We start from the raw sequence: 230,686 nt of genomic DNA, 5'->3' as shown, positions 1-230,686 counted from the left end.
GCGACAGCATTCCTGCGTGGCTCTCCAACGAGGAATTCGTGGTGAAGGCCGCGGCTGTGCGCAAGCCCGGCGTGCTTCGCCTGCTGGAGGCGATCAACAGCGGACAGGATCTCGGTTTCGCGAAGTTTGCGAACGGCGGCCTGGTCGGCGGGGGCTCGGCCGGCGGGGGCGCGCTCGGGGTGCAGGGCGGAGGGATCGAGCTGAATATCCCGGTGACGATCGACGGCGGCACGGGCAACGCGGCGCAGATGATGGCGAGCGCGGAGTTCGTGAAGAAGCTCACGCAAATGGTGCAGGGGCTGATCGCGGTCGAGAGTCGTCAGGGTGGCGCGCTCTGGAAACTGAAAAACGGGATGGGGTGATGACCGACACGTTTATCTGGCCACCGACGGTCGAAGGGTTCGGCGGCGATACGACGCTGCGTGTGCGGAAGGCCGGTTTCGGCGATGGGTACACGCAGCGCGCGGCGGACGGCCTGAACAACCGGGTGCCGTCATACAGCCTTCGATTCGTGGGGAAGGCGGACAAGATCTCGGCAATTCTCGCGTTCCTGGATGCGCATGCCGGCGCGGTGTCGTTTTTCTGGACGCCGCCGCTTCGGCCGCAGGGCCGATTCGTGTGTGAGAAGTACACCGAGCCGGTGAAGAACGGCAACGTATACACGATCACGGCGCAGTTTGAGCAGACGTTTGCACCATAGGGTTAGAAAATGCCGCAACTTCAAAAAGTCAATCTCGGTACTCCACCGGAGGGAAAGGACGGAGACTCCGTCCGCGCTGCTAACGTCAAGGCAAACGCCAACGTCGACGTGCTGTCCGCCTGCGTTGCGCTGGGATATAACATCCTAAGTGATAACTGGACGCTTGCGCCTAGTAATGTCGGCACGCGATTCGGGTTGAACATGGGTGTGGACGGCAAGGTCATTGTGTTTCCGCTTGCCTCGGCGGTCGTTGCCAACGCCTGCCTTCACTTTTTCAATGTCAGCAATCCTGTAACGATCGGATTGCAGGGTAAAGACGGAACCCAAGTCAAGGTGCTTAATACCGGGGACTGGGCGACCTACGTCTCCGACGGCGGCGGTTATTGGCACGTCGCTGCCCGCGGGAAAATGCTCCCGAATGAAGTGGTGTCCGGGAATCTTTCGGTTGGTGGCACGCTGTCCGTTACCGGGGGAATTGCGGGCGATCTTGCGGCGAGCGGAAAGCTCGTCGGCGGTAATTGTCCGAACCTTCTGGTGAACGGGTCCGGCGAGCTGGGAAGTACTGGGTGGAATGGGACGACATTCGGTCCATTGCAGGGTGGGTTTGGAGAAGGGACGCTCTTCATCAATTCCAATGCAATCAACACTGGCACGTGGGTTGTCGATCAATCCAGCGATATTGCTTGTGGTCCGGGCGTCGTGGTCACGGTGTCGGCCGAGATCAGTACTGGGGGGTTGAACGCCGGCCGAGTGTATATAAAGAGCGAAGCGTTCAAGGCCGATGGAACGTTTATTGGCACTGTTGCTTCGACGCCTTCAATAACAACGAAACGAGATGCTTCCTTTCAGAGTGGTGCGGGCGTAACCCCAGCAGGAACGGCTTCGATCAGGGTGAGCAAGGTTGCGGATGCCGCACCGAACATATCAGCGTTTGGCGTTTCATTTCGACGGATCAAAGTCGAAAGGGGCAACGTGCCCTCGCTCTATTCCCAAGAGGCGAGCATTGCCTATCTTGCAGGCGCACCGGTATTTGCTGGGGTGCCGAAGTTCGGCTCGTATACGCCGTGGCACAGCGGAAATTTAAATCCCGCGAACTATGCAAATCTGGCAACGGACCAGACATTCAAGGGAACGAACTACTTCGAAAGGGCCATCGTTTCGACGTTCTCCCCGTCGGACTATGGTTCGGTGTTCGCTGCAAATCGATTGACCGGATATCTGTTCAGTGATTGGTCAAAATCCTCAGCAGCCGTTCGCGTCGAATGTGGTGACAATGGCGCCGCCTACCAACTTTTACACGCTCAGAAATCTGGGCAGCGCGATTTATTCGCGATGTCCATTCACGCTGGTGGATCAGCAAGCGCAACTGCGGTGGCCTCCTTCACGTTCACAGGAACCGTAAATGCGCATATGTTTTACGACGGAGGGAATGCGGCGTTTATCGGCTCGTTATCGCAAGGCTCAGACTACCGAATCAAGAAATCGGTGGAAAACATTGATACTGCTGAAGCGTACGAGGGCGTGCGGCGCTTGCGTTTCGTCGACTATCTGAAAACTACCAACGTAGGCGAGGACGCGGAGCGCAGAATCGCGGGCGTGATCGCACACGAAGCGCAGGCAGTGTTCTCGAATGTCGTCAGTGGCGAGAAAGATGCTGTAGAGGACGATGGTCGAATGAAGCTGCAAACCGTCGATTACAACGGCCTCGGAGTATACGTCGGCGCAGCGGTGCAGCACATGGCGAATCTGATCGAGTCGTTGGCGTCAGACGTCGCGATGCTGCGCGCCAAGCTGGAGACTCTCGAGGGGGCGAGTTAGCCATATGCCTATTTCCGCGGACGTTCAAAGTCTCGAACCTGGTCGGCGGCTCGAGCTTTTCGAGGTCGATTGCTCGGAGATCAACGGAGACGTGCTGCGCTTTCACGGTCATCTGCAGTCGACGTCGATTGTGTGGCAGGGGTGGGAATACAAGCCGTGGCCGATCCAGGCGGCCGGTTTCGAGCGGACGTCGGATGCGCGGCAGCCTGCGCCCACGCTGACGGTCGGCGACATCAACGGCACGATCACGGCGCTGTGCGTTGCGCTCGATGATCTCGTCGGCGCGAAGGTGTTCCGCCGGCGCACGCTGGCGAAGTACCTCGACGCGGTGAATTTTCCGAATGGCAACCCGACCGCGGACCCGAACGAGCAGTGGCCGCCAGAGCAGTGGCGAATCGAGCAGAAGAGCGACGAGCAGCCTGGCGTGCAGGTGGAATTCACGCTGTCGTCGCCGCTCGATTTCGGCGGGCAGCAGGTGCCCGCGCGCCAGATCGTCGGCATGTGTCAGTGGCGCTATCGTGGGCCCGAGTGCGGATATACCGGCATGGTGTACTTCGACAAGTACGACAGGCCGGTGAGCGACCCGGCGCTCGACCGCTGCAGCCAGAAAATCAGCGGGTGCGAATGCCGGTTCGGAGTGAACAACCCGCTGCCTCACGGCGGTTTTCTGTGCGACACGCTCGCCTAGACCGTCGACCAACTTCTCTTAACGGACCCGCCTCTCGGCGGGTTTTTTTATGGACGAACGAATCAAGCAGGCGATCGAGGCGCACGCGCTTGCCGAGTATCCGCGCGAGTGCTGCGGGCTGATCGTGGAAACCGCTTCGGGAGATCTGTACGTGCCTGGCCGCAATGTCGCGGCGGCGCCGACCGAGAGATTCGGACTCGCGGCCGAGGATTACGCGGACGCGGAGGACATGGGGGAAATCCTCGCGATGGTGCACTCGCATCCGAACGGGACGGCGCAGCCGAGCATGGGTGATCGCGCGATGTGTGAGCGCGCAGGCATTCCGCGGTGGGTGATCGTCTCGCTCGGCGTGCAGGCCGACGGGACGATCGGCATCGACAACTGGTGCGAGTTCGGGCCGAGCGGCTACGTTGCGCCGCTTTACGGTCGGGAATACGTGCATGGCGTTCTCGACTGCTATTCGCTGGTGCGTGATTGGTATCTCGCCGAGCGAGGGATCGTGCTGCCTGATTTCGAGCGCAAGGATGGGTGGTGGGCCGACGGGTATTCGAACCTGTATATCGCGCACTACCAGGACGCGGGCTTTCTCGATATGGGCCGCGACGCGCAGCTCGAGCCGGGCGACGTGCTGCTGATGCAGGTGCGGAGCAAAAACGGCGTGCCGAATCACTCGGGCGTGTATCTGGGTGACGGCATGTTCGCGCATCACATGCACGGGCGGCTGTCGTGCCGCGCGGTGTGGGGTTCGATGTGGCGGGATAGCTGCACGACGGTGCTGCGGCACATCGGGGGTGCGAAGTGACGGAAAAGCTACGCGAGGTGAGGCTTTACGGGATCGCGGGTGCGCGATTCGGTCGGGTTCATCGTCTGGCCGTCTCGTCGACGGCGGAGGCCGTGCGCGCACTGTCGGTCCTGATCCCGGGCTTTCGGAAATTCCTGCTCGACGCGCGCGACAACGGGTTGACGTTCGCGGTGTTCAACGGCCGCAGAAACCTGAGCGAGGACGATCTCAGCGCGCCGGTCGGCGGCGAAGCGATTCGGATTGCGCCGGTGATCATCGGCAGCAAGAGCGGGGGGCTGTTCCAGACGATTTTGGGCGCGGCGCTGGCCGTGGCCGGCTTCGTGTTCAGTCAGCCGACGCTGATCGGGCTGGGCGTGTCGATGGCGCTCGGCGGCATCACGCAGATGCTCAGTCCGCAGCAGGCCGGGCTGGCCGGTGCTGCCGACAACGGAACCTCGTACTACTTCAACGGCGCGGTGAACAGCGCCGCTCAGGGCGAACCGGTGCCGCTCGTGTACGGAGAGATGGTCGTCGGATCGAAAGTCGTCAGCTCGGGCATCTACACAGAGGATCAAGTGTGAAAAAGATTTACGCGGAATCCGGGCCGAAGCGGATCAGCGGGGCGAAGGGTGGAGGCGGTGGGGGTGGAGGCGGTGGGGAATCGCCAGACAGCCTGCATTCCGCCGCGCGCGCGAAGGTGCTCGACGCCATTTCGGAGGGGCCGATCGTCGGTCTGGTGAAGGGCATGCAATCGGTCTTTCTCGATGGCACGCCGATTCAGAATTCCGACGGCTCGGTCAACTTCCAGAGCTACAGTGTCGACGTCCGCACGGGCACGCTCGATCAGGAGTTCATGCCGGGCTTTCCGGCGGTCGAGCGCGAATCAGCCGTAGGTGTGCCGCTGACTTCCGATGCGCCGTGGGTGCGGCAGGTGCAAAACACGCAGCTGTCGGCGGTCCGTATTCGCTTCGGCCTGCCGGCGCTGCAAAAGAGCGATCCGGCGACCGGCGTGTTCGGCTATCGCGTGGAATATGCGATCGATCTGTCGGTCGACGGAGGCTCGTACGCACAGGTGCTGTCGTCGGCCTTCGATGGCAAGACGACGTCGCTTTACGAGCGCTCGCACCGGATCGAGTTGCCGCGCGCCACAACCGGCTGGTTGGCCCGCGTGCGCCGCATCACGCCTAACGCACACAGCTCACTGATTGCGGACACGGTGAATATCGAAGCGATCACGGAGGTGATTGACCGCAAGCTGCGGTATCCGATGACAGCGCTCGTCGGCATGACGTTTGACGCGCGATCGTTCTCGCAGGTGCCGGTGCGGTCGTACCACGTTCGCGGCCTGATCATTCGGGTGCCGTCGAACTACGATCCCGAGACGCGCACGTACTCGGGGGCATGGGACGGGACGTTCAAGCCGGCGTGGACGAACAACCCGGCGTGGATTTTCTACGACCTGCTGCTGAACGATCGCTACGGCCTCGGCAAGACGGTCGACGCGTCGATGATCGACAAGTGGGGGCTGTACGAAATTGCGCGGTATTGCGACGTCATGGTGTCGGACGGCAGAGGCGGCGTTGAACCGCGCTTCACGTGCAACTGCGTGATCCAGTCGGCCGCCGACGCGTACAAGGTGCTGCAAGATATTGCCAGCGTGTTCCGCGGCATTTCGTACTGGGGGCCGGGTGCGGTAGTCGCTTCCGCGGACATGCCTTCCGATCCGGTCTACGTTTACACCGCGGCGAACGTGATCGACGGGGCATTTCGCTACGTAGGGAGCGAGCGCAAGACGCGATACACGGTCGCGCTTGTCAGCTACAACGATCCATCGAACCAGTACAAACAGGCGGTCGAGTACGTGCCGGACGACGACGGTATTGCGCGTTACGGCGTCATCAAGACGCAGGTAACGGCGTTCGGTTGCACGTCGCAGGCGCAGGCGCACCGGCTCGGGCGATGGCTTCTCCTGACGTCGCGCTACGAGTCGGGCACGGTGTCGTTCAAGGTCGGGATGGATGGCGTGCTGGTCGGCCCGGGCCAGGTGATCGCGATCGCCGATCCGCGAAAGGCTGGTCGACGCATCGGCGGGCGCATTCGCGCGGTGGCCGGCAACGTCGTAACGCTCGACAAGGCGCCGACCGTTTCGCCCGGCGACCGCTTCACGGCGATTCTGCCGTCGGGCATCGCTCAGTACCGTGCGGTGAAGTCCGTCGATGGCGACGTGCTCACGTTGGCCGATCGCTTCGACGCGGATCCAGTGCCCGGTGCTGTGTGGATGCTGGAAAACGCGGAGGTCGCGGCGCAGCTCTATCGCGTCGTGAGCGTTCAGGAAGGCGACGACGACGGACGCATCGAGTACACGATCACGGCGACGATGCACGAGCCGGGGAAATACGCGGCAATCGACGACGGCGCACAGATTCAGCAGAGGCCGGTGACGGTCGTGCCGCCATCGGTGCAGGCGCCGCCGACCAACGTGCGCGTGACGACGTACTCGGCAGTCGATCAGGGGATTTCCAAAACGACGATGGTGATCGCGTGGGACGCCGCGGATAACGCCGTGACGTACCTGCCGGAATGGAGGAAGGACAACGGCGATTGGGTCAGTGTGCCGCGCACGGGTGGCCTGCAGGTCGAGGTGCCCGGGATTTATCAGGGGCGGTATGTGGCCCGTGTGCGCGCGCAGAACGTGATGGGCGTTACGTCGCTGCCGGCGATCAGCGCGGAAACGCAGCTGAAAGGCAAAACGACGCCGCCGCCGGCCGTTGCGTCGCTCAAGGCCACCGGCATCGTGTTCGGGATCAACCTGGCTTGGGCGTTCCCGGGCGACGGTACGGCCGGCGATACGCAGCGCACCGAGCTCTGGTATAGCCGCACGCCGAGCCGCGACGATGCAATCAAGCTGTCGGATTACGCGTATCCGCAGGCGTCGACGTCCTTGCAAGGGCTCGCGGTCGGCCAGGTGTTCTATTTCTGGGCTCGGCTCGTCGACACGTCAGGAAACGTCGGGCCGTGGTATCCGGCGGCCGGGCCGGGCGTGCAGGGGCAGCCGACAACCGACGAAGGGGAATACGAGAAGTATTTCGCGGGACGGATTTCGCACTCGGCGCTGGGCGAGGATTTGCGCAAGCCGATCGACGCAATTCCGGGCCTTCAACAAGGCGTCGAGGATAACGCGAGCGCAATCGAAAAGGAGATTCGGAATCGCGCGGACGCGATCGCGAAGGAGGTTCGGGATCGAGCAGATGCTGTGGCCGAAGAGGCACGACAGCGCGGTGCCGCGATCACGGCCGAGCAGCAGGCGCGGCAGACGGCCGACAGTTCGCTCGGGCAGCGCATCGATACCGTGTCGGCCGGCGTGGGTGACGCGGCGGCAGCCATCAAGCAGGAGGCGACGGCGCGCGCCGATGCGGACGGTGCGCTATCGGCGCGAATCGATACTGTCGTCAGCAAGACCGACGGCAACGCGGCGGCCATCGTATCGGAAGCGACGACACGGGCGAACGCAGATTCGGCGCTCGGCAAGCGTGTCGACGCCGTAACAGCCGACGTCGGCGCTAACAAAGCAGCGATCACGGCCGAGCAGCAGGCTCGTGCCGATGCAGACGGCGCGCTCTCGTCGCGCATCGATTCGACGACTGCGGTGGCCAACGCGAATAAGGCCGCGATTGCCGCAGAGCAAAGCGCGCGGGCCGATGGGGACTCGGCGTTGTCGAGGCGGATCGATTCCGTTTCGGCACAGATCAATGTGCCGATGGCTGGCGACAGCGGCCAGGCAGCCGGATCTACGCTGGTAATGGCTGGTGTGTATTCGGAGCAGTCGGCGCGAGCCGAGGCCGATATGGCGCTGGCGCAACGGTTCGAATCCGTAACCGCGCGTATGCAGTCGACACAGGCGAATCTGGTGGCCGATATTCGCACGGAGTCGAAGGCGAGGGCGGATGCGGATAGCGCGCAGGCCGAGCAGATCACGACGGTGCGTGCGCAGGTCAACGAAAACTCCGCGGCCGTGCAGACGGTTGCGCAGTCGTACGCGGACCTGAATGGTCGGGTGTCTGCCTCGTACCAGATCAAGACGCAGATCACGTCGGACGGGCGCACGTACATCGCAGGGATTGGGATCGGGATCAATAACGACAGCGGTATTGTCGAGTCGCAGGTGTTGGTGTCGGCCCAGCGCTTCGCGGTGGTTGACCCGAACAACGGCGGCGCTTCGATCGTGCCGTTCGTGGTGCAGGGCGGGCAGGTGTTCTTGCGCCAGGCGCTCATCGGTTCCGGCTGGATCACGAACGCGATGATCGGCAGCTACATCCAGTCCGACAACTACATCGCGGGCCGGCAGGGCTGGCGGCTCGACAAGAGCGGATGGTTCGAGATCAATTCGCCGGACGGGGCTGGGGGACGGACGGTCTATGACAACAACGGCGCGCGCACATACGACGAGAACGGTGTGCTTCGTGTGCGTTGGGGGAGGTGGGCGTGAATACTGGGCTCCAGATTTTCGACGGCGCCGGACGAGTCATCCTCGATGCAAGGTCGCGTGCGGGGCGAGTCGTCGGTATCGCGTGGACTGGTGGTGGGGATGGACGTGTGGCAGCGGACATGTCCGGCGGGGAGCCATTTTGGTCGTTCATGCCCGCCCGCATTTTCTATCGCGTTTCAGGTGCCGAGCCATCTCCGATTATTGCGATCGACCGGAACGGCGTGAGCTGGCGGTACAGCGGTAATACGAGTGGGTCGAATGCGTACACGCAGGTGCCCGGTTGGATAGTTTATGGAGTGTATTAATGCCGGCAGGATTTCAGGCTTTTACTGATACGGGCGTGTATCAAATCGATGGATTGACCCCCAACTACCAAGTGGTGCAGGCGATGTCGGCGCAGGCGGTGGACACATCGCTACGCCTCGCGATCAACGATGCAGGAAAAACATTCAACGTGACTCTTCCTAGTGTCGCGTTTGCGTTCAATGCAACGGCGGGTCCGATGTACGGCGTATATGCGTCAGATGGCGTTGGCATCACGATTTGGAGTACCGATTTTGACCGGGCTACTTACACCCTGCGATTTGTAACTGAGCGACCGTGCACCGTCTATTTCTTTCAGTTCGATCAGGTGCCGCCGGCGTCTGGAAATTTCGGGCTTCAGGTGTTCAACGGGCAAGGGCGTCTCATTGCTGACTCGTCCAAACCTTTTCTGCGCGTGCTCGACGTTATCTATAACGAATATGTTCCTGGGGATGGGTGGATGGTAGCTGGTGCTCCGAGCCCGCCGTGGGACTCTCGAGCATACGGCGTTCCCATCATCGTCTCGGGAATTTATCCGGTACGTCACGCGTGGAGCTATGACCCTGGAGGCGTCGAGTTGAGTTCAATTCGCGTGAGCGGGGACAGGGTTTCGTGGGGGACAACAATGTACGGAGGTGGCCGAAAGCCAAACTTGGCAGGGTTTCGAGAACAGTGGCATTCGCGCTTCATGGTGCTGGATGCGACGGGAATTGTGTGATGGGCCGCCAATTGGCGGCCTTTCTTTTTACGGGGCGGGAACGGGGAGCGGTAATGCAAGAGCACGAAAAGACGATTCTGGAGTTGATTCTCATGGGCGGACTGATTGGCATTGCGAAAGTTTTGGTGGGTAGCGAGCAGCTCACGTTTCGGCTTGTGGCTGGGCGTGCCGTGCTCGGTTCGGCGACGTCGATGGTCGCGGGCTTGGCGCTGTTGCAGATCCCGGATTTGCCGCCGATCGCGTTGCTCGGCCTCGGTAGTGCGCTGGGCATCGTCGGGTCGCAGTACCTCGAGGTGCTGCTGCGACGAAATGCAAAACGGGTATTCGGAGAAAAATAAACATGGGAAATCTCACAGCACATTTCACGCTCGAGGAGTTGACCGCGAGCGACACGGCGCGCCGGCGCGGCATCGATAACACGCCGTCTCCCGCCGTCGCGGCGAACCTTCGCAGGACGGCCGAAATGCTCGAGCGCGTACGCGACGTGCTCGGCGGGCGGCCCGTGATCATCACCTCGGGTTATCGAGCGGCGGCGCTCAATCGCGCGGTAGGCGGCGTTCCGACCAGCGCGCATCTGTCGGGCCTGGCCGCCGATTTCGTTTGTCCAAAGTTCGGCGCACCGCTCGACATCTGCCGGGCGATCAGCGCGTCGTCGATCGAATTCGACCAACTGATTCAGGAGGGCACGTGGGTCCACATCGGCCTCGCGCCGATCGGGACGAAGCCGCGTCGACAGGTGCTGACGGCATCGTTTGGCTCGACGAGCACGACGTACTCGGAGGGGCTATGACCTGGTTCGATCCGCGGGTTTGGCTCGCAATCGTCGCGGCGGTGGTCATCGGTTCCGCGGCCGGCTATTTCAAGGGCCATCGCGACGCCGACCAATCTCACACTGTAGAAACGCAGGCGCAGCGAATTCGCGAGCTCGTAGTCGAGCGCGACGAAAGCGACCGAATCGCGCGCCAACAACAGGGGAACGCTGAAGATGCTTCGAACAAACGTGATCAGGCGCGCGCTGATGCTGCCCGCGCTGCTTCTTCTGCTGACAGCCTGCGCCAGCAAGTCGACGAGCTCATCGCCCGTACACGCGATCCCGGCGATGCGACCGGAGGCGCGGCAGCCGTCGGCGCCCTCGATCTGCTTGCCGACATGTTCGGCCGGACTGACGAGGCTGCGGGAGAATTCGCGCGAATCGCTGACGAGCGGGGCATTGCCGGGCGGCAGTGCGAAAGCGACTACGACGCGCTGACGGGCGCGGCGCTCCGATAGAAACAGGGCGACCGAGGGGCGTGCGGTAACACGCCCCTCGGTCGCTTTTCCACTGTCTGTGCCAGTGAATCAGCCAAGGCCCTGCATACCTACGTAGGCGGGCCGGATTCTACACCAAGTTCAAATACGGCTTTCACAATGGCAAATCCGATTATTCCGTGGATCGGCGGCAAGCGGCGCCTTGCAGACCATCTCATTCCGCGCTTTCCGGCGCACGACTGCTACGTTGAAGTGTTCGCGGGCGGCGCTGCGTTGTATTTCATGCGGCCGCCGGCAAAGGTCGAGGTGATCAACGACGTTAACGGCGAACTGATCAACCTGTATCGCGTCGTTCAGCATCACCTCGAGGAATTCGTGCGGCAGTTCAAATGGGCGCTCACCAGTCGGCAGGTGTTCGAGTGGCTGAAGCAGACGGCGCCGGAAACGCTCACCGACATCCAGCGTGCGGCGCGGTTCTACTATCTGCAGAAAAACTGCTTTGGCGGGATTGTCCACGGGCAGACGTTCGGCACGGCTACCACTGCGCCGCCGGGTCTGAACTTGCTGCGGATCGAGGAAGAATTATCCGCGGCGCACTTGCGCCTCGCGAGCGCATATATCGAGCGTCTGGACTGGGCGGATTGCATCGATCGCTATGACCGGCCGCACACGTTGTTCTATCTCGATCCGCCGTATTTCGAGACGCGCGGCTACGGTGTCGATTTCCCGTTCGCTGAGTACGAGCGGATCGCGGAGAGGCTCCGCCGCATCAAAGGGCGAGCCATAGTAAGCCTGAACGACCACGAGCAGATCCGTCGCGTATTCGACGGATTTCACATCGAGACGGTGCCGCTGCAGTACACGGTGGCCGGCTCGCATCGAAGCGTCGAGCGGAGCGAACTGATCATCTTCAGTTGGGATGACGCGGCGCAGCCGGCCGGCTTGTTCTAACTTGGGTCCGCACTTGCTGCGGGCTTTCCATTTCCCGAATCTGTAATGAGTATGTAAAATTCATGATCCGGGGATATAACAACTTCCGACCTGAGAACACAATGAAAAAAACGCTGATTTCCGCAGTTCTGGCTGGGCTCACACTTACGGCGTGTGGTGGCGGCGACGATTCGTCGACGCCTTCCGCATCCGGTCCGGCAATCCGCCTTGCGTATTCGGGGGCGCCGTTGGTATCGACGCAGCGCGCACGCGCTATGGCTGCTGCGACGGATGTGTCGAGTGCCGCGTCCGCGCCAGATGCTTCCGCCGGCGATGTACAGCCGACGATCAGCGCGCTGCAGAACGCATTCAAGGCGAGGGGAGCCGACATCGCGGTCTATCCAGGCGTCGTCAACGGTTCGAAGCTGCACGACATCGTCATGAGTGAAAACGGTGGCGTAGGGCCGACTGACGCCGAGATTGCAAACTCGAAAACCAACATCAGCGAATGGGCTCTGGTGTACTTCGAGCTCGACGATATGTCCGGATACATCGATTCGGCACTGCGGAGCGCCGAAGTTGATCGGTTCAAGCGCGACCTGCAGGTGTACGGCGCACGCGAATATCTCAAGGGGCGAGTCATTTTCGCGGCTCGGCCGATCGTGTCGTGTGCGGGGCCAAAAGAGGTTCGAACCGTCAACGACGAAGGTATGGTGGTGGTGAACACGTATAAGCCGACGTCGCAGGTGCTTTACGAGGTCATCGAGGGCGCCGGCATCGAGGGATTGGTGTCGCCCATTGGTGGAATTTACAGGCCCGACGTATCCCATATGGGCACCGACTGCAGCACGCCCGACCAGACGGTGCGAGATGCACACCTGGCCAGCATCGCTGATCCGCTGGTCGATCGGTACAAGGTGGCGCTCGACACAATCAACAAATGCAAATACAACCCGTCGGCCATCCCGGAGGGTGATCGATCGGCTCAGTGCTGGGGTATTGAGCCTGTGAAGAAGTAAAGGCTGCGGGGCGCGCCGACGACTCACATCATCCCAGCGCGCCCCTTTTCCTTCCGGAGAAGGTGGCGTAGCTCTTGGAACTTCCCATTCCCACCACTGAGCTCCCCTCGATCCTGGACGTTCTTGTCGACGTAGTCGAACCATTCCTGAATTCTGTCGAGCGATTTCCGCAGAGCCAGAATCTCGAGGATCAGCCAGCGTACCTGCAGGTCAGTGTACTCGCGCCAGAGGGCGCGAAGCTCTGCATCCGACGGAGCGTCGAATTCCGGCATCGACGGCTTCATCTTGAATCGTGGATCTGTGAGCGGCACACGGTTACGGTCGATCCTAGTGGCCTCGATCGGCGTGCACGTGCCTAGGAACACGGCTCTTGCGTCCTGATCGATCCAAAATTCAAATTCTTGTTTCGTGAGCTCGATCGGGGTCCTCAGGCGGTTCTTGTCGCCTTGGAACCCGTACTCCCAAATGTAAGCCCACTGCGGCTTGATCACGTCGTCACCACTGTATAAAAACACAGTGTATCCCGGGGTAAGATGGGGCCGTCAAGATCGAAAATAGGGGAGCGGTCTATGTGCACGAATTACCGCGCACCGCACGAGGACTTCGAGCTGCGAGAACTGAGGATCGAGCCGTTCAGCGACCTGTACCGCCGCGCTCCGTGGAAGGATGAGATCTGGCCAGACTACCTGGCACCGATCGTGCGCTCGGCAGGTGAGGGCGCCGAAGCTGTGGCCGCAAACTTCGGGATGATGCCGAAGGCTTTTCAGCCTGCCGGCAAGAAGTTCATGACCGTCAACGCTCGATCGGAGACAGTCGCCGAGAAGCCTGCGTACCGCACAGCGTGGCGCGCCGGCCAGCGCTGCCTGATCCCCGTAAAGTGGGTGTACGAGCCGAACTGGGAGACGGGGAAGCACGTGAGCTATCGGATCGGCGTGGGCGACTGGCGGCCATACTGCGTCGCGGGCATCTGGCGTGCGTGGCGTGGCGCCGACGGTGTCGAGACGCTCGCGATGGCGATGCTGACGGTGAACGCCGACGAGCACCCGGTGATGAAGCACATGCACCGCCTCGGCGACGAGAAGCGATCGGTCGTGATCCTGCGTCCGGCCGACTATGACGAGTGGCTGCACACGACCAATGTCGACGCGGCGCGCGCGATGCTGCAACTCTATCCGGCTGACGAGATGGTGGCCGAGCCGAAGTGATTTCGCGTTACGCCAAATTTACGCCAAATTCGGCATGGAGGCTTGCTGCATAAGGCGGGAATGGGGTGTCGCTGGTCCCCCCGACAGGAAGCGAACGCGAAGCGCCGTTCGATATCTTCCGACTAGCTCATTGTGCAGCCTGTCTCTGTGCCGCTCGCGCGTCGACAATGCCCAGCAGGTGGCTGGCCAACATAATCATTTCGACGGCTTCGCGCGGCGTGTCGATCGGTACGTTTCGATGTGAATGGGGGTTTTTGTACGACCCAATTGCTCCGGCAAACAGGGCGGACAGGGCCTCTTGCTCACCTACGTCCTTGGTATGGTCAGCTAGTGGACCTGTATTTGGAGCAAAGGCTCTCCTTATCATCGGCACGCCATGGTCGGCTGCGGGATATTCGGCTGCAGTCCGGACCGCGATTTCGACGGCACGCATCGCCTCGAAAACGGCCGTTGGATAGGCGCCGCGCATAAAGGACAGCCATGCATCATTTGAGATCGCTGAGTGCAGCAAGTCTTTCGGTAGTAGACGGGCGGTGCGGTAGTTGACAAATGCAGCCTCGTTCTCGAAGCGGCGTGCGCGACGGCTCAGGTGGCGGAATCCGTTCTGGCCGTTTACGCCGTCATCGGGGACGATCAGCGCCTGCGCTTCAAGCCAGGCCAGTGCCTCTGCGATCGCCAGGTCTATTTCCTGGCGGCGGTTTGCGGGGTATTGTGGCCGACCGTTCAATGCGATTTGATGCTCCCATTGTTCTGTGCGTAGCGCCCATACATTGAAGGCCCGGTGTTCCCCTCGGGCGCGTAAAAGGAGCAGCATTTTGCCGGCGAGTTCTTCGGGCTCGAGTGCGAGCAACGCGTCGACATCTGGAATCTCAATCGGAAGCTCATTCATGGGAATGAGCCTCTGAAAGAAGGTTCGACCACGCAACACCAAACACGTCAAGCCACTCCGAATACCTTGCAGCGATCGCACTACAGTCATTGCTAGTCATTGTGTGCACTGGGCGCCCGTTGAGTACATGCGTAAGCACTTTTTCAAAGCGTTCGGTTAACCGCCCATATCGTTCGGTTTTCCGTCCGTCGCTTTCGACGACATACTCGCAGGCCAGCAGCCCTTTCCGTCGTGCCGTGAAGTTCGCACTTTCGGGTATGCCCAAGCCGACTATTCCTCGCTTACTCGCGAGATCGATCAGATCTCGATTGCGCCAGAGGATCAATTGAATGTCGTTAACTTCGGCGCCCGATAATTTCTTCATGTTCGTTCCGCAAAAAAATTCGCTAACAAGCCAGATTAGAGCATGGAGAGGTTACGGCGAAAGTTTGCTACTCTCACCACTCCAGTCCTTGCAGCAGTGCAGGCAACGGTAACCTCTTCGAGAATACGCGCATCGCGTAGTTGATTTTATGTCGCCGACGGAGATTTGGTTGGAAGTTCCGACCCCGGCAACACCCGTCTGGCACTAATAAGCCAAAATAGCGGAGGGATGGTGCTAAAGCTTCACATCTACGGTGAGGCTTACAAATATCGGGGCGTAGCTTTCAGCGTAGGTTTTTTGGTATGGCCATATGTGTCATGGAATGTTGTTTCTTCGAGGAAAACGAGTAACCGCCACGAGCGCGCCAGCGCCCGTTTCTCGTCTCCTGTTCCCCGGATCGTCGCCGGCAGAAGCGGCGGTCCCGATTTCTCCTTCGTCCGTTCCACTTTCGGGTTTGCGATAGCGCTCACGTACGTCGCCTGAACGATCCGCCTCCCGCATGTCCACACCGTCGAAGATCGAAACCGAACGGCTGACGCTGCGTCGCTGGCAGCCGATGGATGCGGGTGCGCTGTCGGCGATGCACGCGGATCCGGCTGTAGCCGAATGGCTCGCGCGCGGGCCGATGTCCGTTGACGAGGCGAGCGACGTCATCGCGCGCTTCGACGCGCATTTCGATGCACACGGTTTCGGCCCGTGGGCGGTCGAGCGCCGCGCCGATGCGAGGCTGATCGCGGTGTGCGGCCTGTCGCGCGAAGTGCGTGCAACGCATCCGATGGCGCCGTGCGTCGAGATCGTGTGGCGGCAGGCGCGTCACGCCTGGGGGCACGGCTACGTTGCCGAAGCGGCCGCCGCCGCGTTGGCCGACGGGTTCGATCGGATCGGGCTCGGCGAGATATTCGCGTGGACGGCCGACACCAACCTGCGATCACGGCACGTGATGCAGCGGCTCGGCATGCAGCATCAGCCTGCACGCGATTTCGACCATCCAGCGTTGCCGGAAGGGCATGCGCTGCGCCGGCACGTCGTGTGTGCCGCCCGCGCCGCCGGTCTGGCCGGCGCGTAACGGCTCACGCGTGTTCGTCTGTCAGCGCCACGTGCCGTTCTGCAGCACGATCCGGTAGCCGTCGGCATCCTCGAAAGTCTGGCCGGATATTTCCCAGTACGGATTGAACGACGTCACCGGCATGAAGCCATGTTCCGTGGCGCGCGCGCAGGCGGCTTCCCATTCCGGCCGATCGGGCAGGTAGAACACGATCAGGTCTTCGGGCGTTGGCGACGGCGCGATCGGATGGTCGGGGCAGTGCGTGAATTCGAAGTGATAGTCGAGGCCCTCGCGTCCGAGCATCACGCCGGAAAAGCCGTCGTGATCTTCAAAGCGCGCAAGAACGGACAGGTCGAGGGCGTCGCGATACATGCGCTCGGTGCGGGCGAGGTTGCTGACCGGGCGGGCAATGCGCAGATGGGCGTGCAAGATGGCCTCGGGGCGAGTGGCGGGCCGGTCAATGATAAGCCGGCCGATCCGGGTTGCGCGGGGCGAACGGATCGCGCCTCGGCGCATGCTCATCGTATCGAACGAAATGGGCTCGTGTTGGCCAAACTTTCGGCCAAACGAATCGAACCCGCCGTACCTCGTCTCGCGAAAGAAAAAACATGACGCTTCCGATCAAATGCGCGCACCCTGTTGCAGCGGGTGCTGGTCCGGACGACCTTCGACGTGCTGCTTTTGCCTCGGCCTGCCGATCGATAGGCCGACGTGCATATTCCCGACGAGCGGCCTCAAATGGGTAACCCCGATCTCCGTCGGCCGGTTACCGGCCCTTATCGCCAGTCGCGATGGGCGGGCGCGCTTGAGGTTGCCTTTGGATGGGTGGCCAAGGGAACGATGGTGCTGGCCGGACTCGCTATGGTCGCGTTGATGGCCCTGACGGGCGACGTGAGTGCGCTGGCAGACCTGCCAACGACAAAAAAGGGCTGGTTGTACCTGCTGCTGGCCATGATCGGGGCGGTGGCGCTGATATTTGCGGTGCACCACTACTGGCCGCGGCCGCCTGGTGTGCGCCCGGCAGGTTAGGCGGGGCGGAAGGGGATGTGTCCCCGCAATTCGCGCAGGCAAGAAAAAGCCCGCTACATTGAGCGGGCTGAATCCATGTTTGGAGACATGGAGGAGACAGGTGTAAATTTAAGGGAAAACCCGAGTCATGGCAAGCCCTAGTTGTATCGATACAACTTCCTGTGGCGTCGCATTCACATGCCGCCAGCCCGGGCATGGGCCGCAAATGCGCTGAAGCGCTCCTGTGCGACCGGTAACGCGTACTTGTCGCGCATCTCCGTCTCGATCCATGCACAGGCCTCGCGCGCGCAGTCGGTCAGCGCGTGCCGTGTTGCGTGTCCATCGATGTCGTAGACGAAGCGCACACCGACCTCGTCGTCGGCCACCTGTCGCTCGAGCTGGTTGAGCTGCAGTTGCGGCCCATGCTGTTGCGACAGCGCACGCAATTCGTCGAAGTGATATTCGAGCCAGTCGGCAAAGAACAGCGCGTCACTGTGGCACGGCAGCCGGAAGGCCGTGCTGCGTGACGGGCGCGGCACGGCTTCGCCGGCCGACCCGTGCGGCTCGCCGTCGGCGGCGATGGATGTGTCGACGGGCGCGAGCGGTTGTCGAATCCGGCGATAGGGCTCGCGATCGCGCAACGCATGCCACAGCAATTCGTCGCCGACGGCGCCGGACGGCTGCATCGTCAGGTCATGCCGGCCGTCGTCGGCCGGCGTGATGTCGCGGATCACGAGGCGCAGCGAGCAGAGTGGTTCGTCAGCGGCCAGCAGTGTCGCCGCGCGCGGCAGCCCGCAGACGAGCGGCGCGGCGCCGGCAGCCCGGAACACGAGGCCGCGACGGTCGAGCCGTACGAGCGGCAGCGGCCGGGGAAACGACGGGTAGGCGACCGTGATGCGGGCGCCGTTGGCGCTCGTCAACCCGGGCATCATCGCGCGAAAGACCTGAGACTGGTCCACGTTGTTCTCCTTCGTTACAATGCCGCCCGGACGGAAACGCGCGTTTCGGTTCAGGCGGCGATGGCTTGCCGGGTTGCCTGCCCCGGCTCGATTCCTAGTGCCGCAAACGTTTGCGGATCAATGTCGATCCAGCACGCGACCACCAGACGCCCGTCTACCTGCTTCGGCGGGCCTGCGCGGTGCGCGTGTATGCCAATCCGGCGGAACAGCCGCTCCATGCTCGCGAACGTCACGCCGATCAACTGCCGTGCGCCAAGCTGCGCCGCGCATTCGACGACGGCCGCGAGCATCGGGCGCACGGCCCATTCGGCGTTGCCCGGCCCGCCTTCGTCGTCGGTTGCCGCGAACCGGGACAGCTCCCAGACGGCGGCCGATTGCGGTAGCGGCATGTCTTCGGCGATCAGGTCGGCGAACAGCGACTTCAGCAGATACGGGCGCGTCGTCGGCAGCAGGCGCGCACATCCGCACATGTCGCCGCTGGCGTTTCGCGCGAACACGTACACGGTATCGTCGCGATCGAACTGGTCGCGCTCGAAGCTTTCGTTCGCCGACGGGAGCGCCCAGCCAAGCTGCTCGACGAACACACGGCGCCGATAGCGCCCGAGATCCGCTGCAAGTTCGTGTGGCAACCGCCCTTCCTCGTGAACGAAGGTCCGCATGGTGTCCTCGGATCTGTGCTTTTGTATGTATGCATTACATCGCGCAGCACGAGGGGGCTGTAACTGGTAACTCTTACAGGGTGCCGTTGGAAAGACGTCGTTTAGGACGTGGTAACGGTTTCTTGATCAACGGGATTGAAAACCGTGCGGCTTTTGCTTATAAAGAGCGCCAGCATCGTGGAAATTGTCCGATGAATAGATGCGCAGCCAGTTGTCACTGGAGCGTCGGACCGGCATGATAGGCGTCGTTGCGCCCGAGCAGGGCCGACGCGACCGCGGCGGGCCAGTCGATGCACGCGAGTCGTGCGGCGAGCGCGGCGGCTGTGCGGAACATGCCGATGTCGGTGCCCGTGGCGTCGATGGCCATCACGTTGCTGCGGACGTCGCCGCCCGCTATCACGAACGTGCCCGTCGCGCGTTCGAGATACCAGTCCCAGCCGATCGTCACGTAAGCGACGCCGGCACTGGCCGGGCGATGCCATTCGGTATAGCCGGCAAGGCGTGCGTCGATTGCGCTGTCGCGCAATTCCGCAAGCAGCGATGCGTCGAGGCCGCTTGCGACATGGTCGAGCGCAAGCACGGCCAGTGCGCCTTCTGACAGGCGTACGTAGCCGTCCGGGGACGGGCCGGAGACTGGGTGCAGCAAAGGTGAAGTCATGCGCGGAATGTATCAGCCTCGAACGGGGGCTGGAACCTGACAAGTATGACAGCGTGACGTTGTCGGAGAACGAATGGAACTGCGCTGGCAGGATGCCTATCAACAATTCAGCGCCGCGGAAGACGAGCAGCAGCTCTTCCAGCGGATCGCCGCCTATTCCAAACGGCTGGGATTCGAATACTGCTGTTACGGCATTCGCGTCCCGTTGCCCGTTTCGAAGCCGGCGGTCGCGATCTTCAATACCTATCCAGACGGCTGGATGGCGCATTACCAGGCGCAGAACTACATCGAGATCGACTCGACGGTTCGCGACGGCGCGCTCAGCACCAACATGATCGTCTGGCCGGACGTCGACCGGATCGACCCGTGCCCGCTGTGGCAGGACGCGCGTGACTTCGGGCTGTCGGTGGGCGTGGCGCAGTCGAGCTGGGCGGCCCGCGGCGCGTTCGGCCTGCTGAGCATCGCCCGCCATGCCGACCGGCTGACGCCGGCCGAAATCAACATGCTGACGCTGCAGACGAACTGGCTCGCGAACCTGTCGCACTCGCTGATGAGCCGCTTCATGGTGCCGAAGCTGTCGCCGGCGGCGGGCGTCACGCTGACCGCGCGCGAGCGCGAGGTGCTGTGCTGGACGGCGGAGGGCAAGACCGCGTGCGAAATCGGCCAGATCCTCAGCATCTCGGAGCGAACGGTCAACTTCCACGTCAACAACATCCTCGAGAAGCTGGGCGCGACGAACAAGGTCCAGGCGGTCGTCAAGGCAATCTCGGCCGGGCTGATCGAGACGCCCTGACAGGGAGTGAGGGCGGCAGCGCGAGAGGTTGCTGCCGCCAGGCGGCTCACTCCATCATCGGCTCTGCTTCCTTCGCGGTCCAGCTCACGCTGGAAATGCTCTTCTCCATGCTCATCCGGCTCGCGATCTGCTCGAGCTTCTGCTGATCCTTCGGATGCAGTTTCAGTGTCGCGGTCACCTTCAGCCGGTCCGGCTGGTCGGGCACGTCCTCGCTCGTGAGGCTCTGGAACGACAGCGGCTTCGCATACATCGAGTTCGACAGCAGCGTGCGGATGTGCACCTCGTCGGAGGTCAGGCAGATCACGGTGATCTGGTATTCGCGCACGAGATCGGCGTTCGATACCGGCGTCGCGTTGATCGCCTGGCTGACGCCGCGCAGCACCGTATTGGTGAGCAGCACGACGCCCGTGCCGGCAAGTGCGGGCACGAAATGGCCGGAGCCGGACAGCACGCCGACGGCCGCCGAGCACCACAGTGTCGCGGCGGTGTTGATGCCCTGGATCGAGCCCTTGTCGCGCATGATCACGCCGCCGCCGAGAAAGCCGACGCCCGACACGACGTAGGCGGCGATCTGCGTGACGCCGGCGACGCCATTGCCGGTCAGCACGCCGAGCGTGACGAACAGGCATGCGCCGCTCGCGACGAGCGTGATGGTGCGCAGGCCGGCTGTGCGCTGGCGCATCTGGCGCTCGAGGCCGATGGCGACGCCGCAGGCGAACGCGGTGAAAAGACGGAGTGCGAAATCGAAAGTCATGGTTGTCCTGCCGTGCTAGGCGCGCGTGCCGTTTCGCGTTGCAGCGGCGCAGGGCCGAAAGCGACGCGAAGATGGCCGTTATCGCGCGGTACTGTACCGCGCGAATGCGTCATTCAGTGTGAAACGGGGAGGTGTGCGGCTCGCGGAACGCGAGCCCGGCAGGAGAACTGCGGCGGACAGGCGTTCAGGCGGCAAGCGGCGCACGCAACGGAGTGCTGCAACTGTCCACGATGGTTCCTGAAGGGAGAATGGGCGGCATTCTAGTGGGCGGCGGGCGCATGCGTCAACCGCCTCGCGGCGGTCGAGCTACTGCGCCGAGCCGATCGTCCCGGTCGCAAGCGCGAGCGCGGCGGCAGCGGACAGCGCCCCGGCATAGCTGTCGACCTCCGCGTTGCGGGCGGCCAGCAACTGGCTTTGCGCGATCGTCGCATCGGTGACCGAACCGACGCCGTTCCGGTACGCGGTCAGCGCCGCATCGTAACTCGTCTGCGCGGCATCGACGAGCGCCTTCGCGGCGTCGTGCGACGCAAGGCTCGTCTGTACCGCGTTCTGCGCGGCGACGACCTGGCGAACGGCTTCCTCCTTGGTTCGCGTGAGGCGCGCGGATGCGCTTTCCGCATCGTTGCGCGCCTGCATCAGCACCGCCGAGCGCAGGCCGCCGTCGTACAGCGGAATCGTCACGCCGAGGAACACGCCGCCGCCGTAGCGGCTGCCGTTCAGGTTGACGGTCGGTGCCTGGTCTCCGATCGCGGGCAGCGCGGAGATGGACGTGCCGCCGCTCGCGTACGACGTCGACGCGGACAGGAAGATCTTCGGCATGAACGCGGCTTCCGCAGCCTTGATTTTCGCGCGATTGGCCTTTTCGAGCGCGAACGCGCCCTGCAGGTCGGGGCGGCGCGCGATCGCATCCGACACGATCGCGTCGACCGACGCGCCGAGTGCGGGCGGCAGCGGCCGCTTCGGCAGCGCGGCGATGGTCGGCTTCGACAGCGGCGAGATGCCGAGTGCGGAGACGAGGGCGAGGTAGCCGTCGCTCTCCGTGCCGTTCGCCTGCACGAGCGCGAGATTTGCCTGCGCGCGATTCTGCGTCGCCTGCGCGAGCTCGACGACTGTGCCGACGCCGTGCTTGAGACGCGCGCGGGAGGCCGCGAGGATCGCATCCGCGTTCGCGAGACCCTGCCGGGCGCTGAGCGCGCGCGCGCGTGCGGCTTCGTAGCGGTAGTACGCGACGGTCACGTCGTGGATCACCTGTTGGTGTACGGCCGTGAACGCGACGTTGGATGCGATCGACGCCTGCTCGGCCGCTTCGACGCGCGCCGCGCGGCCGCCGAAATCGAACAGCAGCCATTGCAGCGACAGCGCGGAGATGGTGCCGTGCACGGTGGAGTTGCTCGACGAATCGCCGAGGATCGACGACGTCGTGCCGTGATTTGCCTGGTAGCCGCCCATGGCCGTCGCGGACAGCCTCGGCAGGTAGGCGGTCTTGGCGAGGCCGACCGCCAGCGCGGCGTTGCGCGCGTCGTTCCACGCGATGCGGGTCAGCGGGTTCGCCGATTCGGCGAGATCGATCAGCTCGGGCAGCGTGTATGCGTGCGCGGCATCGAGCGCGGCCGGCGGCGAGACTGACGCGAGCGCGGGCGACGCGGGCAGCGTGTAGTCGTGCGAACCTTGTGCGGACGCGCGCGGCGGGCCCGGCACGATGTCGCCCGCGGCCGACGTTTGTGGCTGCCATGGGCGATCGGACGCCTCCGGCGCCAGATCGATCGACGACGTCGCGCAGCCGGCCAGCGCGACGGCGGTCGCGAGGGCGGCGGCGGCGATCGAGGCGGCCGGCGGTTCAGGTAGGCGCATGGGGGGCAGGCTCCTTCGGTGTGGCTTGACGGGCGGCATCGGCGATGTGCGCGAGCCGCGTGTCGATCAGGTTCAGCAGCGCGTCGCGTGCGGGGTCGGTCGGGGTGGTATGCGGCGGGGTGGCCCATGGCGCGGACGGTGCTCCATGGGGTGCGGCTTCGTCGTCGCGCGGTTCGGTCACGCGGGCGAGCTGCGCGCCGATCGCCGCGTCGCCGGGCTTGCGCTCGGCGAGCAGGAACAGCGGGCCTTCGAGTGCGCCGAGTTCCGCGAGCGCGCGCCGCCGCGTCGCGAGCCACGTGGCGGCCGGCCGCACCCACGACGGTTCGTAGTGGACCAGCCCGAGCTCCTGCCTGATCGCGCCGTGACGGGCGAACGCCTCGGCCGCGAGCGCGCGCCGCTCGGCCGGCTGCGCGACCTGCACGAGGCGCCGCCACTGGTCGATCAGCGCGGCGAGCCCGACGTCGATCTGCTTGCCGATGCTGACGGGCCAGATGCGCGTGAACACGAGATACACGACGACGTTGCCGAGCAGGATGCCGATCGTGCGATCGCGTGCGATCGTCAGGTCGAAGCCGGGGCCGGCGCCCTGGATCACGCACAGGAAAAATGCGAACGCGATCTGGAAGCCGGCATACGCGATGCGTGGCGAGCCGAATGCGACCCACGCGGCGAGCCACGCGCCGGCGAACACCAGCGCCATCAGATGGCCGACCGACGATAGCGACGGCACGATGAATACGAGCGCCGCCGTGCCGAGCAGCGCGCCGACGATGCAGCCGAAGATCCGCAGCGTGAGCTTCTCGACCGTCTCGGCCGTCGAGCCGAGCGACACGATGTAGCAGGTGACGACGCACGTATGGATGCCCGACCAGTCGAGCTGCGAATACAGCAGGTAGCAGAAGATCGCCGCGGCGGTCGTCTTGAGCGCGTAGCGGATGTGGTCGGGATTGCTGCGCGCGTCGGGCAGGAAGAAGCCGCCGTGTGGCGCGGGGGGCGGGGCGGCTGCGGATCCGGATGCGTCGGGTGCTGTCGTCGGAGCCGACGAAGCCGACGAAGCCGACGAAGCCGACGAAGCCGACGAAGCCGACGAAGCCGACGAAGCCGACGAAGCCGACGAAGCCGACGAAGCCGACGAAGCCGACGAAGCGACATCGGTCGTTGCGGCCGGTTCCGCGAAATGCGTGATCGCCGCCTGGAGATTGGTCGCGGCAACACGCGCGAGCGGCGGCAGCGTGTCGGTCGGCGGGAGCGCGAGCGTCACGTCGACCGGGTAGCCGCCCTGGTCGAGGATGTCGGCCATCTCGTCGAGTGTCGCGGCGATCGGTGTGGCATATGCGTCGGGCAGACGCGCGTCCGGTTCGCGATCGGCCAGCGCGACGCCAACGAGCAGCGCGGTGCTCGATGCCACGGCCTGCCGCAACGCCGCGAAGTCGGCGGCGGACGACGAGCCTTCGAGTTTCGACAGCTTGAGCCACGTGAGCAGTTGCTTGTCGCCTTCATGCAGGCTGGCGTCGAATGCGTCGCGCGCCGCATCGTCGCCGCGCAGCCGCTGCGCGGCAAGCCGCAAGCGCTTCGCGAGTTGCGCGTGCGCGAGCTTGCGCGGCGACGGTGCGATCAGCAGGTTGACGACGATCGCGACACCGACCGGGATCGCGATCGTCAGCCAGATGTACAGCAGCGCGCGCGTTGCAGCTTCGCCGAACGGTGCGAGGCCGAGCTGGTCGAGCCCGAAGCCGACGATCATCGCGAGGATCGCGCCGACCGGGCGCAGCTTGCTGGCCGACGTCAGGTACAGGAGGCCGACCGACAGCACGGCCATGCACGCGACGCGCAGGATCGAATAGTCGATGCTGAAGATCGCGATGCCGAGCACGAGCCCGATCACGATCGTGACGATCACCAGCAGCGCGGCAGCGAGCACGACGCTCGTCACGCGGTCGGCACGGATCATGAAGAACACGACGTACGCGGACAGCGCGGCTTCGGGCGTGCCGTAGGCGGCTGTCACGAGCGCGGTCAGCGCGCAGATCAGCGCAACCCGCACGGCAATCGACATGCGCCCCGGAAACGGCGCGAGCAGTCGCAGGACTTCGCGCGGGCCCGGCGAGCGAACCTCAGCGGCAGGCAGTGCCATGCCGGACCTCGACGATCGCACTGGCGCCGACGCGCACGAGCGTGCCGTCGGGTTCGTCGAGCTTCACGCGTACGGGGAAGCGCTGCGCGACGTGCACCCAGTTCACCGAGTTCTGCACGATCGGCAGCGTGCGCGGCAGGTTGATGCGGGCGCTGTCGGCGATGCCTGCGCCGATGCCGACGACCTTGCCCGTCAGCGGGCGGCTGCGGTCGATCATCGAATAGACGGTCGCGCAGTCGCCGACCGCGATGCGGCTCAGCGACGTCTCGCGGAAGTTGCCGACGGCGAACCATTCGCTCGCGTCGATCAGCGTGAAGATCGACTGGTTCGGCGCAAGGGTTTCGCCGGCGAGCACGCTCAGGCCCGTCACGAGGCCATCGTGCGGCGCGCGCACGACGGTGTCTTCGAGCGCGTGCTGCGCGCGGGCCAGCGCGGCCTCGCGCGCATGCAGCGTCGCGATCGCGTCGGCCTCGTCGCCGATCGTCTGCGCGGACGCGCGCTGCTGTTCCTGTGCCTGCGTGAGCGACACGGCCGCGTCGCGCTGGCGGACCTTCGCCTGGTCGAACTGCTGCGCGCTGACGTAGCCCTGCGCGGCGAGCGGTGCGAGCCGGTTCACGTCGCGCGTCGCAAGGTCGTGATTCTGCGTCGCGCGCTTGACCTGCTCGGCCGCCACGGCCGCGTTCGAGCGCTCGCCGATCAGCGAACGGCGGCGCGTGTCGAGCGATGCGCGCGCGAGCTCGAGGTCGGCCTGCGCCTGCGCAACCGTCAACCGGTACGGCACCGGATCGATGACATACAGCAGGTCGCCCTTCGCGACGCGCTGGTTTTCATGCACGGCGAGCTGCACGATGCGGCCGCCGACCGGCGACGCGACGTGCACGACGTCCGCGTCGATCGATGCGTCGTCGGTGGACGGGTAGGCCGTCGTGCGGTGGTACGCGTACACGAGTGCCGCGATGCCGAGCGCGACGATCGCCAGTGCGATCACGCGGCCTTTGATGGAGGGGCGGGCGATGCCGGCGGCCTTCATGCGAACGGCCCCGTGCCGGTGAGCCACACGATTACCGCGACCATGAGCCCGATCGCGGTGCAGACGGCCAGCTGGTAGGGCACCGTGGCGGCCCAGCCGGTCGCGACGAATACGCGGTGCGCGACGATCGCGCCGACGACACCGACGATCGCGCTGACGAGCCAAAGCGGGAAATACGCGCCGAACAGGACGTACGACGGAGCGCCGCGCGATGCGCAGCCCGCGAGCGGCAGGGCTGGCGCCAGGACGGCGGCGACGCGCAAGGGCGCGCGCGGCATTGTTTTTCTCATGGTGTGACGAGCTCGACGTTGGGGGTGGATGCCGGGCGCGGCGCAATGCGGATCGTCGCCGCGACGACGATTCCAGGATACGGAGCCGATAATAAATCAGCGCGATGCGGACCGCCAGCCACCCGCCCAGCGCACTGTTGGGGGATTGTTGGTCTGGGGCGCGCGTGCGCACGTTCGGCACTGCATTGCTGCGATGATGGTCGGCCCGTCGCGATTCTGCCAGTGGAAGCTCGCGTAGGGTTGCCGACGGGATGTAAAGGATCGTCAGACGAACGAAGGGTGGCTGATTTGCCGTGTCGACCGCGCGGAATCGGTGCGGAAACGGCCGATTGCCGTTCGACCGCACGGGAATGTGGCCGATCCGGCAGATCGGGGCCGATGTCGACGAGCAGGGCGACCCGATTGCGTGTGTGGCGCGGCAGCGCGTCGCGATCGGTGACGCAGATCCGCGGCGGGCGTACGACCTGGGCTGCCTGCTCGCCCGCGAGAGCGACGACGCACAGTGGCATCGGCGGTGCATGGCGGCGCGCGGTGCTTTCGGGCAAGACGCGGACATGCACGTCGATCATCCGGCCGCCGTTCTCGACATGGTTGATCTGGATGCGCAAGCGCAGCGTGCGCTGCATCTCGGTAACGAGGGGCTTCGGGAAAGCGTCAACGTCGCTCGCGTCGGGCAGGCCGATGCAGCCGCGGTCAGGTGTGGCGTCGAGCGGCGTCGAAGCCAGGCCGGCGACCGGTCGTCACAGCCGCGATCTGTGTACCATCGCACGTATGGCGCGACGCGCGGCACGGAGCCTCTCGGCCTCGTGCGACACGCGACGCGGAAGCGGTATCGGCATCGCAACGAAGGTGAGCGTTCCATGCGAAGTTTCTTTGTCCGGTTCATTGCAATCGGCGTGTTGTTCCATCTGTACGTCGGGATTCGGATCATTCCCGATGCGTTCACGTCGCCGGTCGCGCGCACGATCGCGGCGCTCGTGCTGGCGAGCTTCGTCGTGCTGATCCCGGTCGGCATGTTCTCGCGCCGCTTCGACGAAGGCTGGGCCGCGACGCTGGCCGGCTGGGCCGGCTCGCTCGTGATGGGCTTCTTCTCGTCGCTGCTCCTGCTGACGTTCCTCCGCGAATTCGTGCTGCTCGGCGTGTTCGGATGGCGGCATCTCGGGCATGACGGCGCGTGGCCCGGCGCCGCGACCGACACGGCGCTCGGCGTGCTGGCCGGTGCGGTGCTCGTCACCGCGATCGGGTTCGTCGGTGCGCGCCGCACGGCCGCGGTCAAGCGCGTGTCGATTCCGGTCGCGGGGCTGCCGGCCGGGCTCGACGGGCTGACGATCGTGCAACTGTCCGACATCCACGTCGGGCCGACGATCAAGCGGCCCTACGTCGAACGGATCGTGCGCGCGGTCAACGCGCTCGATGCCGACCTCGTCGTCGTGACGGGCGACGTGGTCGACGGCTCGGTCCAGCGCCTGCGCGAGCACACGGCGCCGCTCGGCCGCATGCAGTCGCGGCATGGCACCTTCCTGGTGACGGGCAACCACGAGTATTACGCGGGCGCACATGCGTGGATCGACGAATTCCGGCGCATCGGGCTGACGGTGCTGCTCAACGAGCATGTGCTGATCGAGCGTGACGGTGCGCACGCGGTGCTCGCGGGCGTCACCGATTTCACGGCGGGCGGGTTCGATCCCGCCCATCGCAGCGACCCCGTTCAGGCGCTGGCGGGTGCGCCGCGCGACGTCGGCACGAAGATCCTGCTCGCGCACCAGCCGCGCAGCGCGGAAGCGGCGAATCGCGCCGGCTTTACCGTGCAGTTGTCGGGGCATACGCATGGCGGCCAGTTCCTGCCATGGCCGCCGTTCGTGCGGTTGCAGCAGCCGGTGATCGGCGGGCTGAGCCGCTTCGGCGACCTGTGGCTCTACACGAGCCGCGGCACCGGATACTGGGGGCCGCCGAACCGCTTCGGCGTGCCGTCCGAGATCACGCTGATCCGGCTGACGCGCGGCGGGTAGGGCCGGCCGGCAGGACGGAAGAAAGCGGCCCCCTCGGCAAGGCGGGCCGCGACGCGCCGCGATGATGGCGTGATGCGCGTACCCGCTTCGCGGGGCGCGGCGGATTCCTCGCACCCGCAAATGACAGCGAACGACAGCGCATGGCAGCGGGCGACGCCGTTGGCTAGTATGCAGGCATGTACCGTTCGCTCCGTTCTTCGTCCGCTTCCTTCGACATGTCGACGCCCGATCTCTTCGCTGACACGCCCGCACCCGACGTGGACTGGTACCCGGACTGGCTGGCGCCGTCCGATGCCGATCGCGCGCTGGCCGCGTTGATCGGCGAGGTCGCGTGGCAACAGGACACGATCCGCACGCCGCGCGGCCGCATTCCGTTGCCGCGGCTGACCGCATGGCAGGGCGAGCCGGATGCCGTCTACGTGTATTCGGGGATCCGCAACGTGCCGGCGCCGTGGACGCCGGCCGTGCTCGACCTGAAGCGCGCGGTCGAGGCGATGTGCCGCGCGCGTTTCAACAGCGTGCTGCTCAATCGCTACCGCAACGGGCTGGACAGCCTCGGCTGGCATGCGGACAACGAGCCCGAGCTTGGCGATGCGCCGGTGATCGCATCGGTGAGCCTCGGTGCGATGCGCGTGTTCGACCTTCGCCATCGCCAGACGGGTGTCACGCATGCGTATCGCCTCGGGCATGGCAGCCTGCTCGTGATGCGTGGCCGCACACAGGCCGAATGGCAGCATCGCGTGCCGAAGGCGCCGGGCGTGCAGGGCGAGCGCGTGAACCTGACGTTCCGCTACGTGACGCCGGCCGGCACGGGCCGGTAATCCCCTCGTCATTGAGATGCCGGGAGCGCCGGGCGCTTCGCGCCCCGTTTTTACGATTCACGGGCGACCGAGGCAGGCAAGCGGTCACCTGTGCGGCACGTTGCCGCACGACCGCTGAGCCGTGCGTGCTGACATGGCGCTGAGGCCCGTGGCATATGGGTTTCAGATAAATTTGATCGACCGACCGGTTCCGATAGATGAGTGAAACCTCTGATGGTGCGTCGCAACAATCCCTGGCTACACTGCTCAATGGCAGAAGCGCGTCGCATCCCGGCGCGATCCTTTCGACATGCCCCAAGCGTCGCCGACGCGGTGCGCAAGGGGGCAGGAGCAAAACGCGTGACTGTATTCGACCCTTCCTTCGAACCCTCGCTGCACGTCTTTGAACAAGACGGCGGATGGCAATGGGCGCTGACGGTGAAGCGGGCGACCGGCGTCGGCGTGAAAGTCGTCGCGTTCAGCCGGGAAGGCTTTCGCGGCGAAGCCGAGGCCTATGCCGCCGGCCAGCTTGCCCGCGCCGAGTATGACGCCGCCGTGACGGCCTGACGCCGTCGCGTCGATTCCGCCCGAGGATCGTCTTCACTGTTCACCGCCCGCCGCCGGGCGGTTTTTCCCAATCGTTTTTCAGATTTCCGTTTGCCCGAGCGTCGTGCTGCGCGACGCGCGACAGCGCATGCGGCGTTCCTGCGCGCCGGTTCGTCCGCGCTCGCCGCGCCAAATGGTCCGTACCATTCGACACGTGTGTGCCATACGCTGCGCTTAACGTCCCTGCACGGCGCCCGTCGCGCCGGCGATGCGGCTTCGCGCCGCGATTTGAACGCCGGACGCCGGACGACGACCCATCGACAAGAATGCAGGTCATGTGCGACGACAGAACCGACTACAACCGCCATGCGCGTGGCGGATCGCGCACGGCGCGGGCGCCGGAACGGGGATTCACGCTGATCGAGGTGCTGATCGCGCTGGCGATCGTCGCCGTGGCACTCGGCGCCGTGATGCGCGCGATCGGCGCGCTCGCGTCGGATACCGACATGGCGCGCATGCGCCTGCTCGCGTTATGGAGCGCCGACAATGCGCTCGGCGAGATCCGCATCGCATCGACCTGGCCGTCCGTCGGCTCGAACACGTTTGCCTGTCCGCAGGGCCGCTACCGCTTCGTGTGCCGCCAGTCGGTGGCCGCGCTGCCGAGCCCGCTCGTGCGTCGCGTGACGGTGAGCGTGTATCCGTCCGCATCGAGCCGCAACGTGCTCGCCGAAGTCGTCACGGTGATCCAGAATGAAGCGCGCCGCTGACCCGCGCGCGGCGGCGCGTGACCGTGCCCGCGGCTTCACGCTGATCGAGATGCTGGTTGCGATCGCGCTGCTCGCCGTGATCGCGCTGCTGTCGTGGCGCGGCCTCGATGCGACGATCCGCGGCCGCGACGATATCGCGTCGAATCTGGCGCAAACGCGTCTGCTCGGGCGCTACTTCTCCCAACTGCAGTTCGACCTGACGAACCTCGTCACGCCCGACGAAGTATTCGGGCCGCCGCTGCGCATCCGTCCGGGCGAACTCGTGATGGTGCGCCATCTCGGCGTCGGCGGTGGGCCGACGCAGATGCAGGTGGTGCGCTACCAGCTCAACGGGCGCGAGCTCGTGCGCAGTGCGTCGCAGCCGCTTGCGTCGCTCGCCGAGGTGGACGACGCGCTGCATCACATGGATGCGTTCGCGCGCGTGGTGGTCAGCAATGATGCGCGCTCGATGCAGCTTTCCGTGTGGATCCCGCCCGGCGGATGGACGACGAGCCAGGCCGCCATCGAACAGTCCTATGCGCAGTTTCTCGCGCAGCACGGCATCAGCAACTCGACGTCGATCGGCGTGCCGGTGCCGCGCGGAGTGCGCTTCTCGGTGACCATGGGCGCGCCGGCTGTCGAATACGTGCGGACGATCCCGATCGGCCAGTAAGCGCGGGATGCCGTCCGGTGCACGCGGCCAGGCCCCGAGTGCCGTTCCGTCACCCGGACAAAATGGTCCGTAACTTTCGTCATACGTCTGTTATTGGCCGTCCGTTAGTCTCGTCACGAGCATGACCGACGCGACCGGTTTCATCGACCGGCTCAGCGGCGGCATCGGCAAACGGGAAGGGGGCGAACGTGACGGTCGAGCACCGGCATGATGCACACGCGGGCGCGTCGGGACACGGCGCACCCGGGCAATGGCAGTCGGCGGCGATTCTGGGCCGCGCACAGCAGTGGCACGGCGCCGGTCGCTTCGACGACGCGGCACGGGACTATCTCGCGGTGCTCGCGAAGGAGCCCGATCATCCGCAGGCGCTGCATCTGTACGGCGTGCTGCAATTCCAGCGCGGTGCGGCCGATCAGGCCGAAGCGCTGCTGCGCCAGTCGATCGCGATCGCGCCGGACGTGCGCGCGCTGTCAGATCTCGGCGCGATCGTCGGCGAGCGCGGCCGCATCGACGAGGCGCTCGGGCTTTTCGCGACCGCGCTGCGCGCAGCGCCCGACGACGTGCAGACGCTCGTGCGCCACGGCAATACGTTGATCGGCCTGCGCCGCTACGACGACGCGCTTGCGTCGTTCGATCGTGCGCTCGCGGTGTCGCCGCTCGTGCTCGACGCGCTCTGCAATCGCGGCGGCGCGCTGCGTGCGCTCGGCCGCCTCGACGATGCACTCGATACCTACGACCGCGCCCTGATGGTCGATCCGCAATCGTTCGAATCGTGGTTCAACCGCGGCCTCGTGCTGCGCGAGTTGCGGCGCGCGGCCGATGCGCTGCACTGCTTCGATCGCGCGAACGCGATCCGGCCGGGCGTCGCCGCGATCGTGACGGCGCGCGGCCGTACGCTCGCCGAGCTCGACCGTCTGAACGAGGCGCTTGCCGCCTTCAACGACGCGCTCGCGGCCGATCCCGAGCGGCTCGACACACTCTGCGACAGCGCGGCCGTGCTCGAACGGCTGGGGCGCGCGGACGAAGCGCTGGCGCGTTGCGAGCGGGCGCTGGCGCTCGATCCGGAGCATGTCCGCGCACTCGCGGGCCGCGGCAATGCGCTGCTGCAACTCGAGCGTCACGACGACGCACTCGACAGCTACGAACGGGCGCTGGCCATCGATCCGCGCTCGGACGACACGCTGTGCAATCGCGGCACCGTGCTGCGCGACCTGCAGCGCTTCGACGCGGCGCTTGCCAGCTACGATGCCGCGCTGGCGCTCGACCCGCATTTCGCCGAAGCGTGGACGAACCGCGCCAACGTGCTGCGGGACCTGCATCGCTACGACGAAGCGATCGCGTCGGTCGATCGTGCGCTTGCGCTACGCCCCGAGGTTGCCACGAACTGGCTGGCTCGCGGCAACCTGCTTGCCGAGACGGGGCAGGTGGATGAGGCGTTCACCGCCTTCGATCGTGCGCTCGCGCTGCAACCCGACTTCGCCGCCGCACACTGCGCGCGTGCAGCATTGCACCTGACGGAAGGCGACTTCGCGCGCGGCTGGCGCGGGTATGAATGGCGGCTGCGCGATACGCCGTTCGCGCGCCATGCGCGGCCGTTCACGCAGCCGGTGTGGCGGGGCGACGAACCGCTCGACGGCAAGACGATCCTGATCCATGCGGAGCCGGGCATCGACGACACGCTGCAGTTCTGCCGCTATGTCCCGCTCGTCGCGGTGCGCGGCGCACGCGTGGTGCTCGAGGTGCCGCCGTCGTTGCGCGCGCTGATGGCGTCGCTCACTGGCGCGGCCCATGTGATCGCGCGCGGCGAGCCGCTTCCCGCCTTCGACTGCCATGTGCCGCTGCCGAGCCTGCCGCATGCGTTCCGCACCGGCGCAGACACCATTCCGGGCACTGCCGCGTACCTGCATGCGGACCCGCAGCGCACGCGCCAGTGGGACGCGCTGCTCGGCGAGCGGCGCAGGCTGCGTGTCGGGCTTGCCTGGGCGGGCGAGCCGGCGCGACGGGCTGACGCCGGCCGGTCGATCGATGTCGCGCGACTCGCGCCGCTGTTCGATCTCGACGTCGACTGGATCAGCCTGCAGACACCACCGGATGAACGCGATGCCGCGTGGCTGGCGGAGGCGCCGGTGCGCCGCGTCGACGACGCGCTCGGTGATTTCGCGGACCGGGCCGCATTGATCGGCGCGCTGGATCTCGTGATCGCGACCGATTCCGCGGTCGCGCATCTGGCGGGTGCGCTGGGGGCGCGCGTCTGGGTGCTGTTGCCCGACCCGCCGGCCTGGCGCTGGATGCGCAAGCGCGACGACAGCCCGTGGTATCCGTCCGCGCGGCTGTTTCGCCAGCCGGCGCCCGGCCACTGGGCCGATGCGATCGACGCGGTGCGTGCCGCGCTCGAACCGATGACACGTTAGACACGACACGCGATACGAACAGCGATCAGTGGGGGCCACACGATGACACCGAACGGGGAAGGGACGACATTGGCGAGCGCGACGGTCGCGCCGGATCGGCGTCCGCCCGACACCATGCAGCTCGAACGGCTGCTCGTGCGTGCACGCAAGGCGCATCACGAAGGCGCGCTGCAGCATGCGGAGCATGCCTACGCCGAGCTGCTGGCGCTCGATCCCGAGCATCCGGAGGCGCTGCACCTGCTCGGCGCGGTGCGCTTCCAGCAGGGCCGGCTCGACGATGCCGAGCCGCTGATGCGGCGCTCGGTCGAGCGCCAGCCGGTGCCGCTCGCGCTCGCGAACTACTCGGCCGTGCTGGCCGGGCTCGGGCGCGAGCACGATGCGCTCGCGCGGCTCGACGAGGCGCTCGCGATCAATCCCGTGCACCAGCGCGTGCTGTTCCAGCGGGCCGGGCTGCTCGCGCAACTCGCACGGTACGACGAAGCGTGCGCGGTCTATGATCGTCTCCTCGAACTCACGCCGGGGTTCGCCGACGGTTACGTGAAACGCAGCGACATGCGGCGCGCACTCGGCCGCTTCGACGCTGCGCTCGCCGATTGTGATCGCGCGATCGCGCTCGCGGGCCGCACGTTCGACGCGATGCGCGCACGCGGGCTCGCACTGCGCGAGCTCGGCCGCTTCCGCGAAGCGGCAGACAGCTATGGTCACGCGCTTGCCCTGCGACCGGGCAGCGCCGACGCGCTGTTCCTGCGCGGCGTCGCGTATCTCGACCTGCACGACCCCGAATACGCGCTGGCGGATTTCAATGCGGCGATCGCGGCGAGCCCGACGTTCGTCGATGCAATCTTCAACAGTTCGATCGCGCTCGAACAGCTCGGGCGGCACGACGAGGCGCTGGTGCGCTGCGACCGCGCGCTCGCGCTCGACCCGCGCCATGCGCGCTCGCTCGCCAATCGCGGCAATGCGGCGAGCCATCTGGGCCGCTTCGCGGATGCGGTCGACAGCTATGCGCGCGCACTCGACGTCGAGCCGGGCAGCACGGGCGTGCTGTGCAACTACGCGAGCGCGCTGATGCAGGTGGCGCGACACGACGACGCGCACGACATGTGCGATCGCGCGCTGGCGATCGATCCGCACTATGCGCCCGCATCGTTCACGCGTGCGCGTGTCCGGCTCGAAACGCATCGCTACGACGACGCGCTCGACGATCTCGCGCGCGTGATCGCCGCGACGCCGCGCGACAAGCTTGCGCATTTCCATCGCGGCAACGCGTTGCGCGCGCTGCGGCGGCACGAGGATGCGCTGCACGCGTATGCGGAAGCGATCGACATCGATCCCGACTATGCGCCCGCGCACTGCATGCGCGCGTTCCTGTGCCTGTCGATCGGCGACTTCGAGGCCGGCTGGGCCGAATACGAATGGCGCTGGCGCGACAGCCAGCTCGACGGCAGCCGGCGCGATTTCGCGCAGCCGCGCTGGACGCACGGGATGCCGCTCGACGGGCAGACGATCCTGCTGTATCCGGAGCAGGGGCTCGGCGACACGCTGCAGTTCTGCCGCTACGTGCCGCTCGTGAAGGCGCTCGGCGCACGCGTGGTGGTCGAGGCGCCGGTCGAGCTGAAGGCGCTGTTCGCGACGCTCGACGGCATCGACGTGCTCGTCGCGCGCGGCGACCCGCTGCCGCCGTTCGACCTGCATTGCCCGCTGTTGAGCCTGCCGCTCGAATTCCGCACCGACCTGTCGTCGATCCCGGCGAGTGTGCCGTACCTGCGCGCCGATCCCGCGCGGGTCGAACACTGGCGCGTGCGGCTGGGCGCGGCTGACCGGCCGCGCATCGGCCTCGTGTGGTCCGGCAACCCGCTGCACCTGAACGACCGCAACCGCTCGATCACGCTCGCCGACCTGTTGCCGCTGCTCGACGACCGCTTCGAATGGATCAGCCTGCAGAAGGTGATCCGCGACGAGGATCGCGCGGTGCTCGATGCGAGCCCGATCCGCTTCGTCGGCGACGAACTGACGGATTTCGCGGAAACGGCCGCGCTGGTCGACGCGATGGATGCGGTGATCAGCGTCGATACGTCGGTCGCGCACCTGGCCGGCGCGCTCGGCCGGCCGCTCGCGGTGATGCTGCCGCACACGCCGGATTTCCGCTGGCTGCTCGATCGCGACGACAGCCCGTGGTATCCGGGTGCGCGACTGTTTCGCCAGCCCGAGGGCGGACAGTGGGCGCCGGTCGTCGAGCGCCTCCGCGACGCGTTGCCGGCGCTGATGGCGGGAGCGTCGCGATGAGCACGGCGCAGGCGCCGACGTTCGGCGCGGGTGCCGCGCCGCTGCGGGCCGCCGTCGACGATGCGCTGCGCAATGCGCGCGCGCGACTCGAGCAACGCGATTACGCGGGCGCGAAACGGCTCTACGAGGGCGTGCTGGCGATGAACCCCGATCACGTCGAGGCGCTGCATCTGCTCGGGTTCGTGCATCTTCAACTCGGCGACGCCGTGCGCGCGGAGCCGCTGATCGCGCGCTCGATGCAGTCCGGGCTGAATCACCCGTGGAATTTCGTGAATCACGCGCAGGCGCTGAGCGGCACGGGCCGTCATCGTGAAGCGCTCGACGCGGCCGCGCAGGCGCTCGCGCGCGATCCCGGCCATGCGCCGGCCTACGCGGCGCGCGGCGACGCGCTGCATGCGCTCGGCCGGCATGGCGAAGCGGTCGGCGCCTACGATCTTGCGCTGACGCGTGAGCCGGGGCGTGCGGTGTCGTGGGTCCGGCGCGGCGAGGCATTACGCGCGCTCGGCCGGCCCGCCGACGCACTGATCAGCATCGAGCGCGCGTTGCGGCTCGATGCTGACGACCCGGCAGCCCTTGCGGAACGCGGTCATGCGTTGCGTGCGCTGGGTCGCGGCGAAGCGGCGCTGCATTGCTTTCAGCTTGCGATGGTGGTGCGCGGCAAGACGCCCGATCTCGTCTACGCGTGCGGCTATACGCTGATCGAACTGGGGCGTCCGGCCGAAGCGCTGGCGTGTCTCGACGAAGCGCTCGCGCGGATGCCGGACGACGTGCAACTGCTGTTCGTGAGTTGTGTCGCGCTCGACCTGCTCCATTTGCGTGACGCGTTGCTGAAGCGCAGCGACCGGCTGCTGGCGCGCGACCGCGACAACGTGGGCGCGTGGGTCGGCCGAGGGAACGCGCTGCTCGGGCTGAGGCGGCACGAGGAAGCCGCGCACGCATACGGCGAAGCGCTCGCGCGTGCGCCGGCGGATTTCGACGCGCTGCGCAACCGGGCCGGCGCGCTGCGGGCGTTCGGTGCGTTCGACGAAGCGCTCGCGCATTACGACCGTGCGCTCGAAGCACGCGGCCCGCACGCGGAAGTGCTGTGCAATCGCGCGATCGCGCTGCAACTGCTGGGCCGCTACGACGATGCGCTCGCGAGTTACGCGGCGGCCATCGATGCGCCTGGCCGGACGGCGCAGGAGATCTATGCGCGTGCCGTCGCGCGCCAGCAGCTCGGCGATTACGACGCCGCACTCGCGGATTTCGCGCTGGCCTGCGTACGCGACCCGAATCACGGTGTCGCGCGCCGGTCCGAGGCGTTCTGCCGCCTGGTGATGGGCGACTTCGACACCGGCTGGCGGCAGCACGAAGCGCGTTGGGACGCCGCCGACGTGACGCTGCACCGGCGTTACCCGGACCGACCGCAATGGACGGGCGACGAACCGCTCGCCGGCCGCACGCTGCTGCTGCATGCGGAGCAGGGTTTCGGCGACACGCTGCAGTTCTGCCGCTACGCGAGCCTCGCGCACGCGCGCGGCGCGACGGTCGTGGTCGATGCGCCGGCGGCGCTGGCCGACCTGCTCGGCACGCTGCGCGGCGTGAGCCGCGTCGTCGCCGACGGGCAGCCCGCGCCTGCATTCGATCTCCATTGCCCGATGATGAGCCTGCCGTTCGCGTTCCGCACGACGCTCGACACAGTGCCGGCCGACGTGCCGTACCTGCATGCCGACCCGCAACGGCGCGCCGCATGGGTCGAACGGCTCGATGCGCTCGCTCCGCCGCGACGAATGCGCGTGGGGCTCGCGTGGTCGGGCAATCCGGTTCATGCGAACGACGAAAACCGGTCGATGACGTTCGCCGCGCTCGCGCCGCTCGTCGCGCTCGATGCGACGTTCGTGAGCTTGCAGGTCGGCGTGCGCCCGCGTGACGCCGAAGCTTTCGCGGCAAGCGGCGTGCTGTCGTTCGAGGCGGAGCTGAAGGATTTCGCGGAAACGGCCGCGCTCGTCGACACGCTCGATCTGGTGATCGCCGTCGATACGTCGGTCGTGCACCTGACCGGCGCGCTCGGACGCCCCGTGTGGGTGATGCTGCCGCGCGTGCCGGACTGGCGCTGGCTGCTCGAACGCGACGACAGCCCGTGGTATCCATCCGCGACGCTGTTCCGGCAGCGGTTGCCCGGCGACTGGCCGGCGCTGGTCGAACGCGTGGCGCACGCGCTCGCGGCCCGCATCCGCGTGCATCGCGACACCGTGTGACCGGCCGGTCCGACTGTGACAAAAGCTACGGACCTTTCACGAGCGGCCCGAATGGTCCGTAACACCCGCCACGCCGCTGCCATCGGGCCTTCGTATGGTCTTGGGATTCCAGTGGCCGGGTTCGATCCCGGTTGCAACGACCTAGCGCGAAAACGGATCGGCGCCGCTTTCGGCGCGACCGTCGTCCAGCGCAATTTCATAGGATTCGGGGTGAAGAATGGCAGCACGCGCACGCACGGCACGACAACCTGACGCGACGGGCTCGCGTCCGGTCCTGAAATCGGAACTGCGGCCGCTGGTCCGGGCCGTGGCCTTGATGCTGCTGGCGGGCGCGTCCGCGCACGTGCACGCGGCGGGCATCATGAACCTCGGGGCGGCGGCCGCGCGTGCATCGGGCGGCGGCGTGGGCGGCGCCGGTGGCGCGCCGGGCATGCCGAATCTGGGCGTGTCGGCGCAGCAGGCGCTGCAGGCGAGCCAGCCGTCGATCCGCAACCTCGGGTATGCCGCGCATGCGATCGCCGCGCAGATTGCCGCGCAGCAGAATGCGGCCGCGGCGGCGGCGAAGCTGCCTTCGAGCGTGCCGAACGGGCTCGCGCCGGGCGGGCTGCAGGTGGCGGCCGGTGCGTCGAACGATCCGAACAATCCGGTGCTGTGGTTCAACGCGAACGCGCCGACGCAGAACGTCGACAGCAGCGGCCATGTGAACGTCGACGTCAAGCAGACCGGGCAGAACGCGGTGCTGACGTGGGAAACGATGAACGTCGGCCGGCAGACGACGCTGAATTTCGATCAGTCGGGCGGCACGCAGACCAACGGCGTGAACAACTGGGCCGTGCTGAACCGGATCAACGATCCGAGCGGCAGACCGAGCCAGATTCTCGGCAACATCACCGCCCAGGGCGCCGTGTACGTGATCAACCGCAACGGCGTGCTGTTCGGCGCCGGGTCGCAGGTCAACGTGCATTCGCTCGTGGCTTCGTCGCTGAACCTGCTCGACATGAAGAACCAGCTCGTGCCGACGCCTGCGGGGATTGTCGCGAGCAACCAGCAGTTCTTGAGCTTGCCGGCGGGAACGACAGGCGGGCTGGCTTATCCGGAGTCGGGGAGTTCGAGCGGGACGGTCGGGTCGGGGGGCAAGCCGAACGAGGTGCTGGGGCTGGGGAACAGCGCGACGTTGACTGGTGCGTACCAGGCACCGGGTGATGTGACCATCGAGCAGGGCGCGTCGATCACGACACATACCAACGGCACAGCAAGCGATGGCGGTTTCGTGCTGGTCGCCGCGCCGAACGTGACGAATGCCGGCAGTATCTCGGCGACGTCGGGACAGGTCGTGCTCGCGGCGGGGGTGGGGGTGAGCCTGCTGCCTAACTCGGGCAAAACGATCAATCCGCAGGTGCTGCTGCCGGAACTGAGCGGGCAGATCGTGACGGTCGATCCGGCTACTGGCGCGTCGATCGACGTCACGCCCGTCGGCACGCTGACGAACACGGGTATCGTGCAGGCCGCGCGCGGCAATGTGAACCTGCTCGGCAGCCGGGTCGCACAGAACGGCGTGGTGGGCGTGACGACGAGCGTGAATACGCCGGGGACGATCACGATCTCGACCGCGGACGAGTATGCGTCGAACAATCCGCTGGGTATTCCCTATACCGGTTCGACGCCGGTCACGGGCAACGGCGGCGGAGCCGACACCATCAATCGTGCCGGCCTGTTGAGCTTCGGCCAGGGATCGGTGACGACGGCGCTGCCGGACAACAACGGCCAGACCGCAACGTCCACGCCGGGTACGACCTTCACGCCGGGCGGCATCACCATGACGGCCGGTTCCGTGTGGTTCCAGGGCGGCTCGCTGATCGAGGCGCCGGGTTCGAACGTGTCGGTGACGGCCTACGCGCCGTCGGTCGTGACGAACCAGGTGCCGGGTCAGACTGCGGTGCCGGGCCGGATCTACGTGGACGACGGCGCGACGATCGACGTGTCGGGCCTGGCGAACGTGCAGGCGCCGATTTTGCAGACACTCGTGACAGTCGACCGGATCGGCCAGAACGAACTGGCCGATTCGCCGCTGCTGCGCAACAGCTTCCTGTTCGGGCTGAAAGGTGTCGTGGTCGACAGCACGCTGACGGGCACGCGCAGCGACGGCGTGCAATGGGTCGGCAGCCCGATCTTGAACCTTTCGGGTTATGTGAACCTGATTCCGCGCACCGTCGACCAGTTGCTGACCAACGGCGGCACGATCACGCTGTCCGGCAACGAGGTGATGACCGCGACCGGTTCGTCGATGAACCTGAACGGCGGGTATGTGCATTACAACGGCGGGATCGTCAACACGACCCGGCTCGTCGATGCCAACGGCGCGATCGTGCCGATCGGGCAGGCGAGCCCTTACGACAATTATGTCGGCATCGCCGGGCAGTTCATCGAGAACCACCCCCGCTGGGGCGTGACGAAATCCTGGTACAACCCGTTGCTGACGAGCGGCACTTACCAGTCCGATTACATCGTCGGCGGCAATGCGGGCACGCTCGATCTGTTCGCGTCGCAGGCGCTGGTACTCGACGGGGACATCAGCGCGCAGTCGTTCGGCGGCGCGAAGCAGATGCAGGGCAACAGCCTGCCTTCCGGCGGGACGTTCAACCTGGGTGCCGATCCGAAACTGGCCGGCAACGCGCTGGCCGGGCTGACGTGGAACAGTGCGGCCAACGTCTCGACCCTGCCGCTTAGTGCGCTTTCGGGATTGACGATCCTGCAGGATGCGGCGCCGCAACTGAGTACGCTGATGCCGGGTTTCTCGATCGATGCCCCGCTCGACAAGAACGCATCGCAAACGCTGGCGGCCAACGATCCGAACAACCTGTTCACGACGCGCGTGGTTCCGGTCGCGACGCTGAACAACGGCGGGTTCGCGAACCTGAACGTGACCGAGGACAAGAACGCCGGCAAGGGCATCGTGGTCGCGCAAGGCACGCAACTGAACCTGCAGCCGGGCGGCTCGATCTCGCTCGACAGTCCGGCGCCGGGCGCCGACGTGAATGTCGCGGGGCGGCTGTCCACGCCGTCCGGTTCGATTTCGATCACGAGCGGCGGCAACGTCGTCGTCGGGCCGCAGGGCGTGATCAGCACGGCCGGCCAGTGGGTGAACAACGACGTGCAGGCCGCGCCGGGCACCACACCCGGCAATAGCCAGTTCATCAACGGCGGCAGCATTTCACTGTCGGCGAAGCAGAGTTCGACCTTCGTGAACGGCAACGCCGTCGATGCGACGGGGTCGATCCTGCTGCAACCGGGCAGTGTGCTCGACGTATCGAGCGGCGGCGAAATGCTCGCGAACGGCCAGTTGCTGATGCAGAACGGCGTGCCGGCCGGGCGCGGGGGCAACGTCGCGTTGCAGACGTATGCGGTCCCCGCCGGCGGCGCGCAATTCGGTGATACGGGCGACGGCGGTGCGAACCTGCCAGGTACTCAGCCGACGGCCGGTACGATTGCAATGGGCGGCACGATACTGAGCGACGGCTTCTCGGGCGGCGGCACGATGACGCTTGGCGCGCTCGGCTTCCGGATAGGCGGGGACAAGGCGGCAGCGGCGCCGTGGGACGTGTATCTGCCGCAAAGCTTCTTCTCGCAACAGGGCTTCGGCAAGTACGTGCTGAACGCGTACTACGACTCGACCATCGCGCCGGGCGCGACGGTTGCGCTGACGCAACGGAACCTGCTGCCCGACGCGCTGGCTCTCCTGCAGACGGGGACGGGCGCGAACCTGTCCACGGGCGGCCTGACGACGATCGGCCAGCTCGACACGTATCACCGGCAACCGACGAGCCTCGTGCTGACCGGCGGCAACGCCGTCTCGTGGCTGACAGCGGCGTCCGGCGGCACAGTGCCGTCGTATCCGGGCGTGGCGGGCGCGGTCACGTTGTCCGCGGGCGCATCGATCAATGCGGATGCCGGGGCGAGTGTTGCGCTGGCGTCGCCGAAGCAGGTGACGGTGCTCGGCTCGGTGGTCGCGCCGGGCGGGTCGATCGTGCTGAGCGCCGATACCGGAACCACGGCACCTCAACCGGGCCAGTTCAATGTTTTCACGCCGAGCAACAGCCGGTCGGTCTGGCTCGGTTCGGACGCGACGCTCGACGTATCGGGCGTCGCGCTCGCCAATCCGCTTGCCGCGCCGGTCAAGATCGGTGGCACGGTTGTCGTGCCGAATACCGGCAAGGTTCTGCCGGGCGGTGCGGTGACGCTGTCGAGCGATTCGGGCTACGTGGTGGCACAAGCGGGTTCGAAGATAGACGTGTCGGGCGCGTCGGCGAACTTCGACCAACTGCAGGCGAACGGCACCTATGCGCGTCAGCCTGTATGGAGCGATGCAGGCTCAATCACGCTGTCGGCCGCTTACGGTCTCTTCTCGGATGCGACGCTGGCGGGTCACGGTGGCGCGGTGCAGGCTCGTGGCGGCACGTTGACGATCCTGCCGCATCAGAACAGCGGCTCGGCCGGCGCAACGGCACTCGTCGTGCGGCAGAGCGGCATGCTCGTTCCCGTCGGGCTTGCACCCGGCCAGGATTTCTCGGTCACGATCGACCCGACCACGGGGCAGCCGATCGGTCAGCCGACCGGCGTGATCCAGTTCGCCGCCGACCGCCTGAACGACTCGGGAATCGCGAATCTCGTGCTGGGTGACAGCACGCCGTCTCCGATTCTTGCGCCGGTGCCGCCGATCGTGTTTGCCGGCGACGTGAACCTCACGTTGCCCGAATCGGTGACGCTGAACACCGGACGCATCGCGGCGATCGGCACGGACCAACTCTCGACGCTGCTGTCTACCCCGGCGAACGGCAATTCGGCGCTGGTGAACCTGCTCGCGCAGCCGCCGGCACATCCGCTCGGCACGACGGTGACGATCAACGCACCTTATGTCGCGCTGGCGGGGCCGACGGCAACCTCATCGACACCCGCGTTCGCGCCAGTCGCGACGCTCTCCGATGCGACGCTGAACGTGAGCGCATCGTTCCTCGACCTGCGCAATCAGTTCCAACTGAACAATTTCGGCCAAGCGAACTTCACGAGCAGCGGCGATATCCGACTCGGTTCGACCAGCGCGGCGCAGAGCGGCCCCGTCGGGCTGGCGCCCGGCATGCTGTACACGCCTGGCAACGTGACGTTCAAGGCAGCGGACGTGTATCCGGCGACCGGTAGCACGTTCATCGTCGACGCGGTCGGCCCGGTCGATTCGACCACCGGCAAACCCGTGCCGACCACCGTCACGTTCGGCACGACCGGCTTGTCCGGCACGCCGCTGTCAGCCGGCGGCACGCTGCTCGTCGACGCGACGAACATCGTGCAGGGCGGCACCGTGCGCGCGCCGTCGGGCACGCTCGTGTTCGGCGTCGGCGACCCGACGAACAGTGCGACGCAGAAGCAGTTCGGCAACCTGCCGCTCGTGGCGACGGATTCGGTGACCTTCGCTAACGGCAGCGTGACGTCGGTTTCGAACGGCGGTTCGATCATTCCTTACGGCACGACGGTCGATGGCGTCGAATGGCAATTCAATCCAATCGCTGGCACGACGGCGTCGGACCTGAATGCGCCGCCAGCGAAGTACATCGGGGTCAACGGCACCAGCGTCGCACTCAACAAGGGCGCGACGATCGACCTGTCCGGCGGCGGCGACCTGCAGGCTGCCGAATGGGTGCCGGGCACGGGCGGCACGCGCGACGTGCTGTCGCAATACAACGTGAGCTATGCGAGCGGCAAGGGCGCGACGGCGGTGCCGGTCAATGCCGGCGGCGGGAACGTCTATGCGATCGTGCCGGGCACGCAATCGCCGGTCGCCGCATACGATCCGCTGTTCGCGCAGACCGTGCAGCCGGATGTCGCCAGCAACGGCACGCCGACGACCAAGACCGTGACGCTGGGCGTCGGCCAGGCCGGGTCGAACGATGGGATCGGCAAGGCCGTGTACCTCTCCGGCGTGCCGGGCCTCGCGCCCGGCTACTACACACTGCTGCCGGGCAAGTACGCGACGCTGCCGGGTGCGTACCGCGTGACCGTGTCGGCCGCGACCGGCAACGTCGTGCCGGGCGCGTCGCAGGTGCTGCCGGACGGCACCGTCATGACGGCCGGATATTTTGCCGATGCGGTGACGGGCGGCCGCAGCGCGACGCCGACGCTCTTCAACGTGCAGTCGGGCGCGACGTGGCAGCAGTACTCGCAGTACACGCTGAAGGGCGCGAACGACTTCTTCACCGCGCAGGCCGCGAAGCAGGGCAACGTGACCCCGCCGCTGCCGGTGGATGGCGGCCAGCTCGTGCTGGCCGCGACGAAGGCGCTCGCGCTTGGCGCGACGCTGAACGCGGCGGCCGGCCCGGGCGGCGCGCCGGCGGAGGTCGATATCGCGTCGCAGGACATCCAGGTCACCGGCAACGGCAGCGCGGCGTTGCCCGGCTATCTGCAGATCGGCGGCGACGCGCTAGATTCGCTGAATGCGGGCAGCCTGCTGATCGGCGGGACACGTGCGGCGGCGACCAAGGGCGTGACGATCACGCCGATCGCGAACAGCGTCGTGGTGTCGAACGATGGCAACTCGTCGCTGAAGGGGCCCGAGATCCTGCTCGTGACGAAAACCGACGCGAGCGGCACGGATCCGAGCGCGGCGAACGGTTTGCGCGTGGACGCGGGCGCGTCGATCGCGGCGGCGGGCGACTACCCGGCGGCGAAGGACCAGCCGATCACGATCGCCGGCGACGGTGCGCTGCTGCGCGTGTCGAACGGCGCGATGGCGCCGCTCACGCGCACGGGCGGCACCGGCACGGGGCTGCTGACGGTCGGCGCAGGCGCGACGCTGTCGGGCGGTCAGGCGTTGATGCTCGATTCGTCGGGCAACCTGAAGGTCGATCCGAGCGCGGTGCTGTCCGCGAAAGCGATCACCGTCGATGGCTCGGCGATCACGTTGACGAATGCAAGCGGCGCGGCCGCGGCGGCGCTGCCGGGTTTCGTGATTGATCAGGCGGGCCTGGCGCAACTCGCCAACGCCGATCTCGTGTCGCTGCGCAGCTACGGTGCGATGGGCTTCGTCGGCGACGTGAACGCGACGTTCGGCAAGAGCGTCGACCTGAGCGCGGGCACGTTCACGAGCGATGGCGGCCACGTGACGCTGAACGGGCAGCAGATCGCGTTCACGAACGAGACGGGTGCGGCGAACGGCGCCGTCACGCCGGGCAGCGGTACGCTGACGGTCAACGCGAAGGAGATCGACTTCGGCACCGGCACGAAGACGCTGAGCGGATTCTCGTCGGCTAACCTGACGGCGACCGGCGGCATCGTCGGGCAAGGCACGGGGACGTTCGATTTCGGTGCGCTGCCGGTGACGCTGAATGCGCCCGTGTACCTGGCCGATACGAGTTCCGCGTCGACCGTTAAGACGACCGGCGCATTGGCGCTGAACGGCGCGGCGGGCACCGCATTGTCGAACACGCCGGTAGGCGGCGCGTGGAAGTTCATCGGCGGCACGCTGGCCGACAACGGCGCGACGATCGCCGCACCGGCCGGCAATGTCGGCCTCGAGGCGACGACCGGCAACCTGACGATCGGCGGTGGTTCGACGGTCAGTTCGGCGGGTGTGTCGAAGCAGTTCTTCGACGTGACGCAGTACGCGCCGGCCGGTTCGATCATCCTGACCGCCGATGCGGGGACCGTCGACGTGCAACCGGGCGCGACGCTCGATTTCTCGGGCGCGAAGGGGGGCGGCGCGGCGGGCAGCCTGACGCTGTCGGCGCCGAAGCAGGTCGTGAACCTGAACGGCACGATCAAGGGCGGCGCGACGAACGGCTACGCGGGCGGCTCGCTGTCGCTCGACACGGGCGGCGCGGCCGACCTCGATTCGCTCGCGAAGACGCTCGCCTCGAGCGGCGTGAACCAGTCGATCGACATTCATACGCGGTCGGGCAACCTGACGCTGTCGGCCGGCAATGCGCTGACCGCGCGTGCGGTGTCGCTGACGGCCGATGGCGGCGCGGGCAACGCATCGGATATGGCGAACGGCAACGTGAACGTGCTGGGGACGATCGATGCGTCGGGCAAGGCGGGCGGGCAGATCAACCTGTACGGCAAGAGCGGCGTCGATATCGAAGGTTCGCTGCTCGCGAAAGCGACCGATGCGAGCCAGCGCGGCGGCAAGGTCGCGATCGGCACGAGCGCGACGTTCGATCCGGCCGTAGCCGATCCGTATAACGCGACTTACGGCTACGAGAATGTATCCGCCGCGCAGTCCGGGTTGATCCGGCTCGGCTCGAACGCATCGATCGACGTGTCCGGCGGTACGCCGGGGGGCACGCTCGACGGCACGGTCAACTTCCGTGCGCCGTTGCTGCGCGACGGCACGGTCAATGTCGCGCTCGATGGAAGCAGTGTGCGCGGCTCGCGCAAGACGACCGTCGAGGCATATGCCGTATGGAGCGCAGCGGATGCGACGACCGGCTCGCAGCATTTCGACGGCCTCATCGATCCGGCCGGTTGGTACGACGGCAGTGGCCATCTGCTTGCGGGAACGTTCACGGTGCCGGGCAGCACGCCGGTAACGTACAGCTATACGCCTGGCGGCGCAGGCGGCGGAACGCTCGTCAACAACGCGACCGGAGAGTCGACGTCGGTGACCGAGGATCAATTGCGCAACGGGATTTCCGGCAGCGGCTTTACCGGCCTGACAGGTGCGTACTTCGTCGCGGGGACCGCGAACGGCGATCATGTCGCGTTCTATGGGTATCGCGCCGGCGGTTCCGGTACTTCGCCGGGCACGTTGATGGCGTTCGTTCAGCATGGCCCGGATGGTGTCGCCGGCCAGTTTGCCGGTGCGTCGTTGCAGAATTTCAGCGTCGTGCCGGGCATCGAGCTCGACAATCCGGGCAACGCCGTCAACGGCGGCAACATTTCGGTGTTGTCGAACTGGAACCTCGGCGCGGGCGCGCCGAACAACAGCGGCAGCATCACACCCGATTTCCGCTATCGGTCGACGATCGCGCCGACGCTGACGTTCCGCGCGGCGAACGATTTCGATGCGTACGCAAGCATTTCGGACGGGTTCTATCAGAGCCAGGTGGCGTCGATTCTGGGTGGGGCGGGGCCGGTCACGGCGACGGGGACCTACACGGACGCGAAGCAGAAGTTCGATCAGCTCGTGTCGATCGACGATCCGACGCAGGTGAATGTAACTTTTACGAATGGAAGCGTTGAAGGCCTGGTATCGCTTGATCCGAATGCTGCGCTTACCGCGCCGTTGATGGCCCAGACTGCCGGTTATTACTCCGCGTATCTGTCGTACGCGGGAGCGTGGCAGACGACTACCGAGGCGTGGATTTCATCGTCGACGGCAGGGAATTTCGTCGGGCATATCCTTCCGGTCAAAGCATCGGTTACGAAGGCGCCGAATCCGGCGCAATTCGCGACATATACCGACTATCTGACCGCATACTGGGGGCCGGACCTTACTGGTCCCAAGGCTATTGATGCGTATCTCGGTGGATACACGATTGTTTCAGTCATTCGCTTCGGCACACCTGACGCGCCTACTCCGCCGACGGGGCCGGCCGCAAACACGTCGCCTTCCGGACAAGCGGCATATCTGGCCGACTACGCAAACTACATACTTGGATATTCGCAATACTCCGATCGCGTGCGTGGTACCAAGAGCATTCTCGGAACGCCGCGCGGCGCTTACAACATGTTTTATGCACCGAATGCGCCAGCGTCGGTGCCAGATACGGGGGTCGTGAACATCGGGGCGCTGCCGGGCAACACGGCGGCAAACGTGCCGACCGCGAACAACCCGTTGCCGATAGCTTTTGCGACGTTGCTCGGCGGTGAAAGCTCTTCGTATCGGATCGTGTCCGGCGCCGATGTGTCGAGCGCGAACCCGCTGGCGTTGCAGCCCGTTTCGATGTTCGCGAGTTCGGGCGCAACGTCGCCCGGTGCGGGCAACGTGATGTTGAGCGGACATACCGGATACGTCGACAGTAACGGTTTGACGCTCGTGGAGCCGGTGACGGTTCGTACCGGCACCGGCTCGATCGACGTCGCCGCGGGGAACGGCGTGTCGTTGTTCGACACGACGAAGACTGCTGATTCGTCCACTTTGGTCATTCCAGGCGCGATCTATACGGCGGGCGCACCGGCAGCGGGGGCGCCGTCGGTCGGTGTCGCGACCGCGATTGCACAGGGAGCGAGCGGTACGCAGGACGTTCTGGTCACGCCGGCGGTGAATCCCGATTCCGCGGGAGACGTCACGATTCATGCTCAGGGCGACATCAGCGGCATGCAGAACGTGATCGATACGACCGGAGCGGTAACGGGAAATGCCGGCAACAGCATCAGCCAGTACTGGTGGCAGTGGATGCAGATTACCGCGGGGAAAACAACCGACGGTCAAATTGTTGTCGCGCCGCTGACCCGAACCTCGATCGACTTCGGCGCATTCGACCAAGGCGTAATGAGTGTCGGCGGTAATGTATCGATCAGCGCCGGCGGCAATATTTCAGACCTGGCCGTGTCGCTGCCGACCACCTGGTACCTGGACGGAAGCGGCAAGCCTGTCACTGTCGGGGGAGGAAATCTGACGGTACGATCCGGTGGAGACATTCTGAGTGGTGACTACTTCGTTGCGAAGGGAACGGGGACGATATCGGCTGGCGGGCGTATCGGGTCCGATATTTCCGTCGCCCCGAAAGTGAGTGGAGCTAGTCCGACCGATGCATCGACGGTGCTTGCGACTCAGGACGGAATATTCGATGTTACCGCACGTCAGGGTGTGGGGATCGGCGCAGTACTGAATCCGTCTTTTTCAAGCAGCTTTTCACAGAGCGGTGGACAGCCGACCAGTGTCATCAATCTTTCCGGCTATGGCCAGTATCCCGACAATCAGGTCTATTCCCCGACTTCGGCGGTCAATGTGCTGTCCACGACCGGCGACGTTCGGTTCGGCGCGCTCGGGGGGGCGTTGACCGGGGCGAATGGCGTGTTACCCGCGAGCCTGAACATGACCGCATTCGACGGTGCAATTGACGTCCAATCCGGAGGCGTTCTCTATCCGTCGGCGGTCGGTCAATTGAATTTGATCGCGGGCCAATCGGTATACCTGTCCAACGTATCTGCCACGCGAACCGATGCACCATTGCCGAATACGTTCGGTTTGTCGGACGCGGATCCGTCGCAGATGCCTTCGCCGACGAATCCGAGCTTGAAGCCGAATATCCCGGCGTTGACGGATACGACGCTCGCAGCACATGCGTTGAATGCGCTTCATGGTGCCGACTTCCAACCTGCGCGCATTTACAGCTTGAACGGAAGCGTCGTCAACGGCACGGTCGATACGTCCAGCAGCAGTGACGGGTTCTACCGGAATCTCGTGACGCTATCGGTGGACAAACCGGCGCTCGTGTACGCCGGACAGGACATCGTGAATCTCGCGTTCTGGGGGCAGAATCTGCGTGGCTCGGATGTGACGCGTATCGTGGCCGGCCGTGACATCTATGACACACCGATTGCTCCCAACGGCGGTGGGGCTGTTCGGGTGCTGGAGATCGGCGGACCGGGCTGGTTCGATGTTCAGGCGGGACGCAATGTCGGCCCGTTGACGAGTCAAGCCGAGTTGTATAACCGGAATGCCGACACGGGTGGAATCGCGCACGTTTTCACGGGTATCGATGCAGTTGGAAACGCGAACAATCCGAACTTGCCGCACGAGAGCGCGAACGTCAACGTGCTGTTCGGGGTGGGGCCCGGCGTCGATCTGCCGGCGTTCGTCTCGACCTATATCGCGCCGGGCAGTTCGGTTGCCGGCGTGCCGAGCGTAACGCCGGCACTGATTGCATTCATGGAGCAATACGACGCGGGGCTTGGCGTCGATACGGGCCTGCAGGCCGACAAGGATGCGGCGCTGGCGACGGTCGGCCGGCTGACGGGTGACGAAGCGTGGAAGCAATTCCAGACGCTGCCATCGTATGTCCAGCAACTCTTCGCGGAGAAGGTGCTGTTCGGCGTGCTCGCGCAAGTCGGCACGGACTTCAACGATCCGTCGAGTCCGTACAGCGGCCAGTACGCGCGAGGCTATCAGGCGATCAACACGCTGTTCCCGGCTTCGTTCGGCTATACCGCAAACAATCTGGGCGGTGGCTCGAATGGCTCGAACAAGCAGGTTGCCACCGGCGATCTCGACATTCGCAGCACGACGATCCAGACGCAGCAGGGCGGCGACGTGACGATCCTCGGTCCCGGCGGGCAGGCGCTCGTGGGCAGCACGACGGCGCCGCCACAGATCGTCGACAGCACCGGGAAGGTAGTGGCGGGCCCCGGCACGATGGGGATCCTGACGCTCGAGAAGGGGAACGTCGACATCTTTACGGATCAAAGCGTGCTGCTTGCGCAGAGCCGGATCTTCACCGAGCAAGGCGGCGACATGACAATCTGGAGTTCGAACGGGGACATCAACGCAGGCAAGGGCGCGAAAACGTCGGCCGACACGCCGGCGCCGCAGTATGTCTGCGATGCGAACCATTACTGCACGGTCGATTCGCGCGGGCAGGTGACGGGTGCGGGTATTGCGACGCTGCAGAGCATACCGGGTGCGCCGAAAGGCACGGTCAACCTGATCGCGCCGCGCGGTACCGTCGATGCGGGCGACGCCGGCATTCGCGCGGGCAACCTGAACGTTGCGGCTTTGCGTGTGGTGAACGCGGACAACATCCAGGTGACGGGCAAGGCGACTGGCATTCCGCTCGTGCAGGCGGTGAACACGGGTGCGCTGACGGCAGCGAGTTCGGCGGCGTCGGCGGCGAGCCAGGTCGCGCAGGACATCGCGAGGAACAACGCATCGGGCGTCGCGCCGCGTCGCTGGACGATCAGCGTGCAGGTCGAGGGCTTTGGTGATAACAGTCCGGATGGAGGATCGAAGCGGCGCAGGTCGGAGCAGGTTGGCTACGATTCGTCGAATTCGGTTTCGTTGCTGGGTTTTGGGGCAGAGGGGCCGACGCAGCGAACGTTGCTGAGCAAGGAGGAGTTAGGGAAGTTGAACCGGTTCTGAGGCTAAGCGGTACTTAAGGCAAGCAGAAGATAGACCACCCTGATCGCTTGAGGTGGTCTATCCGACAACGTCCGGTTAGAGACGGTTATCTTTACCGGCCGGGAAACAGGTCCCCGGACGAACCACAGACCTCTGAGTTCCCAATATCCACGGCGTTACCGGTAGCGTTGCTCAGGATGCTTGCAACGATGGCACTCCGGAAGGTTGATGGTACGGTGTCGAAGCCGTTGCCATGAATGACCGACGCGTAGCTGGCATTCGTGTAGTGGTTGTTCAGGAAATCGTGAACAGCCGTCGTTATCGCTGCGCTGGTATAGCACTGGCTCAGGAGGATCTGGCTCGTACCGGATATCGAATAGCCGGAAGACGGGTTGGCAAGGGCTTTGTAAATGGAGCCAGAAACAGGGGCCCACAACGTCGGAAACGCCTCGTCGGATCCTTGCGGCGGTGAGAATGTGCCGAGCGCCTTCGTCGCGTTCGCATACGTTGGCGCGTAATACGTTTTGTTCGACGAGTTGTACAAGCTGGCGATCGGGAGTTGCAGCGCGGCCGAAGACGTCACGACCGAGCTTTGCGAAGCAAGGAACGTGTTCGCATAGGCCGGGCTCAAATAGGCGACGGCCGCCGTACCCATCGACGACAGTGATGCAAGTGACGCGCGAATACCACCATCGCCCGACGCTGCAATGAAATTGGGTGGCATGCCTGCGGGGAATGCCGACGTGTTCGCGAACGTCAGCGAATCGATGAACTTGACGCCCCAAGCCGTATTGGCGGTCGTGCAGACGGCAGTCAGGTGGCGGGTCAGCAGTTCGGTCGTACCGATGCCGTCCGAACGGTAGACGACCTTGATCGGAGCGTTCGTCGAGTAGAGACTGCCTTCCGGATTGGTGACCTGGTTCCAGTTCGTCAGCTTGCCGGAGAAGATGCCGCACAGGTCGTCGTCGTTCAGCGCGATGCTGTGCGCCTGACTTGGCGTCGTTTGCGGCGTCGTCGAGCTCGTCACGGCCGGCGCGTTGACGACCGGCACCGTGATGGCGGTCACGATGTACGGGATCTGGATCAGCGGGCCGTTCGTGGTGCCGAGGCCCGGCTATATGTATTGAGACATGACATACGTCAGCTGCCGCACGAGGTGGTCATGCCTGGTCGGCGTGTTGAAACAAAAAGCCGCCTCGATTGCTCGAGGCGGTTCATCAGGACGGTGCTTCAGATGTGATGCGGCTTACCGGCCGGCGAAGCCGCCCGCACCGCAGACGCTCGAATCGTTGATGTCGAGGAGGTTGCCGCTCGAGTTGCTCAGGAAGTTCGACGAAATCGCGGTCTGGAATCCCGACGGCACGGTGTCGAAGCCGTTGCCATGGACGACCGACGCGTAGCTGGCGTTCGTGTAGTGGTTGTTCAGGAAGTCATGAACAGCCGTACCCGCCGCGGCGTTCGAGTAGCACTGGCTCAGGATGATCTGGCTCGTGCCCGAGACCGGATAACCGGATGCGGGGTTGGCCAGGGCGGCATACGCCGAACCGGAAACCGGAACCCACTGGGTCGGATCGCCGGCAGCGGTGCCCGACGGGGCAGTAATCGTACCGATCGCCTTCGTCGCGTTCGCATACGTCGGTGCGTAGTAGGCCTTGGCCGTCGTGTTGTACAGGCTGGCGATCGGCAGTTGCAGTGCGCCCGACGACGTCACGACCGAGCTTTGCGACGCGAGGAACGTGTTCGTGTAGTCCGGGCTCAGGTACGCAACCGCGGCCGTGCCGGCCGTCGACAGCGATGCGAGCGAACCACGGACGCCACCGCTGCCCGAAGCTGCGATGAAGTTCGACGGCACGCCGGACGGGAATGCCGACGTGTTCGCGAACGTCAGCGAATCGATGAACTTGACGCCCGACGCCGTGTTGCCGGTCGTGCAGACTGCGGCCAGGTGGCGGGTCAGCAGTTCGGTCGTGCCGCTGCCGTCTGCGCGATAAACGACCTTGATCGGGGCGTTCGTCGAGTAGAGGCCGCCTTCCGGATTGGTGACCTGGTTCCAGTTCGTCAGCTTGCCGGAGAAGATGCCGCACAGGTCGTCGTCGTTCAGCGCGATGCTGTGCGCCTGACCCGGCGTCGTTTGCGGCGTGACCGAGCTCGTTACGGCCGGCGCGTTGACGACCGGCACCGTGATGGCGGTCACGATGTACGGGATCTGGATCAGCGGGCCGTTGGTGGTGCCGAGGCCCGTGTTGTTGTACGCCGTGACTTGAGCCGTCGTCAGTGCGGCATCGCTGTTGGCGAAGTGGACCGTGCCCGAGACACCCGCGCCGAAGTACGTCGGCTGGTTGTTCAGGAACGCGTTCTGGCCGGCGCCCGAGCCGACCGAGTAGTACGTGAACGTGCCTTCGGACGTGCCGAACAGGCCGATTTCGCTTGCGGGGTTGCTGACCGAGCCGATCGTCGGCGCGACGAGCGACGAACCGCCACCTTGAATCACAGGGCCTGCGGCCATCGCGAGGGATGCGCCCATGCCCGAAACGACGAGAGCGAGGACTTGACAGATCTTGCGCTTGCTGGATTTCATGAGAAATTTCCTTGAACGAAGATAAACGGGAACCCCTGCTACTGCGGTTGGAATGCTTGTGGACCGCCGGGTAAATGTAGGGGGAAATCCGAATGACGCGTGTGAATTTTTCATAACGAATGGTGCGTAACATTTTTATTGCGCAAATCATCTCGTTATTCGGATTGGTAAAGCCCGGATGGAAGCGTCGTTCGGCGCAAGTCGGAACATCCAGATATTGGGATTTAGCCGGAATCGTTCGGCGGGTCGTACGCCGGAACCCGTATCGCGCTTGATGGAAGCCATCGACATTGCATGCGAGCCCGCGCACGACTACCCCAACTTCAAGACGATTGTGTGGCGGATGTTACGGAACATTTTGCACGTCGGTGAATATCTTCCGTTTCAATGTATTTTTCGGATTTTCGCGAAAATCTGTAAATCCAGGATTGGCGAGGGTCGCGTGTATTTAATGTGTGACCGATTAATTAATTGGGTGTGGGTGTAATCGTTTTTACGTTATAAGAATAACGATGTCAGGTAATAAAGCCCGCCCAAAAAGGTAGCCCAACATCCGTCACAAATCTGCGCCGGTTCGCTCCGTAGTCTTCCCCGGCGACTCCGTCCGGCACATTGCGCGCCGTCGCCGAAAAAGTCGCACGCGTGACAAGAGGGCACTGACATGTCGGCATTCCGCTACGAAGCGATCGATCCCACCGGCCGCACGCTGAAAGGCGTGCTCGAAGCCGACAGCGCGCGCGCCGGGCGCAGCCATCTGCGCACGCAGGGGCTCACGCCGCTCGTCGTCGAACTGGCCGCGCAACGCCTGCACGGCGAACGTCATCAGCGCCTGTCGCTCGGCCGCAAGCTGTCGCAGCGCGAGCAGGCGATCATCACGCGCCAGCTCGCGAGCCTGCTGGTCGCGGGGCTGCCGCTCGACGAAGCGCTGTCGGTGCTGAGCGAGCAGGCCGAACGCGAATACGTGCGCGAGCTGATGGCGTCGATCCGCGCGGAAGTCGTCGGTGGCCATTCGTTCGCGAACGCGCTGAGCCAGCGTCCGCGCGATTTCCCGGAGATCTATCGCGCGCTCGTCGCGGCCGGCGAGCACACCGGCAAGCTCGGCATCGTGCTGTCGCGCCTGGCCGACTACATCGAGCAAAGCAACGCGCTGAAACAAAAGATCCTGCTCGCGTTCACGTATCCGGGCATCGTCACGCTGATCGCGTTCGGCATCGTCACGTTCCTGCTGAGCTACGTCGTGCCGCAGGTCGCGAACGTGTTCACCAGCACGAAGCAGCAGCTGCCGACGCTGACGGTCGTGATGCTCGCGCTGTCGGACTTCGTGCGGCACTGGTGGTGGGCGTCGCTGGCTGGGACGGCCGCGCTCGTCTATGCGATCCGCAAGGTGCTGTCGCGCGATGCGCCGCGGCTCAGGTTCGACACGTGGGTGCTGACCGCGCCGCTCGCCGGCAAGCTCGTACGCGGCTACAACACGGTGCGCTTCGCCAGCACGCTCGGCATTCTCACGGCGGCCGGCGTGCCGATCCTGCGCGCGCTGCAGGCGGCCGGCGAGACGTTGTCGAACCGTGCGATGCGCGCGAACGTCGACGATGCGATCGTGCGCGTGCGCGAGGGCTCGGCACTGTCACGCGCGCTGGCGCATACGAAGACGTTCCCCCCGGTGCTCGTGCACCTGATCCGTTCGGGCGAGGCGACCGGCGACGTGACGACGATGCTCGATCGCGCGTCCGAAGGCGAATCGCGCGAGCTGGAACGCCGCACGATGTTTCTGACGAGCCTGCTCGAACCGCTGCTGATTCTCGCGATGGGCGGCGTGGTGCTCGTGATCGTGCTGGCGGTGATGATGCCGATCATCGAGCTGAACAACATGGTGCAGTGATGCGCCGCTCAGCGCACGTACGCGTTGGCCTTCTCCGCGGCGGGCAGAGCGATCTCGCGATGCAGCCCGTTGCGGTCGACGACGATCGAGCGTGCGCGAATCTCGGCCAGCTTCGCGGCTTCGCCGATCGCCGCGCCGAGTGACACGACGCGCGAGGCATCGCCGCCGACGCTGACGATCGCCGCCGCTCGGTGTGCATCGAAGGCGAGCACGCCGAGCAGCTGGATGGCATCGCGGCCGTCGTCGGGTTTCGCACCGAACAGCCGTGCGCCGGCGGCAACGTCGATCGACGCGGGCGGCGCTGCAAGCGTCGCGACCGGCGCATCGGCAGCGCTCAGCACGCGCACGGCCCACAGCGACACGGTCACGAGTGCGGCCGCGGCAGCGAGCGTCGCGACGAGTGGAACGAGATCGGCGCGCGAAGGCGCGATGCGAAGCAGGTCGAACGGTTTCATGGCGACAGGTCGGTGCGATGAACAGAAGATGTTTTCCATTCTTTGTTGCGAGGGTGAATGCATGATGACGGGGCCCAACGAAACCCGAACGCGATACGCCGGTCACTCGGGAGGACACACGCAACGCGGCTTCACGCTGATCGAGATCATGGTGGTGGTCGCGATCCTCGGGATTCTCGCGGCGCTGATCGTGCCGAAGATCATGAGCCGTCCGGACGAGGCGCGCCGCATCGCCGCGAAGCAGGACATCGGCACGATGATGCAGTCGTTGAACCTGTATCGCCTGGACAACGGCCGCTATCCGTCGCAGGAGCAGGGGCTGACCGCGCTGGTCCAGAAGCCGGCCGCCGATCCGGTGCCGAACAACTGGAAGGACGGCGGCTATCTCGAGCGGTTGCCGAAGGATCCGTGGGGCAATCCGTATCAATACCTGAACCCGGGCGCGCATGGCGCGCATGGCGCGCATGGCGCGATCGACGTGTTCAGCTACGGCGCGGACGGCAAACCGGGCGGCGAGGGGAACGATGCGGACATCGGCTCGTGGCAGTGACGGCGTGCGCGTCGTGAAGCGCCGCATACGACACTCGCGCGTCGTGCGTCGTACGTCGACGGGTTTCACGCTGCTGGAGATGCTGGTCGTGCTCGTGATCGTCGGGCTGCTGGTCGCGGTCGTGACGCTCGCGCCGTCGCGTAATCGCCGCACCGATCTAGCGGAGGAGGCGCAGCGCCTGGCGAACCTGCTCGAATCGGCCGGCGACGAAGCGCAGGTGCGGTCGATCCCGATCGCATGGCAGCCGATCGGCGGAGGCTATCGCTTCGTGCAGCGCACCGAAAGCGGCGCCTGGGCACCGATGAGCGACGACATGTATCGCGCACGCCGCTGGGGCGCGGAAGTGACGGGCGTGTCGGTGCGGTACACCGGCGGCGGCGAAGTGCCGTCGCGCGTCTTGCTCGGCAGTGAAGGCATCGACGTGCCCGTGACGATCACGCTGTGGTCCGGCGACGTGCGGATGGCCGTCGTCGGCACGGGCATCGGCAACTTCGTCGTGCGCCGGCCGTGAGCGACGTTCGGCGCCTGGCATGCCCGCAATGTGGGAACGCGCCGCGATTGAATCGCATCGCTGCACGCTTCACCGGACTGTCATAGTGCCCGCTCACAATCTGACGTTCGTTTGCTGCGGAACCGCTCACGGGGGTGCGCGTTTCGCCGGCAACGTGCAACTCCACTTCCGTCCAGGGATTCATGACTCGTTCACGGGCGCCGACCGGTGTCCTGGCGCTCGTCGCGTGGCTGGCGTTCGTCGTGCCGTGCATGCACGGCATACACGCGCAGGAGACCGGTTCCATCGTCCGCCGGCCGGGCAGCGTGGTGCGTTTCGATCTGCCCGCGCAGCCGCTCGCGAAGACCTTGCAGGACTTCGCGCGGCTCACCGAGCTGATCGTGCTGGCGCCGGCGCCGCTGCTCGACGGGCGCACGAGTGCGCCGGTCCAGGGCGAATTCACGCCGCGCGACGCGCTCGAGCGGATGCTGGCCGGAACGGGGTTGCGTGCGGAATTCTCGCGCCCGGACGAAGCGATCATCGTCGCACAGCCGGCCGCCGAGCAGGCGCCCGCGACGGCCGACACGCCGGCGGATGCGGCCTTGCCGATCGACGGGATCGGCGATTCCGACGATCGGCGCGCGTTCGCGGGCCTGCTGCAGGCGCGTCTGATCGATGCGCTCTGCGCGCAGCCGGGAGCCGTACCGGGGAGCTATCGACTCGTCGCGCAGGTGCGCATCGACAACAGGGGGGCGGTGGTGGCGGTCAACATGGTGGCATCGAGCGGTTCGGCCGCCCGCGACGCGGCGGTGATGCGCGCGCTGCGCGCATTGAAGCTGGACGACGCGCCGCCTGCGGACCTGCCGCAGCCGGTCACGATCCTGCTGCGGCCGTCCGGCAACGGCGTGCATTTCCGCTGTCCGGCGCCGCAGCCGGCTGTCCGGGGCTAGGCCGCGATGACCGACAGCAACCGCACCGGGCTCAGGAAACTGCTGGCGACGCGCTATGCGTACCTGGTCAGGCGCCTCGAGCGCGTGACCGGGTCGAAGGACGGCGCCGCCGACGCGCTGCACGAAACCTGGCTGCGTCTCGAGAACGCGAACGTCTCCACCCAGGTGACGAACGCGGACGCCTATATACTCGGGATGGCGAACAATGTCGCGATCGACCAGCATCGCCGCGAGCGCCGGCATCTGCACGACGACGATGTCGAGACGCTGCTCGAGATGCCCGACGAACTGGCCGATCCGGAGCGCATCGTCGCGGCGCGCCGCAAGGTCGAGACACTGAAGGACGTGTTGCGCGGCCTGCCGCCGCGGCGCCGCGCGATCCTGCTGGCCGCCCGCGTGGACGGCCTGCTGAACCGCGAGATCGCCGAGCATTTCGGCATTTCGCTGCGGCTCGTCGAAAGCGAGCTGAGTGCGGCAATGAAGTACTGCCTGCAGCGCATGCAGGAAGACGGCGATCCGTACCCGGGCACGCGAGGCGGCCCGCGTAAATTTTGAGCATCAGGACGATGACGAAAGCCCAGGCCGAACCTGCCCACGACGAACTCGACGAAGCGAGTGCGTGGCTGCTGCGTCTGCGCTCGGGAGACGCGAGCCAGGCCGAAGCCGACGCGTTCGAGCGCTGGTGCGCCGATCGTCCGCAAGCCGCCGATCTGCTGCGCGATACCTGGAACTCGCTGCGCACGGCGGCGACCGAACTCGCGCACGAGGAACGGGCGGCCGCTGCCTGGGCAAACGTTGCAAAACGCGAGCGCACGATGCGCACCGGGCGGCGCGCGTTCATCGGCTTCGCCGTCGCGGCCGGCGCGTCGTGGCTCGCGTTGCGCCCGCCGATGCAGTTGTGGCCGTCGCTCGGCGATCTCGCGGCCGATTACCACACGGGCACCGGCGAGCAGCGCAGCGTCGCGCTGTCGTCACGCGTGACGGTGGAGCTGAATACGCAGACGCGCCTCGACGTACTGGCCGCGAGCGATGCCGCGCACGGCGTCGAAGTCGTCGCCGGCGAGGCGGAGATCGACGCGGCCGCGCCGCCGGCCGACCGCGCGACACCGATCCGGCCCGTCACCGTGGTGGCGGGCGGCGGCCGCATGCAGGCGACCGTCGCGCGCTTCAACGTGCGGCGCACCGGCTCGCAGGTCTGCGTGACCTGCCTCTCCGGTAAGGTCGCGCTCGAGCATCCGCGCGGTGCGCGCACGCTGACGGCCGACGATCAGGTCGTGTACGACGATCGCGGCTTGCAGCCCGTGTCGCGGATCGATCCGGGCGCGGTCAGCGCATGGCGGCGCGGGATGCTGGTGTTCAACGGCGTGCCGTTATCCGACGTCGTCGACGAGATCAATCGCTACCGGCGCGGCAAGGTCATCCTGCGCAGCGCGTCGCTCGGCGAAAACCGGATGCAGGCACAGTTCCCGATCACGCGGCTCGACGACGTGATCGACATGGTCGGCCGCTTGTATGGCGCGCACATCACGCGCCTGCCGGGCAACATCGTGCTGCTGAGCTGACCGGCTCCCCGCGCTTTACTTCCCGTTCTCCTTCCCGCCGGCGATGCGTTCGCGGCGCTTGCGGCTGTCCGCGCACTGCGGGTTACGGCCGTCCGATACGACTTGATCAATGAGGGCCGGCAAACGCCGGGCCGTCTGTCATGGCGGCCCGGTGTGACGTCGTCGGATCCGAGGCGTGGGTGGCAAGCGCCCCGGCCGTGCAGCGATGCGCGGTGCGGGGGATGTGTGTCGATGGAGCTTCGGGCGGTGGCGTGATCATGAACGAATCGCAACGGGACAAGGATCCCGGCGACGCGAATACGCGCGCCGATGCGATCCGCGAGGGCGCGGTGCGCTGGCTGCTGTGGTTGCGCACCGGCGACACGACGCAACAGGAACTGGATGCGTTTGCGTGCTGGCGCGCGCAGAGCGACGAGCATGCGCGCACGGTCCGCGAGCTGATCTGGATGTGGGCCGTGCTGGAGACGGTCGGCCGCCCGGAGCCGGGCGGGTCGACGCGTACGCATTGATACGGCGACGTTTCGCGCGCGCACCGGTGCGGTGCGCAATCGCGCACGCGCTCGCGCTGAAAGAAAGTATGCGGGTTATGCGGGCTCGCTTCGACCTTGTATATGAGAGAGCGAGGGGGCTGTGCGGAGGGGCTGGCAAGCGGAGACCGGGGAACGGGGGCCTGAATGGGCCTCCGGATCACCGCTCGCGCATGGCGGCGGGTGCGTGCCGAGTCCGCGCCGGCCGCGTCAGGAAAGCCCGGATTCACGACTCGGGATTCAGGGCGGCGCCCCTGGCTGCACGCCGGCGCGTGCGCCGTTCCAGGCGGCGTCGAGCGGATCGCCGGCATCGCGCAGCGGCTCGCGCAGAAAGGGAAAGCGTTCGACGAACGGTGCGGATTCTTGCAGGGCCACGATATGGTTGACCATCCATTGCAGCAGCTCGCCGCCGTGCCGGACCTGTTCCGGCCGCCAGTCCGGCATCGTCGAGAAGAGGGCCGAGAAGCCGCTCCAGCGCGACGGTCGGTCGTTGTCGCCGGGCCGGAAATAGGTGTTCATCGCGACGTCGTGCGCGTCGGTGAGCGCGCCGACGAAGAGCCCGTGCGGTGTCGGCACGCCGATCTGCCGCCAGCCTTCCGCGAGGGCCAGCGAGCGCATCACGCGCGCCGCGACGAACGCGATGCGCGTTTCGTGTTCGATTTCCGCCAGCGACATCACGCCGTTGCGCTGCATGCAGCGTGCGACCGCGTGCGGCCGGATCACGTTCGACGCGAAGCTGCGCAGCACGAGGTCGGGCACCGTCAGTTGAAGCTGGAATTCGCGCAGGCCATGCTTGGCGCTCATCGTCGAGAAGTTGACGAACAACCCTTCGGCATGACCGAGCGCGCCGACGTACGGCTCGAGCCCAAGGCGCGCGAGCTTCGGCGCGATCTGGCGTTCGAGCAGCCGCATCAGGTTGCGGCGGTTGCGCACGCCCGTGAAATCGTCGAGGCCGCGCGTGACGACGTCGCTGATTTCCCAGCGGCGCTCGTCGGCGACGAGCCGCGGGGAACCGCTCAGGTCGAACCGGGCACGGCCATGGGCCACGCGGGGATCTACGTACATGCCGGTGCCTCGTGCATCGATTGCGGGCGGACCGCCGCGGCGGCGCGCCGTCGCGCGGGTCCGGTCGCCCACGATGCTGCGGCGTCGCGGGCGGCCCGTCAAGTGCGCGTGTGCCGGGCTGAACAGTGTGGAGTGACGGGATGATGCGCACGATTGTGGAACGCTTCGTCGAACAGAGCCCGATGACGATCATGGCGCGGCTCGTGCTGCAGTGCGCGCTGCACGACGACTGGATCGACATGGTGGTCGACGCGGACGAAGAACCCGACGACGAGTCGATCCGCGAGACGCTGTTCGCGCTGGCGGTCGACGCGATCGCGGCGATTGCCGCGCAGGCGCACACGCCGGCATCGCCGATGCCGCATGGGGTGCCCGGACACGCATCGTCCGCGTCCGGCGCCGCGGTGGCCGCGCTTCACGACGGCATGAGCCGCTGGCGGGCCGGCTGGGGGCGTGCGCTCGTCAGGGACAGCGTCGATCTGCTGTTGCCCGTCGCGGCGGCACGGGCGGACGAACGCGGGCGCACGCTCGGCGGGATGCGGCTGCGCGTGCTGGATGGCGCGGGCGCCGGTTGTGCGCCTGGCCGGGCCGGTTGCGACTGCGGCCGCGCTTGCGACGACCCGGCGCGTGACGCGGCGCCGGGCCTGACGAGCGCGCGAGTGATGCCGGTCTACGATCCCGAGCTTGCGATGATCGTCGATCTGCTGCCGGTCGAGCGCGGCCGCTCGCACGAACGGGCATTCGTCGGCGCGCTGCTGGAAACCGTCAGGCCCGGCGAGCTGTGGATGATCGACGGCCGTTTCGATATCGACGCGATCGTGTCGGGCTGGCCGCGCCGCGGCGGCGCATTCGTGCTGCGCGACGACGGCGGCGCGGCCGCGTGCCGGCCGCTCGGCGGCTGGCGCGATGCCGGCCGGCTCGACGGCGGTGACGTTCGCGAGCAGGCCGTCGGCATGGCGGGCGACGGTGAAGCGGCCGGCACGCTCAGGCGGATCGAATGGCGCGGCCACGGGCTCGACGGCGCCCCGGGCGCGACGGTCACGGTGCTGACGAACCTGCCGGTCGAGCCGTTCGACGCATGCCAGGTGATGCAGCTGGCGCGCCGGCGCTGGCACGATGCGCTGCCGTTTTCGCTCGATTCGGTACTCGGTGGCGCGTTGTTCGGCAGCGTGCCGGCCCGCGCGTCGCTGCTCGCGAGCGGCATCGCGGCACTCGCATACAACGCGTTCAGCGTGATGACGCGCGTCGTCGGTGACGCGCTCGGCCTGGACGAACGCGACGCGGAACGCGTGCCGTCGCAGATCGCCGACGGCGTCACCGCCACTTATGCCGGGATGATGATCGCGCTGCCGCCCGACTGGTGGCGCCGCTACGACCAGTTGCCCGCGGCGACGCTCGGCCAGATCGTGCGGATGCTCGCCGTGCACGTCGATCCGCGCAGCGAGCGGCGCAGGCGCCGCGACAACCGGCTGTCCGCGAAGTCGCAGGCGCTGCTGCGCGCGGCGACGCTCGACCACCTGCTGCATGACGACGGCGGCGATCCGGCCGCGAACGTGTTCAGCCTGCGCACGATCGCGATGGCGACGCGCGACTTCAGCAGCAATCCGTCGAAGGCGCTGCGGCATGCCGGCGAGGCGCTCGTGATGGTCACCAAATACAACCGGCCGATCGCGCTGCTCGTATCGATCGACGACTGGAACCGGCTGCTCGGCGAAGTGCGCGAGACGAGTCTCACGCGGCTGTCGTTCGACTGCGCGGCGGCGCAGGGCATGCGTTCGGTCGCGCTGAGCGAATCGTCCCTGAACTAGCCGACGCTCACCCGGCGGCGCGCAGGCGCCGCGTTCAACTCGTCAGCCGGTGAACCCAGATCACCGACGTCCACGTGAAATTGCCGCTGCCGTAGCGCGCGATCAGCGTGTCGACGCGCGCGTTGATGCGCGCCGAATGCACGCGGCAATGCACGATGAAGTAGAGACTGTTGACGCCGACGCTCGAGCCGTCCGGCAGCGTCGGATTGCCGTCGCGCGCGGGCAGCAGGGTCTCGGCGATGTCGCCGGTGCTGACGAAGTACGCGGTGCCGCGCCGGGCGACGAGCCGCTTGGCCTGGCTGGCCGACAGCGTCGGAATCGCGGCGACGAGCACGGGCTCGGCGGCGGTATTGGCATTGACGGTCGTCAGGTCCGGCAGGATCGTCGTGAACGGCGCGAGCGTCTCGATCGCATGCGCGTCGTAGCCGGGAATGCGCGCGAGATCGTCGATGGACACGAGCTGCAGCGGCCAGCCGTCGGGGCCGTTCGTGTCGCGCAGCGAGCGCAGCATGTAGTCGGCCGTCAGTTGCGCGAGCGCGGGATCGAGCGACAGCTGGCTCAGCAGCCGCCGGTACGCGAGCACGCCTTCGCCGTTGGCTTGCCACGGCTTGCCGGGCGCGATGCGCGTCACGAGGTTCGTCAGGTTGAAGCGCGCCTGCGCATCCTCGACATGGCCGGAGATCCACGCACGCGACAGCTCCGAATTGACCGCCGCGGCCTCGGGCGGCAGCAGGTCGGCAAGCTGTACGTCGGCGGCCGGCGACGACCACGGCTGGCCGGCGAACGTGACGTTCGACGTCGCGCTCTGCGCGCGCAGCGTCGCACGCGCCCACTCGACCGCCGCGCGCTCGACCCACATCGTCTGCGTCGCGAGCCGCTGGTTCTCCACGTCGCGCGTCGCGACCTGCTGGCGCCACAGCACGCTCGCCGCGAGCGTCGCCGCCAGTGCGACGACGAGCAGCACCGTGACGATCGCGATGCCGCGTTCGCGCTGCGGCCTCACGCTGCCGGATCTTCCGTATCGATGCATTCGCAGGCTCCTGCCAGGGCGGTGCGGCGGCGCTCAGTCCACGAACGCCAGCCACGCATGGGCGATGCTCGCATGCGCAGATGACGTGACGCCGAACATCGCGGTGAGCCCGGCCACCCAGAATGCGAGCGTCGCGGGATGCGTGCCGTCGGTCGTCAGCGCCAGCGGGCCGACCAGCGACGCGATCGCATGCGAGCGCCACAGCAGCAGCACGAACAGCGCGCAGCCGATGGCCATCGCGACGAAGAACAGGTAGAGCGCCACCGTCGAGCGTCGCGTGAACGGCGCGCGGTGATGGCGCTGGTTTGCCGCGACGATCGCGGCCCCGTTCGCGACCGGCACGATCGCCATCGCGAGCGTCCAGAACAGCGGCTGGTCGCTCGACGCATCGATCAGCAGCAGCGTGCCGATCGTCCAGATCGGCGGCGCGAGCAACGTGAGCACGACCCACGACAGCAGGTGCCAGACCAGCCAGGGCGCGCGCCAGCGCAACGCGCGGCGCGGCGCGGCAAAGGCGGCGGGCGGCAGCCGGCCCGCGGCCGCGGCTTGGCCGGACAGGCGTTCGGCGAGCCACCGTACGAACATCGTCGCGAATGACATGGAGGAATCCGGTCGTTGACGTTTTTATCCAATAGTTAGGACGAAGCGAACCGCCGCAAGCCGCAGGATTTCTCGTCGCCGGGACGCTGGTCGCGGGGCCGCATCGCGAGCGCGGTGCGCGGAAACGGTCTCGCGCGACTCTCGTGCATATCTTCAGCGGAATGTCACAAAAACTTCCCGGTTGAAACCTGAGGATTGTCGAGCCGCACGCAGGGGGAGGGTGACGCGCCTCGCGCACTGCCTTCGGGGCGGCAAACCGTTTGCCGGCGATCGCGCACGCGCGATGCCCGGATGCCTTGGCAACGACGGCAGACGATACGAACACGAAACGGGGGCCACGCACATTCCTGCGCAACGCGCCGCGCGATTCACGCCGGTCTTCGTTGCGCGCGCATTGCAGGCCGCACGCTGGCGGCCGTGTCCTGCTTCCGGCATCGATCCGGACGGCCGATTGAATGGCCGGTCGGACGGCCCGCGAAAAAAAGTTTGCGGCAATGCGCGCCCGGTTCCGTCTAGGTAGGTGAGAGCGGCGACTCGTGCGCCGCACACGATCGTCGTTGCCGATCGACGCAGCCGCGCCGTTGCGTCGGCCGGCAGTCGATCGCGACGATGCGCGACGGAAGTTGCGGGTTTTCCGGATTCGCATCGTCCTTTCCGGTAGATGCGGTTGAGCGCACCGGGCAAGGAAATCGGGAAAAGCATTGCGCAGATCATGCTAAGGATGACGAATAAACCGTCATCAAAGTGAAACAGGCATTTGATAGCGGGGCGAACGGCTGGCACGGTGCGCAACGCTTCGATCCGGAACAACAAAGGGGAATGGCGCATGCCGCCGAGAGTAGACCGCAAGTCACGCGAACGATGGCGGCTGAACTGCCGATGCCTGGCAGGTGTCGTGCTGGCCGGTGGGCTGGGCTTCGCGCCGGGGATTCATGCGCAGGAAGCCGCGCCGGCCGCGAAGGCGGTGCCGGCTGCACCGCAGTCGTTCGACGTGAATGCCTTCGTGGTGCGCGGCAACACGACGTTGCCGACGCTCGAGATCGAGAAGGCCGTGTATCCGTTCGAGGGGCCGGGCCGCACGCTCGCGGACGTGAACGCGGCGCGTGACGCGTTGCAGAAGGCGTACCAGGATCGCGGCTACCAGTCGGTCGTCGTCGAGCTGCCGCAGCAGCAGGTGAAGAACGGCGTGATCCTGCTGCAGGTGACGGAAGCGAAGGTCGGGCGCTTGCGCGTCGACGGCGCGAAGTACAACTCGCCGCAGAACATTCGCGACGCGGTGCCCGCGCTGGCCGAGGGCCAGGTGCCCGATTTCAACCAGGCCCAGCAGCAGCTCACCGACCTGAACCGCTCGGCGGACCGGCAGGTGATTCCGATCCTCAAGCCGGGCGCGCTGCCGCAGACGGTCGACGTCGACCTGAAGGTCGACGATCACAGCCCGCTGCACGGCTCGCTCGAACTGAACAACGACAACAGCCCCGGCACGTCGTCGCTGCGCACGACCGCGAACCTCAGCTACTCGAATCTGTGGCAGCTCGGCCACGTGATTTCCGGTACCTACGTGCTTGCGCCGCAGCATCCGAACGATGCGCGCGTCTATGCGTTCTCGTATCTCGCGCCGATCAGGGATTCGCACTGGAGTTTCCTCGCGACGGTCGTGCATTCCGACAGCAACGTCGCATCGGTCGCGAACACCAATGTGCTCGGCAAGGGCACCACGTACGGCTTCACCGCGATCTATGCGCTGCCGGCATCGGAAACCTACGCGCACTCGGTCAGCGTCGAGATCGACCGCAAGCACTTCGACGAAAACGTGTCGATACCGGGCCAGACGGGCTCGACCGCGCCGCTCACATACGTGCCGGTGACGCTGTCGTACAACGGCCAGCTGAGCCTGAAGCATTCGCAGACGTCGTTCTCCGCGTCGGTGACGACCAACATCCGCGGCCTCGGCAGCGACTGGGGCGCATGGGACAACAAGCGCTACAACGCGACGCCCGATTTCGTGTACGGCAAGTTCGACGTCAACCACACGCAGCGCTTCGCAAACGACATGCAGGCCAATGCGCACGTGAACGCGCAGATCGCGAACTCGCCGCTCGTGTCGAGCGAGCAGTTCGCCGCGGGCGGGATGAACAGCGTGCGTGGCTACATGCAGGCCGAGGACACGGCCGACAGCGGCGTGATCGCATCGGTCGAATTGCGCAGCCCGTCGCTCGCCAAATGGCTCGGCGGCGCGGTCGGCAGCCGCGTGAACGAATGGCGCTTCCACGCGTTCTTCGACGCGGCGCACCTCTGGCTGCTGAGCCCGCTGCCGGAGCAGACGTCGCGCTTCAACCTGATGAGCGTCGGCGTCGGTACACGGGTGCAGATCATGAAGTACGCCAGCGCGGATTTCGAAGCCGGCTGGCCGTTGAAGGCGGGCATCTATACGCGGCAGTACAGCCCGCGATTCGATTTCTACGTAAGGCTGGGATTCTGACGGATTTTTTTTGATCGTGCCGGGGCGATGCGACGAGCGCGGCGCCCGCACATTCGGGGAGTGGATCGTGAAGCGAGTCTTGTTTTTCCTGTTGGCGGTGATGCTCGGCGTGCTGCCCGGCATCGCGAACGCATGGTGGCAGAACGACTGGTCGTACCGGAAGTCGATCACGATCGACGCGAGCGCGAAAGGCGCGAACCTCGCGGAATCGGCCGGCCGCGTGCCGCTGCTGATCCGCCTGCACTCGGGCAACTTCCAGTTCGACGGGCTGGCCGACAACGGCGCGGATATCCGTTTCGTCGCCGCCGACGACAAGACGCCGCTGAACTACCACGTCGAGCAATACGATCCGGTGCTCGGCGTCGCGCTGATCTGGGTCGACGTTCCGAAGATGCCGGCGGGCGCCGCGGAGTCGATCTGGATGTACTACGGCAACAAGAAGGCGCCGGACGGCAGCAAGCCGGCCGAGACGTTCGATGCCGACTACACGCTCGTCTACCACTTCAACGGTGCGGCAGGTGCGCCGCCGAAGGACCTGACCGCGTACGGCAACCACGCGCAGAACGCGTCGTTCCGCACGGTCGAGGACGGCATCGTCGGCAAGGGCGCGCGATTCGACGGCAACGGGTCGCTGACGCTGCCGGCGAGCCCGTCGCTGAATGTGCCGGCCGGCGGCAGCTTCACGTTCAGCGCATGGGTGAAGCCGTCGGCGCTCACGCCGAATACGCTGCTGTACAGCCGTCGCGACGGCGCGAACGCGCTGCTGATCGGACTCGACAATGGCGTGCCGTTCGCGGAAGTCGACGGCGGCGCTGCACCGGTGCGCACGCCGGCCGCGTCGCCGGTCGCCGCGAACCAGTGGACGTTCCTCGCGGTCACGGCGGATGGCAGGAACCTCACCGTCTACGTGAACGGCAAGCAGGCCGCACAGGTCGCGGCGACGCTGCCCGCGCTGAACGCCGCGGCGACGATCGGTGCGGACGCAACAGGCGCGCCGGCCGGGTTCGCCGCGTATTCGGGCGCGCTCGACGAACTGCGTCTGTCGAAGATCGCACGCTCGCCGGCCGCGATCGCGGTCGACGCGCTCGCGCAGGGCTCGGAATCGAAGCTCGTCGCGTACGGCGCCGACGAGAAGCAGTCGGGTTTCGGCTTCGGTTACTTCGGCGTGATCGTGCAATCGGTGACCGTCGACGCGTGGGTCGTGATCACGATCCTGCTCGGCATGGCGCTCGTGTCGTGGATCGTGATGTGGACGAAGGCGCGCTACGTCGGCACCGTCGACAAGGCCAACCAGTATTTCGTGCAGCGCTTCCGCGAAGTGGCCGGGCGTCACCTGGTCGGCCTCGCGCATGTCGACGAAGCGAGCGCCGACGGCCGCCGCCTGTATCAGTCGTCGCTGTACCGGCTGTACAAGGCCGGTGTGCATGAAATCCACAGCCGCGTGGACAGCAACGGCCGCACGGTGATCACGTCGGAATCGATCGAGGCGATTCGCGCGTCGATGGACGCGACGCTCGTGCGGGAAAACCAGCGGCTGTCGAAGTCGATGGTGCTGCTGACGATCGCGATCTCGGGCGGCCCGTTCCTCGGGCTGCTGGGCACGGTGGTGGGCGTGATGATCACGTTTGCCGCGATCGCTGCGGCCGGCGACGTGAACGTGAACGCGATCGCGCCGGGTATCGCGGCCGCGCTGCTCGCCACCGTCACGGGCCTGTTCGTCGCGATCCCCGCGCTGTTTGGCTACAACTACCTGCTGATCCGCAACAAGAACGTGACCGCGAACATGCAGGTGTTCGTCGACGAATTCGTCACGCGCCTCGCCGAAGCGCACCGCGCGCCCGATCACGCGGTGCTGGCCGACTGACGCACGCAGGAGACCACCATGCAGGTTCAGGACGACGACAAGCCGTACGACGACATCAACATCACGCCGATGCTCGACCTCGCGTACGTGCTGCTGATCATCTTCATCATCATGACGACCGCGTCGGTGCAGGGCATCAAGGTCGATTTGCCGAAGGCGAGCTCGTCCGCGAGTCTCGCGAAGCCGAAGACGAAGGCAATCACGGTCGCCGATTCGGGGCAAGTGTTCCTCGACGCGTACCCGGTGACGATGGACGAACTCGAGAGCCGGCTGCGCACCGAGAAGGCGACCAGTCCGGATTTTCCGATCGTGCTGAAGGGCGACGCGGGCGTGCAGTACCAGAAGGTGATGGACGTGCTCGACCTGCTGCGCCGCCTCGATCTGTCGCAGGTCGGTCTCGTGACCGGCAAGGCGAAGCAGGGCGGCTGACGCGATGGAAATGACCTACAACGGCGGCCCGCCGGACAAGGGCCCCGGCCGCTACGTGAAGCCCGTCGCGATCGCGCTGGTGCTCGCGGGGCTCGCCGCGCTGATCTGGCATTTCGCGGGCGATACCGCGGGCGTGAAGCGCGTGAGCGCGCCGCAGGTGACGACGGTGATTCCGTTGCCGCCGCCCCCGCCCCCGCCGCCACCGAAACAGAAGCCGCCGCCCGAGAAGGTGAAGGAAGAGGTCAAGACGCCGGTCGACCGGCCGACGATCGCGCCGAAGCCGTCCGAGGCGCCGAAGCCGTCGGACAACCAGCCGAAGCAGATGACGATGAATGCCGATGCGCAGGCGGGCACCGACAACTTCGGCATCGGCGCGGGCGACGGCTCGGGGATGGTCGGCAGCGGCGGGGGCGGCAAGTTCGGCAACGCGAGCTATGCGCAGTACATGGTGTACGTACTGCAGCGTGCGATCGAGCAGGACAAGGGCGTGCAGGAGGCCGGCGGCGCGCGTTTCGCGGGCAGCCTGAACCTGTGGATGGATACGTCGGGGCGCATCACGAAGGTGACGGTCGCGCAGTCCACCGGCGACGCGAAGATCGACGCGGCCGTCGTCGCGGCGGTCGAAGCGCTTGGCCGGGTCGACGAGGCGCCGCCGCCGGCGACCTCGTATCCGGTGCTCGTCAAGCTTCAGGGGCGCAAGCCGGCATGACGATGCGTGCGCGATACGACGAAAGAATCATGGGGTGGCGCCGTTGTGCGGATGCTGCCGGAAAAGAAACGAAAATTGTTCGGAGTGCTTCGATGATTCGGAAGATGAACGGACGGGGTGGGGTGCCCCGCAACGGCGCGCTGCCCGCGCGTCTGTCGCGCGTCGGCGCGGCGGTGCTGACGCTCGGGCTGACCTGCGCGACCGCCGCGCACGGGCAATCGCTCGAGGCGCAGGCCGCGTCGGGGAAAGCCGCGCCGACCGAGAGCGTGGTGATCAACCTGATCAACCTGCTCGTGAAGCGTGGCGTGCTCACGCAGCAGAACGCGAACGAGCTGATCAGCGAGGCGCGCACCGAGGCCGTGCAGGCGAGATCGGCCCGCGCATCGGGCGCGCCGGTCGTGGCGGGCGGCGTGGTCAACCCGCCGACGCAGCCGGGCGATGTCGCGGTGCCGTACGTGCCGCAGCTCGTGCGCGACCAGATCCGCGACCAGGTGAAGCAGGAGGTGATCGCGCAGGCGAAGGCCGAGAACTGGGCGCAGCCGAACACGTTCCCCGACTGGGTGTCGCGCATCAAGCTCGACGGCGACCTGCGCGTGCGTGACGAGTATCACTTCTACGGCGGCGGCAACACGAACGGCGTGACGAATTTCGCGGCGATCAACCAGGCCGGCGGATTCGACGTCAACCCGAACACCAACAACACGCAGATCCCCACGCAGAACACGCGCGAGAACCGCAACAACCTGCTGCGCTACCGCGCGCGGCTCGGCGTGACGGCGACGCTGTCCGACGAGATGATCGCCGGCATCCAGCTCGCGAGCGGCAACGACAACGGGCCCGTGTCGACCACGGCCACCGCGGGCGGCGGCTTCGCGAAGAAGAACATCTGGCTGAACAAGGCGTTCTTCGCGTACAAGCCGACGTCGTGGCTGAACCTGACGGCCGGCCGTTTCGACAACCCGTTCTTCAAGTCGGACCTGGTGTTCTCGGACGACCTGATGATGGACGGGCTCGCCGCGAACCTGCGGCATGCGCTGCCGTGGAATCCGGACGTCACGCTGTTCGGCACGCTCGGCGTGTTTCCGATCCAGTACACGAGCGAGAACTTCCCGTCGAACAGCACCGAGAAGGCCGGCAGCGACACGAAGTGGATGTTCGGCGCGCAATTCGGCGCCGACTGGAAGATCGATGCGAAGAACCGGCTGCGCGGCGCGGTCGCGTACTACGACTTCCAGAACATGCGCGGCACGCTGTCGTCGCCGTGCGCGCTGTATCTGGGCGCGACGAGCTGCAGCACCGACAACGAGGCGCCGGCGTTCATGCAGGGCGGCAACACGCTGATCGCGCTGCGCAACATCGTACAGAACCCGAACCTCGCGCCGGGCATGACGCCGCAGCCGCAGCTGTTCGGCCTCGCCTACAACTACCGGCTGCTCGACCTGAAGGCGCAGTGGGACACGGTGGTGGCCGATCGCTTCAAGCTGCGTCTCGACGGCGAATACGTGCGCAACCTCGCGTACAACGACAACAAGGCGTTCGCGGCGGCGTCGCTGCCGGTCAACAACTACGATTCGACGTCGGTGAACGCGACCCGCGCCGACTACCGCAGCGGCCCGAACGGCTTCCTCGCGAAGGCGACGTTCGGCGAGCCGGAGCCGCGCGAGAAGGGCCAGTGGAACTTCTCGATCGCATACAAGTACCTGCAGCCGGACGCCGTGCTCGATGCGTTCAACGATCCCGACTTCCACCTCGGCGGCACCAACGCGCGCGGCTACGTGCTCGGCGCCGCGTATGCGGTCGCACGCGATACCTGGGTGTCGGCCCGTTACCTGAGCTCGAAGGAAGTGTACGGGCCGCCGGTTTCGATCGACGTGCTGCAGATCGAGCTCAATGCTCGCTTCTGACCGGAGTCGCGCATGAACACGATCACTCGCACGATGTTCGCGAGCGCCCTGACCGGCACGCTGCTGCTCGCGGCCGGCGGCGCGCACGCGCAGAGCATCGAGGACAAGCTGCGCAGCCAGTTGCGCTCGACCGTGCAGGAACTGCGCCAGTTGCAGGACAACCAGGCGCAGCTGCAGAGCGACAAGGCGGCGGCCGAGAAGCAGCGCGACGACGCGCTCGCGCAACTGAAGGCGATGCAGGGGCAACTGGCGGCCGCGCGCGGCGATTCGGGCGCCGAGGCGGCTGCGAAGCGTGCGCTCGCGCAGGAGCGCGCGGGCCGCGAGCAGGACGCGAAGTCGCTGGCGAAATACAGGTCGTCCTACGAGGACTTGCTCGCCGTGTCGCGCGCCCGCGATGCGCAGCACACGCAACTGCAGAAGGACGCCGCCGCGCGTGACACGCAACTGAAAACCTGCCAGGCACACAATGCCGAGCTGTATCGCGTGGGGCACGAGATTCTCGACGCGTACGAGCACGTCGGGATCGGCACGCTGTTCTCGTCGCGTCAGCCGTTCGCGCAGTCGGCGCGCGTGAAGTACGACGACATCGCGCAACGTTACGGCGATGCGCTGTATGCGGGCAAGTACGACCCGGCCGCGCGGCCGGCGGCCGCAACACCGGCGTCGGCTGCCGCGACGAAGGCGCAGTAAGCGCGCGGCCCGCAGCCGGGATGGAACCGATCGATTCGTTGAATACGGGGAAGACAGACATGCAAGACACGCAACCGAACGCCGGCGACGAACGCACGGCACACGACGCGCCGATCGAAGCGATCAGCGCCGACCACCTCGCCGACGTGCTGCGCCGCGCGGGCTACCGCGTGACGGCGGCGGAACAGAACGGCGCGGTGCAACTGATGAGCGCAAGCCAGGGCATCGGCTTCGCGGTGCGCTTCGGCAATCCGGCCGCCGCGCTCGCGCCGCAGGGCGCCGACGCACCGCCCGCCGCGCTGCTGTTCATCGACTACACGCTGTCGTGCGTGCTGCAGGTGCAGGGCGAATTGCCGGCCGAACTCGTCGCGGACTGGAACCGGACCAAGCGCTTTGCGCGTCTCGCGAGCCACGGGCCGTTTCTCGCGCTGGAAATGGACGTGGTCGTCGCCGGTGGCGTGTCCGAGCGCTACCTGCGTTCGACGATCGAGCTATGGGATCGCCTGATCCAGGAATTCCTGCTGCACCTGCGCAACCGTCCCGCGATGGCCGAGCAGGAAGCGGCGGCACGCGCGACGGCCGGCGGTCAGGCAGGCGCATCGCCGGTCGAAGCGGCCACGGCAGCGGTCGAGGCCACTGCGAAGTGAGGATCGGCGCCGCGCTGCGTGCGCTGCTGCCTGGCCGTGCACGGCGTGAGGCGGACGCGATAGCCGCGGGCGACGCACCCGCCGCGTGGGGCGCGTATGCCCGGCGTACCGCGCTGTGGCTGCAGGAGACGCTTGACGGCGACGACGCGGCGGTGTGCCTCCTGCGTGCCGGCATCGAGCATTGGGCCGGCGAGCGGGCCGATGCCGGCGACGACGGTCCCGTGCTGCCGGTGCGCGCGTGGCTCGACCGGTACGGGCACGTGACGCGCGTCGACAGCGGTGCGGCCGGACCACCGGCGCTCGACGCCGCGCTGCATGCGGCACTCGTCGGCCGGGCGGTCGGCGCGGCGCCGCCGCGCGGGATGGCGCAGCCGCTGGTCCTGCGCATGACGCTGACGGACGCGCGCTGATGCGGCGTCCGCATTTCAAGAGCAATCGAGAGGGCAGTCGAACGATGATGACGAAGATGAAGAGGCTGGCGGTCGTGGCAGGCAGTCTCGTGCTGGGCGTGCCGTTCGTCGCGCATGCACAGGACGACGTGATCGCGAATGCCGCGCAGGCGTCGGTCACGCAGGACGACATCGCGGGCCTGCTGAAGACGGTGAGCCCGGAAGGGCGCGAACGTCTCGCGGCCGATCCCGCGGCGCTCGACCAGGTCGTGCGTTCGACGCTCGCGCAGAAGGCCGTGCTGGCCGAGGCGAAAGCGAAGGGCTGGGACAAGCAGGCGCAGGTGCAGGCGGCCGTCGAGCAGGCGCGGCGCGATATCGTCGTGCGCAGCTACCTGGCGTCGGTGAATGCGCCGCCGGCCGACTATCCGTCCGACGCGGAGTTGCAGTCCGCGTATGACAAGAACCGCGCCGCGTTCACCGCGCCGCGCGCGCTGCATGTCGCGCAGATCTACATCGCGGTGCCGCCGAACGCGGATGCCGCCACGCTCGACAAGGCGCGCAAGCAGGCGGCCGATCTTGCGAACCGCGCGCGCAGCGGCGATTTTTCCGCGCTCGCGAAGGCGAACTCGCAGGACAAGGCCAGTGCCGCGAACGGCGGTGATCTCGGTTTCGTGCCCGATCAACTGATGGTGCCGGCAGTGCGGCAGGCGGCCGACGCGCTGAAGCCGGGCCAGGTCTCCGCACCGATCCAGACGCCGGCCGGTTTTCATGTCGTGAAGCTGATCGACGTCCGCGCGGCCGCGCCGCGTCCGCTGGCCGACGTGAAGGCGCAACTGCGCGAGATGATGCGTGCGCAGCGCACGCAGCAGAATGCACAGGCGTATCTCGCGAAGCTCGCCGCGAACGCACCGATCAACGAAGACGCGCTGAAGAAAGCGCTCGCGTCTGCCCGGTAGGCGCGCGCATGGCAACCGTTCGTTCGACGCCGCGCGTCGACGCCCCCGACCCGCGCACGCCGGGGCGACGCCGTCCGGCCGCGGCGGCCGACCGCCCGCGCATGCCGAAGGCGAACCCGTGGCCGGGCCGGCCCGGCGAGTGGCCCACGCATTGCCCGCTGTGCTTCGGCGCACTGGAGCCGTTGCCCGGTGCCGGCGGCTATGCACGGCACCGGAGCGCGCGGTGCTCCGCGCAGTGCGTGCTCACGACCCGCCAGTATCAGCCGGAGGAACTGACGATTCGCGGCTCGCGCGACGTGCAGGTCGCCGCCCGGCATCGCGAGCGCTTCGTGGCACAGTGGGCGCGCCATTACACGCTGATGCGGCGCGCGTGGCCCGCGCTCACGATCGGGCGCTTCATCGCGGTGATCTCGTGCGTGGACGTGGCGGATCTCTGGTCGTACCGGATGTTGCGCGACGACGATCTGGCGGCCGTGCTGCTCGTGCTCGCCGGCTTCCTGCGCGTGCCGGACGCATGCGGTGCCGATGCACCCGGCAACGACACGCGCGCGCCGGCGGTGCGCTGGGTGCGGTTCTGGTTCGACGCGAGCGTGCGCGACGTCGGCGATCTGTGGACGGCGGGCGGCAGCGCGCCGCCGCTGTTTCGCGTCGACTATCGCGAGCCGCTCGTCACGCCCTATCCGACGGGCGCACAGGTGCAGGCGTGGCAGCCGGTCGACGGCATGCGCGACGCATGGGTGCGGCAGGTCGATGCACAGGAGCCTGCCGTCGAAGCGTCCGATCGCGCGGCGTTCGCGCGTTTCCTGGCGCGCGCGTCGGCGCCGGGGACGAACCTGTGACGGCGGCAGGGCGAGTGCCATGAAGCCATTTCCGAAGGAGGCGCGCATGAGGATGCGACGACGCGGCATCGCGACGATTGTCTGCCTGCTGCTGGCAACCGGCGCACACGCGCAGGTCGGCCGCGCGGCGGCGAGCGCGGCCGCGCCTGCACCGGCCAGTCCGGGTTCGGCCACGAAGCCGGTGTGCGTCGATGCGGAGGTCGACGGCAAGCGTGCGCTGTCGTACGACTGCCTCAGCCAGCAGCTGAAGCCGAACGCCGACCCGCAGGCGGGCGCGTCGCAAACGGATTCGGAGCGGCTGTCGAAGCAGCCATCGAACCGACTCGGCACGTTCAACCTGTCGACCGAGCGAAACCGTTTCGGCGCGAACTGGGGCCGGTCGGCGACGCCGCAGCGGCCCGATGCGCCGGTCGCGGTGCCGCCGAAGTAATGCATGCGGCCGAGCGTGGGGCGCAGGGCGCGATGAGCCGGCGGCGTTCCGGCGCGAACCGACGAGGAACAGCGACATGAAAGCGGGCAGGCACACGAACCGGGCGGCGATGCCGCGAGCGATGGCCGGCGGGCTGGCGTTGGCCTGCGCGTGCGTTTGCGCAACGGCAACGGCTGCCGAGCGGCCCGCGCAGTCGGGTGCCGCGTCACCGACGTCAACGTCGACGTCAACGTCGACGTCAACGCCAGCGCCGACCGTCGCGCTGCCGAATTTTGCCGCGCTGGTCCGGCGTGTCGGGCCGGCCGTCGTCAACATCAGCGTCACGCGCGAAGTCACGCAGATGGGCATCCAGTTGCCGCCGGGCATCGCGCCCGATCATCCGCTCGCGCCGTTTCTTGCGCGCCGCGTGATCGGCAATCGCGAGGAGGTGAGCCTCGGTTCGGGCTTCATCGTCAGCGAGGACGGCGTGATCCTGACCAACCGGCACGTGGTCGGCGATGCGGTCGCGATCGACGTGAAGCTGACCGACAAGCGGCAGTTCAAGGGGCGTGTGATCGGCAGCGATCCCGTTTCCGACGTCGCGGTGATCCGCATCGACGCGCACAACCTGCCGGTCGTCGCGACCGGCGACCCGGCGCGCACCGAAGTGGGCGACTGGGTGATGGCGATCGGTTCGCCGTACGGGTTCGCGAACACGGTCACGCAGGGCATCGTCAGCGCGAAATCGCGCTCGTTGCCCGGCGAGCGCGCGATTCCGTTCATCCAGACCGACGTGCCGATCAACCCCGGCAATTCGGGCGGCCCGCTGTTCGACCTCGGCGGCCGCGTGATCGCGATCAACTCGATGATCTTCTCGAAGACGGGCGGCTACCAGGGGCTCGCGTTCGCGATTCCGATCGATATCGCGCTCGACGTGAAGGACCAGTTGCTGCGGACCGGCAAGGTCACGCGCGGCCGGCTCGGCGTGGCCGTCCAGGAAGTGAGCCAGGCGCTTGCGCGTTCGTTCGGCCTCGCCAACCCGGACGGCGCGCTGATCACCGTGGTCGAGCCGGATGGCCCGGCCGCGCACGCGGGCCTGCAGCCGGGCGACGTCGTACTCGCGGTCGACGGCAGGCCGGTCGCCGAATCGGCGGACCTGCTCGGCGCGGTCGCAGGCATGCGGGCCGGGCGGCAAACCGACCTGCTCGTGTGGCGCGCGGGCCGGGCGATGCACATGAGCGCGACGGTGGGCGCATTCGACAGCGGCACCGCGTCGGCGAGCGGCGAGCAAGGGCCCGCGCGGTTCGGGCTCGCGCTGCGCGCGGCGACCGACCAGGAGCGCCAGCGGCTCGGCGTCGGCCAGGCGCTCGTCGTCGAGCAGGCGAGCGGCCAGGCTGCCCGCGCGGGGTTGCAGCCCGGCGATGTCGTGCTGTCGGTCAACGGCACGCCGGTCGCGAACATCGGCGCGCTGATGACCGAGATCGACGCCGCGCACGGCAACGTCGCGCTGCTCGTCCAGCGCGGCGGCACGCGCCTGTACGTGCCGATCGAGATCGGCTGAGGGTTGCAGGACGAGCGGGCGACGCAACGCGGCGCGTCGGCGCATCGTCGAAACGGGAGGCGGGATGAAGCGAATGCAGCAGTGGGGCGTATCCGGTGGGTGGCGGGCGATCGTCGTCGCGTGGGCGCTTTTCGCAGGCGGCGTGTCGATGGCCGTCGCACAGACGGCCGACGTGCCGCAAACGTGGATCCGCTACGGACAGCTCGCCGGGCAGCAGTTCCAGACGTGGCTCGAAGCCGACGGCGACGCGGCCGATCGTCTGCACCGCTATCTCGAAGCGCGCGTATTGAATGCGAGCGCCGAGGCGCCGCCGCCCGCGATCGTCGTGCGCGCGTGGATCGGCACGAACGGCGCCGTCACGCGCGTCGAGTTCGCGTCGCTCGGCGATCCCGACGCGGACGCGACGCTGCGGCAACTGCTCACCGCCGGCCCGCTGACGGAGCCGCCGCCGCCCGACATGCTGCAGCCGCTGCGCGTGCGCCTGCGGCTCGCGCCGAATCCAGATGCGGCCGCCGCCGCGCCGGCCTCGGCGGCGCGCATGCCGTGACGTACGGAGCCGTGCGCGCGGACCAGGCCGGATATCGTAATAAGATATGAGGTTATTGCGTTGGCGGGGCGACGACGCCCCGCTGCTTCCACAGGAGCCACCCATGCAATTGACCCCGTTGGGCGCGCAGGTCGCCCAGTTCGGTTTCCCCGAGCGGCAGAGACACGCGCAGGCGCTGATAGCCGGCACGGCCGACATCAACACGTATGTTTCCGGCGGCGTCTGCTACGACGCCGCGGCCTATGTGCGGTATCTGATGCGCGCCGACGCGCTGATCACGCCCAACACGCTGCTCGACACGATCGGTCAGCACTGGCGGCCGCGGTTCAACTTCGAGAACGGCAGCGAATGGGACGGGCGCGCGAACATTCCGGCCGGGACCGCGGTCGGCTTCTCGCGCGGCGGCTCGGTCTTTCATGCGGCGATCGCCGTCGGCGGCACCGCGATCCGGGCCGTGAACGGCGGGCTCCTCGGCAGCGGATGGCGGTATGCGGTCGACCTGGCACGCGTGCTCGAACCGGCCGCGGCCGGCGGCTTTACGTACGACCGCGCGAACATTCGGGTTCATCTGTCGCGCCTGTAACACACGCGCCTCCCGGCGCAGCAGGCCGCGCCGGCCGCGATCCGTGGGCCGCTCGCCGCGCACGCGGCCGCTACCGGCCGTCCGGCGATTTCCGCATGGCGTCGCGCTGTCCATCACTGCTATCCTCTCGACCGTGAATGACTCTTCATGGAGTCGTGGCGGCGCATGCTGCGTCGCGGCGAAGCGCGCGGATGCAACCGCGTGCGCGCCGGGGCGGCATGACCGGCCGTCCACGACGATCCGTGCCTGTTTCGTGACTGATTTCCTACCGTCCATGTCCACATGGTCAAGACAACGATGAGCGGCGCACCTGAAACCGCGGCGCCCGGCGACGACGAATCGCATGGCGGCGCGTCGTCCTACCTGGTGCCGGGGCTCGAACGCGGGCTGCGGATCCTCGCCGAATTCTCCGCGCGCGAGCCGGTGCTCGGCGCGCCCGAGCTGTCGAAGCGCATCGGCATTCCGCGCACGACCACGTTCCGCCTGCTGCAGACCCTCGAAGCGCTCGGTTTCCTCGAGCGCGTGAATGGCGACCGCTATTTCCGGCTCGGTGTCGGCGTGCTGCGGCTCGGCTTCGAATACCTGAATTCGCTCGAACTGACCGATCTCGGCGGGCCCGTGCTCGAACGGCTGCGCGATGCGACCGGCCTGTCGACGCATCTGCTGATCCGCGACCAGCGCGACGTCGTGTTCGTCGCGAAGGCGCAGAGCAACGCGTCGATGTTCGGTTCGGTGAAGGTGCACGTCGGCACGCGCCTGCCCGCGCATGCCACGGTGCACGGCCACGTGTTGATGGGCGACCTGACGCGAGACGCACTGCGCCAGCTCTACCCGGAAAAGCGCCTCGAGCAGTTCACCGAGCGCACGCCGGGCACCGTCGACGAGCTGTACGAACGCGTGCGCCACTATGCGCGGCTCGGCTATGCGGTGAGCGAGGCGGCATTCGAGAGCGGCATTTCGGCGGTCACCGCGCCCGTACGCGATCATTCGGGCTCGATCGTCGCGGCGATCACAGCCACGGTGCCGCGCTCGGAGATCGGCGAGGCCCGCGAGAAGGAACGGCTCGTCGAGGCCGTGTGCGGCGCGGCGGTCGACCTGTCACAGCGGTTGAACTATCGTCCGCTCGAAAGCGATCCGACATTCGCGCACGCGCGCCACAAGGTCGCGATGTTCTGAGTGTTGCGATGCGCGGCCGTGCAAAGGCCGCGCACAAATGAAAAAGAGCGGCCCGCGGGCCGCTCTTGTCGTTTCAGGCGGCGAACGCCCGGCTTCGTTCAGAACGAGTGGTGGATCCCGGTGAGCACGATCACCTGGTTCGCGGTGCTCGACACGCCTGCCGTGAAGAACGCGGCTTTCGCGCCGCCCGAGCCGTGTTCGTACAGCACGTTTGCATACAACTGCGTGCGCTTCGACAGCGAATAGATGTCGCCGAGCTCGGCCTGCGTCCAGCGGCGGCCGGCCAGCGTCGTGGTCGCCGCGCCGCCCGCGATCGTGTTGAACGCGCTGCTGCGGTAGTTCACACCCGCGTCGTAGCTCTGGAACGTGTCCGAGAAGCCGTTCGACTGCATCTTCGTGCGCGTGTACAGGCCGTGCACGAGGAAGTCGCCGAACTGGTAGGACGCGCCCGCGCCAATGTTCTCGACCTTGCTTGCGGTGTAGCCGTTCGCGGTGTTCTGCCCCTGGAACGACGTGATGCCGGTCGTGCTGATCAGGATCGAGCGGTCGTGCTCGTTCGAGTACACGGCCGACGCCTTGAATGGCCCGTTCGCATAGTTCAGCGCGACGCCGAGCGACTTGCCGGTCGAGAAGTTCGTCGTGTTGCCGAGCGCCATCGTCGCCGCGGCCGAGAAGCCCGCGAAGGTCGGCGAACGGTACTTGACCGCGTTGTTGTACGGCACGTTGCCGGTCGCGGCGAGCCCGTCGATGTTGCCGGGGTGGAACGCGTACCAGCTCAGCGCGAGGTAGGCGGTGCTGAGCGGATCGAGATAGTCGAACGACAGCGGCGTCTGGCGGCCGAGCGTCAGCGTGCCGTAGCGCTCCGAGCCGAGGCCGACGAACGCCGCGCGGTTCCAGATCGTGTTCGCGGTCGCGAACTGGCCATTGTTCGTATAGAAGCCGTTTTCGAGCTGGAAGATCGCCGACAGGCCATTGCCGAGGTCTTCCTTGCCCTTCAGGCCCCACCGATCGGGCTGCGTGTTGCCCTGGATCATCGCCCATTTCGCATGGCCGCCGACATTGTTCACGTACGCGACGCCCGCATCCGTGCTGCCGTACAGCGTCACGCTGCTCTGCGCCCACGCGCCCGACGCGGCGCCCAATCCGATCACTGCTGCTGCTACCGCATGCTTGACCATTTGATCTCCTGAATCTCCAACCTGATGAAAACGTGTCGTGGCGGCATGCGCGGGAACGGCCGGCCGTCGCGCGTTTTCGCCATCGAGCGGGCATTCGTATGTTCCATATAAGGAACAGTGTGCCTCTGATGGAATGGAGTATAGAGGCGTCGAGCACCGAGTCAAAAATAATTTTTTCGGGACGGATGGGTTGCCGACCGATGCCCGGCAGCGGCGCCTGATGTCCCGAAAAAGCCGGTAAATACCCGTCTTACAACAAAAAATTACATTCGATAAGGCAGGCGAAAGCGATCGTCGATCCAGCGGTCGGTGTTTTCCCTAGGACGTGCAGCTTTTTGTTTTACTCGTGGAAACTCGCTCCTATAATCACCATCCATAAACTGACGTTCCGGATATGGAACAAATCGGAACAAACCGAGAGTCGATCAGAAGGAAGGGTGTGAGATGTCTGAACAATGGGTTTGCGCCGGGCACGCCGGCGCGCTGTCGGAAGACACGCCGATCGAGTTCAAGCGAGCCGACGGTGTCGAAATCGGGATCTACCGTGTCGGCGACGACGTGTATGCGCTCGAGAACGTATGCCCGCATGCGTACGCGCTGCTGACGCAGGGGTTCGTCGACGAAGGCACGGTCGAATGCCCGCTGCACGAGGCCGTGTTCGACATCAAGACGGGCGAATGCCTGAAGGGGCCGGGCGGACGCGCACTGAAGCAGTACGCGGTGCGTCTCGCCGGCGAGGAAATCCAGATCAAGGTGGAATGACATGAAAGAAGCGACCGTCAACTTCAATCCCTTCCTGAAGCCGTGGGTGGCGCCGCAGCCGAACAACGTCGCGGGCAAGGGGCAGATCGAGATCCCCGGCCAGGTCGAGAACCAGGTCTGGCAGAACCGCAAGGCCGCACCGACCCAGTACGAAAACGACCTCGGCGATGCGCTCGAGCGCGTGTTCGAAGCCGGCGCGATCGAGCTGGACGATGTCGTCGCGGGCCTGAACCGCATCGGTTTCCGCGCGCCGGACGGCACGGTGTGGACCGCCGAGCGCTTCCGCGCCGAAATGGCCTCGCTCGCGGAATGACCGCTTGAGCGCTGGCAGCCGACCCGACGACAACCGCATCCGGAGCACACTGATGACGTCCCCCGTACAACACGCAGCCCAACACGACCCGGTCCGTGACTACCTCGACCGCGGCATCAAGAACTACTGGTATCCCGTCGCGCCGAGCTGGCAGGTGTCGAATGCACCGGTCGGCCTCACGCGCCTGTCCGAGCAGATCGTGCTGTGGCGCGATCACGACGGCAAGGTTCACGCGCTCGAGGATCGCTGCCCGCACCGCGGCGCGCGCCTGTCGCTCGGCTGGAACCTCGGCGGCAACATTGCCTGCTGGTATCACGGCATCGAAGTCGACGGCGGCGGCACGGTCAACCGCGTGCCGGCCGTATCGAACTGTCCGCTCGAAGGCATGAAGTGCGTGAAGTCGTATCCGGTCGAGGAGAAGGCCGGGGCGATCTTCCTGTGGTTCGGCGACGAAGCGCACGGCGAGCCTGCGCCGCTGAACCTGCCCGAGGAACTGGTCGAGGACGAGTACGGCCACTTCTTGTGCGTGTCGAACTGGAAGTGCAATTACCAGTACGCGATCGACAACGTGATGGACCCGATGCACGGCGCATACCTGCACGCCACCTCGCACTCGATGGCCGAAGGCGACAAACAGGCCGAGATGCGCGTGCGCAAGACGGAAACGGGCCTGATGTTCGAGAAGATCGGCCAGCGCGACGTGAACTTCGACTGGGTCGAGCTCGGCGAAACGGGCTGCCTGTGGATGCGCCTCGCGATCCCGTACAAGCAGAAGTTCGGCCCGGGCGGCAACTTCGGGATCATCGGCTTCGCGACGCCGGTCGACGGCGACAACTGCCAGGTCTACTTCTGGCGCACGCGCAAGGTCAGCGGCTGGCAGCGCGACGTGTGGCGCTTCATGTACCGCAACCGCCTCGAGGGCCTGCACTGGGACGTGCTCGAGCAGGACCGCTACGTCCTCGAAAGCCTCGCGCCGAATGCGCGCGATCACGAATACCTGTACCAGCACGACGTCGGCATGACGCGCGTGCGCCGGATGCTGCGCACGCGTGCGCAGGAGCATCTCTCCGCGCTCGACGCGCATCGCGCGGCGCAGGCCGCGGCGGAGTCCTCGAATGGCTGAGCGCGCTCCGGTCGTGTCGCTCGCGGGGCGCCGCGTGCTCGTCACGGGCGGCGCGCGCGGGCTCGGCGCGGCGTTCGTGACGGCGCTCGTCGAAGCGGGCGCGCAGGTCGCGTTCGGCGACGTGCTGGCCGACGAAGGCCGTGCGCTTGCCGCGCAACTCGCCAAAGCCGGCCATGTCGCGCATTTCGTCGCGCTCGATCTCGCCGATCCGGCGAGCGTCACCGCGTTCGTCGCGCAGGGCGCGGCGGCGCTCGGCGGCATCGACGCGCTGATCAACAACGCGGCGATCACGAACTCGGGCGGCAAGCTGTCGACCGAGCTCGACGTGCCGACGTGGGACGCCGTGATGAACGTGAACGTGCGCGGCGTGTGGCTCGTCAGCAATGCGGCGCTGCCGTACCTCGCGCAATCGGGTCGCGGCGCGATCGTGAACCTCGCATCGGACACCGCGCTGTGGGGCGCACCGAAGCTGCTCGCGTACGTCGCGAGCAAGGGCGCGGTGATCGCGATGACGCATGCGCAGGCGCGCGAGTTCGGCGCGCACGGCGTGACGGTCAACGCGATCGCGCCGGGGCTCACCGAAGTCGAGGCAACCGCGTACGTGCCGGCCGAGCGCCACGCGTTCTACATGCAGGGCCGCGCGCTGACGCGCGCACAGGTGCCCGACGACGTGACGGGCCCGGTGCTGTTCCTGCTGTCGGACGGCGCGCGCTTCGTGACGGGGCAACTGCTGCCGGTGAACGGCGGCTTCGTGATGAATTGATGTTTTCACCCTTGATGAAGGAGTTGACGATGGCGGACGCCGATCTCGAACGCAAGTCGTGGGACCAGCCGGAAGGCGCAAGCTTCAACGACTGGATGGAAGGGCGCGTGGCGCGCTACGCGACGCGGCGCTACGACTGGGACGCACTGAAGTTCCAGGCCGACTGCGACCCGAAGTACCGCCGCGCGCAGATGCGCTACGTCGGCACGGGCGGCACGGGCGTCGCGAAGGACGTCAACACGGTGCCGGCCGGCGGCTTCACGTTCTCGACGATGGTCATCCCGGCCGGCAACATCGGCCCGAGCCACATCCATATCGACGTGGAAGAAATCTTCTTCGTGCTGCGCGGCAAGATGAAGGTGATCTGCGAGCGCGACGGCGAGACGTGGGAAGCGATCCTCGGCGAGCGCGACCTGATCTCGGTGCCGCCGGGCGTGTATCGCACGGAAATCAACATCGGCGAGGAAGACGCGCTGATGTGCGTGATGCTCGGTTCGCCGAAGCCGATCACGCCGACGTATCCGCCCGATTCGCCGCTCGCGAAGATCAAGCGCTGAGACGGAGCCGGTGAAGCAATGAGTGTCATCGACAAACGTGAACGCGACCGCACCGCGGCATTCGCCGCGCTGCTCGGGCAGTTTCCCGAACAGCGTTGCGCGGCCGGCGCGGCGGGCACGATCGGCTACCGCGAGGCCGGCGCGCAGCATGCAGGCCGTGCGCTGCCCGTCGTGCTGCTGCACGGGATCGGCTCGGGCGCCGCATCGTGGGTCCGCCAGCTCGACACGCTCGGCGCATCGCGGCGCGTGCTCGCGTGGGATGCGCCCGGTTACGGCGCGTCGACGCCGGTGCACGGCGCGTCGCCGGCCGCCGCCGATTACGCGGCATCGCTCAACGCGTGGCTCGAGGCACTCCGCATCGAACGCTGCGTGCTGGTCGGGCATTCGCTCGGCGCGATCATCGCGGGCGGTCTCGCCCGCGTGATGCCCGCGCGGATCGCCGGCCTGCTGCTGGTGTCGCCCGCGGGCGGCTACGGCAGCGCCCCGGCTGAAACGCGCGAATCGCGCCGCGACGCGCGGCTCGCGATGCTTGCCGAACTCGGTCCGGCCGGGCTCGCCGAACAGCGCAGCGGCAACATGCTGTCCGGTTTCGCGAGCGAGGAGGCGCGTGCGTGGGTGCGCTGGAACATGGCGCGCATCGTGCCGGCCGGCTATGCGCAGGCCACGCATCTGCTCGCGAACGCCGATCTCGCCACCGATCTCGCCGGCTTTCGCGGCCGCACGGCCGTGGCCGTCGGCGCGAACGACGCGATCACGCCGCCCGCCGCGTGCGAGCGGATCGCCGCGGCCGCACACGTCGGGCTGCAGGTGATTCCGCAAGCAGGCCACGCGGGCTACGTGGAAGCACCGGCCGTCTATTCCGCACTGATCGACACGTTCTGCCGTCAGTGCGACTCACAGCGGGGGCTCGCATGAACGAACCGCTGCAACGAGCCGACGCCGAAAGCGGCAAGGGCGAGGCCAGTTACGTGGTGCCGGGTCTCGAACGCGGGCTGCGGATCCTCGCAGAATTCTCGCCGCGCGAGCCGGTGCTCGGCGCGCCCGAATTGTCGAAGCGGCTCGGCATTCCGCGCACGACGGTGTTCCGTTTGCTGCAGACGCTCGAATCGCTCGGCTTCCTCGAGCGCGCGGACAAGGATCGCAACTACAAGCTCGGCATCGCCGTGCTGCGGCTCGGTTTCGAATACCTGAGCTCGCTGGAGCTGACCGATCTCGGCCTGCCCGTGATCGAAAGCCTGCGCGACGCGACCGGCTTCACGACGCACATCGTGATCCGCGACGGCCGCGACGTGGTGTTCGTCGCGAAGGCGCAGAGCCAGGCGCCGGTGTTCAGCTCGATCCGCGTGAACGTCGGCACGCGCCTGCCCGCGCATGCAACGACGCACGGCCACGTACTGATGGGCGACCTGTCGTTGAAGGAGCTGCATGCGCTGTATCCGGAAGGCGCGCTGAACCGGATGACGAACGCGACACCCGAGACGGTCGATGCGCTGTACGACTTGATCCGCGAGGATGCGCTGCGCGGCTACGGTGTCAGCAATTCGTCGTTCGAGCGCGGCATCTCGGTGGTCACGGCGCCGGTGCGCAACGAGACGCAGAAGATCGTCGCGTGCATCACGGTGACGGTGCCGCGGCCGGAAATCGACGCGGCGCTGATCGCGGACGGCCTGATCGACAAGGTGCAGCGCGCGGCGGCGGAACTGTCGCGGCGGCTCAATTACCGCTCGGATGACGAGCACACGTTTCTGAAGGCATTAGGACTCCGATGATTGAGATCGATCTGACCGGGCATGTCGCGGTGGTGACGGGCGGTTCGTCCGGCATCGGCCTCGCGACGGCCGAACGGTTCCTGCAGGCGGGCGCATCGGTCGCGATTTGCGGCCGCGACAGCGACCGCCTAGCACGCGCCGAAGCGATGCTCGCTGAAAAATACCCGGGCGCGCAACTGCTCGCCGAGCGCTGCAACGTGCTCGACGAAACCGATGTGGCCGCGTTCGCGCAAGCGGTTTCGACGCGTTTCGGCCGTGCCGACATGCTGGTCAACAATGCCGGCCAGGGGCGCGTGTCGACCTTCGCCGACACGACCGACGACGCGTGGCGCGAAGAACTCGAACTGAAGTATTTCAGCATCATCCGCCCGACGCGCGCGTTCCTGCCGCTGCTGCGCGACGCGCACGCGCCGACGATCACCTGCGTGAACTCGCTGCTCGCGCTGCAGCCGGAGCCGCACATGGTCGCGACGTCGTCCGCGCGCGCGGGCGTGCTGAGCCTCGTGAAGTCGCTCGCGGCCGAACTCGCGCCGCAGCGCATTCGCGTGAACTCGATCCTGATCGGCATCGTCGAGTCGGGCCAGTGGCGCCGCCGTTACGAAACGCAGGCGCGGTCCGGCGAAAGCTGGGAGGACTGGACGGGCGCGATCGCCCGCACGAAGAACATTCCGCTGAACCGCTTCGGCAAGCCTGACGAGGCCGCCTGGGCACTTTTTTATCTCGCAACGCATCTGTCGTCGTACACGACGGGCAGCCATATCGACGTTTCTGGAGGCTTTGCACGCCATGTCTGAAAAAACCACGGTTGGCGAGCTGATTGCCACCTTCCTCGAGCAGTGCGGCGTGAAGACCGCATTCGGTGTCATCTCGATCCACAACATGCCGATCCTCGACGCGATCAACACGCGCGGCAACATCCGGTACGTCGGCGCACGCGGCGAAGCCGGCGCATTGAACATGGCCGACGGCCTGGCCCGCGTGTCGGGCGGCCTCGGCGTCGCGTTCACCAGCACGGGCACGGCGGCGGGCAACGCGGCCGGCGCGATGGTCGAGGCGCTGACGGCCGGCACCGCGCTGCTGCACATCACCGGGCAGATCGAGACGCCGTACCTCGACCGGGATCTGGCGTACATCCACGAAGCCCCCGACCAGTTGTCGATGCTGGACGCGATCTCGAAGGCCGCGTTCCGCGTGCGCTCGGTCGAAACTGTGCTGCCGACGATCCGCGAAGCCGTGCGCATCGCGCAGACCGCGCCGACTGGCCCGGTGTCGGTCGAGATTCCGATCGACATCCAGGCCGCTGAAATCGAATGGCCGGAAGACCTGGAGCCCGCGCACGTCGCGGTATGCGAGCACGACGCGGCCCGCGTCGCGAAGCTCGCCGACGCCCTGGCGGCCAAGCGTCGCCCGCTGCTGTGGCTCGGCGGCGGCGCGCGCCACGCACGCGAGGAAGTCGAACGCCTCGTGAAGCTCGGCTTCGGCGTCGTGACGAGCGTGCAGGGCCGAGGCGTGCTGCCCGAGGATCATCCGGCGACGCTCGGCGCGTTCAACGTGCACGCATCCGTCGAAGCGTTCTACAAGACCTGCGATGCGCTGGTCGTCGTCGGTTCGCGCCTGCGCGGCAACGAGACGCTGAAGTACCGGCTCGCGCTGCCGCAGCCGCTGTTCCGCATCGACGCCGACGCGCTTGCCGACAACCGCGGCTATCGCAACGAGTTGTTCGTGCACGGCGATTCGAAGCGCGTGCTGGCCGAGCTGGCTGACCGGCTCGAAGGCCGCCTGTCGATCGATCCGCGGTTCGCGGCCGATCTCGCGGCCGCCCGCGAGCAGGCGGTGGGCGACGTGTCGAAGGGCCTCGGGCCGTACAAGCAGCTCGTCGATACGCTGCAGGGCGCCGTGGGCCGCGACTACAACTGGGTGCGCGACGTGACGATCTCGAACAGCACGTGGGGCAACCGCCTGCTGAAGATCTTCGAGCCGCGCTCGGGCGTGCATGCGCTCGGCGGCGGCATCGGCCAGGGCATCCAGATGGGCATCGGCGCGGCGCTCGCGGGCGCGGCGGCGAAGACGGTTTGCCTCGTCGGCGACGGCGGCCTGATGGTCAACGTCGGCGAGCTCGTGACGGCCGTGCAGGAAAACGCGAACGTGATGATCGTGCTGATGAACGACCAGTGCTACGGCGTGATCCGCAACATCCAGGACGCGCACTACGACGGCCGCCGCTGCTTCGTGCAGTTGCACCAGCCCGATTTCGCGCAGTTCTGCGCGAGCTTCGGCCTCACCCATTACCGGATCACGTCGCTCGACCAGGCCGAAGCGATCGTGCGCGAAGGGCTGGCGAAGGAAGGCCCGGTGATGGTCGAGGTCGACATGCTGTCGGTCGGCTCGTTCGCATCGAACTTCGCGGGCCCGCCGGTGAAGAAGGAAGAAACGCCGTCGGAGCGCCAGTATGCATAACGGGCAAAAGCGGGCCCACGCACCGGTCGACGTCGCGATGATCGGCTTTGGCGCGATCGGCGCGGCCGTCTACCACGCGGTCGAGCACGATGCGTCGTTGCGCGTCGCGCACGTGATCGTGCCGGAACACCAGCGCGCGGCGGTGCAGGGCGTGCTGGGCGGCGCGGTGGAGGTCGTGTCGTCGGTCGGCGCACTGGCGCGCCGCCCCGAGTTCGCGCTCGAATGCGCGGGCCACAGCGCGCTGGTCGATCACGTCGTGCCGCTGCTGAAAGCCGGCACCGATTGCGCGGTCGCGTCGATCGGCGCGCTGTCCGATCTCGCGCTGCTGGATGTGCTCGCGCAGGCGGCCGACGAAGGCGACGCGACGGTGACGCTGCTGTCCGGCGCGATCGGCGGCATCGATGCGCTGGCGTCCGCGAAGCAGGGCGGCCTCGACGAAGTGCTGTACGTGGGCCGCAAGCCGCCGCTGGGCTGGCTCGGTACACCCGCCGAGGCGCTGTGCGACCTGCGTGCGATGAGCGAGGAAAAGGTGATCTTCGAAGGCAGCGCGCGCGATGCCGCGCGCCTGTATCCGAAGAACGCGAACGTCGCGGCAACCGTCGCGCTCGCGGGCCTCGGCCTCGACGCGACGCACGTGCGCCTGATCGCCGATCCGGCCGTCGTACGCAACGTGCACCGCATCACCGCACGCGGCGCATTCGGCGAGATGACGCTGGAAATGAGCGGCAAGCCGCTGCCTGACAACCCGAAGACATCCGCGCTGACGGCGTACAGCGCGATCCGCGCGCTGCGCAACCGCGCGGCCCGCTGCGTGATCTGACCGGGCCGTTGAAGGTCCGCCCGCGCCACGGCGAAGGCGGACGTGCAGAGACAGATTTGTGGGACTTGTGACATGACTCCTTTCGATACGAGCCTCGTACCCGACGGCAACATCCTGATCGGCGGTGAATGGCGGCGCGGCCGTGGCGCGCCTTACGCGAGCATCTATCCGGCCGACCAGTCGCTGAACATGGAAGTGTCGACCGCGAATGCGCAAGACGCGGCCGAAGCCGTCGAGGCCGCCGACGCCGCGTGGCGCCGCGCCGACTGGGCCGGGCTGAAGCCGCACCTGCGCGCGCAGGTGCTGTACCGCATCGCCGATCTGATCATGCAGCGCCACGAGGCGCTCGCGAACCTGCAGCGTCGCGACAACGGCAAGCCGATCGGCGAGACGCGCGTGCTGGTGGCGAGCGCCGCGAACACGTTTCGCTATTTCGCGGCGTGCCTCGAAACGCTCGACGAGGAACTGACGCCGTCGCGCGGCGACTACCTGACGATGAGCGTGTACGAACCGATCGGCGTGATCGCGGCGATCACGCCGTGGAATTCGCCGATCGCATCCGATGCGCAGAAGCTCGCACCGGCGCTCGCCGGCGGCAACGCGGTGGTGCTCAAGCCGGCCGAAGTCACGCCGCTCGTGTCGCTAGCGCTGGCTCGCATCTGCGAGGAAGCGGGCGTGCCGAAGGGCGTGCTGAGCGTGCTGCCGGGCAAGGGCTCGGTGATCGGCGACGTGCTGGTGCGTCATCCGCTGGTGAAGAAAGTGTCGTTCACCGGCGGCACCGAAGTGGGCCGCGGCATCGCGCGCATCGCGGCCGAGAAGCTGATGCCGGTGTCGCTCGAACTCGGCGGCAAGTCGCCGACGATCGTCTGCGAAGACGCCGATCTCGATCACGCGGTCAACGGCGTGCTGTACGGGATCTTCAGCTCGTCGGGCGAAGCGTGCATCGCGGGCTCGCGGCTGTTCGTGCAGCGCGCGGTGTATGACGCATTCATGCAGCGCCTGGTCGCGGGCGCACGCAAGCTGCGCGTGGGCGACCCGACGCGCCCCGACACGCAGATGGGGCCGCTGATCACCGCGAAGCATCGCGAATCGGTGGAGCGCTACGTGGCGCTCGGTCTCGAGGAAGGCGGCCGCCTGCTGTGCGGCGGTGAGCGGCCGTCGGGCGACGGGCGCGAGCACGGCTTCTTCTATCAGCCGACGATACTCGAAGGCCTGCCGAACAGCGCGCGCATCTGTCAGGAGGAAATCTTCGGCCCGGTGCTCGTCGCGATGCCGTTCGACGACGAAGCGTCGCTGATCGCGCAGGCGAACGACAGCGTGTTCGGCCTGGCGGCCGGCATCTGGACGCGCGACTACAAGCGCGCGTGGCGCATCGCGCGTGCGCTGGAGACGGGCACCGTCTGGATCAACACGTACAAGCTGTTTTCGATTTCCACGCCGTTCTCGGGCTGGAAGGAGAGCGGGATGGGGCGCGAGAAGGGTCGTCTCGGCATCCGCGAGTACATGCAGCAGAAGAGCCTCTACTGGGGCTTGAACGACGCGCCGCTGCCGTGGGCGAACTGAGCGAAGGGGAATGACGCAATGAGCATTTTGGGAATCGAGCAGATCACGTACGGCGTCGACGACCTCGCCACCTGCCGGCGCTTCTTCGCCGACTGGGGGATGAGGGAAGTCGCGCACGACGACACGCGCGCGCGCTTCGAGACGCTGAACGGTTGCACCGTGCTGGCCGTGAAGGCCGACGATCCGGCGCTGCCGCCCGCGTTCGAAGCGGGCCCGACGCTGCGTGAAGTCACGTGGGGTGTCGCGACGCAGCAGGATCTCGACGCGCTGCGCACGAAGCTCGCCGGCCAGCCCGGGTATTACGCGCAGGATGACGCGATCGGCTGCATCGACCCGAACGGGATGGCGATCCGTGTCGAAGTCACGCGCAAGCGCGAACTCGACATCACCGGCTCGCCGTCGAACGTGTGGGGCCGGACGCTGCGCGTCGACCAGCCGAGCCCGATCTACCCGCGCGCGGAGCCGGTCGAGGTCGGGCATGTCGTGTTCTTCACGAACTGCCTCGATGCGCAGGAAAAGTTCTATCACGAGCTGCTGGGCTTCGAGACGTCGGATCGTTACCCGGGCCGCGGCGCGTTCATGCGCTGCGCGCCGCACGGCGGCCACCACGACCTGTTCCTGCTCGCGCTGCCGAACGGCAAACGCGGCCTGAACCACGTCGCGTTCACCGTGCGCGATATCCACGAAGTGTTCGGCGGCGGCCTGCACATCGACCGCTGCGGCTGGGAAACGCAACTCGGCCCGGGCCGTCACCCGGTGTCGTCCGCGTACTTCTGGTACTTCCAGAACCCGGCCGGCGGCCTGATCGAGTACTACGCGGACGAAGACGTGCTGACGCCCGAGTGGCAGCCGCGCGAATTCGAGCCGGGCCCGACCGTGTTCGCCGAATGGGCCGTCGACGGCGGCCTCGACGGCCATACGCGCCGGCAGAAGAGCGCGAAGGCGCCGGAAGGCAAGTTCATGACGGAGCGCAAATCATGAGCGACGAGAACTCGCGGGAGCAGGCCGCGCCCGGCACGGTCGTCGTGATCGGCGGCGGCCAGGCCGCCGGCTGGGTGCTGAAGACGCTGCGCGCGGAAGGCTTTGCCGGCCGTCTCGTGATGATCGCGGACGAACCGCATTTGCCGTACGAGCGTCCGCCGCTGTCGAAGGCCGTGCTGGCCGGCGACGCCGACATCGAAACCGTGCGTGTCGTGCGACCCGACGAATTCGACGCGCTGAACGTCGAAGCATGGCAGCCGGAACGCGCGGCATCGATCGACCGTGCGTGCCGCGTCGTGAAGACCGAAAGCGGGCGCGAGATCGAATACGACCGCCTCGTGATCGCGACGGGCGGCACGTCACGCCGTCTGCCGGATTCGATCGTCAGGACGCCGGGCCTGCATTACCTGCGCACGCTCGACGAAGCGGCCGCGCTCGGCGAGAAGCTGCGTGCGAGCCGGCGTGTGCTCGTGATCGGCGGCGGCTGGATCGGCCTCGAAGTCGCGGCGACCGCGCGCAAGCTCGGCGTCGAAGCGGTGGTGGTCGAAGGCGCGCCGCGGCTGTGCGGCCGTTCAGTGCCGCAGATCGTGTCGGATTTCCTGCTCGACCTGCATCGCGCGAACGGCGTCGACGTCCGCCTCGGCGCGGCGCTCGCATCGCTCGACGCGCAGCCGGGCGACGCGTCGAAGGTCCGCGCGACGCTCGCCGACGGTACGACGATCGACGCCGATTTCGCGGTGGCCGGCATCGGCCTCGCGCTGAACGCGTCGCTCGCGAGCGATGCGGGGCTGGCCGTCGACGACGGCATCGTCGTCGACGAATTCGGCGCGACGAGCGACCCGGCGATCTTCGCGTGCGGCGACGTCGCGAACCATCACAACGGCTGGCTGAAGCGGCGCGTGCGGCTCGAATCGTGGGCCAACGCGCAGAACCAGGCGATCGCGGCCGCGAAGGCCGTGCTCGGCGTGCGCGCGCCGTACGCGGAGATTCCGTGGTTCTGGTCCGATCAGTACGACGTGAACCTGCAGATCCTCGGCGATCTGCCGGCCGATGCGCAGCTCGTCGTGCGCGGCGAGCTTGCCGCGCGCCGCGCGACGCTGTTTTTCGTGGGCGAAGGACATGTGAGAGGTGTCGTCGCCATCAACAACGCACGCGAGCTGAAGCTCGCGCGCAAGTGGATGAACCAGGGCCGGGCAGTGGATACGGAAGCGCTGGCAGACACGAGCAAGACTCTGGCCTGACCGGGCGACGAGACACAGGAGACTCCCCGCATGAGCACTTTCGACAACGTCGTGGCCGGTCGCGCCACGATGGAAGCTGCCGCCTCCACGCCCGGCGCGATCATCGCGCGGCTCGAGCGGCTTCCCGCCAACGCGATGCAGATCCGCGCGCGCGTGCTGATCGGCGCCGCGACGTTCTTCGACGGCTTCGACGTGATCACGATCGCCGCGACGCTGCCGCTGCTGATTCACAAATGGGGGCTGTCGCCGACGCAGATCGGCATGCTGATCGCATCCGGCGCGATCGGCCAGCTGATCGGCGCCTTCCTGTTTCCCGCGCTGGCGGAGAAGCACGGCCGCGTGAAGGCGATCGCGTGGAGCTCCGCCGTGATCGGCATCACGAGCATCGCGTGCGGCTTCGCGCCGACGTTCGAGATCTTCGTGCTGCTGCGGATTTTGCAGGGCCTGGGCCTGGGCGGCGAGCTGCCGGTGGCCGCGACGTACATCAACGAGATCACGCGCGCGCATGGCCGCGGCCGCTTCGTGCTGCTGTACGAGATCGTGTTCCCGATCGGCCTGCTCGTGTCGATGGCGCTCGGTGCGTGGCTCGTGCCGCGCTTCGGCTGGGAAATCATGTACTTCGTCGGCGGGCTGCCGCTGATCCTGTCGCTCGTGCTCACGCGCCTCGTGCCGGAATCGCCGCGCTGGCTCGCGTCGCGCGGGCGGCTCCCGGAAGCCGGGCGAGCGGTCGGCGTGTTCGAGGCGTCGGTGCGTGGCGAGCTGCCGCCGGTCACGCAGGTGGCCGCGTTCGACGAGATGGTGCGCCAGCATCCGAAGCGCAAGATGAGCGACCTGTTCAGCGCCGCGTATCGCAAGCGCACGCTCGCGGTGGCGACGTTGTGGGCGACCTGCGGGTTCATCCAGTACGGGCTGTCGACATGGCTGCCGACGATCTACAAGAACTTCTATCACGCACCGCTGCAGCTCGCGCTGAACCTCGCGGTGATCGGCTCGGTGATGGGCGTGCTCGGGTCGCTGGCGTCGGCGCTGCTGGTCGACAAGCTCGGCCGCAAGCCGGTGATCGTGTGGTCGTTCGTGCTGTGCGCACTGTCGCTGGCGTTCGCGGGCTTCTATCACGCGTCGTCGGTGTATGTCGTGTCGATCTTCTGCTCGCTGTCGCTCGGCTTGATGGCGTCGGGATTCATTACCGCGTACGTCTATACGCCGGAGCAGTATCCGACGAGCATCCGCGCGTCGGGCTGCGGGCTCGGCAGCGCATGGCTGAAGATCGCGTCGTTCGTCGCGCCGATGGTGGTGCCGCACGCGATCATCGGCGGCAACCTCGCGCCGGCGTTCTACCTGATCGGCATCGTGCCGCTGATCGCAGCCGTGACCGTGCACTTCGTCGGGATCGAGACGAAGGGGAAGGTGCTCGAAGCGCTCGAAGCGTAAGCGCGGCCGGCCGGCGGTATCGGATGAGGTGGAGAGGCCCGGGCGATGTCCGGGCCTTGTTGTTTGGCGGCGATCCGGTTGTTGCGGAGAGGCGCGACGGATCGTTCGAATGCGTGACATAGCCGACTTTCGGCCTGCATGTTCTAATTCACGATCCCGTTTTTCGACCGACTGTCGCCATGCCCCTGTTCGAACCTGTCACGCTGCATACTTCCCGCCTCGTCCTGCGGCCGCTACGCGAAGCGGATGCGCGTGCCTTCTTCGAGATCTGGTCGGATGCGGAAGCGATGCGCTATTTCTCGTTCTCGCCGATGACGCATATCGACCAGGCGATCGAGCGCGTCGCGCGCAACGTGAAGACGTCCGCGAGCGGGCAGGACCTGATCTGCGTGCTCGAATCGCGGGAAACCGGCGAGGCGCTCGGCGAATGCGTGCTGTTCCATGCGAACGAGCAATGCCGGCGCGCCGAGATCGGCTTCAGCCTGCGGCGTAAGTGCTGGCGTGGCGGATACATGCGCGAGGCGGCATCGGCCATGATCGATCACGCATTCGGCACGCTGCGGCTGAACCGGCTCGAAGCCGATCTCGATCCGCGCAACGTCGCGTCTGCGGGGCTGCTCGAACGGCTGGGCTTCGTGCGGGAAGGGCTGCTGCGCGAACGCTGGATCGTCGGTGACGAAGTGTCGGACAGCGCGCTGTACGGGTTGCTGGCGAGCGACCGGCGCTGATGCTGCTGCGGCAGCAGCGGATCATTTCGCGGCAGGAACGATCGCGTACGCGTTGATGCAACGACGCGAGGCAATCGGGTTCGGCCCGCCAGGTTCGACTCGGCGGCCGGCCGATGAGGTCGTATTCATAACTTCGCGAGCCAGCCCTCGACCATCTCTTTTCCGCGCAACATTGTAACCCATCGATCGGGCAACGCCTGTTCGCCGTACTGCGCGCCGGCGAGGCCGCCGGCGATGGCCGCGGTCGTATCAGTGTCGTTGCCGAGCGCGATCGCGCGCTTCACGCAGTCCTCGTAGCTGCCCGTCGACAGAAGGCAATGGATCGCCGACCAGAAACTGTCGACCACATAACCCGATCCTTGCGGAGCGTCGAAGCGGCCGTCGAGCACGATCTTCAGTTCGATTTCGTCGGCCGTGCCTTCGTAGTGCGCGAGCAGTTCGTCCTCTGCCGCGCGCACCGCGTCGGGCGCGGGCTGGCCGTCGACGATCCTCAGCGCCGTCAGGCAATAGAGCGCGCAGCAAAGCTGCGAACGCACGTGGCCATGCGTGACGATGCTCTGCTTGTGCGCGAGCCGGATCGCGTCGTCGCGTGACGCGGCGACCATCACGACGGGGAAGCAGCGCATCAGCGAGCCGTTGCCGTTGTCGCGCTCGTCGCGGGGGCCGGCCGCTGCGGGCGCGGCGCCGGCCGCCAGCGCATGGAACGCGCGTTGAGTCTGCAGGCCGACGTCGAATACGCGGCCGTCCGGCGTGAATGCGCCGCGATTGAACCAGTTCAGCAGGTTGCCGGCGAACGTATCGAGATTCAGGTCGTGCTCGCGCAGCAGTGCGTCGAGCAGCGCGAGCGCCTGCGCACCGTCGTCGCTCCAGGTGCCGGGCGGTACGCCGTCGTGCGCGCGAGCGAAGCCCGGCGGCGGGATCATGTCGATCCCGGCAGGCGGCGGAATGGAAGCGGCGCCGTGGAATTCGTACGGCACGCCGAGCGCGTCGCCGATCAGCAGGCCAAGCAGGCCGCCGCGCAGGCGGGATCGTCGGTTCGGAATCGGTGTCATCAAAGGGAATTCGGATTGGGGCGGCTTGCGCCGGGGAAGACAGTGCACAAGATCTCGAGCTGAACCCCGTCATTATGCAGTCGCCGCCAAGTGACGTACTGTTCCGGCTGTTCGCCGGGCGCCTTCGCGCGGTGGCGGCCGCAGTCGCTGTTGAAACGACCCACGATGATTACGTCAACGCCCGCCCGGCCACCACGTCGACAGGCATTTCACGCTCCAGGGCCCTGGCGGCGAGTTCCCCGACCCAGTCTGCATCGGAGGGATCGACGACGCCATATTGGGCCGGCGAAAAAAAAGCAAAGAGGTGAGCCGCCGCAGTCAGGCGTTCGCATTCGGCGTGAGACAGCAGACAGGACGTCACGGTCAATGGCGCGGCCGGTCCACTCCATCTCAATCCGATGCGGATATGGGTGCGCGGCGCAAATGCGATTGCCAATTCTCGCCTCGGGATCAACCATTTCGTCTCCAAGGGGAACGTTGGCGGCCTGTACCAATTGTCAGCCGCAATCAGATCAGCCAGCACCAGCCAATGACCGACGGACGTTCGGGCCAGGATCCACTGTCTCACTCGGGCCTTGCTGGATCTGAGCTTGCCGTCGATCCATTCCTCGACGTAGAGGGGCTCCGGATCGTAGTCGTCCGACCACACGACGATGGCTGAACATAGCGTATGGCGCTCCAGTTCGACATGCCCGTTGGACGGCATTTCTCGCCAGTACCGCTGTCGGGTACCGTACGTCGCGACGCACCAGTTCAGGCCGATCCACACTGCGATGAAGAGCGCCGTGACCCATATGAGGGTGACGACTGTTCCGTCAACCGCGCGATCCATATCAAAGGCCGGATCGACCATTCCGCGGTATGCAAGTATGCCCAGCAAATACGTGAGCACCGGGATCACAGGCCCGAATACGACCGGCAACGCCAGAATGGCGAGCCAGTTTCGGACATGCACGCTCCCCGCCGACTTGGCGCGCGCACGCTCCTCATCGCTCATCGCCGCGATTTCCCGCGCGGCAATCTCGTCGCTCGGCGTGTGGAACCGCTCATACGTATTCTGGCATTTGGGCATTCGTCGGGGCGTTCGATGAAAAGGGGGCGATAAGGCAGGGGTTTCCTCGAGGAACTGATTCTTGCATACGTCAGGGTCGGTTTTCAGACGGACGCATATGCGTTCCCTACGGAAAACAAAGCCGATGCGCTGCGGCCGGTGCAAAACCATGTCGCACGGGCCCGTATGCGCAGGTGGCCCGGAGTCGAACGGTAGCGGTTGAAACGACGCCGGGAAGACACCGACGCGCGGGGATCATCGCGGGCGGGTGACTTGCCGGATTCACCGGGCGAACGTACGCTTGGTCGATACCACGATCGACCCACAGGTTCTCGACCATGCAAGCCCATCCCCTGCGTCTTTCCCCCGGCGACGATTTGCGCGGCGCCATCGAGGCAGCGCTACAGCAGCGTGAAGCGCACGCCGCCTTCGTGATCCAGGGCATCGGCAGCCTGAGCGTCGCGCAATTGCGCTTCGCCGGCGTCGACCAGCCGACCGAGCTGCGCGGCGACCTCGAAATCCTGACGCTGGCCGGCTCGGTGTCGCCGGACGGCGCGCACCTGCACATGTCGATCTCGGATGCGGCCGGCCGCGTGACGGGCGGCCATGTGGCGAGCGGCTGCGTGGTGCGCACGACGGCCGAGATCCTGCTCGCGCTGCTGCCCGCGCATCGCTTCTCGCGCGAGCTCGACGCGGGCACCGGCTTCAACGAGCTGGTGATCCGGCGCGAGCCGGACGCCGACACCGCATGAAAAAAGGCGCCGCAGGCCTTTCAGCCTGCGGCGCCTTTTCGCGGTGGCGCTGCGACGTCGACCACCCGTCGCAGCCCGACTGCGTGCTTACACCTGCACGGTGTCGGCCACTTCCTTGAAGTCTTCGATCTGGTCGAAGTTCATGTACTTGTAGATCTTGTCGCCGTTCGCGTTGAGCACGCCCATGTCGGCCATGTACTCTTCCTTGGTCGGGATCTTGCCCAGACGCGAGCAGATCGCCGCCAGTTCCGCCGAGCCGAGATACACGTTCGTGTTCTTGCCGAGACGGTTCGGGAAGTTACGGGTCGACGTCGACATGACCGTTGCGCCTTCGCGTACCTGAGCCTGGTTACCCATGCACAGCGAGCAGCCCGGCATTTCGGTGCGCGCGCCAGCCGTGCCGAACACGCCGTAGTGGCCTTCTTCGGTCAGCTGCTTCTGGTCCATCTTGGTCGGCGGCGCGACCCACAGCTTGACCGGGATGTCGCGCTTGCCTTCGAGCAGCTTCGATGCGGCGCGGAAGTGACCGATGTTGGTCATGCACGAGCCGATGAACACTTCGTCGATCTTCGCGCCGGCGACGTCGGACAGCGTCTTCACGTCGTCCGGGTCGTTCGGGCAGGCGACGATCGGCTCGTGGATGTCGGCGAGGTCGATCTCGATGACGGCCGCGTACTCGGCGTCGGCATCCGGCGACAGCAGTTGCGGGTCGGCCAGCCACTGCTCCATCGCCGCGATACGGCGCTGCAGGCTGCGCGGATCCTGGTAGCCCTGCGCGATCATCCACTTCAGCAGCGTGACGTTGCTGTTCAGGTATTCGATGATCGGTTCCTTGTTCAGGTGCACCGTGCAACCGGCGGCCGAACGCTCGGCCGACGCATCCGACAGCTCGAACGCTTGCTCGACCTTCAGGTCGGGCAGGCCTTCGATTTCGAGGATGCGGCCCGAGAAGATGTTCTTCTTGCCTTGCTTGGCGACCGTCAGCATGCCTTGCTTGATCGCGTACAGCGGGATCGCGTTGACGAGGTCACGCAGCGTGACGCCCGGCTGCATCTTGCCCTTGAAGCGGACCAGCACCGATTCCGGCATGTCCAGCGGCATCGTGCCGGTGGCGGCCGCGAACGCGACCAGGCCCGAGCCTGCCGGGAAGCTGATGCCGATCGGGAAGCGCGTGTGCGAATCGCCGCCGGTGCCGACGGTGTCGGGCAGCAGCATGCGGTTCAGCCACGAGTGGATCACGCCGTCGCCCGGGCGCAGCGCGATGCCGCCACGCGTGCTGATGAAGTTCGGCAGCGTCTGGTGCGTTTTCACGTCGACCGGCTTCGGATACGCGGCGGTGTGGCAGAACGACTGCATCACGAGGTCGGCCGAGAAGCCGAGGCACGCGAGATCCTTCAGTTCGTCGCGGGTCATCGGGCCCGTGGTGTCCTGCGAGCCGACCGAGGTCATCTTCGGTTCGCAGTACGTGCCCGGGCGGACGCCCTGGCCTTCCGGCAAACCGCATGCGCGGCCGACCATCTTCTGCGCGAGCGAGAAGCCCTTGCCGCTGTCGGCCGGCTGGTGCGGCAGGCGGAACAGCGTCGACGGCGCGAGGCCCAGCGCTTCGCGCGCCTTCGCGGTCAGGCCGCGGCCGATGATCAGCGGAATGCGGCCGCCGGCGCGCACTTCGTCGAACAGCACGTCGGACTTGACCTGGAATTCGGCGATCACGTTGCCGTCCTTCAGCGCCTTGCCTTCGTACGGGCGCAGTTCGACCACGTCGCCCATTTCCATCTGCGACACGTCGAGCTCGATCGGCAGCGCGCCGGCGTCTTCCATCGTGTTGTAGAAGATCGGGGCGATCTTGCCGCCGAGGCACACGCCGCCGAAGCGCTTGTTCGGGACGAACGGGATGTCTTCGCCCGTGAACCACAGCACCGAGTTGGTGGCCGACTTGCGCGAGGAGCCGGTGCCGACCACGTCGCCCACGTAAGCGACCAGATGACCCTTTTCCTTCAGCGATTCGATGAACTTGACCGGGCCGCGCTTGCCGTCTTCTTCCGGCGTGATGCCCGGGCGCGCGTTCTTCAGCATCGCCAGCGCGTGCATCGGGATGTCCGGGCGGGTGGTCGCGTCCGGGGCCGGCGACAGGTCGTCGGTGTTGGTTTCGCCCGTCACCTTGAAGACGGTGATGGTCAGGCTTTGCGGCACTTCCGGACGGCTCGTGAACCATTCGGCGTCGGCCCAGCTTTGCAGCACGGCCTTCGCGTGCACGTTGCCCTGGTCGGCGAGTTCCTTGACGTCATGGAACTGGTCGAACATCAGCAGGGTTTTCTTCAGTGCGTCGGCGGCCACGGCAGCGACGGCTTCATCGGACAGCAGCTCGATCAGCGGCTGGATGTTGTAGCCGCCCAGCATCGTGCCGAGCAGCTCGGTCGCGCGTTCGCGCGAGATCAGCGGGCAGGCGGTCTCGCCCTTGGCCACGGCGGCCAGGAAGCCGGCCTTCACGCGGGCGGCTTCGTCGACGCCGGCAGGCACGCGATGGGTGATCAGGTCGACCAGCGTCTGCTCTTCGCCGGCGGGCGGGTTGGTCAGCAATTCGACCAGTTCGGCGGTCTGCTGAGCCGTCAGCGGCAGGGGAGGAATACCGAGCGCGGCGCGGGCGGCCACGTGAGCACGAAAGTTTTCAAGCATGGGGAGACCTGCTGATATTGCGTTTGAGGGGAAGGCCTTGCCGGCACTCCGGGGCTGTTCCAGACACTGCTTTGCAGCGGAATTCTAATCTCAATGCGCTTTAACGTCAAATGTCTTATGTCTTATATAAGAGTTGCGGTTGGGGCGCGGGAAAGCATGGTGGTGCGGTGGAGTCGGTCGGTTCGGGCGTGTAGCGCTGGCGCGGGTGGGGGTGCGTGCGGGCGAGGTGTTGCGGGGTACCCGGCTGCCGCCGGAAGGTGCGGAGAGCGGCGGGGCGGTGGGCCCGATGTGCTCCGGGATCGTCCGTCCGCATCAGGCGCCTCCGTTGTCGGCTTGGACTGCCGTCATGCGAACTGACGCGTATCGTTCGAGGCCGCGACCGGCGACGTGCGCTGCCGGTAACGAGGTGCCGGGAGTCAGGTTGCCGGCGGCGCATTCGTCTGCGCAAGCACGCAAGAAACGTTACGCACAGGCCGCTTTCGCGCGCCTGTGCTCTATTTCACGCGGATTTCAATCAGGTTTCAGAAATCGGGGTGAGCACCGGCGCGCACCGGTCGCTCCGTCCCGAACGACCGCGAGCCCTTAAATCCCGTCGATCGAGAACATGTGCTCCAGGGAATCAATTTTCGTGGTGTTGTCGCTCGTCGCATCGTCGCTGGTTCATGCGGCCGCGACCGATCGCTAGGGCAAGGAGCGCGTCGGCCCGCATCCCGAAGCCGACGAAAGCGGGTATCGCCGGTACGGTCTCAAGCATCCGGACGGTGTGCTGCCCGACATGGCTTGCGACCTGATCGACGCGACGATGAAGCCATGCCGGTGAGTGCTATTTCCGTTTCGCGCGATACGCGTCGAGATTCTTCCGCGCCTGCGCGCGGATTGCCCGTTGCACGAAAGGGGTCCAGCCCAGCAGGGCGCCTTTCAGTCCCAGCGCCTGGCGCGACCAGCGCCACAGGTCGAAGCTGTCGCGATGTTCGACGATGAGTCCGTCGCGAAACCGGAACCGCGCATCGATCCGGTTGACCACCATGCGGTTGGTCGCGGTGAACCGGTATTGCGCGATCCACTTGGCGCGCCCGGTCTGTTGATCCGCGTCGACGTCGCCGAACGTCAATGAAAAGTCCTGTGCACGCGCGACCAGCATGCGCCACATGTCGCGTGCGAGGTCGCCGCGCAGCTCGCCGAACGCGGGGTCGAAGAACACGACGTCATCGGCATAGCAGGCGAGCATCCGGTCGATGTCGCGCTGCTGGAACGCCGTGTAGAAGCGCTGGATCAACTCGGTGTGCGGATGGCTCATCTCTGGATGGGGTGTCGTTGCAGATGAAGCAGGGTTTCGGTGCGTCGGCCGGATGCCGGGCAAGCCACTGTAGCGGAAATCGAACAGGCTGTCGCCGGTCGCGGCGGCTGCATGCGCCGCTCGAAAAGGCGCTGCAAGACGTGAGCGACAGCACCGCGCGCGCTGCGGGCTCCGGCACGCCGCTGTGTCCGATTCCGCCGTCGGTGCACGGCGACGATCGCAGCGAATACTCGAGTGACGGGCCCGGCCACTACGCATACGAGATCGTCGGCGACACGATGCTACATCGGCCGATTAGTCGACTGGTTTGGCGATTACCGGAAGGACGGCCTGGTCGCGCAGCTGTCGATGCGTCTTCCCCGCGACGAGTCGGACCGCGAGCAGACGTTCAGCGTGAACGGCATCCGGGCCGTGACATCCGTCGCGACATCGATCGAGAAAATGACCGTGAGCAGCGGGAATGGATGTTGGCGTGCGCGGCTCCGGTTCGGCCGTCGTGACCCGGTCGCGACCGGAGCGTCGACGGACACCCGTCAGCGGCTTGCCAGCGCGACATCCTGGTTGCCGCGCCCCGTCACCAGGCAGCCCGACATGAAGGCCTCGCTCTGGCTGCTGGCAGCGGCTTCGCCGAAGCCGCGGCCGAGCGCGTCGACCTTCACTTGCGCGGCGCCCTGTTCGCACGCGAGTGGGCTGGTGTCGCGGCCCTGCGCATGCAGGATCGCGCGATCGCCAATGAGATAGGCCAGCAGTGCGAAAACAGCGATATGTACGGCTCGTCTCATGGTTCGTCTCCTCGTTGCCCAAGCGTAACGCGGACCCGTCTGACGAAGCACTTGGGGGTTCCCCCGGTAAACGTCTGCTGAAATCGCGGGCGCCAGGTGATCCTGTCCCGTTTTTCGTGGATTTTGGGACGAAGGAAGGCGCGGCTTCAGGGTGCCTGGCAGACGAAACCGGGCGGGCGGCGACGCATTCGCGCGACGGTTTTCTGCGCGACAGGCGCGCGATTCACGGGAGTTTGACGAATGTCAGGGTACGGACGGGAGGGGGCGGTCGCGCAGCCGTTCGAGGCGATAGCATGAACGCATGATTTGACGGGGCGCGATCGCGGAGGCATGCATCGGTTCCGGCAAGCAGGCACGTGCTGAACATCGCTATCGAATTAGTGAGGAATCCAAATGCTTAACGTCTCTTCCGTCCTGATCAGCCTCGCCCCGATGTGGGCCATCCTGCTTGTTGCGTCTTCGGCAGCCGCCTATTTCGTGTTCTGGCGCAAGGTCATCAAGTAAGCGCCGGGTCAACGCCGGTGCAGGTGTGAGCGGCAGCGCGCACAAGCGCACCGCTCGTTGCAAACCCGGCGTCCGTCAGCGTACGCGCCCTCGACGCGCCGCCGCGCGTCATCCCCGTCATTGCACGGCCGTGACCGGCACATTCGAAATCCGCACCAGCCGGTTCATCACGCTGCGGCGGAACACCGACATCAGTGCATGCAGCGGATCGTGCCTCGGTGCGACGACCACGATCTCGTCACATCCCGTTTCTGCCGCGACGGACGCGATCGTATCGGCCACCGGGCCCACCTTCATCACGACGCTGTACTTGACGCCGGCGTCCTGCAGGATCCGTTCGGCCATGGCCAGATCGTCCGACGCGAACTTCTCCTCGATCGAACGCAGCCGCGACAGCGGATGGTAGGCCTCGAGCCGCGTCGATTCGAGCGGCGCCTGAACGTTGATCAGCACGATCTCCGATGCGCACCGTTCGCGATACAGGAAGGTCGCATGGCGAACCGCCTGAAGCGAGCGGGGAGAGTGGCCGACCGGAACCAGCAGCTTGAGCATGAACGTTGTCCAAGGAAACGAGATGATTCCAGCGTAGCGCGCCGCCGGGCCGAACGATCTAAAGAGAACGGGTGACCGCGTAAAAATGTCGTTAACGCGTGCCGTCTCGTGCCGCACCTAATAGAAATATAAGAAATTTAAGTTTATGCGCATAAACGATTTCATCGGCCGGGGCGGCGCGCGCGAAGCGTGGCCCGCCGCCCCGATTCAGTCGGAACCGCAATGAATCGCGGCGGAAAATATCGGAGGTCGCCGATCCGGCGTCGCGTAGAGTAGTGCATCGGCCGCGGCGCGGCCGCTCCCGGCCGGTTCGGGAGCGACCGCCGCCATGCGGCCCGCCATTCCCTTCCGATTCCAGGAGACTCCGCATGCCGTACGGCGCCCCGCAGCTTCTTGCTCCCGCTTCCATCCCCGTCGACCCGATCGTGAGCCTGTCGGCGGGCGAGCTCGCGGCGGCGATCCGCAGCAGGGCCGTGTCGTGCGTCGAGACGATGCGCGCGTATCTCGATCACGTCGAGCGCGTGAACGGCGCGGTCAACGCGATCGTCGCGCTGCGCGATCGCGACGCGCTGCTTGCCGAAGCCGAGGAAAAGGATGCCGCGCTGGCGCGCGGCGAGTACCACGGCTGGATGCACGGGATGCCGCAGGCGCCGAAGGATCTGGCGATGACGAAGGGGTTGCGGACGACCTACGGCTCGCCGATCTTCCGCGAGAACGTGCCGCAGGCCGATTCCGTGGGCGTCGCACGGATGCGCGCGGCCGGCGCGATCTTCATCGGCAAGACCAACACGCCCGAATTCGGGCTCGGCTCGCACACGTTCAACGAGGTCTACGGCGCGACGCGCAACCCGTACGATCTGACGAAGAGCGCGGGCGGCAGCAGCGGCGGCACGGCGGCGGCGCTTGCGTCGCGGATGCTGCCGGTGGCGGACGGCAGCGATTTCGGCGGTTCGCTGCGCAATCCGGCCGCGTTCTGCAACATCTACGGCTTCCGCCCGTCGCAGGGCCGCGTGCCGCGCTGGCCGGGCGTCGACGTGTTCGTGCAGCAGCTCGGCATCGAAGGGCCGATGGGCCGTACGGTCGGCGACGTCGCACAGCTGCTCGCGATCCAGGCCGGCTACGACCGCAACGATCCGCTGTCGCTCGCGGAAGATCCGGCCGTGTTCGCGCAGCCGCTCGACGCCGACCTGCGTGGCAAGCGCATCGCGTGGGTCGGCGACTGGAGCGGCTATCTCGCGACCGAGGCCGGTGTGCTCGCGCTGTGCGAGCGAGGGCTGGCGACGCTGCGCGAGATCGGCTGCGACGTCGATGCCGCGCTGCCGGCGTTCGCGCCCGACCGGATCTGGCGCCTGTGGCTCACGCACCGGCACCTGCTGTCCGGCGGCGGGCTGCTTGCGCACTATCGCGATCCGGCGCGGCGCGCGCTGCTCAAGCCCGAGGCGATCTACGAGGTCGAAGGGCTGCTCGCGATGCAGGGCGCGGCCGTGTTCGACGCGAGCGTCGAGCGCACCGCGTGGCACCAGGCCGTGCTGAGCTTCTTCGACCGTTACGACTTCATCGCGGCGCCGACCGCGCAGGTGTTTCCGTTCGACGTCGAGCAGCGCTGGCCGAAGGAGATCGCGGGCCGCCCGATGGATACCTACCACCGCTGGATGGAAACGGTCGTGCCGTGGACGCTGGCCGGCTGCCCGGTGATCAGCGTGCCGGTCGGCTTCAACGACGCGGGGCTGCCGATGGGGATGCAACTGATCGGGCGTCCGCGTGCCGATCTCGCCGTGTTGCAGCTCGCGCGCGGCTACGAGCAGGCGGCTGACTGGGTCGGCGGGCGGTTGCCGGCGTGGATGGCTGCGTAACGCGGAGTGGGTCGATAGCCGGAAGCCGAAGCCGAAGCCGAAGCCGAAAGCCGAAAGCCGAAAGCCGAAAGCCGAAAGCCGAAAGCCGAAAGCCGAAAGCCGAAAGCCGAAAGCCGAAAGCCGAAAGCCGAAAACCGAAAGCCGAAAGCCGAAAGCCGAAAGCCTGTTGCGGATCGTGCATGGCAGATGGAGAAGCGGGCGGCGGAAAGCCGCCCGTTTTGCGTTGATGCGCGACCGTGTGGTTCGTAGGCGCGCGTCACGCCGCGCACGGGCGTGTTGTGCGACGGTATGGCGTTATGTCACTGACGCTCGACAGCACGTCCCGCGTCGCCGCTGGTTCGGTCGACGGAGCGTTCGAAGTGCAGCGCGGCACGCGGGATGGCTGGCGAGCCACCTCCGGCATCGCTTGCGAAAGCCGACAACCGTCGTCATCGATTGATGCGGTGCGAGAACGAATTGCGGCACACGCCAGGAAATCGCCCGGCAAACGCGGACGAATCCCCATGAGCACGTACCGTGGCCGCGGAATTGCAAGCGGTAGCACGGCGTGATTTCGTTTCGATGTGTTTCAGTCGTTGCGGCGGCGCGCGGCGCGCTTCGACAATATCGACCTCAACCATTCCGGCACGAGGAAAACACATGAAGCAGATTCGCGCGACGGGCCGGCACCTGGCCTCGGCAGGCATCGCGCTCGGCATCCTGGCAAGCGGTGCCGCGCATGCCCAGCTCGACCTGCAGTCGATCGGCGCATCGCTGCTCGGCGGCGGGCAGCAGCAGGCGGCGCCCGCGCAGGGCGGTGTCGCGCAACTGCTGCAGGCCTATGTCGGCGCGAACCAGCAGGTGCTGACCGGCCAGTCTTCGCTCGCGTCGGCGATGGGGCTCACCGGCGCGGCCGGGCAGGCGCAGCAGGCCGCAAGCCAGCTGGCGGGCGGCGATGCGCTGACGCCAGCTGCGTTGTCGCAGATGGGCGGCGCGCAGCAATCGGTGTCGCAGGCGCTCGGCCAGGCATTCGCGAGCGGCGGCGCGACGCACGGGCCGATCGACAAGCAGGCGTTCAGCAACGGCCTCGCGTCGCTCGGGCAGGGGCTCTCGCAGTATTCGCAACTGCAGTCGGGGCTCGGCAATCTCGGCTCGACGAGCGCGGCATCGCTGTTGCAGTCGGGCCTGAATCCGCAGAACATGCAGGCGGCGTCGTATATCGCGCAAACCGCGCCGGGCCAGTTGCAGTCGCTCGCGACGACGCTCGGCCAGGCCGTGCAGTTCGCGACGAGCCAAGGCATTTCGGTGCCGACAGTTGCATCGTCCGCGCTGAAGCTGCTGCCGTAACGTTGCGCGGGGCCGCGCGCGATGCGGTGCCGGCATTGCACGCGACGCAAAGATGGCCCCGCACAACATGGGGATTTCGCGCGATGTTATCGTGGCGTGTCCCTTTTTCGGTGCAGGTTCATGACAGACTCGTTTGACCTCTCGCGCTATTTCTCCCGCATCGGCTACGACGGCCCGGTCGAGCCGACCCTCGACGTGCTGCGCCAGCTGCATCTGCTGCACCCTCAGGCGATTCCGTTCGAAAACCTCAATCCGCTGACCGGTGCGCGCGTCGCGCTCGACCTGCCGTCGATCGTCGACAAGGTGCTCGCGCATCGCCGCGGCGGCTACTGCTTCGAACTCAACAAGCTGTTCCATGCGGCGCTCACGACGATCGGCTTTCGCGTGACGCCGATGATCGCGCGCGTGCGCTGGATGCAGCCGCCGGAAGTCGCCACCGCGCATACGCACATGCTGCTGCACATCGATCTCGAGGGCGCGGCCTGGCTCGCCGACATCGGCTTCGGCAGCGCGACGCTCACCGCGCCGCTGCGTTTCGTGCCGGACGAGCGTCAGCTGACGCCGCACGGCGTGTTCCGTGTCGTCGCCGCGCCGGTCGACGGCGAATTCGACATGCAGATCGAGACGCCCGACGGCTGGCAGACCACCTATCGCTTCCAGCCGAAGCGGGTCGAGTGGATCGATTACGACGCCGCGAACTGGTTCACGTCGACGTATCCCGAATCGATCTTCCTGCATAACCTGATCGCCTGCCGCGTGCTGCCTGACGGCCGTGCCGCGCTGCGCAACACCACGCTGACGATTCGCGACGCGGCGGGCGTCGGGCGCGCCGTCACGTTCGACGATGCGGCCGCCTGGGGCGCATGCCTGCGCGACACGATCGGCGTCGACACGACGGGATTCGATCTCGACGCGCTGTTCGCGCGGCTGGCGGCGCGCAGCGCGACGTAACCCGGATCCACGACAGCCCAGGGCGGCCCGCACAGACGGGCCGCGCTTGCGGTTGACTTTTGCTAGATTGCTAGCATACTAGCCATCATGACCGAAGAAGAAGTCAAGCAGTTCAACGTTTACCTGCCGCTCAGCCTGATCCGGCAGGTCAAGCATCGCGCCATCGAAACGGAGCAATCGCTGTCCGCGCTGGTGGCCGACGCATTGCGCGCGTACCTGGCCGCGCCGCCGCCGGGCGCGGGGCCGTCCACCAAGGAGGAGTGACATGTCATCCGAGCGCATCGAAGCCGTGTACCTGACGACGCACAACTGGGGCAAGTCGGCAAAGTTCTTCCAGGCGCTGGGCTTCACGCTGGCGTTCGAAACCGATCACAACTCGGGCCAGCTGCGCAGCGGCGACGGCCCCTTTCTGTTCATCGCGGAAGTGCCGCCGGGCGAGACGCCGGACCTGCAGGTCGTGCTCAAGGTGCCGGATGAACAGGCCGTGCAGCCGCAGCCGATCGTCGACGTCGTCACGCCGTTCGAGGACACCCACTGGGGCACGCGCGACATGACCGTGCGCGATCCGGACGGCCGTGTATGGCGCCTGCAGGCGCCGGGCAAGCAGGGCGCGTGAGGCGGCGATGACCGAACCCCGCGAAAGCGCCCCCGACAGCACGGCCGCGCGTGTCGCGCTGTGGCGCGCATTGCACGTCGAACTCGACGCGCCGCCGCCGGTGCTCGCTGACGAAGTCGGCCTGCAACTGCTCGCGCCGGAACCCGGCTGGCAGCAGCGCGGCGACATGGATCCGCAGTTCACGCGGCCGTTTCGTGCGTCGATCGTCGCGCGGGCGCGTTTCATCGAGGATCTGGTGGTCGAGCAGGCCGCGCGCGGCGTGAGCCAGTACGTGATCCTCGGCGCGGGCCTCGACAGCTTCGTGCAGCGCCGGCCCGACATGGCGTCGCGCGTGACCGTCTTCGAGGTCGACCCGCCCGCGCCGCAGGCCTGGAAGCAGCGCCGCCTGGTCGAGCTCGGTTTCGGCGTGCCCGACTGGCTGCGTTTCGTGCCGGTCGATTTCGAGGCGAAGCAGTCGTGGCGCGCGGCGCTCGTCGGTGCGGGCTTCGATGCCGGCAAGCCGGCGGTCGTGGTGTCCACCGGCGTCAGCATGTACCTGACTCACGAAGCGAATGCGGCCGCGTTGCGCGAAGCTGCGTCGCTCGCGCCGGGCTCGACGCTTGCGATGACGTTCCTGCTGCCGCTGGAGCATGCGGATCCGGATGTGCGCCCCGGGCTGGAAATGGCCGCGAAGGGCGCGCGGGCAAGCGGCACGCCGTTCATCAGCTTCTTCATGCCGGCGCAGATCCAGGCGCTCGCGCGCGAGGCAGGCTTCGCGCACGCCGCGCACGTATCGGCCGCCGATCTGACGCGCCGTTACTTCGCCGATCGCACCGACGGCCTGCGGCCGCCGAACAACGCGGAAGAGCTGCTGGTCGCGACGGTCTGAGCCGTCGCGGCCATCGCGACCATCACGCCCGTTCGAGCACGGCCATTTCCCGCACGATCACGAGCAGCACCGCGAGGCTCGCGCCACCCGATGCGCGCAGGTCCGCGAGCAGGTGCTCGTAGCGCGCAAGTGCGGCTTCGCGGCGCGCGCGCCACGCGCCGACGATCGTTTCCGGCGTGGTCGAATCGGGCGACTCCGCGAGTGCGCTCGTCGCGAGCGTGCGCTTGAGGCGCGCGACTTCCGCGAGCGCGGCCGCGCGCGCCAGCATGTCCCAGTGCGTCGGCGTCGGCAGCGTTGCCGCCCGTTCGCCGATCCAGCTGTAATTGAGCAGCGTGCCGAGCGAAAAATAGACCCCCGCGACGAGTTCGAGGCTGCGGTTGCTGGTCGCGGCCACTTCGGCGATGTCGAGCAGCGCGGCCGAGATGTCGCCGCTCGCGACGCGCACCGCGAGCGCGCTGTCGACCCCGGCTTCGACCAGCACGCGCTGCCGCTCGGACAGCGCTTCGAGATCGTCGGCCGGCAGCAGCGACGGCAGTTGCGGCGCAAGCCGCTGCGCCGCGTCGCGGCAGCGCGCGATCAGCTCGGCGACGCCACCATCGGCCACCGCGCCGGATTGCAGGTGCCGCAGGAACCACAGCGCCGCGCGCTCCAGCAGCCGCGCGACGTCGACGAACATGCGCGCCTGCACGTCGTCGGCCACGCGGTTGTCGAGCGCGTCGATATCGCGCCACACCGCATCGAGGTCGAACACGTCGCGCGCCATGATGCACGCGCGCACGATGTCGCCGGGCTTCGCGTCGGTTTCCTCCATCAGCCGGTGCACGAACGCGCAGCCGACGCGGTTCACGAGCGCGTTGGTCAGGTGCGTCGCGAGGATCTCGCGGCGCAGCGGATGGCGGAGCATCGGTTCGCTGAAGCGTTGCTGCAGCGGCTTCGGGAAGTAGTCGACGAGCATCGCGGCGACGAGCGGATCTTCCGGCACGTCGGATTCGAGCAGCGCGTCGTACAGCCACATCTTGCTGTACGCGAGCAGCACCGCGCGTTCCGGCGACGTGAGGCCGAGCTTCGCGGCCTGCCGTTCCGCGACTTCATCGTCGGTCGGCAGGAATTCGATCACGCGATTCAGGCGGCCCGCGCGTTCGAGCCAGCGCATCAGGCGCGCCTCGGCGTCGAGCAGCTCGACCGCATAGCGGCCGGCGATCGACAGTGCCTGCGTCTGGTAGTAGTTGTCGCGCAGCACGAGCAGCCCGACTTCGTCGGTCATCTCCGCGAGCAGCGCGTTGCGCTGTTTCTCGGTCATCTCGCCGTCGGACACGACGAGCCCGAGCAGGATCTTGATGTTGACTTCGTGATCCGAACAATCGACGCCGGCCGAGTTGTCGATCGCATCGGTGTTGATGCGGCCGCCGCGCTGCGCGAACTCGATGCGGCCGAACTGCGTGCAGCCGAGGTTGCCGCCTTCGCCGACCACCTTGCAGCGCAGCTCCGCGCCGTTCACGCGCACCGCGTCATTCGCGCGGTCGCCAACCTGCTGGTGAGTTTCGTGCGTGGCCTTCACGTAGGTGCCGATGCCGCCGTTGTACAGCAGGTCGACCGGTGCCTGCAGGATCGCGCGGATCAGCTCGGCCGGCGGCAGCGCATGTGCGTCGATGCCGAGCGCGGCCTGCACGGCCGGCGACAGCGGGATCGTCTTCGCGGTGCGCGGATACACACCGCCGCCTGCCGAAATCGCGGCGGGATCGTAGTCGGCCCAGCTCGACCGTTCGAGCGCGAACATGCGCTGGCGCTCCGCGAAGCTGATCGCCGGATCGGGGTTCGGGTCGAGGAACACGTGCCGGTGATCGAACGCGGCGACGAGCCGGATATGCGGCGACAGCAGCATCCCGTTGCCGAACACGTCGCCCGACATGTCGCCGACGCCGACCACCGTGAAATCGGTCGTCTGCGTATCGATGCCCATCTCGCGGAAGTGCCGCTTCACCGATTCCCACGCGCCGCGCGCGGTGATCGCCATCTTTTTATGGTCGTAGCCGACCGAGCCGCCGGACGCGAACGCGTCGTCGAGCCAGAAGCCGTATTCGTGCGAGATCGCGTTCGCGTAGTCGGAGAAGGTGGCCGTGCCCTTGTCGGCGGCGACGACCAGATACGGATCGTCGGGGTCGTGGCGCACGACGTCGGGCGGCGGCACGATCGCGTTGCCGACCAGGTTGTCGGTCAGGTCGAGCAGGCCGCGCAGGAAGGTCTGGTAGCACGCGATGCCTTCGCGCATCCACGCCTCGCGATCGCTCGGCGGCGGCGGGTTCTTCACGACGAAGCCGCCTTTCGAGCCGACCGGCACGATCACGACGTTCTTCACCATCTGCGCCTTCATCAGCCCGAGCACCTCGGTGCGGAAATCCTCGCGGCGGTCCGACCAGCGCAGGCCGCCGCGCGCGACGCGCCCGCCGCGCAGGTGCACGCCCTCGACACGCGGCGAATACACCCAGATCTCGAACATCGGCTTCGGTTCGGGCAGGCCCGGTACTTTCGCCGGATTGAACTTGAACGACAGGTACGGTTTCGATTCGCCGTTCGCGTCGCGCAGGAAGTAGTTCGTGCGCTCGGTCGCGTTGATCACGCCGAGGAACTGGCGCAGGATGCGGTCCTCGTCGAGATTCGGCACCTGGTCGAGCGCGGTTTCGATCGCCTTCAGCAGCCGCTCGGCCTGCACGTCGCGCGTGTCGCCGGTGGCCGGGTCGAAACGCAGCAGGAACAGCTCGACGAACTGCCGCGCGATCGCCGGATTGCCGGTCAGCGCGCGCTCGATGTAGGCGTCGCTGAACGTCGAGCCGACTTGCCGCAGGTATTTCGCATATGCGCGCAGGATTGTCACTTCGCGTGCGCTCAGGTGCGCACGCAGCACGAGGCGGTTGAAGTCGTCGTTCTCGATCCGGCCGCTCCAGATCCGATCGAACGCATCCTCGAACAGGCCTTTCACACGCTCGATGTCGAACTCGGTATCGTCGGCGAGCTCGAGCCCGAAGTCGTGCACCCACGCGTGCGAGCCGTCCTGCGTCTGGATCCGGTACGGCCGCTCCTCGTCGACGCGCACGCCGAGATGCTCGAGCATCGGCAGGCTGCGCGACAGCGCGATCGGGTCGCCCGCGCGATAGACCTTGAAGCGGAACGCGCGCGCGTCGGCCTCGATCGGCCGGTACAGGTTCATCGCGAGCTGGCCCGACTCCTTCACGCGTTCGATCAGCTCGATGTCGCGCACGGCCGTGCGCGCCGGATAGTCGTCGCGATAGCCGGCCGGGAACGAATCGGCATAGCGCTGCAGCAAGCGGTTGCCTTGTTCCTCGCCGAATGCGTCGAGCAGCGCGTCGGCGAGATCGTCCTGCCAGCGGCGCGCCACCTGTACGAGCCGCGTCTCGAGTTCGCGCGTGTCGACGTCGGGCATCGTGCCCGGCTCCGCGTGCACGACGAAATGAATGCGGGCGATCGCCGATTCCGACAGCAGCGGCGTGAATTCGACGTTCACGCCGTTGTAGGCATCGACGAGCAGCTTCGCGATGCGCCGGCGCAGGTCGGTGTTGTACTTGTCGCGCGGCACGTACACGAGGCACGACACGAAGCGGTCGAAGCGGTCGCGGCGCACGAACAGCCGCGTGCGCTGGTGTTCCTGCAGCCGCAGGACGCCGAGCGCGATGTCGTAGAGCTGGTCTTCGTCGGCCTGGAACAGTTCGTCGCGCGGATAGGTTTCGAGCACCGTCACGAGCGACTTGCCGAGATGCCCCTTCGGCAGGAAGCCTGCACGCCGCACGATGTTCGCGCACTTGCGGCGCACGATCGGAATGTCGGCATACGAGCCGAAATACGCCGTCGACGTGTAGAGCCCGATGAAGCGGCGCTCGCCGGTGACCTTGCCGTCGGCGCCGACGAGCTTCACGCCCACGTAGTCGAGATAGCCGGGCCGGTGCACGGTCGCGCGCGAGTTCGCCTTGGTCAGGAAGATCGGCCAGGCGCCGGTGATGATGTCGGCGGCGGCCGGCGGCAGCGGCGTCACGTCGGGTGCGCCCGACGTGCGCAGCGATTCGCGCAGGATGCCGAGGCCCGTCCCGTCGATGCCGCGCAGGCCGAAGCCGGTGCCGTCCGACACGAGCGCGTAGTCGCGCTGGCCGAGGAACGTGAAGTGATCGGCGGCCATCCATTCGAGGAACGCGCGCGCCTCGATGTCTTCCGCGGTCGATTCGCGCGCCTTCATGTCCTTGATCGTCGCGCGCGCGATGTCGACGATCTTCGGCCAATCTTCCACCGACGCGCGCACGTCGCCGAGCACGTGCGCGATGTCGTTGCGCAACGTGTTGAGCAGCGCGGCATCGCCGCAGCGATCGACTTCGAAATGGATGAACGACGCGAGTTGCGACTGGCCGTCGCCGGGCGTCGCGCCGCCCGCATCGACGCGCTCGATGCCGCCATCGCGACCGCGCCAGATGCGGAATACCGGGTGCAGCGCCGAATGCAGCGCGAGCCCGAGGCGGTTGACGGCCATCGTCACCGAATCGACGAGGAACGGCATGTCGTCGTTGACGATCTCGATGACCGTGTGGTCGGAATGCCAGCCGTGCTGTTCGAGGATCGGGTTGTACACGCGCAGCCGCTCGCTGCCGGGCACGAATTTCTGGGCGGTCTGCCAGTGCGCCATCGCGGCGCCGTAGAGATCGGCGATGCTGCGGCTCTGCAGATCGTCGGCATCGACGAAATCGTAGTAATGACGCAGGAAGGGTTCGACGCTCCGGAACGTGGCTTCGGGCAAGCGCCCGCGCGCGAATTCGACGACGTCGGAGAGCAGGTGTGCGACGACTTCCTCGTTCTTCGCTTCCATGGCGGTCTCCCGGGTGGCCATTGGCTGCTGCGTCTGTCCGGCATTATGCGCCGATTGCGTGACAAAGCGATGTGCGGACGCACAACGGGAGGAAGGGAGGGAGCCTGCAACGCGTGTGCTCGGCATTGCAGGCGAGCGTCAAGTCAGCTCGGGTGGCTTCAGGTCGGGGGGGGCGCGTAGAGCGGGTTCATGAAGTCGACCAGCATTGTGGTCAACACCTGCGACACGAATTCACGACAGGCGACGAATTCGTGCGGCGGGCACGTCTCTTTGACCTGATGGAGCGATTGATCCAGTTTCATGCCCATCGACAGGATCATTTCGTTCAGCGTCGTGGCGATGTGTTTGTCTTCGATCATGCAGACTCCATCGAATGCCGTGTGTGCGGCGCGGTGGTTCCGGTGTCACCGCGGCTCGAGCGCATACCGCCCGGAAGGTTCTGCCGGCGCCGACGCGATGCCTGTCAGCGCTCGTCGCTCCACAGCTTCCCGGCCGTCGCCCAGTTCTCCTTTTTCACGTCGGTCAGGATGATATCGACCGAGCCCGGCGTGCAGCCGAGCGTCTCGCACGTGACGCGCGTGATCGCTTCGACGAATGCGCGCTTCTGTTCGACCGTGCGGCCTTCGAACAACTGGATATTGAAAGTCGGCATGACTGGAGGCTCCGATGGTTTGGGGTGGAAATTCGGTGGGACGCCGGCAACGTCAGTCGCGATACGTCGGATCGATCCGGTCGAGCCGGCGCAGCAGCGCCGGCCATTCCAGTTCGCCTTCGATCGCGCCGCCGTCGCGCAGTTGTTCGGCGGTGCGGTCGGCGACGGCCGGGTCGGGCAGCACGAGCGGCCCGCCGCCCGCCTGCGCGCGCACCTGGATGTCGCACGCCTTGATCAGCGTATCCATCAGCACATAGGCTTCGGCGACCGTGCGGCCGACCGTCAGCGTGCCGTGATTGCGCAACAGCATCGCGGATTTCGTGCCGAGGCTGGAAGTCAGCCGCGCGCCTTCGGCCGGCGAGAACGCGAGCGCCTCGTAGTCGTGGTACGCCAGGTCGCCATGAAACCGCAGCGCGTGTTGCGACGCGGGCAACAGCCCGTCGCGCTGGATCGACACGGCGATGCCGGCCGTATTGTGCAGATGCATCACGCACACGGCGTCGGCGCGCGCCGCGTGTACGGCCGCATGCAGCGCGAAGCCGGTCACGTTGACCGCATGCTCGCTGTCGCCGATCCGGTTGCCGGCCAGGTCGATCTTCACGAGGTTCGACGCGCGGACCTCGTCGAACGTGAGGCCGAACGGGTTGATCAGGAAGTGGCCGGGCTCGCCGGGCACAGCCGCGGAAAGGTGCGTGTAGATCAGGTCGTCCCAGCTGTTGAGCGCGACGAGCCGATACGCGGCGGCGAGGTCGACGCGCAGCCGGCGTTCGGCGTCGGAGATCGGGCCACCGGGTTTCACGGCATCAGGACGGTGTGCGAATGACGACATCGGTTTCTCCGAGGGTGAAGCGGCGCGCGACGGCCACCGTGACCCACGACGCGAGCGCGAACGGGGCCGTGAATGCGGGGATGCCCGTTTGCGTCGCGAGCCACTGGATCAACGCGGCGAGTGCGGCGGCCGCGAACGCCGCGCGCGGGCCGCGCGGCATCAGCGCGAGCGCGGCGAGTGCGCCGTTGAAGCCGAGCAGGCCGCCTGCGAACGATACGCGATCGGCACCGAGCGCGACCAGCAGCACGGTCGACACGATGGCGCCGCCGAGCGCGAACGCGGCCGCGCGACGAGACGCGCAGGCGATGCCGGCGACGATCAGCGCGCCGGCCCACGCACCTTGCGCGAAGGTGGTCTGCGCGACGCCCGCGAACAGCGCGTCGGCGATGGAAGACAGCGCCAGTGTCGCGCCGACCGTGGCGCCGTTTGTTTGCTGCAGCGCGACAAACGGCAGCCACAGCGCGGTGACGGCGAGGCACGGGCTCGAATACGGGCACAGGCGCCAGCGAGCGAGCGGCGCGCGCATCGCGCGCTGTACGAGCGCCGCGCCGATTGCGACCAGCGGCATCAGTGCGAGTGCGGCGAGCGGATAGGGCACGAACAGCACCGCGATCAGCGCGGCGAGCGCGCCGTTGAAGCCGTGCAGCCCCTGTTCGACGTCGCGGCGCTCGGCGCCCGTCAGCACGGCGGTCATGCTGGCGGCGGCCGAACCGACCAGCGCCGCGCAGGCGAGCCGCACGTCGGTCAGCGCCAGCGCGGCGAGCAGCATCGCGCCGGTGAACGCATTCGCCTGCAGGACGATCTGCCCGATGCCGCGCAGCAAAATGCGCAGGTCGATCGACGGCGAGGCGGAACGGGCGATAGGCATGTCGGCGGCGTAACAGGACGAGCCGCGAGCATAGGACACAATCCTGTGCACCGGAATAGGGAATCATGGATAGTCAGGATTTGTGGGCGGCGCCCCGAATTGGGGCGTGGTGATGCCCGCCGGCCTGCGCTGACGTTTTTGGCAATGTGTCAGTTTCCGCGGCGAATTTGAGCGATCGCCAGCCTTTCGGAACAAGTACGCGTTTGTTGGCGTCTTCGTTCGGGAATTTGTGCGACGATGCCACGCATCAAGGAAGCCGGGAGGCGGAACGATGCGCGAAGTGCGTTGGGCGTCGCTCGAGGGCGACGGGGTCGAACATCTGACGTTCGACCGGAGCGGCGGCGGGATCGTCGTCGAAAGCGCGGTAGTCGGCCAGCGGTACGGCCGTGCGTACGGGCTCGCGTATCGCGTCGAGTGCGATGCGCACTGGCTCGTGACGTACGCGGTGCTCAAGGTGATGGGCGGCGGCACGCTCGAATTGCGCGGCGACGGCGCAGGCCACTGGCACGACGGCGCGGGCCGCGCGTTGCCCGAGCTCGACGGCTGCATCGACATCGACATCGCGGCCACGCCGTTCACGAATTCGCTGCCGATCGGCCGCCTCGGGCTCGCGCGCGGCGAGCGGCGGCCGATCGACGTCGCGTATATCTCGACGCCGGACCTGAAGGTCACGCCGGTCAAGCAGGCCTACGCATGCATCGAGCCGGGCCGGCGCTACCGCTACGAAGGCATCTTCCGGAATTTCACGGCCGAGATGGAGATCGACGACGACGGGCTCGTCGTCGACTACGAGACGCTGTTCAGGCGCCTGCCGGCGCCGGCGGTGCGCTGAACCGCGGCGTTCGTGACCGCCGGCCGCTCCTGCGCGGACGCGAAGCGGTCGATCCGCGACGCGATCATGTCGGGATGGCGCAGCACGATCCAGTGCGTGCCGTCGATTTCCTCGCGCACGTGGTCGCCGAGCCAGCGGTCGAGGTCGACCGACATCTCGGGTGTCACGTAGCGGTCGCGCACCGGCACCAGGATCTGCACGGGCGCCTGCGCGTACCGCTCACGCGGCTTGCGTGCCCGTGCGATGAAGTTCGCCCGGTACAGTTGCAGCCCGTTCAGCGCGTTCTTCAGTTGCACGGGGTCGCGCTCCGCCCGCACGCGTTCGGTGAGCTGCAGCCAGCGCGGCCACAATGCCGCGCCGCCGAGCCGCCACACCAGCGACGGCACGAGCGGCAGGTGGAAGAACGCGATGTACCACGACTTCAGGCTCTGCTTGAGCCGCATCTTCGCGCGGAACACGTGATCGAGGCACGGGCCCGAGATCGACGTGTACGACGCGATCCGGCCGCGGAACGCGGGGTCGGTCACGGCCTCCCAGCACTGGATCGAGCCCCAGTCGTGGCCGACGAGATGGAACGGCCGGCCGCCGCAGGTCGCGTCGGCCACCGCCTTCAGGTCACCGGCGAGCCGTTCGAGCGTGTAGTCGGCACGGCGGCGCGGCGCATCGGAGGCGCCGGCGCCGCGCACGTCGTACGCGATCACGCGGTAGCGCTTCGCGAGCCGCGCGCGGATCGGCGCCCATACGGCCGCCGAATCGGGGTAGCCGTGCACGAGGATCAGCGGCGGCGCGCGACGCGACCCGCTTACGTAGACGGCGAGTTTCACGTCGCCGGACTGGACGGTCAGCATCTCGTGGGCGCGCGCCATGGCGTCATGCCTGCGGAACCGGGTGCAGCGGCACGCGGCGCGGGGCGGCTTGCGCGGCGTAGCGCGCGTTGGTTGCGTCGATGTTCTCGAGCAGCGTGTCGAGCCCCTGCAGGTACTGGTGGTTGTCGTGGTCCCACGGGTGGAAGCCCGGGCGGAAGTAGTCGAGCCATTCGCGCGCAATGCTCGGGAACACGCCGTGCTTCGGGCTGTACAGGTACTTCACGAGGCGCCACATCCCGCCGAACTTGCCGTGTTCGCGACGGTGCGCGCGCATCAGGCGCACGTGGAAGTCGAACACGATGGCCCAGAAGAACACGGTCGTCGTCAGCATCGTGCCCGTGCGCAGCAGGTAGCTGCCGAGGCCCGGCTTCATCACGGTGGTCCATACGTCGTACGACACCGCCTTGTGCTCGGTTTCTTCCATCGCATGCCACATCCACATCTGCTGGTAGCCTTCGACCGAGCCGTCGATGCGGTGCTCGTGTCCCGACAGCAGCTGGTTCGCGAGAATCGCCGTGTAGTGCTCGAGCGCGATCGTGATCGCGAGCTGCATCGAATGCGGCAGCACATTCTTGAACCAGCCGAGGATCGTCCAAAGGCGCTTGTCGAGCTTGTGCGCGGGCAGGCCGGACGACTGCAGCAGGTCGTTGTATTCGATGTGCTCGCGCGTGTGCATCGCTTCCTGGCCGATGAAGCCGAGCACCTGCTTCTTCAGTTCGGGATCCTCGATCCGGTCGCGGTAGTTGCGCACCGAATCCATGAAGAAGCGTTCGCCCGCCGGGAACAGCAGCGACAGCGCGTTCATGAAATGCGTGACCGGCACGCCCTGCACGTGCCAGTCCTTCGCGCGTTCGGGCGGCAGCGCGAAACGGATGTCGCGCCGCACGGGCATCATGTTCGGGGTCGTCATGATTGTTCTCCTCCCTGATTACCTGCGTTGTTGTAGGTGGCGTGCAGCGGCGCGGCGGCTGGCGTGCCGCGCGCGGCGCGGCGGGCCTTCGCAGCCTCGCGGCGTGTCGCGAGCACGACGAGCGCCTGGTACGCGGACGGCAGGATGCGCGCCATCCAGTCCGCACCCTTCGCATCGCGGCCGATCAGCACGCGGCGCTTGTTCTTGCGCACGCCGGCGAGGATCGTGCGCGCGGCGTCGTCGGCGGTCGTGATGAAGAACTTCTCGAAGCTGTCCTTGCCTTGCTGTTCGCTCTCGACGATGAATCCGACCATGTTCTTCGCGACGCGGCTCGACTGCGCGATGTTCGTGCGGATGCCGCCCGGATGCACGCAGGTCGCCGACACGCCGCACTTCATCATGTCGAGCTCCTGGCGCAGCGATTCGGTGAAGCCGCGCACCGCGAACTTGGTCGCGTTGTAGCCGCTCATGCCCGGCTGCGCGAAGATCCCGAAGATGCTCGACGTGTTGATCACGTGGCCGTCGCCCGAGGCCTTCAGGTGCGGCAGGAACGCCTTCGTGCCGTGCACGACGCCCCAGAAGTTGATGTTGACGATCCACTCGAGGTCGCTGTACTCCATCCCTTCGATCGTGCTCGACAGCGCGACGCCCGCGTTGTTGAAGATCAGGTTGACCTTGCCGTGCTCCTTCGCGGTGTCGTCGGCCCACGCGAACATCGCGTCGCGGTCGCCGACGTCGAGCACGCGCGTCGACACGCGCACGTTCGGCGCGATCGTGCGGACGATCCGTTCGGTTTCGGCGAGGCCGACGCCGTTCTTGTCGGCGAGCGATACCTGGCAGCCGGCCTGCGCGAGCTGGATCGCGAGCGCGCGGCCCATGCCCGAGCCGGCGCCCGTGATCGCGGCGACCTTGTTGGCGAAATCTCTCATGTCGGTTGCTCCTTGTCTGGCTCAGGCCGCTTCGGCGGACGTGGAAGTCGAAGCGGAAGCGGCGGGCGCGGCGGCGGGCCGCGCGCTCGTGTCGTGTTGCGGCGCGCGATACGCGTGGTAGTCGGCGATCGAGAAGTGCGCGGTCGCCTGGCGGAAACGCCAGGTGAAGCCCGGCCACAGCGTCGTGTTCTTGCCGGTGCGCGGATCGAGGTACCAGCTCTTGCAGCCGCCCGTCGACCAGATCGCTTTCTTCAGCTTGCCCTGCAGGTCGCTGTTGAATTGCGCCTCGACGAGCGGGCGCACCTCGATCGCATCCGCACGTTCGCGACGCATCGCCTGCAGTGCGCCGAGGATGTACTCGATCTGCGACTCGATCATGAACACCATCGAGTTGTGGCCGAGGCCCGTGTTCGGGCCGACGATCATGAAGAAGTTCGGGTAGCCGGGCAGCGTCGAGCCGAGATACGCGTGCGCGCCGTCGCGCCATGCGTCGACGATGTCGAGCCCGCCGCGGCCGATGATCGCGCCGCGCGGATACGGATCGGCCACCTGGAAGCCGGTGCCGTAGATCAGGCAGTCGACTTGATGGCGCTTGCCGTCGGTCGTCACGACCGCATCGGCTTCGATATGGTCGATGCCGGTCGTGATCACGTCGACGTTCTTGCGCGACAGCGCCGGGTAGTAGTCGTTCGAGATCAGCACGCGCTTGCAGCCGAGCGTGTAGTTCGGCGTGACGATCTTGCGCAGCTCGGGATCGGGAATCTGCTTGCGGATGTGGCGCAGCGCGAGCTTCTGCACGTTCTTCATCAGCGACGGATGGATCGCGAAGCCGAGCACGCGCGATTCGAGCATCCAGTAGATGCCGCTGCGCACGACCTTCTGCGTGAACGGCAGCGTGCGGAACAGCCACTTCTCGAACCCGGTCAGGTTGCGGTCGGGCTTCGGCATGATCCACGGCGGTGTGCGCTGGAACAGCGCGAGCGCCTTCACGCGCGGCGCGATCTGCGGCACGAACTGGATCGCGCTCGCCCCGGTGCCGATCACCGCGACGCGCTTGCCTTCGAGCGCATAGTCGTGATCCCACTGTTGCGAGTGGAACGCGCGGCCCTTGAAGTTCTCGACGCCGGGAATCGACGGCAGCGCGGCCCGCGACAGCCCACCCATTCCCGACACCAGCACGCGCGCGGACAGCCGCTTGCCGTTCGCGAACGTGAGGCGCCAGCGTTGCGCGGCCTCGTCGTACTCGGCGCGCTGCAGCTCGTGGTTCATGCGCAGGTGCGCGCCGATCCCGAAGCGTTGCACGCAGTCTTCCAGATAGGCACGAATCTCCGGCTGCGGCGCGAACATGCGCGTCCAGCGCGGGTTCGGCGCGAACGAGAACGAATAGACGTGCGATTGCACGTCGCATGCACACCCGGGGTAATGATTGTCGCGCCACGTGCCGCCGACCGACGCGGCCTTCTCGAGGACGACGAAGTCGGTTACGCCTGTCTGACGCAGGCGAATCGCCATCCCGAGGCCGGCGAAGCCGGTGCCGATGATGGCGATGTCGATGGTTTCGTCCTGGCCGTCGTGGCCGGGCGGACCGAAAGGCAACGTGCGAGCATTCATCCGGGTGTCTCCGATTTGGCTCATTTTTGAATGTTACATTGTTTGATGTAACGATAGTGGGTGAACCCGGAAACCGCAAGAGGCTAGAAGCGGCGCTCTAAGGGCCGGAAGCCAGGCGGGAAAAGGCTGAGCGGGGTTTGGAACGGGCCGGTTTCCGCATCGCAGAAGGCGCGGAAACGGCCGTCGATAGGGCGAGAGACGGAGCCGGCGAGGCCGCCGGCGCGCGGCGGTCTGTTTGAAACAGTATCAGGGACGGATCGATCGGGCGGCCGTCTCATGGAAAACCCCGGCCACGATCGTGACCTGCGCGAGCGCATAGAGGCCCCAGATCAGGTAATCGATGCCCGGAAAGCCGCCGAGGAAGCGGCCGACGCCGATCAGCGTATCGGAGCCGACGAAGATCAGGCTGCCGGCGGCCACCAGCGGGCCGCGCGTGCGGGCGATGAGCGAGAAGCTCGCCATCGCGCACAGCACGAGCATGTAGACGGCGACCGGCGCCATCAACTCGCCGAGGTGCGGAAAGAACGCCGCGTAGAACGCCGGCGCGGCGATCCACAGCCCGACGAGCGCGACGATGCGCCAGCCGTGCGGCCGCGCCCGCCAGCGCATGAAGATCGCGCAATAGCACAGGTGCGTGAGCAGGAACGCGCCGAGGCCGAGGACGAACGACAGCGGCCAGTCGGGCAGCGCGAGCAGCACGTCGCCGAGCACGGCCGTCACGAGCGCCGCGCACAGCCACGCGCGTTCGCGCGGCGCAGCGCAAGTGCTGCCTGCCGCGAGCAGCAGGATCCCCATCGCGGCTTTCGCCGCGGCCTGGCCGGGATAGGGCGCGGCGGCGAGCGACAGCCCGTACAGCAGCGCGGCGACGATGGCGAGCGGCCAGAGCCGGCGGTAGGTGGCGGGAAGCGTGGCGATCAAGGCGGGTGTCTCCGGTTTGTTGTTGTCTGCGGTGGACGGCGCGCCGTCGAGGGCGCGGCTGCTGGCCATTATCCGGAAGAAAGGGCGGGCGAAAACCGGCGAATCCTTCTAGGAATCGAGGGCGCGGCCGATGGCGGAAAGCTTCGGCGCGTTGCCCCGGTTGAACCGGGGCAACGACTTCAATTCGGCTTGCTATGATCGCCGCGGTATTGCCGTTATCGATGTGGTTGTTGCTGTCGTTGTTCCGCTCGGCCGCGCGGCTGGATGCGCAAGCCGGTGCGTGCCCGATGAATCCATGCCGTGCCCGGCCCGTGCGCATATGCGAAGCGGGGCGGGCTGGTTTCCCCACGAAAACAGGTCCGACCATGACCGAAATTCTCCACGGCGACGGCGCGATCCGTCGCACGACGCCGTACGGCTCGTCGATCGAAAACACCTATGCGGGCGTGCTGTCGTTCATGCGCCGCAACTATTCGCGCGAGCTCGACGGCGTCGACGTCGCGATCTCCGGCGTGCCGCTCGACCTCGCGACGACCTACCGTTCCGGCGCGCGGCTCGGCCCGGCTGCGATCCGCGCGGCGAGCGTCCAGCTCGCGGAGCTTCATCCGTATCCGTGGGGCTTCAACCCGTTCGACGAGCTCGCGGCTGTCGACTACGGCGATTGCTGGTTCGACGCGCACAACCCGCTGTCGATCAAGCCCGCGATCGTCGAGCATGCGCGCACGATCCTCGGCTCCGGCGCGAAGATGCTGACGCTCGGCGGCGACCACTACATCACGTATCCGCTGCTGGTCGCGCATGCGGAGCGCTACGGCAAGCCGCTGTCGCTGATCCATTTCGACGCACACTGCGACACGTGGGCCGACGACGATCCGGACAGCCTCAATCACGGGACGATGTTCTACAAGGCGGTGAAGGAAGGGCTGATCGACCCGGCGACGTCGGTGCAGGTCGGGATTCGCACATGGAACGATGATTTCCTCGGGATCGAGCGGCTCGATGCGGCCTGGGTGCATGACCATGGCTCGCGCGCGGCGGTCGAGCGGATCGTCGATATCGTGGGCGCTCGGCCGGCGTACCTGACTTTCGACATCGACTGCCTCGATCCGGCGTTCGCGCCCGGCACGGGCACGCCGGTCGCGGGCGGGCTGTCGTCGGCACAGGCGCTCGCGATCGTGCGTGCGCTCGGCGCCGTGAACCTGGTCGGCGCGGACGTGGTCGAGGTCGCGCCGGCTTACGACCACGCGGACATCACGGCGATTGCGGCCGCGCATGTTGCGTGCGACTTGCTGTGCCTGTGGAGGCAGAAGAAGGTGGCGGGGACGCTGAAGTAAGTCGGCATGCCGGGCGTGCGGGCGCCGCTGGCGCGGTGCGCGCATCGCCGGATCATTGGGCGGTGTGCTGTTTGCATTTCGATGATCCGGAGAGAAGTCTTCGCGGATTTCCGTAGAGGCGCCCTGCCGATTCGTTGGCGACCTCCGCGAATCGTCGGTGGGTGGCTGCGTCCCAATGCCGACGAGGCATTGACGTGTCGCCGATGACGAGCCGCGACGTGATCAGGCGAACGCTATCGAGTCCTGAAGAAAGCGGCAAGCATGTCGTCTTTCGGCGCTGCAGGTTGCGTTGTCTGCTGCTTTCCTGACCGTCCGCGGGATCGGGCGTGATCCGCGCCGGCGCCGGCGCCATCAGGCCAGGTCCCCGTGTATACCGCGCGCGGCCTGATGAGATCGGATTGCTCGCGCTGCTCCAGCCCATGCGCGATCCAGCCGATCGAGCGGCCAAGCGCGAACAGGCCGAATGCGGCGCCGACGGGAAGCCGCAAATGCCTGCGCAGTGCCACCAGAGCGAGATCCAGCGAGGGTTTCTGGCCGACGAGCGTGCTCCCCGCATCCATCATCCTTTTCCATTGAGGATGACGCGGCAGGATCCGCGACAACAGGAACGTCGCGCGCACGTCGCCGCCGGGATAGAGCGCATGTCCGAAGCCCGGCAAGCCGTCTCCCCTGGCGAGGCGCGCGCTCATTTTTTGTTCGACATCCTGATTGCCAAGTTCGTCCCACAGTGCTTCGCCACGCGCGGTGGTGGCGCCGTGCCGCTCGCCCGACAGGCCGGCCAGGCCGCCGACCACGACGGCCCGCAAGCTCGCGTTCGTCGACGCAATGCATCGCCCCGTGAAGCTCGACGCATTCAGTTCGTGATCCGCGCACAGCACGAGCGCCATCCTGATCAGATCGGCGCCCGCAGGCCCGACGCCCCAGGCCCGTGCGCATTGCACATGGATGGGTGCCGTATCGATCCGGGTGCGCAGCAGGCATGCCGCCAGAATTCGCACGAGATCGCCGCAGCCCTGCGCCTGGCGATCGGCCGACTGATGCCAGACCGCCGTCGGCGCGTCCTCGCTTGCGACGGTGAAGAGCGGCAGCAGGGCCTGCTCGGCGCGTTGATCGGCGTAGTGCCTGAAGAGGGTTCGCAGTACTGGCGGCGTCGTGGGGACGTGGCGGCCGAAAGCGGTCTGCTCGTCGCATCGCCATAGCAGCGCCGCGACTTCCTCGAGACTTGCGCGGGTAGCGAGATCGAGTGCATCCACGCCGCGATAGAAAAGCCGGCCGCCGTCGATCAACGTGATGCTCGATTCGAGCACGGGCGACCCCCAGTTCAGCGCGGCCTTCGCTACCTCCTTTGGCTTGCGGCCGCGTGCGCGTTGATCCGCGAGCCGGTCGACATCGGCCGCGAGGTAGCGGCTTTCACGGTGACTGCCGCCCGGCTCCGCGCGAAGCAGGCCGCGGCTGACGTACGCATAGAGGGTTTGCCGCGAGACACCGAGCCTTGCCGCGGCTTCGGTCGAATTCAGGTAGTTCGACATCGTGCGCAGGGGGAATCGTTCGACAGGTTGATCAGGATAATCAACGTTGACAACAAATGCGAGCGAGACGATCTTTGCCTCACCCAATTCATGCGAGGCGAACATGCGTGTCGATCAAATTTCGAGCGAACGGGCCGCGGCCGATGAGGATCAGGTGTCGCGTCATCTACGGGCGTTCTGGCTGGCGGCGGGTGGGGCCCAGGCGTTCCTCGAGTCGTGCAGCTTCAGCGGCGCGGGAGAACTGGTCTCGGCATTTCGCGTAACCGACTTGGCCACGGCGGCGATCGGCGCGGCAGGGATGTCGGTTGCCGAATTGCTGCATGCATCGACCGGAACGTTGCCGTCGGTTCGGGTCGACCGGCGCATGGCGTCGCTGTGGTTCGGCACGTCGCTGCGCCCGCAGGGCTGGACGATGCCGCCTCAATGGGATCCGGTGGCCGGCAACTATCGGGCGCGCGATCGCTGGATCCGGTTGCATACCAACGCGCCGCATCATCGACTGGCAGCCTTGTCGGTGCTCGAGTGCGCCGCCGATGCACAGTCGGTCGCGCAAGCGGTGAATCGCTGGGATGCCGCTGCGCTCGAAGAGGCGATCGTCGAGCGCGGCGGGTGTGCGGCGGCGATGTACTCGGCGCAGGAGTGGGCCGAACATCCGCAGGGCAAGGCGGTCGCAACCGAACCGTTGCTGCATGTTCATGCCGCGACCGATGTCGTCGCGCATGACTGGCGGCCTTCGAAAGACCGGCCATTGCGCGGCATTCGCGTGCTCGACTTGACGCGCATTCTCGCCGGCCCCGTGGCGACACGGTTTCTTGCGGGCCTGGGCGCCGACGTGCTGCGCATCGATCCGTACGGCTGGGAAGAACCGGGCACGGTGCCGGAAGTCGTCCTCGGCAAGCGGTGTGCGCGGCTGAACCTGAAGGATGCCGCGGATCTCGATACGCTCAAGCAGTTGCTCGGCAGTGCCGATATCGTCGTGCACGGCTATCGGGCCGATGCGCTGGCGCGCCTTGGACTCGATGCTGCGCATCGGCGCGAACTGAATCCCGCGCTCATCGACGTGTCGCTCGACGCTTATGGCTGGACCGGCGAATGGTGCTGCCGGCGCGGCTTCGACAGCCTCATTCAAATGAGCACGGGCATCGCCGAGGCGGGCATGCGCGTGACGGGCAGCGACCAGCCGGTGAACCTGCCCGTTCAGGCCATCGACCATGCGACGGGTTACCTGATGGCGACGGCCGCCATTCGCGGGCTGACGACGCGCATGATAGGGGGCGTCGGTGTCGAGGTCCGCGCGTCGCTGGCGCGTACGGCGGCCGATTTGCAGTTGCGCTCGGAGCCCATCGGCGAAGTGATCGAACTGGTCGCCGACGGACAACGCGATCGCGCGGAACACGTCGAATCGACGTCGTGGGGGTCGGCATCTCGGCTCCTTCCGCCCGTGCGGATCGATGACGCACCGCTCCATTGGTTTTATCCGGCGCGCGCACTGGGTGCGTATGAACCCGAGTGGTTGTCTTCGAACGGTGATCTTTGAGGCGGTGCGATGAATCGGCTGGTGTCGGTGGAGACGGCGAGACGGCGGGGCGGGAGTCGACCCGACCACGGCGACGCATTTGGCTCGGCACGATGCGGAGGTCGTCATCACCGGACAGCGCGAACATGCTGGAACGCGCCGCCGAAACGATCGGCGGCGTGTTTCCCGATGCGCGTCCCGCCGTGCCCTGGCTGCCGACCTTGGCGTGCCTGAGATCCGGTGGAACGTGTTCGGGATACGCTGGCAGAGCGGTTCGGGACCCTCGATATCGTGGTCAACGCGGCCGGCGGAGAAGGTGGCGGGCCAGTGAAGCAAGTGGGCGCGCGCAGGCTGTACCTTGCGCGTGTCGCCGGATCGATGGTCGGGTGTTGCCCTTAACCGCGCGTGTCGACCCAGTTGCGTGCCCAGCGGGCCGAATGCTGCAACGCCTGCTCCTCACTCGTGAAGTAGTCGAGCGAATAGAACTGGTAGCGGCCTTCGGCGCGTGTGCTGTCGGCGCGTTCAAGCAGCAGGTTGGATGAAAAACTACCATCGGGCAAACGATGCGCCGAGGATTGAACGGCATAGCCGTTGTACTGTTGAATTCGGATGTTTTGCATTTTAATTTTAATAATGTTCGAGTGCTCGCGTGCCGTGCGAAAGGTGCACGAGTACGCCGATTCAAAGCCATTGCGAGCCGAATCTGAAGCAGTCGTAAAGCGAAAAAGGGCTTTGCAGCCAGAGGGGGAATGAAGTGCAACGAGGCGTGTGGCGCTCGGCAAGCTGCTGAATGAACAGATGCAGCTAAGAGCAGTCGCGCCAACTTTGGGAGAGCAATCTCCGCGAGGATGTCGCTGCAACCCGGCGTCCGTGACGGGAAGCCGGGTTCTTCAAACTTTACAGCGGCTGGATGTTGGCCGCTTGCAGACCCTTCGGGCCTTGCTTCGTTTCGAAGCTTACCTTCTGATTTTCAGCCAGCGTCTTGAAGCCGTCGGCGCGAATTTCGGAAAAGTGAGCGAACAGGTCGTCGCCGCCGTTGTCGGGCGTGATGAAGCCAAAGCCTTTGCTGTCGTTGAACCACTTGACGATACCGGTATCCATGAAGAATCCTTGAGAGAAAAAAAGAAGATTTGCTCTGTAAAAGAGCGCGTGAAGCGTCAAGGAGAGAGAGGACAACGAATACCGCTGAGGAGCGATGAATTGATGAACAGCAATCGGACTTCTTGAACTTCTGCCGACACATTAACCGCCGGGCGGTGCCGGCGTCAATCGTTACTTTGTAACTGTTTCTTCGGGCGGTCGGATTTTCGGATGAGGCGATGTGGCCCTGCCTGGCTGCGCGCGCTACCCGGCATGGCGCGCAGGTTGGGCAGTGCCTGATGGGGTGGGGGCGCTGAACGACCCGCAGCGGCCACATAGCCATCCCCGTCGCAACCATTCGAATCACGAACCACGTTGCGGCCAGGAATCGCGTCGCGGTCGTCCATGATAAACGTCGAAGCGTGCCCCGCGCTTTGACGGAGCGCCGACAGTTCGTCCCGCGTTTCCCGAAAATTCGGCAAAAACGAACAAGCCCGACGAGTCGTGCGCCCGTCGGCCTGTTGGCAATTGCGCACGGCGTTCCGGCTACTTCGCCGCGAGCGCACTTTGCACGCTTTTATCGACCCAGGCGTTGTCGGCCACGCTCAGCCTTTGCGGAATCAGCTTCGCCGCATAAAACGCATCGGCGACGCCTTGCTGTGCCGCGACGATCTTTTCGTCGAGCGGCACCGCGCCAAACGGGACACGCTTGATCCACGTCTCGACAAGCGGTTGCGGCAGGCCGACCTTCGGGGCGATCAGCGCGGCGGTTTCGGCCGGATGTGCGTTGACCCACTGACCCGTCTCGCGCGCCTGCTTCAGGATCGCGCTGACCACGTCGGGATGCTGTTGCGCGAAATCCCGTGTTGCTTCGTAGAAGTTGTTGGTCGCCGCGAGGCCCGTGTAGTCGGACAGCGTGCGCACCTTCAGCGTGTCTTGCGCGGCCGCGTAGTACGGATCCCAGACGACCCATGCATCGACGTTGCCGCTCTCGAACGCGGCGCGCGCGTCGGCCGGCGCAAGGTAGACGGGGCGGATTTCGTCGTAGCGCACGCCGGCCTTCTTCAGCGCTTCGAGCAGCAGGTAGTTCGCGCTCGAACCCTTCTGCAGCGCGACCTTCCTGCCGCGCAGGCCGGCGACCGAACGGATCGGCGAATCGGCCTTCACGACCACGGCTTCGTTGTGCGGCGCCGGCGGTTCCGCGCCGACATAGACGAAGTGCACGCCGGCCGCCTGCGCGAACACGGGCGGCGGCGCACCCGTATAGCCGAAGTCGATGCTGTTCGCGTTCAGCGCCTCGAGCAGTTGCGGGCCGGCCGGGAATTCGAACCACTGCACGCCATAGCCGAGCGGCTTGAGCCGCGCTTCGAGCGAACCTTGCGCCTTGATGGCCGACAGCAGGCCGGCCTTCTGGTAGCCGATGCGCACGACCTTGTCGGCGCCGCCTTGTGCGAAGGCCGACGCGGCGGACAGCGTGACGAGCGTGACGGCGGCGGTGCGGGCGATCCAGCGGGTGAAACGAATCATCGGACGGACTCCATGCAAAACGTCTTCGGGCGAGCGGTGGTGGCGCTCGGTTGGAAGAATCGTCGCATGGGCGATCACGCCCGCAAACGAAGCATTGCCGATATCAATATGACGGCGGCGCGCCTATGCTTCGTCGCTGTCGTCTTTCGAGGCCGGTGTGCCGGACTGTCGCGCGGCCTCGTCGCTGAGCTTCTTGTCGAGGATCGTCGCTACGCGGCCGCCGAGATACGCGCTCGCCGCAGTTTCCAGCGCACGGTTCGTCTCGCCTTCGACGAACACGGCCGCGAGCGGACGCAGGCGCCAGATCGCGTCGACCAGCTCGGGCACGTCGGTGGCGGGCGGCAGCGTGCCGGCGTCGTAGCGGTCGAGCCGCTTCACGACGAGATCGACGAGCAGTCGCGCGATCGCGTCGAAATGCGGCCGCGCGAGGCTGATCACGTCGAGCAGCTCGCGCGGCGGGATGCCTTCCTTCGTCATCGCGGCCGCTGCTTCGAGCAGTGCGGGGCTCTTTGCGACGAACGACAATCCGCGGCGTTCGAGCAGGCCGAGTTCGGTCACGCGCGACAGTTGCGTGGTCGCCTGCGGGCCGAACATCTGCGCGAGCGCGGCGAGCGAATAGGTCTTCGGCAGTTCGTGCGACCAGCGGCCGCCGATCGCGTTTTCGAGGCCGAGGATCGAGCGCAGGTCGTGGCCTTCGTCGATCGCCTTGATCAGGTCCTGGATGTTCGACAGCGTGTAGCCGCGCGCGAGCAGGTGGTTGATCAGTTTCAGGCGCGCGACGTGCGTGTCGTCGTAGATGCCGACGCGGCCGCGCTTTTCCGGCGGCGCGAGCAAACCGCGATCCTGGTACGCGCGGACGTTGCGCACGGTCGTGTCGGACACGCGCGCGAGTTCGTCGACCGTGTACTCGTTGCGGGCGTCCGGCGCCGCCTCGTCGGGGGTGGAATGAGTCTGTTTTGACATGCGGCCATTCTAGCGCGACGTGACAGGCTCGGGCGAGACGGGGAGCGTGCTTGCGCCGCCGCCGAGCGGGCGCTGCAGCAGCGCCGTATCGATCCAGCGGCCGTGCTTGAAACCCACCGCCTTCACCATGCCGGCCGGCTCGAAGCCGAACGCGCGATGCAGCGACGTCGAGCCGCCCGTGCCGCCGTCGGCGATCACGGCGATCATCTGCCGCCACGGGCCGGCCTCGCAGCGTTCGATCAGCGCGGCGAGCAGCGCGCGGCCGATTCCGCGCCCGCGCTGTGTGTCGTCGATGTAGATCGAATCCTCGACCGTGAAGCGGTACGCGCTGCGCGCGCGGTACGGCGTTGCGTACGCGTAGCCGGCCACGCGGCCGTCGCATTCGGCGACGAGGTACGGCAACCCGTGGCGCAGCACGGCGTCGCGGCGCGCGCGCAGTTCGGCGACGTCGGGCGGCGTTTCCTCGAACGACGCGACGCTGTGGTGCACGTGGTGCGCATAGATCGCGCGGATCGCATCGAGGTCGGTATCGGTCGCGTCGCGAACGACGCAGGCGGCTGGCGTGGCGGACATGGTGACGGTGCGGCAGGGGCGGTGTATGGGCAAGCCGATACTATGCGGGCGATTGCCTGACGCGTAAAGCGGCGGCCGTGCGCCCGGCGCGCGGCGTTCAGTTCGGCTGCCGCTGCTTCTGCGTGTCGCGCGGCAACTCGTCGAAGCGGGCGAAGTAGTACGCGGAAAAGCGGCCGAGGTGCCCGAAGCCGAACGTCAGCGCCGTATCGGTGATGCTGGCCGTCGGGTCGCTGAGCAACTGCACGCGCGCGGCGTCCAGCCGGATGTTGCGCAGCAACTCCATCGGGGTCGCGCCGTGGTAGCGCCGGCACAGCACGTTCAGGGTCCGCAGGCTGACGCCGGCCGCCCGGGCGAGATCTTCGAGCGAGATCGGCGCGCAAAGCCGCGCATGGATGAATTCGTGCAGCGCATCCATCTGCCGGATGCCGCCGCGCGATCCGGATTCCGCCGGCGCACCGCGCGCCGGCGGCGGCGCGCCGGCCTGCGCGGCGGCGGGCGACGGCGGGCAATGCACGAGCAGGAAGAGCGCGAGGCTGCGTTCGAAGTGGTCGCGCCATTCGGCCCGGATGCCGCCGTCGTCGGCAACGGCGAGCACGTTGAGCAGCGACTGCGCGATCAGATCCCATTGCGACGCCAGCGCCGTCGGCAGCAGGAATCCGGGCGCGAGGCCGGGCGCCGCGTCGTCGGGCCGGCGGCCGCAGACCGCGCGCATCAGCGAATCGGGCACCTTGACGATCAGTTGCCGCGTGCCGGACCGCCAGCGCAGGCGAACCCGCGACGTCGGCGCCAGCACGGCGGTGCGCCCCGCGGATACGCCCATCACGTGCCCGTCGCACTCGATCTCGGCGCCGCCCGCGAGCGACGTGTGGACGAGCGAAAAGCCGTCGAACGGGCGCGGGGCGACCTCGACTTCGGCGCCGTACTGCAGCGCGTAGACGGTCAGCTGATTCAGTTGCCCCTTGAACAGCGCTGCGTCGGGCACGCCCTGTTTCCAGCGCAGCGCATGCTCGGCCAGTTCCATGGAAACCTGCTCGTGCGCATCCATGCGCAATCCGGATCGGAACACGCAATTCCGATACAGCGCGGACAGCACTTCCGCATTCGGGGCGAGGGGCATGGGGCGTCTCCTGTGTGGCGGTTTTCGTGCGGCGCACCCGGCTGGCTGCGGATGCGTCGTGCCACATCGGTTTCTCTTGTGAGCGAGATATCCTGAAACGATGATATTGATCTTTGTCAGGCTTGTCGAAAGTTTTGCAAGAATCGGATAGTCCCGTTCGTCGCGGGGAAAGATCCGGATAGCGCCCGGCGTGCGGAAAAAGGCGGATCGAGTTCGCATGGCCGCCTGCAAATTCCGGATAGTGAGAATCATTGTGGCTTCCTACACTGCGCCGGCATCCGGACGGAAAGTGGCGCATTGCACGACAATATTTCGGACATCTACTAAATCGATTGGCTCAGAGATCGTATTGGTTCGAACGCGTGTGACGCGAACACTTCCGCCAGGTCCGAATCCCCACTGGAAAAAGGAAGGAAGTCCATGCGTCAAATCAATCTGCAGGCGCTCTCCGACGATGCGCGGCTGGGCAAGCTGCACGGCGTCGTGCTGTTCTGGTGCGCGCTGATCATCGTGTTCGACGGCTATGACCTCGCCGTGGCCGGCATCGCGCTGCCGGCGATCATGAAGGAGATGGGCGTCAATCCGGCGCAGGCCGGCTTCATGGTCAGCTCGGCGCTGTTCGGCATGATGTTCGGCAACATCGTGTTCGGCACGGTAGCCGACTGGATCGGGCGACGCTGGGCCATCGTGGCCTGCCTGACGCTGTTCAGCGTCTTTACCGCGGCGGCCGGGCTGGCGCAGACGCCCGCGTTGTTCGGCGCGGCCCGCTTCCTGGCGGGCATCGGCATCGGCGGCGTGATGCCGAACGTGATCGCCCAGATGACCGAGTACGCGCCGCGCCGCATGCGCAGCACGCTGGTGACGCTGATGTTCAGTGGCTATTCGGTCGGCGGCATGCTCGCGGCCGTGATGGGCAAGGGGATGATCGACGCGTACGGGTGGCAGTCCGTGTTCGTCGCCGCGGGGGCGCCGGTGCTGCTCGTTCCGCTGCTCGTGAAGTGGATGCCGGAATCGCTGCCGTTCCTGATCCGGCGCGGCAGGACCGACGAGCTCGCGCGCATCGCGCGCCGGCTCGATCCGGCGTACCGGCGTCAACCGGGCGACTGTTATGTCGTCCCGCGCGAGGACAAGGCGGGCGGCGCGCCGGTTCGCCAGCTGTTCGACGACGGTCGCGGATTCAGCACGGTCATGTTCTGGATCGCCTGCTTCATGTGCCTGTTCATGGTGTATGCGCTCAGCTCATGGCTCACCCGGCTGATGGCGAGCGCCGGCCACAGCCTTGGCTCGGCGTTGACCTTCGTGCTGGTGCTGAACGCCGGCGCGATGGCCGGTGCGATCGGCGGCGGCTGGCTGGCCGATCGCTTTCCGATCAAGACGGTGCTCGTATCGATGTATCTGCTCGCCGCGGTATCGATCACGCTGCTCGGCTATCCGATGCCGCCCGCGCTGCTGTTCGTGCTGGTCGCGCTCGCGGGCGCGTCGACCATCGGCACCCAGATCGTCAATTGCGCGTATGCGGGGCAGTTCTATCCGATGGCGATCCGCTCGACCGGCATCGGCTGGACGCTGGGCGTGGGCCGCTGCGGCGCGATCCTCGCGCCGATCGTCATCGGTCTGCTGGTCGGCATCGATCTGCCGCTGGAACAGAACTTCATGGCGATCGGGCTGCCCGCGCTGGCGGCGGCCGCCGCGGTCGGCCTGATCGACCATCGGCGCTCGGCTTCGCAACACGGCCTGGCGGCTGCGGCCGGCGAACGGCAGGCGTCGCCCGCCCGGCACTCCTGAGCGGCACATTGGCGAGGCTCGCCGGCGCGAGGCCGGCGGCCGATCGCGCGCGGCAACGCAGCGCGCGTCGTTTTTTTCTGGAAATTCAGTCATGCATATCGATTCTCGGGTGTTGAACGCGAGGGTGAAGGCAAGCGTACTCGCGGCGGCGCTGGCGGCGACATCGGCGGTCGCGCACGCGCAGGGCGGCGTGACGCTTTACGGCATCGTCGATACCGGTATTTCGTACTACAACCACGCGGCGAAGGGCGGGGCCGCGACGGGCATCCCGCACCTGACCGGCGAAGTGCCGTCGCGATGGGGCGTGAAGGGCGACGAGGACCTGGGCGGCGGCTATCGCGCGTTCTTCGTGCTGGAAAGCGGCTTCCAGCCCGGTACGGGCGGATTCAATTACGGCGGGCGGCTGTTCGGCCGGCAGGCAAACGTCGGGTTGAGCGGCGGTGCGGGAACGCTCACGCTCGGCAGGCAAATGAACATGACGGCCTATGCGCTTGCCAATGCCGACGTGATCGGGCCGTCGATTCATTCGCCGAGCGGCTTCGACGCCTATCTGCCGAATGCGCGCAGCGACAATGCGATCGGCTACCTAGGCAAGTTCCGCGGGTTCACGATCGGCGGCACCTACAGTTTCGGCCGCGATGCCGCCGGGCCGGCCGGGCCTTCGGCTACCGGCTGCGCGGGGCAGGTGCCGGGCAATCCGCTCGCGTGCCGGCAATATACGGCGCTGGTGGCCTACGACGCGGCGCGCTTCGGTGTCGCGGCGTCCTACGACGTGAAGCGCGGCGGAGCGGGCGCGGCGGTGCCGCTCGACAGCAGCGCCCATACGAGCGCGCACGGCGTGGTCGCCGGGTACGTGGTGATGGGGCGCGCGAAGCTCGGCGCGGGATGGATCCGGAACAACGTCGCGGCGGCCGCTCATTGGCAGACCGACATCTTCTTCGCCGGCGTCACCTACATGCCGACCCCGGCGCTGTCGTTCGACGCGCAAGGCACGCGCTATCTGCAACGCGGGCACGCGCGCGGCGCGAACGCGACGTTGCTGGTCGGGCGCGCCAACCATCTTCTGTCCAAGCGGACGCGCGTCTACACGTCGGTCGGCTACATGCTGAACGGCGCGACGGCCGCCAAGGCGGTCGCCGCCGGCGGCACGGTCGACACGGGGCGGAACCAGTTGGGGGTCATGGCCGGGCTGCAGCAGCGGTTCTGACGCGAGCGGGTCGGTGGCGTCAAAGCCGTCCGTCCGCCTCGCGCACCGCGTCGGCGATCGCATCCGCGACGCGCTGCACGCGCGGCGAGCGGCGCACGTCCGGATGAACGACGAGCCAGATCTCGCGCTCGATGTCACAACGTGGCGCGGACGTCAGCTCGACGAGCGGCACCGGGGCGGACGATGGTGCCGCACCAGCCGCACCAGCCGCACCAGCCGCACCAGCCGCACCTCCCGCACCTCCCGCGGCAAGCGAATCGTCGACGAGAAACCTGGGCAGCAGCGCGACGCCGGCCCCGGCCGCGCAGGCGCGATATTGCGCGGCGAGGTCGTTGGTGACGAACGCGAAGCGGCGCCCGGCCGCGAAGCGTTCGAGCCATTGCTGCTGCGGCGTCTGCGCGAGCGCGTCGTCATAGCCGACGAACGGCCAGGTGTCGGGCGGCGCGCCCGCCCATTCCGGCGCCGCGCACAGCGCGAAGCGCATCGTGCCGAGCCGGCGCGCGGCGAGCCCCGGCTCGGTCGGCCGCGACAGCCGCACCGCGAGATCGGCCTCGCGCGCGTACAGGTTCGCCGCGTGCATCTCGCCCAGCAGGTCGATCCGCAGCGCCGGCCACGCGCGCTGCGCGCGGGCGAGCCGCGGCGCGAGGAAGTGGCTGGCGAACACCGGCGACGCCGATACGCGCACCACGCCGTCGAGCGCCGCCGCGCCCTGGGCGGCGCGCGCGAACGCATGCGCGTCGGTTTCGAGGCGTGCCGCGTGCTCGGCAAGGTGCAGCCCTTCGTCGGTCGGCGGCCAGCCGCGCGGCAGCCGGTCGAACAGCCGGATGCCGAGCGCGGACTCCAGCGCGTCGATGCGCCGCGCGACCGTCGAATGCTGGACCTGCAGCGCCCGCGCGGCGGCCGACAGGCTGCCGCCGCGCATCACCGCAAGGAAATAACGGATGTCGTCCCAGCTCATCGGCAGCGCTGGCGCGGGAACGCGATCCTGATCGGTCGAATTTTGCACAGTAAATGGGCGAGAAACGGGAATTCCGATCGATTATGCACGATGGGATGATTGTTTCACTTCAATTCGATTGTGAGGAACGTCATGACCCAAACTGCCACCGCCATCCGGATCGGGATCGACCGCTACGGCGACGCCGGCGTGCTGCGCCGCGTCGATGCGACCGTCGCGCCGCCCGGGGCCGGCGAGGTGCGGATTCGCCAGACCGCGGTTGGCGTGAATTTCGTCGACATCTATTTCCGGACGGGCGCGCATGCGTTGCCCGCGCTACCGGACGCGCTTGGCGTCGAGGCGGCCGGCGTGATCGACGCGGTCGGGCCGGGCGTGACGGATCTCGTCGTCGGCCAGCGTGTCGCGTATGCGGGCATGCCGACCGGCAGCTACGCGAGCCTGCGCACGATGCCGGCCGAGCGCGTGTTGCCGATCCCCGAAGGGGTGAGCGACGAAGCCGCCGCGGCCGGGCTGCTGAAAGGGATCACCGTTTATATGCTGCTGCATCGCGTCCGTCAGGTCGGCGCCGGCGACACGGTGCTCGTGCATGCGGCGGCCGGCGGCGTCGGGCTGCTGGCGACGCAATGGGCGCGTGCGCTCGGCGCGCGGGTGATCGGCACGGCCGGGTCGGCCGCGAAGGCCGCGCTCGCCCGCCAGCACGGCGCCGAGGCGGTCGTCGATTATCGCGAAGAGGATTTCGTCGTGGCCGCGCGCGCGTTCGGCGGCGGCGCGGGGGTCGATTACGCGATCGACGGGATCGGCGGCGACGTGCTGACGCGCACGCTCGGCGCGGTCCGTCCGTTCGGGATGGTCGCGAGCATCGGGCAGGTGGCTGCAATCGGCGCGCGGCAGACGTTCGATCTCGACGAGTTGGGCCCGGCCCGCTCGATCGCGCTGGCGCGGCCGAGCGTGCTCGGTTTCATCGCGCGCGACGTCGCGGGGTATCGCGAAGCCGCGCGCGCGACGCTCGAGCGGCTGGCGGGCGGGATGCACGTGGAGATCGGCACGCGGCTGCCGCTCGAACAGGCGGCCGATGCGCACCGGCTGCTGGAGTCGCGCGCGACGACGGGGGCGGTCGTGCTGGTGCCGTGACGGCGGGCCGCTGCGGATGGGGTACGGCGCGTCAAAGGCCCAAAGGCGGCGGGGTGGCACGTTTCCGGTGCCGGGCGCTGCGCGACGCACATCCCGCTCAGTTGTGCTTGCGCAGCGGCGCATCCTCGACGAACCACGCGAGCACGAACGCGATCGCAATGACCGTCGCCGCCGCGAGATACACGACATGCAGCGAACCGGCGAACGCATGCAGGTACGCGTCGCGCACGGCATCCGGCAACTGGTGCACGGCGGCCGGGCCGAGCGCGGGCGGCAGCTCCGTGCCGGCCGGCAGCGCATCCATCACCCGCGACTGCAGCCCGTGCGAAAACAGCGCGCCGAACGCCGCGACACCGAGCGAGCCGCCGATCGAGCGGAACAGCGTCGCGCCCGACGTTGCGACGCCCATGTGCCGGAATTCGACCGTGTTCTGCACGGCGAGCGTGAGCACCGGCATCACCATGCCGAGCCCGATCCCGAGCAGCGCCATGTACGCGTACATCGTGTGCAGCGGCGTGTCGAGCGTCAGCGTCGACAGCAGCGCCATCGCGATGCCGCCGGTCAGCGTGCCCAGGATCGGGAACATCCGGTACGAGCCGAGCTGCGAGATCAGCCGGCCGCTGACGATCGACGTCACGAGCATGCCGCCCATCATCGGCAGCAGCTGCATCCCGGCTTGCGACGGCGTCGAGCCCTTCACGACCTGCAGGTAGAGCGGGATGACCGTGACCGAGCCGAACAGCGCGACGCCGACGACGAAGCCGATCAGGCTCACCAGCACGAAGGTGCGATGGCGGAACAGTTCGAGCGGCATGATCGGCTCGGCCGCGAGCCGCTCTTCATAAATGAAGCCGCCGATCGCGACGACGCCGAGCACGAGCGTCATCCATAGCTGCGGCGACGTCCACGGCAGCAGCGAGCCGCCTTCGCTCGTGAACAGGATTACGCAGGTGAGGGCGGTGGCGAGGAACGCGGCGCCCATGTAGTCGATCCGGTGCTTCACGTGCGCGGTGTGCGGCCGGAATGCGACGCCGATCACCGCGAGTGCGAGAAAGCCGAGCGGCAGGTTGATCGTGAAGATCCAGCGCCACGACAGGTGCTCGACCAGGAAGCCGCCGAGCAGCGGGCCGACGATCGTCGCGAGGCCGTAGACGCCGCCGAACATCCCCTGGTAGCGCGCCCGGCGATCGGGCGGCACCAGATCGCCGATCGCGGCCATCGTGACGACCATCAGGCCGCCGCCCCCCAGCCCCTGCAGCGCGCGCAGCACGATCAGCTGCGTCATGTCCTGCGCGACGCCGCACAGCGCGGAGCCCGCGAGGAACAGCACGATCGCGGCCTGCAGCACGATCTTGCGGCCGTACAGGTCGCCGAGCTTGCCGTACAGCGGCAGCACGACAGTGGAGGAGAGCAGGTACGCGGTGACGACCCACGACAACTGGTCGAGCCCGCCGAGCTCGCCGACGATCGTCGGCAGCGCGGTCGACACGATCGTCTGGTCGAGTGCGGACAGCAGTATGACGAGCAGCAGCGCGGCGACGATCAGCCCGGTCGGCGCGTCGCGACGGGCCGTTTCGGTGGCCGGCGGAGTGAGGAGGGTGTCGGTTGTCATCGAGATATCTGCCATGGCAGGGAATTGTGTCGAACTATAGCCATGGATGATTGACCAGTCAATTTCTGCCCAGCCCTCGATATGTTGCAGCGGTAACAGAAGATTGCCGGCGCGAAAAATTGACCGGGATCAGGCGACAAGCGGGGCCGGACTCAAGTTTTTTGCAGGCAAACCGTAATCCAGAGTGCTGCGGACCGATTGCCGCGGCACTTTTCACCGCTCACGTCCCGTCATGAACCTGAACGCCCTGTTTTCCCGTTTCTCGATCCGTACGCGGATCTTCTCCACGCTCGGTCTCGTCGCCGTGCTGCTCGTCGTATCGGGGCTGATCGGCCTCGCCGGCATGCAGAGCTCGAACCGCGCGCTCGACGAGGCTTATACACAGCAACTGGCCGCGAAGACCGCGTTGTCGGCGGCCAGCCTGAACCTCACGATCGTGCGCACGACGCTCGATCGCGCGCTGCTGCATCCGGAAGCGCCGGAAGTGCCCGATCTCGTCAAGAAGGCCGAGAACTATCTCGCGAAGGCGGACACCGCCTGGCGCGGCTACGCGTCGATGCCGCACGACGGCGACGAAGGCCCGCTCGCGAGCCGCCTCGACGCCGCGCGCCAGGCGCTGATCGGGCAGGCGCTGAAGCCGATGATCGACGCGGTCCGCGACGGCCGTCGCGACGAGGCCGACCGGCTGCTGATGTCGGTGGCGCCGCCGCTGTCGGTCGCGCTCACGCAGGCGACCGATGCGCTCGATGCGTACCAGGTCGCGCGCGGCAAGGATGTGTACGACACCGCGCAGACCTATTACGGCTGGATGCGCGCGGGCGCGATTGCCGGTATCGCGTTCGGCCTGGCCGCGTGCCTTGGCTGCGCGATCGGCCTGCATTTCGCGATCACCCAGCCGGTGAATCGCCTGCTGTCGCACTTCCGTCGCCTGTCGGAAGGCGACCTGACGTCGGAAGTGCGCTGGTCGTCGCGCGACGAGATGGCCGAGCTGGTCAAGGGCGTGACCGGCATGCAGCGCAGTCTCGCGGACACCGTGCGACAGGTCAGCCAGGGTTCCGAAGCGATCTCGACGGCGACGCACCAGATCGCGGCCGGCAACACCGACCTGTCGCAGCGCACCGAGGAACAGGCGTCCGCGCTGCAGGAGACGGCCGCGAGCATGGAGCAGCTCACCGCGACCGTGAAGCAGAACGCGGACAATGCGGTGGAAGCGCAGGCCTGCGCGGATACCGCGAGCGAGATCGCCACGCGCGGCGCGACCGTCGTCGGCGAGGTGATCGGCACGATGAACGAGATCGACCAGAGCTCGCAGAAGGTCGCCGACATCATCGGCACGATCGAGGGCATCGCGTTCCAGACCAACATCCTCGCGCTGAACGCGGCAGTCGAAGCCGCGCGCGCGGGCGAGCAGGGCCGCGGCTTTGCGGTGGTCGCGGGCGAGGTGCGCACGCTCGCGCAACGCTCGGCGTCGGCGGCGAAGGAAATCCGCACGCTGATCGGCGAATCGGTCGAGCGCGTCGCGAACGGTTCGCGGCTCGTCGGCCTGGCCGGCGCGACGATGCAGGACATCCAGCAGGCGATCGGCCGCGTGACGGGCATCATGACGGAGATCGCGGCGGCGTCGAACGAGCAGCGCGACGGGATCGAGCAGGTGAACCGCGCGGTGTCGCAGATGGACCAGGTGTCGCAGCAGAACGCGGCGCTCGTCGAGCAGGCCGCGGCGGCTGCCGCCTCGCTGGAAGAGCAGGCCGACGGGCTGCGTCGCGCGGTCGGCGCGTTCCGCGTGGCCTGATCGACCGCGGATGGCGGCGGGGCGGGCGCTTGCTCGCCTGCCGTTCGCCCGTTACATCAGACGGCCGCGAGTTGCGCGGCCGCGCGCGACGACGCGACGATCAGCAGCTTCATCGTCGCACGCGTCGCGCCGACGAACAGCTTGCGCGCGGCACGCGCGTCGAGCGTGTCGAAGTCGACCTCGGTGAGGATCACGCACGGCGCCGACTGGCCCTTGAAGCGGTAGATCGAATCGAGCAGCACGTCGCCTTCGCGATACTCCGGGTTGCCGAACAGGTCGTACTTGCCGGTGAAGCTCTTGAGCCGGTGCGGGCCGAGCTGGTCGAGCGGCGCGAGCACCGAGCCTTCGCGGCCGCGATACGACAGCACCGCGATGTCCTGCTTGCGGAAGCCAAGCGACAGCGCGTGCGTGATCGCCCGCTTGGTCGCATCGATGCAGGCGTCGGCCAACGCGTCCGACGACGCGCCTTCTTCCCCGTACGACGACACCGACGGATCCGAACCGTCGAACGGGCTGCCCGAGCGCAGCTCGGCCGCAAGCGGCTCGACCCGGCCGACGATGTCGCGCACGAATTCGAGCAGGTCGCGCGGGCTCCGGTAGTTGGTGAGCGCCTTCAGCGTGACCCAGCCCGGCAGGGCGACGGGCTCGCGCATGTACAGGTTCTGCAGCGGATCTTCCAGCCACCACCATGCGCCATCCGGCGCCAGCAAGCGCTCCAGGGCGGCCGCCCACGGCGCGTGGAAATCCTGGCCTTCGTCGACCACCAGCACGTCGAAACGCCAGTGCTCGGGAAGCGGCGTTTCCGCGAAGCGCGCCTCGAGCCGCTCGAATTCGCCGGGTACCTGGAAGTCGGGCGTATAGCCGCCGTCGCGCGCGACCCAGTCGCACAGCTGGTGATAGTTCGCGATCTTCGCGCCGGGCGGTGCGATGCGCGCGATGTAGTCGGCGAGCGGCCGGTTGAAGCACACGTAGAGCACGCGCTTGCCGGCCGCGACCGCATCGCGCATCGCCTGCACCGCGAGCTGCGTCTTGCCCGAGCCGGCCGTGCCGGTGACGCGCAGCCGGAACGGCGCGAAGTCGAGCTGGCGCGCCCACGTGGCGAGCCCGCCCGACAGCCGTGTGACGAGCGTGCCGGCCTGCCCGACGAGCGCGCTCGTGTCGGGCGTGAGCGCGAGCTCGTCCGCGAGGAAATGGTGTAGCTTCGGCGCGTTCGGGAGGTGTTCGTCGTCTTCGGGCAGGATCTGCAGGATCACCTGCCCGAGCTGCGCCTTGCGCGATGCATCGACGATGCGGTCGGCCGCGACGCCGGCGATCGACGCGTCGCGGATCGAGTAGTCGGGGCAGTACAGCAGCGCCTCGACGCCGTAGACACCTGCGCCGAGCGCGGCCGTCAGGCGCCGGTGCAGCGTTTCCTGCGTGCGCGCAAGCTGGATCGGAACATTGCGCTCCTTTTGCAGATAGACCTTCACGAGCCCCTTCGGCGTTTCGCGCAGGAAGCCGGCTTTCTGCTCGATCAGCAGCACGCGGCCGGCCGGGCTCACGACGACGAACGCGGCCTCGCCGAATACCGAGAACGCCTGGTCGGCGCGGGTCCAGTGCACGCCGTGATACACGGTGTAGCTGTCGGGCAGCGCGTGTTCGAGCGCGGCGAGCGTTTCGCGCTCGCGTTCGGCCGCGCCGGTCGCGGCGAGGCTTTTCCAGTCGTCGGGGATGAGGCGGGCCATGGCGTCGGGCGGCGGATGCCGGCGTGGGCGTGAACAGGTGCGGCTATTGTACTGAGCTATGACCTGTTCACGACCGCGGTGCCGTGCGGACGTCGGGCGTCCGGAGGGAGGAGCGGCCCGGGGTGCTACCCGCGTGCGAGCCGTTTCGCGAGATCGGCGCTGAGGATCGCCATGCGCGCCGGCTTTTCATAGCAGACGACGTCGAACGCGCGGATCACTTCGCTGATGTCGGCTTCGCTCGCGCGGCCGGTGAGCAGGTCGCCCGTCAGCACGAAAATCGGCGCGCCCGGGTTGTCGGACGTGCGCACGGCCTTGATCGCGGTCGCGGCCGTGGCGTCGTCGAACAGCCATTCGGTGAGCACCGCATCGAAGGCCTGGCCCTGCAGCGCGTCGACGAACGGCGCGAGGCCGTCGAACGAGGCCGTCGCGAAACCCTGCCGTTCGAGATAGCGGCACAGCTCGGTCGCGCTGACGCGATCGGGGTCGATCACCGCGACGACGAGCTTGTCGCTCTCCGCGCGGCGCGGATAGATCTCGATCTTGTGCACGTCGTACGCGTTCTGGTACAGCACGCCGGTGTGGCGCAGCACGCGCCAGCGGCCGTTTTGTTCATACGCGACGAATTCGGGGCGCGCGCCGGCTTCGAGCGGCGCGCCGATCCATGCGGTGCACGGAATTTCGGCGACGCCCGCGTAAAGTACGGCTTCCTGCGAATAGGCGCCGACCATGCCGGGGTCGAGCGTTTGCGCGCCGAACAGCTGGGCGGCGGGTTCGCCGTACGCTTCGGCGACCTTCTTGATCTGCGCGAGCGTCCAGGGGCTGCTGCCGCGCAGTTTGCGGTGGCCTTGCGAGAAACTCAGGTCGAGGATGCGGCACAGCTCGGTGGTCTGCTGGCGCTTGCCGATGCCGTTGCGGGTCATCAGCTCGCGCACGCGCTCGGCAACCGCGAGGGAATCCGTGGTGATTGCTTCAGTGGTCATGCTACGGGAACGGATCGTGACGTTCAGAACGACGCCTTGCGGCAGTCTCGACGGACAGTCTTCATGACGTCCAGGGGCGAGCCGACCGGCCACGCGCGGAAAAGATAACTTTACCGCAAAATGGTCGTTATTCAGCGTCGTGAAAGGTGCGTTTGTGTGAAAGGTGTGTCACGACGTTACCACCAACGTCCGTATCCGGACGCATTAACGCCTGACAGGAAGCAATGACGACAACCTATCCGCTGCACGATGCACTGACCCTCGCCAGCACACCATTCCCGACCGACGCCGATATCGTGATCGCCGGCGCCGGCATCATGGGCTGCGCAGCCGCGTACTACCTGGGCCTGCGCGGTTTGAAGGCCGTCGTGCTCGACAAGTCGCGCATCGCCGGACAGCAGTCCACACGCGCGTGGGGCTTCGTGCGGCAGCAGGGACGCGAAGCAGCCGAGGTGCCGCTGATGATGGCCGGCATGCGGATCTGGGAACGGTTAGAGGAAACCCTCGGTTTCGATCTCGAATGGCGGCAGGGCGGCTGTCTCTATATTGCGGACAACGAAACGGACTGGGCGTCGTTCAACGCGTGGCTTGCGGTCGCGCGCGAGTACGGACTCGACACGCGCACGCTGACGCGCGCGCAGATCGACGAGCGCGTCAGCGGCCTTTCGCCGCAGGCGCGCACGCTCGGCGGGCTATACACCGCGACCGACGGGCAGGCGGAGCCGCGCCGCGTGGCGGCCGCATTCGCCGCGCGTGCCGTCGAGGCGGGGGCGCGCTTCTTCGAAGGCTGCGGCGTGAGCGCAATCGAGACGGCCGGCGGTGCGGTCGCCGGCGTCGTGACCGAGCGCGGCACGATCCGCACGCGGCGCGTGATCTGCGCGGCCGGCGCGACCAGCTTCAGGTTGCTCGACGGCGTCGGCATCCGGCTGCCGCAACAGGCGGTACGCGGCACGTGCATGCGCACCAATGTGGTGCCGCCGGTGTCGGCGTCGACGGTGTGGGGCCACGGCCTCGGCATCCGGCAGCGCAAGAGCGGTGCGATCAATCTCGCCGACGACATGCAGGTCGACGTCGACCTGACGCTCGGCCACCTGCGCGGGTTGAGCCTCTTCTGGCCGGCGTTCTGGTCGCAGCGCGACAAGTTCCGGCTACACCTGAATTCGGCTGCGTGGCGCGATGCGCTTGCCCGCATCAACGGTGCGACCGGACCGATCGAGCCGCGCGATCCGCAGCCGCAGCCGAATCGCGCGCATGCGCCGCGCGCGCTCGCGAAGCTCAAGGCGATCTTCCCCGCGCTGAAGGATGCGCAGATCGTCGAGTCGTGGGCCGGCCTGATCGACGTGCTGCCCGACGGCATTCCGGTGATCGATGCGCCGGGCACGCCATCGGGGCTTGCGATCGCGACGGGGTTCTGCGGTCACGGCTTCGCGATGGGGCCGATCGTCGGCCGGCTGCTCGCCGAATGGATCGACACGGGCGCGCCGTCGCTCGACCTGTCGGCGTTTCGCGCGCAGCGTTTCGTCGACGGGACGATGGTGCGGCCGCGCAGCATGCTGTAACGGACGAATCGATGCAATGATGTCGGGCCGGATCACCGTCTTCTCGTCGTAGAATCGAGCCCGCATCCTTCAGGAGAGTCCCCGTTGGCTTCGCCCTCCACCCAGCGCCGCTCGTTGCGCTCACGCCTGCGTCGCGCCCGCAATCCGTGGCAGGCGCCGCGTGCGCGCACGCTGTTCACGCGTCCCGCGACGTCGCCGCGCCGAACGCTGCTGTTCCGTATCGGTGCGGTCGTGCTGCTGTGCACGCTCGCGTTTCTCGTGCTGTATCTCGATCGCGACGGCTTGCGCGATTCGACCAAGAGCACGCCGATGACCGTCTCCGATCTCGTGTACTTCACGATGGTTACGGTTGCGACGGTAGGCTATGGCGACATCGTGCCCGTCACCGCACGGGCGCGTCTCATCGATGCGTTCTTCATCGTGCCGATCCGCATCGTCATCTGGTTCATTTTCCTGGGCACGGCGTATCAGTTCGTGATCCAGCGCGTCGTCGAGGAATTCCGCATGAAACGCCTGCAGAAGCAATTGTCCGATCACATCGTCGTCTGCGGTTATGGCCTGTCGGGGTCGATCGCGGTGCGCGAACTGCTCGAGAGCGGCGTCGATCCGGCGACGCTCATCGTGATCGATTCGCAGCAGCAGGCGATCGAGGCCGCGACGTCGCTCGGCGTGGCGGGATTGCTCGGCGATCCCGCGCACGAGGATCTGCTGCAGCAGGCACAGGTGCGTGAAGCGAAGGCCGTGATCATTTCGGTGACCGACGATCCGACCGCGATCCTGCTGACGCTGTCGGTGCGCAGCATCGCGCCCGATACGAAGATCGTCGTGCGGATCCAGGAGAACCTGTACCAGCGGCAACTGCGGCAGGCGGGCGCCGACGTGATCGTGTCGTCGACGAAGATCGGCGCGTTGCTGCTCGCGGATGCAGTGCACAGCCGCTATATCGTGCCGTTCGTGAACGACATGCTGTCGACGCGCGGGCGTGCGACGCTGCTGGAGCGCGAGGCGTTGCCGCACGAGATCGGCTGCATGACCAATGTCGTGCCGGGCGCGATCGTGGTCGGGCTCGATCGTTGCGGGAAGATCTTTTCGTTCTATGAGGACCCGCCGTGCAGGATCGAGAAGGGGGACACGCTGGTCGTGATTCAGTCGGCGCGGATTCCGGATGCGGATGTTTAAAGGTGCATCGAATTTTATAAATTCATATAGTTCAATGGTTTGAGTGTTGGTATTTCGATTGAATTGCTATCTTTCCCTCCTTATCTAGGTGCCATCGGCGGCGTCATCGAAGGGCGCGCATGGGCGGAGCCGACCGAAGCCGGGAGACACGGCGAGTACGTGACGCCTGTCACGATCGAGGTCGCGCGAGCCGCGCAGGCGACGGTTCACTTCACCTACTACCTACGGCAGCACGAATATAGCGAAAGCGGTTCGGCGGCGCTCTGGCTGCGACTGGCGAGTGGTTACTACCGCCTGGATGTTTGGAGAGAGGAAGTCAGGCAAGGTTGCTTCAACCGGCAGTCGCTGGAGCGGCGCAACCGCATGGATCTGCAGCAGTGGTTGATTGAAAATGCGCCGCTCGCCGCGCTTGGGCTGGAGTATCTCTACTCCTCGCCGCTCGCCGCGCTTGGGCTGGAGTATCTCTACTCCTCGCCGCTGGACATCTTGCCACGACAGCATGGGCGGCGCTGGGTGCGGCACCCTGCGGCGCGCGAGACCATGAATTACACCCGGCTGCTGCTGGAGTCGCTGCGCCACGACCAACTCGTCGAGTTCGACAATGTCGCGGGTTACCGTCCGGCGCCACCGGCCATCGCCGAAATCGAGTCGTTTTTGACGGATGAGCGACGTCATAAAGACAGTCAGAAAATCCAACAGCACCTGTTCTGGGTGGCGATCGCTTCCCGTCGCAGCCTGAGCCACGTGTTGAGGGGATCGTGTTCCATCTCGCACTGCACGAAGATCGATGGGCCGAGACGATCGGCGTGCCGTTCGAGCATCGCGGCCGCACCTGGGCCGTGCATCGCAGCACACTATCCGATCCGACCATGCCGGCGATGTTCGATGTGTCCGACGTGGAAACCGGCCGGGGCTTGGGTAGGATCATGGAAGGATCGATCGATGCCGCTCGCGTCGTTGCGATTGAGAAAATCGACCGCGCGATGCCTGAGCAGTGGACCGCGCTCTTCCCGGTCAAACGTCCGACGAAGTCGCGCGCACGCGCGGCGGCCGCGTGATCGATGGCGAACTAACCGTAGCAGCACCGAATTCACAGTGAGGTGTGCGCGATACGTATACCGATAGCACGTCTCTTCGTCGGTACCGACACCAGCGAGCTGCTTGCGGTCGGGTAGCGTGCCGTGCATGACCGTTCACATCACACATCATCGCAGCGTGGCGCTGGACCCGCTCTTCCGAGCAGGTCTAGCAGCATTAGCCGCCGGTGTTCGATTGACTCGCAATCAGTCGCGCCCCGCATGCCAGTTCGTCGCCGTCGCATGCGGCCGGCTGACCATCGAAGCGGCCGCGACCGGATACCTTCACGATCGTCGTCGGCCCGTGAATCTCGCAGATCGCGGGATCCTGCAGACGAGCGATCGCTCGGCCCTTGATTCGCGAATGCGGTGCGCCCGACAGAACTCGTCCGCCATGGCTATGCCCATCGCCTTCTAGGACGTAAGGTTTCTCGCTCATCAGAAAGCCCAACTGAAGTCCTGAGGATGGGCCTGCCGGGCTGCCGCGTCCGGAGGGCTCAGCATCACGATCGTGGCGTGTAGCGGATCGCGTAGGTTCACAAGCGCGCTGGTTTTGCCGTCCTGGTAATTCATCATCAACGCCAACGCGAGCTGGACCCACGTGGAGCTGGTACCAGTGTCGCCGCCGATGCGACGTTGCATATCGAACGCGTCCTTCGGGTCGTCCAAATCGATATGCTGCGGGTTGTCGTGCAGCGCTTGCACCAGTAGCGGGAGTTGGCTGGATGACGCGCCCGTGTCGTAAAACATCCGACTGGGCTGACTCTCGGGAGTAACGGTTTGCAATGCGTCCTGCCAGCCCGTTTTGATCTTCTCGATGCGCTCACGCTTTTTCAGCGGTTCGCCGTGACCGTCGCTTAGGTCGACGCGCGCCGGGCGATGCAGATACGCCAGTACCGGCCAATCGTCGTACTCTTTCAGCTGCCAGTTTGTCCACGGCACGGGCACCCATGGATTAGGCTTGAACCCTTCGGGCACTTTCAACTGTGTGGTCTTCCAAAACTCCGGCAGCTTTGATTGCCAGTAGTCCCACGGCATTTCGTTGCGATGGTCCTTTCTATACTGATCCTGCTGGTCCCAGAAGTAGTTCCACAGCTTGATCACGTCGTACTGTGTCTTCGAACTGTCGATCGCGGCCGGCGCATCAGTCACGTATGGCCGGATCAGTCGATCCACTCGATCCTTGCGTGTCACAAGCAACGCCACGAAACTGTCGGGTCGTTTCGGGACGAAGTTGCCGTCAGTATCCGACTGCGCGAGATCCTCGCCTGGCGTTCGCATGTACGCGCGAGTGTTGAGCCCATCCTCGACTAACAGGACGACTGCTGGCAGGTCAGGATGACGTTCAAAGACATCAAACACGCGGGCCACAACGTCGTCGCCGTGCTCGGTCTGGACCTCTTCGAGACGAATATAAATCGGATTTCCGATTCCAGCGCCGTTGTCGGCAGTTCCTATATGGGTTGCCATGCGATCGGCACCTGGATTGCTGTCGTCTCTCGGCGGCCCGGCGACAATAACCGGGATTGGCCAGAAACCGAGCCAGCCACGCAGCGCATATCCGAATACGTTGTTTTCCCGCTGACGTCCTTGCGAATCGCGCGTTTCACTCGACCACGGATACTCCTTCGGGTCCTGCAGCAGTAGTGTGCCTTTCTGGCCGACTTCATCCAGGCGCATCAACAGGGCTCGTTGACGGAACCGGTCGACGGTGACGCCGAGGCGCCGCACCTCCAGCGTGAATCGCGGATCACGTGCCGCCGCGGGTATCGTCGCGCCGTCGGACACAGTCGCCGCCTGTACTGCGGCCGGGTCGGACTGGCCTGGTGCATGCCGGCGCGTCCAGATGGTGTATCCGGTCCCAGTCATGCCGGCGAGCAGCAGGATCGGTAACAGCCACAACAGCGCCCGTTGGTTCATCGATATCGTTTCCCAGGAGATATAGCCGTTCATTGTGGCCAACTTGAGCGCAAGACTCCAGATCAGCGCTAGGCCCATCACCAACGCGACCAGCAATTGTCCGCCCGACAGGCGCTTGGAAGCAGTGGAATTCATCGCATTCAGAATTTATCGATCATATTTTTGACGGCCTGCTTGCCCTGTTCGACGGCCTGGTTGACGCCCTGTCGAGCGGCGTCGGCCCCTTGTCCAAGGCGTTGCTGAAGTTGGTCCATGTCCTGCTGAATCGTCGACTCGACCTTGTCGGCTTGCGCCTTCAGCTGCTGGTTGCGCTGGTCGATGCGCTCCTTTTCCAGGCGCTGTTCTTCCTGCTTTTTGAAGTCCTGTTGCTGCTTATAGACTTCGCTGACAACCTGCTGTGGCGGCTTTTTGGGTACGAGCCGATCTGAAGGAAACGTCCCGTCTCCATAGTACTGACAAGTCGCCTCGACGATCTCGCGTGTTGTATGGTCAAGCTGCTTGTATCGCTCGAGTGCCGCGCCTTTTGTGAGGCTTGCGAAGGGTATGCGCCAGTCAGCGATTGAACGGAGCAGCTTGGCCAAAATTGGATCGTCGAGAACGCGGCCCTGACCGACAGACACATCGAACGCGGTTGCGCAGCGATGATTGCGTCGACCACTCATCACGGCGGAGTGATAAGAGCTGTCGGGCTGCAGCTGATTCATCAGGCGTACTTTCGCCTCATTGGGTGTCTCGGTACGCAACACCTGTAGCTTGCCCGCATGCGGTGGGAAGACGGGCTGCACGCGCAAGACCCGACACTGATTGTCGAGAGCCATTTTTGCATTCAGCATGCTTTCAACTTCGCTGCTGTCCGGCACCCGGCCGCCGATCGCGAAGGTCGGCCAAGCGACGGTTTGCGACACTTGCTGTAGCGCGCCGGCGCCACTATTCGTGCTCACGGCGACCTCTGCCTCGAGTTGATCGAGCGCCTGCTTACCCGGTTCAGTTTCGCTTGCGCTGCCATCAAGCCGCGTCTTCTCAGTGCCAGGAATCACGTTGCCTTGTAGTTCCGGCGGAAATGGCGGCGGAAGTGCTTCGCCGTTAATGGTTCGGACGGTTCCGACCGGGATTTCAGCACGCTTCCAATGTGTTTGTGGTGCCATGGGCGCTCTCGCCTTTTAGCCGCAATGTGAACGGGCCGGGTGCGTTGCCGACAAGAACTGGCTGCCCGTTGCGCAAACGGCGCGTAAAAATGCGCTGTCGAAACGCATTCGATAGCAAAGGAACCGACTCCGCTTTCGCTCCGCTGCGCGAGGCACGCACACTCATCGAATCAGGCCGGCCGGCCGCCCCCATTCCGTTGACCCCATTCAATGCCACCGTGGCATCCTCAGGGCAGAAGTAGAGGTAGACCTTGCCTCGATTGTCGCGCTCGGCGAATACGAGTGCCGCGTTGCCGGCGACATCGTCGTTCGGTTTGCTGGCCGGGCGCACCGCCTTCGTCGGTGTCCATTTGGCTCCGGTGACACCGAAGTTGTCACGGATCACCTTGTCCTAAAGCGTACCAACCCAGTATTGAAGGAAATCGCCCGCGACTTGGAACAAAGAAATCGGCCGCTCTGCATTCATGTTGGAAACACTTATCAGAAAGCGCGGTCATCAACGCACTGGAAACACTCGGCGCACTCGTGTGCGATCAATGCGTGGCCGAGGTGAGCATGGCGAGCGCTCAGGCAAGCGCATCGCAATCAGTGCAAACGGTCCTCGTGGTGGATTCCTTTGCGGCGATGCCGCTCGGTGGTGCGCGTCGCCGGAAGTGCTAATATGTGCGTATGCCCCTATTTTCGAACGAAGGGCGTGCCGACGGAGATGACAATGGCAAACGATACTTCCTTAGAGGTCACCCCGTGCAATTGCACCGCGATCCGGAAAGCCGCGCGGCACATGACCCGCTTCTATGACGCTTGTCTTGCCGAGGTCGGCTTGCGCGGTACGCAGTACATCATTCTTCGGTCGCTGTCGACACAGGGCCCGATGACCATCAATGCGCTGGCTGAAGTCATGGTTATGGACCGGACGACGGTGACACACAATGTGAAACCCCTGCAACGTGATGGCTTGGTGGCGATCGAAGTAGATCCCGACGACAGACGTTCCCGCATCGTGACGCTAACGAAGAGCGGGGTCGCAAGCGTTCGGCAAGGGGAGACTGCCTGGGCGAAAGCCCAGGCTCAGTTCGAGTCGCGGTTCGGCAAGGGCAAGGCGCGCGAGATGCGTAAGGTGATGTCCGAAGTCACGCGTACCGAACTTTGCGCCGATTAGGCGCGAGCGAGGCGCTGAAGGCATGGGATGCGTCCAGCGCCGTGCGCCACGGTATCGCGACTAGTGCAGTTGCCGGTTCAGTGACCTTCGAAGTCAAGTACCGGCCGCTTTACGCCCCTCGATAGTGCGTCCATCGCGGATTGCAGGCCGCGCTTCGTATCTTCAGTGTCAAACAGGGGCATCTGAATGTCGAAGATTGCTTCGTCGGCGGCCTGAACGCCGCCCGATGCCCACAGGCGCAGCACTGCCTTGTGGGCGGCGTGAGCCCGGGTCGGTCCCTTTGCAAGGCGCAGGATCAGCGCAGCGGCTTCCTCGTCCAAAACCTCTTCCGCAACGACGTGATTGACGACGCCGCGTTGAAGCAACATTGCTGCGTCAACCGGATCGGAGGTGAAGGCGAGTTCGGAGGCAAACGCGCGCCCTGCACGCTCAGCGACGCGGTAGACACCGCCAATCAGCGTGGTGATGCCTAAAGACTGCTCCGGATGGGCAAACCTGGCGGAGCTGGCCGCGAGGATGATGTCACAGCGCAGGGCCAACTCAAAGCCGCCACCGAAGCAGATACCCCGGACAGCTGCAACGGTCGGGAAGGGCAGGCTTTCAATCCGATTGAAAACGGCCATATACCGCTGGAAGAGTGCGCGCAGGTTCCAGGTTTTCATGCCGGCCCACGGCATGATGTCGCCTCCATAGGAGAAGTCCGGTCCGTCCGCGCGGATGAGCAGGGCCCTCACCCCGCTGTTCGCGATGGTGTCGACTGCGGCCTCGAGCTCTTCGAGCATCTGAATGCCCAGCCGATTTTGCGGCGGATTGGTCAAGGTTATCGTCGCGCTGGCACCGTGGATGCTGAGGTTGAGATGGTTCACTGTTGTGCCCTCCGAATATTGTGCGACATTAGGAAAGGTGTCTGCGGAACCATTCAAGCGCAGCATCGCTTGCTATCTCGAACTGGCTGAGATACGGGTCGAAATGACCGCCGGGAACCAGTACGAGCTGCTTAGGCTCGAGCGCACGCTCATAGGCGGCGAGTTCAAGGTCGGTAAGCGTGACGCGGTCCTCCTTGGCGACGATCATCATCAGCGGTGTCGGCGACACGCGTGAAACCCAGGCACCCGGTTCATACATTCGTGCAGCGCGAGTCGAGCGCACTGTGACTTCGTTCTCCCAAATGCCCTCAGGGACTGGTTGCAGATAAAAGTCTATGGACTCCTGCGAGCGGTATGCGGCAGGTACTGCGGGATCGGCACTGACAATCGTTTGGTAGCGTGGTGGTTCGCCACGGAGTTGCGCCCGATCATCCTCAGCCAGCGCTTCTTCCAGCGCGGCAACGGCATCCGGCGGAATGCGTCGCAGACCCTGCTCGTATCCACTGATCGTAGGCACCTGCGCGACAATGCATCGCAAACGTCGATCCGTCGCTCCCAGTACGAGCGCGTGGCCGCCGGCATAGCTCGTTCCCCACAGGCCGATCCGTGCTGCATCCACTTCCGGGCGCGATTCCAGATACGAAATGGCCCGGCGCCAGTCTGCAATCTGTCGCCAGGGATCCACATCACCACGCGGCTGGCCGCCGCTCTCGCCGAAATTCCTATGATCATGCAAAAGCACGACGAATCCCGCTTCGGCAAAGACCTGGGCGAACTGCTCAATGCCATGGTGCTTGGTACCGGCATAACCATGTGCCATCGTGATGGCAGGATGTGGGCCTGGTCCGTCCGGCACAAAAAGCCATGCCCCGATGTTGACGTTACCGTCGGCCAGGAACGAAACATCTGTTTTGCTAACCATGCGATCAACTCCGTGTTGACAAATACGTGAATGTTCACCTATTGTGCGCCTTGATGTTGAGAAGCGCAACAACGTGTGGCGCGGAAATGAAGGAGGGACTATGGCAATGAAATCGAATGCGGCCGGAAGCACTACTCAATCTCGAACCACAGGCACTGTCGCTGCCGGGAAGAACCAAGATGTGTCGGTAGTCTTCATCCACGGATTCCTGGACGAAGGTCGGCTATGGCAACCGGTGATGGATCGTCTCACAAAGCTTGGCATCGTCTGTGTGGCGCCGGATCTCAGCGGGATGGGCACACGCGCAGCCGCATCCGCACCGTTCACCCTGTCGCGGCTTGCCGGAGAGGTGGTGCCGATACTCGACAATATTTCGGGGCCGGTATTGCTGGTTGGGCAAAGCATGGGTGCCCAGATTGCCGAACTGGTCGCAGCGGCACTGCCGGATCAGGTGATTGCAATGATGCTTCTCACGCCAGTGCCGTTGGGCGGTCTCCCAATGCCGGACGAGATCGCGGCACAAATGCGTGCGCTAGGGGGCGACCCCACGGCGCAGCGCGAGCTTCGCAGGCAATTTGCGGGACGCCATGCGGAGGGCATCATTGACGAACTAGTCAATGTGGGCATGAAGGTCCGTCCCGAGACGGCTCGCGCACTCTTTGATGCATGGAGCGCGGGAGATTTGTCAGGGAACGAAAAGAGCAAATTCTCGAGTCCTGTACTCATTGCAGGAGGAGCCGAGGATGCCTTCGTCACCCCAGAATTGATCGAATCGATGGTCAGCCCCAGGTTCGCCAAGGCGTCGACGGTCCTTATCCCTGAGGTGGGGCACTGGCCTCATGTCGAGCAACCGTCTAAGGTCGCTGAACTGCTGACTGATTTCATCGCTGACCTCGCCCGGGCAACGGAGCAGTAATCGACCGGCAGACAGTTCTATTTCCATAGGAGGAGAAAATGGCAACAGATGTTCGTAAATCCGTCCGGGGCCAACCTTGGACGGACGCGTTCACCAAAGATGCCGGCACTGCATTTGAAGCGGCACTTGCTCCGGATGTGCGACTCATTGCGAGCGCACTCGTCAGGCCGATTGTAGGCCGCGACCTGGTGAAGGCGGTGATGGCAGGTGCCAGCGAGAGCTACGAACATCTCGTGTTTACGGACCAGGCTAAGACCGACGGAAGGACCTGGTTGGAATGGGAGGCGCGCACTTATAGCGGGCTGGAGTTGTCGGGTGTCACCGTGCTGACCATGAACGAGAAGGGGGAGATCGATGAACTGAGCATTCATCATCGCCCGCTGCCCATGCTACTGAAATTCTCCGCAGAGCTTGGCGATCGGCTGATCGGGAAATTGGACCGGAGCTACTTCTACCAGCCGGACGATTCGGCGCCGGTTGCAACCGACGGGGGCAAGGGTGCTTAGTCGAAGTGCTATGCGACGGACGGAGTATTCTGATCTCAATCGCTTACGACAGTAAATTCGGTCGTACGGCAGAGCAAGCGTTGGCGGTCGCGGACGGGATTCGCCCGATTTCCTGAGCATGTGCCGAGCTAATTGCGGTAGGTTATGGTGCGACCCCACGGGAAAGACTGGATGCGAGCGAAGCAATTGTGTTCGGTTCGCCCACGTACAACGGGATGCCGAGTGCCTGGTTCAAGCAATTCATGGCAGACTCCGCTGTCGTGTGGCGCACGTTGGGCTGGAAGGACAAGATAGCGGCAGGCTTTACCAACTCGGCCAGTCAAAGCGGAGACAAGCTCAACACGGAGTAATCGTTCGATTCGTGCATGGGTTGAGTTGTACCGGCGCGGTAGTTGATATTGATGAATGTGCCACATAGATGGCACATATGCCGGAGGAGACGATGAGTGAGCTTCTGTGGCGCGACCCGAGGTGGTCGAGAAACTGATCAAGCTTGGGTTCGCGGTGGCCGTGCAAAGCGGGGCCGGCGCAGGTGCGAACTTTGGCGATGGTGATTACCGTGCCGCGGGCCTGGCGGCCATCGGCACCGCGGCCGGTCTCAGTGCGATCGTGCGCGCCAACGATACGCGCGCCGAGGTGGCCGATCAGGTCAAGTCCCTCGACGGCGAATTCGTCGAGGTGGACTACGACGAGGAAGGCTCGGGCGGCGGCTACGCCAGGGGCATAAGCGAAGGCTTCCGGCAGACACAGCGCGCCATGTACGCGCAGCAGGCCAAAGACGCGGACATTGTCATCACGACCGCGCTGATTCCAGACAAGCTGGCGCCGAAGCTCATCACGGCCGAGATGGTGCAGTCGATGAGGCGGGGCAGCGTGATCGTGGACATGGCAGCGGAGCAGGGTGGTAACTGTGAGCTGACCGTGCCCGGCGAGGCGGTGGTGCGCCACGGCGTGACCGTCGTCGGCTACACGGATTTCACGTCGCGTCTCGCTCTGTATGCATCCAACCTGCTGCGCGCGATCGAGGAGTTGTGCAAGACCAAAGACGGCACGATCAACGTCGACTTCGACGGCGATGCGATTCGCGGCCTAACGGTCATCAAGGAAGGCAACATTACCTGGCCGCAGCCGATCAAACAGCCGGCCGCCGCCGCGCCGAAAGGCCATGGCCTCGGCGCACTGGCTTTCCTGCGGGTCGGCCAGTTTGCGCCGGCCGCGTTCCTGTCGCACTTCACGGCGTTCGTGCTGGCCTGCTGTGAGATCTTCGGGGTGTTGAAATCCTGTACGCTGCGAAGCGGGACTCGCTGAGACCGACGAAGCGAGTCGGAGTACGATGCCGCTCGGCCGGGCGCCGGCTTCAGACTGCGTGATCGAGCAACGGGTAATCGTTGTAGCCGGTTTCGTCGTCCGCGTAGATGGTTTCCGGATTGATCGTGTTAAGCGGCGCATCGCGTCGAAAGCGCTCCACCAGATCCGGGTTGGCGATAAACGGACGCCCAAACGCCGCCGCATCCGCTTCGCCGCGTTCGATGGCCAGTTCAGCACTCTCCTTCGTCAGCCCTTCATTGAGAATGTAGGCGCCTTTGAAGACACGTCGCACGTCACGGCCGATGCGATCGTCACCGCGATCCAGCGCCTCGCGCGCAAAAATGAAAGCGATGTTGCGCAGGTCGAGTTGCTCGGCGACATACGTGAATAGTGCGCGCGGATTCGAATCGCGCATCGAGTATGAACTCGACATCAGGTTCAGATGCACGCCGATGCGGCCCGGCTCCCAAACTGTAAGCAACGCGTCGACTGTCTGCAGCAGGAAGCGTGCGCGATTCTCGATCGAACCGCCGTAACGGTCGGTCCTCTGGTTCGATCCGTCGTGCAGAAACTGATCGAACAGGTAGCCATTTGCCGCGTGTAGCTCGACGCCATCAAAACCCGCGCGTTGTGCGTTCGCGGCGCCGACCCGGAAATCTTCGACAATGCCGGGGATTTCTTCGGTCTCCAGCGCACGCGGTACGGTGTACGGGCGCTGAGGTCGCACGCGCGTCACATGGCCTTCCGGCGCAATGGCACTGGGCGCGACCGGAAGTTTGCCGCCATGGTAGATCGGGTCGGAAACTCGCCCGACGTGCCACAACTGCGAGACGATCAGGCCCCCCGCATCGTGCACTGCTGATGTCACTTCCTTCCAGCCGGCAATCTGCTTCTCGGTCCAGATGCCTGGCGTGTTGGGATAGCCAACGCCTTGGGGCGTGACCGAAGTCGCCTCGGTAATGACAAGTCCCGCGCTCGCACGCAGCGCGTAGTGTCGGGCGTTGAGCTCGCCTGGACTGCGCTCGGCGAACGCGCGCATGCGCGTGAGCGGTGCCATGACAACGCGGTTCGACAACTTTAACGCGCCAATTTGGATAGGATCGAAGAGTGTAGGCATCTGCGGGCTTCCCGTTTCGATATTAAAGGAGAGAGGAGCGGCGGCTCGGATTCCGCTGACTATGGAACGAAACGCACGCATGCGTGATTACAACGTCTTTAGATGTAACAACAATAGTTACAACATAAATCATCCGGGCCCTCAACGCAAGTCTCTTACCGCGAACGGCCGACATCAATGAGAGGCCGGTTTCTGCACGTCAAGGGTGCCTGGGTGTGGCCTTGAATCATTCGCCATACGAAAACCACGCATGCGCGACATCACCTCCTTGTCCGAGCATGTCAGGTTGACAGCCCATGCTGTAATGAATATGGTTACAACCAGATCAGCGAACACAGGCTTTCAATGAGCGCCAACAGTCGGTTGACCGTGGCAACCCACATCCTCGCTTGGATAGCGCTCGCCACGCGGGATAATCCTGATCCGGTCACATCCGATCGGATCGCTGCGAGCGTCAACACCAACCCGGTGGTGATTCGTCGTACGCTCGGGTTGCTTGCGAAAGGCCGCCTTGTCGAGAGTTATCGCGGCGTCAATGCAGGGTGGCGTCTGGCAAGGAGTGCGGACGCAATCACCTTGCTTGACGTCTTTGACGCAATTGAAGAGGGCGCGCACTTTGCGCTGCACCCTTCGAAGCCCAGCCAGGCATGCCCCATCGGCCGAGGCATCGGGCCGGTGCTGAGCCATGTCTATGCCTCGATCGACAGTGGTGTTCGAAAGACACTTGCGGCCACGACAATCGAGGCGGTGCTCGCGGACACCTTGCATCGCGATCATCGAAAGAGCGCCGCTGAATCCCGTTCTCTTGTCTCGGGCGCGCTGGCCAGAAAGAATGACCGAACGAATCACTGAGCGACGCCGCACGCCTGTCTGAGTGGGTTGGATTGCCCGAACAGGCCGTACGCTGACGCCAGGCTATCTTGGCGCCACATGGCGCCGACAGATTCACGATTGCGCACCGGCCGCGTGAGGTCCGTGCGCGATTCGGACGGCCTCCAAATTCGTAACTGCTCAGCAAGGCCGCGGCCTGGCGTAGTTCCCAGATTTCGGCACCGTCGTTTTCCGGCATAGGCCGATTGCGCCACAACAGGGGATCGCCTCTATCGGATGGCCTCGTGGGTTTCGCTCGACAAACGACCGGATCAGCGCCGACATGAGGGTTGATACCGCCCAGATATTGACGAGCAGTCTTGCCAGTCCACGCCGCCCGTCCGAAAACTCCCGCATCCGCGTCGCGATGTTGTGCAGATGGTCGAGTACGTCGCGCGCCATGGCCACGAGATGGAAACCGGCCGCGGTCGATGCGAAACCTTTATTGGTTCGCACCAGCAACCGCGTGCCGAGCGCATCCTCGAGTTTGCTGAGCCGACGGCTGACTGCCGCCGCCGCGATGTGTTCGCGCGCAGCCGCACTCGCGATGGTGTCGTCCTCGACGACCCGCTCGAACGACTTCAGGGAAGGAGGATCCAGCTTTAAAACGACCACCGCTGCCCGATTGAGAGAAAGCACCGGAAGTCTGCCGGTCACCGTCTCCAGGACGAGACCCGACAGTCACTCCATGAATCGCGGCACTCTATCGAGTCGACACCATAAAACAACCACATACAATCAAATTGATCGGATATATAAAATTTCTGATCGGAATTGGAAACATTGTCTGTCCCTGTGCTCCTAGAATGCACAACACGGCTGGAACGGTGACGTACCGATAGCCGCTCACCTTATCAACGCGCAGGACGACACTCACCATGCAACTCACGAGCCAAAGCTTCAATGACGGCGAACACATCCCCGGGGAATTTGCTTTCGCCGTTCCCGATCCAGTCACGCACGTCAGTCTTTCGTCGAATCGGAATCCGCATCTGGCCTGGAGCGACGTGCCGGAAGGCACGCGGTCGTTCGTCGTGATCTGCCACGATCCCGATGTACCGAGCCGCGGTGACGACGTCAACCAGGAAGGTCGCGAAGTGCCGGCCTCGCTGCCGCGTGTCGAGTTTTACCATTGGCTGCTGCTCGACATCCCGGCCGGTACGACCGGAATCGCAGCCGCCACGCATGCCGATGGCGTGACGCCGCGCGGCAAGTCCGGCCCGACAGCACCTGAGGGCTTGCGTCATGGCATCAATGACTACACGGGTTGGTTTGCGAGCGACGAGCAGATGAAAGGCGACTACTACGGCTACGACGGCCCGTGCCCGCCGTGGAACGATACCCTGGTTCACCGCTATGTGTTCACCGTGTACGCGCTCGCCACACCGCAACTCGAAATCTCCGGTCCGCTGACCGGCACCAACGTTCGTGCGGCGCTCGATGCTGCACCGGTATTGGCCAAGGCTAGCCTGACAGGGCTGTACAGCTTGAACCCGAAGGTTCTGCCCGCCTGAGCGCGAACGCCGGAATCGATCATGGCCTGGCCACCGCCTGCACCTGACCTCGCGTTTTCGCTTCGCCATACCGTAAGTGACGACGGTATGCGCCTGCCGTCGGGCACACCGGCCCTCAAGCGCGACGGGTGCCGCCTGGCCCGGCCATGTCTGCGACAGCCTCAGGTCACCCGGCGCTTCCGTTTCTTCGAGGCGACCCTGCTGCTCGTCGTATCGGGCGCATTGACGCTCGACGACGGGACGCGACAGTTGACGGTCGACGCGCCGACGTCCGTGATCCTGGTCGACTCGCATGCCTGCATGGATCTACTGAAGACGCCGGGCGTGGATGAACCGCGCTTCCGCTCGATCTTCCTGACGTTTTCGGCCGGAATACTGGCCGAATTTCGTCGCCAGCATTTGCCTGCGCGGCCGTTCATTTCCGGTACCGAATCTGCCCGGCAGGTACCGCTCGATGATGAGCTGGCGTCAACACTGGCGTACTGTCTGAGCGGCATAGAAGACCCCCGTATCAGCGATGGCCGACTCCAGCATCGTTTGCTGGACCTTCTGATCGCGCTTGCAGAACGCGGATATGAATTTGCCGTCGCTACACAACAACCGACTACCGCGGACCGCTTGAGGAGCCTGATCGGCGAAAGACCCTCGCATCGCTGGACCGCTCATGAAGCGAGCCGAGAACTCGCAATGAGCGAGGCCACGCTCAGACGGCGTCTTGCGGGTGAAAGCATGCACTTCGAAGAACTACTGATCGACGTGCGCATGCATCACGCCATGATGCTGATGCAAACCACAGGCTGGAGCGTGCCGCATATTGCCGAAGCATGTGGATACAAATCCCGTGCGCGCTTTGCCGAGCGTTTTCGCGATCGCTTCGGGTGCCTGCCGTCCAAGGTGCGCTGATCGCTGGCGATGTATCGGAAGTAGTGCAACTGCTGAAACACCTTCAGCGGCACCAGCACACCCAATCGAGATCGCTTGCCGCGCGTTGACCGGCGATCCATTCGAGCTCGTAGGGCAGCGGTGGGCAACAGGCTTGTAGCTCCCGTGGTGCCAGAACCTCGGGGAAGCGTGGGTAGGTGATGTATTCGAGGATAGCCATTGCGAATTGTCCGGATCGCAGAGGGCCGCTCAGATTAGCGCAAGAAAGATCGGACGTTACTGCACCAGACGTTCGTGTGATGGAAAAAATGCAAGAGCCTAGTTGGCGTCAGCTAGGATGCTCGGGTTACTGGGATTGAATGGCGTACCAGCTTTGTCTTCGACTTTGCGAACGATATCGGCCAGAGTGGTTTCCGCCATCGCACTTTCCAATATTCCGGTAAGTCGATTGAATTCGCTCTCCAGCACGGGGGTGATGTTGTGGCCGATATAGCAGGCCTGATTGGGCGGAGAGCGGTGAAGAGCAAAGTATGGTGGCTCTTCGACAGCACGATAGATATCCAGCAGAGTAATTTGGTCAGCCGGCTTGGCTAGCAGGGCCCCCCCGCCCAGCCCCAATTGGGCTTGAGTCAGGCCAGCATCGGCCAGCGTACCGAGGATGCGGCGGATCACCGTAGGATTAGTATTGACACTACTAGCGATGTCTTCGGATCGTACCGCTCGACCGCGAAGCAAAGTAATACTGGTCAGAATATGGATCGCAACGGCGAAACGAGTGGATGTGGACACGACGTTATCCTACTTAATGTGCTCACCACATTCTCTGTGCCGGCTAATACTGAATTAGAGCGGTTATGAGCGGAGTGAGCCGATATTTTCAATGTGTGTTACTGTACCACGCACACATTCATTTTGCCAAGCCGATCACAAGCCTCCGGCGGCTCGCGGCCGCTTCCCGGCATGCCCGGACATGCAATGCTCCATACGCAGCTTCGCTAGCCGCTCTCCAGAACATGGTGTTCGAGTGGGGAATGTTTTCTGGCACGCGCTTGCAGAGTCGAGATCTCTCGGGGCGCACTCTTGACGACACGGTGTGGGATGGGTTGGCGGCCAAGTTTGATAGGCTCAACTTCCCCGTCTGAGCGGCGCGATGGATTCGAGGCGGAAGCTTCTCCAGGGCGTTGGTGGCTCGCCTCCCTACGGTAAGCCCGTGACCAAACGGTCGGCATGATTCAAATCTGCTTGCTGTGTGTGACTGTGTGGGATACACTGTGACCTATGTGCTAGGCAGTGCGTTTCCACATGGTCACAAAGTCACCAAAGGAATTGTCATGTCAGACGCACTGAACGTATCCGCCGTTCGTAGTTATTGGTATCGATTGTTTGCGACAGCGAATACGGTCATCCCACCTAGCAAGCCGAGGCGGTGCGAAAGGCGCGCGTGGCAGGGAAGTTGAACTTATCGCCATGGGAGATGGCAGAAATTTGATCTGCACACTCCCCCATGAACCCAACAGGTAACGAAGAGCAGGATAAGCAATGAGCACCGAAGAGAGAAACAAGGATTTCGTGCTGGAAGCGTTTGATACGCTGTTCAACAAGCGCGACTATGCTGCGGCCGAACGCTTCTGGTCGCCCGACTATATCCAGCACAGTGCCCATATTGCGCCCGGCCGCGAAGGCCTGTTCGATCTCGTCAAGGCAGCGCCCGCCGAGCTTCGCTACGAAAATGCGCTGGCCGTGGCTTCAGGGGATCATGTCATGCTTCATGGCCGCTTCTCAGGATTCGGCGCCCCGGTAAACTGGATCGTGGCCGACATACTTCGTATTGAAAATGGCCAGCTCGCCGAACACTGGGACGTGATCCAGGACGAGGCCACGCCCGAGGGTTCGAAAAGTGGGCTCCCGATGTTTGGCGACAGCTTTCCGAACTGATCGGACTGTGCCACCCCTGGCGGCGTTCGCCAATTTTTTTATGAGGATAACTGATCATGACTGATGCAAAAACATTACTGTTAGACCTTCTTGCCGTTGTCCCCGATGGCAAGAAATGTGCCGAGCTGTTCGCCGAGGACGGCGTGCTGGAACTCCCATTCCTCCATTCGCTCGGCATCCAGACCCGCCATCAGGGACGCGAAGCCATCGCGAAGCTCTATGATTTTGTCGGCGGCGACCTTTATCCCGGCTTCAGCTTCAAACCCGAGCATACCGTGGTGCTGATCGAAACGAAGGACCAGGTGTACGCCGAATACCTGGCGGAAGCGCGCGCGGCGTCGACCGGGCGTCTCATCCATCACTTGTTCACGGGATACCTCGTTGCCGAGGGCGGCAAAATCAAGTTGCTTCGCGAGTCTCTTAACACGTTGGCCGGGGCACAGGCACTCTACCCGAACGGCGCTGCTGACCTGCCGCCACCGGAGGCGGAGATTTTCTCGGTTCCTCCGGGATATAAAAGCTAGGGTTGCCGAGGCCGCTGAAGCAGCGCACGCATCGAAACGCACTTCATCGCCTCATTTAACCTGAACATCACCACCGAGGAAACACTCATGCCAATATTTCACGCCCACATTCCGGCCCAAAAGTTCTCTAGCGAAGAGAAGCGAGCTCTGGCGGATGCCTTAAATCTCGCTCTTCATGAAGCCATGGATACGCCCATGGATGACCGTTTCGTCGTCATCAGTGAGCACAAGGACGATGAATTCTTCATCCATCCGACCTTTCCTGACATGAAGAGATCCGACAAGCGCATGATCGTAACGGTGACGGCCGGTACGAGCAGGACGGTGGAGCAGAAACGCAGGCTCGCTGAGTTGGTCACCCGATACGCAGTAGAAAAGGTTGGTGTCAGCCAGGACGATGTCACTCTGATTATGTATGCCGTTCCCTTGGAGAACATGAGCTTCGGCGGTGGAAAGCTGGTTTCTGACATCGACCTCTCCATGCCTTGGGTAAACAAGTAAAAAGGAGGAAGCTGGGGTCACGTGTTCGTGTTTCGCGGCAGGCGAGGCGACTAGCTCAAGCTGTTGCGGTGGAGCGGTGATGGCATGTTCCTGCCCCGCGCGCTCGACACCGACGAGATTGCAGCCATCGTCGACGAGTACCGGCTTGCACCCCGTCACGCTTTGCAGGCCGGATTCGACGGAGTCGAACTTCATGCGTCCTCCGGTTATCTGCCGGAACAGTTCCTGTCGTCGGGGACCAATTGGCGCACCGGTCGCTACTGCGGATCGCTTGAGAATCGCGCACGCTTCATCGTTGAAGTGCTGGAAGCGATGATCGACGAAGCGGGCAACACGGTGCGAAGCGCATAGAACCCCAGTGCAATCTCGATGCCGCGATCCGGCAGCAGTCCGCGAAACTGGTATAGGTAGGATCGTGCGCCAGCGGCCGTGACGCGAAGTCCGAGGCCGGGTGCTTTCGCATCCCAATAGATCGTTTGCTGCTTGCCGGGCTCGCATTCGAATCCCTCGACTCAGGCGACCGCGAAGTTTTGCTTGGTCATTTGCCGTCCATGTAGGCATCGTGTAGGCAAATGCTACGGAAATCGATCCACGTCAGTTAATCTAAAAATTCGAGAATTTCCCGCAGAATCCGTGTGGGATGGGCTTCTTGGAACATGCGTCGATATCGGTCGATCTCGACGAATCTCTAAACACTCGGGTTCCGGATCCGGATGTTTGAGGGAGAAGTGGATCCCGTCAAGGCCAATGCGTAGCGGGCGATCGAGCACGCGCCTACGGTTCTATCGCCTGCACAATATCGGCGATCTGAGCGCGTAGCCACGCATGCGCGGCATCGTCGTGCGTGCGCTCATGCCAGATCATCGACAGCACGAAATGCGGCACATCGACCGGCAATTCCACGAGCGTGATCGGCATCGACAACGCGATGTGCTGCGCGAGGCGGCGCGGCAGCACCAGCGCCATGTCGCTCTTCGCGACGGCCATCGGCGCTACCAGAAAGTGCGGCAACCGCATCGCGATTCGGCGGTGCAGCCCGTGTCGCGCGAGAGCCGCGTCGACCAACTCGCCGCCCCGGCCGCCGATCGTCACCAGCACGTGCGACAACGCCGCGAAACGCCCAGGCGTCAGTCGCGCCGACAGGATCGGATGTCCGGTTCGAACGATGCAGACCAGGCTGTCCTCGTAGAGCGTTCGACGATAGAAGCCTGCGGGCAACGCATCGTCTTCGAATGCGCCAAGCGCAATGCCAGCCGTGCCGTCCGCCACGAGTTCGACGTTGTTGCCGCGGGACGGCGGTACTTCGAGATTCAGCCCCGGCGCGCGTTGTTCCAGCCGCGCATTCACGTCTGGAATCAGCATGAGCGCCATGTGGTCGAGGCACGCGATCGAGAACTTCCCGCGCGCGGTGGCGGGATCGAATCTTTCGGGCGCGACGATGCTGGCCGCTTCCGCCAGCACGCGCGAGACGCGCAGCGCCAGCGATGCCGCGCGCGGCGTGAATTCCAGCCCCTTCGGCGTGCGCACGACGACGCGATCGTCGAGCAGGGTGCGCAGTCGGCCCAACGCGCGGCTCGCTGCGGGCTGAGTCAGACCGAGCCGCATGCCGGCGCGTGTGACACTGTGCTCCTTGAGCAGCGCGTCGAGCAGCTTGAGCAAGTTGAGGTCGACGAAACGTAAATCCAGTTCGTGCATGCTGGACATGATCGGTATGCATTTGAGTTATGTGAGGCCAGCGTACATCATCGAAGCCATCGCTCCAACCGGTGGGGCGGCTGTCTGGAGAGCATATGTACGTTGTCACGGGTGTCACCGGGCGCACGGGAGCCGTCGCGGCCCAGGCGCTGATCGATGCAGGCGTTGCGGTTCGCGTGGTCGTGCGCGATCGCGCGAAGGCGGCGCGCTGGGTCGCGCAGGGCGCGGACGTGACGGCGCGCGCCGTTGCCGAAGCGGTCCGCGCATCGGGCCTGCCCAAGCTCGTGCTGTTGTCGTCGGTCGGCGCGGACCGGCCGGACGGCACCGGCGTGATCGCGACCAACAGGACCGCGGAGCGGCGGCTGGCCGAACTGGGAATCCCGGTCACGTTCCTGCGTGCCGCGTACTTCATGGAAAACTGGGCACGTGTTGTCGATCCGGTCCGCACGGAGGGCATCTTGCCAAGCCTGCTCGCGCCGGTCGGGCGTGCGATTCCGATGGTCGCGACCGAGGATGTCGGCCGCGTCGCGGCGGACATTCTGCGCGAAGACTGGACGGGTATCCGGAAGATCGGGCTCGAAGGGCCGACGGCATATTCGCCCGGCGACATCGCGGACATCTTTTCGCGCCTGCTGAATCGGCCGGTGCGGCCGGTCGCGCTTGAGCCGTCCGCATGGGCCGGGGTACTCGCGATGAATCCGTTCTCGATTGCTGCAATCGATGGATTCATCGAACTGAATCGAGGGCTGAACAGCGGCCATATCGATTTCGGGAGCGACCAGGCGGTCGAGCTTCGGCAAGGATGCGTGCCGTTCGAACGCGTTGCCGAGGATATCCTGCGAGCGTGACGCCGCACGTTTGCATCCGGTGCATCGCCGCAGCATCGCGTCGTTCGTGAATGACCTGCGATCAACGCGCGGCAGCACAGTGCTGCCCGGATACGGGCAGCATCGGGTACGGCGAACGTCCGCAACGCGGCGAACCGCGTCACGCGCGCACCGGCCCCATCGCGGCGCCGGCCACTCCGGCGATCGCACTCGATGTCGCCGGTCAGCGCACCGGCGCCGCCGCCGCCAGCAGGCTGCGCAAGATCACCATGATCATGTGCCCGATCGGCACTTCCGACAGGATCGACTGCTGGAGCGACAGGCCTTGCGAGAGCCCCATGAACGACACGGCCAGGACGGCCGGCGATTCGGGCGGCACCTTCTTCATCCGCGCGAAAATCTGTTCGATGCAATAGGCGAGGCCATCGCGGTGGCCGTCCAGTAACGCCTGCGACGCCGCTGCGAACGCCGGGTTGCGCCGCCCCTGAAGCTTGAACTCGACGCCCAGGACCGACCACTCGGGCTCGGCATCGACGGTCCGCGACCAGGCTTCCAGCGCATTCAATATGTCGTCCCCGGTCGCGGACGGGTCGCTCAGCGCCCGGGCGATGTCGGCCACTTGCGACTTCGATCGCTCCCGCATCAACTCCACGAACAATTCTTCCTTGCTTGCGAAATTCGAATAGAACGCGCCCTGCGTGTAGCCGGCCTCGGCCGCGATATCCCTGAGCGATGTGGCGCCGAAACCGCGGTCGACAAACAGCCGCTTTGCCGCGGCGAGCAAATGTGCGCGGGTCTGCAGTCGACTTTCTTCGCGGCTCAGCCGCGGGGGAAGGGGCGCCGTATTCATGGCAGGAAGGATATCAGTTGATATTTGAGATAGATACCTTTACGATTGCATTTCACATATCACTTGATATGTGAAATGCGGCGCGCGATTGTGCATCCGGATGTCCGCGGCGGGCGTGTTCCGCGCGGATGATCGGTTCGGCCGGGCGCGTTCGTCTGTTTGCGGCATCGGGGTGCATGCCGCGGCGTCGGCGTTCCGCGGGTTGTCCCGCTCTTCGCGTCGCGTTATTCGGCGCGCAGCGTCGCGTCGCGTGCCGGTCAAACGAATGCCGTTGTCTCGGGGCGTTGTAAAACAGTCGGTTAGTCATGCGAATCATGCTGGTTCGCGTGTGGATGCGGGACAGGAAGCAGAAGATGAGCGTGAGCAAGACCTATGCGCAGCTCGTTGCCGAGCTGGTCGAACTGGACGAGGAAATCGAGCGGGCACGCGCACGAGAACGGATCGATGCGATCGCGGAGGTTCATGCGCTGATGGACACCTATGCGATCAAGCATCGCGACCTGGTCGGCCGAAACGGCCGCCGAGGGGCGTACATCGTGAAAGTACTGCCGGCGCGGTATCGCGATCCGGCGAGCGGGAAGGAGTGGAGCGGGCGCGGCAACGCGCCGCTCTGGATCAGGGGCAAGGACCGCCGTCGGTTCGCGATACGCAAGCCGCCGTCCGCAGGCAAGAAAGCCAAGGCAAGTTGACGACACGCGGCCGGGCTGCTGTCCGCATCGACGGATACGACGCTAGCGCCGGCCCGTCTGCCGCGCCGCCTGCGTTTATCCGCGGCCCACGAAAGGCATCGCGGTCGCCATGATCGTCATGTTCAAGATGTTCGTGTCCAGCGGCAGGTTCGCCATCTGGACAACCGCGTTCGCGACATGCGTGACGTCCATGCGCGCCTCGGGCGCGAGGCTGCCGTCGGCTTGCGGGACGCCTTGCGTCATCCGTTCCGTGAGCGACGTCGCCGCGTTGCCGATATCGATCTGGCCGCACGCGATGTTGTACCGGCGGCCGTCGAGCGCCAGCGACTTGGTGATTCCGGTCACCGCATGCTTGGTGGCCGTGTACGCAATCGTGTCGGGGCGCGGCGCGTGCGCCGAGATCGAGCCGTTGTTGATGATCCGGCCGCCTTGCGGCGTCTGCGCTTTCATCAGGCGCCATGCGGCTCGCGCACACAGGAAGACGCCGGTCAGGTTCGTCGCGACGACGCCGTTCCACACATCGAATTCGTATTCGTCGAGTGAAACCGGCGGGGCGTTGCGGCCGGCATTGTTGAACAGCACGTCGAGCCGGCCGAACTGCTGCGCGATCCGTGCGAACGCGTGGTCGACCGACGCTTCATCGGTGACGTCTGCAGGAAACACTTGCGCGTCGCCGCCGGCGGTGCGGATCGCGTCCTGCGTTTCGCGCAGCGATTCCTCGGTGCGTCCGAGCAGCGCGACGGTGAATCCCGCCTGGGCGAGCGCGATGGCCGCTGCGCGACCGATGCCGGAGCCGGCGCCCGTGACGGCTGCGATTTTATTCGGGACAGACATGGCTTGATTTCCTGCTGGTTGAAAGAGGGGCAAGGCGGCCGATGACCGGGATCGTCGCCACCTTCGGCAATGTAGTCGAAATGCGCGGCGCGCAGGTTCGAGCGACATCGTAAAGCACCCTCGATGGCGCGATGGGCTCGGCTATTTCTTCCGGCCGGGTGCGGTCTTCCGTGCCCGCGCACCCGTTTCCGCAAACAGATCGACCACCACGTCGCGCAGCCACCGGTTCCCCTCGTCCTGGTTGACCCGCGTATGCCAGAGCATGTGAATCGGCGCGCCCGGCACCGTGACCGGCAACGCGCGCCAGCCCAGCGAGAACGGTGCGGCGAGCTGCTGCGCGAGATGCTCGGGCACCGTCGCGATCAGGTCGGTGCGCTGCAGGATGTAGCCGACGCTCATGAAATGCGGCACCGTGAGCCGCACCTGGCGCGCCACGCGGCGGCGCTTCAGCCATTCGTCCACCTGCCCGTGACCGGTGCCGGCCGATACCACGACCAGGTGCTCGGCATTGCGCCACGCGTCGACCGTCATCGGCGCCTCCTCGAGCGGATGGCCGCGCCGGAACAGGCACACATAGCGCTGATCGAACAGCCGGCGCTGATAGAAGCCGCCCTTGAGCTGCGGCAGCAGGCCGATCGCGAGATCGACGCGGCCGTCGGCCATTTCGTCGCCAAGGTTGACGCTCGTGTCGCGCACGGTATTGAGCGCGATGCCCGGCGCCGCTTGCGACAGGTGTTCGAGCAGCGCGGGCAGGAACACGACTTCGCCGATATCGGTCATGCCGATCGTCAGCGTGCGCGTGGCGCGCAGCGGATCGAAACCGGTCTCGGGATTGAGCGCGGCATGCAGCGTCGCGAGCGCGTGCGACACGGGTTCCGCGAGGCGCAGCGCGAACGGCGTCGGCACCACGCCGCCGGGCCCGCGCACGAACAGCGGATCGCCGAGCCGGCGCCGCAGCTTCGCGAGCGCGTTGCTCACGCCCGGCTGGCTCATGTTCATCTGCTCGGCGACGCTCGACACGCGCCGTTCCTGCATCAGCCGCTGGAAAAGCAGCAGCAGGTTGAGATCGATATCGCTCAATTCCATGGGGTGGGCCTCGCCGGGTTCATTTCATCCAGTGATGAAGCAGATTCCGGTCATTTTATTGCGGGATGAAAACCCGCTCCCGAGAATACCGATACGGCCCATGCAATCGACATGACCGCTGCGCAAGCCGCAGACCCCACATCGGAATATCGGAGACACCTTCATCATGCAGACGAACCTGAAGATTGCGATCGTCGGCGCCGGGATCGGCGGCCTGACCCTCGCGCTCGCCTTGCGCGAGCACGGCATCGACGCGCAGCTTTACGAACAGACCGAGGTGTTGCGCGAAGTCGGCGCGGCCGTCGCGCTGTCGGCCAATGCGACGCGCTTCTACGAACGCATGGGATTGCGTGCGGCCTTCGATGCGGTGTGCGCGGACATCCCGGGGCTCGTCTATCGCGACGGCCGCAGCGGCGCGGTGATCGGCCGTCATCGGGGCGACCCCGACTATCGCCGGCAATTCGGCGGCGCTTACTGGGGCGTGCATCGCGCGGATCTGCAGGCCGTGCTGTCCAGGGCGGTCGGCCTCGAATCCATCCGTCTCGGCCATCGGCTGACCGATCTGGCCCAGCATCCCGATCGCGTCACGCTGTCGTTCGACAACGGTGTGCGCGTCGACGCCGATCTCGTGATCGGAGCGGACGGCGCGCGTTCGATCACGCGGCGCTGGATGCTCGGCTATGACGATGCGCTGTATTCGGGCTGCTCGGGTTTTCGCGGCGTGGTGCCGGCCGCGCGGCTGAGCCTGTTGCCCGATCCCGAGACGCTGCAGTACTGGATCGGGCCGCACGGGCACCTGCTGCATTATCCGATCGGCGACGGCGGCGACCAGAATTTCCTGCTGGTCGAGCGTCACCCGTCACCGTGGCCGTCGCGCGACTGGGTGATGCCGTCGGAAGAGGGCGAGCAACTGCGCGTGTTCAGGGACTGGCATCCGGCGGTGGTGCAGATGATCACGGCCGTGCCGGTCAGCCAGCGCTGGGGCCTGTTCCACCGGCCGCCGCTCGGCCGCTGGAGCCGCGGGCGCGTGACGCTGATCGGCGACGCCGCGCATGCGCTGGTGCCGCACCACGGGCAGGGCGCGAATCAGTCGATCGAGGATGCGGTGGTGCTGGCGGCGCAACTGGCGCAGGCCGGGCCGGGCAACTGGCGCGAAGCGCAGGAAGCGTACGAGCGGCTGCGCCGCGGCCGCACGCGCAAGGTGCAGTACGCGTCGATCTCCGTGGCCGATGTGCTGCACCTGCCCGACGGGCCGGCCGCGCAGGCGCGCAATGCGCGTCTGGCCGAGCGCGACAGCGTGTTGCATCACCTGGACTGGATTCACGATTTCGACGCGCTGGCCGGGGAGCCGAGCGAACGGCAGGGCGGCACGTGGCTTTGACCCCGCGCGATCTTGAGCGCGCCATCTGGCGCGACAGGCGCGCCGGGATCGCGGGCGCAGGGCATGACTCGGGGCGACGGCCGGCGGCCCGCCGGTTACCGGCCAGCCTGACGAAAACGGGCGGGGCAGCGCCCGCCCGCCGTCATTTCACGCACTCGAGCGCGTACTTCAACCCCTGCCCGAGCAGCCCGCGCCAGACGTCCCACGTATGCCCGCCGTCGACGATGCGAAGCTCGGCCGGGTTCTGCGCGCGGCGCAGGTGCGTGTACAGCACGCTCGATTCGGCCTGGATCGTCAGGTCGTCGTCGCCGGCGGCGATGAACATCGGAATCCGCCAGCTGCGCGCGAAATAGCCGCGCATCAGCGCCGGGTAGTTGAGTTCGTGCCACACGCGCGGGTCGAACTGCCGGTCGCCGAACACGCCGACATAGCGCGCGGCGGAATTGAGCGGCGGCTCGTTCGCATAGATCGCGGGGCTCAGCAGCATCGCGCCGCAGAACAGCCCGGGTTCGAGCAGCGAGAAGCGCAGCGCGCCGAAGCCGCCCATCGACACGCCGCCGATCGCGCGGCCCGCGCGCTGGTTCGACACCGCGAAGTGCGCTTCGACCTCGGGCAGCAGGTCGTTGAGGAACGCGCTCTGCATCTTCTCCTTGCGGTCGACGTACCAGTCGGTGCCGCCCTGCGGCATCACGATCACGACCGGCGGAATCTCGCGGCGCTCGATCAGCGTGTCGGCGGTGGCCTGCAGCCGGCCCTGCGTGACCCAGTCGTTCGCATTGCCGGCGTTGCCGTGCAGCAGGTACATCACCGGGTAGCGCGCGCCTTCCGGGTTGTAGCCGGGCGGCAGGTAGACCGTGTACGACCAGTCGCGCTTCAGCGACGCCGAGCGGAACGTGCGCAGCACGACGCTGCTGCCCGGATTGAGTGCGGGTTCCTGGGCGGCCGACGGGGTCGTCGCGGTCTGGACGGCCGGCGGCGGCGCGGGCGAACCCGCCGGTGCGGGCGGCGTGGCGCGGGCCGTGGCGATGGAGCCGGCGATCAGGGCGATGGCGAACGGAAGGGCGAGTCGGCGCATGTCGAATCGTTTCAGGAGAGGCGCCGGCTATCGTAGCAGCGGCGCATGAAGGCGCGGCGCGTCATCGCCGCGAACGGAACGGCAGCCGCGCGACGAGCGGCCCGTAGAGTTTGGCGACGAGATACAGCAGGCCCATTGCGACGACGTCGGCGGTCAGGCCGAGCTTCACGTCGAGATAGCCTTCGGTCGCCTGGTAGAGCACCGAATCGACCGCGAGCGAGATGGCGGTGCCCGCGACGAAGCACAGCAGCCCCTGCCGGCCGATCGTGCCGATCCACGGCATCGCGTGCGCGACCTTCTTCATCCAGCCGAGGTGCACGAGCTTGGCCGCGAGCCACGCGATCGCGAGGAAGTTCGCGAGCCGCAGCGCGCCGAGGTTCTGCTTGATCGACGGATCGGTCGGAAACGGCTCGACGCGCAGCCGGTAGTACGCGCCGGCCGCGACGATCGCGAGCGCCGCGGCCGTCAGCAGCCAGCCCTGCGGCTTCGGTGCGAGCGTCTGGTAGACCGGCTGGCAGCGCGCGATCACGCCGAGCACGAACAGGAACTGCCACGCGAACGGATTGAAGTCCCACGGCGCGCCTTCGACGGTCGGCAAAAAGCGCGCGACGTGCGGCGCCGCGTACCACAGCGACCCGCTGAACGCGAGCAGCAGCCACGGCTGCGTGCGCGCGAGCGGCAGCGCGAGCGGGACGAGCAGCGCGAAGAACGCGTACATCGGCAGCACCGACGCGAGGTACGGCTGGCGGCGGAACAGCAGGATGTCGCGCAGCGCGGCGAGCGGCTTGTGGAGCAGGCCGTCGAGATCGTTGGTCGGCATGTTCGGGCCGTCGATCGAGAACGCGTTCAGCGCGGCCGTGATCAGCAGCATCAGGCCGGCCGTCACGAGGAACGCGCGGTAGATCTCGAATGCGCGCCGGATGAAGCGCTGGCGCGCGGCGGCCTCGTCGTGCCGCTCGGCGAGCGAGTTGTACGCGATCGCGGTGGCGAAACCGCCGAGGAACACGAAGACCTCGGCCGCGTCGCACAGCGCGTACGCATGCAGCGTCACGCGCGACAGGATGCTGCCGCCGATGTGATCGACGACGATGACGAGCAGCACGAGGCCGCGGAAGAAATCGAGTTCGGCGTAGCGGCCGGCCCGGGCCGGTGCGGTCATCGGACCGCCTCCCGGCGCGGGCCGCTGGCGCGCGCCGCGCATGAATCGGGGTGAAGCATGACTTCGTGAAGAAATGACGAGCGGATGCGCATTGTGCCACCGATGCGGTGAACATAGGGTTTACGCGGATGGCCGCCGGTTTTGCCGGTGCCGATAAGCCCGGTCAGGCAGTCTGCGCAACGGGCAGTTGGACGAGCGCAACGGTTTGCGCAGGGTTCACTTGCCCCGATGGACGGACGGTTTGCGACGTGACACCATTTTGACCTCACGCGGCCGCACACCGCGTCGTCCGCCCTGCGGGCCACACATACAACAGACCAAACATTCGCCGGGCGCTCGACCCGCCCGGCCCCCGGCTCCGGAGATCCGTCATGAAGAAGCACGTCATTTTTGCCGCCGCGCTGGCCGCTTTTGCCGCGCCGGTCTTCGCCCAGAACAGCGTGACGCTGTACGGTGTGATCGACGAAGGCTTCAATTACACGAACAACGTCAACGTCAATGGGGTCGGAAAATCGAATTACCAGCTCGCGAGCGGCTATGCGCAGGGCAGCCGCTGGGGCCTGAAGGGCAGCGAGGATCTCGGCGGCGGGCTGAAGGCGATCTTCACGCTGGAAAACGGTTTTGACGTGAACAACGGCCGACTCGGCCAGGGCGGCCGCATGTTCGGCCGCCAGGCGTTCGTCGGGCTGAGCGCGCCGCGCTTCGGTACGCTGACCTTCGGCCGTCAGTACGACTCGGTGGTCGACTATCTCGCGCCGCTCACCGCCAACGGCAACTGGGGCGGCACGCTGTTCTCGCACCCGTTCGACAACGACAACACGGACAACTCGTTCCGTGTCAACAACACGGTCAAGTATGCGAGCGCCGACTGGAACGGCCTGACGTTCGGCGGCACGTACAGCTTCAGCAACAGCACCGGCTTCTCGAACAACCGCCAGTACAGCCTCGGCGCGCAGTACTCGCTGGCCGGGCTGCAGGTTGCGGCTGCGTATCTGCAGGCGAACAGCCCGGGCGTCGGCAGCGCGGGCGCGATCTCGGCGGATGACGCGAACTTCGTCGCCGACCGCCTGCGGATCTTCGGCGGCGGCGTCAACTACACGTTCGGCCCGGCCACGGTCGGCCTGGTCTACACGAAGACGGACGTGAAGAACCCGGTGTCGACCGTCTACCTGCCGGCTTCGACGTTCGCCGGCCTCGGGCTGACCGCGACGAAGTTCCAGAACATCGAGATCAACGGCAAGTACCAGCTCACGCCCGACTTCTATCTCGGCGCGCAATACGTGTACACGGACGGCAAGTACGATGCGGCGGCCGGGACGTTCAAGCCGAAATACCACACGGTTGGCCTGATGGCCGACTACAGCCTGTCGAAGCGCACCGACGTGTACCTGCAGGGCGCATGGCAGAAGGTGGCCGGCGACAAGACCGGCACGGCGGCCGACGGCGGCTACGTGGTCGGCACGGACGGCCCGTCGGCGTCGTCGAATCAGTTCGCGGTGCGCGCCGCGATCCGCCACAAGTTCTGATCCTGATCGGGCGGTGCCTGGGCCGCGTGCTCCGGCGCCGCCCGCGGTCAATCCGCCCGAGGCGTGGCGCCGAGGGTTTCCGCGAGCCAGTCGACGAAGATCCGCACACGCGGCGCGAGATGCCGGCCGGTCGGGAACACCACCGACACGGGCAGCGGCTCGGCATTCCATTCCGGCAGCACCTCGACCAGCGAGCCGTCGGCGAGCAGCGGCCCGAGCCCTTCGCGCGGTGCCTGGATCAGCCCGAGGCCCGCAAGACAGCACGCGAGATACGCCTGCGAGCTGCTGACCGACACGATGCTGCGCATCTTCACCGCGTGCAGCTGGCCCGTATCCATATCCGCATATTCCCAGTCCAGCTCGCGGCCCGTGCGGCTCGAGAAATAGCCGACCGCGACGTGGTCCGGCAACTCGTCCGGCGAGCGCGGTGTGCCGTGCCGCTCGAGATAGGCGGGCGCCGCGCAGTTGATCTGCGCCAGTTCGCCGATGCGCCGCGCGACGAGCGACGTGTCGGACATCGCGCCGACGCGCACCGCGCAGTCGATTCCATCGGCGACGAGGTCGGCGAAGCGGTCGGTCGTGCCGATCACGACACGCAGGTCGGGGTAGCGCGCGTGGAAACCCGGCAGCGCCGGAATCACCTGGTTCAGCGCGAAGCGCTCGGGCAGGTCGACGCGGATCGCGCCGCGCGGCGTCGTGCCGGCGTCCTCGAACAGCGTTTCCGCATCGTCCAGATCGGCCAGGAGCCGCACGCAGCGCTCGTAATAGGTCGCGCCTTCGGCCGTCAGCGCGACGCGCCGCGTCGTACGCTGCAGCAGGCGAATCTTCAGGTGCTTTTCCAGATACTGGACGGCGTTGCTGACCGTCGGGCGCGGCAGTTGCAACTGCTCGGCCGCCTTGGTGAAGCTGCCGAGATGGGCGACGCGCGCAAAGATGCGCATTGCTTGCAGATGATCCATGCGGGGCGGGTGCGTGGGTGGAGGGGCGCAGGCTCCATTGTTAATCAGCGTCGAATGGTTTGGTTGAGTGTTTCGCGTTTATCGCGTGTCGCGATGCGTCCAGAATCCGGCCTGTTCATTCATCACTCAAGGAAACGGGCATGGAAACGCGTGAACTGGGCCGGACGGGCCTGCGGGTGTCGGCACTCGCGCTCGGCTGCATGGGGATGTCGGACTTCTACGGGCCGGCCGACCGCGACGAAAGCATCGCGACGCTGCACGCGGCACTCGACCACGGCATCACGATGCTCGACACCGGCGATTTCTACGGGATGGGCGACAACGAGATGCTGATCCGCGATGCTCTGCGCGGCCGGACACGCGACCAGGTGCTGATCAGCGTGAAATTCGGCGCGCTGCGCGATCCGGCCGGCGGGTTTGCCGGCTACGACGCGCGGCCGGCGGCGATCCGCAACTTCGTCGCGTACTCGCTGAAGCGGCTCGGCACCGACTACATCGACATCTATCGGCCGGCGCGCGTCGATCCGGCGGTGCCGATCGAGGACACGATCGGCGCGATCGCCGATCTCGTGAAGGCCGGGTACGTGCGCCATATCGGCCTGTCGGAAGCCGGCGCCGACACGATCCGCCGTGCGGCGGCCGTCGCGCCGATCTCCGACCTGCAGATCGAATATTCGCTGCTGTCGCGCGGCATCGAGGCCGCGATCCTGCCGGCGTGCCGCGAACTCGGGATCGGCGTGACGGCGTACGGCGTGCTGTCGCGCGGGCTGCTCGGCGGGCGCTGGAGCACGACGCGGCAGGGGGAGCGCGATTTCCGCGCGGCGAGCCCGCGCTTCCAGGGCGAGAACCTCGCGCACAACCTTGCGCTCGTCGACGCGTTGCGCGCGATCGCCGACGAGAAGGGCAGGAATCCGGCGCAGGTCGCGATCGCGTGGGCGCTGTCGCGCGGCGGCGATATCGTGCCGCTGATCGGCGCGCGCAAGCGCACGCAGCTTCAGGACGCATTGCAAGCTGCTGAGATGCAACTAACGGTCGGTGACATCGCTCGCATCGAAGCGGCGGTTCCCGCCGGGGCGGCTGCCGGTGAGCGTTATCCGGCCGCACAGATGGCGCACCTCGATAGCGAGCAAGGGCAGGGGGGATCTCACGGGAGCTGATCGGCCCGGATCGGCTTTCGTTGCGGAGCAGGCCCCGTATTCGTCCGGATTCGGGGGCTGGGTTCGAGTTTGGCAACCCCGGTGGTGGCGCATGGTCAAGTCCCGCCTGCATTGGTATCGGCGGCGCGTTTTTCGCCGGCCCGTGGCGCGACCGCACATCGGTACGTTCGCGCCGCCGCACCGCCTGGCAAGCCCTAGCCAGCCTCAGGCAAAACCAGATGGCGAGCGGCGCGATCGGACTTCACCATCGGCGCCGTACTCAACTGGACGGAATGCCTTTCATGCACATTCATGCGCTGACGATCATCGCGGTGGTTTTCCTGCTGGCGGGCGCGGTCAAGGGCATGATCGGGCTCGGGCTGCCGACGATCGCGATGGGGCTGCTGACGCTCGCGATGCCGCCGTCGGCCGCCGCAAGCCTGCTGCTCGTGCCGTCGTTCGTCACCAACGTGTGGCAATTGTGGCTCGGCCCGTCGTTCGGGCTGCTGCTGCGCCGGCTGTGGCCGCTGCTCGCCGGCCTGACGATCGGCACGCTGACGGGCGGGCTGCCCGCGCTCGCGGCCGGCAGCACCTGGACGCATGCGGCGCTCGGCGGGGTGCTGATCCTCTACGGGCTGTGGGGGCTGGCCGCCGCGCGGCTGCCCGCGCCGGGTCGCCATGAAAAATGGCTGTCGGCCGTGGTCGGCTACCTGACGGGTGTCGTGACGGCCGCGACCGGCGTGTTCGTCGTGCCGGCCGTGCCGTACCTGCAGGCGCTGCGGTTGTCGAAGGACGACCTGATCCAGGCGCTCGGGCTGTCGTTCACCGCGTCGACGATCGTGCTCGGTCTGCAGTTGCGCGTGACGGGCGCACTGGAGACGGTCGATCTCGGCGCTCGCGCTCGCGCCGGCGCTGGCGGGCATGGCCGGCGGCCAATATGCGCGGCGCGTGATGAGCGAGAAGGCGTTCAAGCGCGGCTTCTTCGTCGGGCTGATCGCGCTCGGCGCGTATATGGCGGCTTCGGGGTGGCTGTATGCGGGCATCGCCGACGAGCGCGATGCCCGCTGTCCGTGACGATCCCGAAGCCGGTTTCGACAACAGCCGGGTTCGGGGTCGTTCACCGGACGTGGGTGTGGGTCACACAGCTCAGGCCGGGTCGGCGTATTTCAGCGTCCATCCGAACGTGCGGGTCGCGCCCGCGCCGAGTGCGAACGGCTTCGTCGTGCAGGCGAAGTTCGAATGCAGCTGGCCTATCGGCGTCGTCGACAGCGGGTTCGTCGTGCCGTTCACCGTATCGAAGGCGGACAGCGCGCAGTTGTCGAACCCGGACGCCGCATAGCCGGTCGCGGCGCTGTTCGCGTAGGTCACCGACACGCCGTCGCCGTTCGCCTGCGTCGATGCGAAATCCGCGAACGACGTGAAGTCCGTTTCGACCGACAGGTTACCGGTGAGCGTGCCCGTGCTCAGCGTATCGCTGCGTGCGACCGAGCCGTGCGCGAACGTCAATACCGTATGCACCTGCAGGTCGAGATCCGTCGTGTACGCCGCGTTCTTCGACGCGAGCCGGAACTTCGCGGTATCGAACGACACGATCACCTGACCGTTGCTTTGCTGGACGTTCAGGTTCTTGTAGTACGTGACGGGAATGTAGGTCTTCCCGTTGTACGACACCTGCGGCACCAGCAGCGCGTAGCCGAGATCGGTCGTGCCGTAGATCAGCTTGTCGGAGAACGGCACCGGGTAGTACGGCGTGTACGAGTTGTAGTCGGGCGCCTGGCTGAGGTTCAGGTTGATCACGCGCCGACCGTCGCGCACGGTGACGAGCGCCGCACTGTACGGATGCGCGGTGTCGCCCGGCTGGTTGTACCAGGTGAGCGTGTAATGCGGCAGCGCGTCGAGCCACGCGTTGTAGTCCGCATCGGCCATCGGCGCCTTGCCGCCGAAGCCGAGCTTGTTCCACCACGCGTTCACGTACAGGTACTGGTGCAGCAGGCTGAAGTTCTCGCCCATCACGCGCGGCTTGCCGCGATACGCGTCCGTGCCGCGGCCCTTGACCCACATGTTCACCGACGGCGTCGGCAGCGACGGGTCGTACCAGTACGTGTCGAACCGATGCGCGGCCTGATAGATGAACGCATACGCGACCTGCTTCTCCTGGTCGGTCAGCACGCCGGCGTTGGCCGCGGCCGTCAGCACTTCCATGAACGCCGAATCGCCGTACGGGCCGATCGAGCGGCCGTAGTTGAAGCCCTGGCCGTTCGCGTTCAGCTGCGGCAGGATCAGGTCGACCGACTTGCGCAGATAGCCCTTCAGTTCGGGCGTGAGGTTCGCCTCGTTGCCCATCTCGAACGTGCGCTCGGTCACTTCGCCGATCAGCAGCGTGCTGTAGCGGTCGAAGCGCGCCTGGTCGTAGTAGGTCGTGTGCGTGTTCGACGCTTCGTCCGAGAACCCGCCCGACGAGTCGTTGCGGATATGGTTGGTGAGCGTGTACAGCAGCGCATCGCGCGCGCCCATCGTCGCGACCGACGGATCGGTCTTCGATGCAAACGACGGGCTGCTCCAGCCGAGCTTCTGGCGCAGCCCGGCAATTCCGTAGGACACCGCATAGTAGTTCTGCGCGGTGTTGAGCGACGCGATGTCGATCGGCGTGCCGGCCGCGGGGCACGTATCGGTCTTGCCGCTCGCATCGGGGCCGAACATGTCGCAGAAGGTGAGCCGCTGCTGCAACGTCGCGAGCATTGCGTCGCTGAAGACTTCGTTGAGCATCCCGTGCGCTTTCAGGTTGTTCAGCGCGACGAGGTAGTAGTACTCGCCCCACGACGTATTCGCGTACGTGTAGTTGCTGCCCGACTGCGCCATCATCGCGGTCGTGATCGTCTGGTACGTCGCGAGGTAGCTCGCGTATTGCGGATCGTTCTTCGACTTCATGTCGATCAGGATGTACGACAGGCCGAGCGCGAGCTTGCCCGGCAGGAATTTGTCGCCGGTGTTCGTGTCGAGCACGTGGACCGGCGTGCCGTCGCCGAGATCCATCACGACCTGCGTGAAGTCGGGCGATTTCCGGATCAGGTCGAACAGCGCGCGCATCTGGCCCATCATCGTGACCGGAATGTTCGTGCCGGCCGGCACGCTGGTGTCGGGCGCGCCGTAGACGAGCGCCTGCAGCGAGTTCGCCGCGAGCGACGGTGTCGTGGACGCGGGCGGAGAAGATGACGATGGTGACGGCGTGTCGGTCACGTCGTTGCCGCCGCATGCGCTGACGAACAGGACGGAAAGGGCGCTGAGCGCGGCGCCGAGCGCGAATCTGCTGCGCGGATGCATTGTGTCTCCAGTTTTGAATAGTGATGAAGCACGGGCGGGTGTGGCCGTTGCCGCGCTCGATGCCCGTACCCGTCCTCCGTCTTGCAACCCTGATCCCTGAAGACGGACGGCCTGAATCACCCTTCGAGCGGGCAAGCGTTCTCCCGGCGCGGGCCGTGACCGACGTCGCGCGGATGCATTGGAAAACGTTTTCCAAATTTAGGCGGCGATCGGCGGGATGTCAATGAACTTTCGCGCCGATCGGGGCGGGAAAAACCCGGATAGTGGAACGGAGGGCGTGGTAGGCCAGATCGGAATGTCGCAGAAATTACCGGGATTTCTGACGGATGAGATGTGCGGCAGCGCGGGATGTCGATGCGGAAGCGGCTAGAAGAAGGACTAGTCGGGGAGGTGTGCTTGAAGAAATTTGAGGGAAAACGTTATCCATAAGGATCGAAGTGAATTGGAGCGTGCATCGCGGCATCGACCGCGAACGGCGCGCGTCACCGCGGCGTGGTTTCGCCGGACAAGAACGCGACGAACTCGCGCGTGTACTTCGGCAGCGCATCGAACGACCGCGCGCACAGCTTCAGCCGGCGGTGGCTCCACGGATCGGACAGCTCGACGAGCCGCACGTCCATCGTCTGCATCGCGCGCTCGGCCGCATGGCGCGACACGATGCCGATGCCCACCCCGCTGGCGATCACGCGGCAGATCGCATCGAAGCTCTTCAGTTGCACGCGATAGCGGATCCGCTTGCCGAGCGCGCGCGCCTGGTCGGCGAGATGCACCTGCAGTGCGCTGCCGTCGGTGAGGCCGATGAAGTCGGCATCGGCGATCGAGTCGAACGCGACCTCGCCTTGCGACGCGAGCGGATGCGCGGCCGGCACGACCACGATCAGCCAGTCCTCGCGGAACGGCTTCTGTTCGAGGCCGCCGAGCCCGACCGAATCGGCGACGATGCCGACCTCGGCCGTCTTGTTGCGGATCGCATGCACGATTTCCTGGCTCGAGCGCTCCTCGACGCTGATCGACAGCTTCGGATGATGCGGCAGGTAGTCGGCCAGTGCGTCGGGCAGGTATTCGCTCAGCGACGCCGTGTTGCACAGCAGCCGGATATGCCCGCGCAGCCCCTGGCCGTATTGCTGCAACTCGCCGCGCATGTGGTCGATCTGTTGCAGCACGGTGCGCGCGTGATGCTCGAGCGCGCGGCCCGCGTCGGTGGCCTGTGCGCCCGACTTGGTCCGATGCAGCAGCGGCACGCCGAGTTCGTCCTCCATGCCGCGGATGCGCTCGCTCGCGGCCTGCAGCGTGATGTGGGTCCGCTCGGCGCCGCTCGTGATCGTGCCGGCCTCGCAGATGTTCAGGAAGAGCCGCAGGTCGGTCAGGTCGAAGCGCATGGTGGGCGGGGCGATCGTGTTGGAATGGCCGATAAGTTAGCAGGGAACCGCGGGCGCGGTCTCAGGCGCAGCCTGAGGCCCGATTCGTCGGTTCCGCATTTTCGGGGTGGGATCGATGGCGGATCATGGCCGCACATCAACCGGGGAGCCTGTCATGCAGATCGATCCGTCGTGGGGCGTGTCGTTCAAGATCGCGTTGCACGTGCTGTTCCTGTGCATCGGCATCGCGTGGGCCTGCTCCGAACTCGCCGCGTGGTTGCGCTGAACATCGCGGCGGGCGCGCGCCGCAGCAGGCGGTAGCGTCGTTTCGCACCTATCGAAACACATTCGCCATAGTTTCCTGAAACGAAAATTCTTCCGTTTTCACGCAACCAGACCATCAAGTTTTTCCGGATCGGGCCGTATTACCGGTAGCGAATGCCGGCCGGCATCCGGTTCGTGATCGTTTGTCATCATTGTTTGCATCCGGTTACACGTCGGCCGTTCCGTTTTTGAGATGCTTGAAAGATTGTCAAACCGGAGTCGGATCGTCCATGAAAACGCGCGAGATTCACCGCAACGCAGCGTGGCTGCCGGGCCTGGCAGCCGTGCTCGTCATGGCCGGTTGTGCAAGCACGCAGTCCGTTTCGCCGAGCGACGCGCTGGGGGGACAACCGTCGCCGTCGAGCCAGCCCGCTGCCGCGCAGTCGGCCGTCACACCGCCGCCGGCGCCGATTCTCGTCGCGCAGAAGTACGTCGTGAAGCGCGGCGACACGTTGACGGGCATCGCGTCCGCGAACGGCTGCAGCGTGGCCGACCTGCGCACCTGGAACAAGCTGGGTGCGAAGGGCAGGCTGCGCATGGGACAGGTGCTGCGCATCGTCAAGCAGCAGCCGTTGCCGCCGTCGGGCGTGGCCGGCACGCAGGTGGCCGCGTCGTCGGCGTCGTCGGCGTCGAGCAACGGTGCAGCGAGCAACCCGGCAACCGCGCAGACCGCGGCGTCGAGCGCGAGCGACCGTCAGGTCGTCAAGGAAACGAAGCGGCATGCGGGCGGCGTCGCACTCAAGTGGCCCGCGAACGGCAAGATCGTCGACGGGTTCCGGCCGGGGCAGAACCGCGGCATCCAGATCGCCGGCCGGCCGGGCGACCCGGTCCGCGCCGCGGCCGACGGCCGCGTGATGTACGCCGGCACCGGCCTGAACGATTACGGCAGCCTGATCATCGTCCAGCACAACGCGGATTTCCTGACCGCCTATGCGCACAACCGCAAGCTGCTCGTGAAGACGGGCGACATCGTGCGTCAGGGCGACGAGATCGCCGAAATGGGCGACCTCGACAACTCGCGTGTCGCGCTGCTGTTCGAAGTGCGGCGCGACGGCAAGCCGGTCAATCCGGTGCCGTATCTGCCTTCGTCGCAAGGGTGACGCAGGGCCGTTTCGCTGGAACGTGGCGGCGGTCGCTGCTACGCTAGGGCCTGTTCATGCGAGTCCCGCGCTGCGCGGGGCCGACGGCCGTCCCTCGGGGATGCGCGGCGTAGGCCGTCGCGGGCCGGCCGCCGGCGTGAACGGGCGCGCCAGTTCAACGCGCGCCCGCGTTGCTTCTTGCCACCGATGCCGACAGAACACATCACATTCATGGAACATTCTCCGACACGCCGCTCGCTGTTGCTTGCCGCCGTTGCCGCGCCGTTCGTCGCCGCGTGCACGTCCGCGCCGGTCGCCGACCAGGGGCGCGCCCATACCGCCCAGGCCGAACTGACCGCGCTCGAGAAGGCCTCGAATGGCCGGCTCGGCGTCGCCGCGCTCGATACGTCGAACGGCGTGCGGATCGCGCACCGTGCGCGCGAGCGCTTCCCGCTGTGCGGCACGTATGCGGTCGTCGCGGCTGCCGCGATGCTCGCGCGCGGCTCGCTCGACGCGTCGCTGCTGCCGCGCCGCATCCTGTACCGCCGCTATGAAATCGTGTCGGGCTCGCCGATCACGGAAAGCCACGTCGACACGGGCATGACGATCGAGCAGTTGTGCGCGGCGATGCTGCAGTCGGGCGACAAGGGCGCCGGCAACCTGCTGATGGGCGTGCTCGGCGGCCCGCAGGCCGTCACGTCGTTCGCGCGCGAGAGCGGCGCCACGTCGTTCCGACTCGATCACTGGGAACCCGAACTGAACAACGCGGCGCCCGGCGACGAACGCGACACGTCGACGCCGGTGGAGATGGTCGACACGCTGCAGCGGCTGTTGCTCGGCAACGCGCTGCACGAGCCGCAGCGCGCGCAACTGACGGAATGGATGGTCGGCGGCGCGCGCGGCGCGACCGGCATCGCGGCGGGCGTGCCGCCCGGCTGGCGCATCGCGGACAAGGCCGGCACGGGCGGTTACGGTACGACGACCGACGTCGCGGTGCTGTGGCCGCCGTCGCGTGCGCCGATCGTGATGGCCGTGTCGTTCACGCAGCAGCAGGCCGCCGCGGCGGCCCGCGCGGACGTCGTCGCGTCGGCGGCGCGCATCGTGGCGGGCGCGCTCACCGCGACGGCCTGAGCGTCCCGCGCCTCGCGCAAAGCCGGCGTTTGGCTTATCGTGTCGGACAGCGCGCGCCGCGGTCGGCGCGCGGTCCTTCCGCGCCGTTTTTCCGTTTGCCTTCTTCATGCGCCGACTTCCGCCCCTGCATGCGCTGCAGATCTTCTCGACGGTGGCTCGCCACCGCAGCTTCACGCGCGCGGCCGAGCAGCTGTGCATCACGCAGGGCGCGGTAAGCCGGCAGATCCAGACGCTCGAGGCGCATTACGGTTTCCCGTTGTTCAAGCGGCATGCGAAGGGCCTGACGCTGACGGCGGAGGGCGAGCAGTTGCTGCCGGTCGTCAACGAGAGCTTCGCGCGGATCGAAGATATTTCGATGAAGCTCACGCGGCAGCGCACCGATCTCGCGCTGAAGGTGCCCACCTGCGTGATGCGCTGGATGCTGCCGCGCATCATGCGCTTCCAGGGCGAGCATCCCGATCTGCATGTGCAGATCACCACCGCGTGGCAGCACGTCGTCGATTTCGCGACCGAGCCGTTCGATGCGGCGGTCGTCTACGGTACGTCGCCGGGCACGGGCGTGTGCGCGCTGCCGCTGTTCGACGAGCGGCTGACGCCCGTCTGCGCACCCGAATTGAGGCAGACGTCGCCGCTCGACGCGCTCGGCGATCTCGCGCGCCATACGTTGCTGCATCCGACCCGCGACCATCGCGACTGGCGCGCGTGGCTCGATCACGCGGGCGAGCGCAGCGTCGATCCGGCGCGCGGGCCGACGTTCGACACGCTCGATCTCGCGACGAATGCGGCGATGCAGGGCTTCGGCGTCGCGATCGGCGACGTGACGCTCGTCGACGACGACGTCAGCGCACGCCGGCTTGAACGGCCGTTCGACATCGTGCTCGAGACGGGCGCGCGCTACTTCTTCGTGTATCCCGAGAACATCGGCAGCCAGCAGAAGATCCGCGCGTTCAGCGACTGGATCGCGCGCCATCGCGATTGACCGGCGAAGCGCGCATGTGCGCCGAACCGGCGCGCGGCACCCGTCGGGCGTCGCGCCGGCGGGCGGCTTTACTGGTAGGTCACGACGGCGATCATCGGCGCCTGGTGGTTGCCGGGACGGTTCGGTAAAACGATTGCGCGCGAGGCCTGAGTAAAGGTCGTGGTCTTGATGGCCTGCTGGCTTGCCGCGTCGACGAACGCGATCTGGCCGCTTGCCGGGCGCGGACAGTCGGGGCGTACTTGCCCGCGGGCGAGATCGGCCGTATCGACCGCGAACGAGCAGGGCGGCTCGACGATCATGCCGGAAAAGGAGATGATGCCGGACGCGCCGGCGGCAAACGATGAGGACGTGGCCAGAAGCGAGGCAGCCAGGACGAACGAGGCGGCGAACAGGCGATGCTTCATGACAGGCTCCAGAGAGGAAGCGCGTCGCAGCGTGGCCGCTCGGGTGGCAGTCCGTCAACGCTGCGATGCTGTATGCGTAAACGGCAAAACCATCGGACCTCTTGAATGAAAAAAATCGAAATAATGGCAATCGGCAAACGATTGCGTATTGCTTAAACCAATGTAGGCCGAATCTGTGCAACCGCAAGTCAGGGAAATGCCGGGTGGCATAAGATCGAAGGACGAACGGTCGTCGTGACCGTTGTGTGGGCAACGGCCTTGCGCCGCCCGGAAAGCAAGACGGCCGCTCGAGATGAGCGGCCGTCTTGCGTTGGAGCCGAAGGTGCGACGTTCAGTTCGCGCGCTTGCGTACCGCGCCGACGATCACGAGCAGCACGATTGCGCCGATGATCGACGCGATCCAGCCCGCGCCCTGGCCCGGTGCGTACCAGCCGGCGGCGCGGCCGACGTAGCCGGCGACCAGCGAACCGACGATGCCGAGCACGGTGGTCATCAGGATGCCCATCTTGTCGTCGCCGGGCTTGAGTGCGCGGGCGAGGAGGCCGACGATGAGCCCGACGACCAGGGTTTCGATGAATTGCAGCATGAACGCCTCCCTATTGCGGTTGAGCTGTTGACGAAACGAAATTGACCCGTGCGGCGCGCCAGGGTTCCATGGGCCGCGGGCCGTTGCGTGGCGCGCCGAGTATCGCATGCCGGTGCGGCGCGCAGATGTCAGCCTGCCGGCGCGCCCGCCACCGGGTCGAGACGACGGTAGCCTTCGGTCGCGTTCAGCAGCGTGCGCGTGTAGTCGCGTGCAACCTGCCCGGCGCGCACGTCCTCGATCCGCAACTGCTCGACGATCGCGCCGTGCTGCATCACCGCGACGCGCTGGCACAGGAAGCCGATCACCGCGAGGTTGTGGCTGACGAGGATCATCGTCAGGTTGCGTTCGCGATGCAGGCGGCGCAGCAGGTTCAGGATCTCGGCCTGTACCGACACGTCGAGCGCGGACGTCGGCTCGTCGAGCAGCAGCACGCGCGGCTCGACGATCAGCGCGCGTGCGATCGCGACGCGCTGCCGCTGGCCGCCCGACAACTGGTGCGGATAGCGGAACCGGAACGCGGGGCCGAGACCGACCTCGGCCAGCGCGCGGGCGATCCGCGTGTCGGCGTCGCCGATCGCATGGATCGACAGCGGCTCGCGTAGCGTCTGGTCGACCGTGAAACGCGGATGCAGCGACGCGTACGGATCCTGGAACACCATCTGCACGTGACGGCGAAAGGCGCGATCGGGCGTGCCGCCCACCGGCCGTCCGTCGATCGACAGGCTGCCGGACGCGAGCGGCACGAGCCCCGTCAGCGCGCGCAGCAGCGTCGACTTGCCGGAACCCGATTCGCCGACGAGCCCGAACACTTCGCCGTCGCGGACCGCGAAGCTTGCGTCGCGCACGGCGTCGACGTGACCCGTGCGGGTCGGGAAACGGATCGATGCGTGATCGACGTCGATCATCGTGCGGCCTCCTTCGGTAGGTGAGCGGTCGGCGCGGGCGCAGCGGCGTCGAGCCACGCCGGATCGCGCCGCAGTACCGGCAGTTCGTCGGGCGGGTTCGCGAGCGGCGGGTTCGCCGCGAGCAGCCCGCGCGTATAGGGATGCGTCGCATCGCGCAGGTCGCGCGCGGCGCAGGTTTCGACCACGCGCCCCGCGTACATCACCGCGACGCGATCGCAGAACGACATCACGAGCGGCAGGTCGTGGCTGACGAACATCAGGCCCGTGTTGTGCCGCGCGATCATCGCGTCGAGCACCGCGAGCACCTGCATCGACACCGCGACGTCGAGCGCGGAGGTCGGCTCGTCGGCGATCAGCAGGCGCGGGCCGGTCGACACCATCATCGCGATCATCACGCGCTGGCCCATGCCGCCCGACAGCTCGTGCGGATACGCATCGGCGACACGCGCCGGGTCGCGGATCTGCACGGCCGCGAGCGCGTCGACGATCCGCTCGCGCAGCGCGCGGCCTCGCAAGCCCGGCTCGTGCCGCCGGAACGCTTCGCCCATCTGCTGCGCGACGGTCATGACCGGGTTCAGCGAATACTTCGGATCCTGCAGGATCATCCCCATCTGGCTGCCGCACAGCCGCCGGCGTTCGCCCGGCGACATCGCGAGCAGGTCGTGGCCCGCGAAGCGCATCGTGCGGGCCGACCAGCGCGCGGCGTCGGGCAGCAGGCCGAGCAGCGCGCGGCCCGTCAGCGATTTGCCGGAGCCCGATTCGCCGACGATGCCGAGCCGTTCGCCGGGCGCGAGCGTCAGCGACAGGTCGCGCACCGCGTCGATGACGACGCCGTCGTGCCCGCGAAAGCCGATTTTCAGGCCGTCGATCTCGCAGAGCGGCGCGGGTGCGGGGGAGGAGTTCATCGGCATGTCATGCTCCATGGCGGGGATCGAAGACGTCGCGCAGCCCGTCGCCGAGCAGGTTGAACGCGAGGCTCACGAGCAGGATCGCGATGCCGGGCAGCGTCGCGACCCACCACGCGTCGAGCAGCACGTTGCGGCCCGACGCGACCATGAAGCCCCACTCGGGGCTCGGCGGCTGCGCGCCGAGGCCGAGAAAGCCGAGGCCCGCGACGGTCAGGATGATGCCGGCCATGTCGAGCGTCGCGCGCACGATCACCGACGACATGCACAGCGGCATGATGTAGCGCAGCAGGATGCGCGGGCCCGACGCGCCTTGCAGCCGCGCGGCGTGGATGAAGTCGGCCTGCGCGATGCGGATCGTCTCCGCGCGCGCGAGCCGCGCATACGCGGGCCACGCGGTGATCGAGATCGCGACGACCGCGTTGATCACACCGGGCCCGAGCGCGGCCGCGAACGCGAGTGCGAGCACGATCTTCGGAAACGCGAGCGCGATGTCGGTGATGCGCATCAGCACGCTGTCGACGAAGCCGCCGCAATAGCCGGCCGTCGTGCCGATCGCGAGGCCGATCGGCACGACGATCACGACGACGAGCAGCGCGATGCCGAGCGTGAGGCGGGAACCTGCGATCAGCCGCGAGAGGATGTCGCGCCCGAGCTGGTCGGTGCCGAGCCAGTGCGACGGCGAGCCGGGCGGCAGCAGCCGGTCGGACAGCACCTGGCGCAGCGGATCGTGCGGCATGATCAGCGGGCCGACGATCGCGACGACGATCAGCGTCACCAGGATCGCGAGCCCGAACAGGTTGAGCGGATTGACCGCGAAACGGCGCCAGCGGCGGTAAGCGAGGCCGAGAGCGGCCTGCGAGCGCGACGCGGGCGCGTCGGACAGCAGCCACGCGCGCAGCGTGAGAGGGGCGGCATTCATGGTCGGATGGCCTTCGGCATGGACGGTGAAGGAAGCAGGATGGAAACGGTCATGTCGAAGCGGCCCTCAGCGCGCACGCGGATCGAACACGCGGTACAGCGCGTCGGTCAGCAGGTTGACGGTGATGAACATCACGCCGATCACGAGCGTCGCGCCGAGCACGGCGTTCATGTCGGCGTTCAGGAGCGCGCCGGTCAGGTACGAGCCGAGCCCCGGCCACGCGAATACGATCTCGGTCAGCACTGAGCCTTCGAGCAGGTTGCTGTACGTGAGCGCGATCACGGTGAGCAGCGGCACCATGATGTTGCCGAATGCATGCCGCCAGATCACGCGCCGTTCCGACAAGCCCTTCGCGCGCGCGGTGACGATGTATTCCTGGCTCAGCTGGTCGAGCATGAACGAGCGCGTCATCCGGCTCAGGTACGCGACCGAGTAGTAGCCGAGGATCGTGGCCGGCAACGCGATGTGCGACACCGCGTTGCGGAACACGTCCCACTCGCCGGCAAGCGCCGCGTCGATCAGCAGGCTGCCCGTGCGCGGATCGACCATCCCGTCGTACACGGGATCGAGCCGGCCCGGGCCGCCGACCCAGTGCAGCCGCGCATAGAACAGCAGCAGCCCCATCAGCCCGAGCCAGAACACCGGCACCGAATTGCCGATCAGGCCGACGAAGCGTGCGATGTGGTCGATCGGCCGGTTGTGCTTCACCGCGGCCGCGACGCCGAGCGGCACGCCGATCGCGATGCCGATCAGCGTCGCGATCGTCGCGAGTTCGAGCGTGGCGGGGAACACGCGCCTGATGTCGTCGAGCACGGGGTTCGACGTCAGCAGCGACATGCCGAGATTGCCGTGCAGCACGTCGCGCGCGTAGATCAGGAACTGCGTGACGAGCGGCTTGTCGAGGCCGAGTGCGATGCGCTCGGCCGCGTACGCGTCGGCCGACGCGCGATCGCCGAGGATCGCGAGGACGGGATCGATCGGCACCTTGCGGCCGATCACGAACGTCAGTGCGAGCAGCCCCGCGAACGTGACGGCGAGGGTGAGCGCCCAGCGCAGCACACGCAACGCCCAGCGTACGGCCGGGCGCCGCGCGGGCAGCGTGCGCAGTGCTTCGAGGGAGGAGGCGGGAGTCGACATGCGGCGAACCTTATTGCTTCTTCAGGTGACGGTACGACACGAGATCGTTGATCGGCCCGACTTCGAGCCCGCTCACGCCGGGCCGCATCGCGACCTGCGCGACCTTCTCGAACATGATCACGAACGGCGAGCGCGCGAGCATCTCCTTCTGCATCGCCTGGTACCGCTGCGCGCGTTGCGCGGCGGTCGGCTCGGCGAGCGCGGCGTCGGTCTCCTTCGTGAGCTGCGGGATGTCCCAGCTGTTGCGCCAGGCCAGCATCTTGTAGCTCGACTTGTCGGCGTTGTCGGGGTTCCATGCGAAACCCTGCGCGTTGCTGTGCGGGTCGATGTAGTCGGCCGACCATTCGCCGATGTAGATGTCGTGCTGGCGCGCGCGGTATTTCGCGAGCGTCTGCTTGTTGTCGCCGGGGATCAGCTGCACCTTGACGCCCGCCTGCGCGAAGTTCGCCTGCACGGCCTGCGCGATCTCCGTGTACGGATAGTCGTTGCGCACGTCCATCGTCACCGAGAAGCCGTTCGGCACGCCGGCCTTCGCGAGCAGCGCCTTCGCCTTCGCGACGTCGAGCTTGTACGGGTTCGCATTCAGCGTGCCGAGGAAGCCTTCGGGCAGGAAGGTCTGGTGCACCTTGTACGTCGTCTTCACGACGTTGGCCTGGATGCCCGCATAGTCGACCAGCCACTTCAGCGCTTCCTGCACGTCGGGCTTCGCGAGCGTCGCGTTCTTCGTGTTCAGGCCGAGATACAGCAGCGTCGCCTGCGGCGAGGCCATGACTTTCGCCTTGCCCGATTTCACGACCGACGCGAGATCGTCGGGGCTCAGGTCGCGCGCCGCGTCGACGTCGCCGTTTTCCAGCAGCAGCCGCTGGCTCGCCGCTTCGGGCACATGGCGCAGCACGATGCGCTTCATCGCGAGCGGCAGCCGGTAGCCGTCGAAGCGTTGCAGCACGATGCTGTCGCTGGGCGACCACTTGACGAGCTTGTACGCACCGGAGCCGGCCTCGTTGGTCTTCAGCCACGCATTGCCGAAGTCGTTGCCCTGCTGGTGCGACAGCAGCAGTTTCTTGTCGAGCACCGACGCGGGCCACGAGCCGAGCACGTTGAGCACGAAGGTCGGCGCGTACTTGTGATCGGTCGTGATCGACACCGTCTGGTCGTCCAGCTTCTTCACGTTCGCCGCGACGTTGGCCTTCGTGAGCCCGATGCCGGTCAGCACCGCGGCCGGGCCCTTGTCGAGCAGCACCGTGCGCTGGATCGACCACGCGACGTCGTCGGCCGTCAGCGGGTTGCCCGAATGGAACTTGAGGCCCGAGCGCAGCTTGAACGTATAGGTCAGCCCGTCGGGGCTCACGGTCCACGACTGCGCGACGTCGCCGTTGAATTTCGACGGATCGCGCAGGTCGACGCGCACGAGCCGGTCGTACGTGTTCGCGACGTATTCCTCCGGCACCAGCTCGTAGATTTCGCCCGGATCGAGCGTCGTGAATTCGTCGAGCAGCGTGGCCATCACGAACATGTCCTTCGGCGTTTCCGCACGGGCGGTGGAAAGCGGAACGGCGGCGAACAGGGACGCGGCGGCCAGCGCCGCGACGAGCCGGGAGGTCGGAAATTTCATGGGCGCTTCTCCATCTGTCGTTTGAGTCGTTGAACGTGAACCTGCATGAAAAGGGGGCGGGCGTGCAGCGTCGTCACATCAGGCGCCACGGGCCGCTCGCCGCGTTGTCGATCGGCGGCAGCGCGTGCGAACCGGGCAGCTCGTAGTGCCACCACTCGCTGTCGATATGCGCGAAGCCGGCCGCGTGCATCACGCCGAGCAGCAGCAGCCGGTTGCGTTGCACGTGCTCGGGCAAGCCCGCGTGAAAATGGCCCGACGCGGCCACCATCTCGTCGAAGCCGGTGCCCATGTCGAGCGGCTCGCCGTTCGCGCCGACGAGCGTCAGGTCCAGCGCGGTGCCGCGGCTGTGGTTCGACCCGCGGCCGAGATCGGCGACGAAGTTCGGATCCGGCAGGAACTCCCACAGCACCTGCTGCGCTTGCGGCGGGCGATACGCGTCGTAGAGGCGCAGCGTGAAGCCGGCCTGCGCGGCCACGTCGACCGCGCGGCGCAGTGCGGCTTCGGCCGGCTCGAGCAGCAGACAGTGCGCGTTGCGGTAGATCGGCTTGCCGGTCAGGTTGCGCTCGGTCGCGTAGACGAGATCGATCTCGACGCGATGCGTGGCGGGCGTGATTTCGACGAGGCGGTAATGGTTCATCGGCGGTCCGGTTTGCTCAGGATTCGAATTGGTCGAACGTGCGCTGCAGTTCGCGATTGCGCGCGACGCGCCGGTCGATCGCGGGACCGAGGCGGTCGACCACGGCGGTGATCAGCAGGTTGAACAGGCAGGTGAGCGGCGCGAGCGAATCCCAGAACTGGCCGACGTCGGTCTTCACCTGCAGCAGGTCGGCCGGCCACTCGCGCGCCCACGGGCAATACAGATCGGTGACCAGCGCGAACGGCTGGCCGCGTTCGGCGGCCGCCTGGCAATAGCGGCGCGCGCTGCGCGAGTACGCGCGGGTATCGGTGACGATGCAGTACGGCCGCTCGAATTCGGAGTTCAGCGAATCGACGTACGAGCCTGACTGGCCGTCCGAGTAGAACACGCGCGGGCGCAGGTATTCGAGGTAGCTGCTGAACGCGTTGCTGATACCGCGCGTCGACTGGATGCCGAGGATGAACACGGCGTCTGCCTGGGCGATCCGGTCGGCCACCTGCGCGAACACCGGTTCTTCGGCGAGCCGGTAGACGTGGCGGATCGCGTCGAGTTCGCGCTCGAGCGACGACGCGAGCGTGCCGTCGCCGCGATGGCCGTCGCGCTCGCCGGTGGTCGTTGGCGTGGCGGTGGCGCGGCGGTACTCGTCGAGGCGGTCGGTGATCATCCACGGGCGGTCGCTGCCGCCGCGCAGTTCGCGTTTCAGGTCGTCGAGGTTGCGGTAGCCGACGCTGCGCAGGAAACGCCCGACCGAAATGCCGCTGGTGCCGGTTTGCTGCGCGATCTGGTCGGCGGTTTCGAGGCCGAGCCGATCGAGGTTCGCGAGCATGTAGCTCGCGATGCGCTTCGCGGTCGGCGTCAGCTCGGCAAAGCGGGATTCGACGGTATGGGCGAAGGCGCAGGTCATCGGTCTGTTAGATCGTTGTCATTGAATGATTCAATGTCATCTATCTAACAAAGCCAAAATCATTCACGCCAGCGGATAAAAACTATGGGGTGATGGGCGGCGATAGGGTCGAGGGCGCGGTCATGGGGGCAGGTGAAAAAGGCGTTTTTATCTCTGTCAGGCATATTTTGCGTTTATGCCGCACAGGAATAATTCATTCGGTCTGCCGGTCGCCCATACGGAAATCGTGCGTTTCGGCGCGCACAAGGTGCTGTCGGTCGAGCGTTTCGATCGTACGTTGCATCGTGACGGCGGGTGGCTGTTGCGCTTGCCGCAGGAGGACTTCTGCCAGGCGCTCGGCGTGCCGCCGCACCTGAAGTACGAATCGCAGGGCGGCCCCGGCGTGCCTGACCTGGTCGGCCTTCTGCGCCGTTCGGAAACGGCGCGGGAGGATCTCGACACACTGTTCGCGGCCCTGGTCGTGTTCTGGATGCTCGCGGCACCGGACGGGCACGCGAAGAACTTCGGCCTGCGCCTGCTGCCGGGCGGCCGTTTCCGCCTCACGCCGCTCTACGACGTGATGTCGATCTGGCCGGTCGAAGGCGATGGCGGGAACCCATGGTCGTGGCACAAGGCGAAGCTCGCGATGGCCGTGCACGGCAAGCGCAAGCACTATGGGATGCGCGACATGACGCGACGGCACTTCACCGCGATGGCCGAATACTGCCTGCTCGGCGATATTGCGACGCCGATCGTCGAGCGGCTCGTCGCGATGACGCCGCATGTGATCGAATCGGTCGGCAGCTGCGCTGCCTCCCGGTTTTCCGGCGAGGGTAGCGGAGCGCATCCCGGGTGGATTGCGGTTCGCCGCGCAACGGCTCGACGAAATGCCGCGGGCGTAAACCGCACCCCGGCCCGGTTGGCTGGCGTTCGACGCATCGGCATGCGGCTGTTTCAGTTCGAGAGGATCAGTGATCCGAATCGACTGCGCCGCATCGTGATCGTGCGTTGCATGTCTCGATCTTGTCGCCATGTGTGGCATCCCGACCGCGCGCGGTCGTATTTCCGCATTCACCGGACCTGGCCGATTCACCGATATCGGTCACCTTTCAGTATCCCGCTGCGCCGCAATAATTACAAAGTTAAAGCGGATCAGATTAAATCATTGATTCAGGTTAATAATTCATTTAAGTTTTTCGGTGATCTGGATTTAACTTGCGTCACGGGATGTTCGATTTTCGATAATCCGAAAAACGGCATGTGTTCCGTAATGGAAATTCGCTCAATTGCAGGCATGAAGAGGAAACCATGACGAATCTTTCTCGACGCAAGATGCTGGCGGGAACCGCCGGCGCCATTGCCGCCGCGGGTATCGCGGTATCGGCCAAGGCCGCCTCGTTCGGCAATCCGGACCGCCCGCCGGAAGGCGCGGTGAATGCGCGCAACCGCCAGAGCCTGACCGACCCGGGTCCGAAAAATCCGGAAATCGCCAATCAATTCCCGTCTTTTCAGGATCCGCCGGCCACCGATATCAACGGCATGCCGTTATTCTGGGCTTCGTTCAACAATGCGCATAAGCGTATTCAAAATGGCGGATGGGCGCGCGAAGTCACGCAGGACGATTTCGCGATTTCCGAAACCATTTCAGGCGTCAACATGCGCCTCACGCGCGGCGGCATTCGCGAGATGCACTGGCACCAGCAGGCCGAGTGGGCCATCATGCTCGACGGCCGCTGCCGGATCACGGTGCTGGACGAGCTCGGGCGGCCATCGGTGCAGGACGTGAAAACCGGTGATCTCTGGTATTTCCCGCCCGGGCTGCCGCATTCGCTGCAGGGCCTCGGCACCGACGGCGCCGAATTCCTGCTCGCGTTCGATAACGGCCGCGCGTCCGAATTCAACACGTTGCTGTTGACCGACTGGATCGCGCACACGCCGCCCGATGTGCTCGCGCTCAACTTCGGCGTGCCCGCCGACGCATTCAGGAACATTCCGCTCGACAACCTGTGGATCTTCCAGGGCGACGAACCGGGTCCGCTCGCGCAAGCGCAGCGCGCGTCGGCGTCGTCGGCCGGGGCGCCGCCTCATCCGTTCATCTTCTCGCTCGGCGACATGAAGCCGGTCAGGAAGACCCGCGGCGGCGAAGTGCGGATCGCGGACAGCACGAACTTCAACGTGTCGACCACCGTCGCGGCGGCGCTCGTCACCGTGCATCCGGGCGGCATGCGCGAGCTGCACTGGCACCCGAACGCGGACGAATGGCAGTACTACCTGCAGGGCGACGCACGGATGACCGTGTTCGACACGGGGCCGAAGGCGCAGACGGCCGACTTCCGCGCGGGCGACGTCGGCTACGTGAAAAAGAGCCTCGGTCACTACGTGCAGAACACCGGCAGCACCGATCTCGTGTTCCTCGAGATCTTCAAGACCGACCGCTACGCGGAAGTGTCGCTGTCCGACTGGCTTGCGCATACGCCGCCGCAGCTCGTCGAAGCGCACCTGAACCTCGCGCCGGACGTGATCGCGCAGTTTCCGCGCAACCGTCCCGACGTCGTGCCGCTGTAACGCCGCCGCCGTCGCGGTCGGCAGGCGGCACGCCGGCCGCGGCGCCCGAACTTCAGGAAGCCTTCCTCATTCGAACGGAACCTCATCATGATTCCCGTCACGAGCAAACCTGCCGGCGGCTTCGCGCTGCCGGGCCGGCCCACCGGGCACACCGACGGCGCCGCGCGCGCCGCGCTGGAAGGGCGCCGCACCGGCGTCGCCGCGCTGCTGCCGTTCGTCGGTCCGGCCGTCGTCGCGTCGATCGGCTACATGGATCCCGGCAACTTCGCGACCAACATCCAGGCCGGCGCCGCGTACGGCTACCGGCTGCTGTGGGTCGTGCTGGCCGCGAACGCGATCGCGATGCTGTTCCAGGCGATGTCCGCGAAGCTCGGCATCGTGACCGGCCGCAATCTCGCGCAGCTGTGCCGCGACCGCTTTCCCGCGCCGGTCGTGTGGGGCATGTGGGTCGCGTCCGAGATCGCCGCGATGGCGACCGACCTCGCCGAATTCCTTGGCGGTGCGCTCGCATTCGGGCTGTTGTGCCACCTGTCGCTGTTCGCGGGGATGATCGCGACGGCGCTCGCGACCTGCGCGATCCTCGCGCTCGAAAAACGCGGCTTCCGGCCGCTCGAGGCCGCGATTGCGGCGCTGGTCGGCGTGATCGGCGCGTGCTATCTCGGCGAACTGCTGATCGCGCCGCAGGACTGGCACGCGGCGGTGTTTCACCTGGTCGTTCCGCAGATTCCGGATCACGCGGCGCTGACGATCGCGGTCGGGATCATCGGCGCGACGATCATGCCGCACACGCTGTATCTGCATTCGGGGCTCACGCAGGATCGCACCGCGCCGCGCGACGAGGCGGAGCGGCGGCGGCTCGTGCGTTTCTCGAACCGCGAGGTGGTCGTCGCGCTCGGGCTGGCCGGGTTCGTGAATCTCGCGATGGTGATGATGGCGTCGTCGGCGTTTCATGCGAGCGCGCCGGGCATGACCGACATCGGCGCCGCATATCACACGCTGATCCCGGTGCTCGGGCCGGCGGCCGGCGTGCTGTTTCTCGTCGCGCTGCTGACGTCGGGCGTGTCGAGTTCGGTGGTCGGCACGATGGCCGGGCAGGTCGTGATGCAGGGCTTCATCCACCGCCGCGTGCCGGTCTGGGTGCGGCGCGCGGTGACGATCGCGCCCGCGTTCGCGGTGGTCGCGCTCGGCTGCGACGTCACGCGTGCGATGGTCGCGAGCCAGGTCGTGCTGAGTTTCGTGCTGCCGCTGCCGATGATCGCGCTGCTGATGCTGTCGGCGCGCGCGGACGTGATGGGCGCTTACGCGATGCGGCTGCCGCTGCGGATCGTCGCCGGGGCGGCGACGGTCGTGATCGTCGGGTTGAATGCGTACCTGGTGTGGGCGGCCTTCAATTGAACGGCCGCGGCCGGCGCCTACTGCTGCATGTCCGGCGCCTCGCGAAGCCGCCAGATCACGTTGCACTGCTGGCCGCCGAGGCTCGTCGAGCGCAGCGTGATGACGGTGCCGGCCACGATCCGATACCAGAAATGCGCCATCAGCTCGGTGCCTTTGCGCTGGGGCTGCCCGTCGACCAGCACTTCGCACAGCAGCGGCGACGGCGAGCCGGACGGATGCGTGACGTAGACGTTCAGTCGCGCGATGTCGCGGGTCGCGGTGAACACGGCTTCGTGGTTTCCGCTGCCGATCAGCATCGTGCCGCCGGGTTCGTCGATCGCCTGCAGGTAGGCGCCGGCGCTTTCCTCGATCGCCGTGGCCGCGACGGTCAGCCCGGCCGAGCGCAGGTAGTCGGCCGCCGCGATGCGCGCGGCCACCGCGTCGGATTGCACCCGCGTGCCGTCCGACAGCGCGAACGGCACGCCGTCACGCAGCGCGGCGTCGGTGTGGTTTGCGTAGTAGCGCCATCGGTCGAGGAAGCGGATGTCGCCGGTCATGTGCAGCGCGCGGATCGGCTCGCCGTGATACCGGAGCGTCGTCGTGCCGTTGCCTGCGTCGAATGCTTCGTGAATGCCGTACTTGCTGACGAAGTTCTGGACCGGATCGAGCAGCGCCGTTTCGCCTTGCGCGCTCCACAGGTGCAGGAACGTCGTATCGATCCCGAAGCATTCCTGGAAATCGGTGCCGATGCGGGCAATGCAGTCGCGCAGATGGCTGGCGTAGCGTGCCCACGCGTCGGCGGTCCCGGCGACGAGCCCGGCCTGCAGCGCACCGCCGTGGCGCGCGGAGACTTCGTCGACGACGAGACGCCAATGAGCGTCGCGCCGCTCGCCGATCAGCGGCGTGACGACGAACGTGCAGAACAGCGGGTCGGGGCACGCATGGATCCGGTCGTCGCCGATCTGCGAGAACAGGTCGAACTCCGGCGCGCAGAACCAGATGTCGGCGTCGTACAGCGCGAGCTTGCGGATCTGCGGGTTGCGGGCGCAATACTCGGCGGCCTCGATGAAGCGGCCGACCGGCAGCGCATGCTTGCCCGATGCCTCGATCACGTCGACCGACTGGCTCGCCAGGATCTGCCGCTTGCGTTCGGAGAGCCCGTAGCCGATCACCGCGATCCGGCCGTCGTAGCCGGTGTGCCGCAGCGACAGCAGGAACGGCACGAGCATTTCGTACCATGCGCGGTTGTTGTCGTTGATCGCCACGCAGACCGCGTGCTCGCTCGAATGCATGTGTTTTCCCCGGTGGGCGTGCCCGGCTCAGTAGCCGACGTGGCGCTCGCAGACGACCGCGCCGCAGCCGCGGCTGTCGTGATACGTAATATGAAACTGCTTGTTGTCCCACAGCCATTGGAACACGGCTTGGTACACGCCGGCCGTGGTCATGTCGTGCAGCACGATCTTCTTGCGTGCCAGCGGGCCGAAGCGGTTCAGTTCGGCGAGCGTCTGCTCGTACGTATGCGTGGTGTCGATGAACAGCAGGTCGGATGCCAGCGGCTCCATCGCGAGATCATCTGCGATCCTGAATTCGAAGTCGACCGACAGGTCTTGCGCGGCCTGCTCCAGTTCGCGCCGGATGTGGAAGTGCTCGTCGGAGATGTCGACCGACACGAGGCGCTTCGGTTGCGCGAGCATGAAGGCCGTCGTGGTCAGCCCGGTAAACACGCCGAGCTCGAGGATGGTGTCGCACCCGATCGCCGTATCCGTATAGAAGTCGAAGCGGGAAGGGCTGTCGCCGAGCCAGCCGATCGGTTCGATCTTGTACTGCAGGAATTCCATTCTCAGTTGTTGTAGCGTGCGCATCCGTTTTTCCTTCGCGTGGCGAATTCGGTGGTGGGTGCCATCGCCGGGACCAGCCGGCTCCCGCGGCGCCGGCCATTGTAGATCGCCGGCCGCCGCCCGGCCTAGCGCCGCCGCGGCGGCTTGCAGCGATTACCCGCGCGCCGGCATGGTCGGCCGCGCGGGCCGCCCGGATTACTTCGCGAGCGTGCGGTATGACACGAGATCGTTGATCGGCCCGATTTCCGGCCCGGTCACGCCGGGGCGCGTCGCGACCTGCACGACCTTCTCGAACATGATGATGAACGGCGAGTTCGCGAGCACGGCCTTCTGCAGCGCTTCGTAACGCTGTGCGCGCTTCGCGGGCGACGGCTCGACGAGCGCGGCCTCGGTGTCCTTCGTCAGTTGCGGAATGTCCCAGCTGTTGCGCCACGCGAGCATCTTCGTCGGCGACTGGTCGGAGTTGTCAGGATTCCACGCGAAGCCGCGGGCATTGCTGTTCGGGTCCATGTAGTCGGGCGACCATTCGCCGACGAAGATGTCGTGCTGGCGCGCGCGATACTTGCCGATCGCCTGCTTCGCATCACCCGGAATCAGCTTCACGCGGATGCCGCCCTGCGCGAAGTTCGCCTGCAGCGCCTGCGCGATCTCGAGGTACGGATAGTCGTTCGGCATGTCCATCGTCACGTCGAAGCCGTTCGGCAAGCCGGCCTTGGCGAGCAGCGCCTTCGCCTTCGCGACGTCCTGCTTGTACGGCCGCGCGTTCGACGCGCCGAGGAAGCCTTCGGGCAGGAAGGTCTGATGCACCTTGTAGGTCGTGCTGACGATGTTGCGCTGGATGCCGTCGTAGTCGACGAGCCATTTCATCGCCTGCTGCACCTCGGGCTTCGCGAGGTTCGGGTTCTTCGTGTTCAGGCTCAGGTACAACAGCGCGGACACCGGCCACGACGCGACCTTGATCTTGCCGGCCTTCGTCAGCGCGGCGAGGCTGTCGGGGCTCAGGTTGCGTGCGGCGTCGGCGTCGCCGTTCTCCAGCAGCAGCCGCTGCGCGGACGCTTCGGGCACGTGACGCAGCACGACGCGCTTCATCGGGTACGGCGTGCGGTACTGGTCGAAACGCTGCAGCACGATGGTCTCGTTGGGCGTCCACTTGACGTGCTGGTACGGGCCCGAGCCGGCGTCGTTGGTCCGGAGCCAGCCGCTGCCGAAATCGTTGCCCTGCTGGTGCGACAGCAGCAGCTTCTTGTCGAAGACCGATGCCGGGCACGCGCTCAGCACGTTGAGCACGAAGCTCGGTGCGTACTTGCGGTCGGTTTCGAGCACGACGGTCTGCGGATCGACCACGCGCACCTTCTGCATCACGTTCGCCTTCGTGAGACCGAGATCGGCGAGCACGCCTGCCGGCCCCTTGTCGAGCAGGATGGTGCGCTGCAGCGACCACGCGACGTCGTCGGCGGTCACCGGGTTGCCGGAATGGAACGTGGGGCCGGGGCGCAGCTTGAACGTGTAGGTCACGCCGTCGGCGCCGACCGACCACGATTGCGCGATCTGCCCGTCGAAGCGCGTCGGGTCCTTCAGGTCGACACGCACCAGGCGTTCGTAGGTGTTCGCGACGTACTCGGACGGCACCAGCTCGTAAATCCCGCTCGGGTCGAGGGTCGTGAATTCGCCGAGCTGCGTGGCGACGACGAAGATGCCGGGCGGCGTGGCCGCCTGTGCCGGCCATGCCGGAACAAGCGCGACGAGCGCGGCGCTGACGAACAGCCGGGACAGCAGGTGCTTCATGCAGGCTCCGTTGAAAGGAAATCGTGGGTGCGATTCTCTCATCGACGGCCGCCCGGATGAAAATATTCGGCGTGCGCGCCGGCGGGTTGGCGCGCGGGAGCGAGCCGGGCGGACGCCCGGCATCGGCGGGTTCGGATCAGATCGCGCAGCGCGCGATCGCGAAGCGCATCGCTTCCTCGGCCGGCTCGTTGCCCGAGCCGCGCACGACCTTGATGACCGAGCCGTTGCCCGACGGCGTCAGCGTGACGAAGTACGAGTTCGAGCCGACGGCGATGTCGGTCACGCCGTTGTGCTGCGACTGCTCGGTGCCCGACAGGCGGCTGTCGAGGCAGTTGGCGATCGCGTAGGCCGGGCGTTGCGACGACACGTAGATCATCGGCGCTGCGCCGGAGGAAGCGGCCGAGTCGGGCGAGGGTGCGGAACCGCAGGCGGCGAGCAGGGCGGCGGGAAGGAGCAGCAGGAATCGTTTCATGGTCGGTCGTCGGGTGTCTCGTATCGAGGCTGGGGCGCGGGGTAGGCGAAACGCGAAGCTTCGCGACGAAACCGCCCGGAATCGGGCCGTTTTTGACGGTCGATACGGCGGGCGGCTGACGTCGGAGTATACCCGCAGCGTTTGACGCGATTCGGGCGTTGAAACGATTCGATACAACAAGCACCCGCTGCCGGGCGGCGGCAGCGGGCGTTCAGGCGATGGCGACTGGGCGCTTGCCGGCGTTACTGGCCGATCTTGTTGCTGACCGCATTTTCCTGCTGGTTCAGCACGCGCTGTTCGCTCTTCGTAATGTGGCTGTGATCCTGCGCAGCCATGTCCCGCTCTTCCTGGCGGATCTTGCGGTCGTCACGGTGCAGGCGCGCGGCCTGGGCGTGCGACATCTCGCCTTCCTTCACTTCGTGATGGATCCGGCGATTCTGGTTTGCGAGGCGCTGGTTGACCTCTTCGCGGCGCGGATGCGCCTGTTGCCACGGCGTGTCGGCGAACGCGGTGCCGGTCAGCACCGACATCAGGGTGGCGGCAATCGCGAGATGGCGGGTGAGGGCTCGCATGGTGTTTTCTCCTGTCGTTGCGCGTCCGGATCGTGGGCGCTTGTCCAAAAAACGCGGAGGAGGCCCCTGCTGTTGACGTTTCCGCCTGTATCGATTGCAAGTCTTTATTACGTCGGCGCGTTGCCGCACGGGGCCCGACCGTCGCGCATGCGGATCAATGCGCGCCGGCCGCCGCCGCGTCGGCGTCGCCGCCGCCCGAGCGCGTGGGCTTCGTGATCCAGATCAGCGGAATGATCGCGATGAAGATGATCGCCGACACGTAGAAGATGTCGTTCAGCCCCATCACGGCCGCTTGCGAATCGACCGATGCGTTGAAGAACGCGAGCGCCGAATCGGGGCCCAGGTGCAGCAGCGAACGCGTCGTGTCGACGTGCTGCGCGAAGGTCGGGTTGGTGACGCTCGCCTGTTCGGTGAGCCGCACGTGGTGCAGGATCGTGCGGTCGTTCCACGCGTTGCTGATCAGCGACGTGCCCACCGCGCCGCAGAACGTGCGGCCGAAATTCGACAGGCCGGCGGCGGCGGGGATCTTTTCCGGCGGCAACCCGGACAGGATGATCGACGTCAGCGGCACGAAGAACATCGCCATCGGGATGCCCTGCAGCAGCGTCGGCAGCACGAGATCCCAGCGCGACACGTCGGTGTAGAAGGTCGTGCGCATCATGAAGACAACCGCGAAGCCGACGAACGCGAGCGTCGCGATGTAGCGCGGGTCGGTGCGCGGCAGCAGGCGCCCCATGACCGGCGTGAGCAGGATCGCGAACAGCCCGAGCGGCGCGGTGGCGAGCCCCGAGTCGACCGCGCGGTAGCCGAGATAGCCCTGCATCCACTGCGGCAGCAATACGAGCGTGCCGAAGAACATCCCGTACGCGACCGAGATCGCGATCGTGCCGCCCGCGAAATTGCGCTGCGTGAAGAGCCGCAGATCGACGATCGGGTTGGTTTCGTAGAGCTCCCACACGAGGAAGAACGCGAAGCCGATCAGCGCGACGATGCCGAGCGCGACGACGACGGGCGAGTTGAACCAGTCGAGATCCTTGCCCTTGTCGAGCATGATCTGCAGCGATGCGACCCACAGCACGAGCAGCAACAGGCCGACCGTATCGATCGGCATGCGTTTCGTGGCCGATTCGCGGTCGCGGAACACGATCCACGTGACGGCGGCCGCGAAGAAGCCGACCGGGATGTTGATGTAGAAGATCCACGACCAGTTGTAGTCGTACGTGATCCAGCCGCCGAGCGACGGCCCCGCGATCGGGCCGACGAGCGCCGTCATCGACCACAGCGCCAGCGCGCTCGACGATTTCTGCCGCGGCCACGCGCCGAGCAGCAGCGCCTGCGACAGCGGCGCGAGCGGCCCGGCGACCGCGCCCTGCAGGATCCGTGCGGCGAGCAGCGTCGGCAAGTTCGGCGCGATCCCGCACAGCCACGACGCGAACACGAACAGCAGGATCGACGTGACGAACAGGCGTACCTGGCCGAAGCGCTGCGTGAGCCAGCCGGTCAACGGAATCGACACCGCGTTTGCCGCCGCGAAGATCGTGATCACCCACGTGCCTTCGTCGACCGACACGCCGAGGTCGCCCGAGATCGTCGGAATGGCGACGTTCGCGATCGACGAGTCGAGCACGTTCATGAACATCGCGAGCGATACCGCGATCGTGCCGATCGCGAGGCGGCCGCCCGACAACGGGGCCGAAGATGACGGAGTGGACATGGGTTTCCTGCGTAAGGGGCGTAACGGATGCGGCCCGTTGCGGCGGGCACGCACCGTCGCGCGTGGCCGCGCACGCGCGCGAACGCGACGCAGGCGCGGCGGCTGAACGGAAAGGGACACGCCGCGCGCAACGCAGCCCGGTGGATGGGGCCGATGCGTGCGACGTGCTGCTCGATCGGATGCACGAAGCCGTGGCGGGCTTCGGGAGGCGGGATGCTGCCGGTCAGGAAGGCGGGACGCTGCCGGTCAGGAAGGCGGGACGCGCGTGACGCGCCTGCGGGCAGCGCTCAGGCGGCTGCCGTCGTGTGTGGAATGATTTTGCATCGCGACAGGCTAACGATGTGGCGAGCCGCCATCAACACGGGCCGGCTCATCAATCGATTTCGCTTGCAGCAACAATCGGTGTGCGAACCGTGCCGGTTACGGTGCGGTGCGCCATGCGGTGAACACCTCCGCCAGGAAATCGACGAACGCGCGCACCTTGCTGTCGAGGGTCGCGCGTCGGGGGTACAGCACGTGCAGCTCGACGTCGTCGGTCCGGTGCCAGTCGGGCAGCACGATTTCGAGTTCGTTCCGCTCGAGCCGGCGGGCCGTGTAGTGCGTCGACACCAGCGCGATGCCGCCGCCGCTCGCGGCCTGGCGCAGCACCGTCACCGATTCGTTGGTGATCAGCACCGGCCGCACCGGCACATCGGCCACGTCGCCGGCCGCATTGGTGAGCCGCAGCGTCAGGCCGGGCGCGTCGCGGCCGACGAGCAGCAGGTCGTGCTGCGCGAGATCCTGCGGCGTGGCGGGCCGCCCGGCGCGGTCGAGATAGGCCGGGCTGGCGGCCAGCTTCGCCTGCGACCAGCCGAGCGAGCGCGCGATGTAGCTGGAATCGGTCAGCACCCCGGCGCGCAGCGCCACGTCGAAGCCGTGCTCGACGAGATCGAGCGGGTTGTTGTCGTAGATCAGCACGAGCTGGACCAGCGGGTAGCGCCGGCGAAACTCGGCGAGCGCCGGCTCCAGTTCGAACAGGCCGATCGAGTAGGGCACCAGCACGCGGAGCATGCCCTCCGGCGCCGTGCGCAGCGCACGGGCCTGGCGGTCGGCGTCGAGCAGGATGTCCTCGGCGCGCAGGCAGCGCTCGTAGTAGTCGCGTCCGGCCTCGGTGACGGAGACGCGGCGCGTAGTCCGGTACAGCAGCTGGACGCCGAGATCGTCCTCGAGCTGCTTGACCTTGCGGCTCACGCGGCTGAGCGGCATGTCGAGGTGCGTGGCGGCGGCGGTGAAATTGCCGCGCTCGACCACGCGCAGGAATATCCGGATGCTTTCGAAGTCCATACGGGGTGCGTCAGTGTTCGACTTGCGCGCATCTTACCTTTGCCGGCCGAATCGCTTCGTGCGGCGGCGATTATCCTGCCCGGTGCAATAACGCATCCTGTCCGCGCCTCTTGGTGGCGGCGGCGCGCCCCCCGTAAGCTCGCCGCATGAAATTCGCCTTGCCCCCTCTGCCGCCGCTCGCGGCCGTGCGCACCGCGCTGCGCGACGCCCGGCCCGCGCTGCCGCCCGGCGCCCTCGGCTTCGCATTGCGCAACACGGCCGCGTCGCTGCTCGCGCTCTACATCGCCTTCCGGATGAATCTCGACGACCCGAAATGGGCCGCGTCGACGGTGTGGATCGTCGCGCAGGGTAGCCGAGGAATGGGTTTGTCGAAGAGCCAGTACCGGATTCTCGGCACCGCGATCGGCGCGGCCGTCGCGCTCGTGCTGACCGGTGCGTTCGCGCAGACGCCCGAGCTGTTCCTGCCGGCGCTCGCCGCGTGGATCGGCCTGTGTGCGGGCGTCGCGACCTTCCTGCGCAATTTCCGCGCGTATGCGGCGGTGCTCGCGGGCTATACGGCGGCCATCATCGCGATGGACGCCGTATCCGCGCCGCTGCACGCATTCGACATCGCGACCGCGCGTTTTCTGTACGTGGTGGTGGGCATCCTGTGCGGCGCGGCGTTCGAGACGGTGTTCGCGCCCGGTTCGCCGCTGGCCGACGTCCGCACGCGGCTCGCGCGCTATCTCGATCGCGCAGTGGCCGTCGGCGCGGGCGCGCTGCGCCGCGAGCCGAACGGCGCGGCCGTGCACCGGCTGTTCGCGGACGCGCTCGAACTCGACACGGCGGCCGAGTATGCGGCTGCCGGCGCGCCGCCGGTGCGCAACGCGATCGGCCATCTGCGCGCGGCGGTGCTGGGCGTGCTGTCCGCGCAGGCCGCGGGGCTCGCGCTGCACGAGCACGCGGCGCGCAGCGGCGGCACGCCGGACCCGCTGGTCGCCGATGCCGCGCAGGTGCTCGACGGCGTGGCGGCGTCGGGCGAAGCAGGCGCCGAGTTGACCGCGTTGCGTGCGCGTGTGGACGCCGCGGTGCGCGCCGAGGCCGCCGAGCCGGCCGGCTCGGCCCCGTCGCGTCTGCTCACGCTCGACCGGCTGGCAGCGCTGCTTGCCGGTTTCGACGCCGCCTTCGCGGGCAAGGCGCAACTGGACTGGCCGAATCCTGCGGCGTCGCGCGTGCGCTACGCGTTCCACCACGATCCGGTGCTCGCTTGGCACAACGGGATTCGCGCGTTCATCGCGGTGCTGGTCGCCTCGGCGCTCTGGATCGTCACCGCGTGGCCGTCGGGCGCCGGGTTCGTCGCGATCACGGGCGTGGTCTGCGCGCTGTTCTCGACGCGCCCGAACTCGGTGGGCGCCACCGTCGGCTTCCTGAAAGGGGCGGCCTGCGCGGCGGTCGCGGGCGCGCTCTGCAATTTCGTGCTGCTGCCGGCGGTGTCGGGCTTCGAGATGCTCGCGACCATCCTCGGCGTGTTCCTGATCGGCACGGGCATCGCGATGCGCAATCCGCGCACGGCCGGCATCGGCAGCGGCTTCTCGATCTTCTTCTGGAATTTCACGTCGCCGGACAATACGGTGCGCATCGGCGACGCCGCGTTTCTCAATTCGGCGCTCGCCACGCTGCTTGGCATCGCGTTCGGGGCGCTGGTGTTCGCGCTCGTGTTTCCCGGTGATCCCGGCACGAGCCGGCGGCGCCTGCATCGCGCGGTGCGCGACGATTTGGTTCGCATCGCACGCAATCCACGGGCATGGCAGGCGAGTGCGTGGTTGAGCCGCACGGCCGACCGCCTTGGGCGCGAACTCGGTTTCGCTGGCCGTCTGTCGCCCGCTCTCATCGAGCACGACCTGCGCGATCTGCTAGCGGCCTGGACGATCGGCGACAGCCTGCTGGCGTTGGCGGAATTGGCGGCACGCGAGCCGGCGGCGCGCCGTGCGGTCGCGTTGGTACGGGGGCGGGTAGGGCGCGCGGATTTCGCGCGGCTGGCGCGGACCACCAACGCGGCAGCCCGCATGCTGTTGCGGCGCGTGACGGAGGTCGACAGCGACGACGGCCGCGCGCTGCTGCGCGGTGCGGTGTTGCTCAGCACGATCGCCGAGACGGCGGCCGCGCACGATGGCTTCCTGCGAGGCCGTCAGGAATGATGGCGCGCTCGACGCGCGTCAACTGAGCCGATAAGCCTTGCCCGGCGTCACTTCCGCCGGCAGCGGCTCGCGGTTCAGTTCGAGCAGCGTGCGCTCGATCTGCCGCGTCATCGCGTCGAGTGCGAGATGGTTCGGCCCGTCGCCGAACGGCTCGGCGATCGCATGGGCGATCGCGTCGAGCGCGATCAGCGTATAGGCGACGAACACGGTGACGAACGGCGTCGCCGCGCCGATCGAATCGACGAGGCCGAAAGGCAGCAGCACGCAGTACGCGTAGATGGTCCGGTGCAGCAGCACGTCGTATGAAAACGGGATCGGCGTCGACGCGATCCGTTCGCAGCCGCTCACCATCGATACCAGATCGTCGAGACGCGCGTCGAGCATCCACAGCCGCGTGTCGGAGAGGTGGCCCGCATCGGCGCGCGCGGCGAACGCTTCGCGCAGCGCGTGCACGATGACGACCGGGCGGAACCGCGACGCGGCGATGCGCGCGTAGGCAGCATCGTCGAGCAGCCCGCGCAGGTCGGCGGCCGGATCGGTGCCGCGCAGTTGATGCTTGAGCGCATAGACGAACGCGACGACCGTGCGCACGAATGCGCGCCGCGATGCATCGTCACGGTCGATCGCACCGTAGCAGAGCGCCTGCGACACCAGCGTGCGCGTGGCGGTCAGCACGCCGCCCCACAGTTGCCGGCCTTCGCGGTAGCGTTCGTAGCTCGCGTTGTTGCGAAACCCCGCGAAGATCGCGAGCGTGAGGCCGATCAGCGTGAACGGCGTCGGGTTCAGCGGTACCTTCTCGCCGAGCACGCGGCCGCCGCCCCATACCGCGACGAGGCTGATCGCGAGCGTCAGCACGAGCTGCGGCAGGATGGTCGGCAGCACCGAGCCGTTCCAGACGAGCAGCATCCGCAGCCAGTGCTCGCGCGGACGAACGATCATCGCCGCGCTCCGTCAGGCGGCGATCGACGCCGGCGCGGCCGCGCGATGCAGCAGCACCGGAATCGACTTCGACGTCGGCGTGTTGCACACGTCGCCGACGCTGTCGAGCGGCACGAGCGGGTTCGTTTCCGGGTAGTACGCGCCGATGCAGCCGCGCGGGATGTCGTATTCGACGAGCAGGAAGCCGTCCGCGCGCCGCTCGATACCGTCGTGCCATACGGTTTCCATGTCGACCCATTCGCCGGCCTTCAGGCCGAGCATCGCGAGGTCGTCGCGGTTCGCGAACACCACGCGGCGCTGGCCGAACACGCCGCGATAGCGGTCGTCGAGCCCGTAGACGGTCGTGTTGTACTGATCGTGCGAGCGCGTCGTCATCAGCGTCATCAGCCGTTCGCCATGCAGTGCGCGGGCGCGCTGGATCGGCGTGTCGGCCGGCAGCGCGTGCGCGATGAAGTTCGCCTTGCCCGTCGGCGTGAGCCATTCGCGGTCGCGCGACGCCACGCGCAGGTGGAAGCCGCCCGGCCGCGCGATGCGCGTGTTGTAGTCGTAGAAGCCGTCGAGCGTCGCCTCGATCGCGTCGCGGATCTTCGCGTAGTCGTCCTTGTAGGCCAGCCAGTCGATCTTGCCGCTGCCGAACAACGCATGGCCGATGTGCGCGACGATCGCGGGCTCCGACATCAGGTTCGGCGACGCCGGCTTGTTCATCCCGTACGACACGTGGACCATGCTCATCGAATCCTCGACCGTCACGCCTTGCGCGACGTTGTCCTGCAGGTCGATCTCGGTGCGGCCGAGCGTCGGCAGGATCAGCGCGTCGCGGCCGTGGATCAGGTGGCTGCGGTTCAGCTTCGTCGTGATGTGCACGGAGAGGTCGCAGCGGCGCATGCCTTCCCACGTGCGCGGCGTGTCGGGCGTCGCCATCGCGAAGTTGCCGCCGAGGCCGATCAGTACCTTCACGCGGCCTTCGAGCATCCCTTCGATCGTCTCGACGACGTCGTAGCCGTGGTGGCGCGGCGGTTCGAAGTCGAACACGTGCCCGAGCCGGTCGAGGAACGCCTGCGACGGCTTTTCCTCGATGCCGACCGTGCGGTTGCCCTGCACGTTCGAGTGGCCGCGCACCGGGCACAGGCCCGCGCCGGGGCGGCCGATGTTGCCGCGCATCAGCATCAGGTTCGTCAGCATCTGCACGGTCGCGACCGAATGCTTGTGCTGCGTGATGCCCATGCCCCAAGTTGCGATCACGCGCTCGCTGCGTGCATAGAGCTGCGCGAGGCCGTCGATCTGTTCGTACGGCACGCCGCTTTCGGCCGTCAGCGCGGACCAGCTTTCGTCGCGCAGGTCGTCGGCGAACGCGTCGAAGCCGGCCGTATGCTCGCCGATGAACGCGGTGTCGAGCACGCGCGGTGCACCGGCGGCGCGCGCGGCGTCGTCGAGTTCGAGCACGCGCTTCGCCATCCCCTTGATCAGCGCGAAATCGCCGCCGATCGTCGGCTGGATGAACGTCGACGCGATCTTCGTGCCCGACATCGTCAGCATCTCGAGCGGGCTTTGCGGATCGGCGAAGCGTTCGAGGCCGCGTTCCTTCAGCGGGTTGATCGACACGATCGTCGCGCCGCGCTTCGCGCACTCGCGCAGTTCGCCCATCATCCGCGGGTGGTTGGTGGCCGGGTTCTGGCCGAAGATCAGCAGCGTGTCCGCCTGTTCGAAATCGTCGAGCGTGACGGTGCCCTTGCCGACGCCGACCGACGCAGGCAGCCCGCGGCTCGTCGCCTCGTGGCACATGTTCGAGCAGTCGGGGAAGTTGTTCGTGCCGTACAGCCGCACGAGCAGCTGGTACAGGAACGCTGCTTCGTTGCTGGCGCGCCCGGACGTGTAGAACGCGGCCTGGTTCGGGTCGGGCAGCGCGCGCAGGTGGCGCGCGATCAGCGCGAACGCGTCGTCCCACGCGATCGGCACGTAGCGGTCGGTCTGCGCGTCGTACACCATCGGGTCGGTGAGCCGGCCGTGCTGCTCGAGTTCGAAGTCCGACTGTTCGAGCAGCTCGGTAACCGTGTGCGCGGCGAAGAATTCGGGCGTCACGCGCTTGCTCGTCGCTTCGGCGGCGACCGCCTTCACGCCGTTTTCGCAGAATTCGAACGTCGACGCGTGCTGGCGGTCGGGCCACGCGCAGCCTGGGCAGTCGAAGCCGTCCGGCTGGTTCTGGCGCAGCAGCGTACGGTAGTTGCCGCCTGCGACCTTTTCCTTGATCAGGTTGATCGTGACGGCTTTCAGCGCGCCCCAGCCGGCGGCCGGGTGGGTGTACGGTTCGATGCGCGCGGTGGCGGATTTCTTTTTCATGATGCGGGTGTCGGGGTCGATGGGCGCAGAGTACGCGTGGCCCCCGTCCGGCTGTGTGTACACCTGTTCACTTCAAAAAAGAGTACAGTTGCGGCCATTCAGGCAGTGCGGATCGCAACTGTGTTGTTGAAGGGGAGTTGAAAGGAAAGCGCATGAAGCGTTACGAACAACTGGCCGACGATCTCCAGGCGCAGATCGAGCGTGGCGTGTACCGGCCCGGCGAGCGGATTCCGTCGGTGCGGCAGGCGAGCCGGCAGCAGCAGCTCAGCGTCACGACCGTGCTGCGCGCGTACCTCGTGCTGGAAAGCCGCGGCCTGATCGAGAGCCGGCCGCAATCGGGCTATTTCGTCCGCGCGCGCGCAGCGGCGCCGGCCGAGGCCGAACTGCACATGTCGGCGCCGGCCGCCGAGCCGTCGGCCGTGGACGTGAGCCGTCTCGTGCTGTCGACGCTGCGCTCGATCGCGCGCGACGACGCGGTGCCGCTCGGCTCGCCGTATCCCGAGGCGTCGCAGTTTCCGGTGCAGCGTCTCGCGCGCTATGCGCAGACGATCGGCCGTCGCCGCACGCGCTGGGGCGTGATCGACGATCTGCCGCCCGGCAACCAGGAACTGATCCGGCAGATCGCGCGTCGTTATGCGGAGCGCGGGATCGCGGTCGAACCCGGCGAGATCGTGGTGACGATCGGCGCGACCGAGGCGATCAACCTGTGCCTGCAGGCCGTCGCGAAGCCGGGCGACACGATCGCGGTGGAATCGCCGACGTTCTACGCGATGCTGCACGCGATCGAGCGGATGGGCATGCGCGCGCTGGAAGTCGCGACGCATCCGGGCGACGGCATCGATCTCGACGCGCTCGAACGGATCCTCGAACGCGAGCGCATCGCCGCGTGCATGGTGATGCCGAACTTCCAGAATCCGCTCGGTTTCCAGATGCCCGACACGCGCAAACGCGCGCTCGTCGACCTGCTGGCGAAGCACGGCGTGCCGGCGATCGAGAGCGACGTCTATCACGAGCTGTACTTCGGCGACACGACGCCGAGCGCGCTGAAGTCGTTCGACCGCGACGGGCTCGTGCTGCATTGCGCGTCGTTCTCGAAGAGCCTGTCGCCGCGCTACCGGATCGGCTGGGCGATGCCGGGCCGCTACCGCGACCAGGTCGAGAAGCTGAAATTCCTGAACACGCTGGCCACGCCCGCGATCGAGCAGCTCGCGATCGCCGAGTACCTGAAACACGACGGCTATGATTTCCACCTGCGGCGCATGCGCAAGCAGTACGCGCAACAGGCGAGCCTGATGAGCGCGATGGTGCGGCGTTTCTTTCCGGAGGGCACGCGGCTGTCGCAGCCGCAGGGCGGGTACGTGCTGTGGGTCGAGCTGCCGCCGCAGGTCGATGCGATGAAGCTTTACACGCTCGCGCTCGCGCAGCGGATCACGGTCGGGCCCGGGCACATGTTCTCGGCGGGCACCGACTACCGGCATTTCATCCGGCTCAACTACAGCTATCCGTGGTCGCGGCAGATCGAGGACGCGCTGAAGGTGCTCGGGCGGCTCGCGTCGGAGTGCGCGGCGCGCTGAGTGCCGGGGGCCGCGCGGCAAGCGGCGGCCGACGACCGGCCGCCGTCGCGTGCATCAACCCGCGTGCGGCGCGGGCAGCCCGGCTTGCGCGGCGCCGGCCATCTGCCGCATGTCGAAGCCCGACGGGTGCTGGTACACGCGCAGTCCGAACTCGGGCAGCACGGCGATCAGGTGATCGAACAGGTCGGCCTGGATCGCCTCATAGTCGACCCACGTCGTCGTGTCGGTGAAGCAGTACAGTTCGAGCGGAATGCCTTCGGCGGTGAGCGGCAGTTGCCGCGCCATGCAGGTCATGTCGCGGCGGATGTGCGGATGGCCTTGCAGGTAGTTCGCGACATACGCGCGGAACGTGCCGAGGTTCGTCAACTGGCGGCGGTTCGCCGCACAGTCGCCGGCCGCGCCGAGCGTGCCGTTCCATTGCTCGATCGCGTCGACCTTGTCCTCGAGTAGTCCTTCAGCAGCGTCAGGCGTTCGAGCCGTTCGATCTCGTCGTTGGAGAGAAAGCGCACGCTCGTCGCGTCGACGAACAGCGCGCGCTTGATGCGGCGTCCGCCCGCTTCGGTCATCCCGCGCCAGTTCTGGTAGCTCTCGGTGATCAGCTTCCAGGTGGGCACGGTGATGATCGTGTGATCGAAGTTCGCGACCTTGACGGTGTTCAGCGTGATGTCGATCACGGTGCCGTCCGCCCCGGCCGACGGCATCGTGATCCAGTCGCCGATCCGCAGCATGTCGTTCGACGACAGCTGCACGCATGCGACGAGGCCGAGCAGCGTGTCCTTGAAGATCAGTGTGGTGGAACTCATAAAACCGGCCATATGGAAAGGAATTGGTTCACTGGCGCTTACAAATTGCACAAATTGTTACAAATTAGCGTGTCGGATCTGCGTGTCTGCTGATTGCGTCAACTATTGTGGATGCATGCGCTGACTAGGGTTTAGCCCCGCAACGCGGGCGAATGTGTCACTGAAACATAATGGAAGCGCATCGGCCAGTCGTCGCGCACGACAGGAGGTTCGACATGGTGGTCGAGGTAGCGCAAAACAGCGAGGAGTGGGCTGAAGTAGCGTGTGTGGCGACGGTAAAAAGCGAGTGATCATGTTGCGCTTTGATCCTGCCATGTTGTACTCGCTGTTCGATCGATTGGATACCCCACCCGCGACACGTGAGCAAATTCTCGACGCTTTTCGGCAGCCCGCGCGCTGGATCGTGCCAACGCCTCACGCCGCGCCAAGTCGATTGCCCTGTCCAAAAATGGGGATGCATGTAAATGTGGCCAACGCCATTGAACGCCGGGCCGCGCTCAACTACATGTTTGACGACGAGATATTCGGCTATCTCGACGCCGCGATTCCGCTATGTGTCCAGTACGTGGGGAGGAACGGGCGAACAGTACGCTATAACCATACCCCGTCGTTCCTGGTGATGACAGCCGAGGGACTTTATTTAGACGATTGGTTGCCGTGCTGTCGTGTAGAAAAGCTCGTCACGCAAGGTGGCAGTCGCATTGTTGCCGGGGATGATCAACCGCGCTCGCCTCCGTTCGAGAAGGCAGCGCTCAGCTTGGGCCTGACGTACCGTCTCCGAACGGACCACGAATTGTCCGAGAGAGTAAGCCGTAACCAGGATTTTTTTCGGACTTATTTGCTCGACAGCATGTGCCCCAACCCGGGCTTCGACCGGGACATTGCCGAGTTCTTTCGCTGGAACGGATATGCGACTCTCGAAGAATTGTTCGATGCGATTCCGCATCGCACGAAGGATGAATTTTATTCGGCTCTGGCAAACCGACGAATGATATCTGACTGGTCGAGTTAATTTGTCAAGGACTGCAATCGATTTATGGTCTTCCGGGACACGATCACGCTTGAGGTGTATCGATGTTCGAGCACGCGAGTGACGTCGGAGCGTTTGCCACCTTGGCGTAGGGAATTGTTGTCCATTGGAACGAAAATCTCCCTTGCCGGAACGGCATACACCGTAGCAGCGTCCGGGGATCTCGACGTGTTGCTTCAGTCGGACGAGCTCCGAGAGCCACTTGTACTGCGGCAGTCGTTCGTTGAACAGGCCTATGCGTCGGGAACCCTTGTACTGATCGATGACGTTGACGGTGCCCCCCAACTGGCCTTGGATTCGCCGTGGCGATATGCAACGACCGGCGCAGTGTTGCATGCGCAGAAGATGCGAGACCTGTTGGCCGCTTGGGAGGCTGGGGTGCGCAGTGAAGCGGTCCGGCAATACACTGACCGGACGTACCGCGAGTACGCTCAAAAGAAGCGTAAAGCGTTGGCAAACGGAACGGACGTGTTGGCAGCGTTCCTGCCGCGCTGGCCAGCACGGGGAAATCGTCGCGTGAAGGTGAAGCCGGAGGTCAACGCGCTGATTGCCAAGACGATCGAGGAAAAGTACGAGACGCTAACTGGGAAGTCCAAATGGTTTGTGTACGCCGAGCTCTGTGATCGACTGGCGCAGATCGGTGAAACGGTGTCGAAGCAAACCTTCCTGAAGCGTATCAAACGAGAAGACGGCGCACGTATGGCGCGGAAACGGCGCGGAAGGAAGGCTGCGTATCAGGTGACACCGCTGTATTGGACGATGAATCGAGAGACGCCCCTTCATGGGGACTACCCGATGCAATTTGTCCACATTGATCATACACCTCTGGAGATAGACGTAATCTCGATGGAGACCGGCGAGCCGTTGGGGCGCCCGTATCTGACGTTGCTCATATGTTCATATAGCCGCCGAATTCTGGGTTTCTATCTTTCACTGTTGAGTCCGCGATATTTGAGTTGCATGGCGGCCATCCTCGATATGGTCCGTCGCTTCGGACGCGTGCCGTCGACCTTGATCTTTGATGGCGGAGCGGAGTTTGGCTCCAAGGACTTCATCGGCTTGCTGGACTTTCTGAGGGTCGAAGCCAAGAGTCGCCCCGCGTCTGCTTGCCGACACGGCACGGTGATCGAGAGGCATTTTGGTATCACACAGTCGATGCTGCTTCACAATCTTCCTGGTAACACGAAGATGCGTCGATGTGTTCGTGAATTGACGCAAGAAACAGACCCTTCGCGATTGGCTAACTTGACGTTGCCGGACTTATATGAGGGCCTCGAGAAATTCTTCTTTGAAATATACGATACCCGGCGTCATGGGACGTTGCTGGCATCGCCACGATCGGTCTACGAGAGCGACATACAAGTTACCGGGGAGCGGCTCAATCGTCTGAAGCGCTATGAAGACTGCATACCCCATGCATTTCCGACCGTTCGGGGCACCACACGCGTTCTTGACGCACAGCGCGGTTTGAAATTGAACTATGACTGGTATCGCAATCCTCGACTGGAGTTGACACGCTATCACCAACGAAGGGTCGAGGTCAAAATGCATTTGCTGAGACCGGAAATCGCGTATGCCCATGTCGACGGGGAGTGGATTCCCATGTATTCGACCCGCTGGCAGTTGGATGAACAAGCAACCGATTTCGTGAGCCAGGCCCGGGCCGAAGAGCGACTTGTCTTGTGCCGTAGGACCCAAGTATCCCACCTGAAGTCAATGGTCGAGACAACGCGCCTGGCCGGCGAAATGATTGAATCGTCGGGGCATCGAGCGTCGGTCGAAACGGTGCCGGAGGCTGCGTCTGCATTGCCGGCCGCCAGTTCGACTGGCGCGAAAACGCCCAACGTGTCGATGGAGTCGACGTTCGAGAAACTGGAAACAGGAGGAGTTCGTGGGTACCGGTACACGATCGAAGGCCCGCACTGATGTTTTGTATCCGCGCGAATTAGAGGCCGCCGCTGCTCCCGTGAGGTTGGCCTACTTCAAAGATTCAATTGTGGCCCATCCTATGTTCGATGCGAAGCTTGCCGAGCTACGATCGTTGGTCGGCAGCGGCTTGCGCGGAACGATGTTGGTTCTAGTTGGACCGGCTGGCGTGGGGAAGAGCGCATTGGGTGAAGTGCTGTGTCAAATGGAGAATAGGGAGTATTTCGATACGGTTCCTGACGATCCACATCGGATCCCGGCAGCTTGGGTGGAGGCATGGGCAGTCGAGCGTGATCGTTTTGATTGGGTCGATTTCTATGAATCGATTCTCGGTGCGCTGCAAATTCCCCTGATTGGTGAAAGTGTGCCCGAGATCAAGCGCACGCTGGCGGGACGTGAAGTCGTGATGCCGGTGTTTGATCGACATCCACGGCCCACACTTCGCATACTCCGTCAGCGTTTGCGACGCGCGTTGGTGATGCGCTCGCCTGCGCTCATTTTCGTCGATGAGGCGTCAAACATTCTCCTATCCCGTGAGCATGAACATGTGAAGCGGCAGGCCAATACGCTCCGATCTATCGTGAATCGGGCCGACACCAGGCTGTTGCTGACAGGGGCGTACGAGCTTTACGAACTCGTGACGCAAAGTGGACAGCTCGCGCGACGGGGAGAGGTGATTCATTTCAGGCCATATCAACAGGATGAAGCGGAACAGTTTATGCTCGGCTTGATTGCGCTTCAAAACTGCATGCCTTTGAGCCGGCGACCTTCATTAGGGTGCTTCGTCGACAAGTTGTTCGAGCAGTCTCTGGGGTGCATCGGGCACTTGAAGCGAATTCTGGTCAGGGCGATGTCGATCGCGATGGCGGAGGGTAAGCAGATTGATGATTCAATACTCCTTCATAGTTTCTACCCTCCCGCCACGCTTGAACGCCTCCGCCAGGAAATCAGATTGGGGTATCGACGTATCGAAGGCAAGCCTCATCCCGATGAGCCTGAGCAAACGGATTCAGAGCAGGGTCCCGGCGACACGGCTACTGTCGGGCGCACGGCAGTAGGGAAATCCGTTTCGCGTTCGAAACATGTTGGTCGGACCACGCCCAGCCGCGGCTGGTTTGGAAACTAGCATGCAGGTGTACGACTCGCGATATCGGATGCCGGAGCGGGCGCTGTTTGCCACGGTGCCCCAGGCTATCGATTCGGCTGCGCGTCAAAAGCTGTCTGACTATGTTGTCCACATGGCCGCCGATGCCCAAGTCCCGGTAAGTGTGTTGGTACGCACTTTCGTGGATTGGCCGACGACGACTGCGACAGGGAAAAAGCGGCCGTTTGCCTCTGGACAGCGACTGGGGTATGTCAATGGGGCGGGCAAAACGGCGCAAGCCTGGATTCGGTGTCTCGAGCCCCTTGTTGGTCGGCAAGATTTAGAGCGGCTGACGCTTTTGCCTATTCACCGCACAATTGGCAACATTACCGGCTGGCTGACTAATTCGCGTCGATGGTGTCCAATCTGTCTACAAGAAGATATCGAGCAAGGTCGGCGAATCTATGAACGCCTGATCTGGTCCGTGGGCCTTGTTCGAAGCTGTCCAGAGCATCGCTGCAGTCTGACCAATATCTGCCCGCAGTGTGGATTTACGCACTGCCACGAACTTGACCCGCGACGGCTATCGGGTTTTTGTTCCCGATGTGGCGGCTGGTTGGGCGGAAATGCAGATATCCGAGGGTTCTGCCTGGCGTCGCAATATGATCAATGGGTCGCAGAGAATTTTGCTGCGCTGCTGGCGTTTCCCGCGGAACGGCTGAATGAATTATCGCCTCAGAATTGGCCCGGTATGCTGGAGGTTGGTATAGAAGCGATGGCGAATCGGAAGGCGGTGAGGTTCGCCGAATTTTGCGCAACCCGGGCGTCGAATATCTGTGCGTGGCGCTCCGGGAAATCGTATCCGTCGATTCGCGCAGTGCTTCGCATCTGTTGGGTGTTCGATATCCCGCTAGTTGATTTTCTGCGAGGCTCACAAGTTGCCTGGACCGATGCGACTGTTCGAGCGCTGCCGGTTGGAATGGCAACGGCAGTACCCCGAGCATTCCATCGCGATGAGGATTGGGAGTACATCAGGAACGTGCTGACGAGCTATGCGGCGGGTGACCGCCCATGTGGCCGCATGCGTGCGGTCGCCCGAGAACTTGCCTTGGACCGCAGCGTGCTGCATAGGCATTTTCCCGAACTGGTGCGTCAAATTGCCCGGCTGGGTCAACAAGAGCGCTTGGACGCGGCAGTCGCGCGCGAGATCGAGCGACGCGATAGAATTTTAGCTTGCGCTGTGCTGATAGTTCAGACGTTGCTCTCCCAGGATATTTATCCAAGTTGGCGACGCATCGAGACCATCTTGCGAGACCAGTATCAGATAATTATCACGCGCCGTGACTACTCGTTGCTGCGACGCGCCCAAATCCAAGGCGGGGTCTTTCGTAAAACGACCGAAAGGGCAAAAGAGGCGCGCGGTGTTATGAACTCGAGCCGTTGATAGCTGTATTTTTTGTCGTGCCCAAAAAATTACCTAGGAAGCTGCTCGGTATTCCATTCACTTCAGGACGATGCTTCGTCAGTGTAGGTGGCAGAAGACGAAGGGCGGAGCACGGATGAACGGGGCGCCGACCGCACGGGTAGTTCAACATGGGTACCGTTTGGGGCGACGACAGACTTACAGGATTCTGTGGTTCATCCGAACGCGGCCGCGATCAACATCGGTGCGCAGTTTGATGTGGTCGCGGTCGGCGATGAACGTGACCCCGAACCCGTGCGTTCATTCCGGAGTTTCACGAAAGAGCTTCACGAGCTTGTCGGCTGGCTCAAGCAGGTCGGGATTCACACGGTGGCGATGGAATCGACAGGCGTCTACCGGATTCCGGTGTTCGAGGTCTTGGAGGCGAGCAGTTTCGAGGTGGTCATCGTCAACGCCCGCGACGCGAAGAACGTGCCGGGGCGGAAGACTGATGTGAACGATGCGCAATGGCTGCAGCAGCTGCACTCCTACGGGCTACTTCGAGCGAGCTTCCGTCCGAGCCAAGACGTCGCGACGCTGCGCTCATATCTGCGGCAGCGCGAGCGTCTGCTGGAATACGCAGCGTCTCACATCCAGCACATGCAAAAGGCGCTGACACTGATGAACGTTCAACTGCATCAAGTGGTGGAGGATGTGACGGGCGCCACCGGCATGAAGATCATCCGCGCCATCGTCGCTGGCGAACGCAATGCCGATACGCGTTCATGCGGGCCCATATCAACGAGCACTGTCTGCGGACGATGTGCCGAGTGCTCGGCGTTCATCGCAGCGGCTATTACGTTTGGCAACGTCAGTCAGGCAGTGCGCGCAAGCGCGAGCACGACCGGCTGCTGGGTCTGATCAAGCATCACTGGCTGAGCAGCGGCGGCGTCTACGGTTACCGAAAAATCACGGTGGATTTGCGAGAATCGGGCGAGACGTGCAGCCGTCACCGCGTGCTCCGGTTAATGCGGATAGAAAGTTTGCGCGCCGAGGTTGGCTACGGCAGCAAGCCTCGCTATCGTGGCGGCCCGGTCGGCGTGGTGGCCAATGTCCTAAATCGGGAGTTCGCCCCCGACGCGCCGAACAGGGTCTGGGTTACCGACATCACGTATATTCGAACCTATGAAGGCTGGCTGTATCTGGCGGCGGTCATGGGTCTGTACTCGCGTCAGATCGTCGGCTGGGCCACGCGATCAACGATGACCAGCGACCTGGTATTGCGGCTTTGCTGGCTGCAGTCTGGAAACGCAAACCGGGCCCGGCGTTATGGTGCATTCGGATCAGGGCAGTCAGTTCACCAGCGATGACTGGCAGTCATTCCTGAGGGCTCACCATATGGTGCCGAGCATGAGTCGTCGCGGTAATTGCCACGATAACGCCGTTGCCGAAAGCTTCTTCAGTGCGTTGAAGAAGGAGCGAATCAAGCGACGCATCTACCCGAACAGGGCTACAGCTGCCACGGACGTACTCAATTCATTGAGATGTTCTACAATCCGATTCGCCGGCATGGTTCCGCCGGCGACTTGTCACCTGTCGAGTTTGAGTGGCGCTACGCGCTAAACGGCTCGTGAGTGTCTATGAAATCCTGGCCGGCCCATGTGGCTCACGAGCGGCGTAAAGAAGAAAGGCGCTCGTGACAGGGGTATTGCGTGCACGTAACAGATGGTCAACAAATTGAATGTGTGCGCAACAATATACCCCTCATCCAAAACCGGGGTCGCGAAATTATTACTTGTTTTCCAGGGCCGTGGAGGCTGTCTAAATTGGGCCATGGAGTATACTTATGCCGCGCTTCAGCACCATCGTTTGGATTTCAGCGCACCTCATGGAAGCACCTCGCCAACGGCCTGCTGCTGCTCGGTTCCGCAGCTCGACCCTCGCCGTACCGCCATTAGCGGAATCGCGGGACGCGATTAGCGCACGAACGGACACCATTAGTAGTATCTACGAACTTCAACACCAGGTGACGAAGCGCTGCGATCAACTCCACCAGCGGCTACGCCGCCGCATTGCGCGGGCTTCGCCCGCTTGCATGGATCAACCCCACGAACTACCTCCTCCGGCTGGCACTACGCCGCTGACGGCTTACGGCCGCCATCGACTAAGTGCGCGGAAATCACGCGTGTCCGACAAGTCGGCCGCCCGCTCTCCCCGCTCGCCAATCGCCTAAACCGACATCGAACACGAATCGCCCGCTTGTCTATAGGAAGGGGGCCTGGTGTCGCGGTATGAATGCCCATTACTGGACAGCCCCCCCGCACAGATCCCGGCGTGCGCGACTTGCGCACCGGGCTCCTGCCTCGGGTGGTTGGCACGTGCCGACCGGCCGCCGCCCTACCGCATGTTCCCCGTGTGGCCCAGCGAATAACGCCCCGGCTGCGGCCACACCGTCAGGCCGTGCGGCTCCATGCCGACGGGAATCGACCGGATCGCGCCGCTCGTGGTGTCGATCGCATAGACGACATCATCGAAGCGGCCCGACAGCCACAGCGTCTTGCCGTCCGCGCTGACGTTGCCCATGTCGGGGCTGCCGCCACCGGGAATCGGCCAGGTTGCGACCACCTTGCGGGTCGCGAAATCGAGCACCGATACGCTGCCCTTGCCGTGCCGCGGCCCGTGGACGCGATTGGAGCCGCGATTCGCGATATAGAGCTTCGTGCCGTCGCGGCTCGGATACAGCCCGTGCGTTCCGACGCCGGTCGGGGTGAAACCGATCTTCGTGAAGCGGTCGCCATCGATGACGTAGACACCGTCCGCCATCATATCGGCGACATAGAACACCCTGCCGTCCGGCGACACGCGGATGTCCTGTGGCATCCCTTTCCGGTCGAGTTCAAGGTAGCCGATCACCTTGCGATTCACCAGGTCGATCTTCGCGAGCTTGCCGCCGAACTCGCACGTGAAGAGCGCATACCGGCCGTCGATCGAAAAGTCGGCATGGTTGATGCCCTTGCATTGCGGCACATCGAGGCTCGACTTCAGCGCCATCGTCTTCGGGTCGCGGAAGTCGAGCCGCGCATGCGCCTCGGCCACCACGATCGCCTCCTTGCCGTCGGGCATGAAATACATGTTGTACGGATCGTCGACACTCACTTCCTGGCCCGGCTTGCCCGTCTTCGGATCGATCGGCGTCAGGCTGCCGTCGGTTCGCCCTTCCGCATTGTTCGCGACCCACAGCGTCTGCAGGTCCCATGCCGGCACGACATGCTGCGGACTGCGGCCGACGGTGAACCGGTCGACGACCTTGTACGTGGCCGGGTCGATCACGTAGACGTCGTTCGATCTCAGGTTCGGCACATAGATGCGCGGCAACGCGCCTGCTACCGCCGCGCTCATGCGGCCGGCCTGCGCCTCGCTGTACAGGTTGTCGGGGTGGATGACGGGCGGCATGCCGGGTACGGCCGCGACGGCCGACGCCGCGATTGCGCCGTGGGCGCCGAAGCCGGCCAGCGCGACCGCGATGACGATCGCGAGTCGGGGAAAGCGGATGTGACGGCGAAAACGCATTTGCATGACGATGTCCCTGTTCGATCGAATGGAACGACGGCAAAGGTAGCACGATGGCGCGGCTGCGTCAGCGGCCGGCGATTTCCTTTCGGATTGTATCGACGGTGCGCGACACGATTGCGTCGGTGCCGAGCCGGCCGAGTTCGACGCTCGCATGGCGCGGATCGCCGCCGTAGACGCCGTCGACCGCGCCGGGCTTCGGGGCATTGCGCAGCTTGTCGCCCCTGACCATGCCAGGCGCGACCGCCAGCAGCAGCGATGTATCGGCCAGCCCCGCATGCGTGCCGATATCCGTGGCCGGCACGCCGTGCTCGCGCAGGATCTGGTCATAGCCGTCGGAACTGGTGCCGTAATACGCGGCCGGCACGAACGCGCGCGCGCCCGTGCCGGCCCACGACTTGTTGAGCCGCGCTACCGCCTGCCTGATGTCATTCTGGTAGCCGCCGTGGTCGCCGAGAAACACGATGTTCGTGAAGCCATGCACCCGGAAGCTGTTGGCCGCGGATTCGAGGGTTTTTTCGAAGACGTCGTCAGGCACGGTAATCGTGCCCGGGAAGCGCATGTGCGACGTCGGCGGCGCATAGCCGCCCTCGGGCACATAGGCGATGACGGGCGCGACGATCGCGTTGCCGAGGCCTTCCGCGATCCGCTCGGACAGTACCCTGACCCGCGCGTTGTGCTTGCCGAGCGCGACGTACGGGCCGCTTTGCTCGGTCCCGCCGATCGGAATCAGGACGGTGGTCCGGCCGGCCCGGATGCTGTCGCGCAGCTCGGTCCAGGTCATGTCCTCGAGTTGCACCGTTCCCGGCGCCTGAGCGAGCGCGGCTTGCGCGACGGTGAAAGCGAGGGCGGCGAAGATGGCGCGTGGCAGGCATTTCATCGCGGATTCTCGACGGAAGGAAAGAGACGACGCTGCATTCCCTCGCACCATAAACGAACTCGCCCGACTTGTCGCTGACGTGGCGCAACGATTCATGTCGAAGATCGCGAGAAAGGATTTCGTCAGGATCCCGTCGTGCGTCGCGACGTTTCCCGCGCCAGCACCTCGTCAGCGCGAATCACGCCGGCAAAACGCCACCTCACCATCGTGGTCACAGAATCGAAATGGAACTATATAAAGGTTGGTTTGAATTGGAGAAAATCAAATGGTTAATATATTTTATTATATTCAATGTTTATTTTTTGTTAAACCGATTGTTGTATTAACAAGGTGGGGTGAAGATGTGTAAGTTGCTTAACGACCTTCCGTCGCCACGCGCAACGAAGTTCGTTTGACTGAACATGTCATTGCGTTGGCCCACTCGATTCGTTCGCAACAGCCTCGGATTCGAATGGTCGCTGTCTATTCAACGAAACACGAAAGACCATATGAAAAATAGCTTCAATGTGAAAAATATCGGAATCGTCGGGTGCGGTGTCATTGGGATGAGTTGGGCCGCCTACTTTCTTGCGAAAGGATTCACGGTCCGAGCCGTGGATAAAAATCCCGATGCCGAGAAGAAGATGATTGGATTTATTGACGACGTCTGGGAATTTCTGGAGAAAGTGGGATTGGATGAGGGGGCGGATAAAAGCCGTCTGTCATTTTCAACTGATCTGGATAAAGCGCTGAATGATGTAGATTTCGTTCAGGAAAATGGGCCAGAGCGGTTGGACTTAAAGCGGAATTTGTTCCGGGATATCACGCATTCGATCCGATCAGACGTCATCGTCGCGAGCAGCTCATCAGGAGCCTGTGTTTCTGATTTTCAAGAAGATGCGCTAAATCCAGAACGCATTTTGCTTGGCCATCCATTCAATCCTCCGCACGTAATACCTCTTGTCGAAGTGGTGGGGGGGAAGTTTACGGCACCCAAAAATGTTGAAAAGGCAATTCAATTTTATAGGAAAATTGGGAAAAAACCGATTCGTTTGAATCGAGAAATCAAAGGACATATCGCGAATCGCATTCAGGCGGCGGTAATGCGCGAGGTGTTGTATTTGCTCGAGCAAAATGTTGCGAGTCTTGAGGATCTTGATATCGCCATTTCCCATGGCCCGGGGTTGCGCTGGGCGGTTCTTGGTCAATTCCTTAACGGGGAGTTTGGCGGAGGAGATGGCGGGATAAGGCACATGATGACGCACCTTGGGCCGGCATTGGAGACTTGGTGGGCTGATTTAGGGCGTATTGAAAAAATCACACCGGAAAATATTGATGCGATGGAGTTGGGTGTTAGTGAAATTTTGAAACGCGTAAAACGGAATGGCGTCATATCTGCTCGCGATGATGTGCTAATGAAGATCCTTCAGGCAAAGGGCAATGAAAAAAATCTTCCTTATTGAGTGGGCTTGACGGGCTAGCAATAGAATGGCGCCCCAGTGAGAACTGTATCGTCATCGATTCAATTTATAAGAGAGTCCGGATATGCGAAACTATCCAGTCGTTAATAATCACGATGACCTGACTCAGGTTGTGGACCTGATCTTGAGTGAGGCTGGATTGGACAGATCGGAGCAGGGGGGAGGTCTCTCCTTCGCCGGTATGGATCCGATTCGCAGAACGCATATCAAAGTCGGAGCGATGTCGGCGGCCATCATCGCCGCGAATTCGATTGCGACCTCAATCCTGTGGAAGGAAAGAACGGGCGAAGGGCAAGACATCCATGTCGATCTCAGGAAGTCGTACGTAACCCAAAGCCCCTGGCAAGAAAATCTGGCGCATTACACGACGATAAACGGTACGTCGCAGATGATGGGGGGGGACATAGGGCAGTTGGGCCCTCAGTTGCTTCCGACCCGAGACAATCGATGGGTCATCCTAACATCACTCTATGCGTCCAACACGGAGAGAGTTTGCAAGTTATTGAACTGTGGCGTGTTGCCTCAGCAACTTGAACGAGCGACCCGGCAGTGGGAAGCGGCAGATCTGGAAAGGGCGGCGCAAGACGCCGGTGTTCCACTTGCGATCTGTCGAACCAGCGAGGAATATCGGGCAACGATGCAATGCGTGAGCAACGCTGCCGCGCCGCTTATCCATATCGAGAAAATCGGAGACAGCCCGGCCGAACCTCTTCCGAATGGGGTGCGCCCTCTCTCGGGTCTTAGGGTATTGGGGATGACTCATGTTGTCGCCGGGCCTACCGTATTGCGTCAACTGGCGGCGCAGGGCGCCGATTGCCTGAATCTGAACGCGCCGCACTGGGTGGAGTTGCCGGCTATCTACTGGCAGTGTTATCCGGGCATCAGGCAGTCTTTCATGGACGTCAGGGTCGATGCCAACAGGCCAGAGATTTATGCTCTCGCGCGGGAGGCAGACGTCTTTGTTCAGAACCTGCGTCCAAACATGGCTGCCCGTCGCGGGTTTTCAGCACAAACGCTAGCTCAGCATAGGCCGGGCATCATCTGTGTCGATGTCAGTTTGAACGTGTCGAAAGGGCCGTGGGCCGACTGGATCGGATACGACTTTATCGGCGGCGGACTCACCGGGTTGTTCTGCGATATTGGGTCCGCCGATCAACCGCAGATGCCGAACGACGTCAACGTCGTCTGTGACTTCATGACCGGCTATCTGGCGTCCATCGGAGTCCAGGCCGCATTAATGCGCAGGGCAAAGGAAGGTGGCAGTTATCGGGTATCGGTAAGTCTGGCTCAAACCATCATGCTTGAGCAGGCGATCGGATATGTCGATACGAATACCCTTCTGAAATACGAATCGCTTGGCGATTCCCATCAGCCGCTCCCGCCCAATCTACAAACAGGGGAAACGGCATTTGGCGAATTCACGCGCTTGGGTTCGCAGGTCGAAATGTCAAAAACGCCGGAATACTGGGACGATCCGATTATTCGCCCGATTGGGTCGTGTCGCCCCGAGTGGATGCCGCGATGATATTTCGCATTGCCGTGAAGTCGATCGATAACGGCAGTAAATTTTCCGGCGCTTGAAAACTCATGACGCATTCGAATCAAACTCGAAACGCGCGTGCTCGGCGGCAGCCGGCACGCGTGCCGGCAAGGGCAGTGATGCTAGTCGGTCTTCTACTCGCGGGTTGCTCGAGGGCGCCGTCAATCGTACTTCTCGGTGCCGCGTTTCCGGATTGGTTGTTCTGCATCGCAGGAGGCGTGTTCGCGACTGTCGTAGTTCATCTCATTCTCGGCGCGACGCGGTGGGTCGTTCTGCTTCAGCCTCTGCCGCTCAGCTATCCCGGTTTGACGGCGATTTTTGCTGCATCCATTTGGATTCTTGTGTTCTACCACTGACCGGAAACGACGAGTATGAGTACACGTGCCGCCTCAGAAAAGAAGAGCAAGGTTATCGCTTTGATAATCGCCGTGGCAGCGCTTGCGTTACTGGCTTTGACATTGTGGTTGAACGACCGATCGCCAAAGACCGACGATGCCTATGTCTACGCCGACAAAGTCAACGTGACGTCGGAAGTTGCCGGTCGCATTGTCGAGATGCCCGTGCATGACAATCAGCGGGTCAAAAAGGGCGACTTACTGTTCCGCCTCGATCCTCGTCCTTTTGAGGCCGCGCTGGCTCAGGCCAAGGCCCAGCTCGATGTGCTTGACAAGCAAATCGAGCTGACGCAGAGGACGGTCGACTCGCAGCGGTTCAACGCACGGGCAATGGAAGCTGCTGTGGCGGCGGCGAGAGCGAATGCGAAACAGGCCGACGACACGCTACGTCGGCTAGAACCGCTGCTCGAAAAAGGTTACGCAGCGCCTGAGGACGTGGACAAGGCACGTACGGCCCAGCGGACTTCGCAGGCCCAGCTCAATTCGGCGCAATTACAAGCTCGGCAAGCAGATGCTGCGGTTAGCAGCGTCGCCGCGCTGATCGCGCAAAAGGCGGCAGCGCAAGCGCAGGTTGTCGAGGCCGCGCTGCGCCTGGAATACACGACTGTGCGGGCACCATTCGATGGACGAATTGTTGCGCTTGACACGAGGGTGGGCCAGTATTCGTCGCCGTCGAAGCCGATCTTTACCCTAATTGCCGCTGACAAATGGTTTGTCGTGGCAAATTTTCGCGAAACGGATCTGAAGGAAATCAAACCGGGTACGCGTGCCACTGTGTATGTGATGAGTGATACCAGTCATCGATTCGACGGGGTGGTTGACTCGGTCGGGTACGGCGTTACACCAACTGATGGAGGTGCGTTGCTAGACGGATTGCCGCGAGTCGCCAGGACGATCAATTGGGTTCATGTTTCCCAGCGCTTTCCCGTCAAGATCAAGGTCGAGTCTCCCGACGAATCGCTGTTCCGGCTCGGCGCCTCGGCTATCGCAATCCTGCATCGCGGCGAGCATGCCGCACGAGAATCGATCCGGCCCTGACATGACCAAAGCATTCGGACGCAATGCGACGACAGTGATTCAGTTCTTGTCGGTGGAATTGCGTGCCTTTCCGGGGCGTTGGAACATCGCGCTGCGCTGTCTGTTATCAAGTGCAATCGTGATAATCGCCTCGCAGGCGATGCAAGTGCCTTTCCTGCCGATGTCGTTGTTCATTGTATTTTTTGCCACGCAATCAAACGTTGTATTGACACGCCTAGTCGCACCTGTGATGTTCGTCGGCATTACCCTGGCAATCGCCGTGTCCATTCTGCTGGCCAAATTCACGTATGGCTTTCCGGCCTGGCGTGTCGTGCTAGTTGTTATGCTGATGCTTGGGTGTCTGTTCATGATGCGTGTATCTAGGCTGGGCCCCGTGTTTTACATGATCGCCTTGGTGATTGCGAACGTGCAGGGATATTTTGATCTGGTTCCCAGTGCAGAGCTGGTGGTGCGAGGGATCCTGTGGGTTTGGATCGCCGCAATTTATCCGCTCCTGGTCTGCGTACTCATCAATGCGTTGCTTTTGCCGGTCGAGCCGCTCCTCCAGTTAAAGGAGGAGGCGCATCGTCAACTGATGCAAGTCGACGGTGCGCTCGCGACATTGATGGGCGAGCCGGCATTTGACATGCCATTCGGGCGCGATGACCTCCCGCGGGGCGTGCTTACCGTACAGAAGCTGTTGCGTTTTGCTTGGGCACGGGACAGGGCATTCCAGACCGGTCAGGCACGTCACCTTCAGCTTGCCTTGGCGCTGTCGACGCTACGGGAGCAGGCCCTTCGCCTGCCGAGGCAGGTGGGTACTCCAGCCGCCGCGCATGTTCCCGCGCTGCGCATGGCTTGTCACCGCCTAGATGCCTGCATACAGGAGGAAACGAGATTCGACCTTGTGGGTATTGAGGTGCCCAAAAGCGTTGCCGACGCCAATCATGCGCCACTTGATGAAATGTGGCATGCATTGTGTGTTCTAGCCGTCGATGGCGAGACGCCAGCGAAGGTGGAGGTCGGTTCTCAAAGTGGCCTGCTTGCCCCTGATGCCACCACCAATCCGGTCTACATGCAATTCGCGTTGAAGACGGTTCTGGCCATGATGCTGTGTTACGTCTTTTACGTTGGTGTCGACTGGCCCGGTATCCATACGGCGATGGCGACATGTTTGATCGTGGCACAACCCTCGCTCGGCGGTTCGAATCGAAAGATGCAATTGAGAGTGATCGGTGCGCTGATTGGGGGCGGGCTCGCAATGCTGTTTACCGTGTTCGTGGTTCCGGATTTGGACACCATTGCCGGCTTGTTGATGATCACGTTACCGGTGCTGACTTTCTCCGCGTATCTGTCGGCGGGTTCGGAGCGCATCAGCTACGGCGGCATGCAGATCATGTTCACCTTTGCTGTTGCGATGCTTGGCGATTTTTCGGCAAACGTCGATCTGACCGACATCCGCGATCGTCTGGTTGGTGTCGGTGTGGGGATCGGCGTGTCCTTCATCGCACACGCCTTACTGTGGCCGGAGTCAGAGGGAAAGGTGTTGGCAATGCAGATCGGCGCGTTGTTGAAGCGAGTTGCCCGCCTGATCGACGAAGATCCGGAAGGTGAAGATTCGTCAATCGATCCGGCTTCCGTCTCGCAGGCGTGGGCGGAGCTCGATACGTGCGATCAAACTCTATCGCGTGTCGCGCTGGAGCCGAACTGGCAGCAAAGCGAAGGCGAACACGAGAATGTACTGATGCGCCTGCAAGCGGTGGTCGCGCACTCGCGTGAAGTGCTCATCGAAGCGATAGCACTGAGGAGTGCGACAGAGTCAAACGCCGATCGCCTCGATTCCGGGCGGAAGCGAGCGTTAGATCAAGCCAAGACCACTATCGCTGATCGTCTGAAGCGCTATGCGGACGGCTTGATCGACTCAGGGAACGCACTTTATACGCTGCCAGACTTCTCGGGCTATTCGCCACCCGGGCTGCTTATCGAGTCGCCGAGTATCTCCGCAGATTCGGCATTGCAAGAACGCCTACATCGCCTGGCTGGGCGTGTGCAGTACTTGGTAACGCCTGCCAGCGCAGAAGAAAATATCTATCGGAGTGGTGGACTCACATGACTGGTTCCACATCCAGGCCTGGTTCATTGTTCATGCGCATCGTCTGTTCGTTGGCCATGCTTGCCGGCCTAGCTTCGTGCGCCTGGATGCGCAACGATCCAGGAACGAGGCCGCTGATTGCGCCGGATCGAATTGGGTTGGCGAACGATATTCACCTTGCTCGCGACGGGTGGCCAGGCTCGCGATGGTGGACGCGCTATGCCGATGCACAGCTCGATGCGTTGGTCGAACGTGGTTTGGGCGATTCGCCAAACATGCGCGTAGCTCGGGCGAGAATCGAGCAGGCCCGCGCTGACGTGGAGAGGGCTCAAGCTGCGACCCAGTTTCAGGCCGCACTGATCGGGCGAGTATCGCAACAATGGTCCAAGTCTATTAGCAGTTCCAGCCCGCTCACCGATCCAATCCCGGATCCGGAGGATGGCGGCTACAACTCCGGCGCGCACAGTGGCACCGTTTCGTCGATCGGTATCTCAGGCGGCTACGAATTCGATCTGTGGGGAATGAAGCGCTCGGCGGTTGCAGCTGCCATTGGGGCACGGAATGCCATGTTGGCCGAGGCGGCAACGGCGGAACTGGAAATTTCCACGACGATCGCGCGAACCTACTTCAGTCTGCAGGCAGTAATGCAGCAGATCGTCCATCTGCAGCAGATCCGCGATATTTTGCGCGATTCGAACGTAGCGATGACGGCGAGACAGGCGCGAGGGTTCGTGACGTCCTCCACTACCGCCAAGACGAAGGATGAGTTGCTGAAGATCGAACAAGTGCTTGCGTCGATGCAGGCGCAGGAAATCAGTTTTCGCGAAGTGCTGCGTGCGTTGACCGGTGCTGGTGCGGACGACTTTCCGCTGATCGCGATGAGACCTTTGCCGGAACCGCAGCCGCAATTGCCTGCCACGTTGTCGTACGCGCTGCTTTCTCATCGTCCCGATCTCGTTGCGCTGCGCTGGTACGTTCAATCGTCGTTCGACCAGATTGACGTAGCCAAGGCGGCGTTCTATCCGAACTTCGACATCAAAGCATTGCTTGGAATCACTTCGATCCGCATCGAAGACGTGCTGAATGTCACCAGTCTTCAATTTCGCCTGATGCCGGGTGTGAGCTTACCGATTTTCGATGGGGGGCGTCTTAACGCGAATCTGCGCAAGACTCGGGCGGCCAGCAATACGCTGATCGAGCAATACAACCAGGCGGTGCTTGGCGCGGTGCGCGATGTAGCTATCGCGGCCACAAATATGCAAAACATGGAGGACCAAGCTCGTATCGAGTGGGAGAAATCCGAGCAGGCGCAGATCGGTGAAGAAGAGGCGGGGGCACGAGCGCAGCGCGGCCTAGCATCGGCCATTTCCGCTCGCGAGGCGCAGATTCCGGTGTTGAACGCGCAGGTGCAGATGGCCGACATCTGCGGCAAGCGCCTGGCTGCCGAAATTGCGTTGATCAAGGCGTTGGGTGGTGGCTACGACACACCAGCTATGCCGTGAGGGTTGTTTCAATAGTGTCTTTGATCGACGCTCAGAATTTCCAACGGTTATTATCTTAAGAGCCACGATTTTGGTTATCGCCTGCCACGAGTGCGACGCACTGTTGCACAAACCGCGCCTGAGCGGACGTGAATCCGCGCGCTGCCCGCGCTGCGACGCGCTGCTCTATCGCAACAGCGCCGCGCAG

General features: G+C 65.7%; 199 protein-coding genes and 10 pseudogenes (1 of these 209 cut by a window edge). 119 read left to right on the top strand and 90 right to left on the bottom strand.

Annotated features, from left to right (window positions below):
- From HWX39_RS14225 to HWX39_RS14165, 14 genes are all read left to right on the top strand, one after another.
- Positions 1-362 carry the 3' end of a phage tail tape measure protein gene (locus HWX39_RS14225; RefSeq protein WP_175968691.1) on the top strand. The gene continues 3,739 nt to the left of window position 1, outside the view, so only the last 362 of its 4,101 coding nucleotides appear in the window; the start codon falls outside the window, past its left edge; the stop codon is at positions 360-362.
- Entirely contained in the window at positions 362-700 is a 339-nt protein-coding gene (locus HWX39_RS14220) for a phage tail protein (protein WP_016023155.1), read from the top strand. The genes HWX39_RS14225 and HWX39_RS14220 overlap by 1 nt, the downstream gene beginning before the upstream one ends.
- 9 nt (positions 701-709) lie before the next feature.
- A complete protein-coding gene (locus tag HWX39_RS14215; protein ID WP_016023156.1) occupies positions 710-2,518 on the top strand; it encodes a tail fiber domain-containing protein in 1,809 nt (602 codons plus the stop codon).
- Positions 2,519-2,522: 4 nt separating this feature from the next.
- A complete protein-coding gene (locus HWX39_RS14210; RefSeq protein ID WP_016023157.1) occupies positions 2,523-3,206 on the top strand; it encodes a phage minor tail protein L in 684 nt (227 codons plus the stop codon).
- 49 nt (positions 3,207-3,255) lie between these two features.
- Positions 3,256-4,008, top strand: a complete 753-nt coding sequence (locus tag HWX39_RS14205) for a C40 family peptidase (protein WP_016023158.1) — start codon at positions 3,256-3,258, stop codon at positions 4,006-4,008.
- Entirely contained in the window at positions 4,005-4,568 is a 564-nt protein-coding gene (locus HWX39_RS14200; protein WP_016023159.1) for a tail assembly protein, read from the top strand. Before HWX39_RS14205 ends, HWX39_RS14200 begins: the two co-directional genes overlap by 4 nt.
- A complete protein-coding gene (locus HWX39_RS14195; RefSeq protein ID WP_016023160.1) occupies positions 4,565-8,473 on the top strand; it encodes a phage tail protein in 3,909 nt (1,302 codons plus the stop codon). The genes HWX39_RS14200 and HWX39_RS14195 overlap by 4 nt, the downstream gene beginning before the upstream one ends.
- A complete protein-coding gene (locus HWX39_RS36225) occupies positions 8,464-8,778 on the top strand; it encodes a hypothetical protein (protein ID WP_244134999.1) in 315 nt (104 codons plus the stop codon). The genes HWX39_RS14195 and HWX39_RS36225 overlap by 10 nt, the downstream gene beginning before the upstream one ends.
- Entirely contained in the window at positions 8,778-9,494 is a 717-nt protein-coding gene (locus HWX39_RS14190) for a hypothetical protein (RefSeq protein ID WP_016023162.1), read from the top strand. Before HWX39_RS36225 ends, HWX39_RS14190 begins: the two co-directional genes overlap by 1 nt.
- A gap of 53 nt (positions 9,495-9,547) precedes the next feature.
- Positions 9,548-9,832 (top strand): phage holin family protein, encoded by a 285-nt coding sequence (locus HWX39_RS14185; protein WP_175968690.1) that lies wholly within the window; start codon positions 9,548-9,550, stop codon positions 9,830-9,832.
- A gap of 2 nt (positions 9,833-9,834) precedes the next feature.
- On the top strand, positions 9,835-10,284 hold the full coding sequence (locus HWX39_RS14180; RefSeq protein WP_016023164.1) for a D-Ala-D-Ala carboxypeptidase family metallohydrolase: 450 nt from the start codon (positions 9,835-9,837) through the stop codon (positions 10,282-10,284).
- A complete protein-coding gene (locus HWX39_RS14175) occupies positions 10,281-10,763 on the top strand; it encodes a DUF2514 family protein (RefSeq protein ID WP_016023165.1) in 483 nt (160 codons plus the stop codon). The genes HWX39_RS14180 and HWX39_RS14175 overlap by 4 nt, the downstream gene beginning before the upstream one ends.
- A gap of 138 nt (positions 10,764-10,901) precedes the next feature.
- A complete protein-coding gene (locus tag HWX39_RS14170) occupies positions 10,902-11,693 on the top strand; it encodes a DNA adenine methylase (RefSeq protein WP_016023167.1) in 792 nt (263 codons plus the stop codon).
- A 101-nt stretch (positions 11,694-11,794) separates the two neighbouring features.
- On the top strand, positions 11,795-12,691 hold the full coding sequence (locus HWX39_RS14165) for a hypothetical protein (protein WP_016023168.1): 897 nt from the start codon (positions 11,795-11,797) through the stop codon (positions 12,689-12,691).
- Positions 12,692-12,714: 23 nt separating this feature from the next.
- On the opposite strand, the gene HWX39_RS14160 is transcribed toward HWX39_RS14165, so the two are convergent.
- Positions 12,715-13,182, bottom strand: coding sequence for a hypothetical protein (locus tag HWX39_RS14160; RefSeq protein ID WP_244134998.1), 468 nt, complete (start codon positions 13,180-13,182; stop codon positions 12,715-12,717).
- Between the two features lie 78 nt (positions 13,183-13,260).
- On the opposite strand from HWX39_RS14160, the gene HWX39_RS14155 reads away from it, so the two are divergent.
- Positions 13,261-13,896 (top strand): SOS response-associated peptidase family protein, encoded by a 636-nt coding sequence (locus HWX39_RS14155; RefSeq protein ID WP_016023170.1) that lies wholly within the window; start codon positions 13,261-13,263, stop codon positions 13,894-13,896.
- Positions 13,897-14,023: 127 nt separating this feature from the next.
- Here HWX39_RS14155 and HWX39_RS14150 read toward each other — a convergent pair whose 3' ends face one another.
- Together HWX39_RS14150 and HWX39_RS14145 are read right to left on the bottom strand one after the other, a co-directional pair.
- Positions 14,024-14,785, bottom strand: coding sequence for a TIGR02391 family protein (locus tag HWX39_RS14150; protein WP_016023171.1), 762 nt, complete (start codon positions 14,783-14,785; stop codon positions 14,024-14,026).
- Positions 14,778-15,149 carry a hypothetical protein gene (locus HWX39_RS14145; protein ID WP_016023172.1) on the bottom strand — a complete coding sequence of 124 codons (372 nt, stop codon included), beginning with the start codon at positions 15,147-15,149 and terminating at the stop codon, positions 14,778-14,780. The genes HWX39_RS14150 and HWX39_RS14145 overlap by 8 nt, the downstream gene beginning before the upstream one ends.
- 499 nt (positions 15,150-15,648) lie before the next feature.
- Between HWX39_RS14145 and HWX39_RS14140 the strand changes: the two genes are divergently transcribed.
- Positions 15,649-16,215: a GNAT family N-acetyltransferase gene (locus HWX39_RS14140; protein ID WP_175968689.1), complete on the top strand. Its 567-nt coding sequence runs from the start codon at positions 15,649-15,651 to the stop codon at positions 16,213-16,215.
- 21 nt (positions 16,216-16,236) lie between these two features.
- Here the strand turns inward: HWX39_RS14140 and HWX39_RS14135 are convergent, their stop codons facing one another.
- The gene (locus HWX39_RS14135) at positions 16,237-16,623 is read right to left on the bottom strand and encodes a VOC family protein (RefSeq protein WP_175968981.1); all 387 of its coding nucleotides are present in this window, start codon (positions 16,621-16,623) and stop codon (positions 16,237-16,239) included.
- Positions 16,624-16,932: 309 nt separating this feature from the next.
- Between HWX39_RS14135 and HWX39_RS14130 the strand changes: the two genes are divergently transcribed.
- Positions 16,933-17,223 (top strand): hypothetical protein, encoded by a 291-nt coding sequence (locus HWX39_RS14130; protein ID WP_175968688.1) that lies wholly within the window; start codon positions 16,933-16,935, stop codon positions 17,221-17,223.
- Positions 17,224-17,396: 173 nt separating this feature from the next.
- Here HWX39_RS14130 and HWX39_RS14125 read toward each other — a convergent pair whose 3' ends face one another.
- From HWX39_RS14125 to HWX39_RS14115, 3 genes are all read right to left on the bottom strand, one after another.
- Entirely contained in the window at positions 17,397-18,161 is a 765-nt protein-coding gene (locus tag HWX39_RS14125; RefSeq protein WP_175968687.1) for a hypothetical protein, read from the bottom strand.
- 50 nt (positions 18,162-18,211) lie between these two features.
- Positions 18,212-18,820: an acyl-homoserine-lactone synthase gene (locus tag HWX39_RS14120; protein ID WP_124844087.1), complete on the bottom strand. Its 609-nt coding sequence runs from the start codon at positions 18,818-18,820 to the stop codon at positions 18,212-18,214.
- Positions 18,821-19,034: 214 nt separating this feature from the next.
- On the bottom strand, positions 19,035-19,478 hold the full coding sequence (locus HWX39_RS14115; protein ID WP_175968686.1) for a DUF4902 domain-containing protein: 444 nt from the start codon (positions 19,476-19,478) through the stop codon (positions 19,035-19,037).
- A gap of 73 nt (positions 19,479-19,551) precedes the next feature.
- Between HWX39_RS14115 and HWX39_RS14110 the strand changes: the two genes are divergently transcribed.
- Positions 19,552-20,271 (top strand): autoinducer binding domain-containing protein, encoded by a 720-nt coding sequence (locus tag HWX39_RS14110; protein ID WP_011547409.1) that lies wholly within the window; start codon positions 19,552-19,554, stop codon positions 20,269-20,271.
- A 46-nt stretch (positions 20,272-20,317) separates the two neighbouring features.
- Here the strand turns inward: HWX39_RS14110 and HWX39_RS14105 are convergent, their stop codons facing one another.
- The 6 genes from HWX39_RS14105 to HWX39_RS14080 all read right to left on the bottom strand — a co-directional run bounded on the left by HWX39_RS14105 (position 20,318) and on the right by HWX39_RS14080 (position 26,956).
- A complete protein-coding gene (locus tag HWX39_RS14105) occupies positions 20,318-21,025 on the bottom strand; it encodes an MgtC/SapB family protein (protein ID WP_175957749.1) in 708 nt (235 codons plus the stop codon).
- Between the two features lie 306 nt (positions 21,026-21,331).
- Entirely contained in the window at positions 21,332-22,876 is a 1,545-nt protein-coding gene (locus HWX39_RS14100; protein ID WP_175968685.1) for a TolC family protein, read from the bottom strand.
- A complete protein-coding gene (locus HWX39_RS14095; RefSeq protein WP_175968684.1) occupies positions 22,863-25,010 on the bottom strand; it encodes an FUSC family protein in 2,148 nt (715 codons plus the stop codon). Before HWX39_RS14095 ends, HWX39_RS14100 begins: the two co-directional genes overlap by 14 nt.
- Positions 24,991-26,040, bottom strand: a complete 1,050-nt coding sequence (gene mdtN / locus HWX39_RS14090; RefSeq protein ID WP_175968683.1) for a multidrug transporter subunit MdtN — start codon at positions 26,038-26,040, stop codon at positions 24,991-24,993. Before mdtN (HWX39_RS14090) ends, HWX39_RS14095 begins: the two co-directional genes overlap by 20 nt.
- Entirely contained in the window at positions 26,037-26,330 is a 294-nt protein-coding gene (locus HWX39_RS14085; protein ID WP_175968682.1) for a hypothetical protein, read from the bottom strand. Before HWX39_RS14085 ends, mdtN (HWX39_RS14090) begins: the two co-directional genes overlap by 4 nt.
- On the bottom strand, positions 26,327-26,956 hold the full coding sequence (locus tag HWX39_RS14080) for a hypothetical protein (RefSeq protein WP_175968681.1): 630 nt from the start codon (positions 26,954-26,956) through the stop codon (positions 26,327-26,329). The genes HWX39_RS14085 and HWX39_RS14080 overlap by 4 nt, the downstream gene beginning before the upstream one ends.
- Before the next feature lie 234 nt (positions 26,957-27,190).
- Here HWX39_RS14080 and HWX39_RS14075 point away from each other — a divergent pair, with 234 nt between their 5' ends.
- From HWX39_RS14075 to HWX39_RS14035, 9 genes are all read left to right on the top strand, one after another.
- Entirely contained in the window at positions 27,191-28,339 is a 1,149-nt protein-coding gene (locus HWX39_RS14075; protein WP_175968680.1) for a metallophosphoesterase, read from the top strand.
- A 215-nt stretch (positions 28,340-28,554) separates the two neighbouring features.
- The gene (locus HWX39_RS14070) at positions 28,555-29,160 is read left to right on the top strand and encodes an alpha-ketoglutarate-dependent dioxygenase AlkB (protein WP_175968980.1); all 606 of its coding nucleotides are present in this window, start codon (positions 28,555-28,557) and stop codon (positions 29,158-29,160) included.
- A gap of 339 nt (positions 29,161-29,499) precedes the next feature.
- Positions 29,500-29,706 (top strand): hypothetical protein, encoded by a 207-nt coding sequence (locus HWX39_RS36805; RefSeq protein WP_059585120.1) that lies wholly within the window; start codon positions 29,500-29,502, stop codon positions 29,704-29,706.
- A gap of 314 nt (positions 29,707-30,020) precedes the next feature.
- On the top strand, positions 30,021-30,452 hold the full coding sequence (gene gspI / locus HWX39_RS14060) for a type II secretion system minor pseudopilin GspI (RefSeq protein WP_175968679.1): 432 nt from the start codon (positions 30,021-30,023) through the stop codon (positions 30,450-30,452).
- Positions 30,436-31,104 carry a prepilin-type N-terminal cleavage/methylation domain-containing protein gene (locus HWX39_RS14055; protein ID WP_175968678.1) on the top strand — a complete coding sequence of 223 codons (669 nt, stop codon included), beginning with the start codon at positions 30,436-30,438 and terminating at the stop codon, positions 31,102-31,104. Before gspI ends, HWX39_RS14055 begins: the two co-directional genes overlap by 17 nt.
- 188 nt (positions 31,105-31,292) lie before the next feature.
- Positions 31,293-33,515 (top strand): tetratricopeptide repeat protein, encoded by a 2,223-nt coding sequence (locus tag HWX39_RS14050; protein ID WP_175968677.1) that lies wholly within the window; start codon positions 31,293-31,295, stop codon positions 33,513-33,515.
- Between the two features lie 42 nt (positions 33,516-33,557).
- Positions 33,558-35,801 carry a tetratricopeptide repeat protein gene (locus tag HWX39_RS14045; protein ID WP_175968676.1) on the top strand — a complete coding sequence of 748 codons (2,244 nt, stop codon included), beginning with the start codon at positions 33,558-33,560 and terminating at the stop codon, positions 35,799-35,801.
- A complete protein-coding gene (locus HWX39_RS14040) occupies positions 35,798-38,038 on the top strand; it encodes a tetratricopeptide repeat protein (protein WP_175968675.1) in 2,241 nt (746 codons plus the stop codon). The genes HWX39_RS14045 and HWX39_RS14040 overlap by 4 nt, the downstream gene beginning before the upstream one ends.
- A 316-nt stretch (positions 38,039-38,354) precedes the next feature.
- On the top strand, positions 38,355-51,104 hold the full coding sequence (locus HWX39_RS14035; protein WP_244135017.1) for a filamentous haemagglutinin family protein: 12,750 nt from the start codon (positions 38,355-38,357) through the stop codon (positions 51,102-51,104).
- A gap of 91 nt (positions 51,105-51,195) precedes the next feature.
- Here the strand turns inward: HWX39_RS14035 and HWX39_RS14030 are convergent.
- Both HWX39_RS14030 and HWX39_RS14025 read right to left on the bottom strand, forming a co-directional pair.
- Positions 51,196-52,194, bottom strand: a pseudogene (locus tag HWX39_RS14030) (substrate-binding domain-containing protein); the annotation flags it as partial.
- Between the two features lie 135 nt (positions 52,195-52,329).
- Entirely contained in the window at positions 52,330-53,661 is a 1,332-nt protein-coding gene (locus tag HWX39_RS14025; RefSeq protein WP_175968673.1) for a substrate-binding domain-containing protein, read from the bottom strand.
- A gap of 661 nt (positions 53,662-54,322) precedes the next feature.
- On the opposite strand from HWX39_RS14025, the gene gspF reads away from it, so the two are divergent.
- Positions 54,323-55,540 carry a type II secretion system inner membrane protein GspF gene (gene gspF / locus HWX39_RS14020; RefSeq protein ID WP_175968672.1) on the top strand — a complete coding sequence of 406 codons (1,218 nt, stop codon included), beginning with the start codon at positions 54,323-54,325 and terminating at the stop codon, positions 55,538-55,540.
- Between the two features lie 8 nt (positions 55,541-55,548).
- On the opposite strand, the gene HWX39_RS14015 is transcribed toward gspF, so the two are convergent.
- Positions 55,549-55,995 (bottom strand): general secretion pathway protein GspC, encoded by a 447-nt coding sequence (locus tag HWX39_RS14015; RefSeq protein WP_175968671.1) that lies wholly within the window; start codon positions 55,993-55,995, stop codon positions 55,549-55,551.
- A gap of 64 nt (positions 55,996-56,059) precedes the next feature.
- Between HWX39_RS14015 and gspG the strand changes: the two genes are divergently transcribed.
- The 6 genes from gspG (at position 56,060) to HWX39_RS13985 (ending at position 60,056) form a co-directional block, all read left to right on the top strand.
- Entirely contained in the window at positions 56,060-56,545 is a 486-nt protein-coding gene (gspG, locus tag HWX39_RS14010; protein ID WP_175968978.1) for a type II secretion system major pseudopilin GspG, read from the top strand.
- Positions 56,520-57,056, top strand: coding sequence for a GspH/FimT family pseudopilin (locus HWX39_RS14005; protein WP_175968670.1), 537 nt, complete (start codon positions 56,520-56,522; stop codon positions 57,054-57,056). The genes gspG and HWX39_RS14005 overlap by 26 nt, the downstream gene beginning before the upstream one ends.
- A 182-nt stretch (positions 57,057-57,238) precedes the next feature.
- Entirely contained in the window at positions 57,239-57,985 is a 747-nt protein-coding gene (locus HWX39_RS14000) for a secretin and TonB N-terminal domain-containing protein (RefSeq protein WP_175968669.1), read from the top strand.
- A 6-nt stretch (positions 57,986-57,991) separates the two neighbouring features.
- Entirely contained in the window at positions 57,992-58,540 is a 549-nt protein-coding gene (locus HWX39_RS13995) for an RNA polymerase sigma factor (RefSeq protein WP_175968668.1), read from the top strand.
- An 11-nt stretch (positions 58,541-58,551) separates the two neighbouring features.
- Positions 58,552-59,547, top strand: a complete 996-nt coding sequence (locus HWX39_RS13990; RefSeq protein ID WP_175968667.1) for a FecR domain-containing protein — start codon at positions 58,552-58,554, stop codon at positions 59,545-59,547.
- Positions 59,548-59,804: 257 nt separating this feature from the next.
- Complete coding sequence (locus HWX39_RS13985) at positions 59,805-60,056, top strand: DUF4880 domain-containing protein (RefSeq protein ID WP_223274306.1); 252 nt, start codon at positions 59,805-59,807, stop codon at positions 60,054-60,056.
- Between the two features lie 258 nt (positions 60,057-60,314).
- Here the strand turns inward: HWX39_RS13985 and HWX39_RS13980 are convergent, their stop codons facing one another.
- A complete protein-coding gene (locus HWX39_RS13980; protein WP_175968666.1) occupies positions 60,315-61,139 on the bottom strand; it encodes a hypothetical protein in 825 nt (274 codons plus the stop codon).
- 140 nt (positions 61,140-61,279) lie between these two features.
- On the opposite strand from HWX39_RS13980, the gene HWX39_RS13975 reads away from it, so the two are divergent.
- Positions 61,280-62,947, top strand: a complete 1,668-nt coding sequence (locus HWX39_RS13975; protein WP_175968665.1) for a type II toxin-antitoxin system Phd/YefM family antitoxin — start codon at positions 61,280-61,282, stop codon at positions 62,945-62,947.
- Positions 62,948-62,981: 34 nt separating this feature from the next.
- Here the strand turns inward: HWX39_RS13975 and gspK are convergent, their stop codons facing one another.
- On the bottom strand, positions 62,982-63,977 hold the full coding sequence (gene gspK, locus HWX39_RS13970; protein WP_175968664.1) for a type II secretion system minor pseudopilin GspK: 996 nt from the start codon (positions 63,975-63,977) through the stop codon (positions 62,982-62,984).
- A gap of 33 nt (positions 63,978-64,010) precedes the next feature.
- The gene (locus HWX39_RS13965) at positions 64,011-64,577 is read right to left on the bottom strand and encodes a hypothetical protein (RefSeq protein ID WP_175968663.1); all 567 of its coding nucleotides are present in this window, start codon (positions 64,575-64,577) and stop codon (positions 64,011-64,013) included.
- Between the two features lie 826 nt (positions 64,578-65,403).
- Here HWX39_RS13965 and HWX39_RS13960 point away from each other — a divergent pair.
- The 15 genes from HWX39_RS13960 (at position 65,404) to HWX39_RS13890 (ending at position 79,759) form a co-directional block, all read left to right on the top strand.
- Positions 65,404-67,056, top strand: a complete 1,653-nt coding sequence (locus HWX39_RS13960) for a ShlB/FhaC/HecB family hemolysin secretion/activation protein (protein WP_244134995.1) — start codon at positions 65,404-65,406, stop codon at positions 67,054-67,056.
- A 67-nt stretch (positions 67,057-67,123) separates the two neighbouring features.
- Positions 67,124-68,920, top strand: a complete 1,797-nt coding sequence (locus tag HWX39_RS13955; protein ID WP_175968662.1) for a MotA/TolQ/ExbB proton channel family protein — start codon at positions 67,124-67,126, stop codon at positions 68,918-68,920.
- Between the two features lie 18 nt (positions 68,921-68,938).
- On the top strand, positions 68,939-69,349 hold the full coding sequence (locus HWX39_RS13950; protein WP_021161942.1) for a biopolymer transporter ExbD: 411 nt from the start codon (positions 68,939-68,941) through the stop codon (positions 69,347-69,349).
- 4 nt (positions 69,350-69,353) lie between these two features.
- On the top strand, positions 69,354-70,058 hold the full coding sequence (locus HWX39_RS13945) for a TonB family protein (RefSeq protein WP_175968661.1): 705 nt from the start codon (positions 69,354-69,356) through the stop codon (positions 70,056-70,058).
- Positions 70,059-70,150: 92 nt separating this feature from the next.
- Entirely contained in the window at positions 70,151-71,962 is a 1,812-nt protein-coding gene (locus HWX39_RS13940; RefSeq protein WP_175968660.1) for a putative porin, read from the top strand.
- Positions 71,963-71,974: 12 nt separating this feature from the next.
- The gene (locus HWX39_RS13935; protein WP_175968659.1) at positions 71,975-72,652 is read left to right on the top strand and encodes a hypothetical protein; all 678 of its coding nucleotides are present in this window, start codon (positions 71,975-71,977) and stop codon (positions 72,650-72,652) included.
- Positions 72,653-72,711: 59 nt separating this feature from the next.
- Positions 72,712-73,299, top strand: a complete 588-nt coding sequence (locus tag HWX39_RS13930) for a YbjN domain-containing protein (protein ID WP_175968658.1) — start codon at positions 72,712-72,714, stop codon at positions 73,297-73,299.
- Positions 73,296-73,709: a hypothetical protein gene (locus HWX39_RS13925; protein ID WP_175968657.1), complete on the top strand. Its 414-nt coding sequence runs from the start codon at positions 73,296-73,298 to the stop codon at positions 73,707-73,709. The genes HWX39_RS13930 and HWX39_RS13925 overlap by 4 nt, the downstream gene beginning before the upstream one ends.
- A 44-nt stretch (positions 73,710-73,753) precedes the next feature.
- A complete protein-coding gene (locus HWX39_RS13920) occupies positions 73,754-74,644 on the top strand; it encodes a peptidylprolyl isomerase (RefSeq protein WP_175968656.1) in 891 nt (296 codons plus the stop codon).
- 8 nt (positions 74,645-74,652) lie between these two features.
- Positions 74,653-75,483 (top strand): hypothetical protein, encoded by an 831-nt coding sequence (locus HWX39_RS13915; RefSeq protein WP_175968655.1) that lies wholly within the window; start codon positions 74,653-74,655, stop codon positions 75,481-75,483.
- 46 nt (positions 75,484-75,529) lie between these two features.
- Positions 75,530-75,913: a hypothetical protein gene (locus tag HWX39_RS13910; RefSeq protein WP_175968654.1), complete on the top strand. Its 384-nt coding sequence runs from the start codon at positions 75,530-75,532 to the stop codon at positions 75,911-75,913.
- A gap of 76 nt (positions 75,914-75,989) precedes the next feature.
- The gene (locus HWX39_RS13905) at positions 75,990-77,453 is read left to right on the top strand and encodes a Do family serine endopeptidase (protein WP_175968653.1); all 1,464 of its coding nucleotides are present in this window, start codon (positions 75,990-75,992) and stop codon (positions 77,451-77,453) included.
- A gap of 64 nt (positions 77,454-77,517) precedes the next feature.
- A complete protein-coding gene (locus HWX39_RS13900; protein ID WP_175968652.1) occupies positions 77,518-78,000 on the top strand; it encodes a YbaB/EbfC family DNA-binding protein in 483 nt (160 codons plus the stop codon).
- 103 nt (positions 78,001-78,103) lie between these two features.
- Positions 78,104-78,583, top strand: coding sequence for a type 6 secretion system effector deamidase TecA (gene tecA, locus HWX39_RS13895; RefSeq protein WP_175968651.1), 480 nt, complete (start codon positions 78,104-78,106; stop codon positions 78,581-78,583).
- 297 nt (positions 78,584-78,880) lie between these two features.
- Entirely contained in the window at positions 78,881-79,759 is an 879-nt protein-coding gene (locus HWX39_RS13890; RefSeq protein ID WP_244134993.1) for an IclR family transcriptional regulator, read from the top strand.
- Positions 79,760-79,857: 98 nt separating this feature from the next.
- Here HWX39_RS13890 and HWX39_RS13885 read toward each other — a convergent pair whose 3' ends face one another.
- Positions 79,858-80,937 carry a porin gene (locus HWX39_RS13885; protein ID WP_175968649.1) on the bottom strand — a complete coding sequence of 360 codons (1,080 nt, stop codon included), beginning with the start codon at positions 80,935-80,937 and terminating at the stop codon, positions 79,858-79,860.
- A 444-nt stretch (positions 80,938-81,381) separates the two neighbouring features.
- On the opposite strand from HWX39_RS13885, the gene HWX39_RS13880 reads away from it, so the two are divergent.
- The 15 genes from HWX39_RS13880 (at position 81,382) to HWX39_RS13810 (ending at position 95,445) form a co-directional block, all read left to right on the top strand.
- The gene (locus HWX39_RS13880) at positions 81,382-81,699 is read left to right on the top strand and encodes a non-heme iron oxygenase ferredoxin subunit (RefSeq protein ID WP_175968648.1); all 318 of its coding nucleotides are present in this window, start codon (positions 81,382-81,384) and stop codon (positions 81,697-81,699) included.
- Between the two features lies 1 nt (position 81,700).
- On the top strand, positions 81,701-82,012 hold the full coding sequence (locus HWX39_RS13875) for a recombinase-like helix-turn-helix domain-containing protein (RefSeq protein ID WP_175968647.1): 312 nt from the start codon (positions 81,701-81,703) through the stop codon (positions 82,010-82,012).
- Between the two features lie 52 nt (positions 82,013-82,064).
- Positions 82,065-83,135, top strand: a complete 1,071-nt coding sequence (locus HWX39_RS13870) for an aromatic ring-hydroxylating dioxygenase subunit alpha (RefSeq protein WP_175968646.1) — start codon at positions 82,065-82,067, stop codon at positions 83,133-83,135.
- Complete coding sequence (locus HWX39_RS13865) at positions 83,128-83,898, top strand: SDR family oxidoreductase (RefSeq protein ID WP_175968645.1); 771 nt, start codon at positions 83,128-83,130, stop codon at positions 83,896-83,898. Before HWX39_RS13870 ends, HWX39_RS13865 begins: the two co-directional genes overlap by 8 nt.
- 29 nt (positions 83,899-83,927) lie before the next feature.
- Positions 83,928-84,455 (top strand): cupin domain-containing protein, encoded by a 528-nt coding sequence (locus tag HWX39_RS13860; protein ID WP_175968644.1) that lies wholly within the window; start codon positions 83,928-83,930, stop codon positions 84,453-84,455.
- Between the two features lie 18 nt (positions 84,456-84,473).
- Positions 84,474-85,370 carry an alpha/beta fold hydrolase gene (locus HWX39_RS13855; RefSeq protein WP_175968643.1) on the top strand — a complete coding sequence of 299 codons (897 nt, stop codon included), beginning with the start codon at positions 84,474-84,476 and terminating at the stop codon, positions 85,368-85,370.
- Complete coding sequence (locus tag HWX39_RS13850; RefSeq protein WP_175968642.1) at positions 85,367-86,224, top strand: IclR family transcriptional regulator; 858 nt, start codon at positions 85,367-85,369, stop codon at positions 86,222-86,224. The genes HWX39_RS13855 and HWX39_RS13850 overlap by 4 nt, the downstream gene beginning before the upstream one ends.
- Positions 86,221-87,018: an SDR family oxidoreductase gene (locus HWX39_RS13845; protein WP_175968641.1), complete on the top strand. Its 798-nt coding sequence runs from the start codon at positions 86,221-86,223 to the stop codon at positions 87,016-87,018. The genes HWX39_RS13850 and HWX39_RS13845 overlap by 4 nt, the downstream gene beginning before the upstream one ends.
- On the top strand, positions 87,011-88,681 hold the full coding sequence (locus HWX39_RS13840; protein WP_175968640.1) for a thiamine pyrophosphate-binding protein: 1,671 nt from the start codon (positions 87,011-87,013) through the stop codon (positions 88,679-88,681). Before HWX39_RS13845 ends, HWX39_RS13840 begins: the two co-directional genes overlap by 8 nt.
- Positions 88,674-89,501: an aspartate dehydrogenase gene (locus HWX39_RS13835; RefSeq protein ID WP_175968639.1), complete on the top strand. Its 828-nt coding sequence runs from the start codon at positions 88,674-88,676 to the stop codon at positions 89,499-89,501. The genes HWX39_RS13840 and HWX39_RS13835 overlap by 8 nt, the downstream gene beginning before the upstream one ends.
- A gap of 72 nt (positions 89,502-89,573) precedes the next feature.
- A complete protein-coding gene (locus tag HWX39_RS13830) occupies positions 89,574-91,064 on the top strand; it encodes an aldehyde dehydrogenase (protein WP_175968638.1) in 1,491 nt (496 codons plus the stop codon).
- An 18-nt stretch (positions 91,065-91,082) separates the two neighbouring features.
- Positions 91,083-92,045: a VOC family protein gene (locus HWX39_RS13825; RefSeq protein WP_175968637.1), complete on the top strand. Its 963-nt coding sequence runs from the start codon at positions 91,083-91,085 to the stop codon at positions 92,043-92,045.
- The gene (locus tag HWX39_RS13820) at positions 92,042-93,286 is read left to right on the top strand and encodes an FAD-dependent oxidoreductase (RefSeq protein ID WP_175968636.1); all 1,245 of its coding nucleotides are present in this window, start codon (positions 92,042-92,044) and stop codon (positions 93,284-93,286) included. Before HWX39_RS13825 ends, HWX39_RS13820 begins: the two co-directional genes overlap by 4 nt.
- Before the next feature lie 30 nt (positions 93,287-93,316).
- Positions 93,317-94,717 (top strand): MFS transporter, encoded by a 1,401-nt coding sequence (locus HWX39_RS13815; RefSeq protein ID WP_175968635.1) that lies wholly within the window; start codon positions 93,317-93,319, stop codon positions 94,715-94,717.
- Positions 94,718-94,896: 179 nt separating this feature from the next.
- Complete coding sequence (locus HWX39_RS13810; protein WP_175968634.1) at positions 94,897-95,445, top strand: GNAT family N-acetyltransferase; 549 nt, start codon at positions 94,897-94,899, stop codon at positions 95,443-95,445.
- A 125-nt stretch (positions 95,446-95,570) separates the two neighbouring features.
- On the opposite strand, the gene HWX39_RS13805 is transcribed toward HWX39_RS13810, so the two are convergent.
- Positions 95,571-96,497, bottom strand: coding sequence for an ADP-ribosylglycohydrolase family protein (locus tag HWX39_RS13805; protein WP_175968633.1), 927 nt, complete (start codon positions 96,495-96,497; stop codon positions 95,571-95,573).
- A gap of 169 nt (positions 96,498-96,666) precedes the next feature.
- A complete protein-coding gene (locus HWX39_RS13800; protein ID WP_175968632.1) occupies positions 96,667-97,569 on the bottom strand; it encodes a hypothetical protein in 903 nt (300 codons plus the stop codon).
- A 317-nt stretch (positions 97,570-97,886) separates the two neighbouring features.
- On the opposite strand from HWX39_RS13800, the gene HWX39_RS13795 reads away from it, so the two are divergent.
- Positions 97,887-98,300, top strand: coding sequence for a PPC domain-containing DNA-binding protein (locus tag HWX39_RS13795; RefSeq protein WP_175968631.1), 414 nt, complete (start codon positions 97,887-97,889; stop codon positions 98,298-98,300).
- Positions 98,301-98,387: 87 nt separating this feature from the next.
- On the opposite strand, the gene acnB is transcribed toward HWX39_RS13795, so the two are convergent.
- From acnB to HWX39_RS13775, 4 genes are all read right to left on the bottom strand, one after another.
- A complete protein-coding gene (gene acnB, locus HWX39_RS13790) occupies positions 98,388-100,973 on the bottom strand; it encodes a bifunctional aconitate hydratase 2/2-methylisocitrate dehydratase (protein ID WP_175968630.1) in 2,586 nt (861 codons plus the stop codon).
- Positions 100,974-101,796: 823 nt separating this feature from the next.
- Positions 101,797-102,270: a nuclear transport factor 2 family protein gene (locus HWX39_RS13785; protein WP_175968629.1), complete on the bottom strand. Its 474-nt coding sequence runs from the start codon at positions 102,268-102,270 to the stop codon at positions 101,797-101,799.
- 533 nt (positions 102,271-102,803) lie between these two features.
- Positions 102,804-103,052 (bottom strand): adhesin, encoded by a 249-nt coding sequence (locus HWX39_RS13780; RefSeq protein ID WP_089447941.1) that lies wholly within the window; start codon positions 103,050-103,052, stop codon positions 102,804-102,806.
- Positions 103,053-103,673: 621 nt separating this feature from the next.
- Positions 103,674-104,108, bottom strand: a complete 435-nt coding sequence (locus HWX39_RS13775) for a universal stress protein (RefSeq protein WP_175968628.1) — start codon at positions 104,106-104,108, stop codon at positions 103,674-103,676.
- A gap of 368 nt (positions 104,109-104,476) precedes the next feature.
- Here HWX39_RS13775 and HWX39_RS13770 point away from each other — a divergent pair, with 368 nt between their 5' ends.
- From HWX39_RS13770 to HWX39_RS13745, 6 genes are all read left to right on the top strand, one after another.
- Complete coding sequence (locus HWX39_RS13770; RefSeq protein WP_175968627.1) at positions 104,477-105,961, top strand: amidase; 1,485 nt, start codon at positions 104,477-104,479, stop codon at positions 105,959-105,961.
- 639 nt (positions 105,962-106,600) lie between these two features.
- Positions 106,601-107,287, top strand: coding sequence for a hypothetical protein (locus HWX39_RS13765; protein ID WP_175968626.1), 687 nt, complete (start codon positions 106,601-106,603; stop codon positions 107,285-107,287).
- Positions 107,288-107,407: 120 nt separating this feature from the next.
- Positions 107,408-108,238 carry an arylamine N-acetyltransferase gene (locus tag HWX39_RS13760; protein WP_175968625.1) on the top strand — a complete coding sequence of 277 codons (831 nt, stop codon included), beginning with the start codon at positions 107,408-107,410 and terminating at the stop codon, positions 108,236-108,238.
- An 87-nt stretch (positions 108,239-108,325) separates the two neighbouring features.
- Positions 108,326-108,502: a ribbon-helix-helix domain-containing protein gene (locus HWX39_RS13755; protein WP_175968624.1), complete on the top strand. Its 177-nt coding sequence runs from the start codon at positions 108,326-108,328 to the stop codon at positions 108,500-108,502.
- A gap of 1 nt (position 108,503) precedes the next feature.
- The gene (locus tag HWX39_RS13750) at positions 108,504-108,854 is read left to right on the top strand and encodes a VOC family protein (RefSeq protein WP_175968623.1); all 351 of its coding nucleotides are present in this window, start codon (positions 108,504-108,506) and stop codon (positions 108,852-108,854) included.
- A 7-nt stretch (positions 108,855-108,861) separates the two neighbouring features.
- The gene (locus HWX39_RS13745) at positions 108,862-109,722 is read left to right on the top strand and encodes a class I SAM-dependent methyltransferase (RefSeq protein WP_175968622.1); all 861 of its coding nucleotides are present in this window, start codon (positions 108,862-108,864) and stop codon (positions 109,720-109,722) included.
- A 22-nt stretch (positions 109,723-109,744) separates the two neighbouring features.
- Here HWX39_RS13745 and HWX39_RS13740 read toward each other — a convergent pair whose 3' ends face one another.
- From HWX39_RS13740 to HWX39_RS13720, 5 genes and pseudogenes are all read right to left on the bottom strand, one after another.
- A complete protein-coding gene (locus tag HWX39_RS13740) occupies positions 109,745-114,586 on the bottom strand; it encodes an NAD-glutamate dehydrogenase (protein ID WP_175968621.1) in 4,842 nt (1,613 codons plus the stop codon).
- 138 nt (positions 114,587-114,724) lie between these two features.
- Positions 114,725-114,945 (bottom strand): annotated as a pseudogene (locus HWX39_RS13735) (hypothetical protein).
- 104 nt (positions 114,946-115,049) lie between these two features.
- The gene (locus HWX39_RS13730; RefSeq protein WP_059500251.1) at positions 115,050-115,238 is read right to left on the bottom strand and encodes a 4-oxalocrotonate tautomerase; all 189 of its coding nucleotides are present in this window, start codon (positions 115,236-115,238) and stop codon (positions 115,050-115,052) included.
- A 52-nt stretch (positions 115,239-115,290) separates the two neighbouring features.
- On the bottom strand, positions 115,291-116,067 hold the full coding sequence (locus HWX39_RS13725; RefSeq protein ID WP_175968620.1) for a class II aldolase/adducin family protein: 777 nt from the start codon (positions 116,065-116,067) through the stop codon (positions 115,291-115,293).
- Positions 116,042-116,935 (bottom strand): urea transporter, encoded by an 894-nt coding sequence (locus tag HWX39_RS13720; RefSeq protein WP_175968619.1) that lies wholly within the window; start codon positions 116,933-116,935, stop codon positions 116,042-116,044. Before HWX39_RS13720 ends, HWX39_RS13725 begins: the two co-directional genes overlap by 26 nt.
- 271 nt (positions 116,936-117,206) lie before the next feature.
- On the opposite strand from HWX39_RS13720, the gene HWX39_RS13715 reads away from it, so the two are divergent.
- The gene (locus HWX39_RS13715) at positions 117,207-117,767 is read left to right on the top strand and encodes a putative glycolipid-binding domain-containing protein (protein WP_175968618.1); all 561 of its coding nucleotides are present in this window, start codon (positions 117,207-117,209) and stop codon (positions 117,765-117,767) included.
- On the opposite strand, the gene HWX39_RS13710 is transcribed toward HWX39_RS13715, so the two are convergent.
- From HWX39_RS13710 to HWX39_RS13690, 5 genes are all read right to left on the bottom strand, one after another.
- Positions 117,722-118,633, bottom strand: coding sequence for an alpha/beta fold hydrolase (locus tag HWX39_RS13710; protein WP_175968617.1), 912 nt, complete (start codon positions 118,631-118,633; stop codon positions 117,722-117,724). The two genes, HWX39_RS13715 and HWX39_RS13710, sit on opposite strands and share 46 nt — an antisense overlap.
- A 4-nt stretch (positions 118,634-118,637) precedes the next feature.
- Entirely contained in the window at positions 118,638-119,543 is a 906-nt protein-coding gene (locus HWX39_RS13705; protein WP_175968616.1) for a metal-dependent hydrolase, read from the bottom strand.
- Complete coding sequence (locus tag HWX39_RS13700; protein WP_175968615.1) at positions 119,540-120,472, bottom strand: SDR family oxidoreductase; 933 nt, start codon at positions 120,470-120,472, stop codon at positions 119,540-119,542. Before HWX39_RS13700 ends, HWX39_RS13705 begins: the two co-directional genes overlap by 4 nt.
- Positions 120,473-120,493: 21 nt before the next feature.
- Positions 120,494-122,083 (bottom strand): NAD(P)/FAD-dependent oxidoreductase, encoded by a 1,590-nt coding sequence (locus HWX39_RS13695; RefSeq protein ID WP_175968614.1) that lies wholly within the window; start codon positions 122,081-122,083, stop codon positions 120,494-120,496.
- Between the two features lie 246 nt (positions 122,084-122,329).
- The gene (locus tag HWX39_RS13690; protein ID WP_175968613.1) at positions 122,330-123,001 is read right to left on the bottom strand and encodes a lysoplasmalogenase; all 672 of its coding nucleotides are present in this window, start codon (positions 122,999-123,001) and stop codon (positions 122,330-122,332) included.
- A gap of 365 nt (positions 123,002-123,366) precedes the next feature.
- Between HWX39_RS13690 and speB the strand changes: the two genes are divergently transcribed.
- Positions 123,367-124,335: an agmatinase gene (gene speB / locus HWX39_RS13685; RefSeq protein WP_175968612.1), complete on the top strand. Its 969-nt coding sequence runs from the start codon at positions 123,367-123,369 to the stop codon at positions 124,333-124,335.
- Between the two features lie 233 nt (positions 124,336-124,568).
- Here speB and HWX39_RS13680 read toward each other — a convergent pair whose 3' ends face one another.
- Positions 124,569-125,864, bottom strand: coding sequence for a citrate synthase family protein (locus tag HWX39_RS13680; RefSeq protein ID WP_175968976.1), 1,296 nt, complete (start codon positions 125,862-125,864; stop codon positions 124,569-124,571).
- 103 nt (positions 125,865-125,967) lie between these two features.
- Between HWX39_RS13680 and HWX39_RS13675 the strand changes: the two genes are divergently transcribed.
- Positions 125,968-127,401 (top strand): CoA transferase, encoded by a 1,434-nt coding sequence (locus HWX39_RS13675; protein WP_175968611.1) that lies wholly within the window; start codon positions 125,968-125,970, stop codon positions 127,399-127,401.
- A 374-nt stretch (positions 127,402-127,775) separates the two neighbouring features.
- On the opposite strand, the gene HWX39_RS13670 is transcribed toward HWX39_RS13675, so the two are convergent.
- The 7 genes from HWX39_RS13670 to HWX39_RS13640 form a co-directional block, all read right to left on the bottom strand.
- Complete coding sequence (locus HWX39_RS13670) at positions 127,776-128,000, bottom strand: hypothetical protein (protein ID WP_175957830.1); 225 nt, start codon at positions 127,998-128,000, stop codon at positions 127,776-127,778.
- A 277-nt stretch (positions 128,001-128,277) separates the two neighbouring features.
- Positions 128,278-128,481 carry a cold-shock protein gene (locus tag HWX39_RS13665; protein WP_034185637.1) on the bottom strand — a complete coding sequence of 68 codons (204 nt, stop codon included), beginning with the start codon at positions 128,479-128,481 and terminating at the stop codon, positions 128,278-128,280.
- A gap of 164 nt (positions 128,482-128,645) precedes the next feature.
- Positions 128,646-128,867, bottom strand: a complete 222-nt coding sequence (locus HWX39_RS13660) for a hypothetical protein (RefSeq protein WP_175968610.1) — start codon at positions 128,865-128,867, stop codon at positions 128,646-128,648.
- 139 nt (positions 128,868-129,006) lie between these two features.
- Positions 129,007-129,987, bottom strand: a complete 981-nt coding sequence (locus HWX39_RS13655; RefSeq protein ID WP_175968609.1) for a sulfonate ABC transporter substrate-binding protein — start codon at positions 129,985-129,987, stop codon at positions 129,007-129,009.
- Between the two features lie 123 nt (positions 129,988-130,110).
- Positions 130,111-130,950, bottom strand: coding sequence for a MerR family transcriptional regulator (locus HWX39_RS13650; RefSeq protein ID WP_175957799.1), 840 nt, complete (start codon positions 130,948-130,950; stop codon positions 130,111-130,113).
- Positions 130,951-130,959: 9 nt separating this feature from the next.
- Positions 130,960-131,523: a GNAT family N-acetyltransferase gene (locus tag HWX39_RS13645; protein WP_175968608.1), complete on the bottom strand. Its 564-nt coding sequence runs from the start codon at positions 131,521-131,523 to the stop codon at positions 130,960-130,962.
- Between the two features lie 97 nt (positions 131,524-131,620).
- Positions 131,621-132,640: an AraC family transcriptional regulator gene (locus tag HWX39_RS13640; RefSeq protein ID WP_175968607.1), complete on the bottom strand. Its 1,020-nt coding sequence runs from the start codon at positions 132,638-132,640 to the stop codon at positions 131,621-131,623.
- A gap of 420 nt (positions 132,641-133,060) precedes the next feature.
- Between HWX39_RS13640 and HWX39_RS13635 the strand changes: the two genes are divergently transcribed.
- Positions 133,061-134,425, top strand: a complete 1,365-nt coding sequence (locus HWX39_RS13635; RefSeq protein ID WP_175968606.1) for an MFS transporter — start codon at positions 133,061-133,063, stop codon at positions 134,423-134,425.
- A gap of 91 nt (positions 134,426-134,516) precedes the next feature.
- Positions 134,517-135,632, top strand: coding sequence for a porin (locus HWX39_RS13630; protein ID WP_175968605.1), 1,116 nt, complete (start codon positions 134,517-134,519; stop codon positions 135,630-135,632).
- Positions 135,633-135,651: 19 nt separating this feature from the next.
- Here HWX39_RS13630 and HWX39_RS13625 read toward each other — a convergent pair whose 3' ends face one another.
- On the bottom strand, positions 135,652-136,590 hold the full coding sequence (locus HWX39_RS13625) for a LysR family transcriptional regulator (protein WP_175968604.1): 939 nt from the start codon (positions 136,588-136,590) through the stop codon (positions 135,652-135,654).
- Positions 136,591-136,722: 132 nt separating this feature from the next.
- On the opposite strand from HWX39_RS13625, the gene HWX39_RS13620 reads away from it, so the two are divergent.
- On the top strand, positions 136,723-137,721 hold the full coding sequence (locus HWX39_RS13620; protein ID WP_175968603.1) for a quinone oxidoreductase: 999 nt from the start codon (positions 136,723-136,725) through the stop codon (positions 137,719-137,721).
- A 97-nt stretch (positions 137,722-137,818) separates the two neighbouring features.
- Here HWX39_RS13620 and HWX39_RS13615 read toward each other — a convergent pair whose 3' ends face one another.
- Entirely contained in the window at positions 137,819-139,333 is a 1,515-nt protein-coding gene (locus HWX39_RS13615) for an MDR family MFS transporter (RefSeq protein ID WP_175968602.1), read from the bottom strand.
- 232 nt (positions 139,334-139,565) lie between these two features.
- Here HWX39_RS13615 and HWX39_RS13610 point away from each other — a divergent pair, with 232 nt between their 5' ends.
- Complete coding sequence (locus HWX39_RS13610) at positions 139,566-141,125, top strand: methyl-accepting chemotaxis protein (RefSeq protein WP_175968601.1); 1,560 nt, start codon at positions 139,566-139,568, stop codon at positions 141,123-141,125.
- Positions 141,126-141,181: 56 nt separating this feature from the next.
- Here the strand turns inward: HWX39_RS13610 and HWX39_RS13605 are convergent, their stop codons facing one another.
- Together HWX39_RS13605 and HWX39_RS13600 are read right to left on the bottom strand one after the other, a co-directional pair.
- Positions 141,182-142,849 (bottom strand): ATP-dependent helicase, encoded by a 1,668-nt coding sequence (locus tag HWX39_RS13605; protein ID WP_175968600.1) that lies wholly within the window; start codon positions 142,847-142,849, stop codon positions 141,182-141,184.
- Positions 142,850-142,974: 125 nt separating this feature from the next.
- On the bottom strand, positions 142,975-143,829 hold the full coding sequence (locus HWX39_RS13600; protein ID WP_175968599.1) for a helix-turn-helix domain-containing protein: 855 nt from the start codon (positions 143,827-143,829) through the stop codon (positions 142,975-142,977).
- A gap of 224 nt (positions 143,830-144,053) precedes the next feature.
- Between HWX39_RS13600 and HWX39_RS13595 the strand changes: the two genes are divergently transcribed.
- Together HWX39_RS13595 and HWX39_RS13590 are read left to right on the top strand one after the other, a co-directional pair.
- Positions 144,054-145,388, top strand: coding sequence for an FAD-binding oxidoreductase (locus HWX39_RS13595; protein WP_175968598.1), 1,335 nt, complete (start codon positions 144,054-144,056; stop codon positions 145,386-145,388).
- An 84-nt stretch (positions 145,389-145,472) separates the two neighbouring features.
- Entirely contained in the window at positions 145,473-146,567 is a 1,095-nt protein-coding gene (locus HWX39_RS13590) for a potassium channel protein (RefSeq protein WP_175968597.1), read from the top strand.
- Between the two features lie 222 nt (positions 146,568-146,789).
- On the opposite strand, the gene HWX39_RS13585 is transcribed toward HWX39_RS13590, so the two are convergent.
- Positions 146,790-147,263, bottom strand: a complete 474-nt coding sequence (locus tag HWX39_RS13585; RefSeq protein ID WP_175968596.1) for a hypothetical protein — start codon at positions 147,261-147,263, stop codon at positions 146,790-146,792.
- 62 nt (positions 147,264-147,325) lie between these two features.
- On the opposite strand from HWX39_RS13585, the gene HWX39_RS13580 reads away from it, so the two are divergent.
- On the top strand, positions 147,326-147,625 hold the full coding sequence (locus HWX39_RS13580; RefSeq protein WP_244134991.1) for a hypothetical protein: 300 nt from the start codon (positions 147,326-147,328) through the stop codon (positions 147,623-147,625).
- Positions 147,626-147,821: 196 nt separating this feature from the next.
- On the opposite strand, the gene HWX39_RS13575 is transcribed toward HWX39_RS13580, so the two are convergent.
- Genes HWX39_RS13575 through HWX39_RS13560 form a run of 4 tightly spaced genes read right to left on the bottom strand, consistent with a single transcriptional unit; the run spans position 147,822 to position 151,093 of the window.
- On the bottom strand, positions 147,822-148,082 hold the full coding sequence (locus HWX39_RS13575) for a PAAR domain-containing protein (RefSeq protein WP_175968595.1): 261 nt from the start codon (positions 148,080-148,082) through the stop codon (positions 147,822-147,824).
- Positions 148,082-149,698, bottom strand: a complete 1,617-nt coding sequence (locus HWX39_RS13570; RefSeq protein ID WP_175968594.1) for a DUF2875 family protein — start codon at positions 149,696-149,698, stop codon at positions 148,082-148,084. The genes HWX39_RS13575 and HWX39_RS13570 overlap by 1 nt, the downstream gene beginning before the upstream one ends.
- Positions 149,699-149,703: 5 nt before the next feature.
- Complete coding sequence (locus HWX39_RS13565; protein ID WP_175968593.1) at positions 149,704-150,708, bottom strand: DUF3274 domain-containing protein; 1,005 nt, start codon at positions 150,706-150,708, stop codon at positions 149,704-149,706.
- On the bottom strand, positions 150,677-151,093 hold the full coding sequence (locus tag HWX39_RS13560; RefSeq protein WP_175968592.1) for a DUF3274 domain-containing protein: 417 nt from the start codon (positions 151,091-151,093) through the stop codon (positions 150,677-150,679). The genes HWX39_RS13565 and HWX39_RS13560 overlap by 32 nt, the downstream gene beginning before the upstream one ends.
- A gap of 327 nt (positions 151,094-151,420) precedes the next feature.
- Here HWX39_RS13560 and HWX39_RS13555 point away from each other — a divergent pair, with 327 nt between their 5' ends.
- Positions 151,421-151,867, top strand: coding sequence for a MarR family winged helix-turn-helix transcriptional regulator (locus HWX39_RS13555; protein WP_175968591.1), 447 nt, complete (start codon positions 151,421-151,423; stop codon positions 151,865-151,867).
- A 77-nt stretch (positions 151,868-151,944) separates the two neighbouring features.
- On the opposite strand, the gene HWX39_RS13550 is transcribed toward HWX39_RS13555, so the two are convergent.
- Together HWX39_RS13550 and HWX39_RS13545 are read right to left on the bottom strand one after the other, a co-directional pair.
- The gene (locus HWX39_RS13550) at positions 151,945-152,733 is read right to left on the bottom strand and encodes an enoyl-CoA hydratase/isomerase family protein (RefSeq protein ID WP_175968590.1); all 789 of its coding nucleotides are present in this window, start codon (positions 152,731-152,733) and stop codon (positions 151,945-151,947) included.
- A 28-nt stretch (positions 152,734-152,761) separates the two neighbouring features.
- Positions 152,762-153,655, bottom strand: coding sequence for an alpha/beta hydrolase (locus HWX39_RS13545; protein ID WP_175968589.1), 894 nt, complete (start codon positions 153,653-153,655; stop codon positions 152,762-152,764).
- A gap of 100 nt (positions 153,656-153,755) precedes the next feature.
- Here HWX39_RS13545 and HWX39_RS13540 point away from each other — a divergent pair, with 100 nt between their 5' ends.
- The 3 genes and pseudogenes from HWX39_RS13540 to HWX39_RS13525 form a co-directional block, all read left to right on the top strand.
- Complete coding sequence (locus tag HWX39_RS13540) at positions 153,756-154,571, top strand: alpha/beta hydrolase (protein WP_175968588.1); 816 nt, start codon at positions 153,756-153,758, stop codon at positions 154,569-154,571.
- A gap of 38 nt (positions 154,572-154,609) precedes the next feature.
- The gene (locus tag HWX39_RS13535) at positions 154,610-155,077 is read left to right on the top strand and encodes a nuclear transport factor 2 family protein (RefSeq protein ID WP_175968587.1); all 468 of its coding nucleotides are present in this window, start codon (positions 154,610-154,612) and stop codon (positions 155,075-155,077) included.
- A gap of 465 nt (positions 155,078-155,542) precedes the next feature.
- Positions 155,543-156,331: pseudogene (locus HWX39_RS13525) on the top strand (hypothetical protein); the annotation flags it as partial.
- Between the two features lie 103 nt (positions 156,332-156,434).
- Here HWX39_RS13525 and HWX39_RS13520 read toward each other — a convergent pair.
- Positions 156,435-157,502 carry an alkene reductase gene (locus tag HWX39_RS13520; protein WP_175968585.1) on the bottom strand — a complete coding sequence of 356 codons (1,068 nt, stop codon included), beginning with the start codon at positions 157,500-157,502 and terminating at the stop codon, positions 156,435-156,437.
- A 345-nt stretch (positions 157,503-157,847) separates the two neighbouring features.
- Between HWX39_RS13520 and HWX39_RS13515 the strand changes: the two genes are divergently transcribed.
- Positions 157,848-158,354, top strand: coding sequence for an Rrf2 family transcriptional regulator (locus HWX39_RS13515; protein WP_175968584.1), 507 nt, complete (start codon positions 157,848-157,850; stop codon positions 158,352-158,354).
- A gap of 159 nt (positions 158,355-158,513) precedes the next feature.
- On the opposite strand, the gene HWX39_RS13510 is transcribed toward HWX39_RS13515, so the two are convergent.
- Entirely contained in the window at positions 158,514-159,029 is a 516-nt protein-coding gene (locus tag HWX39_RS13510; protein WP_244134990.1) for a LysR family transcriptional regulator, read from the bottom strand.
- Between the two features lie 221 nt (positions 159,030-159,250).
- Here HWX39_RS13510 and HWX39_RS13505 point away from each other — a divergent pair, with 221 nt between their 5' ends.
- Together HWX39_RS13505 and HWX39_RS13500 are read left to right on the top strand one after the other, a co-directional pair.
- A complete protein-coding gene (locus tag HWX39_RS13505) occupies positions 159,251-159,886 on the top strand; it encodes a YbhB/YbcL family Raf kinase inhibitor-like protein (RefSeq protein ID WP_175968583.1) in 636 nt (211 codons plus the stop codon).
- A gap of 21 nt (positions 159,887-159,907) precedes the next feature.
- Positions 159,908-160,789, top strand: coding sequence for a helix-turn-helix transcriptional regulator (locus tag HWX39_RS13500; protein ID WP_244134989.1), 882 nt, complete (start codon positions 159,908-159,910; stop codon positions 160,787-160,789).
- A gap of 17 nt (positions 160,790-160,806) precedes the next feature.
- On the opposite strand, the pseudogene HWX39_RS13495 reads toward HWX39_RS13500, so the two are convergent.
- Positions 160,807-160,988, bottom strand: a pseudogene (locus HWX39_RS13495) (hypothetical protein); the annotation flags it as partial.
- Positions 160,989-161,086: 98 nt separating this feature from the next.
- Entirely contained in the window at positions 161,087-161,557 is a 471-nt protein-coding gene (locus tag HWX39_RS13490; RefSeq protein ID WP_175968582.1) for an Rrf2 family transcriptional regulator, read from the bottom strand.
- Positions 161,558-162,307: 750 nt separating this feature from the next.
- Here HWX39_RS13490 and HWX39_RS13485 point away from each other — a divergent pair.
- The 4 genes from HWX39_RS13485 (at position 162,308) to HWX39_RS13470 (ending at position 164,079) form a co-directional block, all read left to right on the top strand.
- The gene (locus tag HWX39_RS13485; protein ID WP_175968581.1) at positions 162,308-162,703 is read left to right on the top strand and encodes a nuclear transport factor 2 family protein; all 396 of its coding nucleotides are present in this window, start codon (positions 162,308-162,310) and stop codon (positions 162,701-162,703) included.
- A 56-nt stretch (positions 162,704-162,759) separates the two neighbouring features.
- Positions 162,760-163,227: a nuclear transport factor 2 family protein gene (locus tag HWX39_RS13480; RefSeq protein ID WP_175968580.1), complete on the top strand. Its 468-nt coding sequence runs from the start codon at positions 162,760-162,762 to the stop codon at positions 163,225-163,227.
- A gap of 87 nt (positions 163,228-163,314) precedes the next feature.
- Complete coding sequence (locus HWX39_RS13475) at positions 163,315-163,728, top strand: tautomerase family protein (protein WP_175968579.1); 414 nt, start codon at positions 163,315-163,317, stop codon at positions 163,726-163,728.
- 84 nt (positions 163,729-163,812) lie between these two features.
- Complete coding sequence (locus HWX39_RS13470; RefSeq protein WP_175968578.1) at positions 163,813-164,079, top strand: hypothetical protein; 267 nt, start codon at positions 163,813-163,815, stop codon at positions 164,077-164,079.
- Between the two features lie 41 nt (positions 164,080-164,120).
- On the opposite strand, the pseudogene HWX39_RS36215 reads toward HWX39_RS13470, so the two are convergent.
- A pseudogene (locus HWX39_RS36215) lies at positions 164,121-164,270 on the bottom strand (preprotein translocase); the annotation flags it as partial.
- A 232-nt stretch (positions 164,271-164,502) separates the two neighbouring features.
- Positions 164,503-165,432 (bottom strand): LysR family transcriptional regulator, encoded by a 930-nt coding sequence (locus HWX39_RS13465; protein ID WP_244134987.1) that lies wholly within the window; start codon positions 165,430-165,432, stop codon positions 164,503-164,505.
- An 86-nt stretch (positions 165,433-165,518) separates the two neighbouring features.
- Here HWX39_RS13465 and HWX39_RS13460 point away from each other — a divergent pair, with 86 nt between their 5' ends.
- A complete protein-coding gene (locus HWX39_RS13460; RefSeq protein ID WP_175968577.1) occupies positions 165,519-166,271 on the top strand; it encodes an NmrA family NAD(P)-binding protein in 753 nt (250 codons plus the stop codon).
- A gap of 202 nt (positions 166,272-166,473) precedes the next feature.
- Here the strand turns inward: HWX39_RS13460 and HWX39_RS13455 are convergent, their stop codons facing one another.
- Positions 166,474-167,100 (bottom strand): TetR/AcrR family transcriptional regulator, encoded by a 627-nt coding sequence (locus HWX39_RS13455; protein ID WP_175968576.1) that lies wholly within the window; start codon positions 167,098-167,100, stop codon positions 166,474-166,476.
- Between the two features lie 353 nt (positions 167,101-167,453).
- Here HWX39_RS13455 and HWX39_RS13450 point away from each other — a divergent pair, with 353 nt between their 5' ends.
- Positions 167,454-167,789: an H-NS histone family protein gene (locus tag HWX39_RS13450; protein ID WP_244134986.1), complete on the top strand. Its 336-nt coding sequence runs from the start codon at positions 167,454-167,456 to the stop codon at positions 167,787-167,789.
- Positions 167,790-167,864: 75 nt separating this feature from the next.
- Here HWX39_RS13450 and HWX39_RS13445 read toward each other — a convergent pair whose 3' ends face one another.
- A complete protein-coding gene (locus HWX39_RS13445) occupies positions 167,865-168,623 on the bottom strand; it encodes an SDR family oxidoreductase (protein WP_175968575.1) in 759 nt (252 codons plus the stop codon).
- Positions 168,624-168,764: 141 nt separating this feature from the next.
- Entirely contained in the window at positions 168,765-169,709 is a 945-nt protein-coding gene (locus HWX39_RS13440) for a LysR family transcriptional regulator (protein ID WP_175968574.1), read from the bottom strand.
- Between the two features lie 166 nt (positions 169,710-169,875).
- On the opposite strand from HWX39_RS13440, the gene HWX39_RS13435 reads away from it, so the two are divergent.
- A complete protein-coding gene (locus tag HWX39_RS13435) occupies positions 169,876-171,090 on the top strand; it encodes an FAD-dependent monooxygenase (protein ID WP_175968573.1) in 1,215 nt (404 codons plus the stop codon).
- 142 nt (positions 171,091-171,232) lie between these two features.
- Here the strand turns inward: HWX39_RS13435 and HWX39_RS13430 are convergent, their stop codons facing one another.
- The gene (locus HWX39_RS13430; RefSeq protein ID WP_175968572.1) at positions 171,233-172,165 is read right to left on the bottom strand and encodes an alpha/beta hydrolase-fold protein; all 933 of its coding nucleotides are present in this window, start codon (positions 172,163-172,165) and stop codon (positions 171,233-171,235) included.
- 61 nt (positions 172,166-172,226) lie between these two features.
- Positions 172,227-173,324, bottom strand: coding sequence for an OpgC domain-containing protein (locus HWX39_RS13425; RefSeq protein ID WP_175968571.1), 1,098 nt, complete (start codon positions 173,322-173,324; stop codon positions 172,227-172,229).
- A gap of 371 nt (positions 173,325-173,695) precedes the next feature.
- Between HWX39_RS13425 and HWX39_RS13420 the strand changes: the two genes are divergently transcribed.
- On the top strand, positions 173,696-174,850 hold the full coding sequence (locus HWX39_RS13420) for a porin (RefSeq protein WP_175968570.1): 1,155 nt from the start codon (positions 173,696-173,698) through the stop codon (positions 174,848-174,850).
- Between the two features lie 47 nt (positions 174,851-174,897).
- On the opposite strand, the gene HWX39_RS13415 is transcribed toward HWX39_RS13420, so the two are convergent.
- Positions 174,898-175,809 carry a LysR family transcriptional regulator gene (locus HWX39_RS13415; protein WP_175968569.1) on the bottom strand — a complete coding sequence of 304 codons (912 nt, stop codon included), beginning with the start codon at positions 175,807-175,809 and terminating at the stop codon, positions 174,898-174,900.
- A gap of 140 nt (positions 175,810-175,949) precedes the next feature.
- Here HWX39_RS13415 and HWX39_RS13410 point away from each other — a divergent pair, with 140 nt between their 5' ends.
- Entirely contained in the window at positions 175,950-176,966 is a 1,017-nt protein-coding gene (locus HWX39_RS13410) for an aldo/keto reductase (RefSeq protein ID WP_175968568.1), read from the top strand.
- Between the two features lie 281 nt (positions 176,967-177,247).
- Positions 177,248-178,019, top strand: a pseudogene (locus tag HWX39_RS13405) (sulfite exporter TauE/SafE family protein).
- Positions 178,020-178,091: 72 nt separating this feature from the next.
- On the opposite strand, the gene HWX39_RS13400 reads toward HWX39_RS13405, so the two are convergent.
- Positions 178,092-180,266: a hypothetical protein gene (locus HWX39_RS13400; protein WP_175968567.1), complete on the bottom strand. Its 2,175-nt coding sequence runs from the start codon at positions 180,264-180,266 to the stop codon at positions 178,092-178,094.
- Positions 180,267-180,748: 482 nt separating this feature from the next.
- Positions 180,749-181,645 (bottom strand): LysR substrate-binding domain-containing protein, encoded by an 897-nt coding sequence (locus HWX39_RS13395; RefSeq protein ID WP_175968566.1) that lies wholly within the window; start codon positions 181,643-181,645, stop codon positions 180,749-180,751.
- A gap of 533 nt (positions 181,646-182,178) precedes the next feature.
- On the opposite strand from HWX39_RS13395, the gene HWX39_RS13390 reads away from it, so the two are divergent.
- The 3 genes from HWX39_RS13390 (at position 182,179) to HWX39_RS13380 (ending at position 185,137) form a co-directional block, all read left to right on the top strand.
- On the top strand, positions 182,179-183,048 hold the full coding sequence (locus HWX39_RS13390) for a peptidoglycan DD-metalloendopeptidase family protein (RefSeq protein ID WP_175968565.1): 870 nt from the start codon (positions 182,179-182,181) through the stop codon (positions 183,046-183,048).
- A gap of 210 nt (positions 183,049-183,258) precedes the next feature.
- Complete coding sequence (gene bla, locus HWX39_RS13385) at positions 183,259-184,158, top strand: class A beta-lactamase (RefSeq protein WP_175968564.1); 900 nt, start codon at positions 183,259-183,261, stop codon at positions 184,156-184,158.
- A 106-nt stretch (positions 184,159-184,264) separates the two neighbouring features.
- On the top strand, positions 184,265-185,137 hold the full coding sequence (locus HWX39_RS13380) for a LysR substrate-binding domain-containing protein (RefSeq protein WP_175968563.1): 873 nt from the start codon (positions 184,265-184,267) through the stop codon (positions 185,135-185,137).
- Positions 185,138-185,205: 68 nt separating this feature from the next.
- On the opposite strand, the gene HWX39_RS13375 is transcribed toward HWX39_RS13380, so the two are convergent.
- The 9 genes from HWX39_RS13375 to HWX39_RS13335 form a co-directional block, all read right to left on the bottom strand.
- Positions 185,206-185,541: a type 1 fimbrial protein gene (locus tag HWX39_RS13375; RefSeq protein WP_175968562.1), complete on the bottom strand. Its 336-nt coding sequence runs from the start codon at positions 185,539-185,541 to the stop codon at positions 185,206-185,208.
- 331 nt (positions 185,542-185,872) lie between these two features.
- On the bottom strand, positions 185,873-186,127 hold the full coding sequence (locus HWX39_RS13370) for a GlsB/YeaQ/YmgE family stress response membrane protein (protein ID WP_175954063.1): 255 nt from the start codon (positions 186,125-186,127) through the stop codon (positions 185,873-185,875).
- Positions 186,128-186,255: 128 nt separating this feature from the next.
- Positions 186,256-187,032: an ABC transporter ATP-binding protein gene (locus HWX39_RS13365; protein WP_175968561.1), complete on the bottom strand. Its 777-nt coding sequence runs from the start codon at positions 187,030-187,032 to the stop codon at positions 186,256-186,258.
- Positions 187,029-187,943 (bottom strand): ABC transporter ATP-binding protein, encoded by a 915-nt coding sequence (locus tag HWX39_RS13360; protein ID WP_175968560.1) that lies wholly within the window; start codon positions 187,941-187,943, stop codon positions 187,029-187,031. Before HWX39_RS13360 ends, HWX39_RS13365 begins: the two co-directional genes overlap by 4 nt.
- Position 187,944: 1 nt before the next feature.
- The gene (gene nikC, locus HWX39_RS13355; protein ID WP_175968559.1) at positions 187,945-188,859 is read right to left on the bottom strand and encodes a nickel transporter permease; all 915 of its coding nucleotides are present in this window, start codon (positions 188,857-188,859) and stop codon (positions 187,945-187,947) included.
- Positions 188,860-188,925: 66 nt separating this feature from the next.
- Positions 188,926-189,996 carry an ABC transporter permease gene (locus HWX39_RS13350; protein ID WP_175968558.1) on the bottom strand — a complete coding sequence of 357 codons (1,071 nt, stop codon included), beginning with the start codon at positions 189,994-189,996 and terminating at the stop codon, positions 188,926-188,928.
- A 10-nt stretch (positions 189,997-190,006) separates the two neighbouring features.
- Positions 190,007-191,608: an ABC transporter substrate-binding protein gene (locus HWX39_RS13345; protein WP_175968557.1), complete on the bottom strand. Its 1,602-nt coding sequence runs from the start codon at positions 191,606-191,608 to the stop codon at positions 190,007-190,009.
- A gap of 73 nt (positions 191,609-191,681) precedes the next feature.
- On the bottom strand, positions 191,682-192,245 hold the full coding sequence (ddpX, locus tag HWX39_RS13340; protein WP_175968556.1) for a D-alanyl-D-alanine dipeptidase: 564 nt from the start codon (positions 192,243-192,245) through the stop codon (positions 191,682-191,684).
- 16 nt (positions 192,246-192,261) lie between these two features.
- Entirely contained in the window at positions 192,262-193,149 is an 888-nt protein-coding gene (locus HWX39_RS13335; protein WP_175968555.1) for a MurR/RpiR family transcriptional regulator, read from the bottom strand.
- A 193-nt stretch (positions 193,150-193,342) separates the two neighbouring features.
- Between HWX39_RS13335 and HWX39_RS13330 the strand changes: the two are divergent.
- From HWX39_RS13330 to HWX39_RS13320, 3 genes and pseudogenes are all read left to right on the top strand, one after another.
- Positions 193,343-194,030, top strand: a pseudogene (locus tag HWX39_RS13330) (HipA domain-containing protein); the annotation flags it as partial.
- 406 nt (positions 194,031-194,436) lie between these two features.
- Positions 194,437-195,693, top strand: a complete 1,257-nt coding sequence (locus HWX39_RS13325; RefSeq protein ID WP_175968554.1) for an oxalate decarboxylase family bicupin — start codon at positions 194,437-194,439, stop codon at positions 195,691-195,693.
- Between the two features lie 87 nt (positions 195,694-195,780).
- Positions 195,781-197,088: an Nramp family divalent metal transporter gene (locus HWX39_RS13320; RefSeq protein ID WP_175968553.1), complete on the top strand. Its 1,308-nt coding sequence runs from the start codon at positions 195,781-195,783 to the stop codon at positions 197,086-197,088.
- Positions 197,089-197,105: 17 nt separating this feature from the next.
- Here HWX39_RS13320 and HWX39_RS13315 read toward each other — a convergent pair whose 3' ends face one another.
- The 7 genes from HWX39_RS13315 to HWX39_RS13285 all read right to left on the bottom strand — a co-directional run bounded on the left by HWX39_RS13315 (position 197,106) and on the right by HWX39_RS13285 (position 204,771).
- Positions 197,106-198,359, bottom strand: a complete 1,254-nt coding sequence (locus HWX39_RS13315; protein WP_175968552.1) for a hypothetical protein — start codon at positions 198,357-198,359, stop codon at positions 197,106-197,108.
- 27 nt (positions 198,360-198,386) lie between these two features.
- Entirely contained in the window at positions 198,387-198,929 is a 543-nt protein-coding gene (locus HWX39_RS13310) for a class I SAM-dependent methyltransferase (protein ID WP_175968551.1), read from the bottom strand.
- Between the two features lie 171 nt (positions 198,930-199,100).
- A complete protein-coding gene (locus HWX39_RS13305; RefSeq protein WP_175968550.1) occupies positions 199,101-200,690 on the bottom strand; it encodes an ABC transporter substrate-binding protein in 1,590 nt (529 codons plus the stop codon).
- A 136-nt stretch (positions 200,691-200,826) separates the two neighbouring features.
- Positions 200,827-201,162 (bottom strand): sugar ABC transporter ATPase, encoded by a 336-nt coding sequence (locus HWX39_RS13300; protein ID WP_175968549.1) that lies wholly within the window; start codon positions 201,160-201,162, stop codon positions 200,827-200,829.
- Positions 201,163-201,404: 242 nt separating this feature from the next.
- Positions 201,405-201,734, bottom strand: a complete 330-nt coding sequence (locus HWX39_RS13295; protein WP_174416893.1) for a hypothetical protein — start codon at positions 201,732-201,734, stop codon at positions 201,405-201,407.
- A 154-nt stretch (positions 201,735-201,888) separates the two neighbouring features.
- Positions 201,889-203,448 carry a DHA2 family efflux MFS transporter permease subunit gene (locus HWX39_RS13290; RefSeq protein WP_175968548.1) on the bottom strand — a complete coding sequence of 520 codons (1,560 nt, stop codon included), beginning with the start codon at positions 203,446-203,448 and terminating at the stop codon, positions 201,889-201,891.
- Between the two features lie 420 nt (positions 203,449-203,868).
- The gene (locus HWX39_RS13285) at positions 203,869-204,771 is read right to left on the bottom strand and encodes a LysR family transcriptional regulator (RefSeq protein ID WP_175968547.1); all 903 of its coding nucleotides are present in this window, start codon (positions 204,769-204,771) and stop codon (positions 203,869-203,871) included.
- A 146-nt stretch (positions 204,772-204,917) separates the two neighbouring features.
- Here HWX39_RS13285 and HWX39_RS13280 point away from each other — a divergent pair, with 146 nt between their 5' ends.
- Positions 204,918-206,948 (top strand): FUSC family protein, encoded by a 2,031-nt coding sequence (locus HWX39_RS13280; RefSeq protein ID WP_175968546.1) that lies wholly within the window; start codon positions 204,918-204,920, stop codon positions 206,946-206,948.
- An 18-nt stretch (positions 206,949-206,966) separates the two neighbouring features.
- On the opposite strand, the gene HWX39_RS13275 is transcribed toward HWX39_RS13280, so the two are convergent.
- Both HWX39_RS13275 and HWX39_RS13270 read right to left on the bottom strand, forming a co-directional pair.
- Complete coding sequence (locus HWX39_RS13275; protein WP_175968545.1) at positions 206,967-207,887, bottom strand: bestrophin family ion channel; 921 nt, start codon at positions 207,885-207,887, stop codon at positions 206,967-206,969.
- A 12-nt stretch (positions 207,888-207,899) separates the two neighbouring features.
- Positions 207,900-210,224, bottom strand: a complete 2,325-nt coding sequence (locus HWX39_RS13270) for an FdhF/YdeP family oxidoreductase (protein WP_175968544.1) — start codon at positions 210,222-210,224, stop codon at positions 207,900-207,902.
- A 152-nt stretch (positions 210,225-210,376) separates the two neighbouring features.
- On the opposite strand from HWX39_RS13270, the gene HWX39_RS13265 reads away from it, so the two are divergent.
- Positions 210,377-211,798 (top strand): PLP-dependent aminotransferase family protein, encoded by a 1,422-nt coding sequence (locus HWX39_RS13265; RefSeq protein ID WP_175968543.1) that lies wholly within the window; start codon positions 210,377-210,379, stop codon positions 211,796-211,798.
- 54 nt (positions 211,799-211,852) lie between these two features.
- On the opposite strand, the pseudogene HWX39_RS13260 reads toward HWX39_RS13265, so the two are convergent.
- Positions 211,853-212,586, bottom strand: a pseudogene (locus HWX39_RS13260) (mechanosensitive ion channel domain-containing protein); the annotation flags it as partial.
- 307 nt (positions 212,587-212,893) lie between these two features.
- On the opposite strand from HWX39_RS13260, the gene HWX39_RS13255 reads away from it, so the two are divergent.
- From HWX39_RS13255 to HWX39_RS13230, 6 genes and pseudogenes are all read left to right on the top strand, one after another.
- Positions 212,894-213,613 carry a hypothetical protein gene (locus HWX39_RS13255; RefSeq protein WP_175968542.1) on the top strand — a complete coding sequence of 240 codons (720 nt, stop codon included), beginning with the start codon at positions 212,894-212,896 and terminating at the stop codon, positions 213,611-213,613.
- A 186-nt stretch (positions 213,614-213,799) separates the two neighbouring features.
- Positions 213,800-215,557 (top strand): DDE-type integrase/transposase/recombinase, encoded by a 1,758-nt coding sequence (locus tag HWX39_RS13250; RefSeq protein ID WP_175968541.1) that lies wholly within the window; start codon positions 213,800-213,802, stop codon positions 215,555-215,557.
- Positions 215,523-216,683, top strand: coding sequence for an ATP-binding protein (locus tag HWX39_RS13245; protein ID WP_175968540.1), 1,161 nt, complete (start codon positions 215,523-215,525; stop codon positions 216,681-216,683). The genes HWX39_RS13250 and HWX39_RS13245 overlap by 35 nt, the downstream gene beginning before the upstream one ends.
- A 1-nt stretch (position 216,684) precedes the next feature.
- Positions 216,685-218,085: a TniQ family protein gene (locus HWX39_RS13240; protein ID WP_175968539.1), complete on the top strand. Its 1,401-nt coding sequence runs from the start codon at positions 216,685-216,687 to the stop codon at positions 218,083-218,085.
- An 87-nt stretch (positions 218,086-218,172) separates the two neighbouring features.
- A pseudogene (locus HWX39_RS36210) lies at positions 218,173-218,715 on the top strand (transposase); the annotation flags it as partial.
- A gap of 95 nt (positions 218,716-218,810) precedes the next feature.
- Positions 218,811-219,677: pseudogene (locus HWX39_RS13230) on the top strand (IS3 family transposase); the annotation flags it as partial.
- Between the two features lie 763 nt (positions 219,678-220,440).
- Here the strand turns inward: HWX39_RS13230 and HWX39_RS13225 are convergent.
- Both HWX39_RS13225 and HWX39_RS13220 read right to left on the bottom strand, forming a co-directional pair.
- The gene (locus HWX39_RS13225; protein WP_175968538.1) at positions 220,441-221,619 is read right to left on the bottom strand and encodes a YncE family protein; all 1,179 of its coding nucleotides are present in this window, start codon (positions 221,617-221,619) and stop codon (positions 220,441-220,443) included.
- Between the two features lie 61 nt (positions 221,620-221,680).
- A complete protein-coding gene (locus tag HWX39_RS13220; RefSeq protein ID WP_175968537.1) occupies positions 221,681-222,493 on the bottom strand; it encodes a creatininase family protein in 813 nt (270 codons plus the stop codon).
- A gap of 488 nt (positions 222,494-222,981) precedes the next feature.
- Between HWX39_RS13220 and HWX39_RS13215 the strand changes: the two genes are divergently transcribed.
- The 6 genes from HWX39_RS13215 to HWX39_RS13190 all read left to right on the top strand — a co-directional run bounded on the left by HWX39_RS13215 (position 222,982) and on the right by HWX39_RS13190 (position 230,499).
- Positions 222,982-223,935, top strand: a complete 954-nt coding sequence (locus tag HWX39_RS13215; RefSeq protein ID WP_175968536.1) for a 3-hydroxyacyl-CoA dehydrogenase NAD-binding domain-containing protein — start codon at positions 222,982-222,984, stop codon at positions 223,933-223,935.
- Positions 223,936-224,017: 82 nt separating this feature from the next.
- Positions 224,018-225,478 carry a CoA transferase gene (locus HWX39_RS13210; RefSeq protein WP_175968535.1) on the top strand — a complete coding sequence of 487 codons (1,461 nt, stop codon included), beginning with the start codon at positions 224,018-224,020 and terminating at the stop codon, positions 225,476-225,478.
- A 62-nt stretch (positions 225,479-225,540) separates the two neighbouring features.
- Entirely contained in the window at positions 225,541-225,849 is a 309-nt protein-coding gene (locus HWX39_RS13205; protein ID WP_347879571.1) for a YtcA family lipoprotein, read from the top strand.
- A gap of 15 nt (positions 225,850-225,864) precedes the next feature.
- Entirely contained in the window at positions 225,865-226,926 is a 1,062-nt protein-coding gene (gene mdtN / locus HWX39_RS13200) for a multidrug transporter subunit MdtN (protein WP_175968534.1), read from the top strand.
- A gap of 1 nt (position 226,927) precedes the next feature.
- The gene (locus HWX39_RS13195) at positions 226,928-229,018 is read left to right on the top strand and encodes an FUSC family protein (RefSeq protein ID WP_175968533.1); all 2,091 of its coding nucleotides are present in this window, start codon (positions 226,928-226,930) and stop codon (positions 229,016-229,018) included.
- Positions 229,015-230,499, top strand: a complete 1,485-nt coding sequence (locus HWX39_RS13190) for an efflux transporter outer membrane subunit (RefSeq protein ID WP_175968532.1) — start codon at positions 229,015-229,017, stop codon at positions 230,497-230,499. Before HWX39_RS13195 ends, HWX39_RS13190 begins: the two co-directional genes overlap by 4 nt.
- Positions 230,500-230,686: the final 187 nt, after the last annotated feature.

Source organism: Burkholderia sp. BCC0322, assembly GCF_902833045.1.
Lineage (GTDB): Bacteria > Pseudomonadota > Gammaproteobacteria > Burkholderiales > Burkholderiaceae > Burkholderia.
This window is presented reverse-complemented; position numbering and strand designations above follow the sequence as displayed.

Excerpts from the sequence above, each read along its gene's own strand:
- HWX39_RS13695 (WP_175968614.1), bottom strand. The coding sequence starts at position 122,083 with ATGAATGCTCGCACGTTGCCTTTCGGTCCGCCCGGCCACGACGGCCAG.
- nikC (WP_175968559.1), bottom strand. The coding sequence starts at position 188,859 with ATGAATGCCGCCCCTCTCACGCTGCGCGCGTGGCTGCTGTCCGACGCG.
- HWX39_RS14035 (WP_244135017.1), top strand. The coding sequence starts at position 38,355 with ATGCTGCTGGCGGGCGCGTCCGCGCACGTGCACGCGGCGGGCATCATG.
- HWX39_RS13285 (WP_175968547.1), bottom strand. The coding sequence starts at position 204,771 with ATGGACTTCGAAAGCATCCGGATATTCCTGCGCGTGGTCGAGCGCGGC.
- HWX39_RS13975 (WP_175968665.1), top strand. The coding sequence starts at position 61,280 with ATGATGCGCACGATTGTGGAACGCTTCGTCGAACAGAGCCCGATGACG.
- HWX39_RS13915 (WP_175968655.1), top strand. The coding sequence starts at position 74,653 with ATGGCAACCGTTCGTTCGACGCCGCGCGTCGACGCCCCCGACCCGCGC.
- HWX39_RS13445 (WP_175968575.1), bottom strand. The coding sequence starts at position 168,623 with ATGTCTGTCCCGAATAAAATCGCAGCCGTCACGGGCGCCGGCTCCGGC.
- HWX39_RS13960 (WP_244134995.1), top strand. The coding sequence starts at position 65,404 with ATGCCGCCGAGAGTAGACCGCAAGTCACGCGAACGATGGCGGCTGAAC.
- HWX39_RS13380 (WP_175968563.1), top strand. The coding sequence starts at position 184,265 with ATGCGCCGACTTCCGCCCCTGCATGCGCTGCAGATCTTCTCGACGGTG.
- HWX39_RS13795 (WP_175968631.1), top strand. The coding sequence starts at position 97,887 with ATGCAAGCCCATCCCCTGCGTCTTTCCCCCGGCGACGATTTGCGCGGC.
- ddpX (WP_175968556.1), bottom strand. The coding sequence starts at position 192,245 with ATGAACCATTACCGCCTCGTCGAAATCACGCCCGCCACGCATCGCGTC.
- HWX39_RS14105 (WP_175957749.1), bottom strand. The coding sequence starts at position 21,025 with ATGACTTTCGATTTCGCACTCCGTCTTTTCACCGCGTTCGCCTGCGGC.
- HWX39_RS13805 (WP_175968633.1), bottom strand. The coding sequence starts at position 96,497 with ATGACACCGATTCCGAACCGACGATCCCGCCTGCGCGGCGGCCTGCTT.
- HWX39_RS13700 (WP_175968615.1), bottom strand. The coding sequence starts at position 120,472 with ATGAGAGATTTCGCCAACAAGGTCGCCGCGATCACGGGCGCCGGCTCG.
- HWX39_RS13415 (WP_175968569.1), bottom strand. The coding sequence starts at position 175,809 with ATGGATCATCTGCAAGCAATGCGCATCTTTGCGCGCGTCGCCCATCTC.
- HWX39_RS13555 (WP_175968591.1), top strand. The coding sequence starts at position 151,421 with ATGGCAAACGATACTTCCTTAGAGGTCACCCCGTGCAATTGCACCGCG.
- HWX39_RS13740 (WP_175968621.1), bottom strand. The coding sequence starts at position 114,586 with ATGGAAGCGAAGAACGAGGAAGTCGTCGCACACCTGCTCTCCGACGTC.
- gspI (WP_175968679.1), top strand. The coding sequence starts at position 30,021 with ATGTGCGACGACAGAACCGACTACAACCGCCATGCGCGTGGCGGATCG.
- HWX39_RS13485 (WP_175968581.1), top strand. The coding sequence starts at position 162,308 with ATGAGCACCGAAGAGAGAAACAAGGATTTCGTGCTGGAAGCGTTTGAT.
- HWX39_RS13855 (WP_175968643.1), top strand. The coding sequence starts at position 84,474 with ATGAGTGTCATCGACAAACGTGAACGCGACCGCACCGCGGCATTCGCC.
- HWX39_RS13310 (WP_175968551.1), bottom strand. The coding sequence starts at position 198,929 with ATGCGCACGCTACAACAACTGAGAATGGAATTCCTGCAGTACAAGATC.
- HWX39_RS14185 (WP_175968690.1), top strand. The coding sequence starts at position 9,548 with ATGCAAGAGCACGAAAAGACGATTCTGGAGTTGATTCTCATGGGCGGA.
- HWX39_RS13390 (WP_175968565.1), top strand. The coding sequence starts at position 182,179 with ATGAAAACGCGCGAGATTCACCGCAACGCAGCGTGGCTGCCGGGCCTG.
- HWX39_RS13745 (WP_175968622.1), top strand. The coding sequence starts at position 108,862 with ATGACCGAACCCCGCGAAAGCGCCCCCGACAGCACGGCCGCGCGTGTC.
- HWX39_RS13400 (WP_175968567.1), bottom strand. The coding sequence starts at position 180,266 with ATGCATCCGCGCAGCAGATTCGCGCTCGGCGCCGCGCTCAGCGCCCTT.
- HWX39_RS13840 (WP_175968640.1), top strand. The coding sequence starts at position 87,011 with ATGTCTGAAAAAACCACGGTTGGCGAGCTGATTGCCACCTTCCTCGAG.
- HWX39_RS13730 (WP_059500251.1), bottom strand. The coding sequence starts at position 115,238 with ATGCCGACTTTCAATATCCAGTTGTTCGAAGGCCGCACGGTCGAACAG.
- HWX39_RS13950 (WP_021161942.1), top strand. The coding sequence starts at position 68,939 with ATGCAGGTTCAGGACGACGACAAGCCGTACGACGACATCAACATCACG.
- HWX39_RS13825 (WP_175968637.1), top strand. The coding sequence starts at position 91,083 with ATGAGCATTTTGGGAATCGAGCAGATCACGTACGGCGTCGACGACCTC.
- HWX39_RS13210 (WP_175968535.1), top strand. The coding sequence starts at position 224,018 with ATGCGAAACTATCCAGTCGTTAATAATCACGATGACCTGACTCAGGTT.
- HWX39_RS13275 (WP_175968545.1), bottom strand. The coding sequence starts at position 207,887 with ATGATCGTTCGTCCGCGCGAGCACTGGCTGCGGATGCTGCTCGTCTGG.
- HWX39_RS13290 (WP_175968548.1), bottom strand. The coding sequence starts at position 203,448 with ATGTCCACTCCGTCATCTTCGGCCCCGTTGTCGGGCGGCCGCCTCGCG.
- HWX39_RS13845 (WP_175968641.1), top strand. The coding sequence starts at position 86,221 with ATGATTGAGATCGATCTGACCGGGCATGTCGCGGTGGTGACGGGCGGT.
- HWX39_RS13600 (WP_175968599.1), bottom strand. The coding sequence starts at position 143,829 with ATGACCACTGAAGCAATCACCACGGATTCCCTCGCGGTTGCCGAGCGC.
- HWX39_RS13615 (WP_175968602.1), bottom strand. The coding sequence starts at position 139,333 with ATGACAACCGACACCCTCCTCACTCCGCCGGCCACCGAAACGGCCCGT.
- HWX39_RS13570 (WP_175968594.1), bottom strand. The coding sequence starts at position 149,698 with ATGAATTCCACTGCTTCCAAGCGCCTGTCGGGCGGACAATTGCTGGTC.
- HWX39_RS14000 (WP_175968669.1), top strand. The coding sequence starts at position 57,239 with ATGACTCGTTCACGGGCGCCGACCGGTGTCCTGGCGCTCGTCGCGTGG.
- HWX39_RS14070 (WP_175968980.1), top strand. The coding sequence starts at position 28,555 with ATGTCGACGCCCGATCTCTTCGCTGACACGCCCGCACCCGACGTGGAC.
- HWX39_RS13930 (WP_175968658.1), top strand. The coding sequence starts at position 72,712 with ATGCAAGACACGCAACCGAACGCCGGCGACGAACGCACGGCACACGAC.
- HWX39_RS13770 (WP_175968627.1), top strand. The coding sequence starts at position 104,477 with ATGCCGTACGGCGCCCCGCAGCTTCTTGCTCCCGCTTCCATCCCCGTC.
- HWX39_RS13370 (WP_175954063.1), bottom strand. The coding sequence starts at position 186,127 with ATGCTGCAATTCATCGAAACCCTGGTCGTCGGGCTCATCGTCGGCCTC.
- HWX39_RS13820 (WP_175968636.1), top strand. The coding sequence starts at position 92,042 with ATGAGCGACGAGAACTCGCGGGAGCAGGCCGCGCCCGGCACGGTCGTC.
- HWX39_RS13315 (WP_175968552.1), bottom strand. The coding sequence starts at position 198,359 with ATGCATTCGAGCGAGCACGCGGTCTGCGTGGCGATCAACGACAACAAC.
- HWX39_RS13835 (WP_175968639.1), top strand. The coding sequence starts at position 88,674 with ATGCATAACGGGCAAAAGCGGGCCCACGCACCGGTCGACGTCGCGATG.
- HWX39_RS13320 (WP_175968553.1), top strand. The coding sequence starts at position 195,781 with ATGATTCCCGTCACGAGCAAACCTGCCGGCGGCTTCGCGCTGCCGGGC.
- HWX39_RS14205 (WP_016023158.1), top strand. The coding sequence starts at position 3,256 with ATGGACGAACGAATCAAGCAGGCGATCGAGGCGCACGCGCTTGCCGAG.
- HWX39_RS13865 (WP_175968645.1), top strand. The coding sequence starts at position 83,128 with ATGGCTGAGCGCGCTCCGGTCGTGTCGCTCGCGGGGCGCCGCGTGCTC.
- HWX39_RS13815 (WP_175968635.1), top strand. The coding sequence starts at position 93,317 with ATGAGCACTTTCGACAACGTCGTGGCCGGTCGCGCCACGATGGAAGCT.
- HWX39_RS13985 (WP_223274306.1), top strand. The coding sequence starts at position 59,805 with ATGAACGAATCGCAACGGGACAAGGATCCCGGCGACGCGAATACGCGC.
- HWX39_RS13640 (WP_175968607.1), bottom strand. The coding sequence starts at position 132,640 with ATGCCCCTCGCCCCGAATGCGGAAGTGCTGTCCGCGCTGTATCGGAAT.
- HWX39_RS13365 (WP_175968561.1), bottom strand. The coding sequence starts at position 187,032 with ATGATCGACGTCGATCACGCATCGATCCGTTTCCCGACCCGCACGGGT.
- HWX39_RS13305 (WP_175968550.1), bottom strand. The coding sequence starts at position 200,690 with ATGAAGCACCTGCTGTCCCGGCTGTTCGTCAGCGCCGCGCTCGTCGCG.
- HWX39_RS13630 (WP_175968605.1), top strand. The coding sequence starts at position 134,517 with ATGCATATCGATTCTCGGGTGTTGAACGCGAGGGTGAAGGCAAGCGTA.
- HWX39_RS13635 (WP_175968606.1), top strand. The coding sequence starts at position 133,061 with ATGCGTCAAATCAATCTGCAGGCGCTCTCCGACGATGCGCGGCTGGGC.
- HWX39_RS13345 (WP_175968557.1), bottom strand. The coding sequence starts at position 191,608 with ATGAAATTTCCGACCTCCCGGCTCGTCGCGGCGCTGGCCGCCGCGTCC.
- HWX39_RS13870 (WP_175968646.1), top strand. The coding sequence starts at position 82,065 with ATGACGTCCCCCGTACAACACGCAGCCCAACACGACCCGGTCCGTGAC.
- HWX39_RS13270 (WP_175968544.1), bottom strand. The coding sequence starts at position 210,224 with ATGAAAAAGAAATCCGCCACCGCGCGCATCGAACCGTACACCCACCCG.
- HWX39_RS13480 (WP_175968580.1), top strand. The coding sequence starts at position 162,760 with ATGACTGATGCAAAAACATTACTGTTAGACCTTCTTGCCGTTGTCCCC.
- HWX39_RS13300 (WP_175968549.1), bottom strand. The coding sequence starts at position 201,162 with ATGAAACGATTCCTGCTGCTCCTTCCCGCCGCCCTGCTCGCCGCCTGC.
- gspF (WP_175968672.1), top strand. The coding sequence starts at position 54,323 with ATGTCGGCATTCCGCTACGAAGCGATCGATCCCACCGGCCGCACGCTG.
- HWX39_RS13945 (WP_175968661.1), top strand. The coding sequence starts at position 69,354 with ATGGAAATGACCTACAACGGCGGCCCGCCGGACAAGGGCCCCGGCCGC.
- HWX39_RS14190 (WP_016023162.1), top strand. The coding sequence starts at position 8,778 with ATGCCGGCAGGATTTCAGGCTTTTACTGATACGGGCGTGTATCAAATC.
- HWX39_RS13765 (WP_175968626.1), top strand. The coding sequence starts at position 106,601 with ATGAAGCAGATTCGCGCGACGGGCCGGCACCTGGCCTCGGCAGGCATC.
- HWX39_RS13430 (WP_175968572.1), bottom strand. The coding sequence starts at position 172,165 with ATGCGCCGACTCGCCCTTCCGTTCGCCATCGCCCTGATCGCCGGCTCC.
- HWX39_RS13655 (WP_175968609.1), bottom strand. The coding sequence starts at position 129,987 with ATGATTCGTTTCACCCGCTGGATCGCCCGCACCGCCGCCGTCACGCTC.
- HWX39_RS13205 (WP_347879571.1), top strand. The coding sequence starts at position 225,541 with ATGACGCATTCGAATCAAACTCGAAACGCGCGTGCTCGGCGGCAGCCG.
- HWX39_RS13195 (WP_175968533.1), top strand. The coding sequence starts at position 226,928 with ATGACCAAAGCATTCGGACGCAATGCGACGACAGTGATTCAGTTCTTG.
- HWX39_RS13720 (WP_175968619.1), bottom strand. The coding sequence starts at position 116,935 with ATGCCTATCGCCCGTTCCGCCTCGCCGTCGATCGACCTGCGCATTTTG.
- HWX39_RS13905 (WP_175968653.1), top strand. The coding sequence starts at position 75,990 with ATGAAAGCGGGCAGGCACACGAACCGGGCGGCGATGCCGCGAGCGATG.
- HWX39_RS13325 (WP_175968554.1), top strand. The coding sequence starts at position 194,437 with ATGACGAATCTTTCTCGACGCAAGATGCTGGCGGGAACCGCCGGCGCC.
- HWX39_RS13425 (WP_175968571.1), bottom strand. The coding sequence starts at position 173,324 with ATGACCGCACCGGCCCGGGCCGGCCGCTACGCCGAACTCGATTTCTTC.
- HWX39_RS13605 (WP_175968600.1), bottom strand. The coding sequence starts at position 142,849 with ATGGCCCGCCTCATCCCCGACGACTGGAAAAGCCTCGCCGCGACCGGC.
- HWX39_RS13885 (WP_175968649.1), bottom strand. The coding sequence starts at position 80,937 with ATGGTCAAGCATGCGGTAGCAGCAGCAGTGATCGGATTGGGCGCCGCG.
- HWX39_RS13715 (WP_175968618.1), top strand. The coding sequence starts at position 117,207 with ATGCGCGAAGTGCGTTGGGCGTCGCTCGAGGGCGACGGGGTCGAACAT.
- HWX39_RS14110 (WP_011547409.1), top strand. The coding sequence starts at position 19,552 with ATGGAACTGCGCTGGCAGGATGCCTATCAACAATTCAGCGCCGCGGAA.
- HWX39_RS13575 (WP_175968595.1), bottom strand. The coding sequence starts at position 148,082 with ATGAGCGAGAAACCTTACGTCCTAGAAGGCGATGGGCATAGCCATGGC.
- gspG (WP_175968978.1), top strand. The coding sequence starts at position 56,060 with ATGACGGGGCCCAACGAAACCCGAACGCGATACGCCGGTCACTCGGGA.
- HWX39_RS13190 (WP_175968532.1), top strand. The coding sequence starts at position 229,015 with ATGACTGGTTCCACATCCAGGCCTGGTTCATTGTTCATGCGCATCGTC.
- HWX39_RS13450 (WP_244134986.1), top strand. The coding sequence starts at position 167,454 with ATGAGCGTGAGCAAGACCTATGCGCAGCTCGTTGCCGAGCTGGTCGAA.
- HWX39_RS14075 (WP_175968680.1), top strand. The coding sequence starts at position 27,191 with ATGCGAAGTTTCTTTGTCCGGTTCATTGCAATCGGCGTGTTGTTCCAT.
- HWX39_RS13890 (WP_244134993.1), top strand. The coding sequence starts at position 78,881 with ATGAGCGGCGCACCTGAAACCGCGGCGCCCGGCGACGACGAATCGCAT.
- HWX39_RS13680 (WP_175968976.1), bottom strand. The coding sequence starts at position 125,864 with ATGTCGAACTACCTGAATTCGACCGAAGCCGCGGCAAGGCTCGGTGTC.
- HWX39_RS13660 (WP_175968610.1), bottom strand. The coding sequence starts at position 128,867 with ATGGACGACCGCGACGCGATTCCTGGCCGCAACGTGGTTCGTGATTCG.
- mdtN (WP_175968683.1), bottom strand. The coding sequence starts at position 26,040 with ATGAAGGCCGCCGGCATCGCCCGCCCCTCCATCAAAGGCCGCGTGATC.
- HWX39_RS13225 (WP_175968538.1), bottom strand. The coding sequence starts at position 221,619 with ATGCAAATGCGTTTTCGCCGTCACATCCGCTTTCCCCGACTCGCGATC.
- HWX39_RS13255 (WP_175968542.1), top strand. The coding sequence starts at position 212,894 with ATGTTGCGCTTTGATCCTGCCATGTTGTACTCGCTGTTCGATCGATTG.
- HWX39_RS13860 (WP_175968644.1), top strand. The coding sequence starts at position 83,928 with ATGGCGGACGCCGATCTCGAACGCAAGTCGTGGGACCAGCCGGAAGGC.
- bla (WP_175968564.1), top strand. The coding sequence starts at position 183,259 with ATGGAACATTCTCCGACACGCCGCTCGCTGTTGCTTGCCGCCGTTGCC.
- HWX39_RS13940 (WP_175968660.1), top strand. The coding sequence starts at position 70,151 with ATGATTCGGAAGATGAACGGACGGGGTGGGGTGCCCCGCAACGGCGCG.
- HWX39_RS14155 (WP_016023170.1), top strand. The coding sequence starts at position 13,261 with ATGTGCACGAATTACCGCGCACCGCACGAGGACTTCGAGCTGCGAGAA.
- HWX39_RS13725 (WP_175968620.1), bottom strand. The coding sequence starts at position 116,067 with ATGTCGTCATTCGCACACCGTCCTGATGCCGTGAAACCCGGTGGCCCG.
- HWX39_RS14055 (WP_175968678.1), top strand. The coding sequence starts at position 30,436 with ATGAAGCGCGCCGCTGACCCGCGCGCGGCGGCGCGTGACCGTGCCCGC.
- HWX39_RS13410 (WP_175968568.1), top strand. The coding sequence starts at position 175,950 with ATGGAAACGCGTGAACTGGGCCGGACGGGCCTGCGGGTGTCGGCACTC.
- HWX39_RS13980 (WP_175968666.1), bottom strand. The coding sequence starts at position 61,139 with ATGTACGTAGATCCCCGCGTGGCCCATGGCCGTGCCCGGTTCGACCTG.
- HWX39_RS14005 (WP_175968670.1), top strand. The coding sequence starts at position 56,520 with ATGCGGACATCGGCTCGTGGCAGTGACGGCGTGCGCGTCGTGAAGCGC.
- HWX39_RS13750 (WP_175968623.1), top strand. The coding sequence starts at position 108,504 with ATGTCATCCGAGCGCATCGAAGCCGTGTACCTGACGACGCACAACTGG.
- HWX39_RS13990 (WP_175968667.1), top strand. The coding sequence starts at position 58,552 with ATGACGAAAGCCCAGGCCGAACCTGCCCACGACGAACTCGACGAAGCG.
- HWX39_RS14210 (WP_016023157.1), top strand. The coding sequence starts at position 2,523 with ATGCCTATTTCCGCGGACGTTCAAAGTCTCGAACCTGGTCGGCGGCTC.
- HWX39_RS13460 (WP_175968577.1), top strand. The coding sequence starts at position 165,519 with ATGTACGTTGTCACGGGTGTCACCGGGCGCACGGGAGCCGTCGCGGCC.
- HWX39_RS13670 (WP_175957830.1), bottom strand. The coding sequence starts at position 128,000 with ATGCAAAACATCCGAATTCAACAGTACAACGGCTATGCCGTTCAATCC.
- HWX39_RS13610 (WP_175968601.1), top strand. The coding sequence starts at position 139,566 with ATGAACCTGAACGCCCTGTTTTCCCGTTTCTCGATCCGTACGCGGATC.
- HWX39_RS13435 (WP_175968573.1), top strand. The coding sequence starts at position 169,876 with ATGCAGACGAACCTGAAGATTGCGATCGTCGGCGCCGGGATCGGCGGC.
- HWX39_RS13515 (WP_175968584.1), top strand. The coding sequence starts at position 157,848 with ATGAGCGCCAACAGTCGGTTGACCGTGGCAACCCACATCCTCGCTTGG.
- HWX39_RS13350 (WP_175968558.1), bottom strand. The coding sequence starts at position 189,996 with ATGTCGACTCCCGCCTCCTCCCTCGAAGCACTGCGCACGCTGCCCGCG.
- HWX39_RS13775 (WP_175968628.1), bottom strand. The coding sequence starts at position 104,108 with ATGCTCAAGCTGCTGGTTCCGGTCGGCCACTCTCCCCGCTCGCTTCAG.
- HWX39_RS13240 (WP_175968539.1), top strand. The coding sequence starts at position 216,685 with ATGCAGGTGTACGACTCGCGATATCGGATGCCGGAGCGGGCGCTGTTT.
- HWX39_RS14100 (WP_175968685.1), bottom strand. The coding sequence starts at position 22,876 with ATGCGCCTACCTGAACCGCCGGCCGCCTCGATCGCCGCCGCCGCCCTC.
- HWX39_RS13880 (WP_175968648.1), top strand. The coding sequence starts at position 81,382 with ATGTCTGAACAATGGGTTTGCGCCGGGCACGCCGGCGCGCTGTCGGAA.
- HWX39_RS13295 (WP_174416893.1), bottom strand. The coding sequence starts at position 201,734 with ATGCGAGCCCTCACCCGCCATCTCGCGATTGCCGCCACCCTGATGTCG.
- HWX39_RS14170 (WP_016023167.1), top strand. The coding sequence starts at position 10,902 with ATGGCAAATCCGATTATTCCGTGGATCGGCGGCAAGCGGCGCCTTGCA.
- mdtN (WP_175968534.1), top strand. The coding sequence starts at position 225,865 with ATGAGTACACGTGCCGCCTCAGAAAAGAAGAGCAAGGTTATCGCTTTG.
- HWX39_RS13455 (WP_175968576.1), bottom strand. The coding sequence starts at position 167,100 with ATGAATACGGCGCCCCTTCCCCCGCGGCTGAGCCGCGAAGAAAGTCGA.
- HWX39_RS13505 (WP_175968583.1), top strand. The coding sequence starts at position 159,251 with ATGCAACTCACGAGCCAAAGCTTCAATGACGGCGAACACATCCCCGGG.
- HWX39_RS14115 (WP_175968686.1), bottom strand. The coding sequence starts at position 19,478 with ATGACTTCACCTTTGCTGCACCCAGTCTCCGGCCCGTCCCCGGACGGC.
- HWX39_RS13830 (WP_175968638.1), top strand. The coding sequence starts at position 89,574 with ATGACTCCTTTCGATACGAGCCTCGTACCCGACGGCAACATCCTGATC.
- HWX39_RS13535 (WP_175968587.1), top strand. The coding sequence starts at position 154,610 with ATGGCAACAGATGTTCGTAAATCCGTCCGGGGCCAACCTTGGACGGAC.
- HWX39_RS14130 (WP_175968688.1), top strand. The coding sequence starts at position 16,933 with ATGGGTAACCCCGATCTCCGTCGGCCGGTTACCGGCCCTTATCGCCAG.
- HWX39_RS13705 (WP_175968616.1), bottom strand. The coding sequence starts at position 119,543 with ATGACGACCCCGAACATGATGCCCGTGCGGCGCGACATCCGTTTCGCG.
- HWX39_RS13395 (WP_175968566.1), bottom strand. The coding sequence starts at position 181,645 with ATGCGCTTCGACCTGACCGACCTGCGGCTCTTCCTGAACATCTGCGAG.
- HWX39_RS14120 (WP_124844087.1), bottom strand. The coding sequence starts at position 18,820 with ATGCGGACCTTCGTTCACGAGGAAGGGCGGTTGCCACACGAACTTGCA.
- HWX39_RS13440 (WP_175968574.1), bottom strand. The coding sequence starts at position 169,709 with ATGGAATTGAGCGATATCGATCTCAACCTGCTGCTGCTTTTCCAGCGG.
- HWX39_RS13755 (WP_175968624.1), top strand. The coding sequence starts at position 108,326 with ATGACCGAAGAAGAAGTCAAGCAGTTCAACGTTTACCTGCCGCTCAGC.
- HWX39_RS13475 (WP_175968579.1), top strand. The coding sequence starts at position 163,315 with ATGCCAATATTTCACGCCCACATTCCGGCCCAAAAGTTCTCTAGCGAA.
- HWX39_RS13675 (WP_175968611.1), top strand. The coding sequence starts at position 125,968 with ATGCGTGTCGATCAAATTTCGAGCGAACGGGCCGCGGCCGATGAGGAT.
- HWX39_RS13965 (WP_175968663.1), bottom strand. The coding sequence starts at position 64,577 with ATGTCATTCGCGACGATGTTCGTACGGTGGCTCGCCGAACGCCTGTCC.
- HWX39_RS13810 (WP_175968634.1), top strand. The coding sequence starts at position 94,897 with ATGCCCCTGTTCGAACCTGTCACGCTGCATACTTCCCGCCTCGTCCTG.
- HWX39_RS14220 (WP_016023155.1), top strand. The coding sequence starts at position 362 with ATGACCGACACGTTTATCTGGCCACCGACGGTCGAAGGGTTCGGCGGC.
- HWX39_RS13420 (WP_175968570.1), top strand. The coding sequence starts at position 173,696 with ATGAAGAAGCACGTCATTTTTGCCGCCGCGCTGGCCGCTTTTGCCGCG.
- HWX39_RS13465 (WP_244134987.1), bottom strand. The coding sequence starts at position 165,432 with ATGTCCAGCATGCACGAACTGGATTTACGTTTCGTCGACCTCAACTTG.
- speB (WP_175968612.1), top strand. The coding sequence starts at position 123,367 with ATGACCGAAATTCTCCACGGCGACGGCGCGATCCGTCGCACGACGCCG.
- HWX39_RS13935 (WP_175968659.1), top strand. The coding sequence starts at position 71,975 with ATGAACACGATCACTCGCACGATGTTCGCGAGCGCCCTGACCGGCACG.
- HWX39_RS14095 (WP_175968684.1), bottom strand. The coding sequence starts at position 25,010 with ATGGCACTGCCTGCCGCTGAGGTTCGCTCGCCGGGCCCGCGCGAAGTC.
- HWX39_RS13265 (WP_175968543.1), top strand. The coding sequence starts at position 210,377 with ATGAAGCGTTACGAACAACTGGCCGACGATCTCCAGGCGCAGATCGAG.
- HWX39_RS13645 (WP_175968608.1), bottom strand. The coding sequence starts at position 131,523 with ATGTCCGCCACGCCAGCCGCCTGCGTCGTTCGCGACGCGACCGATACC.
- HWX39_RS13850 (WP_175968642.1), top strand. The coding sequence starts at position 85,367 with ATGAACGAACCGCTGCAACGAGCCGACGCCGAAAGCGGCAAGGGCGAG.
- HWX39_RS13900 (WP_175968652.1), top strand. The coding sequence starts at position 77,518 with ATGAAGCGAATGCAGCAGTGGGGCGTATCCGGTGGGTGGCGGGCGATC.
- HWX39_RS13910 (WP_175968654.1), top strand. The coding sequence starts at position 75,530 with ATGAGGATGCGACGACGCGGCATCGCGACGATTGTCTGCCTGCTGCTG.
- HWX39_RS13220 (WP_175968537.1), bottom strand. The coding sequence starts at position 222,493 with ATGAAATGCCTGCCACGCGCCATCTTCGCCGCCCTCGCTTTCACCGTC.
- HWX39_RS13280 (WP_175968546.1), top strand. The coding sequence starts at position 204,918 with ATGAAATTCGCCTTGCCCCCTCTGCCGCCGCTCGCGGCCGTGCGCACC.
- HWX39_RS13500 (WP_244134989.1), top strand. The coding sequence starts at position 159,908 with ATGGCCTGGCCACCGCCTGCACCTGACCTCGCGTTTTCGCTTCGCCAT.
- HWX39_RS13620 (WP_175968603.1), top strand. The coding sequence starts at position 136,723 with ATGACCCAAACTGCCACCGCCATCCGGATCGGGATCGACCGCTACGGC.
- HWX39_RS13545 (WP_175968589.1), bottom strand. The coding sequence starts at position 153,655 with ATGGTTAGCAAAACAGATGTTTCGTTCCTGGCCGACGGTAACGTCAAC.
- HWX39_RS13920 (WP_175968656.1), top strand. The coding sequence starts at position 73,754 with ATGATGACGAAGATGAAGAGGCTGGCGGTCGTGGCAGGCAGTCTCGTG.
- HWX39_RS13710 (WP_175968617.1), bottom strand. The coding sequence starts at position 118,633 with ATGGCGCGCGCCCACGAGATGCTGACCGTCCAGTCCGGCGACGTGAAA.
- HWX39_RS13800 (WP_175968632.1), bottom strand. The coding sequence starts at position 97,569 with ATGCCCAAATGCCAGAATACGTATGAGCGGTTCCACACGCCGAGCGAC.
- HWX39_RS14165 (WP_016023168.1), top strand. The coding sequence starts at position 11,795 with ATGAAAAAAACGCTGATTTCCGCAGTTCTGGCTGGGCTCACACTTACG.
- HWX39_RS13215 (WP_175968536.1), top strand. The coding sequence starts at position 222,982 with ATGAAAAATAGCTTCAATGTGAAAAATATCGGAATCGTCGGGTGCGGT.
- HWX39_RS13650 (WP_175957799.1), bottom strand. The coding sequence starts at position 130,950 with ATGTCAAAACAGACTCATTCCACCCCCGACGAGGCGGCGCCGGACGCC.
- HWX39_RS14180 (WP_016023164.1), top strand. The coding sequence starts at position 9,835 with ATGGGAAATCTCACAGCACATTTCACGCTCGAGGAGTTGACCGCGAGC.
- HWX39_RS14080 (WP_175968681.1), bottom strand. The coding sequence starts at position 26,956 with ATGCAGCGCACGCTGCGCTTGCGCATCCAGATCAACCATGTCGAGAAC.
- HWX39_RS13995 (WP_175968668.1), top strand. The coding sequence starts at position 57,992 with ATGACCGACAGCAACCGCACCGGGCTCAGGAAACTGCTGGCGACGCGC.
- HWX39_RS13360 (WP_175968560.1), bottom strand. The coding sequence starts at position 187,943 with ATGCCGATGAACTCCTCCCCCGCACCCGCGCCGCTCTGCGAGATCGAC.
- acnB (WP_175968630.1), bottom strand. The coding sequence starts at position 100,973 with ATGCTTGAAAACTTTCGTGCTCACGTGGCCGCCCGCGCCGCGCTCGGT.
- HWX39_RS14015 (WP_175968671.1), bottom strand. The coding sequence starts at position 55,995 with ATGAAACCGTTCGACCTGCTTCGCATCGCGCCTTCGCGCGCCGATCTC.
- HWX39_RS13665 (WP_034185637.1), bottom strand. The coding sequence starts at position 128,481 with ATGGATACCGGTATCGTCAAGTGGTTCAACGACAGCAAAGGCTTTGGC.
- HWX39_RS13760 (WP_175968625.1), top strand. The coding sequence starts at position 107,408 with ATGACAGACTCGTTTGACCTCTCGCGCTATTTCTCCCGCATCGGCTAC.
- HWX39_RS13625 (WP_175968604.1), bottom strand. The coding sequence starts at position 136,590 with ATGAGCTGGGACGACATCCGTTATTTCCTTGCGGTGATGCGCGGCGGC.
- HWX39_RS13335 (WP_175968555.1), bottom strand. The coding sequence starts at position 193,149 with ATGACCTGCGCCTTCGCCCATACCGTCGAATCCCGCTTTGCCGAGCTG.
- HWX39_RS13375 (WP_175968562.1), bottom strand. The coding sequence starts at position 185,541 with ATGAAGCATCGCCTGTTCGCCGCCTCGTTCGTCCTGGCTGCCTCGCTT.
- HWX39_RS13875 (WP_175968647.1), top strand. The coding sequence starts at position 81,701 with ATGAAAGAAGCGACCGTCAACTTCAATCCCTTCCTGAAGCCGTGGGTG.
- HWX39_RS14140 (WP_175968689.1), top strand. The coding sequence starts at position 15,649 with ATGTCCACACCGTCGAAGATCGAAACCGAACGGCTGACGCTGCGTCGC.
- HWX39_RS13540 (WP_175968588.1), top strand. The coding sequence starts at position 153,756 with ATGGCAATGAAATCGAATGCGGCCGGAAGCACTACTCAATCTCGAACC.
- HWX39_RS14145 (WP_016023172.1), bottom strand. The coding sequence starts at position 15,149 with ATGAAGAAATTATCGGGCGCCGAAGTTAACGACATTCAATTGATCCTC.
- HWX39_RS14045 (WP_175968676.1), top strand. The coding sequence starts at position 33,558 with ATGACACCGAACGGGGAAGGGACGACATTGGCGAGCGCGACGGTCGCG.
- HWX39_RS14085 (WP_175968682.1), bottom strand. The coding sequence starts at position 26,330 with ATGAGAAAAACAATGCCGCGCGCGCCCTTGCGCGTCGCCGCCGTCCTG.
- HWX39_RS14025 (WP_175968673.1), bottom strand. The coding sequence starts at position 53,661 with ATGAAATCCAGCAAGCGCAAGATCTGTCAAGTCCTCGCTCTCGTCGTT.
- HWX39_RS14215 (WP_016023156.1), top strand. The coding sequence starts at position 710 with ATGCCGCAACTTCAAAAAGTCAATCTCGGTACTCCACCGGAGGGAAAG.
- HWX39_RS14175 (WP_016023165.1), top strand. The coding sequence starts at position 10,281 with ATGACCTGGTTCGATCCGCGGGTTTGGCTCGCAATCGTCGCGGCGGTG.
- tecA (WP_175968651.1), top strand. The coding sequence starts at position 78,104 with ATGCAATTGACCCCGTTGGGCGCGCAGGTCGCCCAGTTCGGTTTCCCC.
- HWX39_RS13520 (WP_175968585.1), bottom strand. The coding sequence starts at position 157,502 with ATGCCTACACTCTTCGATCCTATCCAAATTGGCGCGTTAAAGTTGTCG.
- HWX39_RS14150 (WP_016023171.1), bottom strand. The coding sequence starts at position 14,785 with ATGAATGAGCTTCCGATTGAGATTCCAGATGTCGACGCGTTGCTCGCA.
- gspK (WP_175968664.1), bottom strand. The coding sequence starts at position 63,977 with ATGCATCGATACGGAAGATCCGGCAGCGTGAGGCCGCAGCGCGAACGC.
- HWX39_RS13595 (WP_175968598.1), top strand. The coding sequence starts at position 144,054 with ATGACGACAACCTATCCGCTGCACGATGCACTGACCCTCGCCAGCACA.
- HWX39_RS13780 (WP_089447941.1), bottom strand. The coding sequence starts at position 103,052 with ATGAGACGAGCCGTACATATCGCTGTTTTCGCACTGCTGGCCTATCTC.
- HWX39_RS13565 (WP_175968593.1), bottom strand. The coding sequence starts at position 150,708 with ATGGCACCACAAACACATTGGAAGCGTGCTGAAATCCCGGTCGGAACC.
- HWX39_RS13470 (WP_175968578.1), top strand. The coding sequence starts at position 163,813 with ATGTTCCTGCCCCGCGCGCTCGACACCGACGAGATTGCAGCCATCGTC.
- HWX39_RS13785 (WP_175968629.1), bottom strand. The coding sequence starts at position 102,270 with ATGAGCCATCCGCACACCGAGTTGATCCAGCGCTTCTACACGGCGTTC.
- HWX39_RS14040 (WP_175968675.1), top strand. The coding sequence starts at position 35,798 with ATGAGCACGGCGCAGGCGCCGACGTTCGGCGCGGGTGCCGCGCCGCTG.